Source organism: Candidatus Njordibacter sp. Uisw_002 (assembly GCF_047730155.1).
Classification (GTDB): Bacteria; Pseudomonadota; Gammaproteobacteria; order Pseudomonadales; family Balneatricaceae; genus Njordibacter.
The window spans coordinates 1,003,015-1,233,700 of the sequence record NZ_CP159832.1; the positions used below are offsets into that span (position 1 = coordinate 1,003,015).

At 42.8% G+C, this 230,686-nt stretch carries 212 protein-coding genes and 1 pseudogene (1 of these 213 cut by a window edge); 143 read left to right on the forward strand and 70 right to left on the reverse strand.

What is annotated here, in order from left to right; all coding sequences use genetic code 11:
- The 3 genes from smc to ligA all read left to right on the forward strand — a co-directional run.
- Nucleotides 1-1,836: the 3' portion of a chromosome segregation protein SMC gene (gene smc, locus ABXT42_RS04785; RefSeq protein WP_443629229.1), read on the forward strand. It extends 1,692 nt beyond the left edge of the window; the window shows 1,836 of its 3,528 coding nt (coding positions 1,693-3,528); its start codon lies off the left edge, out of view; it ends in the stop codon at nucleotides 1,834-1,836.
- Nucleotides 1,837-2,002: 166 nt separating this feature from the next.
- A complete protein-coding gene (gene zipA, locus ABXT42_RS04790) occupies nucleotides 2,003-3,538 on the forward strand; it encodes a cell division protein ZipA (protein ID WP_443629230.1) in 1,536 nt (511 codons plus the stop codon).
- A gap of 24 nt (nucleotides 3,539-3,562) precedes the next feature.
- Nucleotides 3,563-5,647 carry an NAD-dependent DNA ligase LigA gene (gene ligA, locus ABXT42_RS04795; protein WP_443629231.1) on the forward strand — a complete coding sequence of 695 codons (2,085 nt, stop codon included), beginning with the start codon at nucleotides 3,563-3,565 and terminating at the stop codon, nucleotides 5,645-5,647.
- A 144-nt stretch (nucleotides 5,648-5,791) separates the two neighbouring features.
- Here the strand turns inward: ligA and ABXT42_RS04800 are convergent, their stop codons facing one another.
- Nucleotides 5,792-6,190: an H-NS histone family protein gene (locus ABXT42_RS04800; protein WP_443629232.1), complete on the reverse strand. Its 399-nt coding sequence runs from the start codon at nucleotides 6,188-6,190 to the stop codon at nucleotides 5,792-5,794.
- 109 nt (nucleotides 6,191-6,299) lie between these two features.
- Here ABXT42_RS04800 and ABXT42_RS04805 point away from each other — a divergent pair, with 109 nt between their 5' ends.
- The 4 genes from ABXT42_RS04805 to rluB are packed head-to-tail and all read left to right on the forward strand — an operon-like array spanning nucleotide 6,300 to nucleotide 9,461.
- Nucleotides 6,300-7,142 (forward strand): PHP domain-containing protein, encoded by an 843-nt coding sequence (locus ABXT42_RS04805; RefSeq protein ID WP_443629233.1) that lies wholly within the window; start codon nucleotides 6,300-6,302, stop codon nucleotides 7,140-7,142.
- A gap of 1 nt (nucleotide 7,143) precedes the next feature.
- On the forward strand, nucleotides 7,144-7,941 hold the full coding sequence (locus ABXT42_RS04810) for a segregation and condensation protein A (protein ID WP_443629234.1): 798 nt from the start codon (nucleotides 7,144-7,146) through the stop codon (nucleotides 7,939-7,941).
- The gene (gene scpB, locus ABXT42_RS04815; protein WP_443629235.1) at nucleotides 7,938-8,540 is read left to right on the forward strand and encodes an SMC-Scp complex subunit ScpB; all 603 of its coding nucleotides are present in this window, start codon (nucleotides 7,938-7,940) and stop codon (nucleotides 8,538-8,540) included. Before ABXT42_RS04810 ends, scpB begins: the two co-directional genes overlap by 4 nt.
- Before the next feature lie 42 nt (nucleotides 8,541-8,582).
- Entirely contained in the window at nucleotides 8,583-9,461 is an 879-nt protein-coding gene (gene rluB, locus ABXT42_RS04820) for a 23S rRNA pseudouridine(2605) synthase RluB (RefSeq protein WP_443629236.1), read from the forward strand.
- A 63-nt stretch (nucleotides 9,462-9,524) separates the two neighbouring features.
- Here the strand turns inward: rluB and ABXT42_RS04825 are convergent, their stop codons facing one another.
- From ABXT42_RS04825 to ABXT42_RS04835, 3 genes are read right to left on the reverse strand one after another with little or no spacing between them, the layout of a single operon-like run.
- Complete coding sequence (locus ABXT42_RS04825) at nucleotides 9,525-9,881, reverse strand: DUF2069 domain-containing protein (RefSeq protein WP_443629237.1); 357 nt, start codon at nucleotides 9,879-9,881, stop codon at nucleotides 9,525-9,527.
- Nucleotides 9,881-10,231 (reverse strand): arsenate reductase (glutaredoxin), encoded by a 351-nt coding sequence (arsC, locus tag ABXT42_RS04830; RefSeq protein WP_443629238.1) that lies wholly within the window; start codon nucleotides 10,229-10,231, stop codon nucleotides 9,881-9,883. Before arsC ends, ABXT42_RS04825 begins: the two co-directional genes overlap by 1 nt.
- A 3-nt stretch (nucleotides 10,232-10,234) precedes the next feature.
- Nucleotides 10,235-11,965 carry a proline--tRNA ligase gene (locus ABXT42_RS04835; protein ID WP_443629239.1) on the reverse strand — a complete coding sequence of 577 codons (1,731 nt, stop codon included), beginning with the start codon at nucleotides 11,963-11,965 and terminating at the stop codon, nucleotides 10,235-10,237.
- 204 nt (nucleotides 11,966-12,169) lie between these two features.
- On the opposite strand from ABXT42_RS04835, the gene ABXT42_RS04840 reads away from it, so the two are divergent.
- From ABXT42_RS04840 to ABXT42_RS04905, 14 genes are all read left to right on the forward strand, one after another.
- Nucleotides 12,170-12,412 (forward strand): FmdB family zinc ribbon protein, encoded by a 243-nt coding sequence (locus tag ABXT42_RS04840; protein ID WP_443629240.1) that lies wholly within the window; start codon nucleotides 12,170-12,172, stop codon nucleotides 12,410-12,412.
- A gap of 36 nt (nucleotides 12,413-12,448) precedes the next feature.
- Nucleotides 12,449-14,221: an aspartate--tRNA ligase gene (gene aspS / locus ABXT42_RS04845; RefSeq protein WP_443629241.1), complete on the forward strand. Its 1,773-nt coding sequence runs from the start codon at nucleotides 12,449-12,451 to the stop codon at nucleotides 14,219-14,221.
- A 177-nt stretch (nucleotides 14,222-14,398) separates the two neighbouring features.
- Entirely contained in the window at nucleotides 14,399-14,962 is a 564-nt protein-coding gene (ruvC, locus tag ABXT42_RS04850; RefSeq protein ID WP_443629242.1) for a crossover junction endodeoxyribonuclease RuvC, read from the forward strand.
- A 27-nt stretch (nucleotides 14,963-14,989) separates the two neighbouring features.
- The gene (gene ruvA, locus ABXT42_RS04855; RefSeq protein WP_443629243.1) at nucleotides 14,990-15,601 is read left to right on the forward strand and encodes a Holliday junction branch migration protein RuvA; all 612 of its coding nucleotides are present in this window, start codon (nucleotides 14,990-14,992) and stop codon (nucleotides 15,599-15,601) included.
- 56 nt (nucleotides 15,602-15,657) lie between these two features.
- Nucleotides 15,658-16,689, forward strand: a complete 1,032-nt coding sequence (ruvB, locus tag ABXT42_RS04860; protein ID WP_443629244.1) for a Holliday junction branch migration DNA helicase RuvB — start codon at nucleotides 15,658-15,660, stop codon at nucleotides 16,687-16,689.
- A gap of 207 nt (nucleotides 16,690-16,896) precedes the next feature.
- Complete coding sequence (gene tolQ / locus ABXT42_RS04865) at nucleotides 16,897-17,568, forward strand: protein TolQ (protein WP_443629245.1); 672 nt, start codon at nucleotides 16,897-16,899, stop codon at nucleotides 17,566-17,568.
- An 8-nt stretch (nucleotides 17,569-17,576) separates the two neighbouring features.
- Nucleotides 17,577-18,011 (forward strand): protein TolR, encoded by a 435-nt coding sequence (tolR, locus tag ABXT42_RS04870; RefSeq protein WP_443629246.1) that lies wholly within the window; start codon nucleotides 17,577-17,579, stop codon nucleotides 18,009-18,011.
- A complete protein-coding gene (locus ABXT42_RS04875; protein ID WP_443629247.1) occupies nucleotides 18,008-19,114 on the forward strand; it encodes a histone H1-like repetitive region-containing protein in 1,107 nt (368 codons plus the stop codon). The genes tolR and ABXT42_RS04875 overlap by 4 nt, the downstream gene beginning before the upstream one ends.
- A complete protein-coding gene (tolB, locus tag ABXT42_RS04880) occupies nucleotides 19,114-20,457 on the forward strand; it encodes a Tol-Pal system beta propeller repeat protein TolB (RefSeq protein WP_443629443.1) in 1,344 nt (447 codons plus the stop codon). Before ABXT42_RS04875 ends, tolB begins: the two co-directional genes overlap by 1 nt.
- A 101-nt stretch (nucleotides 20,458-20,558) precedes the next feature.
- A complete protein-coding gene (pal, locus tag ABXT42_RS04885; RefSeq protein ID WP_443629248.1) occupies nucleotides 20,559-21,230 on the forward strand; it encodes a peptidoglycan-associated lipoprotein Pal in 672 nt (223 codons plus the stop codon).
- Between the two features lie 88 nt (nucleotides 21,231-21,318).
- Nucleotides 21,319-22,230, forward strand: coding sequence for a tol-pal system protein YbgF (gene ybgF / locus ABXT42_RS04890; protein WP_443629249.1), 912 nt, complete (start codon nucleotides 21,319-21,321; stop codon nucleotides 22,228-22,230).
- A gap of 1 nt (nucleotide 22,231) precedes the next feature.
- Nucleotides 22,232-23,299 carry a quinolinate synthase NadA gene (gene nadA / locus ABXT42_RS04895; protein WP_443629250.1) on the forward strand — a complete coding sequence of 356 codons (1,068 nt, stop codon included), beginning with the start codon at nucleotides 22,232-22,234 and terminating at the stop codon, nucleotides 23,297-23,299.
- 79 nt (nucleotides 23,300-23,378) lie between these two features.
- The gene (locus ABXT42_RS04900) at nucleotides 23,379-23,636 is read left to right on the forward strand and encodes a sulfurtransferase TusA family protein (RefSeq protein WP_443629251.1); all 258 of its coding nucleotides are present in this window, start codon (nucleotides 23,379-23,381) and stop codon (nucleotides 23,634-23,636) included.
- 8 nt (nucleotides 23,637-23,644) lie between these two features.
- Nucleotides 23,645-24,703, forward strand: a complete 1,059-nt coding sequence (locus ABXT42_RS04905) for an AI-2E family transporter (RefSeq protein WP_443629252.1) — start codon at nucleotides 23,645-23,647, stop codon at nucleotides 24,701-24,703.
- On the opposite strand, the gene ABXT42_RS04910 is transcribed toward ABXT42_RS04905, so the two are convergent.
- Nucleotides 24,681-25,154, reverse strand: coding sequence for a peroxiredoxin (locus ABXT42_RS04910; protein ID WP_443629253.1), 474 nt, complete (start codon nucleotides 25,152-25,154; stop codon nucleotides 24,681-24,683). The genes ABXT42_RS04905 and ABXT42_RS04910 overlap by 23 nt on opposite strands.
- A 67-nt stretch (nucleotides 25,155-25,221) precedes the next feature.
- On the opposite strand from ABXT42_RS04910, the gene ABXT42_RS04915 reads away from it, so the two are divergent.
- The 3 genes from ABXT42_RS04915 (at nucleotide 25,222) to ABXT42_RS04925 (ending at nucleotide 28,481) form a co-directional block, all read left to right on the forward strand.
- Nucleotides 25,222-26,589, forward strand: a complete 1,368-nt coding sequence (locus ABXT42_RS04915; RefSeq protein WP_443629254.1) for a hypothetical protein — start codon at nucleotides 25,222-25,224, stop codon at nucleotides 26,587-26,589.
- A 22-nt stretch (nucleotides 26,590-26,611) separates the two neighbouring features.
- Nucleotides 26,612-27,571 carry a D-2-hydroxyacid dehydrogenase gene (locus ABXT42_RS04920; protein WP_443629255.1) on the forward strand — a complete coding sequence of 320 codons (960 nt, stop codon included), beginning with the start codon at nucleotides 26,612-26,614 and terminating at the stop codon, nucleotides 27,569-27,571.
- A gap of 385 nt (nucleotides 27,572-27,956) precedes the next feature.
- Complete coding sequence (locus ABXT42_RS04925) at nucleotides 27,957-28,481, forward strand: copper chaperone PCu(A)C (protein ID WP_443629256.1); 525 nt, start codon at nucleotides 27,957-27,959, stop codon at nucleotides 28,479-28,481.
- Between the two features lie 10 nt (nucleotides 28,482-28,491).
- On the opposite strand, the gene ABXT42_RS04930 is transcribed toward ABXT42_RS04925, so the two are convergent.
- Entirely contained in the window at nucleotides 28,492-29,070 is a 579-nt protein-coding gene (locus ABXT42_RS04930) for a 5-formyltetrahydrofolate cyclo-ligase (RefSeq protein WP_443629257.1), read from the reverse strand.
- 144 nt (nucleotides 29,071-29,214) lie between these two features.
- Between ABXT42_RS04930 and can the strand changes: the two genes are divergently transcribed.
- A complete protein-coding gene (can, locus tag ABXT42_RS04935; RefSeq protein WP_443629258.1) occupies nucleotides 29,215-29,847 on the forward strand; it encodes a carbonate dehydratase in 633 nt (210 codons plus the stop codon).
- A 49-nt stretch (nucleotides 29,848-29,896) separates the two neighbouring features.
- On the opposite strand, the gene ABXT42_RS04940 is transcribed toward can, so the two are convergent.
- The 3 genes from ABXT42_RS04940 to kynU all read right to left on the reverse strand — a co-directional run bounded on the left by ABXT42_RS04940 (nucleotide 29,897) and on the right by kynU (nucleotide 34,346).
- Nucleotides 29,897-31,504: a GMC family oxidoreductase gene (locus ABXT42_RS04940; protein ID WP_443629259.1), complete on the reverse strand. Its 1,608-nt coding sequence runs from the start codon at nucleotides 31,502-31,504 to the stop codon at nucleotides 29,897-29,899.
- A gap of 54 nt (nucleotides 31,505-31,558) precedes the next feature.
- Complete coding sequence (locus tag ABXT42_RS04945) at nucleotides 31,559-32,764, reverse strand: mandelate racemase/muconate lactonizing enzyme family protein (RefSeq protein WP_443629260.1); 1,206 nt, start codon at nucleotides 32,762-32,764, stop codon at nucleotides 31,559-31,561.
- A gap of 346 nt (nucleotides 32,765-33,110) precedes the next feature.
- The gene (gene kynU / locus ABXT42_RS04950) at nucleotides 33,111-34,346 is read right to left on the reverse strand and encodes a kynureninase (protein WP_443629261.1); all 1,236 of its coding nucleotides are present in this window, start codon (nucleotides 34,344-34,346) and stop codon (nucleotides 33,111-33,113) included.
- A gap of 276 nt (nucleotides 34,347-34,622) precedes the next feature.
- Here kynU and ABXT42_RS04955 point away from each other — a divergent pair, with 276 nt between their 5' ends.
- Nucleotides 34,623-35,726 (forward strand): phosphoribosylaminoimidazolesuccinocarboxamide synthase, encoded by a 1,104-nt coding sequence (locus ABXT42_RS04955; RefSeq protein ID WP_443629262.1) that lies wholly within the window; start codon nucleotides 34,623-34,625, stop codon nucleotides 35,724-35,726.
- Nucleotides 35,727-35,745: 19 nt separating this feature from the next.
- Here ABXT42_RS04955 and dapA read toward each other — a convergent pair whose 3' ends face one another.
- Nucleotides 35,746-36,612, reverse strand: a complete 867-nt coding sequence (dapA, locus tag ABXT42_RS04960; protein ID WP_443629263.1) for a 4-hydroxy-tetrahydrodipicolinate synthase — start codon at nucleotides 36,610-36,612, stop codon at nucleotides 35,746-35,748.
- 216 nt (nucleotides 36,613-36,828) lie between these two features.
- Between dapA and ABXT42_RS04965 the strand changes: the two genes are divergently transcribed.
- From ABXT42_RS04965 to ABXT42_RS04975, 3 genes are all read left to right on the forward strand, one after another.
- A complete protein-coding gene (locus ABXT42_RS04965; RefSeq protein WP_443629264.1) occupies nucleotides 36,829-38,148 on the forward strand; it encodes a uracil-xanthine permease family protein in 1,320 nt (439 codons plus the stop codon).
- Nucleotides 38,149-38,265: 117 nt separating this feature from the next.
- Nucleotides 38,266-38,922, forward strand: a complete 657-nt coding sequence (locus ABXT42_RS04970) for a GntR family transcriptional regulator (RefSeq protein WP_443629265.1) — start codon at nucleotides 38,266-38,268, stop codon at nucleotides 38,920-38,922.
- 7 nt (nucleotides 38,923-38,929) lie between these two features.
- Nucleotides 38,930-39,409, forward strand: a complete 480-nt coding sequence (locus ABXT42_RS04975; RefSeq protein ID WP_443629266.1) for a methylated-DNA--[protein]-cysteine S-methyltransferase — start codon at nucleotides 38,930-38,932, stop codon at nucleotides 39,407-39,409.
- A 52-nt stretch (nucleotides 39,410-39,461) separates the two neighbouring features.
- Here the strand turns inward: ABXT42_RS04975 and ABXT42_RS04980 are convergent, their stop codons facing one another.
- Complete coding sequence (locus tag ABXT42_RS04980) at nucleotides 39,462-40,352, reverse strand: DMT family transporter (RefSeq protein WP_443629267.1); 891 nt, start codon at nucleotides 40,350-40,352, stop codon at nucleotides 39,462-39,464.
- Between the two features lie 170 nt (nucleotides 40,353-40,522).
- A complete protein-coding gene (locus tag ABXT42_RS04985) occupies nucleotides 40,523-41,863 on the reverse strand; it encodes an NAD(P)/FAD-dependent oxidoreductase (RefSeq protein WP_443629268.1) in 1,341 nt (446 codons plus the stop codon).
- A gap of 161 nt (nucleotides 41,864-42,024) precedes the next feature.
- Between ABXT42_RS04985 and ABXT42_RS04990 the strand changes: the two genes are divergently transcribed.
- The 4 genes from ABXT42_RS04990 (at nucleotide 42,025) to ABXT42_RS05005 (ending at nucleotide 46,179) form a co-directional block, all read left to right on the forward strand.
- Complete coding sequence (locus tag ABXT42_RS04990) at nucleotides 42,025-42,975, forward strand: GlxA family transcriptional regulator (protein ID WP_443629269.1); 951 nt, start codon at nucleotides 42,025-42,027, stop codon at nucleotides 42,973-42,975.
- A 147-nt stretch (nucleotides 42,976-43,122) separates the two neighbouring features.
- Entirely contained in the window at nucleotides 43,123-44,316 is a 1,194-nt protein-coding gene (locus ABXT42_RS04995; RefSeq protein ID WP_443629270.1) for an amino acid aminotransferase, read from the forward strand.
- Between the two features lie 73 nt (nucleotides 44,317-44,389).
- Complete coding sequence (locus ABXT42_RS05000; RefSeq protein WP_443629271.1) at nucleotides 44,390-45,253, forward strand: alpha/beta fold hydrolase; 864 nt, start codon at nucleotides 44,390-44,392, stop codon at nucleotides 45,251-45,253.
- A gap of 23 nt (nucleotides 45,254-45,276) precedes the next feature.
- Nucleotides 45,277-46,179, forward strand: a complete 903-nt coding sequence (locus ABXT42_RS05005) for a DUF808 domain-containing protein (RefSeq protein ID WP_443629272.1) — start codon at nucleotides 45,277-45,279, stop codon at nucleotides 46,177-46,179.
- Nucleotides 46,180-46,213: 34 nt separating this feature from the next.
- Here the strand turns inward: ABXT42_RS05005 and ABXT42_RS05010 are convergent, their stop codons facing one another.
- Nucleotides 46,214-48,001: an ABC transporter transmembrane domain-containing protein gene (locus tag ABXT42_RS05010; protein WP_443629273.1), complete on the reverse strand. Its 1,788-nt coding sequence runs from the start codon at nucleotides 47,999-48,001 to the stop codon at nucleotides 46,214-46,216.
- Between the two features lie 161 nt (nucleotides 48,002-48,162).
- Here ABXT42_RS05010 and ABXT42_RS05015 point away from each other — a divergent pair, with 161 nt between their 5' ends.
- Together ABXT42_RS05015 and ABXT42_RS05020 are read left to right on the forward strand one after the other, a co-directional pair.
- Nucleotides 48,163-49,362 (forward strand): MFS transporter, encoded by a 1,200-nt coding sequence (locus ABXT42_RS05015; RefSeq protein ID WP_443629274.1) that lies wholly within the window; start codon nucleotides 48,163-48,165, stop codon nucleotides 49,360-49,362.
- A gap of 52 nt (nucleotides 49,363-49,414) precedes the next feature.
- On the forward strand, nucleotides 49,415-49,669 hold the full coding sequence (locus ABXT42_RS05020) for a DUF2164 domain-containing protein (RefSeq protein ID WP_443629275.1): 255 nt from the start codon (nucleotides 49,415-49,417) through the stop codon (nucleotides 49,667-49,669).
- On the opposite strand, the gene ABXT42_RS05025 is transcribed toward ABXT42_RS05020, so the two are convergent.
- Complete coding sequence (locus ABXT42_RS05025) at nucleotides 49,666-50,244, reverse strand: gamma-glutamylcyclotransferase (RefSeq protein ID WP_443629276.1); 579 nt, start codon at nucleotides 50,242-50,244, stop codon at nucleotides 49,666-49,668. The genes ABXT42_RS05020 and ABXT42_RS05025 overlap by 4 nt on opposite strands.
- A gap of 384 nt (nucleotides 50,245-50,628) precedes the next feature.
- Here ABXT42_RS05025 and ABXT42_RS05030 point away from each other — a divergent pair, with 384 nt between their 5' ends.
- From ABXT42_RS05030 to ABXT42_RS05040, 3 genes are read left to right on the forward strand one after another with little or no spacing between them, the layout of a single operon-like run.
- Nucleotides 50,629-51,531, forward strand: coding sequence for a DMT family transporter (locus ABXT42_RS05030; protein WP_443629277.1), 903 nt, complete (start codon nucleotides 50,629-50,631; stop codon nucleotides 51,529-51,531).
- 25 nt (nucleotides 51,532-51,556) lie between these two features.
- Nucleotides 51,557-52,756, forward strand: coding sequence for a diaminopropionate ammonia-lyase (locus tag ABXT42_RS05035; protein WP_443629278.1), 1,200 nt, complete (start codon nucleotides 51,557-51,559; stop codon nucleotides 52,754-52,756).
- Between the two features lie 30 nt (nucleotides 52,757-52,786).
- Nucleotides 52,787-53,980: a M24 family metallopeptidase gene (locus ABXT42_RS05040; RefSeq protein ID WP_443629279.1), complete on the forward strand. Its 1,194-nt coding sequence runs from the start codon at nucleotides 52,787-52,789 to the stop codon at nucleotides 53,978-53,980.
- Between the two features lie 41 nt (nucleotides 53,981-54,021).
- Here the strand turns inward: ABXT42_RS05040 and ABXT42_RS05045 are convergent, their stop codons facing one another.
- Nucleotides 54,022-54,933: a LysR family transcriptional regulator gene (locus tag ABXT42_RS05045; RefSeq protein WP_443629280.1), complete on the reverse strand. Its 912-nt coding sequence runs from the start codon at nucleotides 54,931-54,933 to the stop codon at nucleotides 54,022-54,024.
- A gap of 104 nt (nucleotides 54,934-55,037) precedes the next feature.
- On the opposite strand from ABXT42_RS05045, the gene ABXT42_RS05050 reads away from it, so the two are divergent.
- From ABXT42_RS05050 to ABXT42_RS05060, 3 genes are all read left to right on the forward strand, one after another.
- Nucleotides 55,038-56,375: an aspartate aminotransferase family protein gene (locus ABXT42_RS05050; RefSeq protein WP_443629281.1), complete on the forward strand. Its 1,338-nt coding sequence runs from the start codon at nucleotides 55,038-55,040 to the stop codon at nucleotides 56,373-56,375.
- Nucleotides 56,376-56,475: 100 nt separating this feature from the next.
- Nucleotides 56,476-57,966 (forward strand): CoA-acylating methylmalonate-semialdehyde dehydrogenase, encoded by a 1,491-nt coding sequence (locus tag ABXT42_RS05055; RefSeq protein ID WP_443629282.1) that lies wholly within the window; start codon nucleotides 56,476-56,478, stop codon nucleotides 57,964-57,966.
- Between the two features lie 158 nt (nucleotides 57,967-58,124).
- The gene (locus ABXT42_RS05060) at nucleotides 58,125-58,436 is read left to right on the forward strand and encodes an HlyU family transcriptional regulator (RefSeq protein WP_443629283.1); all 312 of its coding nucleotides are present in this window, start codon (nucleotides 58,125-58,127) and stop codon (nucleotides 58,434-58,436) included.
- A gap of 261 nt (nucleotides 58,437-58,697) precedes the next feature.
- On the opposite strand, the gene ABXT42_RS05065 is transcribed toward ABXT42_RS05060, so the two are convergent.
- Nucleotides 58,698-60,719 (reverse strand): hydantoinase/oxoprolinase N-terminal domain-containing protein, encoded by a 2,022-nt coding sequence (locus ABXT42_RS05065; RefSeq protein WP_443629284.1) that lies wholly within the window; start codon nucleotides 60,717-60,719, stop codon nucleotides 58,698-58,700.
- 204 nt (nucleotides 60,720-60,923) lie between these two features.
- On the opposite strand from ABXT42_RS05065, the gene ABXT42_RS05070 reads away from it, so the two are divergent.
- Complete coding sequence (locus ABXT42_RS05070; protein ID WP_443629285.1) at nucleotides 60,924-61,808, forward strand: NAD(P)-dependent oxidoreductase; 885 nt, start codon at nucleotides 60,924-60,926, stop codon at nucleotides 61,806-61,808.
- Here the strand turns inward: ABXT42_RS05070 and ABXT42_RS05075 are convergent, their stop codons facing one another.
- Both ABXT42_RS05075 and ABXT42_RS05080 read right to left on the reverse strand, forming a co-directional pair.
- A complete protein-coding gene (locus tag ABXT42_RS05075; RefSeq protein WP_443629286.1) occupies nucleotides 61,809-62,891 on the reverse strand; it encodes a polysaccharide deacetylase family protein in 1,083 nt (360 codons plus the stop codon).
- Between the two features lie 3 nt (nucleotides 62,892-62,894).
- Nucleotides 62,895-63,092, reverse strand: coding sequence for a 4-oxalocrotonate tautomerase (locus tag ABXT42_RS05080; protein WP_443629287.1), 198 nt, complete (start codon nucleotides 63,090-63,092; stop codon nucleotides 62,895-62,897).
- A gap of 124 nt (nucleotides 63,093-63,216) precedes the next feature.
- Here ABXT42_RS05080 and ABXT42_RS05085 point away from each other — a divergent pair, with 124 nt between their 5' ends.
- Complete coding sequence (locus ABXT42_RS05085; RefSeq protein ID WP_443629288.1) at nucleotides 63,217-64,125, forward strand: DMT family transporter; 909 nt, start codon at nucleotides 63,217-63,219, stop codon at nucleotides 64,123-64,125.
- A gap of 3 nt (nucleotides 64,126-64,128) precedes the next feature.
- Here ABXT42_RS05085 and metA read toward each other — a convergent pair whose 3' ends face one another.
- Nucleotides 64,129-65,058, reverse strand: coding sequence for a homoserine O-succinyltransferase MetA (gene metA / locus ABXT42_RS05090; RefSeq protein WP_443629289.1), 930 nt, complete (start codon nucleotides 65,056-65,058; stop codon nucleotides 64,129-64,131).
- Nucleotides 65,059-65,402: 344 nt separating this feature from the next.
- Between metA and ABXT42_RS05095 the strand changes: the two genes are divergently transcribed.
- The 3 genes from ABXT42_RS05095 to ABXT42_RS05105 all read left to right on the forward strand — a co-directional run bounded on the left by ABXT42_RS05095 (nucleotide 65,403) and on the right by ABXT42_RS05105 (nucleotide 68,679).
- Entirely contained in the window at nucleotides 65,403-66,593 is a 1,191-nt protein-coding gene (locus ABXT42_RS05095; RefSeq protein WP_443629290.1) for an ABC transporter substrate-binding protein, read from the forward strand.
- 182 nt (nucleotides 66,594-66,775) lie between these two features.
- A complete protein-coding gene (locus ABXT42_RS05100) occupies nucleotides 66,776-67,864 on the forward strand; it encodes a hypothetical protein (protein ID WP_443629291.1) in 1,089 nt (362 codons plus the stop codon).
- An 80-nt stretch (nucleotides 67,865-67,944) separates the two neighbouring features.
- Nucleotides 67,945-68,679 (forward strand): pseudouridine synthase, encoded by a 735-nt coding sequence (locus tag ABXT42_RS05105; RefSeq protein WP_443629292.1) that lies wholly within the window; start codon nucleotides 67,945-67,947, stop codon nucleotides 68,677-68,679.
- A gap of 56 nt (nucleotides 68,680-68,735) precedes the next feature.
- Here the strand turns inward: ABXT42_RS05105 and ABXT42_RS05110 are convergent, their stop codons facing one another.
- From ABXT42_RS05110 to ABXT42_RS05130, 5 genes are all read right to left on the reverse strand, one after another.
- Complete coding sequence (locus ABXT42_RS05110; RefSeq protein ID WP_443629293.1) at nucleotides 68,736-70,121, reverse strand: branched-chain amino acid ABC transporter permease; 1,386 nt, start codon at nucleotides 70,119-70,121, stop codon at nucleotides 68,736-68,738.
- Entirely contained in the window at nucleotides 70,121-71,143 is a 1,023-nt protein-coding gene (locus ABXT42_RS05115) for a branched-chain amino acid ABC transporter permease (RefSeq protein ID WP_443629294.1), read from the reverse strand. The genes ABXT42_RS05110 and ABXT42_RS05115 overlap by 1 nt, the downstream gene beginning before the upstream one ends.
- 3 nt (nucleotides 71,144-71,146) lie before the next feature.
- Nucleotides 71,147-71,851, reverse strand: a complete 705-nt coding sequence (locus tag ABXT42_RS05120) for an ABC transporter ATP-binding protein (RefSeq protein ID WP_443629295.1) — start codon at nucleotides 71,849-71,851, stop codon at nucleotides 71,147-71,149.
- Nucleotides 71,848-72,630, reverse strand: a complete 783-nt coding sequence (locus ABXT42_RS05125; protein ID WP_443629296.1) for an ABC transporter ATP-binding protein — start codon at nucleotides 72,628-72,630, stop codon at nucleotides 71,848-71,850. The genes ABXT42_RS05120 and ABXT42_RS05125 overlap by 4 nt, the downstream gene beginning before the upstream one ends.
- A gap of 223 nt (nucleotides 72,631-72,853) precedes the next feature.
- Nucleotides 72,854-73,597, reverse strand: coding sequence for a class II aldolase and adducin N-terminal domain-containing protein (locus tag ABXT42_RS05130; RefSeq protein WP_443629297.1), 744 nt, complete (start codon nucleotides 73,595-73,597; stop codon nucleotides 72,854-72,856).
- Between the two features lie 71 nt (nucleotides 73,598-73,668).
- Between ABXT42_RS05130 and ABXT42_RS05135 the strand changes: the two genes are divergently transcribed.
- A complete protein-coding gene (locus ABXT42_RS05135) occupies nucleotides 73,669-74,016 on the forward strand; it encodes a VF530 family DNA-binding protein (RefSeq protein WP_443629298.1) in 348 nt (115 codons plus the stop codon).
- Here ABXT42_RS05135 and ABXT42_RS05140 read toward each other — a convergent pair.
- A complete protein-coding gene (locus ABXT42_RS05140) occupies nucleotides 74,013-75,422 on the reverse strand; it encodes a pyridoxal phosphate-dependent decarboxylase family protein (RefSeq protein ID WP_443629299.1) in 1,410 nt (469 codons plus the stop codon). The two genes, ABXT42_RS05135 and ABXT42_RS05140, sit on opposite strands and share 4 nt — an antisense overlap.
- A gap of 107 nt (nucleotides 75,423-75,529) precedes the next feature.
- Between ABXT42_RS05140 and ABXT42_RS05145 the strand changes: the two genes are divergently transcribed.
- A complete protein-coding gene (locus ABXT42_RS05145; protein ID WP_443629300.1) occupies nucleotides 75,530-76,174 on the forward strand; it encodes an immunity 22 family protein in 645 nt (214 codons plus the stop codon).
- Nucleotides 76,175-76,218: 44 nt separating this feature from the next.
- Here the strand turns inward: ABXT42_RS05145 and speB are convergent, their stop codons facing one another.
- Nucleotides 76,219-77,157, reverse strand: coding sequence for an agmatinase (gene speB / locus ABXT42_RS05150; RefSeq protein WP_443629301.1), 939 nt, complete (start codon nucleotides 77,155-77,157; stop codon nucleotides 76,219-76,221).
- Between the two features lie 283 nt (nucleotides 77,158-77,440).
- On the opposite strand from speB, the gene ABXT42_RS05155 reads away from it, so the two are divergent.
- Entirely contained in the window at nucleotides 77,441-78,661 is a 1,221-nt protein-coding gene (locus ABXT42_RS05155; RefSeq protein ID WP_443629302.1) for a M24 family metallopeptidase, read from the forward strand.
- Between the two features lie 96 nt (nucleotides 78,662-78,757).
- Here ABXT42_RS05155 and ABXT42_RS05160 read toward each other — a convergent pair whose 3' ends face one another.
- Both ABXT42_RS05160 and ABXT42_RS05165 read right to left on the reverse strand, forming a co-directional pair.
- Nucleotides 78,758-80,143, reverse strand: coding sequence for an 8-oxoguanine deaminase (locus ABXT42_RS05160; RefSeq protein ID WP_443629303.1), 1,386 nt, complete (start codon nucleotides 80,141-80,143; stop codon nucleotides 78,758-78,760).
- A gap of 108 nt (nucleotides 80,144-80,251) precedes the next feature.
- Nucleotides 80,252-81,853, reverse strand: coding sequence for a GMC family oxidoreductase (locus tag ABXT42_RS05165; protein WP_443629304.1), 1,602 nt, complete (start codon nucleotides 81,851-81,853; stop codon nucleotides 80,252-80,254).
- A 169-nt stretch (nucleotides 81,854-82,022) separates the two neighbouring features.
- Here ABXT42_RS05165 and ABXT42_RS05170 point away from each other — a divergent pair, with 169 nt between their 5' ends.
- Complete coding sequence (locus ABXT42_RS05170) at nucleotides 82,023-82,721, forward strand: glycerophosphodiester phosphodiesterase (RefSeq protein WP_443629305.1); 699 nt, start codon at nucleotides 82,023-82,025, stop codon at nucleotides 82,719-82,721.
- Here the strand turns inward: ABXT42_RS05170 and ABXT42_RS05175 are convergent.
- Nucleotides 82,710-83,891: an MFS transporter gene (locus tag ABXT42_RS05175; protein WP_443629306.1), complete on the reverse strand. Its 1,182-nt coding sequence runs from the start codon at nucleotides 83,889-83,891 to the stop codon at nucleotides 82,710-82,712. The two genes, ABXT42_RS05170 and ABXT42_RS05175, sit on opposite strands and share 12 nt — an antisense overlap.
- A 166-nt stretch (nucleotides 83,892-84,057) precedes the next feature.
- Here ABXT42_RS05175 and ABXT42_RS05180 point away from each other — a divergent pair, with 166 nt between their 5' ends.
- From ABXT42_RS05180 to ABXT42_RS05190, 3 genes are read left to right on the forward strand one after another with little or no spacing between them, the layout of a single operon-like run.
- Nucleotides 84,058-84,711: a TetR/AcrR family transcriptional regulator gene (locus tag ABXT42_RS05180; RefSeq protein ID WP_443629307.1), complete on the forward strand. Its 654-nt coding sequence runs from the start codon at nucleotides 84,058-84,060 to the stop codon at nucleotides 84,709-84,711.
- On the forward strand, nucleotides 84,711-85,817 hold the full coding sequence (locus ABXT42_RS05185; protein WP_443629308.1) for a mechanosensitive ion channel family protein: 1,107 nt from the start codon (nucleotides 84,711-84,713) through the stop codon (nucleotides 85,815-85,817). Before ABXT42_RS05180 ends, ABXT42_RS05185 begins: the two co-directional genes overlap by 1 nt.
- Complete coding sequence (locus ABXT42_RS05190; protein WP_443629309.1) at nucleotides 85,810-86,406, forward strand: gamma-glutamylcyclotransferase family protein; 597 nt, start codon at nucleotides 85,810-85,812, stop codon at nucleotides 86,404-86,406. Before ABXT42_RS05185 ends, ABXT42_RS05190 begins: the two co-directional genes overlap by 8 nt.
- Here the strand turns inward: ABXT42_RS05190 and ABXT42_RS05195 are convergent.
- Together ABXT42_RS05195 and mfd are read right to left on the reverse strand one after the other, a co-directional pair.
- Complete coding sequence (locus tag ABXT42_RS05195; protein WP_443629310.1) at nucleotides 86,336-87,181, reverse strand: CsiV family protein; 846 nt, start codon at nucleotides 87,179-87,181, stop codon at nucleotides 86,336-86,338. The genes ABXT42_RS05190 and ABXT42_RS05195 overlap by 71 nt on opposite strands.
- 2 nt (nucleotides 87,182-87,183) lie before the next feature.
- Complete coding sequence (gene mfd / locus ABXT42_RS05200; protein WP_443629311.1) at nucleotides 87,184-90,627, reverse strand: transcription-repair coupling factor; 3,444 nt, start codon at nucleotides 90,625-90,627, stop codon at nucleotides 87,184-87,186.
- A 403-nt stretch (nucleotides 90,628-91,030) separates the two neighbouring features.
- On the opposite strand from mfd, the gene ABXT42_RS05205 reads away from it, so the two are divergent.
- From ABXT42_RS05205 to ABXT42_RS05260, 12 genes are all read left to right on the forward strand, one after another.
- Nucleotides 91,031-92,410, forward strand: coding sequence for a glyceraldehyde-3-phosphate dehydrogenase (locus ABXT42_RS05205; RefSeq protein ID WP_443629444.1), 1,380 nt, complete (start codon nucleotides 91,031-91,033; stop codon nucleotides 92,408-92,410).
- A gap of 256 nt (nucleotides 92,411-92,666) precedes the next feature.
- Nucleotides 92,667-94,022: a Na(+)-translocating NADH-quinone reductase subunit A gene (locus ABXT42_RS05210; protein ID WP_443629312.1), complete on the forward strand. Its 1,356-nt coding sequence runs from the start codon at nucleotides 92,667-92,669 to the stop codon at nucleotides 94,020-94,022.
- Nucleotides 94,023-94,024: 2 nt separating this feature from the next.
- On the forward strand, nucleotides 94,025-95,230 hold the full coding sequence (locus ABXT42_RS05215) for an NADH:ubiquinone reductase (Na(+)-transporting) subunit B (RefSeq protein WP_443629313.1): 1,206 nt from the start codon (nucleotides 94,025-94,027) through the stop codon (nucleotides 95,228-95,230).
- Nucleotides 95,223-95,993: a Na(+)-translocating NADH-quinone reductase subunit C gene (locus ABXT42_RS05220; RefSeq protein WP_443629314.1), complete on the forward strand. Its 771-nt coding sequence runs from the start codon at nucleotides 95,223-95,225 to the stop codon at nucleotides 95,991-95,993. Before ABXT42_RS05215 ends, ABXT42_RS05220 begins: the two co-directional genes overlap by 8 nt.
- Before the next feature lie 2 nt (nucleotides 95,994-95,995).
- Nucleotides 95,996-96,643 (forward strand): NADH:ubiquinone reductase (Na(+)-transporting) subunit D, encoded by a 648-nt coding sequence (locus ABXT42_RS05225; RefSeq protein ID WP_443629315.1) that lies wholly within the window; start codon nucleotides 95,996-95,998, stop codon nucleotides 96,641-96,643.
- Between the two features lie 11 nt (nucleotides 96,644-96,654).
- On the forward strand, nucleotides 96,655-97,266 hold the full coding sequence (gene nqrE / locus ABXT42_RS05230; RefSeq protein WP_443629316.1) for an NADH:ubiquinone reductase (Na(+)-transporting) subunit E: 612 nt from the start codon (nucleotides 96,655-96,657) through the stop codon (nucleotides 97,264-97,266).
- Nucleotides 97,267-97,291: 25 nt separating this feature from the next.
- The gene (nqrF, locus tag ABXT42_RS05235) at nucleotides 97,292-98,521 is read left to right on the forward strand and encodes an NADH:ubiquinone reductase (Na(+)-transporting) subunit F (protein ID WP_443629317.1); all 1,230 of its coding nucleotides are present in this window, start codon (nucleotides 97,292-97,294) and stop codon (nucleotides 98,519-98,521) included.
- Nucleotides 98,522-98,552: 31 nt separating this feature from the next.
- Entirely contained in the window at nucleotides 98,553-99,560 is a 1,008-nt protein-coding gene (locus tag ABXT42_RS05240) for an FAD:protein FMN transferase (protein ID WP_443629318.1), read from the forward strand.
- Nucleotides 99,561-99,809 carry a (Na+)-NQR maturation NqrM gene (gene nqrM, locus ABXT42_RS05245; protein ID WP_443629319.1) on the forward strand — a complete coding sequence of 83 codons (249 nt, stop codon included), beginning with the start codon at nucleotides 99,561-99,563 and terminating at the stop codon, nucleotides 99,807-99,809.
- Between the two features lie 62 nt (nucleotides 99,810-99,871).
- Nucleotides 99,872-101,275, forward strand: a complete 1,404-nt coding sequence (gene sthA, locus ABXT42_RS05250; RefSeq protein WP_443629320.1) for a Si-specific NAD(P)(+) transhydrogenase — start codon at nucleotides 99,872-99,874, stop codon at nucleotides 101,273-101,275.
- Between the two features lie 73 nt (nucleotides 101,276-101,348).
- Complete coding sequence (locus tag ABXT42_RS05255) at nucleotides 101,349-102,590, forward strand: lipoprotein-releasing ABC transporter permease subunit (RefSeq protein ID WP_443629321.1); 1,242 nt, start codon at nucleotides 101,349-101,351, stop codon at nucleotides 102,588-102,590.
- Complete coding sequence (locus ABXT42_RS05260; RefSeq protein WP_443629322.1) at nucleotides 102,583-103,260, forward strand: ABC transporter ATP-binding protein; 678 nt, start codon at nucleotides 102,583-102,585, stop codon at nucleotides 103,258-103,260. The genes ABXT42_RS05255 and ABXT42_RS05260 overlap by 8 nt, the downstream gene beginning before the upstream one ends.
- Here ABXT42_RS05260 and ABXT42_RS05265 read toward each other — a convergent pair.
- Nucleotides 103,257-103,763, reverse strand: a complete 507-nt coding sequence (locus ABXT42_RS05265; protein ID WP_443629323.1) for a DUF2062 domain-containing protein — start codon at nucleotides 103,761-103,763, stop codon at nucleotides 103,257-103,259. The genes ABXT42_RS05260 and ABXT42_RS05265 overlap by 4 nt on opposite strands.
- 508 nt (nucleotides 103,764-104,271) lie before the next feature.
- Between ABXT42_RS05265 and ABXT42_RS05270 the strand changes: the two genes are divergently transcribed.
- The 5 genes from ABXT42_RS05270 to murB all read left to right on the forward strand — a co-directional run bounded on the left by ABXT42_RS05270 (nucleotide 104,272) and on the right by murB (nucleotide 109,583).
- Entirely contained in the window at nucleotides 104,272-106,320 is a 2,049-nt protein-coding gene (locus ABXT42_RS05270) for a DNA internalization-related competence protein ComEC/Rec2 (protein WP_443629324.1), read from the forward strand.
- Nucleotides 106,321-106,495: 175 nt separating this feature from the next.
- Entirely contained in the window at nucleotides 106,496-107,503 is a 1,008-nt protein-coding gene (lpxK, locus tag ABXT42_RS05275) for a tetraacyldisaccharide 4'-kinase (RefSeq protein ID WP_443629325.1), read from the forward strand.
- 27 nt (nucleotides 107,504-107,530) lie between these two features.
- On the forward strand, nucleotides 107,531-107,713 hold the full coding sequence (locus tag ABXT42_RS05280) for a Trm112 family protein (RefSeq protein ID WP_443629326.1): 183 nt from the start codon (nucleotides 107,531-107,533) through the stop codon (nucleotides 107,711-107,713).
- Entirely contained in the window at nucleotides 107,713-108,486 is a 774-nt protein-coding gene (kdsB, locus tag ABXT42_RS05285; RefSeq protein WP_443629327.1) for a 3-deoxy-manno-octulosonate cytidylyltransferase, read from the forward strand. Before ABXT42_RS05280 ends, kdsB begins: the two co-directional genes overlap by 1 nt.
- Nucleotides 108,483-109,583, forward strand: coding sequence for a UDP-N-acetylmuramate dehydrogenase (gene murB / locus ABXT42_RS05290; RefSeq protein ID WP_443629328.1), 1,101 nt, complete (start codon nucleotides 108,483-108,485; stop codon nucleotides 109,581-109,583). The genes kdsB and murB overlap by 4 nt, the downstream gene beginning before the upstream one ends.
- Here murB and rne read toward each other — a convergent pair.
- A complete protein-coding gene (gene rne / locus ABXT42_RS05295) occupies nucleotides 109,580-112,450 on the reverse strand; it encodes a ribonuclease E (protein ID WP_443629329.1) in 2,871 nt (956 codons plus the stop codon). The two genes, murB and rne, sit on opposite strands and share 4 nt — an antisense overlap.
- 624 nt (nucleotides 112,451-113,074) lie before the next feature.
- Here rne and rluC point away from each other — a divergent pair.
- From rluC to ABXT42_RS05310, 3 genes are all read left to right on the forward strand, one after another.
- Nucleotides 113,075-114,040, forward strand: coding sequence for a 23S rRNA pseudouridine(955/2504/2580) synthase RluC (gene rluC, locus ABXT42_RS05300; protein WP_443629330.1), 966 nt, complete (start codon nucleotides 113,075-113,077; stop codon nucleotides 114,038-114,040).
- Between the two features lie 83 nt (nucleotides 114,041-114,123).
- On the forward strand, nucleotides 114,124-115,737 hold the full coding sequence (locus ABXT42_RS05305; RefSeq protein ID WP_443629331.1) for an acyl-CoA synthetase: 1,614 nt from the start codon (nucleotides 114,124-114,126) through the stop codon (nucleotides 115,735-115,737).
- Between the two features lie 82 nt (nucleotides 115,738-115,819).
- A complete protein-coding gene (locus ABXT42_RS05310; protein ID WP_443629332.1) occupies nucleotides 115,820-116,926 on the forward strand; it encodes a hypothetical protein in 1,107 nt (368 codons plus the stop codon).
- A 7-nt stretch (nucleotides 116,927-116,933) separates the two neighbouring features.
- Here ABXT42_RS05310 and ABXT42_RS05315 read toward each other — a convergent pair whose 3' ends face one another.
- Complete coding sequence (locus tag ABXT42_RS05315; RefSeq protein ID WP_443629333.1) at nucleotides 116,934-117,362, reverse strand: MaoC family dehydratase; 429 nt, start codon at nucleotides 117,360-117,362, stop codon at nucleotides 116,934-116,936.
- Nucleotides 117,363-117,517: 155 nt separating this feature from the next.
- Here ABXT42_RS05315 and ABXT42_RS05320 point away from each other — a divergent pair, with 155 nt between their 5' ends.
- Nucleotides 117,518-119,281 carry an acyl-CoA dehydrogenase family protein gene (locus tag ABXT42_RS05320; protein ID WP_443629334.1) on the forward strand — a complete coding sequence of 588 codons (1,764 nt, stop codon included), beginning with the start codon at nucleotides 117,518-117,520 and terminating at the stop codon, nucleotides 119,279-119,281.
- 104 nt (nucleotides 119,282-119,385) lie between these two features.
- On the opposite strand, the gene ABXT42_RS05325 is transcribed toward ABXT42_RS05320, so the two are convergent.
- The 4 genes from ABXT42_RS05325 to msrA form a co-directional block, all read right to left on the reverse strand.
- The gene (locus tag ABXT42_RS05325; RefSeq protein ID WP_443629335.1) at nucleotides 119,386-120,315 is read right to left on the reverse strand and encodes an electron transfer flavoprotein subunit alpha/FixB family protein; all 930 of its coding nucleotides are present in this window, start codon (nucleotides 120,313-120,315) and stop codon (nucleotides 119,386-119,388) included.
- Between the two features lie 8 nt (nucleotides 120,316-120,323).
- Nucleotides 120,324-121,073 (reverse strand): electron transfer flavoprotein subunit beta/FixA family protein, encoded by a 750-nt coding sequence (locus ABXT42_RS05330; RefSeq protein WP_443629336.1) that lies wholly within the window; start codon nucleotides 121,071-121,073, stop codon nucleotides 120,324-120,326.
- 162 nt (nucleotides 121,074-121,235) lie between these two features.
- Nucleotides 121,236-123,761 carry a GcvT family protein gene (locus tag ABXT42_RS05335; protein WP_443629337.1) on the reverse strand — a complete coding sequence of 842 codons (2,526 nt, stop codon included), beginning with the start codon at nucleotides 123,759-123,761 and terminating at the stop codon, nucleotides 121,236-121,238.
- Between the two features lie 162 nt (nucleotides 123,762-123,923).
- Complete coding sequence (msrA, locus tag ABXT42_RS05340; RefSeq protein WP_443629338.1) at nucleotides 123,924-124,397, reverse strand: peptide-methionine (S)-S-oxide reductase MsrA; 474 nt, start codon at nucleotides 124,395-124,397, stop codon at nucleotides 123,924-123,926.
- A gap of 244 nt (nucleotides 124,398-124,641) precedes the next feature.
- On the opposite strand from msrA, the gene trpS reads away from it, so the two are divergent.
- The 4 genes from trpS (at nucleotide 124,642) to yidD (ending at nucleotide 129,104) form a co-directional block, all read left to right on the forward strand.
- Nucleotides 124,642-125,964: a tryptophan--tRNA ligase gene (gene trpS, locus ABXT42_RS05345; protein WP_443629339.1), complete on the forward strand. Its 1,323-nt coding sequence runs from the start codon at nucleotides 124,642-124,644 to the stop codon at nucleotides 125,962-125,964.
- 14 nt (nucleotides 125,965-125,978) lie between these two features.
- Nucleotides 125,979-126,683 (forward strand): response regulator, encoded by a 705-nt coding sequence (locus tag ABXT42_RS05350; RefSeq protein ID WP_443629340.1) that lies wholly within the window; start codon nucleotides 125,979-125,981, stop codon nucleotides 126,681-126,683.
- Entirely contained in the window at nucleotides 126,683-128,815 is a 2,133-nt protein-coding gene (locus ABXT42_RS05355) for an ATP-binding protein (RefSeq protein WP_443629341.1), read from the forward strand. The genes ABXT42_RS05350 and ABXT42_RS05355 overlap by 1 nt, the downstream gene beginning before the upstream one ends.
- Before the next feature lie 85 nt (nucleotides 128,816-128,900).
- Complete coding sequence (gene yidD / locus ABXT42_RS05360; RefSeq protein WP_443629445.1) at nucleotides 128,901-129,104, forward strand: membrane protein insertion efficiency factor YidD; 204 nt, start codon at nucleotides 128,901-128,903, stop codon at nucleotides 129,102-129,104.
- Nucleotides 129,105-129,116: 12 nt separating this feature from the next.
- Here yidD and rnt read toward each other — a convergent pair whose 3' ends face one another.
- Nucleotides 129,117-129,752, reverse strand: a complete 636-nt coding sequence (rnt, locus tag ABXT42_RS05365; protein ID WP_443629446.1) for a ribonuclease T — start codon at nucleotides 129,750-129,752, stop codon at nucleotides 129,117-129,119.
- Nucleotides 129,753-129,759: 7 nt separating this feature from the next.
- Nucleotides 129,760-130,785 carry a dihydroorotase gene (pyrC, locus tag ABXT42_RS05370; protein ID WP_443629342.1) on the reverse strand — a complete coding sequence of 342 codons (1,026 nt, stop codon included), beginning with the start codon at nucleotides 130,783-130,785 and terminating at the stop codon, nucleotides 129,760-129,762.
- Between the two features lie 185 nt (nucleotides 130,786-130,970).
- Between pyrC and ABXT42_RS05375 the strand changes: the two genes are divergently transcribed.
- Nucleotides 130,971-132,191, forward strand: coding sequence for an argininosuccinate synthase (locus ABXT42_RS05375; protein WP_443629343.1), 1,221 nt, complete (start codon nucleotides 130,971-130,973; stop codon nucleotides 132,189-132,191).
- A 151-nt stretch (nucleotides 132,192-132,342) separates the two neighbouring features.
- Entirely contained in the window at nucleotides 132,343-132,543 is a 201-nt protein-coding gene (locus ABXT42_RS05380; protein WP_443629344.1) for a hypothetical protein, read from the forward strand.
- A gap of 157 nt (nucleotides 132,544-132,700) precedes the next feature.
- On the opposite strand, the gene ABXT42_RS05385 is transcribed toward ABXT42_RS05380, so the two are convergent.
- Entirely contained in the window at nucleotides 132,701-134,071 is a 1,371-nt protein-coding gene (locus tag ABXT42_RS05385) for a DEAD/DEAH box helicase (protein WP_443629345.1), read from the reverse strand.
- 169 nt (nucleotides 134,072-134,240) lie between these two features.
- Here ABXT42_RS05385 and ABXT42_RS05390 point away from each other — a divergent pair, with 169 nt between their 5' ends.
- On the forward strand, nucleotides 134,241-137,192 hold the full coding sequence (locus ABXT42_RS05390) for an FAD-binding and (Fe-S)-binding domain-containing protein (RefSeq protein ID WP_443629346.1): 2,952 nt from the start codon (nucleotides 134,241-134,243) through the stop codon (nucleotides 137,190-137,192).
- Here the strand turns inward: ABXT42_RS05390 and ABXT42_RS05395 are convergent.
- The 8 genes from ABXT42_RS05395 to rsxA form a co-directional block, all read right to left on the reverse strand.
- Nucleotides 137,179-139,884 (reverse strand): intermembrane phospholipid transport protein YdbH family protein, encoded by a 2,706-nt coding sequence (locus ABXT42_RS05395; protein ID WP_443629347.1) that lies wholly within the window; start codon nucleotides 139,882-139,884, stop codon nucleotides 137,179-137,181. The genes ABXT42_RS05390 and ABXT42_RS05395 overlap by 14 nt on opposite strands.
- An 85-nt stretch (nucleotides 139,885-139,969) precedes the next feature.
- Nucleotides 139,970-140,605 (reverse strand): endonuclease III, encoded by a 636-nt coding sequence (gene nth, locus ABXT42_RS05400; protein WP_443629348.1) that lies wholly within the window; start codon nucleotides 140,603-140,605, stop codon nucleotides 139,970-139,972.
- A 23-nt stretch (nucleotides 140,606-140,628) separates the two neighbouring features.
- Nucleotides 140,629-141,339, reverse strand: a complete 711-nt coding sequence (locus ABXT42_RS05405; protein ID WP_443629349.1) for an electron transport complex subunit E — start codon at nucleotides 141,337-141,339, stop codon at nucleotides 140,629-140,631.
- Nucleotide 141,340: 1 nt separating this feature from the next.
- Nucleotides 141,341-141,988, reverse strand: a complete 648-nt coding sequence (rsxG, locus tag ABXT42_RS05410; RefSeq protein ID WP_443629350.1) for an electron transport complex subunit RsxG — start codon at nucleotides 141,986-141,988, stop codon at nucleotides 141,341-141,343.
- Nucleotides 141,988-143,022: an RnfABCDGE type electron transport complex subunit D gene (locus ABXT42_RS05415; protein ID WP_443629351.1), complete on the reverse strand. Its 1,035-nt coding sequence runs from the start codon at nucleotides 143,020-143,022 to the stop codon at nucleotides 141,988-141,990. Before ABXT42_RS05415 ends, rsxG begins: the two co-directional genes overlap by 1 nt.
- A 2-nt stretch (nucleotides 143,023-143,024) precedes the next feature.
- A complete protein-coding gene (rsxC, locus tag ABXT42_RS05420; RefSeq protein WP_443629352.1) occupies nucleotides 143,025-145,016 on the reverse strand; it encodes an electron transport complex subunit RsxC in 1,992 nt (663 codons plus the stop codon).
- Nucleotides 145,009-145,599, reverse strand: coding sequence for an electron transport complex subunit RsxB (gene rsxB, locus ABXT42_RS05425; protein ID WP_443629353.1), 591 nt, complete (start codon nucleotides 145,597-145,599; stop codon nucleotides 145,009-145,011). The genes rsxC and rsxB overlap by 8 nt, the downstream gene beginning before the upstream one ends.
- Nucleotides 145,600-146,181, reverse strand: coding sequence for an electron transport complex subunit RsxA (gene rsxA / locus ABXT42_RS05430; RefSeq protein WP_443629354.1), 582 nt, complete (start codon nucleotides 146,179-146,181; stop codon nucleotides 145,600-145,602). It abuts the gene before it with no gap.
- Between the two features lie 255 nt (nucleotides 146,182-146,436).
- Here rsxA and ABXT42_RS05435 point away from each other — a divergent pair, with 255 nt between their 5' ends.
- The 3 genes from ABXT42_RS05435 to ABXT42_RS05445 all read left to right on the forward strand — a co-directional run bounded on the left by ABXT42_RS05435 (nucleotide 146,437) and on the right by ABXT42_RS05445 (nucleotide 149,233).
- Nucleotides 146,437-148,107, forward strand: a complete 1,671-nt coding sequence (locus ABXT42_RS05435; RefSeq protein ID WP_443629355.1) for a nitrite/sulfite reductase — start codon at nucleotides 146,437-146,439, stop codon at nucleotides 148,105-148,107.
- Entirely contained in the window at nucleotides 148,079-148,504 is a 426-nt protein-coding gene (locus ABXT42_RS05440; protein ID WP_443629356.1) for a DUF934 domain-containing protein, read from the forward strand. The genes ABXT42_RS05435 and ABXT42_RS05440 overlap by 29 nt, the downstream gene beginning before the upstream one ends.
- 96 nt (nucleotides 148,505-148,600) lie before the next feature.
- The gene (locus ABXT42_RS05445; RefSeq protein WP_443629357.1) at nucleotides 148,601-149,233 is read left to right on the forward strand and encodes a LysE family translocator; all 633 of its coding nucleotides are present in this window, start codon (nucleotides 148,601-148,603) and stop codon (nucleotides 149,231-149,233) included.
- On the opposite strand, the gene ABXT42_RS05450 is transcribed toward ABXT42_RS05445, so the two are convergent.
- Entirely contained in the window at nucleotides 149,222-150,088 is an 867-nt protein-coding gene (locus tag ABXT42_RS05450; RefSeq protein ID WP_443629358.1) for a LysR substrate-binding domain-containing protein, read from the reverse strand. The two genes, ABXT42_RS05445 and ABXT42_RS05450, sit on opposite strands and share 12 nt — an antisense overlap.
- A 111-nt stretch (nucleotides 150,089-150,199) precedes the next feature.
- Here ABXT42_RS05450 and ABXT42_RS05455 point away from each other — a divergent pair, with 111 nt between their 5' ends.
- The 8 genes and pseudogenes from ABXT42_RS05455 (at nucleotide 150,200) to ABXT42_RS05490 (ending at nucleotide 157,558) form a co-directional block, all read left to right on the forward strand.
- Entirely contained in the window at nucleotides 150,200-151,102 is a 903-nt protein-coding gene (locus tag ABXT42_RS05455) for a LysR substrate-binding domain-containing protein (RefSeq protein ID WP_443629359.1), read from the forward strand.
- A 119-nt stretch (nucleotides 151,103-151,221) separates the two neighbouring features.
- Nucleotides 151,222-152,436, forward strand: coding sequence for an aromatic ring-hydroxylating oxygenase subunit alpha (locus ABXT42_RS05460; RefSeq protein ID WP_443629360.1), 1,215 nt, complete (start codon nucleotides 151,222-151,224; stop codon nucleotides 152,434-152,436).
- A gap of 4 nt (nucleotides 152,437-152,440) precedes the next feature.
- Nucleotides 152,441-153,886: an aldehyde dehydrogenase family protein gene (locus tag ABXT42_RS05465; protein WP_443629361.1), complete on the forward strand. Its 1,446-nt coding sequence runs from the start codon at nucleotides 152,441-152,443 to the stop codon at nucleotides 153,884-153,886.
- A 27-nt stretch (nucleotides 153,887-153,913) separates the two neighbouring features.
- Nucleotides 153,914-154,102, forward strand: a pseudogene (locus ABXT42_RS05470) (rubredoxin); the annotation flags it as partial.
- Nucleotides 154,103-154,231: 129 nt separating this feature from the next.
- Entirely contained in the window at nucleotides 154,232-155,329 is a 1,098-nt protein-coding gene (locus tag ABXT42_RS05475; RefSeq protein ID WP_443629447.1) for an FAD-dependent oxidoreductase, read from the forward strand.
- 112 nt (nucleotides 155,330-155,441) lie between these two features.
- The gene (gene dbpA / locus ABXT42_RS05480; RefSeq protein WP_443629362.1) at nucleotides 155,442-156,839 is read left to right on the forward strand and encodes an ATP-dependent RNA helicase DbpA; all 1,398 of its coding nucleotides are present in this window, start codon (nucleotides 155,442-155,444) and stop codon (nucleotides 156,837-156,839) included.
- A gap of 1 nt (nucleotide 156,840) precedes the next feature.
- Nucleotides 156,841-157,221, forward strand: a complete 381-nt coding sequence (locus ABXT42_RS05485; RefSeq protein ID WP_443629363.1) for a hypothetical protein — start codon at nucleotides 156,841-156,843, stop codon at nucleotides 157,219-157,221.
- 1 nt (nucleotide 157,222) lies between these two features.
- Nucleotides 157,223-157,558, forward strand: coding sequence for a zinc ribbon domain-containing protein YjdM (locus ABXT42_RS05490; protein WP_443629364.1), 336 nt, complete (start codon nucleotides 157,223-157,225; stop codon nucleotides 157,556-157,558).
- A gap of 17 nt (nucleotides 157,559-157,575) precedes the next feature.
- Here ABXT42_RS05490 and ABXT42_RS05495 read toward each other — a convergent pair whose 3' ends face one another.
- Nucleotides 157,576-158,187, reverse strand: coding sequence for an IMPACT family protein (locus ABXT42_RS05495; RefSeq protein ID WP_443629448.1), 612 nt, complete (start codon nucleotides 158,185-158,187; stop codon nucleotides 157,576-157,578).
- 252 nt (nucleotides 158,188-158,439) lie between these two features.
- Between ABXT42_RS05495 and ABXT42_RS05500 the strand changes: the two genes are divergently transcribed.
- The 3 genes from ABXT42_RS05500 (at nucleotide 158,440) to aceK (ending at nucleotide 161,727) form a co-directional block, all read left to right on the forward strand.
- On the forward strand, nucleotides 158,440-158,994 hold the full coding sequence (locus tag ABXT42_RS05500; protein ID WP_443629365.1) for a peroxiredoxin: 555 nt from the start codon (nucleotides 158,440-158,442) through the stop codon (nucleotides 158,992-158,994).
- Between the two features lie 159 nt (nucleotides 158,995-159,153).
- Nucleotides 159,154-159,963, forward strand: coding sequence for a tRNA cyclic N6-threonylcarbamoyladenosine(37) synthase TcdA (tcdA, locus tag ABXT42_RS05505; protein ID WP_443629366.1), 810 nt, complete (start codon nucleotides 159,154-159,156; stop codon nucleotides 159,961-159,963).
- A gap of 27 nt (nucleotides 159,964-159,990) precedes the next feature.
- Nucleotides 159,991-161,727 (forward strand): bifunctional isocitrate dehydrogenase kinase/phosphatase, encoded by a 1,737-nt coding sequence (gene aceK, locus ABXT42_RS05510; protein WP_443629367.1) that lies wholly within the window; start codon nucleotides 159,991-159,993, stop codon nucleotides 161,725-161,727.
- Here the strand turns inward: aceK and ABXT42_RS05515 are convergent.
- The gene (locus tag ABXT42_RS05515; RefSeq protein WP_443629368.1) at nucleotides 161,724-161,948 is read right to left on the reverse strand and encodes a DUF1289 domain-containing protein; all 225 of its coding nucleotides are present in this window, start codon (nucleotides 161,946-161,948) and stop codon (nucleotides 161,724-161,726) included. The two genes, aceK and ABXT42_RS05515, sit on opposite strands and share 4 nt — an antisense overlap.
- A 94-nt stretch (nucleotides 161,949-162,042) precedes the next feature.
- Between ABXT42_RS05515 and ABXT42_RS05520 the strand changes: the two genes are divergently transcribed.
- Both ABXT42_RS05520 and ABXT42_RS05525 read left to right on the forward strand, forming a co-directional pair.
- Nucleotides 162,043-162,564, forward strand: a complete 522-nt coding sequence (locus ABXT42_RS05520) for a hypothetical protein (protein WP_443629369.1) — start codon at nucleotides 162,043-162,045, stop codon at nucleotides 162,562-162,564.
- 20 nt (nucleotides 162,565-162,584) lie between these two features.
- Nucleotides 162,585-163,433: a DMT family transporter gene (locus ABXT42_RS05525; RefSeq protein WP_443629370.1), complete on the forward strand. Its 849-nt coding sequence runs from the start codon at nucleotides 162,585-162,587 to the stop codon at nucleotides 163,431-163,433.
- Here the strand turns inward: ABXT42_RS05525 and ABXT42_RS05530 are convergent.
- The 8 genes from ABXT42_RS05530 to ABXT42_RS05565 form a co-directional block, all read right to left on the reverse strand.
- Nucleotides 163,428-164,258, reverse strand: a complete 831-nt coding sequence (locus ABXT42_RS05530) for a class I SAM-dependent methyltransferase (protein WP_443629371.1) — start codon at nucleotides 164,256-164,258, stop codon at nucleotides 163,428-163,430. The genes ABXT42_RS05525 and ABXT42_RS05530 overlap by 6 nt on opposite strands.
- Before the next feature lie 38 nt (nucleotides 164,259-164,296).
- A complete protein-coding gene (locus tag ABXT42_RS05535; protein ID WP_443629372.1) occupies nucleotides 164,297-166,258 on the reverse strand; it encodes an acetoacetate--CoA ligase in 1,962 nt (653 codons plus the stop codon).
- A 101-nt stretch (nucleotides 166,259-166,359) separates the two neighbouring features.
- A complete protein-coding gene (locus tag ABXT42_RS05540) occupies nucleotides 166,360-167,283 on the reverse strand; it encodes a hydroxymethylglutaryl-CoA lyase (protein WP_443629373.1) in 924 nt (307 codons plus the stop codon).
- A gap of 1 nt (nucleotide 167,284) precedes the next feature.
- Complete coding sequence (locus ABXT42_RS05545) at nucleotides 167,285-169,204, reverse strand: acetyl/propionyl/methylcrotonyl-CoA carboxylase subunit alpha (protein ID WP_443629374.1); 1,920 nt, start codon at nucleotides 169,202-169,204, stop codon at nucleotides 167,285-167,287.
- A 5-nt stretch (nucleotides 169,205-169,209) separates the two neighbouring features.
- Nucleotides 169,210-170,037, reverse strand: coding sequence for an enoyl-CoA hydratase-related protein (locus ABXT42_RS05550; RefSeq protein WP_443629375.1), 828 nt, complete (start codon nucleotides 170,035-170,037; stop codon nucleotides 169,210-169,212).
- A gap of 15 nt (nucleotides 170,038-170,052) precedes the next feature.
- Nucleotides 170,053-171,660 (reverse strand): carboxyl transferase domain-containing protein, encoded by a 1,608-nt coding sequence (locus ABXT42_RS05555; RefSeq protein WP_443629376.1) that lies wholly within the window; start codon nucleotides 171,658-171,660, stop codon nucleotides 170,053-170,055.
- A 1-nt stretch (nucleotide 171,661) separates the two neighbouring features.
- Nucleotides 171,662-172,831, reverse strand: a complete 1,170-nt coding sequence (locus tag ABXT42_RS05560) for an isovaleryl-CoA dehydrogenase (protein ID WP_443629377.1) — start codon at nucleotides 172,829-172,831, stop codon at nucleotides 171,662-171,664.
- On the reverse strand, nucleotides 172,828-173,229 hold the full coding sequence (locus ABXT42_RS05565) for a MerR family transcriptional regulator (protein WP_443629378.1): 402 nt from the start codon (nucleotides 173,227-173,229) through the stop codon (nucleotides 172,828-172,830). The genes ABXT42_RS05560 and ABXT42_RS05565 overlap by 4 nt, the downstream gene beginning before the upstream one ends.
- Nucleotides 173,230-173,339: 110 nt before the next feature.
- Between ABXT42_RS05565 and ABXT42_RS05570 the strand changes: the two genes are divergently transcribed.
- From ABXT42_RS05570 to ABXT42_RS05605, 8 genes are all read left to right on the forward strand, one after another.
- Entirely contained in the window at nucleotides 173,340-174,518 is a 1,179-nt protein-coding gene (locus tag ABXT42_RS05570) for an acetyl-CoA C-acyltransferase (protein ID WP_443629379.1), read from the forward strand.
- Nucleotides 174,519-174,546: 28 nt separating this feature from the next.
- Nucleotides 174,547-175,704, forward strand: coding sequence for an acyl-CoA dehydrogenase family protein (locus ABXT42_RS05575; RefSeq protein WP_443629380.1), 1,158 nt, complete (start codon nucleotides 174,547-174,549; stop codon nucleotides 175,702-175,704).
- A 38-nt stretch (nucleotides 175,705-175,742) separates the two neighbouring features.
- The gene (locus ABXT42_RS05580) at nucleotides 175,743-176,519 is read left to right on the forward strand and encodes an enoyl-CoA hydratase (RefSeq protein WP_443629381.1); all 777 of its coding nucleotides are present in this window, start codon (nucleotides 175,743-175,745) and stop codon (nucleotides 176,517-176,519) included.
- On the forward strand, nucleotides 176,519-177,625 hold the full coding sequence (locus ABXT42_RS05585; protein ID WP_443629382.1) for an enoyl-CoA hydratase/isomerase family protein: 1,107 nt from the start codon (nucleotides 176,519-176,521) through the stop codon (nucleotides 177,623-177,625). Before ABXT42_RS05580 ends, ABXT42_RS05585 begins: the two co-directional genes overlap by 1 nt.
- Before the next feature lie 30 nt (nucleotides 177,626-177,655).
- Nucleotides 177,656-178,561 carry a 3-hydroxyisobutyrate dehydrogenase gene (gene mmsB, locus ABXT42_RS05590; RefSeq protein ID WP_443629383.1) on the forward strand — a complete coding sequence of 302 codons (906 nt, stop codon included), beginning with the start codon at nucleotides 177,656-177,658 and terminating at the stop codon, nucleotides 178,559-178,561.
- A gap of 2 nt (nucleotides 178,562-178,563) precedes the next feature.
- Nucleotides 178,564-179,316, forward strand: coding sequence for an SDR family oxidoreductase (locus ABXT42_RS05595; RefSeq protein ID WP_443629384.1), 753 nt, complete (start codon nucleotides 178,564-178,566; stop codon nucleotides 179,314-179,316).
- Between the two features lie 695 nt (nucleotides 179,317-180,011).
- Nucleotides 180,012-181,190: an acyl-CoA dehydrogenase gene (locus ABXT42_RS05600; protein WP_443629385.1), complete on the forward strand. Its 1,179-nt coding sequence runs from the start codon at nucleotides 180,012-180,014 to the stop codon at nucleotides 181,188-181,190.
- 9 nt (nucleotides 181,191-181,199) lie between these two features.
- Nucleotides 181,200-182,429, forward strand: a complete 1,230-nt coding sequence (locus ABXT42_RS05605; protein ID WP_443629386.1) for a CaiB/BaiF CoA transferase family protein — start codon at nucleotides 181,200-181,202, stop codon at nucleotides 182,427-182,429.
- Nucleotides 182,430-182,448: 19 nt separating this feature from the next.
- Here the strand turns inward: ABXT42_RS05605 and ppnN are convergent, their stop codons facing one another.
- Nucleotides 182,449-183,819, reverse strand: coding sequence for a nucleotide 5'-monophosphate nucleosidase PpnN (gene ppnN, locus ABXT42_RS05610; RefSeq protein ID WP_443629387.1), 1,371 nt, complete (start codon nucleotides 183,817-183,819; stop codon nucleotides 182,449-182,451).
- Nucleotides 183,820-183,964: 145 nt separating this feature from the next.
- Between ppnN and ABXT42_RS05615 the strand changes: the two genes are divergently transcribed.
- The 16 genes from ABXT42_RS05615 (at nucleotide 183,965) to upp (ending at nucleotide 196,785) form a co-directional block, all read left to right on the forward strand.
- Nucleotides 183,965-184,909, forward strand: coding sequence for a S49 family peptidase (locus ABXT42_RS05615; RefSeq protein WP_443629388.1), 945 nt, complete (start codon nucleotides 183,965-183,967; stop codon nucleotides 184,907-184,909).
- A gap of 131 nt (nucleotides 184,910-185,040) precedes the next feature.
- On the forward strand, nucleotides 185,041-185,550 hold the full coding sequence (locus ABXT42_RS05620; protein ID WP_443629389.1) for a YceD family protein: 510 nt from the start codon (nucleotides 185,041-185,043) through the stop codon (nucleotides 185,548-185,550).
- 24 nt (nucleotides 185,551-185,574) lie between these two features.
- Nucleotides 185,575-185,754, forward strand: coding sequence for a 50S ribosomal protein L32 (gene rpmF, locus ABXT42_RS05625; RefSeq protein WP_443629390.1), 180 nt, complete (start codon nucleotides 185,575-185,577; stop codon nucleotides 185,752-185,754).
- Nucleotides 185,755-185,788: 34 nt separating this feature from the next.
- Nucleotides 185,789-186,757: a phosphate acyltransferase PlsX gene (gene plsX, locus ABXT42_RS05630; RefSeq protein ID WP_443629449.1), complete on the forward strand. Its 969-nt coding sequence runs from the start codon at nucleotides 185,789-185,791 to the stop codon at nucleotides 186,755-186,757.
- 41 nt (nucleotides 186,758-186,798) lie between these two features.
- Entirely contained in the window at nucleotides 186,799-187,731 is a 933-nt protein-coding gene (fabD, locus tag ABXT42_RS05635; RefSeq protein ID WP_443629391.1) for an ACP S-malonyltransferase, read from the forward strand.
- A gap of 16 nt (nucleotides 187,732-187,747) precedes the next feature.
- Nucleotides 187,748-188,491, forward strand: a complete 744-nt coding sequence (gene fabG / locus ABXT42_RS05640; protein ID WP_443629450.1) for a 3-oxoacyl-ACP reductase FabG — start codon at nucleotides 187,748-187,750, stop codon at nucleotides 188,489-188,491.
- Between the two features lie 214 nt (nucleotides 188,492-188,705).
- The gene (acpP, locus tag ABXT42_RS05645; RefSeq protein ID WP_443629392.1) at nucleotides 188,706-188,936 is read left to right on the forward strand and encodes an acyl carrier protein; all 231 of its coding nucleotides are present in this window, start codon (nucleotides 188,706-188,708) and stop codon (nucleotides 188,934-188,936) included.
- Nucleotides 188,937-189,101: 165 nt separating this feature from the next.
- Complete coding sequence (fabF, locus tag ABXT42_RS05650; RefSeq protein WP_443629393.1) at nucleotides 189,102-190,340, forward strand: beta-ketoacyl-ACP synthase II; 1,239 nt, start codon at nucleotides 189,102-189,104, stop codon at nucleotides 190,338-190,340.
- 21 nt (nucleotides 190,341-190,361) lie between these two features.
- Entirely contained in the window at nucleotides 190,362-191,243 is an 882-nt protein-coding gene (gene pabC / locus ABXT42_RS05655) for an aminodeoxychorismate lyase (RefSeq protein ID WP_443629394.1), read from the forward strand.
- Entirely contained in the window at nucleotides 191,237-192,241 is a 1,005-nt protein-coding gene (gene mltG / locus ABXT42_RS05660; protein ID WP_443629395.1) for an endolytic transglycosylase MltG, read from the forward strand. The genes pabC and mltG overlap by 7 nt, the downstream gene beginning before the upstream one ends.
- A 9-nt stretch (nucleotides 192,242-192,250) precedes the next feature.
- Nucleotides 192,251-192,892, forward strand: a complete 642-nt coding sequence (gene tmk / locus ABXT42_RS05665) for a dTMP kinase (protein WP_443629396.1) — start codon at nucleotides 192,251-192,253, stop codon at nucleotides 192,890-192,892.
- Nucleotides 192,885-193,913 carry a DNA polymerase III subunit delta' gene (locus ABXT42_RS05670; RefSeq protein ID WP_443629397.1) on the forward strand — a complete coding sequence of 343 codons (1,029 nt, stop codon included), beginning with the start codon at nucleotides 192,885-192,887 and terminating at the stop codon, nucleotides 193,911-193,913. Before tmk ends, ABXT42_RS05670 begins: the two co-directional genes overlap by 8 nt.
- 4 nt (nucleotides 193,914-193,917) lie before the next feature.
- Nucleotides 193,918-194,691 carry a TatD family hydrolase gene (locus ABXT42_RS05675; protein WP_443629398.1) on the forward strand — a complete coding sequence of 258 codons (774 nt, stop codon included), beginning with the start codon at nucleotides 193,918-193,920 and terminating at the stop codon, nucleotides 194,689-194,691.
- A 168-nt stretch (nucleotides 194,692-194,859) separates the two neighbouring features.
- Nucleotides 194,860-195,573, forward strand: a complete 714-nt coding sequence (locus ABXT42_RS05680) for a TetR/AcrR family transcriptional regulator (protein WP_443629399.1) — start codon at nucleotides 194,860-194,862, stop codon at nucleotides 195,571-195,573.
- 12 nt (nucleotides 195,574-195,585) lie between these two features.
- Nucleotides 195,586-196,122: a DUF1285 domain-containing protein gene (locus ABXT42_RS05685; RefSeq protein ID WP_443629400.1), complete on the forward strand. Its 537-nt coding sequence runs from the start codon at nucleotides 195,586-195,588 to the stop codon at nucleotides 196,120-196,122.
- Nucleotides 196,123-196,155: 33 nt separating this feature from the next.
- The gene (gene upp / locus ABXT42_RS05690) at nucleotides 196,156-196,785 is read left to right on the forward strand and encodes a uracil phosphoribosyltransferase (protein ID WP_443629401.1); all 630 of its coding nucleotides are present in this window, start codon (nucleotides 196,156-196,158) and stop codon (nucleotides 196,783-196,785) included.
- Nucleotides 196,786-196,815: 30 nt separating this feature from the next.
- On the opposite strand, the gene ABXT42_RS05695 is transcribed toward upp, so the two are convergent.
- From ABXT42_RS05695 to ABXT42_RS05705, 3 genes are all read right to left on the reverse strand, one after another.
- Nucleotides 196,816-197,436, reverse strand: coding sequence for a phosphoribosyltransferase family protein (locus ABXT42_RS05695; RefSeq protein WP_443629402.1), 621 nt, complete (start codon nucleotides 197,434-197,436; stop codon nucleotides 196,816-196,818).
- A 10-nt stretch (nucleotides 197,437-197,446) separates the two neighbouring features.
- Nucleotides 197,447-198,214, reverse strand: coding sequence for a hypothetical protein (locus ABXT42_RS05700; protein WP_443629403.1), 768 nt, complete (start codon nucleotides 198,212-198,214; stop codon nucleotides 197,447-197,449).
- 75 nt (nucleotides 198,215-198,289) lie between these two features.
- Nucleotides 198,290-199,927, reverse strand: coding sequence for an electron transfer flavoprotein-ubiquinone oxidoreductase (locus ABXT42_RS05705; protein ID WP_443629451.1), 1,638 nt, complete (start codon nucleotides 199,925-199,927; stop codon nucleotides 198,290-198,292).
- Between the two features lie 232 nt (nucleotides 199,928-200,159).
- Between ABXT42_RS05705 and ABXT42_RS05710 the strand changes: the two genes are divergently transcribed.
- Nucleotides 200,160-200,606, forward strand: coding sequence for a hypothetical protein (locus ABXT42_RS05710; protein WP_443629404.1), 447 nt, complete (start codon nucleotides 200,160-200,162; stop codon nucleotides 200,604-200,606).
- Between the two features lie 12 nt (nucleotides 200,607-200,618).
- Here ABXT42_RS05710 and hpf read toward each other — a convergent pair whose 3' ends face one another.
- Complete coding sequence (gene hpf, locus ABXT42_RS05715) at nucleotides 200,619-200,990, reverse strand: ribosome hibernation-promoting factor, HPF/YfiA family (protein WP_443629405.1); 372 nt, start codon at nucleotides 200,988-200,990, stop codon at nucleotides 200,619-200,621.
- 251 nt (nucleotides 200,991-201,241) lie between these two features.
- On the opposite strand from hpf, the gene ABXT42_RS05720 reads away from it, so the two are divergent.
- The 6 genes from ABXT42_RS05720 to ABXT42_RS05745 all read left to right on the forward strand — a co-directional run bounded on the left by ABXT42_RS05720 (nucleotide 201,242) and on the right by ABXT42_RS05745 (nucleotide 210,339).
- Nucleotides 201,242-202,426: an FAD-dependent monooxygenase gene (locus ABXT42_RS05720; RefSeq protein WP_443629406.1), complete on the forward strand. Its 1,185-nt coding sequence runs from the start codon at nucleotides 201,242-201,244 to the stop codon at nucleotides 202,424-202,426.
- Nucleotides 202,427-202,582: 156 nt separating this feature from the next.
- Nucleotides 202,583-205,516: an insulinase family protein gene (locus ABXT42_RS05725; RefSeq protein WP_443629407.1), complete on the forward strand. Its 2,934-nt coding sequence runs from the start codon at nucleotides 202,583-202,585 to the stop codon at nucleotides 205,514-205,516.
- Nucleotides 205,517-205,629: 113 nt separating this feature from the next.
- Nucleotides 205,630-207,198 carry an ABC transporter ATP-binding protein gene (locus ABXT42_RS05730; protein WP_443629408.1) on the forward strand — a complete coding sequence of 523 codons (1,569 nt, stop codon included), beginning with the start codon at nucleotides 205,630-205,632 and terminating at the stop codon, nucleotides 207,196-207,198.
- Nucleotides 207,167-208,291: an ABC transporter permease gene (locus ABXT42_RS05735; RefSeq protein ID WP_443629409.1), complete on the forward strand. Its 1,125-nt coding sequence runs from the start codon at nucleotides 207,167-207,169 to the stop codon at nucleotides 208,289-208,291. The genes ABXT42_RS05730 and ABXT42_RS05735 overlap by 32 nt, the downstream gene beginning before the upstream one ends.
- On the forward strand, nucleotides 208,288-209,208 hold the full coding sequence (locus ABXT42_RS05740; RefSeq protein ID WP_443629410.1) for an ABC transporter permease: 921 nt from the start codon (nucleotides 208,288-208,290) through the stop codon (nucleotides 209,206-209,208). Before ABXT42_RS05735 ends, ABXT42_RS05740 begins: the two co-directional genes overlap by 4 nt.
- Nucleotides 209,209-209,274: 66 nt before the next feature.
- A complete protein-coding gene (locus ABXT42_RS05745) occupies nucleotides 209,275-210,339 on the forward strand; it encodes a BMP family ABC transporter substrate-binding protein (protein WP_443629411.1) in 1,065 nt (354 codons plus the stop codon).
- A 91-nt stretch (nucleotides 210,340-210,430) separates the two neighbouring features.
- On the opposite strand, the gene ABXT42_RS05750 is transcribed toward ABXT42_RS05745, so the two are convergent.
- Together ABXT42_RS05750 and gloB are read right to left on the reverse strand one after the other, a co-directional pair.
- On the reverse strand, nucleotides 210,431-212,143 hold the full coding sequence (locus ABXT42_RS05750) for a LysM peptidoglycan-binding domain-containing protein (protein ID WP_443629412.1): 1,713 nt from the start codon (nucleotides 212,141-212,143) through the stop codon (nucleotides 210,431-210,433).
- A 251-nt stretch (nucleotides 212,144-212,394) separates the two neighbouring features.
- The gene (gloB, locus tag ABXT42_RS05755; RefSeq protein ID WP_443629413.1) at nucleotides 212,395-213,186 is read right to left on the reverse strand and encodes a hydroxyacylglutathione hydrolase; all 792 of its coding nucleotides are present in this window, start codon (nucleotides 213,184-213,186) and stop codon (nucleotides 212,395-212,397) included.
- Nucleotides 213,187-213,284: 98 nt separating this feature from the next.
- Between gloB and ABXT42_RS05760 the strand changes: the two genes are divergently transcribed.
- From ABXT42_RS05760 to dnaQ, 3 genes are read left to right on the forward strand one after another with little or no spacing between them, the layout of a single operon-like run.
- A complete protein-coding gene (locus ABXT42_RS05760; RefSeq protein WP_443629414.1) occupies nucleotides 213,285-214,040 on the forward strand; it encodes a class I SAM-dependent methyltransferase in 756 nt (251 codons plus the stop codon).
- Nucleotides 214,041-214,484, forward strand: a complete 444-nt coding sequence (gene rnhA, locus ABXT42_RS05765; RefSeq protein ID WP_443629415.1) for a ribonuclease HI — start codon at nucleotides 214,041-214,043, stop codon at nucleotides 214,482-214,484.
- An 18-nt stretch (nucleotides 214,485-214,502) separates the two neighbouring features.
- The gene (dnaQ, locus tag ABXT42_RS05770; protein WP_443629416.1) at nucleotides 214,503-215,234 is read left to right on the forward strand and encodes a DNA polymerase III subunit epsilon; all 732 of its coding nucleotides are present in this window, start codon (nucleotides 214,503-214,505) and stop codon (nucleotides 215,232-215,234) included.
- Nucleotides 215,235-215,319: 85 nt separating this feature from the next.
- On the opposite strand, the gene nhaB is transcribed toward dnaQ, so the two are convergent.
- Nucleotides 215,320-216,825, reverse strand: coding sequence for a sodium/proton antiporter NhaB (gene nhaB, locus ABXT42_RS05775; RefSeq protein ID WP_443629417.1), 1,506 nt, complete (start codon nucleotides 216,823-216,825; stop codon nucleotides 215,320-215,322).
- A 199-nt stretch (nucleotides 216,826-217,024) separates the two neighbouring features.
- Nucleotides 217,025-217,339: an SCP2 sterol-binding domain-containing protein gene (locus ABXT42_RS05780; RefSeq protein WP_443629418.1), complete on the reverse strand. Its 315-nt coding sequence runs from the start codon at nucleotides 217,337-217,339 to the stop codon at nucleotides 217,025-217,027.
- 174 nt (nucleotides 217,340-217,513) lie between these two features.
- Here ABXT42_RS05780 and sohB point away from each other — a divergent pair, with 174 nt between their 5' ends.
- The 12 genes from sohB to htpG all read left to right on the forward strand — a co-directional run bounded on the left by sohB (nucleotide 217,514) and on the right by htpG (nucleotide 230,037).
- Complete coding sequence (gene sohB, locus ABXT42_RS05785; protein WP_443629419.1) at nucleotides 217,514-218,623, forward strand: protease SohB; 1,110 nt, start codon at nucleotides 217,514-217,516, stop codon at nucleotides 218,621-218,623.
- Nucleotides 218,624-218,642: 19 nt separating this feature from the next.
- Nucleotides 218,643-219,419, forward strand: coding sequence for a maleate cis-trans isomerase family protein (locus ABXT42_RS05790; RefSeq protein ID WP_443627211.1), 777 nt, complete (start codon nucleotides 218,643-218,645; stop codon nucleotides 219,417-219,419).
- Nucleotides 219,420-219,481: 62 nt separating this feature from the next.
- Entirely contained in the window at nucleotides 219,482-221,548 is a 2,067-nt protein-coding gene (locus ABXT42_RS05795) for a GNAT family N-acetyltransferase (RefSeq protein WP_443627212.1), read from the forward strand.
- A gap of 62 nt (nucleotides 221,549-221,610) precedes the next feature.
- Nucleotides 221,611-222,651, forward strand: a complete 1,041-nt coding sequence (gene selD, locus ABXT42_RS05800) for a selenide, water dikinase SelD (protein ID WP_443627213.1) — start codon at nucleotides 221,611-221,613, stop codon at nucleotides 222,649-222,651.
- Between the two features lies 1 nt (nucleotide 222,652).
- Nucleotides 222,653-223,801, forward strand: a complete 1,149-nt coding sequence (mnmH, locus tag ABXT42_RS05805; protein ID WP_443627214.1) for a tRNA 2-selenouridine(34) synthase MnmH — start codon at nucleotides 222,653-222,655, stop codon at nucleotides 223,799-223,801.
- 13 nt (nucleotides 223,802-223,814) lie between these two features.
- Nucleotides 223,815-224,924 carry an S-(hydroxymethyl)glutathione dehydrogenase/class III alcohol dehydrogenase gene (locus ABXT42_RS05810; RefSeq protein ID WP_443627215.1) on the forward strand — a complete coding sequence of 370 codons (1,110 nt, stop codon included), beginning with the start codon at nucleotides 223,815-223,817 and terminating at the stop codon, nucleotides 224,922-224,924.
- An 8-nt stretch (nucleotides 224,925-224,932) separates the two neighbouring features.
- On the forward strand, nucleotides 224,933-225,808 hold the full coding sequence (gene fghA / locus ABXT42_RS05815) for an S-formylglutathione hydrolase (RefSeq protein WP_443627216.1): 876 nt from the start codon (nucleotides 224,933-224,935) through the stop codon (nucleotides 225,806-225,808).
- On the forward strand, nucleotides 225,805-226,152 hold the full coding sequence (locus tag ABXT42_RS05820) for an immunity protein Imm33 domain-containing protein (RefSeq protein ID WP_443627217.1): 348 nt from the start codon (nucleotides 225,805-225,807) through the stop codon (nucleotides 226,150-226,152). The genes fghA and ABXT42_RS05820 overlap by 4 nt, the downstream gene beginning before the upstream one ends.
- On the forward strand, nucleotides 226,152-226,934 hold the full coding sequence (locus ABXT42_RS05825) for an alpha/beta fold hydrolase (protein ID WP_443627218.1): 783 nt from the start codon (nucleotides 226,152-226,154) through the stop codon (nucleotides 226,932-226,934). The genes ABXT42_RS05820 and ABXT42_RS05825 overlap by 1 nt, the downstream gene beginning before the upstream one ends.
- A 99-nt stretch (nucleotides 226,935-227,033) precedes the next feature.
- Entirely contained in the window at nucleotides 227,034-227,213 is a 180-nt protein-coding gene (locus tag ABXT42_RS05830) for a hypothetical protein (RefSeq protein WP_443627219.1), read from the forward strand.
- 1 nt (nucleotide 227,214) lies between these two features.
- Entirely contained in the window at nucleotides 227,215-227,982 is a 768-nt protein-coding gene (locus ABXT42_RS05835) for a DUF599 domain-containing protein (RefSeq protein ID WP_443627220.1), read from the forward strand.
- 153 nt (nucleotides 227,983-228,135) lie between these two features.
- On the forward strand, nucleotides 228,136-230,037 hold the full coding sequence (htpG, locus tag ABXT42_RS05840; protein ID WP_443627221.1) for a molecular chaperone HtpG: 1,902 nt from the start codon (nucleotides 228,136-228,138) through the stop codon (nucleotides 230,035-230,037).
- 270 nt (nucleotides 230,038-230,307) lie between these two features.
- Here htpG and ABXT42_RS05845 read toward each other — a convergent pair whose 3' ends face one another.
- Nucleotides 230,308-230,628 (reverse strand): ArsR/SmtB family transcription factor, encoded by a 321-nt coding sequence (locus ABXT42_RS05845; protein ID WP_443627222.1) that lies wholly within the window; start codon nucleotides 230,626-230,628, stop codon nucleotides 230,308-230,310.
- Nucleotides 230,629-230,686: the final 58 nt, after the last annotated feature.

The window sequence follows — 230,686 nt, forward strand, 5'->3', positions numbered from 1 at the left end:
GGTTTAGCACTGATTGTGCCTTTGGGCAGTCAATCGTTTACCAAGTTAGAGAATGCCTGGCCTATTTTGCTTGGAAAAATTGGCAAGCTTGATGCGCCTCTTGAGCTAAGGGGGTTGCTAGAACACGTTTATTTAGCCAATAATGAACTTGAAGCTAAAAAAATATTATCAAATCTGCCCATTTATTGTAGTGTCATTTTGCCAAGCGGATTATGGCTTGGCCATGGATGGATTCGCACGCCTCCAAGAGAAGACAGCCGCGCAGGCATTTTAGGGCGTAAACAGCAGGTTCAAACTTTGTCAGTAACGCAAAAATCATTACGTGAGTTGCAGCAAAATACACAACAAGAGTTAGCGTTAGAGCGTGAAGAAGCGCTAACGCTAGAGCAGTCTTTAAGTGAAATGCGCCAAAAATGGCGACTTACCCAAAACAGTCTTCAGCAGCAGCAACAAAAATCAGCATTATTGCAGCAGCAAAGTCAGCAGTTTTTAATGCAGCAAAAAGGCCTTCAACATCGTGTTGAGGAGCAATCCAAACGGCTTGAGCAATTAGGAAAAGAGCTGGTGTTGTTACAGGAGGAGCTGAATGAGCGCCAACTGATGCTTGAAAGTTTGCAATTAGACATGCCTGGGTTAGAAATTGAAAAAGAATCGCTAGAAGTAAGCTTAGGCCAAGCAAGATTAGAATTTAGCCATAAGCAACAACAGGTTTTTCAGATCCAAACTAAAATGAGCAGCGTGTCTGCCCAAATGCATAGTTTGGGCAGATCAACTGAGCGCATGCAAGAACAACGGGCTCAGTGGAGTGAGAAGCAAGCGCAGTTGCAGGCCAGTGAAATCAGTGCTAGAGATACTAATGAGGGCGCCCACGAAAGCCTTACAGGTCAACTTGATACAGCTCTTACCCTTAGGGTAGATGCTGAGGCAGGGATGGAGAAAAGGCGTCACGAAATTAGTCAGTTGGAGCATTTAATCAGGCAGTTGGAGCAACAACAACTTAAGCAAGAGCATGAGATTCAAAGCACTGATTCACGTTTGCAGGAACAACGTTTAATAGAGCGTGAGCTTGAAGTGAATGCAGATAATATTAAGCAAGCTATGCTGGCTGAAAATGTTCGAGTAGAAAAGTTTGCGAAAACTCTGCCTGATCAAGTTAATGCACAAGAATTAAGTTATTTATTAGAGCAGTGTCAAAACCGTATTAAGCGTCTAGGGGCAATTAACTTAGTCGCCATTGAAGAGTATAAAACGCAACAAGATCGAAAAGTATTTCTTGATCAACAACATGATGAACTTATTGAAGCCTTAGAGAGCCTAGAGCAAGCTATTGCAAAAATTGATAAAGAAACTAAGGCTAGATTTAAGAAAACGTTTGATACAGTCAACGAGCATTTAAATAATTTATTTCCAAAAGTTTTTGGTGGTGGACGCGCTTCTTTGGAGTTAACAGATGATGATATGTTAGCCACGGGCGTAACTATAATGGCTCAGCCTCCAGGTAAGAGAAATAGTAGTATTCATCTGCTATCAGGTGGAGAAAAAGCTTTAACAGCCATTGCGTTAGTGTTTTCAATTTTCCAGCTTAACCCTTCACCTTTTTGTATGCTAGATGAAGTGGATGCGCCGCTTGATGATGCCAACGTAGAGCGCTATGCAAAACTAGTAAAAGAAATGTCATCCCAGGTGCAGTTTATTTATATTAGTCATAATAAAATAGCAATGGAAATGGCAACTCAGTTACTAGGTGTCACTATGCAAGAAGCTGGTGTATCTAGGCTTGTGACAGTAGATATTGCCCAGGCCATCAATATGACAGAACAAAGCTTGGTCGTTTAATAATCAGTTAGTTGTTATTTTCATATTTATTGTATTTAATCGGCATCCCTTAAAGTAAGCGTATAAAAACAACGTCTAAAGGTTTTATATATATTATATTAGAGGTATAGTATTAACCTATTAATCTAGTTTTTTGCCACATAATCTTTTAAAGATCGATCATCTTATGACGTTAACAACATGGTTATTAGTGTTTGGAAGCTTAACAGCTGCCGCGATAGTAGTAGATGGTTTGCGACGTATGTTTGCAAACCATGCAGCGTTAAGTATCAATATAGACGAAACCTTGTGTGGCTTACCAGAAGAAGAATTCTCTAGCGAACTACCTAATGGCGGTGCTCGAATTATTTCTTCGCAAGAAACTCCCGAAGTTATCGATAGTGGCCTAGTTAGAAATACTGTCACAGTGTCTAAGAGTGTTGTTGCCTCTAATCACCTGATACATGATGACGTTGAGATTGAGCCAAAAGAACTTTCTATTGAAAACCTTCGTGATGCCCAAATCCTTGAAGAGATATACTCTCAATCCGTAGTTGATGAAAACCCAGTTGATAAAAACGTAACAGAAGAGCCAGCGTTACCCGTTCAGCTTGAAGAAGTAGTGCATGAATCGCAGTTTGAAGTAGCTGAAGAGGTAATGTCACAGCCGTTGGTATCATTAGATGAATCACCAGTAGTTCCAGGTAATGCACTAGATGCTAACGAGAGTATTGCAAAAAACCTCACTGACGTCCCTGCCTTTAGCTTTAATGAAGACAGTGCATTAACTGAAGAAATTAATTTAAATGAACAAGAGTTTGCTCTTGCCGCTTCACCATTGGACTTAGCCGATGAGGAAGCTTGTGCTTCTGCTACAATTGATCAGGCAGGCATAGACAGCGAACTTGACTTAGAAGACACAGCTCCCGCATTGGATTTTGATCCTACTCGACCAGTGCATGAGTGGGTGGAAACAAACATAATGGTTCAAAGTGATTTATTTGCGGCACAAGATCTTACTTCTTTGGCTACTGTTAAAAGTCACGCACCCCATAGTCTCGTTGAAACAAGTGATGACATTCTATTTGGTGATGCAGGTATTGAAGACTTGGTATTTGATGACGAAAACTTGGCTCTACAGAATCAAGATGAAAGTCTATCGACAAGGCTTGCTAAAGTTACTTCTATGACCTTTGGTAAAAACTTACTTCATCGTAAGCGGGTTGCAGCGAAAAAGGCTACTGATCTCGTACTAAAGCATGAGCGGGAGAAGCAAGCCGAAGTGGTTGAACAAGTGATTAGCATATTTGTTACTGCTAACCATAGCCAAGGATTTTATGGCCCTCAGTTGCTTCAATTGCTACAAGAGTGTGGTTTGGTCCATGGTGATATGAACATATTCCATCGTTTTGAAGATGGCCTACGACTTGGGAAAACTCAATTTAGCATGGCCAATATGATGGAGCCTGGTACTTTTGACTTAGCGCAAATGGACCAATTGCACACGCCAGGTGTGGTATTCTTTTTAACTTTGCCCACTGCTCAAAATAACATGCAAGCATTTGACTATATGCTTGAAACAGCCCAATGTTTAGCAAGTAATCTTGGTGGCGATATACTTGATGAGCAACGCAGCGTAATGCGTCCACAAACTATTGAACATTGTCGCCAACAAATCCGTGAATTTGAACGACGCCACATGACCCGTCGTGCACAGCTTTAACTTAATACTATTCTGAAGCCTTCAATGCAAAATCCTACTATGGCTATTATTAACGCCATTAAAGATCAACTACGTCAACATAACTATAACTATTACATATTAGATGATCCCAGTATTCCTGACGCGGAATATGATCGCCTTATGCAGCAGTTGTTAGCTATTGAGGCTGATTTCCCACAATGGATTACTACCGATTCCCCATCGCAGCGAGTAGGAGCCACTCCCTTAGAAAGCTTTGAGCAAGTCACTCATGCGGTACCTATGCTTTCTTTGGACAATGCTTTTAATGGAGAAGATCTCCAGGCGTTTGATCGTCGTGTTAGAGAACGTTTAACTAAGTCATCCAACAAAGCCATTGATGACATAGTTACATATACCTGTGAACCTAAACTTGATGGCATTGCTGTTAGCCTTACCTATGAAAAAGGTATGTTAGTTACAGCAGCTACTCGGGGTGACGGCAGTCGTGGTGAAAATATCACCCAAAATATACGTACTTTAGATTCAGTACCTTTGAGTTTACTTGGCAAAGGTTGGCCTGACATCCTAGAAGTTCGTGGTGAAGTGTATATGCCTACTGCTGGCTTTGAAGCGCTTAATAAAAAATTAGCTTCAAATGGCTTAAAAACTTATGTAAATCCACGTAATACCGCTGCTGGAAGCCTGCGGCAGCTAGATAGTAGTATTACTGCAACAAGGCCGCTAGAGCTTTGTGCCTATGGTGTTGGTTTGGTAAGCGATGATGATTCTTTGCCGGGGCAGCATTTTGATATTCTTCACCAACTGCAATCATGGGGTTTTAAAATTAATGATCAAATGCGTCGTGTTCAGGGTATTGAAGCTTGCTTAGACTACTACCAATTATTGGCTTCCAAGCGCGCTAGTTTGGCCTACGACATTGACGGCATTGTCTTTAAAGTGGACGAGTTAGAATTACAACAAAGTTTAGGTTTTGTTGCTCGTGCTCCTCGCTGGGCCATTGCCCATAAATTTCCAGCTCAAGAAGAGATGACGCGCCTACTTAAGGTTGATTTTCAGGTAGGGCGCACAGGTGCAGTTACGCCCGTAGCAAGGCTTGAGCCTGTGTTTGTCGGCGGGGTTACTGTAAGTAATGCGACATTGCATAACATGGATGAAATACAGCGCTTAGGTTTATGCTTGGGTGACACTGTTATTATCAGGCGTGCAGGTGATGTTATTCCCAAGGTAGTAAAGGTCGTTCAGGAGCGTCGATGTGAGTCAGCTAGCCCTATAGTAGCGCCAACAAGTTGCCCAGTCTGTGGTGGGCCTGTATTAAGAGATGATGGCGAAGCAGCTTTAAAGTGTATTAATGGTTTAAGGTGTAGCGCTCAAATTGTACAAGCCATTAAACATTTTGTATCTCGTAAAGCGATGGATATTGATGGGTTGGGTGAAAAACAGGTCCAAGCGTTAGTTGATGCAGATAAAATCAAAAATGTGGCAGACTTATACACTTTAGATCCTTTGGCCTTATCAGGCATGGCTCGCATGGGAGAAAAATCTGCCAACAATTTATTGTCAGCTTTACAAAAAAGTAAATCTACAAGTCTAGCTAAGTTTTTATTTAGTCTAGGTATTCGTGAAGTGGGTGAAGCTACTGCGCGCAGCCTAGCATTGTATTATGGTTGCCTTGCTAATATTCAGACAGCAGACATGGAAAGTTTATTAAATGTAGATGATGTTGGCCCAGTTGTAGCGCAACGTATTCTGCACTTCTTTGCTAATACTGATACCTTACTGGTGATTGAAAAATTACAAAGTGTAGGGGTATATTGGCCCGAATTCGACCCTATTGAAGAGCAAGCCAAGCAAGAAAGCTTACCCTTCAAAGAGCTTTGTTTTGTTGTGACAGGCACCATGTCCAGTGTGTCACGTGATGAGTTGAAATCTCAATTACAAGCGCTTGGAGCCAAGGTTGCATCTAGCGTATCCAAAAAAACAGACTACCTAGTGGCAGGAGAAAAAGCAGGTTCTAAACTCACAAAGGCGCAGACCCTCCAAGTGCCTGTTTTAGATGAATCTGCCGCTCTTGCAATGATTGCCAGTGGATTGCAAGTATTGGAGGAAGGCGTGTTAATGCCTAACTAATGCCGTAGGTAAAAAAGAAATAGGTGGCCTTGACGCTGAAAAACAGCGCTTTAATGACCTATCTTTAGAAACTAAGGGTGTGATTACTGGATTTATGAAAGCAAAGTTTCACACCAAAATCATCATCACTGCTGAGTGATTGGGCTAAATACGACAGCTATCTTTGCTGCCACCATTGCTGAAATAGTGATCGAAGGCTTTAGGTGTGCGTCCTCGGCCTGACCATTGGTGCTGTATGCCTTGCGCATCGGTTATGCGATACTGAGGGGCAACAGGTTTACGGGCTTTCTTTTCTTTTTTAGGTGAGTTTTGTGAGAAAAAATCTTCTGGCTTGAGGCCTGCCTCTGTAATTGCTAATAGGATAGCTTTCTTTTCAGCATCTTTTTTGGCTTTCTTTTCAAGCAGATTGGCTTCTTCTAATAATCGGGTTTCGATAAAAGTAGCCAAGAGATTGGACATATTTTTTAATTCTTTTACATTAAGGTCTTTACACGCCGCTCGAAAGCGGTTTTTATTACGTGCAATGTCATAAAACTCATTCATAATAGTTCCTTATATAGTCAATGGATTTATTAAAAAATTAATTAACCTTTTAAATAGAAGGTTAAATCTGATGTCATATAATATATTAATCTAATTTAAAAAAACATACATGCTAATAAATAAATACGATCTTCATACACATACTAAATGCTCAGACGGCAGTCTTTCGGTAACGCAGTTAATCGACTTGGCAATTGATCGTGGTGTTACTCATCTTGCAATTACAGATCATGATACAGTTAATGCTCATTTACAATTAGCTCAAATGAACGGTAGTTATAAGGAAGATGAAATCAATATTATTAAGGGTATAGAGCTATCTAGCCAATGGAATAATATGGGTATTCATATTGTAGGATTAAATATAGATATTAATTCGATTGCTATTAAAAATGCCGTAGCTCACCAAACACAATTGCGTTTGCAGCGAGTAAAAACCATAGCGAAAAAATTAACTCATCGAGGTTTTCCTGATATTACAGAAGGTGCAATGAGGCTTGCAGGAGATAGTCAGATTGGACGACCACATATTGCACAATATATGGTAGATGAGGGCATGGTATCCACAGTGGCTCAAGCTTTTACTAAGTATTTAGGTGCAGGCAAGGTGGGCGATGTTTCTAATATTTGGCCAGACTTAGAGCTGGTGGTAAAATGGATTAATGAAGCAGGTGGAGTGGCAGTGCTGGCTCACCCTAGCCGTTATAAAATGACCCGCACTAAAGGCCGTCGACTTATGGCAGATTTTTGTGATGCAGGTGGCCAAGCTATTGAAGTATGTGCTGGCAATCAAGTGCCTGGGGTAGCAGAAGAAATGGCAGCTATATGTAATGAGTTTAATTTCCATGCCTCTGTAGGTAGCGATTTTCATAACCCTGATTATAAGTGGGTTAGATTGGGTCAGTATCCGAAACTACCAAAGGCTTGCACTCCTGTGTGGGAGTTATTTTAATATGGACGCAAGGGTAGATGGTAAAGCTTATAATATCCCTATAGATCTTTATATTCCACCTCATGCTTTACAAGTTATTTTGGAAACTACCTTTGAAGGGCCGTTAGATTTATTATTATATTTAATTAGACGAAATAATCTAGATATACTTAATATTGATGTTTCTCGTATTACCAATCAATATATTGCGTACATTGAATTAATGGAATCAAATATGTTTGAGTTGGCAGGGGAGTATTTAGTTATGGCAGCGACGCTTGCAGAAATAAAAAGTCGTAGCTTACTTCCGCGTACTGAAAATATATATGATGACGAAGAAGATCCAAGGATAAGATTAATAAAACAACTGCAAGAGTATGAGCGGTTTAAAAAAGTGTCAGAGGAAATGGCTCAATTACCTCGAATGGATCGAGATAATTATCCTGTGAATATGATTATGCCTGATATTAAGCAAACGTATCCTCAGCCTGATGTAGATATGGGTGAATTATTATCAGCCTATACTCAAGTGTTAAAACGCTGTGAAATGTATGAGCATCATACAATTTCTAGAGAGACGCTTTCTACACGCGAACGCATGTCTAATTTGATGGCTGTGCTTCAGGAACATCAGTTCATGGCGTTTCAAGATTTATTTACTGTTGAAGAAGGCCGAATGGGTGTTGTAGTGACGTTTTTAGCAATGATGGAGCTGGTGAAAGAAAAGTTGATTAAGTTAGTCCAGGCCCAAGAATACGGTCCAATTCATGTGAGCTTAGGTGGGAAGAATGACTCACCAAATCAGGAGATGAATTTATGATTACTAAACTTTCCCCTGTACTTGAAGCGATCTTGTTGGCGGCAGACAAACCTCTAAGCGTAGAGCTTTTAGGTCAGGTTTTTGATGAACATGATGGTGTGGATAGTAAGCGTATTAGACTGACCTTAAAAGAGCTACAAAAAAGCTATGATGGGCGCGGGTTTGAGCTTATTGAAGTGGCTTCTGGATTTCGCTTTCAGGTACGTCAAAATTATGCCCTTTGGGTATCACGGTTATGGCAAGAAAAGCCTCAAAAATACTCTAAAGCATTACTGGAAACTCTTTCTATTATTGCTTATCAGCAACCTATTACTCGTGGTGAGATAGAGTCTATAAGAGGAGTAGGGGTGAGTTCCTCTATAATTCATACTATGATAGACCGATTATGGATTCGAAGTGTTGGACATAAAGAGGTGCCAGGCCGACCAGAGTTATTTGCCACTACGAAAACATTTTTGGATCACTTTAATTTAAAACAACTTAGTGACCTACCTGCCCTTGACGAGCTCGCTTCGTGGGATGAGGCCACTATGGCGCCAGCCAAGTTGAAAAACCCTCAGCAACAAGAAATCGAAGTCGTGACGGAGTCAATTCATTAAGTTATAATATCTTTTCATATTAACTGTATTGATGGGACTATCATGACAGATCAAGACCTCCCTCTTGGGGAAATTTCAGAGATCGTTGAAGAAAAAGCCAGCGACGAAAAACTTCAAAAAGTACTTGCCCGTGCGGGTGTAGGTTCACGCCGTGAAATGGAGCGTTGGATTGCTGCTGGACGAGTCACTATTAATAAAGAAAAAGCTCAGTTAGGCGATCGCGTTACTTGGCGGGATCACATTTCTGTAGATGGCCGTCAGGTCGACATGTTGTCACCTAATAATATTGAGCGACGTGTACTTATTTACAATAAGCCTGAAGGTGAGATTGTCACCCGTTCAGATCCAGAAAACCGTTCTACCGTATTTGACAAGCTGCCTCGCTTAAAAGGTGAGCGCTGGATTGCTGTGGGCCGATTAGATATTAATACATCGGGCTTATTACTGTTTACTACAGACGGTGAGTTGGCTAATGCCTTGATGCACCCATCTACTACTATAGAGCGTGAGTACGCTGTTCGTGTAATGGGTCACGTAACCATGGATCAGGTGAATGCGATGCACCAGGGGGTGTTGTTAGACGATGGCATGGCCCGTTTTAATGACATTCAAGAATTTGGTGGCGAAGGCATTAACCGCTGGTATCACGTGGTGATCATGGAAGGTCGTAACCGTGAGGTAAGACGTCTGTGGGAGTCTCAAGGCTTGAGAGTTAACCGTTTAAAGCGTGTGCGTTACGGTAATGTGTTCTTGCAGCCTCAACTAAGAGCAGGTATGTGGATGGAAATGCCGCAGCCAGAAATCAACGCTTTGTCACAGTTTGTTGGTATGCGACCCAAGAAAGTCAAACGCCGCTTGCCTAAAGAGCAAGAGAGCTTTGATCGCCAGCAAAAACGCCAGCGCACCCGCAGACATGTTTAATTAGGCTCAAACTTAATTTTCTTCAAACTACTGCCCTAAGCTGCTAAAGCTTAGGGCAGTTTTTTAACCAGCCTTGAGTTCTTCGTTAGCTCGGTTATGCCAACGAATGTGTAGCATGGTGGTGGTATAAAGCAAGGTGATAATAAAAGCACCTAAAATGCCGTTTACTGGCACGTACATTATTTCTATCGTGAAATAAATCAACAATACAAAACACATCCACGCCAATTGTCGTAAATGTTGCTTATACATTGCTAGTGCAAAACCTAATAGAGGAAAGCACTTAATGCCAATGATAACGATGCTTCCTACTTCCGCATAAGGATGCGACAAGGTACTAATGACAAAGTAGGCTATAAGTGCAATGTAGGCTGCTAAACTCACAGCACGTGAGTATTTACGTTTTTGTTGATACAACATTACAAAATCTCCAAAACAGCTTCAGGTGGGCGACCAATGCGAGCTTGGCCTTGGTGAATGGCAATAGGCCTTTCAATCAGTTTAGGGTAGTTAACCATGGCAGTAAGTAGCTCATACTGACTTAATTTAGTATCAGCTAATCCTTGGCTTTTATAAGCTTCTTCACCTTTACGCATTAGGCTTCGAGCATCCTCCATGCCTAAAATGCCTAGCAACTGCTCCAGCTCCTTTAAGCTTGGGCCTTGCTCTAGGTATAATCGAAGTTCAACTTCAGCGCTATGAGCTTCTAACAAAGCTAATGCGGCACGCGATTTAGAGCATCGTGGATTATGATATAAGGTGACGCTCATTGTTTAGCGGCCTAATTTCGTTTTAATAAATTCCAATGCGCCTTCTAAAGGCATGTCTTCATTAGCTTCGGCACGACGGTCGCGGTATTCTAATGTGCCACTATCTAAGCCACGATCACCAATCACCACGCGGTGAGGCAGGCCAATGAGTTCAGCATCGGCAAATTTCACTCCTGGACGCATTGCGCGGTCGTCCATAATGACATCAATACCTGCCATCTTAAGTTCATTGTAGAGTTTATCTGTTGCCGTGCGGACAGCTTCAGACTTTTCATAATTCAGTGGAATTAGGGCAATTTCAAAAGGCGCAAGGGCTAATGGCCACATGATGCCTTTGTCATCAAAATTTTGTTCAATACAGGCAGCTACGACACGAGTGATACCAATGCCATAACAACCCATTTGCATAAATTGGGCCTTACCATTCTCATTAAGCACTGTTGCATTCATCGCGCGTGAATATTTATCACCTAATTGGAAAATGTGGCCTACTTCGATACCGCGCTTGATTTCGATCTCACCATGGCCACACGGGCTTGGGTCACCTTCAACAACGTTGCGGATGTCTGCAACATCGCTATAGTCGCAGTCGCGCTGCCAGTTGACGTTAGTATGGTGATATCCCGCTTCGTTTGCTCCAGCTGTGAAGTCATTCATTACCGTAACGGCTCGGTCAGCGATTATTGATATAGTTAAGCCTACAGGCCCTATAGAACCGGGCTTAGTGCCTAATTCATCAATGATTCGTTGCTCTGGCGCCATGGTTAATGGTTCTGCAATCAGTGGGTGTTTTTCAGCTTTTATTTCATTCATGCTGTGATCGCCACGCAGCACTAGCGCTACCAAAGGTTGTTTTCCTGCTTGGTCTGCAGTGCCTAAAACGACCAATGTCTTAAGGCTTTGCTGTTTTGTTAATCCTAAAAATTCGCACACACTGTCTATAGTTTTTTGGTCGGGTGTGTGGATTTTTTCCATTAGTTTGCTTGGTGCACCGCGCTTTGCTTCAGGCAGCATCGCTTCTGCTGTTTCCACATTAGCAGCAAAGTTGCTGTTTGGGCTGTTACTAAAGGCTATATCATCTTCACCAGAACGCGCTAGTACATGAAATTCTTGTGAGGCATCGCCTCCTATACTGCCAGAATCTGCACGTACCGCACGAAAATTTAAACCTAAGCGAGTAAAAATGTTTGTATAGGCTGTGTGCATTGCATCATAGGTTTGCTGCAAAGACTCTTGGTCTAAATGAAAGGAGTAGGCATCTTTCATGATGAACTCTCGAGAACGCATTACTCCAAAGCGAGGCCTTACTTCGTCCCGAAATTTTGTTTGGATTTGATAAAAGTTCATTGGCAAGTTTTTATAACTACGAACTTCTTTTCGCACCATGTCAGTAATCACTTCTTCATGGGTGGGTCCAATACAAAAGTCACGCTGATGACGATCTTTTAAGCGTAAAAGCTCTGGGCCATACTGTTGCCAACGACCCGATTCCTGCCATAACTCAGCAGGCTGAACTGCAGGCATGAGAAGCTCTTGAGCTCCTGCGGCGTCAAGCTCTTCTCTGACGATTCGTTCAACTTTACGTATGCTGCGTAGGCCCATTGGCAGCCAAGTGTATAGCCCTGATGCTAAACGACGTATTAAGCCGGCTCGAAGCATAAGTTGATGGCTAATAACTTCTGCATCTGCAGGGGTTTCTTTTTGAGTGGCAATTAAAAACTGGCTGGCGCGCATGGGGTAGTGAGTCCAATAAAATATAAAAATATAAGACGCTATTGTATGTTGCCATGGCTGTGGGATAAATGCCTTTAACGCTTAAATTAGCAATATATAGGTAATAGTTGTATGAATGCTTAATAAAGGTGCATTTTGCTCTGCCTCTGTGGACGTGGAATAGGTTATAATTTCGTGTTTTGAGCTATTTGTCTGGAGCAGACTATGCCTATCTATGAATACCTTTGCCAAGGATGTGGTTTTGGTAAGGACGTATTGCAAAAATTAAGTGATGCGCCGCTAACAGATTGTCCTGAATGTGGCAAAGATCAGTATCGCAAGCAGATATCGTCGGCTGGTTTTCGACTTAAAGGCCAGGGTTGGTATGAAACAGACTTTAAAACTGGTGCCAAAAAGAATTTAGCAGGTGATACAAAAAGTACCCCCAGTGCTAGCGACTCAAAATAACACTTTTAACACTATTAAGATTTAGGAAGTACAATTATGCGAAGCCATTATTGCGGTGAATTAAGAGCCAGCGATGTTGATCAACAAATTACTCTATGCGGCTGGGTTCATCGGCGTCGCGACCATGGTGGTGTTATTTTCCTAGACCTGCGTGATCGAGAAGGCATCGTTCAAGTCGTATTTGATCCAGATCGTGAAGACAGTTTTGCGTTAGCTGACTCTTGTCGTAATGAATTTGTCGTTAAGGTTCATGGTATGGTTCGCGCTCGTCCTTCGGGCACCGAAAACTCAGACATGCCTACGGGCGCCGTGGAAGTTTTAGGTCGAGAGTTCGAAATTCTCAATAAATCTGAAACTCCACCTTTTCAGCTAGACGAGCATCAATCGGTGGGCGAAGATGTAAGGCTTAAATATCGTTATGTCGATCTACGTCGTCCAGAAATGGCAGCTAAGCTAAAGCTGCGCTCTAAGGTAAGCACCTTTATTCGTAATTTCTTAGATCAAAATGGCTTCTTAGACATTGAAACGCCTATTTTAACAAGAGCTACTCCAGAAGGAGCGCGTGATTACTTGGTGCCCAGTCGTACACATGAAGGTCACTTTTTTGCGTTACCTCAGTCACCACAATTGTTTAAGCAATTGTTAATGGTGGCTGGTATGGACCGTTATTATCAGATTGCCAAGTGTTTTCGTGATGAAGATTTACGTGCTGATCGCCAGCCAGAATTTACCCAGATCGATATAGAGACATCGTTCATGGATGAAGCTCAGATTATGGCGTTGACTGAAAAAATGGTTGTAGAGCTATTTAAGAGTCAGATTGACGTTGATCTAGGCGCGTTTCCTAGCATGCCTTATAGTGAAGCTATGGAAACATATGGTAGTGACAAGCCAGACCTACGTATTCCGTTACAGCTAATTACAGTAAGCGACCTTATGAAAGATGTTGATTTTAAGGTTTTTGCTGGGCCAGCTAACGACGCTAATGGGCGTGTTGCCGGACTTAAAGTGCCTAACGGTGCTAGTTTGACGCGTAAACAAATCGACATTTACACCAAGTTTGTAGGTATTTATGGTGCGCGTGGTTTAGCTTACATCAAAGTGAATAACGCTAGTGATTTGGAAGAAGGCTTGCAGTCGCCTATTGTTAAATTCTTACCTTTAGAGGTTCGTGCCGCTTTACTAGAGCGCCTAGATGCCAAAGATGGAGATTTAATATTCTTTGGTGCAGACAGTGAAAAAGTTGTAAATGAGGCTTTAGGTGCATTGCGTTGCAAGCTCGGTGAAGACCTTGAGCTTATGACTTGTGAGTGGGCACCTTTATGGGTAGTTGATTTCCCCATGTTTGAGTCCACCTCAGACGGTGGCATCACGGCTATACACCATCCATTTACAGCACCATCATGTACTCCAGAAGAGTTGCAAGCTTCGCCATTAACTGGCTTATCTCGTGCGTATGACATGGTACTTAACGGTACTGAGTTAGGTGGCGGTTCTATTCGTATTCACCAGCAAGATATGCAGACTAAAGTGTTTGAGTTGTTAAATATTGATGCTGAAGAGCAGCAAGAAAAATTTGGGTTTTTACTAGATGCCTTAAAGTTTGGCTGCCCACCACATGGTGGTTTGGCATTTGGTCTGGATCGTTTGGTAATGCTAATGACTGGATCTAGCTCTATCCGCGAGGTTATTGCCTTTCCTAAAACTCAAAGCGCAGCATGTGTAATGACTCAGGCCCCAGGTGTTGTTGCAACTAAGCAGCTACGTGAGTTAAACATTAAGTTACGTGAAAAAATAACTGCTGAATAACGATCTGTTGATTGGTGTTAGTTAACATTGGTTGGCGCAGGTAAAGTAAAAAGGCTCACCATTAAGTTGTTGGGCCTTTTTTTGGCTAGTTTATATATAGATATAAAAACTACTGTGATTTTGTACAGTATTTGCTAGTATTGGTGTGTTAATTAATTCTTAAGTAATTATTACTATATGGCACTAATTTTAGGCATCGATCCAGGGTCCCGTAAAACAGGTTACGGCATAATTAATGCTGTAGGAGCCACACGTACCTACGTTGCCAGTGGCCATATAAATATATCTGGCGATGAATTAGCAGGTCGATTAGGGCAAATTTATAAAGGTGTAGATGAAATAATCGAAACCTATATGCCTCAAGAGTTTGCTATAGAAAAAGTATTTATGGCTCGCAATGCAGACTCTGCTCTTAAACTTGGCCAAGCTCGAGGTGTGGCTATGGTGGTTGCTGTCAATCACGGATTACCGGTGTCTGAATACTCGGCACGTCAAGTTAAGCAAGCCGTAGTAGGTAATGGCGCAGCTGTAAAAAGCCAAGTGCAAGAAATGGTGGCTCGTTTGCTGAGGCTGCCCGGCTTGCCGCAAGAAGATGCTGCAGACGCGTTGGCTATTGCCATTTGCCACGCAAATACTCATGCAAGTCTGGTTCGTTTGGCGACCAGTAGAAGCCCTGCCAGCGCTAGAAAGCAAGCCTTACTCAATGAGCTTAAGGGCAGCCGACGCGGACGCATTAGGTAAAGTAACTACATTTATTAGGCGTTTTATATGATTGCACGTATTAGTGGTACTTTAATAAATAAACAGCCAGCCCAAGTAGTAGTTGATGTGCAGGGTGTGGCTTATGAAATTGAAATATCTTTTAATAGTTATTGCCAATTACCAGAAGAAGGTCAAGTTGCTATATTACATACCCACTTTGTTGTGCGTGAAGACGCCCAGCTGCTTTTTGGCTTCTGTGGATTAGAAGAAAGGAGTTTGTTTCGAGTATTGATTAAAGTGAATGGTGTGGGTCCAAAGTTGGCTTTAGCCATTTTATCGGGTATGGATGCACATTCCTTTTGTGATTGCGTCAACCGTCAGGATTCAGCTACCTTGGTTAAAATTCCTGGTGTAGGTAAGAAGACAGCGGAGAGATTAGTTTTAGAGCTTGGTGATAAGCTATCATCGTTCCAAACAAGTGATAATATAGCTGGCCAAGTAGATGCTGTTAAACCAACGTTATTTGCAGTCAGTGCTCAGTCAGAAGCTGAAAGTGCATTGTTATCCTTAGGCTATAAGCCTATGCAAGCCACTAAGGCGGTATCTGCAGCGTTTAAGTCTGCTCCTAATGGAAGTTGTCAAGATCTTATCCGTTTATCGTTAAAAGGTATGATATAGCTTGATGAAACTATGGCTAAGAGAACTTAATTGATGTTACAAAAGATGGACATAGCATGATAGAAGCAGATCGTTTTGGCTCTCTAGTAGAACCAGAGACTCAAGTAGGTGAGGACCATTTAGAGCGAGCGCTGAGACCAAAGCTGCTTAAGGAATATATTGGTCAACCTGTGGTGCAGGAGCAAATGGAGATTTATATTGCTGCTGCAAAAGGGCGTGCCGAAGCATTAGATCATACGTTAATTTATGGCCCTCCTGGGCTTGGAAAAACTACACTTGCCCACATCATTGCAAATGAAATGGGTGGGGATTTAAAAACAACATCTGGGCCTGTGCTGGAAAAAGCAGGTGATTTAGCTGCAATGCTCACCAACTTAGAAGCTGGTGACGTATTGTTTATTGATGAAATTCACAGATTAAACCCAGTGATAGAGGAAATCCTTTATCCAGCAATGGAAGACTACCAGTTGGATATCATGATAGGGGAGGGACCTGCAGCAAGATCAATAAAGTTAGATTTACCTCCTTTTACTTTGGTTGGTGCGACAACAAGAGCGGGTTCTCTAACTTCCCCTTTACGAGATCGGTTTGGTATTACCCAACGTTTAGAGTACTATTCCGTAAAAGATTTAACCACGATAGTAACTCGTTCTGCTCACTTGTCTGAAGTTAAAATAGAAGTCGATGGTGCTGTCGAGGTGGCTCGGAGATCTCGAGGCACACCACGTATAGCTAATCGTCTTTTGCGCAGAGCCAGAGATTATGCTGAAGTAAAATTTGATGGAATGATTACTGATCATGTGGCTGATAAAGCGCTAGATATGCTTAATGTTGACCATCTTGGTTTTGACCATATGGATAGATGTTTAATGCTGGCGATTATAGAGAAATTTTCAGGTGGTCCAGTGGGTATAGATAACTTAGCAGCCGCCCTCAGTGAACAAAGGGAAACCATAGAAGATGTGCTCGAACCCTATTTAATTCAACAAGGTTTTATTATGCGCACCCCCAGAGGGAGGGTAGTAACAGACCGAGCCTACGATCACTTTGGGTTTGTTTCACCCAAAAAGAGTATTCACACTAAGTGAATGCAAGTGTGTGAGGAACTTTTTAACAACGCACAGTTCAAAGCATCAGTTATTCAGTTAACTTAGTGTTTATAATGGTATATTAGTCAGTTAAATACTAGTAATGCAGTAGTATTGGGAAGGATTTCATACTACTTTTTACAATAGTATTATATTTAACATATAAAATATGTAAAGCCTGAAGGGGATTCGTCTGTGGACAATAAAATGTCAGTATTGAGTTTGATTCTAAACGCTAGTTTTTTGGTGCAAGTAGTCATGCTCTTGTTATTGATTGCTTCGGCGATGTCCTGGGTGATGATCTTTCAGCGCCGCAGAGCTTTAAGTTTTGCTCGAAATAATTTGAAAGTATTTGAAGAGCAGTTTTGGTCTGGTATTGATCTAAGCCAATTATTCCGTCAGTTAAGTGTTGAACCTAATTCTGATAATGGTGCAGAAAACATATTTCGAGCTGGTATTAAAGAATTCACCCGGTTAAGGCAACAAACTGATGCCGATGGTGATGCGGTTATGGAAGGTGTGCAGCGTGCCATGAGAGTTGCTATTTCTAAGGAAGAAGAAAAGCTTGAAGCTCATTTGTCATTTTTGGCAAGTGTAGGCTCTGTCAGCCCTTATGTAGGTTTGTTCGGGACAGTGTGGGGTATTATGAACTCTTTTCGAGGGCTTGCTAATGCTCACCAAGCAACTTTAGCTACTGTAGCGCCAGGTATATCAGAAGCCTTAATTGCTACAGCGATGGGTTTGTTTGCTGCAATACCAGCAGTTATTGCGTATAACAGGTTTTCTCATACCGTTGATTCTATCTTATCTAGTTACGAGACTTTTGCAGAAGAGTTTTCTAGTATTTTACATCGTAAAGCCCACGCATCTGAGCTATAGGTTGATCTATGAGTACTATAAGACGACCCAGAACGAAACGCCATAAGCCCAATGCTGAAATAAACGTCGTACCATATATCGATGTGATGATGGTGTTATTGGTTATATTTATGGTAACGGCCCCCCTGTTAACTCAAGGAGTGACAGTGGACTTGCCTCAAGCCAAGTCTGATCCGGTAGCCAGTGACGAGCTCTCTCAACCTTTGGTTATTTCTATTACCAAATCTGGTGATTATTATTTAGAGCTGGGAGAAAATAATAAACAACCTATAACTTTAGAACGTATAGGCATTCAGGTTGGAAAAATTTTGCAACGTGCTCCTGATACTCAAGTACTACTGCGTGGTGATAAAGCAATTGAGTATGGGCTGATAGTTAAAATCATGACTGTTTTGCAGCAGGCTGGAGCTCAAAGTGTTGGATTGGTGTCGGAAAGTCCGTGAAGCTAGATCATAGTTATATATTACCCAGTATTTTTGCATTTATCGTTCACGTAGTTGTGGCTTTAATTGTTACTTCAGAGTGGCAGGCTAGTAGCCAGATCACTCCACCAGTGCAAATAAAGCAAAGGGTCGAGGCTACTTTAATTGATATAGATTCCCTATTGGCCCAACAAAAACAGGTTGATAAGGCAGCTGACAAAAAGATAGCCGACAAGAAAGCAGCGGATAAAAAAGCAGCGGATAAAAAAGCAGCGGACAAGAAAGCAGCGGACAAGAAAGCAGCGGACAAGAAAGCAGCGGACAAGAAAGCAGCAGACAAGAAAGCAGTAGACAAGAAAGTAGCAGACAAGAAAACAGCAGATAAGAAAGCTGCTGATAAAAAAGCAGCAGACAAGAAAGCTGCTGATAAAAAAGCAGCAGATAAAAAAGCTGCTGTAAAAAAAGCAGCAGATAAGAAAGCAGCAGATAAAAAAGCTGCTGTAAAAAAAGTAGCAGATAAGAAAGCAGCAGATAAGAAAGCAGCAGATAAGAAAGCAGCAGATAAGAAAACAGCAGATAAGAAAACAGCAGATAAGAAAGCAGCAGATAAGAAAGCAGCAGATAAGAAAGCAGCAGATAAGAAAACAGCAGATAAGAAAGCAGCAGATAAGAAAACAGCAGATAAGAAAGCAGCAGATAAGAAAGCAGCAGATAAGAAAGCAGCTCAACAGCTAGAAGAGGTTCAGCAAGCTCTGGATAGCTTGTTAGACGACGAAGAGGCCCAATCGCAGGCGCTGGAGCAACAAGTGAGTAATGGTCAAGCGGTATCTTCTGCAGTGCATTATATAAGAGATGAAATATCGTTAAAGTGGGTTAGGCCTGCAAATGCGCTCACTGGAATGATAGTGGAACTTGAAATTCATCTCGTTCCTACTGGTGAAGTGGTTGATATTCAAATCAGTTACCGTGATATAAGTGCTACTGATGCGTTTGTCTTATCAGTAGTGAAAGCTGTGAAAAAAGTAGGGCGTTTTGATAAGTTAAGCCAGTTAGACTCCGTATTGTTTGACGCTAATTTTCGTAAATTCACCCTTAAGTTTAAACCAGAGGATTTGAGATTGTGATGAGAATAAATAAGGTAGTTCGATTAGCTCAAAAGAAGCCAAAGGCAATGTTGTTTTCTGTATTCTCTTCTACGATTTTTACCTTGTTGGTTTCCTTTTCCGCTTGGTCTTCAGATCTGGTGATTGAAATAACCCAGGGGGTAGATAATCCTGTTCCTATAGCTGTTGTTCCTTTTCACTGGTCTGGTAACAACGCTCTTAATGAAGATGTTGCACAAGTTATTGATGCTGATTTGGAACGCAGTGGTCAGTTTAAATCGTTAAAACGCTCGTTGATGCTCAGCTTTCCTCATCAAAAAGAAGACGTTTATTTTCGCGACTGGAGTTACTTAGCAACTGAATACCTTGTTATTGGTCAAGTTTTGGCGACATCTGCCGATAGCTATCAGGTTAATTACCAATTATTTGACGTGCAGCGCCAAGAAGTTATTTCAGTTGGTGGTTTTACTGGTGGAAAAAATGACTTGCGTGCTTTAGCTCACTCTACAAGTGATGCTGTATATGAAGCTTTAACCGGCCTTAAAGGCGCGTTTAGAACGCGTATAGCATACGTTGCCGCAGATAAAAAAGTTAACCCTAGCTACTATAAGTTATTTGTAGCTGATGCTGATGGACACAATGCAAAAGAAATCCTTAAATCTAATCAGCCAATTATGTCTCCGTCTTGGTCGCGTGATGCGAGTAAATTAGCTTATGTTTCATTTGAAACAAATCGTCCTGCTATTTATGTTCAAGACATTACTACTGGACAAAGAGAGCGTATCCAGTCTTTTAAGGGAATTAACGGAGCTCCTTCTTGGTCACCCGATGGCGAAAAGTTGGCCATCGTGCTTTCTAAAGATGGCAACGCAGAAATATATGTTTTAGATTTAGCAAGCAATAAACTCACAAGAGTCACACGCCATTACGGTATTGATACAGAGCCTTCTTGGAGTGTAGATGGAAAACACATTTTATTTACATCTGATCGCGGTGGTAAGCCACAAATATATCAAGTTACATTAGAATCTGGTTGGGTAGAGAGGCTAACTTTTGAAGGTGATTATAACGCTCGTGGCAGCTTAACTTATGATGGCAGGTTTTTAGTACTTGTAAGTCGCCACGATTCGCAGTTTAATATAGCAGTACAAGATTTACAGCGAGGCACTATGTCTTTGTTAACCCAAACTAGTTTAGATGAGTCGCCAACTGTTGCACCAAATGGCAGTATGGTTATGTATTCTACGCAAGACGGCGGACGGGATATTCTTGCAGCGGTTTCTATTGATGGTAAAGTTAAATTTAAAATCCCAGCAAATGAAGGTGTAGTTAGAGAGCCTGCTTGGTCTCCCTATTTGGATTAACGATCTACACGCTACCAAGCCTAGTTGTACGCAGGTTAATCATGTTAGAATTGCCGTACAAATTTTTTGATCGATAAATGAAATTATTGAGGAGTAAATCCATGCAAGTGGGTAATTTAAGTAAAGTCATCGCTTCCAGTGTTTTGGTAGCTTTTTTAGGCGCTTGTAGTACCACTGGTGAAACTACCGATACAACAGCTAGCACACAAGCTGCACTTGTAGCTGCAGAAGCTCAAGCATTAGCAGAAGCCCAAGCCGAAGCCCAAGCCGAAGCCGAAGCCCAAGCCGAAGCCCAAGCATTAGCCGAAGCCCAAATTTTAGCAGAGGCTACGGTTCAAGCCGAAGCTAATGCGGCAGAAGCAGCACTGCAGGCAGAAAATGATGCCACTGCTAAGGCAGCAGCTATGGCACAGCAAGAAGACGAAAAAAATGCACAAGCTCTTGCGCACATCATTTATTTTGACTTTGATCAGTCAACAATTAAAGCAGAATTTCGTGCTGCACTTAATGGCCATGCTGCATATTTAAGCCAAAACCCTTCTGCAAATATTGTCCTTGAAGGCCATGCAGACGAGCGCGGAACCCGTGAATATAATATTGCTTTAGGTGAGCGACGAGGTAATGCTGTAAGTCGCTACTTAGTGGTTCAAGGTGTTTCAGTAGATGCCATCGAGGTGGTTAGTTTTGGCGAAGAGCGCCCAGTTAACGCTGGACATGATAGTGCTTCTTGGGCTGAAAACCGACGTGTAGAAATTCGTTATATTAATTACTAAATACTTTAATTACTAAGGCTATGGCGTTAGTGAATTAGATTTTTATACGGCCTAAACACCACCCTTATGCTTTGCATAACGGTGGTTTTTGTTTTTTAAACTTGGTGTCTTTTTCGGGTCCATTTTTATGTCTCAAACTCATAATTTCCTTTTTCTATCGCTATTAATAATAGCTATTGCTGCGCCCGTTAATGCTAATAATTCTGTACCAGTTACTGATTTAGCAAATGACATAGGGGTTAGCTCTAGTGCGATTACTAAACCTTTACAACCAAAGGTAATAGAACCAGCTCCACAAGTATCGAAAACAGCTACAGCAAAGGGTAATAAAAGTGCCATTGCTAATACTCAAATGTTCGACCTTGTTGAAATTTTAAAAATTGAATTACAACAATTACGAGGACAAGTGGAGCAGCTTACTTATAGCTTAGAGCGACTCAAATTAGATCAAAAAGAACGGTACCTTGACCTAGACCGCAGAGTTATGAGTTTATCAGCTGCGTCCGTTGTGACTAATAGCACTCAACTAGCATCAACGCTGAGCCAGGCAGGCAATGATGGTAACGTCACCCCTATAGCGTCCTTTGAGGTTGCTTTGGAGCCTCCTGTAATAACTGCGCAAGCATATGACCCGGAAGCTGAAAAGGCTGATTATAAGGCCGCTTTTACTCTGATCAGAGAACGCCAATATGATGCGTCTACTGAGGCTTTACTTGCATTTATAAAAAATTATCCACAAGGTGCATTGCTTGGTAATGCTTATTACTGGTTAGGAGAGGTATACATGGTTCAAGGTGATGCGTCATTAGCTGCGATATCTTTTGAATATGTCATCAGTGAGTTTCCAGAGCATAGAAAAGTCCCAGATGCTCTATATAAAGCTGGGGTGGCGTATCAAAATTTAGGTGACATGGCTAAAGCCAATGAATTGTTAAATCGGGTTTTGCTAGAGTACACTGATTCTTCTGCAGCTCGTTTAGCCCAAGAGAGAGTCAACTAGAATGTCTAACAAATCTTCCTTGTTGATGAGCGATACAGATATTTCTGCAAGAGTATTAGTACAGGAACACCTTGCCCATGAACATTTACGAACGATGCCTGTTGTTCAAGATATAGAAGCACAAAAAGATCGGATTAAAAAACTACTTATAAAAAATGATGCAAGCTTAGTAGCACACTATTATACTGACGCGTTAGTGCAGGAGCTGGCAGAAGAAACGGGAGGTTGTGTATCTGATTCCCTAGAGATGGCACGTTTTGGTAGCCATTGTTCCGCGTCAACGTTAGTCGTTGCTGGGGTTCATTTTATGGGTGAAACGGCAAAAATTCTTAGCCCCAAAAAACGAGTTTTAGTGCCTACTTTAGAAGCCACATGTTCTCTTGATATTGGCTGTCCTGCCGATGAATTTACAGCTTTTTGTGATGCGCACCCGGATCACACTGTAGTGGTTTATGCCAATACATCAGCTGCTGTTAAGGCTCGTGCAGACTGGGTAGTTACTTCAGGCATTGCAGTGAAACTAATGGAATATTTGGCCACAGAAGGTAAACCTATAATCTGGGGGCCAGATCAACATTTAGGTCGATATATTGCTAATAAGACAGGCACTGAAATGTTACTTTGGCAAGGCTCGTGTATCGTTCATGACGAATTTAAAGTAATAGGGGTGAAAAATCTAAAACAGGTTTACCCCAATGCTGCTGTATTGGTTCATCCTGAGTCGTCTTATGCTATGGCAGAAATTGCAGATTTTGTAGGTTCGACCACGCAATTGATTAAAGCTGCACAAGAACTTCCTAATAAAGAGTTTATTGTAGCAACCGATCGTGGTATTTTTTATAAAATGCAACAAGCTGCTCCAGATAAACTCCTCATGGAAGCCCCCACAGCAGGTAATAGCGCCACGTGTCGAAGCTGCGCACATTGTCCTTGGATGGCGATGAATGACTTAGACAAAATAGAACAAGTGTTATTATTTGGGCATAATGAAATTGTAATTGATCCAATGCTACAACAGCGGGCTTTAAAACCTTTAAAGCGACTAATGGATTTTGCAGCTGTTAATTAAAATAGTCTAAGCGATAATAGGCCAGAACGATATTTGGCCTATTAATTTGGCCTATTAATAGGTGCTACGGGAAACTCTTATGAGCAGTGATATTACACTTGGTGTACGACGATGGCATCAGCTGCTAGATACACAAGGTCTACAATGCCCTCTACCTCTTTTAAAGGCTAAACGAGCGTTAAGCCAATTAGAAGTAGGCCAAACACTTAAAGTGCTAGCTACAGACGCTGGATCACAAAGAGATTTTTCAGCTTGGACTCGGTTAGCAGGTCATAACTTACATCAAAATCAATGTGTTGACGGCGTTTATCACTACCTCATTGAAAAAACAATTTAGGATGTTACATGTTTAAAGTATTTAGGGCTTGGTTGGATCATTTTTTTGCTGATGAGCAGGCATTATTGTTAGTGGTACTGTTAGCTGTAGGCTTGTCTGCGATATTGATTTTTGGGGCTACTTTAACACCAGTTTTTGCTAGCATAATCTTAGCTTACTTAATTTTTGGTTTGGTGCAGTGGCTAGAACGTTTTGGGGTTAACCATTTACCTGCTGTTTGGGGTATATATAGCTTATTTATAGCATTGCTTGTGGCATTCATTTTTGTTTTGCTGCCCTTACTTTGGAATCAAGCCTCCGACTTGCTAAGTGATTTGCCACTAATGCTTGAAAAGCTAAGGGACCTACTGATGCTTGTGCCAGAGAAATATCCTCAACTAGTCAGTGCAGTGCAAGTTAAGCAAATGTCTGATGCTGCTATGGCTGAGTTTGGTAACGCTGGACAATTGTTAGTTTCTTTTTCATTAGCCTCAATTGGACAATCGCTCACCTGGTTAGTCTACTTGGTATTGGTACCTATTTTGGTGTTTTTCTTTCTTAAAGACGCCCATATGATGGTGTCTTGGTTCACTTCGTTTTTACCTGTAAAACGTAATGTATTGAGCCATGTTTGGCTAGAAATGGACCAACAAATTGGCAATTATGTTCGAGGTAAAGTGCTTGAAATTTTGATTGTAGGTATTGTGTCTTACATCGCGTTTTTATGGCTAGGGTTGGATTATGCAGCACTATTAGCTATGGTTGTTGGCTTATCAGTGCTTATCCCGTATATAGGTGCCACGATTGTGACTATTCCAGTTGCCCTGATTGCTTATGTGCAATGGGGCGTTTCATCAGAATTTTATTCCTTAATGATCGCTTATGGCATTATCCAAGCACTTGATGGGAATGTGCTTGTACCACTACTTTTCTCAGAAGCGGTAAACTTGCACCCCGTTGCTATAATCGTAGCTGTTTTATTCTTTGGTAGTTTGTGGGGGCTTTGGGGCGTGTTTTTTGCCATTCCTTTGGCCACATTAATTAAAGCGGTTATGAACGCCTGGCCTAAGACGTTGCTAGTTGATTAAGGCAGTCTAAAACCAATTGAGCGTGTTGAGGCACTTTTACCGAGCGCCACTCTTGTATCAAGATGCCATCAGGGCTTATGAGAAAGGTACTGCGGTCAATGCCCATGTATTCTTTGCCATAAAGCTTTTTCAATTTAATGACATCAAATATGGCGCATAAAGCTTCACTTTCATCGCTAATTAATTCAAAGTTGTACGTATGTTTGGCTTTAAATTTTTCATGCTTTTTAATAGAATCTCTAGAGATTCCATACACTTTACAGTTAAGTGTTTCAAACTCGCTCAGTAAGTTGTTGAAGTCATGACCTTCCGTAGTACACCCTGGAGTATCATCTTTTGGGTAAAAATAAAGTACTAAAAATTGGCCTTTATGTTCATCTAAGTTGAATTCACTCTGGCTTGTCGCTGGGGCTTTTATTTGTGGAACAGATTGTCCAATACTAATGCTCATATGGGTAGTCTCAATTAAAAGTGTTATGATGTGATTTTTGTACCATCTTAAACAACTGGATGACATTTTGAAACAACAAGGTTTTGGATCTTCGCGAACTCTTTCGCTATTTTTAGCATCAATGATACTAGTGGGCTGCTCAGGCAAGCCTATTGTCAATAGTGGTGACGATAGTGTATTTAGAAATAAAAGTCTAGATTATGCAAAGTCTAAAGTGATTGATAGGATTCAGGTGCCACAAAATTTAAGTGGTGCTCAAATACAAAGCGATCTACTCACTATCCCTACTTCACAGGCCCTTGCAAAATCAAATGGTATCAAAGCGGCTCCACGGCCTGATTTTGTATTTGCTCAAGCGGGTAATGAATCGGCACATTTAACAGGAAGTTCTAACCTTAAGCAGATTAGCGTAGCGGGCAGCCTATCTAAGGTACAAGGGCAGGTCGCTCAGTTTTGGTCAAATCAAGCTGTTGCTATAGAGGCAGTATCGAATGTAAAAACTGTTGAAACACAATGGTTTTCTTTGTCTGACAACCTTAATTCTGATAATTTCATCAGTCGCTGGATTAGAAGCTTAACCAAAGCTGATGATGACATAGCATATGGGCGAGTGAAAATTGAGTTAAAAGAAATACCAAATAATCGGGTCCAATTGTCGTTATACTTTTTACAATTTACTCAATTGGAAATCACACAAAATAAAGTGATCGATTGGCAAGGCTCCGGTCGTACGCTAGCGAATGAGTCTGAAATCACATTTGAATTATTGCGCTACCTAAGTCACACATCTAAAGTGGCGCAAATAATGGATGAAAAATCCCAAAAGTACCAGATTCCCTTAATTGGGAAAGATCAATTTGATCAACCTTTAGTTCAATTGAATATGTCTTACAAAGACGCTTTTCCCAAGGTTCTTAACGCTATGTCTGCATTTGACGTAGGTAGTTATGATGAAGAGTTAAAAACTATCTATTTCACCCACACTAGTCATGTGCGTTCAGTTGAAAAAACTGGGTCTAAATCTAGTGGAATGCTAGGCTGGTTCAAAGACTTGCATAGTGGCAATGGTAATGCAGATAAATCACGTGGAATAAAACTAGACACATCATTGCTAGGTGGCGACGCAATTGAAGAGCCTATTAAAGACCTGACCATCTATTCTGCTAATTCGCAGCTAGCTACTACAACAAGTTTAGCTGATAAAAAGGGTTTTAAAGTTTGGATGGGTGGAAAAGTGGTCTACGTATTCGAAGATGAAGACCAGGGTAATGTGAGTGAGACGGGAGAATATACCTATGTTGGCCAGTTCCAATTGAGTTTTCAAACCACGTTGACTAGCGTTTATTTGCAAGTGCTAGATAATCAAGGACAACCTGCTGCTAAAGTGTATGCACAAGAAATTCTTTCAAAATTACAGTCAGAGATTAATAAGTAATTTTTTATAGGAACATTAAAGCATGGATGCAGTTATATTAGATGCAGCAACGTTAGGCCTTGAAGATCTAGATATTAACCCTCTAAGAGCTACTGTTGATAATTTGTACTGTTACCAGCAGACTCAGCCCATCGATACGCCTAGGCGCCTTGCAGGCGTGCAAATAGTCTTAGTTAATAAGGTTGTATTGGATGCTAGCGTGCTTTGTCAATTACCCCTTCTCAAACACATTATTGTACTTGCTACAGGGGTTGATAACGTTGACCTAAACGCAGCCAAAAAGTTGGGTATTAGTGTGCAAAACTGTCGTGCCTATGGAGTAGATTCAGTGGCGCAGCATTGTTTAATGTTGATGCTTACTTTGAGCACTCGAATGCTCAGCTATCGCCGCGCAATCAAGCATGGTGACTGGAGCAAAAGTGCGCAGTTTTGCATGTTAGATTATCCTGTTGAAAGTTTGTCTGGCAAAACCCTAGGTATTGTAGGATATGGCGATCTGGGTAAGGGTGTTGCTGATTTAGCTTTGGCATTTGGTATGAAGATATTGATTGCCCAAAGACCAGGTAATAACTTGGAGTCTGAGTTAGGTCGTATACCTTTAGACAAGATGTTGCCACAAGTAGATATTTTATCTTTGCATTGTCCTCTCACTCAAGATACAACTGATTTAATCGGTTGGTCTGAGTTGTGCGCTTTACCTAATTCGGCTTTTCTTATCAACTGCGCACGAGGTGGTGTGGTCAATGAATTAGCTTTGCTTAAAGCTTTAGATAAAGGCCAGATAGCAGGAGCAGGTATTGATGTTTTGACCCAAGAGCCACCGCCCAAAAACCATCCTTTGTTAACCGTACAAAGAGAAAATTTAATCATTACTCCCCACACCGCTTGGGCAAGTAGAAAAGCTCGACAAACTATTTTGTCTCAAGCTCAAGAAAACATAATGAGCATGAAGCTTGGTCAAAATTTGATTCGTCAACTCTAAGTGTTTGATTTTAAAAAGTGTCAATAGTTGACGGTTAAAGAAACGCCTTTTTTTCCTCATGTTCTTGTTATTTTTTCTTGACATCTATAACTCATTGAATTTTATAGTGCCTGTTGTGGACATTTTTTAAAGCACACTCAAGAGATAAATTAATTCCTTAGAATATCTGATATTTACTGATTGACATCTATAACCTATTGATTTATATAATTAAAAATAAACTTGGTTGTTTTTTGACCAGTTTGTTGACAGTGCCTGTATAGGGGGCTTTGGGGCTTTTTTCCAATATTTGTTAACAGTGTTATCCACAGGTTGTGTGCATAAAATTAGTAAGTGCTTAAACTCAATGGTTTGTTGCTGAAGTTGGCGCTAGTAAACTTTAATAATGGCTTCTTTGAGTGTTTTTTATATCTTTTTTGTTGATATAATAACGAAAATTTTGAATCATAATATAAGGAAGAAAATGAAATTTTTTAGACTAATGCTGATATTCATTGCCATGGTATCTACGAATGTTTTTGCTAATCTGCTAGCCATTGATCAAGTTAAGTTTTCTAATGCGTGGGTTAAGATGCCCATGCCTGGAATGCATATGACTGCCGGATTTGTAGACATAGAAAACCTCTCTGACAAGGACATAAAGTTAGTTGCTGTGAGGACTCCTGTTAGCAAGGTAGCAGAACTGCATACAATGGTTATGGTTGATAAGGTGATGCAAATGCGTCAAATCATTGGCGGATGGGTCATCGCTTCAGGTGATACATTGACATTAGGACCTGGTGGAAATCATGCAATGTTGATGGGTCTTGATCCTAATCTGAAAAATCAAACAGATGTGGCACTAGAGTTTTATATTGAAGGCATGGGGTGGATTTTAGTCCCTGCAGTGGTACAGGCGCCAAAATTCTAGCACCTAAGACCTAGTGTGAAAACGAGCGAAAACCAAGCTCTGTCACTATACCGTTAAGGGGCTGGTCATATGGTCCCTTAATTACTTGATCCATTTCTTGTGCAGCATATGCAATACCATACACTGATACATGTTTTGTTTTTCTAAGCAGCTCTAATGTGCGATCATAAAAACCACCACCATATCCCAGCCTAAATCCTCTGCTATCAAAAGCTAATAAAGGTGCCAGAATAATATCTGGTTCTAATATTTGTTTATCTTCTGTCGGCTCACGTGTACCAAAACCTGCATCTTTTAATGTATCACCTGGCTGCCACATTCGGAAAATAAGTGGTTTTTGGGCACCTAACATTACAGGCAGTACCGTGGTATGGCCCAAAGCATTAAAGGTGTTCAACAACGGCATGGGATCAAGTTCATCACCTAACGGCCAGTAGACAGCTATTACTTGGTGATTGTGAATAATATTTGAGTCTAACAATCGATTACAAACTTGTGTGCCCATATGTGGGTTTAAGTCAAAAGCGCATGCTCTTTGAAGCTTGGCTTGAACGCGTAATAACTGCTTTTGTTCATCTATAGATGACATTGTTGATACTCATAGTAGGGTAATTGTTGCCCGTTTTATTTATATGCTAGTACACACTAGATTTATCTTAAAGCATAGTTATTTTTCATTAATTGGGTGGTAAGATTATGTTTATATAACCAGTTAGGACGATTAGGGTATTTTATGGAGATTGAAGAGCTACTCAATATGAACCAAGCTTGGGCTAAAAAAGTAGCTCAAGAGCAGCCAGAGTTATTTACCACACTGGCTCAACAGCAAGCACCAAAATACTTGTGGATTGGTTGTTCTGATAGTCGTGTGCCAGCTAATGAAATTGTAGGCCTGTTACCCGGGGAGTTGTTTGTGCATCGAAACGTAGCTAATTTAGTTAAGCACGTTGATTTTAATTGCCAATCAGTCATCCAATATGCAGTTGATGTGTTGAAGGTTGAGCATATTATTGTGTGTGGCCATTACGGGTGTGGTGGCATTAAAGTCGCTTTAGAAAATACCAACGCAGGAATAAGCGACTATTGGCTGCGCTCCATTAAGGACATATTCATACGTCACCGCGAAGAACTTCAGAACTTGAATGATGAAGCTGCTTGTGTGGATCGTATGTGTGAAATTAACGTAGTGGAACAAGTGGCTAATCTAGCGCATAGTAAGATTGTACAAACCGCTTGGCAAAATAATCAAACCTTAGAAATACATGGTTGGATCTATGGCATTAATAATGGCGTAATAAAAGACTTAAACGTGAGTCATAAAGGCTCAAGCAATGTTGATAACATCTATCAAGTAGAGACTAGCTGAGTAGAGTTGCTGTAAGCTCCTATAATGCGCTGTGTTAGTCTTAGTTGGTTTATTGTTGGCCAAGTATCAAATCAGCAGCTTTGGCTGCTACCATCATGGTGGCGGCATTTGTATTGCCAGAGGTGATGTTGGGAAACACTGAGGCATCGGCAATACGAAGGCCATTAATGCCGTGTACTCTTAAGTCTTGATTTACAACCGTTTTTTGGACATTTTCTCCCATAGCGCAAGTGCCACACAAATGGTAAATAGAGCTACCATCAGTGCGAAAATACTCCAACATTTCAGCTGTTTTTTGTGTTTTTTGATTTGGTTTTTCTTGTTTTATGGTAACGGCTTTAAGCGAATTAGTCTGGCTAAGATTGCTGATTAATTTATATGCCTGGATCGCTTCTTGCTGATCCTTTTGGGTAGTTAGATAATTAAACTGCACCAACGGCGCATGGGTAGGGTTTGTACTTGCAATGTTGATGCTGCCTCGGCTAGTGGGTCTGCATGAGTTAACACAGATGAGATATCCAGAATAAGGTAATGGCTTAAGCTTTGCGTTTGGGTTTTGAGGAATTTCGTAAGACAAGGGATTAAAATAAACTTGTAAATTCGCCTGTGTTTCAACTTCACTTCCGCGAAAGAATCCACCAGCTTGGTTGACTGCCATAGACAAAGGCCCGCTGCGCTTAAAAGCGTATTTTAATCCCGCTTTAATTTTTCCTAACGTGGTGCCAAAGTCATCATTTAAAGTAGGCACTTTACTGCGAAAGTAAAAGCTTGCGCAAAAATGATCTTGCAGGTTTTGGCCCACAGCAATGAGAGAGCGCTTCACCGCAATATTATGTTTGCCCAAAAGCATAGGGTCGCCAATGCCTGAAAGTTGCAAAATTTTTGGATTAGCCACTGCCCCAGCACATAAGATAACTTCTTTACGGGCATTAATGTGTTGCAAATTGTTCTTATAATTCACCTCTAAGCCTAAGACTTGCTGCTCTTTAATGCATAATTTTTGTACGTGGGCGTTAGTCCACAAAATTAAGTTAGAGCGGTTTAAAGCGGGTTTTAAATAAGCGGTATAGCTGGAATCACGTCGGCCATTGCGAATGTTGGCCTCATAGATACCTGCACCCTCAAACTGTGCACCATTAAAGTCTGAGCTTTGTGGTAACCCTAGCTCCTTTGTGGCCTGTAAATACGGCTGACATATTGGATGGGCTCCCTCGTGCATTTGGGTTATGCCAATAGGGCCGTGTGCGCCATGATATTTATTTTGCCCTAAAGGATGTTGCTCTAGTTCTTTGAAGTAAGGTAATACATGCTCGTAACTCCAGTTTGGGTTTCCTGCAGCTGCCCAGTCATCAAAGTCTTGAGCTTGGCCTCGAACATAGATCATGGCATTGATCGAACCAGACCCCCCTAGACACTTTCCTCTAGGCACATAAATACTGCGATTATTTAAATTTGGCTCAGCTTGGCTGTAGTGCATATAATTATAACGTGGGTGATAATAGGTGCTACTAAACCCAGCAGGTACACTAATCCAAGGGTTAAGGAGCGTCCCACCGGCTTCTAATAACAATACAGTGTAGCGACCACACTGTGTAAGCTTGTTAGCTAACACACAGCCCGCCGAGCCTGCCCCTACAATAATGTAATCCACTTCCATAATTATCTACCCTATTGCACGCCAAACTTTAAATCCCAGCAACTGAGTCTATGTTTAATTATTTGCGTGTTCATTGTAGACTTTGCTATCCATTGATAAGTGTAAAGCTTTGCCTTTGTATGGCGAATTGGCCTTAACTACATCCATGTCTAACTCTATGCCCAAACCTGGTTTTGCATTAGGAATAATATATCCATCTTGCCAGTCAATTTTTTCTTTTACTACTTGTGCATGAAACCCATCCCAAGTGCCTATGCTTTCCTGAATTAAAAAGTTGGGTGTGGCTGTGGCTAACTGAATACTAGCAGCTGCACCAATGGGGCCATTATATAAATGGGGTGCTATTTGGCAATAATATACTTCGGCCAAAGCAGCAATCTTTTTAGCTTCTAAAATGCCACCCACGCGGCCTAGGTTCATTTGTAATATAGAAGCAGCATTGTGTTTCAAGACATCATGAAATTCATACTTGGTCGTTAAGCGTTCACCGGTAGCTATAGGAATACTAGTTTTTGATGCTACTCTTGCCATTGCTTCAGGTTGGCCAGGGGGAACAGGTTCTTCAAACCACAATGGGTCAAAGGGTTCTATACGCTGAGCCAAACGAATAGCAGAAGCTGGGGTCATTTGTCCGTGGGTTCCAAATAATAAGTCACAATTACTGCCCACAGCATCACGAATTTTACGACAAAAAGTTTCACATTTATCTAAAGCTGTTAGTGATATTTGATGTCCAGAGTAGTCACTATAAGGGCCAGCAGGGTCAAATTTTAAAGCAGTAAAGCCTCGTTCCATATTCATCAAAGCACATTCTACTGCTAAATCTGGGCAATTATAATCATATTCACCCTTCTTGTTAGTAGGGTAGAGGTAGGTGTAGGAACGTAGCTTATCATGCACTTTTCCGCCTATTAGTTCATATACTGGCTTGCCTGCAGCTTTACCAATAATGTCCCAGCAAGCTATTTCTAAGCCACTAAACGCCCCCATCATTGTCAGATCTGGGCGTTGGGTAAAACCACTGGAATAGCACTGGCGATAAAACCGTTCAATATGATGTGGATCGTGGCCTTTTAAGTAACGATCAAAGACGTCATCTAAAGCCTTCACCATCACTTCTGGATGAAAAGTTGATGCATATACTTCCCCAACACCCTGGATGCCACAGTTTGTCTCTAAGTTGACAAAAATCCAATACATGCCACCAACGTGCGGAGGGGGTACAGCCACAATATGGCTTTGCATGGCAACTATTTTCATAATATGTCTCGTTTGGGTATTTATATAAGCGTTAAGCAGAAATATAGCTTATTTGTGGAATGTTGCGCGAGTATTTTTCACATTGATTCTGATTAACATTAAAAGATGCTATTTGAAAGTAACGTTAAGCTTTAGGTTCAGCTAAGCCCCATAACAATAAAACGTATGTAACATGTTTGGTTTACCATACACCATGGCAGCATAAGATATTTATTCACCTGATTTTTAAGTGAGTTGAACCAAGTTTTTGAACAATGTTTGGTTGGCTATAATCGTACTAAATTTGGCTCATGGTTGTAGCTCCAATGGTTTCATGGTTTTTTTCAGGTAAAAAGACCTAGTAAACCTAAGTAACTGCCTGCCTGTGTAAAAATTCAGGTTGATTCCAGCTCTCTTGTAGCATGATGTCCTCTAATGCTTCCACGGTATCCCAAAGGTCTACGTATCTTAAATAAAGTGGGGTAAAACCAAAGCGCAGGGTCTTGGGGGCTCTAAAATCCCCTATAATATTACGTGCAATCAAAGCTTGCATTATAGCGTAGCCTTGGGTGTGAGCCAGTGATACGTGACTGCCTCGTTGTTCATCATCTGTGGGAGACTCAACCCCAAACTGGGGGCAGCGTTGTTGGATTAATTGTATGAACAAGTTTCCCATAAGCTGTGATTTGACTCTTACCAAATGCATATCAACACTTAACATCAGGTTTAGTGCAACTTCTAGAGCGGCATTAGCTAACACAGGAGGGGTGCCACACATTGCTTGTTGAATACCCGCTGCGCCTTGGTAGTCATCTTCAAAATCAAAAGGTTTTGCGTGGCCTAGCCATCCAGTAAGTGGTTGCTCAAAAAGATCTTGATGTTGGGCTGCAACATACAAGAAGGCGGGCGAACCTGGGCCACCGTTAAGGTATTTATAAGTGCAACCAACAGCTAAGTCGACATTGATTTCATCCAAGTTGATTGGCATCGCACCTACTGAATGTGATAAGTCCCACATCATTAATGAGCCTTTTTTCTGTGTCATTTGAGTAACACTGGCCATGTCCCACATAGCGCCTGTTTTAAAGTGAACGTGAGTTAACAGCACTAGTGCAGTATCCTCATCAATAGCACTTAACACTTGCTCACGGGGTAGGGCAATAACTTCAACTTTGTTTCCCAGTAATTTGGCCAAGCCTTGCAGTAAATAAAGGTCGGTAGCAAAGTTACCTATTTCAGTGATCAGTTTGCTCCGGCCTGGTCGCATTTTAACGGCTGCAGCGGCTAATTTAAAAATATTGACAGACGTGGTGTCACAGACTAGTACTTGAGCTTTTTTAGACCCTATAAGTTGCGCAACTTTATCCCCTAGCTTGGTTGGCTTTTCCATCCATTGATGAGTATTCCAACTGCGAATTAAGCCATTTCCCCATTGCTGGGTTACCACCTGGCTGATGTGATTAGCAGTCGCCCTGGGTAAAACGCCAAGTGAGTTTCCATCAAGATAAACCAGACCTTCTTCTAAGCAGAACTTTTCTCTCATCGGTGCTAGCTGATCATGTTTGTCTAATTGCTCAAAATATTGGCGGGCTAACGGTGTCATGTTGATACTCGGTTAAATAGTGTTTGGGAGCAATGATTGACTTATTTTTAGAGAATCGAAAATTCTTGCTCAAATGTGTACTTTAAGTTTACCAATTTTTATGCTCATACGTACAAATCTCAATAGTTGATAGGATGCACCGTTTAGTTAATACATAGTAATGTTAGATATATTTCAAGTGGTACAAAAATATACCTCACTTTAACTGCTAACTAGCTGCGCCAAGAGAATAATTTAGGTAAAATTGTAGACTAACTTGTTTTAGAAAACTTCTATATGTCTGCTTTTTATAACGTACTTGCTACCAACGATGATTTACCTATTGCAACAGATTTACCTGTGCACAGTGGTAAAGTGCGCAGTGTTTATTGGCTAAGTGAAAAACAAAGTAAACGTTTAATCGCGGCCAAGGGATATAATGTTGCGCCAAATGCACCCTTAGCTGTGATGGTCATTAGCGATCGCATTTCTGCATTTGATTGTATTTGGCATGCAGAAGGTGGCTTACAGGGTGTGCCAGGTAAAGGTGCGGCATTAAATGCAGTAGCTAACCATTGGTTTGCTCGTTTTCGTGAGTCTGGGCTTGCAGATAGCCATATCGTTGATACACCTCACCCGTTAGTGTGGATAGTACAAAAAGCTAGGCCTGTTATGGTAGAAGCCATCGCTCGTCAGTATATTACTGGATCTATGTGGCGTTCATATGCGCTAGGTGAACGGGAGTTTTGTGGCCTTACTTTGCCAGAGGGCTTGCAGCAAGATCAATGCTTGCCAGAGCTACTTATTACTCCCTCTACTAAAGGCGTTTTAAAAGGTATACCTAATGTACCAGAAGTAGATGATGTGAATGTCACTAGAACAGACTTAGAAGCTAATTATAAAGCGTTTAATTTCACCACGCCTGCCGACATAAATCGTTATGAAAGGTTACTACGTGATGGCTTTAGTATAATTAGCCAAGACCTGGCCGCACACGACCAAATTTTCGTTGATACAAAGTTTGAATTTGGGTATGTCACAGATGCTAATGGCGTTGAACAGCTCATTTACATGGATGAAGTGGGCACCCCAGATTCATCAAGAATTTGGGACGGACAAGCGTTAAGGGCTGGCAAGGTAGTTGAGAATTCTAAAGAAGGGTTTAGGCAGTTTTTATTGAATCATTTTGATGATCCAGATATTTTGCTAAATAAACAGCGCATGCACGAACGAACAGCATTAGCTAAGAACAATGCGTTGCCGTTAGAAGCGCTACTAAATATTTCAAATACCTATGTAGGTATTGCAGAAAAAATTACAGGCCGCAAACTCCAGGTGAGTCAGCAGCCTAAGGAAGAGATCATAGACGTATTAAATCAAGAGTATGGGTTGATCCGCTAATACACAGATGACCGACCAATTAACCCATTAAGTGCTGTAAGCTATCCAATGTGGCCTTGCTTTTTGCGCTTAGTGGCATTACGGGTAAGCGGGTTTCTTCTGTGCATAAGCCAACTAAAGAAGCCGCGTACTTCACGCCAGCTGGGCTTGGCTCATTAAACATCGCCACGTGCAGTGGAGTAAGCTCATCGTGAATACGTTTGGCTTCCTTATAATCACCATTAAGGCAGGCTGTTTGCATAGCCGAACAACGGCTAGGTGCAACGTTAGCTGTGACAGAAATACATCCATTACCGCCTACGGCATTGTAGGCCACAGCTGCTAAATCATCACCTGAAAGATAAGAAAAATCATTACCTAAAGCCATGCGCTCTAAACTGATTCGCGAAACATCTCCAGTAGCATCCTTGACTCCCACAACGTTAGGTAAAGCAGCTAATTTAGCCATAGTCTGTGGTTCAATATCAACAATTGCCCTTGGTGGAATATTATAAATAACCATAGGGATGTCTACGCCTTGAGCAATGTACTCAAAATGAGCGTAAAGCCCGTCTTGATTGGGTCGGTTGTAATAACCAGCTACGCATAATATCGCGTCTGCGCCTAATTCTTTAGCGTGGCGAGCATAAGCTAAAGCTTCAACTGGGTTGTTAGAGCCTGCGCCTGCAATAACTGGCACACGTCCATTATTTTCTTCAACAACAATCTCTACAACTCGTTTGTGCTCAGTTTCAGACAAAGTAGGAGATTCGCCAGTGGTACCTACAGGGACTAAACCATGAGTACCTTTATCTAGCTGCCAGTTAACGATGCGCCGCAATGCAGACTCATCTAACTTGCCATTTTTAAAAGGGGTAACTAAAGCGACGTATGAACCACTGAACATTGAGTTGTCTCCTAAGACTTTATATAGTTGATTTTAAACCTATGTTAGGGCATCAACAAGCGGCAATGGAGGTTATTTTCTATGGTATATACATTAAGATAAAAAGGTGACAAAATATTGTTAACAATCTGTCAATTAAGCTCAGGTTGCTGAAGTAACAAATGTATCAATAATAATAATTAGAGATCCAGAGATTTCTATATAAGAGAGTATAATATGTCAAAAGTAAATTCCTCCGTTTACAGTGATGCAAACGTAACTCCCCCCATGGGGCAGGCCTTAGCGCTAGGTCTGCAACATGTTCTTGCGATGTTTGCCTCTAACGTAACACCTTCAATTATTGTTGCTGGCGCGGCTGGTTTAGCCTTTGGTGGCGAACAACAGGTGTATTTAATTCAGATGGCGATGTTATTTGCAGGTATCGCAACTTTGTTCCAAACTGTGGGTATTGGCCCTGTTGGTTCTAGATTGCCCATCATGCAAGGTACAAGTTTTGCCTTTGTTGGTGTGCTTGCAGGAATTGCAGCAACGCAAGGTCTTGGAGTCGCTTTGACCTCATGTATCATTGCTGGTGTGATCCACTTTGCTTTGGGTGCGGTCATCGTTAGAATTCGCAGCTGGTTCCCTCCTTTGGTTACAGGTTTAGTTATTTTAGCAATTGGTTTGTACCTTATTCCTGTTGGCATTAAGTATGCCGCAGGTGGTGCAGCCGACTTCCAAATGTCTGCAGATAGCTTTGGATCTTTGCAGCACTGGTCTGTTGCTTTAACAGTGATCATAGTAGCTTTGGTGGTTAAATTTAAAACCTCTGGTACATTGTCAAATGCGGCAATCTTGATTGGTCTTATCGCTGGTTATGCACTTGCATACTTCATGGGCATGGTTAACTTTGGTTCAGTTGCAAAGGCAAGCTGGATTACCGGCCTACAAGTGATGCCTTTTGGCTTCGAGTTTAACTTAGGTGCTGTGATCGGAGTTACTTTGGTATCAATCGTTTCTGCAGTTGAAACTGTGGGCGATGCTTCAGCAACGACCAAAGCAGGTGCTAACCGCGAAGCAACAGATGAAGAAATATCTGGCGCAACCTACGCAGACGGTCTGGGTACGGCAGTTGCTGGTGTTTTTGGTGGTTTGCCAAACACTTCATTCAGCCAAAATGTGGGCATCGTTGGCATGACTGGCGTGATGAGTCGTCATGTTGTGACCATTGCAGGTGTGTTAATGCTTTTGTGTGGTCTGTTACCTAAAGTTGGTGCAACTATCGCTTCAATGCCTTTCCCAGTTCTTGGTGGTGGTGTAATCGTAATGTTTGGTATGGTTGCTTCAGCAGGACTTAATGTTTTGTCAGAAGTGAAAATGAACCGTCGTAACATGATTATTATTGCAATATCACTAGCGGTGGGCCTAGGTCTTAACTTAGTGCCAAATGCTGTACAACATTTGCCAGGCATATGGAAAACTCTTGCTACTTCAGCAGTTGCTCCAACTGCGTTCTTAGCAATTTTGTTAAACCAGATTTTGCCTGAAGAAGATTAATTAAGTAGCAATTCTAGATAATCTTTAACATGTAAAAAGGGCAACTAAGGTTGCCCTTTTTTGTATTTAACTATAAGTATGGAGTGCTTTGTGGGTATAAGGGACACGACAGTAACAGTGCAAACCATTGTTGATGCAATAGTTAATGATGTTATGGAGCAGCGCATTGGACCAGGTGCACGTTTAAGTGAAAAATCTCTATGTGAGCGTTTTGATATAAGAAGAATGTATGTAAGAAGAGCCTTATTAACATTAGCCAATAAAGGTATTGTAGAATTACAAGCCAATAAAGGTGCTCGTATTCGTAAACCAACATTTCAACAAGCAGTTATTTTATTTGAAACTCGAAGGTCTATTGAGTCTATAATTATTCAAAATGTTGTGCGTCAAAGAAGTGATGCGGATATTGATAAGCTCAACGCTCATATGAAGCTAGAAGAAGAGGCCTTTGTTAATAATGACCGTAATGAACTGATTCGCTTGTCTGGTGAATTTCATTTACTGATTGCTAGTTTTCAAAACAATCATTTACTGGCCGGGTTTATGCAATCTTTGGTTACAGAATCCAGTTTAATCACAGCTATGTATGGTCAGCACAGTTTTTCAAACTGTCCTCCAAGTGAGCATCGCGACTTAGTTAAGGCAATAAAAAATCAACATCCAAAGGCTGCGTTAAATTTGATGTTAGCGCATTTAAATCATATCGAAGCCGATTTGGCCATTAGTCATGGCAAGAGCTTAGAGCTTGTGGCGATAGCATTGAGTGAACAATAGGTGAAAAATGTCATTTGAATATACGTATATTGATTCTCCAGTGGGTAAACTATTACTGGCAGGTGAAAATGAAGTAATACATTATGTGAGTTTCCCAAGTGGAAAAATGCACTTTCAGCCAAAACCGGACTGGCAATATAATCCAGCCACATTATCTCAAGCTCGACAGCAAATAGCCGCTTACTTTGCAGGCCAATTAAAGCAATTTGATTTAGCGATAGCGCCAAATGGGAGTGTATTTCAAATGCAGGTGTTAGATGCATTACAACAAATTCCCTTTGGTGAAATGCGAAGTTACAAAGACATTGCACATACCATAGGCAGGCCTCAATCTATGCGAGCTGTAGGTGCTGCAAACGGGCGCAACCCAATTCCATTGATTATTCCTTGCCATCGTGTGATAGGTGCCAATGGCAGCCTCACAGGCTTTGGAGGAGGAGTAGACACAAAAGCATTTCTTCTGCGCCTAGAGGGCGCAATAAACTAGACATCTAGTCATTTATTTTCTAGCGTACTTAGTGCTGTTTTTTTAATCAATACTACTGTGTAATGCTATTGCTTATAGGCTTATTATTAGTACTATGTTTGAAGTAGGTATACACCCCAGTAAGTGTCACTAAACTTCCTACTAACTGCAATAATGTCAGAGTCTCGCCTAAAATTAAATACCCAAATATCAAAGTGTATATTGGTTGTAATAATATAAAACCGGCCAAACGCCCCATACCATGGCGGTGCACTAACCCATACCAAAAGCTGTAAGCTAAAATAGAAGAGCACAAAACCACATACATTATAGTTAGTATAGTGCTGGTGGTGAACTGTGCCAGTATTGCCACATTGTCAGCTTGCAATAAATAGGCTACAAAGCACAAAGGCGCAGTAATGATGGCAATCCAAAATTGAATGGCAAGGACTGGTAATTCCTTTAGTTTGCGAATTTGAATATTACCGATGGCCCACATAAAGGTGCTAAGAATCACAATGAACATACCCCATTGAAGGTCGCTTTCACCTGTGAGTAAGGTAGGAAGCATTGCGCCTAAAGTAGCAACGATAATAGCTAAGGTTTGTACGAGTGTAATGCGTTCATTTAGAAATAAATAACTTAGTAAAGCAGAAAAGGGCGCTGATAATAAAAAACATACGCTAGCAACCACCCCAGGAACAATGGAAAGGCCAACTGCTAAAAGATAAAAATGTCCTAAGCCCATGACTAAAGCAATAGGCAGCAATGGGCGCAACTGCGCGATCGTTATTTTCACAAAGGGCAAAAGTACTACAGCCAACAATAAAAACCGTGCTGATGTAAATAATAAAGGGTCCATGTCTGTAACGATTGCTTTCATAGCGACCATGTTGACGCCCCAAATAGCGGTCACTAAGATTGCTCCCAAAGCAGGATTACCTAACCAATCTATTTGTCTCAAACTTGTGTCCTTATTGGCAATTGCAAATTTCGCTTAGTTTACTAAGTTGTGCTGTTTATACCCAGTGGAGGATATCTTAGCATAAACAGTGTTAATCTTTAGCCACAAAAAAGCCCTGGTATACAGGGCTTTTTTTGTTTATTTTTACTTAAACTAGTTCGATTTTATCTTTATGACCAAGGGAATGGACTACTCGATACAGGGTGCAGCTTGCCTTGCTCGTAACGGCCTAAACGAAACGGTTCAAGCAAGTGATGGCTTTGGCCAGTAACAATTTCATTAGCTACCAATTTTCCCACGCCTAACATTTTGTAACCGTGATTAGAGTCTGCAATAAAGTATGCGTTGTCGTGGAATACGTCAAAAATAGGAAAAGAGTCTGGGGTAAAGCAACCAATACCGCCACTTGGCTCATCTTTAAATTTAGGCATAGTACCTTCAAAACGCTTTTGGCAATGAGCCAAAGCAGAAACCCACATATGAGCAAACTCAGCGCCAACTACAAACTCTGGAGAATCTGGGCCATATGGGTCAACAGCGACTTCGTCTGGATGTGTTTTTACTGGGAACGGCGCAGCACCACCTTGAACACCACCAAAATGGAAGTCAGGCTTGTAATAGATGCCCCACATTTCGTCAGTGACCAAGCTTCCATCAACACAAGAGTATAGGGGAGCATTAGAGTCTACATGGATAACAGGCGGCATGTTGCCATCGTTGTCTACTTGTAGTTTAGGATCGACTCCCAAAGTGCCTTCTTGTAAAGACCAATAAATCCACATTGGAATGTCTGTATGAATAATGTCGTCGGCACCTTTAATGCTAACTGTTGCAGGTAACTCCAACATTTCCCATAAGCTTTTCGCCCATGGGCCCGCACCTATGACTACATAATCACAGGCAATGTTACCTTTATCTGTTTCAACGTGAGTAACGCAGCCTTCATTGCGAGTAAAACCAGTAACAGTGACTCCACTGATAATGCGAATATTTTCGTTTTCCACCTTAGAGGCAAGACCATACATTGCTTTGGTGTTATTGGCGTAACCACCTTTGGCTTCGTGTAATACTGAGGTGATTCCTTGAGCTTGCCAATCATGAAAGATACCTTTCATGTATTTAGTACAATCTGCTTCGCCTTCAATAAAAGTAGAAGGATAGTCAATAGCTTGTTGTTGGTTGTAGATTGTAGCTACGTCAGCATGCATTGACTCAGGGCTGATTTGCATATAACCCACTGGATGGTATGAGTAGGCTTGCATGTCTGATTCCCAAACCTCTACAGAATGAGCCATTAATTCACGCATCGCTGGCTGGAAGTAGTTGTTACGAACTACACCACATGCAATGCCTGTGGCTCCTGCTGCGATGCCATTTTTATCAAGGATAATAATGTCACGTCCATCACCTTTACCACTGGCTTTAAGTTCTAAAGCCAGATGGTAAGCAGTACTTAAACCATGAATACCAGCGCCTACAATGACGTAGGGTGAAGAAGAAGGAAAGGCCATAATGGACTCCTGTTGGGTTTGTAAAATATTCAACTGTGAATAATAATGCGCTTTCATGTCTAAATAAAAACCACTCAAGACGACTTTTAACGAGACAAAACCGACAATAAGAGCTAATGTGTTAAAAAATAACTTTAGAAGCTTATGTTTTAGCAGGGTTCATGATGCAACGTTTTGGCTTTTTCTTAGTACCAGGTTTCTCTATGCTCTCGTTAGCCGCTGCTGTAGAACCACTACGCATGGCCAATGCACAATCTCAAGACACTCTTTATGAGTGGGAGTTTTTGAGTTGGGACGGTGTGCCTGTTAACGCCAGTAATCAAATGGTTACGGCTCCAACAATAACTCTGGATGAAGTAAAAACCCTTGATGTATTGTTGGTCGTAGCCGGTATCAATGTGTCTTCTTACGGTGACGATCAATTCTTTGCTTGGTTGCGTCAGGCGGCTAGGCAGGTAACCTTATTAGGTGCAACCTCTACTGGGTCTTTATTGCTGGCTAAGGCAAAGTTGCTGCGGCATAAAACTTGTACTATACATTGGGAATATGTAGATAGTTTTCGTGAACAATTTACAGATGTATGGATGAGTGGCGAGTTATACGAATTTGATGGTAATTTATTTACTTGTTCTGGTGGTTCTGCTGGTTTAGACATGATGTTGCAAATTATTGCAGACCAGCATGGCTATGAGTTGGCTTTATTGGTTGCAGAACAATATATGCATCCTCATATTCGTCCACCTCATCAAGATCAAAGAATGCGCCTGCAATCGCGTTTAAACATTAATAACCCAAGAATGATCAAAGCGATTGATTTTATGCGTCAAAACTTAGAGGCCCCATTAACATGCCAAGAGCTGGCGGACGCGTCAAACATGTCCGCACGGCAAATGGAGCGCCTATTTAAGCAACATTTACAGCTAAGCCCAGGGCAATATTATTTGCACTTACGGCTTGAAAAAACTCAGCAATTGTTGCGCCAATCTAGCTTGTCCGTGTTGCAAATTGCTACCGCTTGTGGCTTTAGCTCCACATCTTACCTTGCGCGGTGTTATCAAAAAAAGTATAGCTGTTCTCCAAGGCAAGAGCGTGCGCGTAATAGTAATCGTTAGTTATGGCTGGAGTGGTCAAAATATGCACTGTTATAGCGTGTTTTCTGTCTAGTTTTAAAACTATGGAAGCCGTATAATTAGAAGTGTTTATAACACTTTATCTTTTGTATTCATTGTTTAGGTTATCCCTTAGGAGTTTTATTTCTCATGTTTGAGTCACTGCAATCTGTGCCTGCTGATCCCATCCTCAACCTGTCAGTTTTGTACCGTAAGGATATTAACCCTAAAAAAGTTGATTTAGGTGTAGGCGTTTATAAAGATGAGGCGGGGCATACAGCCATTATGCAGGCGGTTTCTCTGGCAGAAGAACGTTTGTTGGTAGAAGAAGACACTAAAGCTTACGTAGGCATGGCGGGCTCTAAAAAGTTTTGTGATTTATTGGCTCAAGTGACATTAGGTGCAGACCATCAAGTGATCAGTGATCAACGTATTTCTGTTGCACAAACACCAGGGGGCAGTGGTGCTTTGCGTGTATTAGCTGAATTCATTAATGTAGCGAAACCTGGTTCAACTGTATGGGTAGGCAATCCAACGTGGGCTAACCACATTCCGGTCATGAAAAGTGCTGGTCTTACCATTAAAACTTACCCTTACTACAGCAAACAAACTAAGACTGTGGATTTTGATGCCATGATGGCAACACTTAAGTCAGACGCAAAAGCAGGCGATGTGGTGCTTCTTCATGGCTGTTGTCACAACCCATCTGGGGCAGACTTAACCTTAGAGCAATGGCAAGCTACTGCTGACTTGATCAATGCTAAAGGCTTATTGCCTTATGTTGATATTGCTTATCAAGGCCTTGGTGAGGGCATGGATGAAGATGCTGCAGGTCTTCGATTAATGGCTAATAGTGTGCCAGAAATGGTGATCGCAAGCTCGTGTTCAAAAAACTTTGGGCTATATCGTGAGCGCACTGGCACAGCCATTATTATTTCTGCTACATCGCAACAAGCTGTTGTTGCTCAAGGGCAAATGAACAGTGTGATTCGTGCCAATTACTCTATGCCACCGTCTCATGGTGCTTTGGCAGTGGAAACGATTCTTGCAGATCCAAAACTTAATCAAATTTGGCGCGATGAACTAAAAATCATGCGTAAACGTATCAAAGATCTACGTACTCAATTGGTGGAGGCTCTTAAAGCTGAAGGGGTAGAGCAAGACTTTAGTTTTATTGAACGTCAAAAGGGCATGTTCTCCTTTTTAGATATAAGCCCAGAGCAAGTTGAGAAACTAGTTAATGAACATAGTGTTTATTTAGTGAGTTCTAGCCGAATTAATTTAGCGGGCCTTAATCAAGCGAACATTGTTTATGTCGCTAAAGCTATCGCTGCAGTGCTGTAACGCTGATTGTTAAAACATCAATATATCACTCACGCCCCAGACACTGTAAACACTGTAGTGAAAGGGGTTTGCAGTGATCACTAAAGCATATGAAGAGTTTGGCATGCGACAAGGAAAAACCTTGTTGTTTGCTCATGCTAATGGCTTTCCACCTAGCACTTATAAAGTCTTGTTAGATGAACTTGGCAAAGATTGGAGAGTGATTGCGCCTCATTTGCGTCCGCTATGGCAAGATTTAACAGAGTTTCAAAGCCAGTCTGATGATCGCGCGGTGTGGCAACACATGGCCATGGATCTTAATGACTTTATTGAAAAGCATCAATTAGCGCCAGCTATTTATGTAGGCCATTCTATGGGTGCTAATGTAGGTGTATTGGCAGCTCAATTAAAACCCCACCTGTATCACCAGCTTATTCTTATAGAACCTGTTTTTTTAAGACAAACTATTGCTCGTATTATTCGTTTTGGCCCTGCCTTTTTGATTAATAAAGCGCCCATCGTGGCCAAGGCTTTAAATAGGCCAGATGTCTTTTTAACCCTTGCGTTGGCATACGATTTTCATCGCTCTAAAAGGGTATTTTCAGGCATAACGGATACTGTGTTGTGGCACTACATTAATGCTGCATTTGTACCATGTGATGGGGGTGTAAAGCTCCTATACAGTAAATACTGGGAAGCGTTGATGTATTCAAGTGTGCCCAATATTTGGCCCTACTTAAAGCGCAGCTGGGTGCCTATTAGTGTATTACGAGGTGAGTTTTCTAATACGGTAGATACTCTTGCTTGGAAACGCTGGAAAGCTCTAAAAAACAAACAAAATTTGCATGAAAATGTGCGCGCTATTAATTTTACAAATACGACTCACTTATTACCTTTAGAGCAGCCCTTAGAAGTGGCGGCACAAGTAACACAGTGTGTGATTAATGGCAGTATTTAAACCTAATAAACTAAGGAGTTAACATGGCTGGAGTAAGTTTACTGGCATTACTTGATGACATAGCAGTTTTATTAGACGATATCGCTGTGTTATCTAAAGTGGCCGCTAAAAAGACCGCAGGCGTGCTAGCAGATGATTTAGCGGTCAACGCTGAACAAGTCTCTGGTGTGAGGGCTCAGCGTGAGCTGCCAGTAGTTTGGGCGGTCACTAAGGGATCACTTATAAACAAATTAATTTTAGTGCCTGTGGCGCTACTTATGAGTTTGTATGCGCCTTGGTTAATAACGCCTGTGTTAATTTTGGGTGGCACTTATCTGTGTTATGAGGGTGCCGAGAAAATACATGAATGGATTGTTAAAAAACCTAAAGAGACTTCACCACTAAAAAGATTGCAGCAGCTGTCATTGTCTAAAGATGAGCTTTTGGCGTTAGAAAAAGATAAGATAAAAGGCGCTATTCGCACTGATTTTGTGCTCTCAGCAGAAATTGTAGTCATTATTTTAGGCTCTGTGGCTGATGCTAGCTTTGCCAAACAAGTGATTGTTGTGTCCAGCCTTGCTTTGTTTTTCACCATAGCTGTGTATGGTTTTGTTGCAGCTATTGTAAAGATGGATGATGTGGGGCTTTATTTAGTTGAAGAACAAAAAGCGGGCCGCAAGGGCTCTATTAGTGGGTTTTTGGGCCGCAGTTTAGTCAATTCAGCTGCGCCTTTGATGAGTGCCTTATCTGTATTTGGCACCATTGCTATGTTTTTAGTGGGCGGCGGTATATTGGTGCACGGTTGGCCTTGGCTTTATCACTTGCTTGAGAACCTTACAAACGTATGGTCTGTGTTGGCTAATATGAGTGTGGGTGTGGTGCTAGGGCTTGTTGTGTTGGGTGGTATGTCATTGATTAAAAAATTAACTTCCTTAGGCTCAGCCTAACTCTCATTAGACCAAGCGTATGCTTAGATCGTCTTCAGTGATTAAACTGTAGCTCACTTAAACGCTTATAAAGTGGTGAGGTAAGTAATAACTGTGCGTGAGTACCTTGTGCTTCAAGTTGACCTTCGTTAAAGACCATAATTCGATCAGCATGCATTACTGTGGCTAAACGATGGGCAATAATGAGAGTAGTGCGCCCTTGCATTAGTTTTTGTAACGCGGCTTGAATCTTATGCTCGCTATTAGCGTCTAACGCGCTGGTTGCTTCATCTAGTAATAAAATAGAAGGGTTTTTGAGCATGGCGCGTGCTATGGCAACACGCTGCCTTTGACCACCAGATAAGCGTACGCCTTGTTCTCCTAAGTAGCTGGCGTATCCCTGGGGCAATAACTCAATAAATTCATTCGCATAGGCATTTTTAGCAGCGCTTACAATCTGTTCATGAGAAGCGTTAGCATCACCATACCCAATATTATGGGCTACGTCGGCACTAAATAATGTGGGTTGTTGTGGAACCAAACCTAAGTGAAGCCTTAAGTCTTTGGGTGTAAGGTGTTTAATATCGTGTCCAGAGACTTCAATAGTGCCATCTTTAGGGTCGTAAAAACGCTGTAATAGCTCAAACAATGTACTTTTACCTGCACCAGATGGGCCTACAATAGCTATGGTTTCACCGGCTTTTACATTAAAAGAAATGTGTTTTAAGGCTGTTTGTTCTGGCCTAGATGGATAGCTGAAGCTCACATCATCAAAGCGTAAGCTCAAGGCTCCGTTAGCTAATGAAATAGGGTCTTTTGGAATACGGATTTCAGCTTTTTCAGCAAGTAATTCAAGTAAGCGTTCTGTTGCACCTGCCGCGCGTTGTAACTCGCCGTACACTTCAGATATGGTGGCAACAGCCATAGCCACCATTAACGCATAAAAAACAAACGCTGCTAATTCGCCAGAACTGATTTGTCCACTTGCAACATCTTGAGCACCAACCCAAATCATGCTGGATAAGCCTGTAAATACTAGCGTCATAGCCACGACGATAAGAATAGAGCGTTGTAAAATACGCTTTTTGGCAACGTTAAATGCTTTTTCTACCTCTTGTGCAAACGCTTTAGTTTCTTCTTTTTCGTGGGTAAAGCTTTGTACTACTTTAATGTTTTGTACAATTTCACCAGCATAAGTGCCTATGTCAGCGACTCTGTCTTGGCTTAAGCGAGAAAGCTTGCGTACTTTGCGACCATAAAGAATCATTGGGAATATAATCAGCGGTACGCTGCTTAATACAATTAAAGCCAATTTTGGATTAGTAATAAGCATCATTACTAAGCCACCTAAAAAAGTTAGGCTACTACGCAGTGCCATAGAAATAGAGGAGCCTATTATTGACTGTAATAACGTGGTGTCGGTTGTGAGCCTGGCATTAATTTCACCACTACGGTTAACTTCAAAGTAATAAGGATCTAAAGTAAGCAAATGGTTAAATACGGCTAAACGCACGTCGTTACTGACTCTTTCCCCAAGCCAAGACACTAAGTAAAAGCGAGTAAAGGTGCCTGCTGCCATCAAAAAGGTAATTACTGCCAACACCATCATGGCTTGATTTAATTGGCTTGGGTCTGCAGAGTTAAAGCCTTGGTCAATAAGTAGGCGAATGCCTTGTCCCAGTGCAAGTGACACTCCTGCAGTAATAATGAGAGCAAAAGCTGCACCTAGGACCATTTTTTTATAGGGAGTTATAAAAGGCAAAAGCCTCATCAGAAGTCGCAGGTCTTTTTTGTCTGGTTGCGTTGTGCTGGTTGGGTCGTTGCTGGTTTGATGGGTACTCATAATGTGCTCAAAGAAGTAAGGCTAGCTTACTATGTGTGGGCAGAGTGTTAATTTGCAATTGTATCCATTAAATACTTTGGGAGGCCTTGGTAATTGGTTAGTTAAATGAATCAACGATAGGCTATAATCATGATGAATTTCACCCACGTTAATAGAAAAATATGAACCTCTCACTGCTTAGTGTTCAGGGTAAACTCAGCCCTATCACGCTACTTAAACTAATGACGTTTGCCATGCCTTTTAGTTTTGGCGTGTGGATGGCGTTATTTAATAACTTTGCTATTGATCAAGTGGCACTCAACGGTTCTCATATTGGTGTATTGCAATCGTGGCGTGAAGTGCCTGGTTTTTTAGCGTTTGGTGCCGTTTTTTTACTGCTTTTTATTGCAGAACAGCGCTTAGCTATATGGTCTTTAATCATGTTAGGTGCGGGTACAGCGATAACAGGGTGGTTGCCTAGTTTTAATGGGTTATTAGTGACAACGATGTTGATGTCTGTTGGGTTTCACTATTATGAAACCATGAAACAATCATTGGCTCTACAGTGGTTTAGTAAGGCAGAAGCGCCAGTTCAATTAGGACGTTTAATGTCAATTGGTGCAGCGTCTTCTTTACTTGCATATGCCTGGGTGTGGGCTGCGTTGGAAGTATTTAATGTTCCAGTGGCGTGGGTTTATACATTTGGTGGCGGGGTGACTGTAGTCATTGCAGTCTTGGCTTTGATCATGTTTCCCCAATACACGTCTAAGGTGACACAAACAAAAAAATTGATTTTTCGTAAACGCTATAGTCTTTATTACGCCTTGGTATTTATGGGTGGAGGGCGACGCCAAATATTTGTTGTGTTTGCCGCACTGATGATGGTGGAGCGTTTTGGTTTTGGTGCGGATGAAGTAGCGCTGATGTTCTTAGCAAATGGGCTATTGAGTATGTGGCTAGCACCAAAAATTGGTGGGTTGGTGGCCCGCTGGGGTGAAAAACGAGCACTCACCGTAGAATACACGGGTTTGATTTTGGTGTTTTTGGCTTATAGCATTGTAGAGTGGGCACCTTTAGCGGTGGCGTTGTATATGTTAGACCATGTGCTGTTTGCTATGGCTATTGCGCAAAAAACCTATTTTCAAAAAATTGCAGACCCTGCAGATATGGCCTCTACGGCGGGCGTTTCTTTTACCATTAATCATATAGCAGCTGTTGTGCTGCCTGCGCTGATGGGGCTTTTGTGGTTAGTGTCACCATCTTGGGTATTTATATTGGGTGCGGTAATGGCTTTGATGTCGCTATTGTTAGCACGTTGGGTGCCAACTGACCCTGTTAATGGCCGAGAATGGCTAAACCCGTTTAGTTCAAAAGCTGGGTAAAGTGCTTTAAGTTTGCATTTTAAGCACTATTATTAACTTCTTGGAGTGATCTATGACTATTACCTTTAATAAAGAAGAAAAAGTTGACCTTATTAATAGATTACAAAGTTATTGTGAAGTTGAATTAGATCGGCAGTTAGGTACTTTTGAAGCACAATTTCTACTAGATTTTATTAGTGAAACTATGGGGCCATTCTACTACAACCGTGGCATTTACGATGCTCAAGCATTGCTGCAAGAGCAATTGGAGAATGTGGGTGAGTCTATCTACCAGCTAGAAAAGATACCTCCCAAACTCAAGCGTTAGCTAGTTAAGTGCGCACTTATGTCGCTAAATAAAGAGTCGTGGATGTTAAGTGTTTTTAGATGCTTTAAAGTGTTGTTAAAGTAATCAATATTACTACCTCGGCCACCGTGAGCCTGGTCTATCATGCTGGCGCACTGAGCAGCGTCAAAATCGACATATTGTTCATGTTGCTTGTCTGCTACAAAGGTAATTGCATTGATGTCACCATCAGCAGTGGTCACTTTGCATAGATAGGGTAAATAAAACATTGTTACCATTTCTCGTAGCCACAGATGTTTGAAATCTTTTTCTTGAGTTGTTTTTGAAATATGTAAAGCCATGCCTTCACAATGACCGCCATCGCGCAGTGACAAAACTAAACCGGGACATTCTAGGGTGCCTCGGTGCACAGTAGACAGTAAATTAAAACCTCGTTGTAAACCATCAACTTTGCCTTGCCTGCTTTCTATGACGTGCATTTCAGGGTTCCATAACAAAGAACCGTAAGCAAAAATCCACAAATCTTCTGGTAAAGGAAACTCTTCTAAATAGTGATCTAACGCTTCTAAAATTTGAGACTGGGGATAAGCTGACATGTTTTTTGGGTGGATTCCTATCAATAAAAAAGCCTACATCCGTTAAGAAGTAGGCCTTATGCTGTCATATCAAAGGCGCTTTGCCAAGGCTTGATGTTGAGGAAAAATTATTTTCTTATGACATTATTTTGTGCAGCAAACTCTGACGCCTGTAATGGGCTGTTATCTTAGATGTAATTTTTAAGAGCTTTGACGTCGACAAAACCTGAGTTGACAGAGTTTTCATGATCAGACAAACAAGGGTAAATATCACCACTAGAGGCCATATAAGCGTTTACTGATAAGCGGTAAGTTTGTGTTGCTACATTATGGTCAAAATGCGCTTGTAAAAAAAGCTATGAATGTGACACTATGGGCTTCGAAAATACCACAGCGTTGAATGTTATGTCAGCAACACTAAGCCAGTTTTTTATTCGCCTTATGCCATGGTTTTTTGTATGGGTATGGAGCACCGGTTTTTTAGTGGCTAAATTAGGGAAATCCTATGCTGAGCCCTTTACACTATTAAGTTACCGCTTTGCCTTGGCTTTGGTTGTGTTGTGGGTGATCATCAAAGTTGTTAATTGCGATTGGCCATCTACTTGGCGTTTAGCTTTGCATTGTATGCTGGTGGGTTTGTTGATTCATGGGGTGTACCTGGGCGGTATTTTCCAAGCCATTTCTTTGGGTATGCCAGCTGGACTAAGTGCAATGGTGATAGGATTGCAGCCTCTTACTATGGCCTTGTTTGCTGGGTTGATGCTTGGAGAGCGAGTCACAAAGCGTCAGTGGCTAGGTTTGATCATGGGTTTAGTAGGACTATATTTAGTCTTAGGGGAGCAGTTTTCAATAAACCCAGAGACAGTTTTTGAAGGCTTTTCTGGCTGGTCGCCAGTATTGGTAGGCTCGTCGTTATTGGCTATTGCCTTTGGCACACTGTACCAAAAGAAGTATTGCCATGGGGTAGATCTACTGACCTCCATTTGGCTGCAGTATGCTGCAGCATTAGTGCTAAGTCTTAGTGTGGCCTTTGCCTTTGAAACACGTATTGTGGATTGGCAATGGCAGTTTGTTGTTAGCTTGTCTTGGCAGGTGTTAGCTTTGTCCATTGGCGCAATATTGTTGCTCATGATCATGATACGTCAAGGCGCTGCTGCAAAAGTAGGTAGTTTGTTTTATTTAGTACCACCTGTAGTAGCCATACAGGCGTGGTTTTTGTTTGGCGAAGCGTTAGGTGTTCAAGGATTGTTGGGTATTGTTTTAATTGCTGCAGGTGTAGCACAAGCCATGTGGCCAAGTCGTAACTAGTCATTTATTTTTTTGGAGTTTTTACATGACATCATTAACTGCCGCTTTAACTGGGGCTCTAGATTGTTTTCATAATGAGCAAGCGGATGCAAAGCTTGTTTATGGCCCTCAGCGTCAAGCGGTGCTAAGCCTAAAAAAAGCTGAGCATGCATTTGAAACTATTACTAGTTGGCCAAATTACCAAGCTTCTGATCTGCATCTGCTTGAAAGTATGGCGAAGGAGGCGAATATTGCGCAGATCTATTATAAGGATGAAAGTACTCGTTTTGGTCTAAAAAGCTTTAAAGCCTTAGGTGGCGCTTATGCAGTGACAAGGTTTTTACAAGAACATTTAAGCCTACTTAATGGTAAAGAACCAAGTATGTCTGATTTGTTATCAGGGCATTATAAAGAGCAATTAAAAGACGTCGTTGTAAGTTGTGCTACAGATGGCAATCATGGACGCTCTGTTGCTTGGGGTGCACAAATGTTTGGGTGTCAGTGTATTATTTATATCCATCGTGATGTATCTGTTGGTCGCCAATCAGCAATGGAGGCTTATGCTGCAAAGGTCATTCGTATTACAGGCAATTATGACGAATCGGTTAGGCAAGCTGCAGTAGATGCAAAAAAATACGATAGGGCCATCATTTCTGACACCAGTTATGAAGGCTATACAAAAGTGCCTGCCAATGTGGCTTTAGGTTATACCGTCATGTTGTCTGAAACCGTGACACAACTTAATGGGCAGATTCCTACTCATGTGTTTATACAAGCAGGAGTAGGCGGTTTAGCGGCTGCTGTATGTGGTTATTTCTGGGATTTATGGGGCGACAAAAGGCCTCGTTTTGTTGTGGTAGAGCCAGAGGCTGCCAACTGTTTGCAAGAAAGTGCAAAAGCAGGCGAGCTTCAAGTGGTTGAAGGTGATCTAGACACTTTGATGGCAGGCTTAGCGTGTGGAGAAGTTTCTCATATCGCTTGGGAAATATTGGGCAAGGGTGCAGATGACTTCATCACCTTAAGTGAAGATGCCGTGGCACCTTGTATGCGTGCTTTAGAGCAACATACGCCAAGCATTGAAGCTGGAGAATCTGCTGTAGCAGGTTTGGCAGCATGTATTGTTGGCGCACAAAATGCAAAGTGGCGCTTGGCTTTAGGTCTTGATGAACAAAGTAAAGTACTAGTGCTAGGCACAGAAGGTGCTACTGATCCCGAGCTTTATCAAGAATTAGTTTTTGGTGCATAACATATACTTTAATTGACTGGGGAAATTAATATGACGCAATACACCTTAACAGAAGCGCCGCAAAGGCAGTTTTCTTTAATTGAGTTTGAACACCGTATGGCGAGAGCGCAAGCGATGATGCGAGCTTTAAATTTGGATGGTGTATTGCTAACAACAGAAACTAATGTGCGTTATTTTTCTGGCTACTTTACGCAATTTTGGCAAAGCCCAACACGGCCTTGGTTTTTGATTTTGCCTGCCACAGGAAAACCTATTGCTGTTATCCCAACCATTGGTGTGGTGGGTATGAGTGACACATGGGTAGATGATGTCCGTGCATGGCCCTCGCCATTTCCAGAAGATGATGGAGTGAGTTTGTTGAGCCAAACTCTAGCCGAACTTCCCAAACGTTTTGGCCGTTTAGGCATGACTCTTGGGCGAGAAACACACTTGCGTATGCCTCAGCAGCAAGTGCAGTCTTTGTATGAATCTAGTGATTTTGAACTGGTTGATGTAAGCCGTGAAGTGCTACATTTGCGCAGTATAAAATCTACTGCAGAAATTAATCGAGTTGGCCACATTTGCCAAGTGACCTCTAACGCTTTTGCTGCGCTTCCCAAGTTTGCCAGTATAGGTATGACTGAACGTGATGTGGTGGCAGGTTTCAGAATGGAGCTATTGCGTCAAGGCGCAGATCATTCTCCTTTTATTGTGTCCTCTTCTGGAATGGATGGTTATGATGACATTATTATGGGCCCAACAGACAGGGTAATTGCAGAGGGTGATGTATTAATTATTGATACAGGCACGGTATGGCAAGGCTACTTTTGTGATTTTGACCGAAACTGGTGTTTTGGTGATTGTTCTTCGCAAACAAAGGCTGCTTATGAAGTGGTCTATAAAGCCACAGATGCAGGTTTTGCTGCAGCTAAGCCAGGTAACACTACTAGCGACTTGTATCGGGCTATGTGGCCTATCATGCAAGCTGGTGGTGCCCTAGGTAATGATGTTGGGCGTTTAGGCCATGGCCTAGGCTCTGACCTCACAGAATGGCCATCTAATACAGCGACCGACGAAACCTTGTTGGAAGTAGGCATGATTATGACTTTAGAACCAGGTATGGCTTACCTAAACGGTGATGGAAAAGTCAAACAAATGGTGCATGAAGAGAATATCATCATTACTGAAAATGGTGCACAGTGGCTCTCTACAAGAGCTGCGGCGCAACTACCTTTACTAGGCTAATGAGCATTTTCCACACTGGATAGTGCTTAAGCTTGCTCAAGTTAGATTTTGATAAGCTCTTTGATCCATGCGTCCACAAGAAAATTTGTCGGCGCATTTTTTTTATGGATCACGGCGTAATCGGTGGTGAAGTTAAAATGTTCAGAGCATATAGCTGTCATTTCTCTTCGTTGTACCCATTGTTCTGCATAGTGGGTGGGTAGATAACCTATAAAGCATCCTGTCATAATTAAAAAAGCGACTCCCTCTCTATCGGTTGCAGTAGAGGTGGTTTTTAAAGCCTGATAATGTGATTTGGTCGCTGGGGTTTGAGCATATGCAGGGGCCACTGCATCATGATTTTTCACCAAAGGAATGATATCTAGATGCTTTGTATTATCAAATAGTGGGTGATGGTAGCTGCAATATAATTGAGACTCTTCTTCATATAAGGGGATGTATTCTAATTCGGCAATTTTCCTTAAGCGCGGAATTGCACCTACATGTAAACGGCCATCTAATACCGCTTTTTCAATTTCGTTAGGTGCCATCATACTAATATTTATTCCAATGTCGGTTGCCTTAAGTTTTAATTGGCGCAGAGCATCAGTTATTTTCATGTGTGGCAAGGTAACAAGGTTGTCAGCAATGCCAATGTTTAGATCACCTTTGAGTTGATCATGTAACGCGTTAACTTGGGTACGAAAGCCTTCGATGGAAGCAAATAGCTGTAAAATAGCTTCATACACCCGTTGCCCAGATTCAGTGACTGAAAAGCCTGCACGGCCACGCTGACATAGGCGCAATCCTAAGCGTGTCTCTAAATCGCTCATAGCCATGCTAATGGCCGCTCGGCTAATGTTCAACTCAACCTCAGCCGCTGCAAAGCCTCCAGCTTCTACCACGGTTTTATAGATTCGCAGAAGTCGTAAGTCAATGTCAGACAACCGATTTAAACCAAGAGGATTGGGCATTTTATTTAGTTAACCATTTAGTTAAGTTAGAACAATTAACTTAGTATTTAATTGTTCTAAGTGCAAGTCTAAACTATAGTTATTATCAATTATGGAGTTTCACCATGAGTTTTGAATCGTTAAGTGGCGGTTTGAGCCGCGAGCAGCTTGAAGCCTACTGGATGCCCTACACGGCTAACCGCCAATTTAAAGACAATCCTCGTATGATTGTGTCTGCAGAGCAAAGCCACTACATTACCGCAGACGGACGTCGTATTTATGATGGGCTTTCAGGCCTTTGGTGCTGTGGATTTGGTCATAATAGGCCAGAAATAGCTGAAGCTGTGTATCAGCAAATGAAAACTATGGATTATGCTCCAGCCTTCCAGCACGGCCACCCCAAAGCCTTTGAACTGGCAGACCGGTTGGCAAAAATGACACCTGAAGGTTTGGATTATGTATTTTTTACTAACTCAGGTTCAGAGTCTGCCGATACATCATTAAAAATGGCCCGAGCCTATTGGCGCCAGTGTGGTCAGCCTAGTAAAACCAAATTGATTGGGCGCAGCAAAGGTTATCATGGGGTAAACTTTGGTGGCATTAGTGTAGGTGGTATTGGTGCAAACCGTAAAATGTTTGGCACTGGCATAGACGCTGCACATTTACCCCATACTTTGCTATCAGAGAATGCCTTTAGTAAAGGCATGCCCAAGCATGGAGCAGATCTTGCTGATCACTTATTGGAAGAAATTGCTTTACATGACGCTTCCAACATTGCAGCTGTGATTGTAGAGCCATTTGCAGGCTCGGCAGGTGTAGTAGTGCCGCCTGAAGGCTACCTTCAACGCTTGCGAAAAATTTGTGATGACCACAACATCTTGTTGATCTTTGACGAAGTCATTACTGGCTTTGGCAGAGCAGGTGCAGCCTTTGGTGCAGATGCATTTGGTGTGATCCCTGACATTATGAACTTAGCCAAAGGCATCACTAACGGTTCTATTCCAATGGGCGCTGTAGTTGCAAAAAGCGAAATATACCAAACCTTTATGGATGCTGGTGGGCCAGAGTACATGGTTGAATTCCCTCATGGCTATACCTATTCAGGGCACCCAGTAGCTTGTGCTGCAGGCTTGGCTGCTATGGATATTTTCGAGAATGATCAGTTAGCTCAAAGAGCTGCAGATCTTGCGCCTCATTTTGAAGATGCCATTCATAGCCTAAAAGGTTTGAACTATGTGAGTGATATTCGAAACTATGGTTTAGCAGGGGCTTTAACCATTGAAGCCTACCCGGGAGAGCCTGCCAGACGTCCTTATGAAATTGCGATGAAAGCATGGGATCTTGGTTTTTATGTGCGCTATGGTGGTGATACTATTCAATTGGGGCCAAACTTTGTGAGTGAAAAAGAAGACATCACTCGCCTAATTAATGCGTTAGGTGACGCTATTTTAAGTTTGGATTAATACGGGGTTAGATATTTAGCCAATGGTGCTTTACGACATGTAAGAGTACTATTGTAATCAGATAAAACAAAGTCCAAAAAGTGGACAGTGAGGAAGACAAATGCAAGTTGTAGGACATTTTATTAACGGCGCAATGGTTGCTGATACTGAACGTGTACAAGACGTATTTAACCCAGCTACTGGCGCAGTAGTGCGACAAGTCGCACTGGCAACTAAAGCCACAGTAGAAGAGGCTATCACTGCAGCACAAGCTGCCTTTCCTGCTTGGCGAAATACGCCTGCGCAAAAGCGTGCGAAAGTAATGTTCCGTTTTAAGCAGTTGCTTGAAGATAATGCGGACAAAATTTGTGCAGCGTTGACTAACGAGCATGGCAAAGTTCTGGATGATGCCCGGGGTGAGCTAATTCGTGGTATTGAAGTGGTTGAATATGCATGTGGCGCACCTACTCTATTAAAAGGCGAACACAGTAAAAATGTAGGGCCAGCCATTGATAGTTGGTCTGAGTTTCAACCTTTAGGTGTGGTTGCTGGCATTACGCCGTTTAACTTTCCTGCCATGGTGCCAATGTGGATGTTCCCTATGGCTATTGCTTGTGGCAATACATTTATACTCAAGCCTTCAGAGCGCGACCCTAGTGCGCCTTTGCTTATTGGTCAGCTGCTTAAAGAAGCTGGTTTGCCAGATGGTGTATTTAATATCGTTAATGGTGACAAGGTTGCTGTAGACACCATTCTTGAAGATTCGCGTGTGCAGGCAGTAAGCTTTGTAGGCTCAACCCCTATTGCTGAATACATTTATGCCACGGGCACTAAAAATGGTAAGCGTGTACAGGCCCTAGGTGGCGCTAAAAACCACGCTATCATTATGCCAGATGCAGACATGGATAATGCTGTAAACGCGCTTATGGGTGCCGCTTATGGCTCTTGTGGTGAGCGTTGTATGGCTATCTCTGTGGCTGTGTGTGTTGGTGATGCAGCTGCGGATGAACTTGTCGCTAAATTAAAGCCACAAGTAGAAGCTTTAAAAGTGGGCAACGGCACTGATGTTAGTAACGAGATGGGCCCATTGATTACTGCTGCAGCCCAGCAGCGTGTGCGCACTTTAGTAACACAAGGTGTCGAGCAAGGTGCTCAATTAGTAGTAGATGGCCGTGAATTGGTCGTAAAAGGCCATGAAGATGGATTCTTTGTAGGTGGTTGTTTGTTTGATCGAGTCACCCAAGATATGGTGGTTTATCAAGAAGAAATCTTCGGCCCAGTGTTGTGTGTTGTGCGTGTTGATACCATGCAAGAAGCCATGAAATTGATTGATGATCATGAGTTTGGCAATGGCACCTGCTTATTTACCCGTGATGGCGAAGCTGCACGTTATTTCTCTGATAATATCAAAGTAGGCATGGTAGGCATTAACGTGCCACTGCCTGTGCCTGTTGCTTATCATAGCTTTGGTGGTTGGAAGCGCTCTTTGTTTGGTGATTTAGGTGCTCATGGCCCTGACGCTATCCGCTTCTATACACGTCGTAAAACAGTAACTCAGCGCTGGCCTTCCAGTGGTGTACGTGACGGTAAACAGTTTGCATTTCCTTCTTAATGTAATCATTTAAGAAAATATTAAAAGCCTGGCAATTGCTGGGCTTTTTTGTGTCTATCTATAGGCATTGGGATCTAATTTATGCTTATGACTTAAACTTTGTTCTGGTTTACTTTAAAATCATACTTTAAGAACATTTATGTAAAGGTTGTTAAGTCATGGGTTTATTATCTAGTATTAAAGCATTATTTTTGCGTCCAAGTGAGCCAAGTTCTACCAGCAAAGGTACAGATGGTAAGGGATCAAAAGGCAGCCAACACCATGAACATAAAGGTTTCAGTATTGAAACCCACCCGTTAAAGGAAGGTGGTAGTTATCGAGTGCAGGGGTGGATTCGTAATGAAGGTAGAGAACATCACTTTATTCGTGCAGACCAATCTAATAGCCTAGAAGCAGGTCATGAGCTAAGTTTGTTTAAGGCTTGTCAGTGCATCGACCAATTAGGTGATAAGTTGTTTAAAACCAACTAAAAAAATGTGATTTGGCCTTTGATGAAGGTTTAGCTCAGCGAGTCCAGAGCTGTTGGCAGATAATCCTTACACTACACAAAAGCAAATTTTTGGCGGTATGGGTTTGATGATCCCTGGCAATATGTGTGTGTTATGGGCGATAGCATGGTTGTTAGAGCAGACCCACAAGGGCTAGCAGAAGACGAAGATCTAGAGCATTGGCTTAAAAAAGGAGAGCGCTTTGCAAGCGCTCTTATGCAAAAAGGGTAAAAGCTTTAGTTTTTAAGTGGTTACTTTTATTTCTAAAACAGGTTTGCCTGTAGCCACAGCAATAACCTTACCCTCTACAAATAAGTCGCCATCTAGTTCAGAAGTCACGTGTTTATTGTCATGGCGGATAGTGATCTCCACCTCACCAGCACCCGCTGATTTAGCAAGGTGATGGGCTTGTTCTTTGACAATTGATTCAGCCTGATTAAGTGCATCATCTAAGTTGGTACAGTCAAACGGTGTTGCGCCATGGAAAATACGAAAAATCCCTTGTGTGGGTTGGGTAATGATAATTTCTGAGCGTTGCACTACGCTGCCCATGACCGCACCAACAGCATTAGCTACATGGCCATACTGAGGTAAAATAAGGTCTAGGCTTAGGCTCTTTGCTGCAAGTGGATAATAGGTTGCAGCTGGTGCGCCTACAGCAACTAAGGAGTGACTTTTACCGAAGTTAATGCCAAATAAGGCATTATCATCATCTTTTTCGCCATTTTTAAGGATGAGCTTACCCATTAATCCAGCTAAATTACGTGAGCGAGCTTCATTAAGCAGGTTTTCCTGGTGTAAGCCTGCCTCTAGCAATGTTTGACAAATAGCATCATTCATTAAGGTAAATACCCTTTGGGCAGGTTCTTGTGAATTGCCTTTTTCCCATGACCCAAAACCATAAAGATGGCGCATTTGGCGAGCCCAAATTTGCGATGCAAGCTTTGCACCTTCAACACTCCAATGGCTACTATGACCTAGCACGTGGGCGGCATCTGAGGGCGTGAAACCAGAATAAATCACCATGCCTTTACGCTCTAAGCGGGCTAACGCTTTGGCTACGTCTTGGTTTTCAAAGACTAAGGTTTCCATTTCGGCAGGGCCATGCTCGAGCATTTCCCAAGCTTGATGCTCTATAGGTGTAAACTGATTGATTAGTGCTTGATTGCTCTCAAGGCGTGTTACAAAACGATTGTGTCTAGGTGTAGGGCCATCATCCAGATGAGCTTGTAAGCGCTTTAACACTTTAGGGTATTGTAGTGCCAATAAGCTTAATGGCACTACACGCCGTGGCCCTAAAGCAATACTACCACCATAAAATCTCACTTCACTGTCACCACCTAAACCGATGGAGTAAACCTTAACTGTCTCAACCATTGGCTGCCAATCACCTACTCGGGCGCCTTCGCTTGCAAGTTCTGGCTGACCATTGGTGACTATAGCAATGTCTGTAGTGGTGCCTCCCATGTCAGCGATAATAGCGTTGCGGCTGCCTGATAGTGCGCAGGCACCTATGACACTGGCTGCTGGGCCAGATAGTATGGTGGTGACTGGGTGAACAAGAGCGGTGTCTGCGTTTACAATAGAACCATCGCCTTTGACAATCATTAAAGGCGCTTGAATATTAAGTTGTTGTAAAATATCTCTTACCGCTTGAATGAGATCTTGAATGAACGGGATCATGCGAGCATTAAGTGAGGCGGTGAGTGCGCGCCGCGGTGCCCCTAGGCTTGTAGCAAGCTCATGGCCACAGGTCACAGGCATGCCAGTAAGCTGCGTTACTAACTCTTGTAACTGTACTTCGTGACTTGGGTTGCGCACACCAAACTGCGCAGAGACTGAAAAAGCGGAGACTTTGTCTTTGTTAGCTAAAATGGCGGCTTTAGCTGTGGCAATATCTAATGGTTTGACTTGTCTGCCAGAGGCATCATGACCACCTTCTAGGCGAATAATTAAATGGTCATCTAAGATCTCAGTCAAACCACTTTTTTTCACTTGGCTCTCACTTAATCCTGCCACCAAAGCACATACGGGAGCGCCATTGCCTTCTACCACTGCATTAGTAGTGAGTGTGGTGGATAGAGACACCATTTCTATATCAGCTAATAATTGCGTAGAGATTTTACCAATAGATTCGCCAATACCAATGGCTAAATTGTGCCGTGTAGTGAGGCTTTTTACAGCGACTAACACTTGGTTTTGTTCATTGATAATGACAGCATCTGTATAAGTGCCGCCAGTGTCTATGCCTAGGCGTAAGGACATGGTGTTAAGCTCTCAAAAATATAATATTGGCGGCATTTTGCCTTGAGTAAAAGCCTAACGCAAGCGTATTTTATATTCACTAAATAAAGCGGCACAGGTGGCTTTAAAAGCGGCACGATGCATGTGCACAGGAAGTTTTTATTTAGGCTTGTTTTAGAACGCTGTATAGCCTTTAATGGCGTTTAAATTGTTGACTAGTGGAATATGAAAATGAGTAAAGTAGCGTTTATTGGTTTAGGTGTAATGGGTTACCCGATGGCGGGTCATTTGGTTGCACACGGCCATAAGGTTTGTGTTTACAATCGCACTGCTGCCAAGGCTAAAGCATGGCAACATGAACATGGAGGACAGATTGCTGCCACACCTTTTGAAGCTGCCTTTGAAGCTGATTTTGTATTTATTTGTGTAGGCAACGACGATGATTTACGCAGTGTTGTGTATGGTGATGTGGGCGTGCTATCAGGCATGGCTGCTGGTGCTGTATTGATAGATCACACCACAGCCTCGGCCCAAGTGGCTCGTGAAATAGCAGTGATAGCGGCTCAACAAGGAGTGGGCTTTGTCGATGCGCCCGTTTCAGGTGGGCAAGCCGGTGCTGAAAATGGCGCCTTGGCGGTAATGTGTGGTGGCAGCGACGAAGACTATCTCACAGCCGAACCCGTTATGCTCGCCTATGCAAAAAGCACCACGCATTTGGGCCCTGTAGGTAATGGACAACTCACTAAAATGGTCAACCAAATATGTATCGCGGGCCTAGTGCAAGGGTTAGCAGAAGGTGTGGCTTTCGCTGTTAATGCAGGTCTGGATGCAAAGCAAGCACTTGAAGCGATAGGAGGGGGCGCTGCTGGATCTTGGCAAATGCATAACCGCGGCAACACCATGGTAGATGATGAATTTGATTTTGGTTTTGCGGTGGACTGGATGCGCAAAGATCTAGATATTTGTCTAACCGAAGCGCAAAATAATGGCTCACAATTACCAGTGGCTAAAATGGTAGACAACTTTTATGGGCAAGTGCAAGACCAAGGTGGCAACCGCTGGGATACATCTAGCCTGCTTCGCCTTTTACCTAGAAAAAATCAATCATAGCTACTCTTTTGGTGGGGCGTCACCTGCGTATATTAACCACTGATGAGAGAGCCAGTAATAGTTTTTTTGTCCCCATATGGGTGCCGTGCAGTTGTAACGGTTACGGCCTTTACCTAGAGCTTTGTCGGCTTGCACGGTAAAGTTCATTTTGTTTTGCCAATTGGGCATCTGTCTTTCACCGACAATAAAGCAAGACAGTTGCTGCCTCACACCCAGTTTTTGTGATTGTGTTAGGGCAACATCTAATATGGGTTGGTTTTGATCCCCTTGATCAATGCGAATGACGGGGTTTTTAAATGCAGTGTAATTAGCAGGAAAGGGCTGTGAGGCTAGTTTAGTCTTAAGCGTCTTTAAACTACTATAAGCTCCTGCAGCTGGAAATCTAGGCAGTGCTTGCCAATCAGAAAATTCAGCCACGCCTCCAGACTGTTGCCCAAAGGCAATGTAACCCTTTTCCTTTAATGCTGCTTTAAGTGGGTCATTGTATTCACCATAGGGATAAGCTAACCATTTAGGCACTTCCCCTAGCTCTTTTGTTAAACGCTGCTGCGCATAGTCGATATTTTCTAATGCTTGAGTGAGCCACTGCCCATCATAGGCTGGTTTGCGCACTAAATAATCATGGTCTTGAGTGTGGTTGGCTATGATGACACCGTGTTGTTTAAGATCTCGAAGCATATCCCAAGTCATGGTGTGACGGTTGTTTTGATCCACAGGATCAGTATTAACAAATACAGTAAAAGGGTAGTTATATTTCTTTAATAACGGGAAACCGTTGAGGTAAATATCGCGCCACGCATCATCAAAGGTAATCGCAATGGCTTTGTTTGGTAGTGGGTTACCTTGTTGCACAGATTCTATCGCCGTTGCTAGATCCATCACGGTATAGTCATTAGCCTTTAAATAAGCTAAATGGCTTTCAAACTCTTTTGCAGTAATAGAGGTCGAACGGGGCATAGTGGAGCTGACGTGATGGTATAAAAGAATGTTAAAGCTGTCAGCAGCAATGCTTTTTAAAGGCAATATAAGCCCCAGTGAAAACACGCTCAGCAATAAAAAAGCACGTAAGTTTTTGTAATTCATGGGTTATTTATCCGGAAATAAATCGCTACAAAGTTCGCCGCCAAAACCCCAATTAGATTTTGGCACATCACGAATCATCACTTGCACTGCGCTAGCCTTACCCCCTGTAATCTCACACATAGTTTTAGTGAGCCCCTCTACAATTTTCCGCTTTTGCTCGACCGAACGGCCCTCAAATAGTTCTACAGTGATTAAAGGCATAGACGATTCCATTTTATGCGTAAAGGTTAATTCAAGGAGTGCATTTTATAACCTCATTAAAGTGCTATGCAAGGCAAAAGACTTGGGCTAAAGTGACCGGCATTAGTTTCTGTAAGGATTCACAGTGCATAACAATAAAAAAAACCCGCTTATTGGCATGGGCCTAATGATGCTGGCCATGGTGTTAGTGCCTATATTAGACCTATTTGCCAAGCTTTTATCTGCAGACTATGCGGTTATTGAAATCACCTGGGCGCGGTTTGTATTTCATGGATTGTGGTTATTACCCTTACTGACCTGGAAGGGTATAGTGTGGTGGAAATTGCCACAACAACCCGTCTATCAACTTATGCGCAGTTTGATGCTGACTGCAACAACGGTGTCTTTCTTTTTTGCCATTAAAGATAACCCTATTCCTACTGCGCTCACTTTATTGTTTATTTCTCCTTTAATCGTGGCTGTAGTGGCACCATTGTGGCTAGGTGAAACCTTTGATACCTTAAGAGGCGTAGCTGTCGTGTGCGGTTTTTTAGGTGTGGTGGTAGTGCTTAGGCCCAATGCTGACGATTTTTCACCCTCTATATTATGGGCCTTAGTGGCAGGTGTGGGGTATGCGTTTTATATTATGTTTACTCGTAAGTTAAGCTCATCATCGCCACCACTTTTAACGTTGTTTTATACCGCTGTTGGCGGGGTGTTAGTTTTAACTCCGTTTGTAGGCCCAGTATGGATCACCCCAGACGTTAAGGGCCTAGTAATGATGGCGAGTATGGGGTTGTTTGCAGCGCTGGGGCACTTTTTTATCATTATGGCCTGTGAATATGCCACGGCATCGCAGCTTAGCCCCTTTAACTATTTTGAAATTGTGGCGGCCACGGTGATTAGTTATTTTGTGTTTGATTTTTTCCCAGACATTTACGTATGGGTAGGCATTGCTATTATTTGTTCAAGTGGTGCTTATGTATCATGGCGAGAATTACAGCTGAGTAAGCGCGCACGTGCTGTGGCGGATGGCCGCATTGAAATACTATAAATCTTAGTCTAGGGTAGGCTCCATATTTTCCAAATCATAAGGCGTGGCTTGATAGACGCAGTAATTGAGCCAGTTACTAAAGAATAAATAACCATGGCTGCGCCAAGACGCAATAGGTGTAGCGCTGGCATCATCGTTTGGAAAGTAGTTAATGGGCAGCATGGGGTTTAAACCTGCTGTTTGGTCCCTATGATACTCATGTGCCAAAGTTTGAGCACTGTACTCTGGGTGGCCCGTAATATAAACCTGACGCCTATCTTTGCTGGTCATTAAATAAACTCCAGACGCATCAGATTGGGCCAAAATAATAAGGTCTGTATTGGCTTTAATGAAATCTACTGGGAAATCCGCAGTGCGTGACTGGGGCGCTAAAAACTGGTCATCAAAACCTCGGGTAAGAACATCGTGCCCTTCGATAACCGTTTGGCGATATACCCCCGACAGTTTTTGGCTGCGCGTTTGTTTGGGTAAATTGTACAAAGACTTTAAGCCAGCCTGAGCTGCCCAACATAAAAATAGGGTAGAGGTCACATGGGTGCGAGACCATTGTATGATCTCATCTACCTGAGGCCAGTAGGTTACGTCTTCAAACGCTACTAGGCCTAAGGGTGCACCAGTGATGATTAAGCCATCATAGTTTTTATCTTTTATCTGCTCAAAATTACGGTAAAAACTGTTCAGGTGCTCAGAAGGTGTGTTTTTACTGGTGTGGTTATCTACCCTTAATAGCTCGATGTCTACCTGTAAGGATGAGTTGGACAATAGGCGCATGATCTGGGTTTCAGTCTCAATTTTTTTGGGCATCAAATTGAGGATGATTATTTTTTGCGGGCGAATGTCTTGATTTAACGCACGGGTTTCTGTCATAACAAAAACGTTTTCTTGTTGCAGCACGCTGGTGGCAGGTAAAGCATCTGGAATACGAATAGGCATGGGAAACTCTTAAAATAAGTGGTTAAGCAGTAATGGAAGTCATTGTATCAGAATAGCTAAGGCATACTAAAGAGTCAAAATGTCTATAAAAACCATAAATAAACTCAATAATTACACCAAATCTGTTAGAAATGTAGTTTTATGCAACTTAATGTCGTAATTAGGGTTTGAACTTGCCTCTTATTAGCGGATATACTTCTTGCTTCGCTATGGCCATTGGCTGTGAGACGATAGTCAGTGGTTTCGTGATACCTACAATAGGATTTCGGCTACTGGGTTAACCCACAATATAGTGGGTGGCCTTACCCACATCATAAATATAAAATTCCTAGAGGAATAGCTTAATGCAAAACACATTTAAAAAGACACTTCTTGCTACTGCCGCTGCAGCTTTGATCGCAGGCACTGCACATGCTGATATTAAAGTAGGTGTAATTCTTGGCTTTACTGGCCCAATCGAATCATTAACGCCTACCATGGCAGACAGTGCCGAATTGGCCTTTGCTGAAATATCTAATTCTGGCCTATTGCTAGGTGGCGAAAGCATCACTTCTGTGCGCGCTGACTCTACTTGCGTAGACTCTTCTGCTGCTACTGCTGCTGCTGAGCGTTTAGTTAACTCTGACAACGTAGTGGCTATCATGGGCGCTGACTGTTCTGGTGTAACTGGCGCTATCGCTAAAAACGTAGGCGCGCCAAATGGTGTGGCTATGGTTTCTCCTTCTGCAACGTCTCCTGGTTTAACTAACATTGAAGATAACGGTGTATTTTTCCGTACTGCACCTTCTGATGCACGTCAAGGCGTAGTATTGGCAGACATTGTTATGGCTCGTGGCATCGACACAGTCGCTGTAACTTACACTAACAACGACTATGGTAAAGGCCTAGCAGATGCATTTGCTACTGCATACCTTGCTGCTGGCGGCACCATCACTATTGAAGCTGCCCATGAAGATGGCAAAGCAGACTACTCTGCTGAAGTAGGCGCTTTGTCTGCTTCTGGTGCATCTGAGCTAGTGGTTCTTGGTTACCTTGACCAAGGCGGCCGTGGCATCATCCAGTCTTCTTTGGATTCAGGTGCATTTGACCGTTTCATCCTAGCTGACGGCATGATTGGTGCTTCTCTACTAGACGTAGATGGCGGTATTGAAGGTACCTTTGGTACATTGCCTGGTTCTGAGTCACAAGGCGCTGCAATGTTTAACGACGTTGCTGCTGCAGCTGGCCTAGAAGGCACTGCTCCTTATGCTGCACAGTCTTATGATGCTGGCGCGCTGATCGCTTTAGCCATGCAGTCTGCTGGATCTGCTGATCGTGCTGGTATTGTTGCACACCTAACTAAAGTTGCTAACGCTCCTGGCGAAATCATTCTTCCTGGTGAGCTTGCTAAAGGCTTACAGATTTTGGCAGACGGTGGTCAGATCAACTACGAAGGCGCAACCAACGTAGAATTTGATTCTAACGGTGATCCTGCTGGATCGTACCTAGAGCAAGAAGTAAAAGGTGGTGCATTCACTACTGTTAAGGTTCACTAAGCTTAGGCTTAAACCTTAAAAAAAAGCCCCGCTTGGCACATGCTAAGCGGGGTTTTTTTGTGCAAGAATTTATTTGTTTAATAATAGCTAATGTTGACTCTTCGAACTTAAAAGTATTTAATTGGGTATTGAAACGGATGTTTTAATTCACATTGAATAAATCAAAATAATAAGAGGCAAAAATGAAGCGCACACTTATCAACATTGCAATCCTAAGCACGATCTTAGGCACAGGTATGTCCCAAGCAGGTGGTATGGACCGTTCTGGTCAAGACACATCGATTATTTTTAAGGATGGTAATGTATTCGAGGTTACATCAATTTCGGTCAAGCCGAGTGTGTCTGGAACGAATATCAAAGCCGATATGTCAGGTTTCGAAGCTTCAGGTGATGTTACTCCAGATTTTAGTATGACGACAATTGGTGCCAAATTTGACGTTAACGAGCAGATCAGCGTGGCTATTATTCAAGATAATCCTTTTGGTGCCGCTGTAAGCTGGACGGCAGGTCTTCTAGATGGAACTAAAGGAAATGTTGATTCAGATGCCACTACTGCACTAGTTTCTTATGGTGTGTCTGACGCAGTGACTGTTTATGGTGGTTTAAAAAGTCAGTCGGTTACTGTGAGCGCAGCTATCCCATCAAAGAGCTATTCGTTGGTAGGTAGTGAAAGCGCTGCTACGGGTTATGTAGTTGGTGCAGCATTTGAAAAACCAGAAATTGCTTTGCGGGTAGCGCTTACAGTGCACTCAAAAATCACCCACACAATGAGTACATTAGAAAATAGTGTTGCACCAAGTACTATGGATTTTGATACCCCGCAATCGATGAACCTAGACTTTCAAACAGGAATTGCAGAAAATACCTTATTATTTGGCTCTATGCGCCGTGTTAACTGGACCCAGACCGCAGTTTCGCCAACATATTTTGCAGCAGGTAACCCTACAGCCCCAAACTTATTAGATTATGACAAAGACACAACCACTTACAAACTTGGCTTAGGTCGCAAGTTTAACGCGACTTGGTCTGGCGCAGTTACCTATGGGTTTGAAGCGGCCCAAGGTGGGGAGGGAGGTTTATTTTCGCCAACAGACGCTAGTAAAAAAATCGGCTTAGGTGTGACTTACAGTGGTGACCAATTGAGTGCTACTGTAGCAGTACAAAAAACTAACTATGGTGATACAGATGTTTATGCTTCAGGAGTTAAGGTTGGAGCAATGTCTGGTAACACTGGCTTAGTAACTGCAGTTAAAATTGGCTATAAGTTCTAATTTGTATTAATAGACTGTAAACTGCAAAGCCTGATTAAAGAAATTTAATCGGGCTTTTTAATGTCTGAAACTTATTCCCTATGACGCCTGACTCGCCACAATTACTTTCCATCATCTATCAAGATGAAGATCTGGTAGCCATTAACAAACCCAGTGGTTTATTAGTACACCGCAGCCCCATCGATAAACACGAAACCCGTTTTGCAGTGCAAGAGCTACGCAACCAAATAGGCCAGCATGTGTATCCATTGCACCGGCTCGATAAACCTACCTCGGGCGTATTGGTGTTTGCGTTTTCAAATGAGGCGGCTAGTTTTTATAGCCAACAGTTTCGTGAGCATGACATTCGTAAAACATACCTAGCCTTAGTGCGCGGCTATGGCCCACAAAAAGTGATCGTTGATCATGCCCTCACAGATGAAGCCGATGACTATGCAGGTGTAAAAGGGGGAGGCGAGGCGAAAGAGGCACTGACTCATGTAAAGTGTTTAGCACAGTATGAGATACCGCTTTTGGTAGACCGTTATGCCACTACTCGGTTGTCTTTGATGCAGTGTGAGCCTATTACGGGGCGTAAACATCAGATAAGGCGTCATTTAAAGCACCTAGGGCATCCTATAGTGGGTGACTCTCGCCATGGCAAGGGCGTGTTAAATCGTGCCTGTGAGGGCTATTTTGGAGCAGGACGTTTGTGGTTGGCTTGCACTCAAATGGTGCTCATAGCAAGAGATGGCAGTGAGGTGGTGATTAATGCCCCTTTAGCGGCAGATTTTCAGCAACTATTAACGCAGCTTAGTGACTCTAAGCAGCGCTAGAAGTGGGTGGTTTTGAGTTAACCACCCACTTCTAGCTTATACACCCAACAGCTAGCCTACACAGAGTGCAGGCGTGTCTCTTCCGGAATGATGCCCTTGGGCATAAAGCGCATGGTTAATAACAGCACTAAGCCCATAATAAATAAGCGCAAGTGCGGTGCGCTCTTAAGCAGGTGTTTGCGTAAGTCGCTGGTTTGATCCATGCCTGCGGTAATTAGGTCCATAAAGGCAATGGACAAAGGCTCGGCTTCTATCCACATAAACCAAATAAAGAAACCACCAAACACAGCACCTAAGTTATTGCCGCTGCCCCCAATAATCACCATTAGCCATACCAAAAAGGTAAAGCGCAGTGGCTGATATGAAGTGGGGGTAAACTGCCCATCTAAAGTGACTAACATAGCACCTGCAATGCCTACCACAGCACTACCTATCACAAACACTTGTAAGTGCTGGCGTACCACGTTTTTGCCCATGGCATTGGCGGCTTCTTCATTGTCGCGAATGGCTCGCATCATGCGGCCCCAAGGCGAATTTAACGCTTTCATACTTAATAGCAGCACAACCACTAACACCACACTAAAAAGGCCCGTGTAGCATAGCTTTACAAAGATACTAGAGCTTTGAATCACTAATTGATGCAATGCGTCTGCTTGCTGCGAGTCTACAAGGGCTGCTAAACGGCCACTAAACAAAGACTGCACCATATCTACAAACCAAGGTGTAGTTTGTAGCTCAAGCTCAAAAGGCACAGGGCGGTCTAAGCCAGCCACGTTTTTAACGCCACGGGCAAGCCAGTCTTCATTTTTTAACACCGCAATGATGATTTCTGAAATGCCCAAGGTGGCAATAGCAAGGTAATCAGAACGTAAACCTAAGGTGATTTTACCGATGACCCAAGCCACACCAGCAGCCATAATGCCGCCCAACACCCATGAAAAGATAATAGGCATGCCCATGCCACCTAAAAATCCATAAGTAGCAGGATTTACCCGTTCAATAGCATAAACAGCAGGGCTATAAAAATGGTTAATAACAAAGTAGGCACCAATAAATAACACCGCCAAACTTGCTCGGCGTTGCCAGCTTGGCGCCATATTACGGTAAACTAAAATGGCTAAAATGATGGTAATCACTACCAACACAAAGCTTACCGCCATGCCTTGGCCACCCACAGCCCATGCTTCTAACACTGGAGCTTCAGACACTAATACAGCCGCTAAACCGCCCAAGGCAGTAAAGCCCATCACACCTAGATTGAGTAAGCCTGCGTAGCCCCATTGAATGTTCACACCCAAAGACATAATCGCAGAAATAATACATAGGTTTAAAATAGCTAAGGCAAAAGGCCAAGATTGCCCCATGCCTACTGCTAACAGTAATAAACCCATTACTGCAAAGGCAAGTGGAGCGCGGTTTTTTTGATTAAATAGTGCTTTCATTATATTGATTGCCCCTTAAAGATACCCGTTGGGCGAATGAGCAGCACCACCACTAAAATGATGAACGATACTGCAAATTTATAATCGGTGGATAAGAACTGTAATAATCCTGTGGGTTCTAAAGACTCTGGCAATAAGTACATAAAGAACTTTTTATAGGCGTAGGTGACAATCACTTCAGAAAAAGCAATGACAAAACCACCCACTACAGCACCAATAGGGCTGCCGATACCACCCACTATAGCCGCAGCAAACATAGGCAATAACAGCATAAAGTAAGTAAAGGGTTTAAAACTCTTATCCAAACCATACAAGGTGCCAGCGGTAGTGGCTAAGGCTGCTACAATAATCCAAGTGATAAATACCACCCGGTCTGGATTAATACCCGACAGAAGGGCTAAGTCTTTATTATCTGAAAACGCACGCATGGCTTTACCGGTGCGAGTTTTTTGCAAGAAGTAAAACAACGCTGCGACACAAATAATGGTGACGGCTACGGTGAGCACTTGAGTAGACTTAAGGGCTAAACCTTCACTTAGGCCTGTGAATTCTTTAAATTCACGGGGTCTAAAAATAAATTTCGTACCATCCATAAAGCGTTGGTCACCAGGGCCTATGATAAAACGCACTATGGCGTTTGTCATAAACATTACACCTGTAGACACGATGACAAAAATTACTGGAGCACTATTTTTAGTGCGGTAAAATTTATACACAGTTTTATCAAAGGCTAGGTTTAAAGCCACCGCACCTAAAATGCCAAAGGGTAGGGCGAGTAATGCAGTAGGTAGTGGGCCAAAGCTAATGCCCATAGACTGAAAACCCCAAGTGACTAGGATAACCATCATGGTGCCAAAGGCCATCATGTCGCCATGGGCAAAGTTAGAAAAGCGCAAAATGCCATAAACCATGGTGATACCCAAAGCACCTAAAGCTAATTGGGCACCATAAGAAATAGCAGGCACAAGTACAAAGTTTGAAAATAAAACAATGGCATTTAAAACATCAACAAATTCTGGCATTACTTAACCCCCCAAAAAGGTGCGTCGCACCACAGGATTAGCCAGTAGTTCGTCACCACTGCCTGTGTGTTTATTAGTACCTGTTACTAAAACATACCCTTTGTCGGCTATATTTAAAGCTTGGGCTGCATTTTGTTCAACCATCAACACGGCGATGCCTTGTTTTTTAACTTCTAAGATACGGTCAAACAATTCATCCATCACAATAGGAGACACACCCGCTGTAGGCTCATCTAACATGAGCACGCTAGGCTGTGTCATCATGGCGCGGCCCACTGCCACTTGTTGGCGTTGACCACCGGACAGTTCGCCTGCGTTTTGGCGGCGCTTTTGTTTCAAAATAGGGAATAGTTCGTACACTTGTTCCATGGTTTCACTAAAGTTATCCGTGCGTAAAAAAGCGCCCATTTCTAGGTTCTCTTCTACAGTCATGCCGCCAAATACATTGTGAGTTTGGGGAACAAAGGCAATGCCTTGTCCCACACGATCTTGAGGCGACATATGAGTGATGTCTTTGCCACCTAGAGTCACGCTGCCTTCGCGTAGGTTAAGCATGCCAAGTAAGGCTTTCATAGCGGTGGATTTGCCTGCGCCATTAGGGCCCACAATCACGGCAATTTCACCTTTGTCTACAGACAAAGAACAGCCGTTAAGGATGTCTGCACCGCCATAGCCACCGCGTAATTGATCTGCTACTAAATAGCTCATGCGCTCACCTTTGGTTTGTTCTTCAGGCCCGTGCCTAAATAGGCTTCAATAACGGCCTCATTAGCAATGACTTCTTTGGCCGTGCCTTGAGCTAACACAGAACCTTCGGCCATGACGATCACAGGGTCACATAAGCGCCCAATAAAATCCATGTCATGTTCTATCATACAAAAGGTATAGCCTTTTTCTTGATTCAAGCGAACAATAGCCTCGCCAATTTCACGCAGTAAAGAGCGGTTCACACCAGCGCCTACTTCGTCTAGCAACACTACCTTTGCATCCACCATCATGGTGCGACCTAGCTCTAGGAGCTTCTTTTGGCCACCAGAAAGGTTACCTGCTAATTCTTGAGCGACATGGCCCAAGTTTAGAAAGTCGATCACTTCCATGGCTTTATCACGTACTTTTGCTTCTTGTTCGCGCACCAGTGACGGGCGAAACCAAGCGTCCATCAGCTTTTCGCCAGCTTGTTGTGACGGCACCATCATCAGGTTATCTAATACGGTTAAGGTGCCAAACTCATGGGCAATTTGAAAGGTGCGCAGTAAGCCTTTATGAAAAAGCTCGTAAGGGGGCACGCCAGTGACGTCTTCACCATCTAGGAATATGTGCCCAGAAGTTGGCGCTAGGTTACCTGCGATCATGTTAAATAATGTGGTTTTACCAGCCCCGTTAGGGCCTATGAGTCCGGTGATGGACCCTTTAGCTATTTCGATGGAGGCGTTATTAACGGCGTGCACGCCACCAAAACGTTTACTCACTGATTCGACTTTAATCATGGGTATCCTGTGATCTCAAGGGGACAGTTGGTTAAATTGGTTTGACCAATGTTGAGATTTTTATAGTTATCGCTTTATGTAATAAAGCTGACGCAAAGGTCAGCTTTATAGCTGGCGTAATTATACGGACTAACGATAGGCAGTAAAAGACGAGATTGCTCAAAAGAGCTTCAATTACAGAATTAACAAACTCAATGTCGCTTTCATTATACTTCAGGCAAGATTACAAGCGGTATGAGCTATCTTCAGCATCCAGAATAGCCATGAGCTCATTTAAATGCTGCTGGCCAAAATCAAACCCATAATCTTGCCATTGTTGTGCTGTTTTTTCAGCAACTTCATGAGTGACCGGATCCAGAGGCTGACCTGTGGCATAACAATCTAATAAGGTGCGACACGCTCTTTCAAAGTAGTAAATGTCATCAAAACATTGTGCGATACTGTTGGCAATCACTAACACGCCATGATTACCCATGAGCAAAATGCGCTTATCTCCCATACACTTGCTAAGGCGCTGTGCTTCGTTGCCCAAACCCATACCATCAAAGCCTGTATCAATAGCCACGCGCTGATAAAAACGCATAGCGTTTTGGTCTATGGGATATAAAGTTTTGTCTTTTAAGCAAGCTAAGGCAGTAGCATATCGAGGGTGGAGGTGCATAATGCAACGCGCATCAGCAAAATCACGGTGCAGTGCACCATGAATGGCCCAAGTCGTCGGATCTGGAGCATTAGCTTGATTCATGGTGTCAGGGTTGTTGGCGTCTAACAGCAGCAATTCACTGGCTTTAATGGTGCTAAAGTGGCGACCTTGAGGGTTACATAAAAATTGTTGACCATCATCTGACACGGCAACACTGAAATGATTGGCAATGGATTCATGCATATCCATCTTTGCAGTTAAGCGAAAACACGCTGCCAGCTCAACTTTAGCTTGTTGTATTGCAGTGAGTTTTGAGCGGCTCATGTTAATACCTGTTGTTTAGTGACTTCATGTTGGTGATAATAGGCCCAATGTTTTGTCATGTGAAGTAAATTATGAACACTGAGCAACCTCGTAACCCGCTGCACGGCGTAAAGTTAGAGCAAATTATAACAGACCTTGTGGACACTTTTGGTTGGGAAGTATTAGCTGATCAGGTCAATATAAAGTGCTTTAGGGATAACCCTAGCGTTAAATCTAGTCTTAAATTTCTACGCAAAACCCTCTGGGCTAGAGATAAAGTAGAATCGCTTTATGTTTATGCCATAGTGCGTGGCAAACCACTAAGATCTCAAGCGGATTACCAGGCACAGATTAATTCATCCCCCAAAGCCACAGTTTCCAAACCTGCAGTAAAAAAACCGACATCAACCAATAGCAATATCTGGAAAACCTCTAGTTAGCTTGCGTTAACCAGGGCTTCACCAGTTTTAATGCAGTGGCTAAGCAGGCGTTCTATATCGCTTTTTTGAGTGTCACTGTTTGCTAATATAAGGCGGATACCTGTTTTGCCCTGATATTTAGCATAATCAACAAAAGCACCCCCTTGTGCTTGCATGGTTTTGCAAATAGAGATGTTTAATGCTCGGAGCTCTTCTTCGTTTAAGGCAGCTTCTGGGCGATATTGAAACAATATATTGAGATAGGGTGAAGGCCCAATCATGTGCAATTCAGGTGATGCAGTGATCGTATTGACGCAGCTTTGCTTTATGTCTTGTAAGTGATCAATCTTGTCGGAAAAACCTTTGTTGCCAATCGCTTTCCAGCTTAACCATACTTTTAAAGAGTCGGCACGTCGGCCACATTGAATAGATTTTTGACCTAGATTATAGGCGGCATTTTCATCGCTATGGAAAAGATAATCGCCACCACCCCCACCACATGTTTGCTCCAACATACCTTGATGACGAGTTAGCACAACAGCTGCCGTAATAGGCACATTCATAAGTTTGTGAGCATCCCATGCAAAAGAATCAGCTAGTTCGCACCCCTTTAACAAATGTTTATGAGTTGGTGAAAACAATATAGGCGCTCCCCATGCACCATCAATATGCAACCAAATATTATATTTGTCGGCAATAGCTCTACATTCTGGTACTGGGTCGAAGGCTCCCAGCACGGTTGTGCCTGCTGTAAGGCCAATATAAAAAGGCTTGTGTCCTTGTTTAATGCTTAGCTCAATGGCCTCTGATAGTGCAGCAGGGCATAACCGGCCTTGATCATCTGAAGCCACAGCAATTAGATTGTCTGTGCCTATGCCCAAAACATTGACTGCTTTTTGGCCAGAGTAATGTGCTTGATCTGACACAAAGGCCACTAATTTTTGAGAGGTAGAACCTTTGGTCTTAAGCTCAGGACAAGCATGATGACGAGCCATCATCATGCCAATAAGGTTGGCTTGGCTGCCACCAGACACCATAATGCCATCACCTGTTTTAGAGTCGGTAGTAAAGCCTATTAAACGATTCCATTGGTTTATGAGTTCTTGTTCCATCAAAGTGGCTACAGGACTCATCTGGTAAGTGTGCATGTTTGCGTTGCTAAGGCTGGTTATCCAATCGCCAAATAGTGCGGGGTCATTTCGGCCGGAATAGAGTAGTTTAAAAAAATCTACCTGAGCACTGTCCGGTTGATAAGTTAAATACTGGCTTGCAGCTTGTTCTAATGCGTCTATATCTGCACCTTCAAAGCCTAAGCTAAAATCGACAACTTCTGTAAGATTTTTGGCACTTATAGGCTCGCTTACAGCTCGATCTTGGCGAAAATGTTCTGTAGCTAGATGTTGAAAAATGTTTAAATATTGTTGCATTGTTAGTCCCTTATAAAAGCAAATTTGATTGTAGGATTAAGGTGTATGTGTTATTTTTCCGCCACTACCATCTCTATTCCCTTAGCACGAATATTTAGGCGTCATTAATGGTTTCATCTACTACTCCAACAGACATCACAGAACTTCCTAACTTTGAAAAACACGGCAAAGTGTCTGTTTGGTGCTCTACTACAAGCTACGACACCATTCCAGATAGTTACTTTGAAGAAGATGATCAAGGATTAGATGCCTTTGCAAAAAATTTTTCCATCAGCGAATATGACCATGAAAACATGGAAACTAATGGTGTTGCAAGTGGTACGGCGTTAGTAAAAAGCATTATTGAAGACTGCTCTTATTCTAGTGCATATGGTGAAGGCGTTATTCATAAAATTAACAAAATGGGCCATGCACAAGTGAGCTGGATTATTTTGTTGTTTGATTTTGAATATCGCAATAAGCTCACCAAAATTCATGAAGACGACTTTTTACAATACGTCGGCTCTTTTGTCTATGATATGGACTCTACAAGCTTAGCTGAGCAAGAGCAGATAGAGGCCGCTAGAGAAGCAAAGCGCTTATTGGAAGCCCAGCTGTTGCTAGAAACACAGGCGGCGTTAGTTGAAGCTGATGCAGCTGCAGAATCTGCACCTACAATAATACCGGTAGTGCCAAAAGCTGCAACTTTGAAGGTGTCTGAAGCTGAGCCAGAAAGAATCCAACCTAAAGGGCATAACCCTTGGTTGAAATAAATCGGAAATGACTTATCAATAGTTAAGCAATAGTGTGTCTGGGTCTATAAGCTTTTTTGATGTTTTTTGTGAGCCAAAAGGTACAAAAACTCTAACAGTAAAGTGGCTCCTGCCAATGCAGTAATATCTGCATGATCATAGGCAGGATTGACTTCCACTAAGTCAAAACCTACGATGTTGACGTCTTTTAAACCACGAATAATTCTCAAGGCTTTGTCTGTAGTTAAGCCACCTACTACGGGTGTGCCAGTGCCTGGTGCGTAAGCAGGGTCTAGGCAATCAATGTCAAAGGTCAAGTAGACAGGTAGGTCTCCTACTCGTTTTATGATTGCTGCAGCAATGTCATCGGCACTGGAGTCATTAGCTTGTGCTGCATCAATCACTTCAAATTCATGATCTTGCGGCCTGTATTCTGTGCGAATACCCACTTGAATTGAATGGTCAGGGTCTATTAAACCCTGCTTAGGGGCATGGTAAAACATGCTGCCATGATCTATTTCTGTATCGTTAGGGTAGGTGTCTGTGTGGGCATCAAAATGCACAAGTGCCATTTTTCCATAATGTTTAGCGTGGGCTCTAAGTAATGGTAGGGCCACATAGTGATCGCCACCAATACTCACCATGTGAGTGCCAGAACTAATAATGTTTTGCGCATGCACCTCTATTTGCAGGTTGAGATCTTCAGGGCTACCTGGAATAAAATCTAAATCTCCATAATCTGCTACAGTAAGGTATTTGAAAGCATCAAATCCCCAAGGCCAGCGCCTTCCTTCCCAACCTACATTACTACTGGCCTGGCGCACTGCGTTAGGGCCTAGGCGAGTTCCTGCACGGCCTGTAGTTGCCAAATCAAATGGTAATCCAACAATAGCAGCATCAAAATTTTGACTCATATCGCGTGTGAGAGGTCGGGCCAAAAAGGTAAATTGGTTGGCATACATAGAGATGATAGTTGGATCACCGATCAACTTGTTTTTGGCCATGTCATTAAGTCTCGATTACATCTGTTGTGAATAATGCACAATATCGCCAATCTAAATGTATATTGCAAGATTTTGCTACCCCGATGGTAAGTTAATAATCTCAAAAATAATTAGGTGTCAGCCTTACGGTATTATTATTAATATAATAAATGATTGAATTTAATTTATTTATTTTACTAATAGATAGATAAAAACTAAACTGCCACCAGTTTGTACTGCTAAGTGAATTTTTAGTAGCTACAGTGTTATTAATTGAGTTGTGTGTAAAGAATAGGTGAATACAATGAATCCACAAAATATGCCTCGTACTATCGAAATCCCCAACGGTCAAAAAGTTGTGGCCACTTTTTCTAAGCAAGAGCTAAGTAACCGTCTTGCCAAGCTACGTGCGCACATGGCAACAGCTAATTTAGATGCTGTAGTCTTTACCTCGTATCACAACATCAACTACTTTTCAGACTTTGTATATTGTCGCTTTGGTCGTGACTATGGTTTAGTTGTTACACAAGACAACTACACTACCGTTACTGCTAATATCGATGGCGGTCAGCCATTTCGTCGTAACCAGTTAGGTGACAACGTGGTTTATACCGATTGGCAAAAAGGTAACTTTTTTGTTGCCCTTAAAAACTTGATTAAACCAGGCAGCCGCATTGGCGTAGAGTATGACCATATGCCTTTGGCAACGATGGACATTGTAAAAGCTACTTTCCCAACCTCGCAGTTTACTGATATTGGTGTGCCAACCATGCAGATGCGCATGATCAAGTCTGCTGAAGAAATTGCAGTGATCAAGCATGGCTCGCGCATTGGTGACATTGGTGGTGCAGCTATCCGTGATGCTATTGGGGTAGGTGTGCCAGAATACGAAGTGGCTTTGGCAGGCACCCAAGCGATGATCCGTGAAATTGCTAAAACCTTTCCAGATGGTGAGCTCATGGACACTTGGGTTTGGTTTCAGTCAGGTATGAACACCGATGGTGCCCACAATCCAGTCACCAGTCGTAAGATTGAAGCTGGCGATATTTTAAGCCTTAACTGCTTTCCAATGATTGCAGGTTATTACACGGCACTTGAGCGTACTTTGTTTTCTGAGCATGCCAGTGATCGTCATTTAGAGCTATGGGAAATTAACTGCAAGGTACATCGTCGTGGCTTAGAGTTGGTTAAACCTGGTGTGAAATGTAGTGATGTAGCCCATGAGCTAAATGAAATTTTTGCTGAGCACGATGTATTGGAATACCGCACGTTTGGCTATGGGCATTCTTTTGGAACCCTTAGTCATTACTACGGGCGTGAAGCCGGTCTTGAATTCCGTGAAGACGTAGACACAGTGTTGGAGCCTGGCATGGTGGTTTCTATTGAACCTATGATCATGTTGCCAGAGGGTATGGCAGGCGCTGGTGGTTATCGTGAGCATGACATTTTAGTGGTAGGTGACGAAGGCGCAGAGAACATCACTAAGTTCCCATTTGGGCCAGAGCACAACATTATTAAAGGCTAATTAGCTTTTAGCTAGAATATAAAAAGCCAGCTTACTCGATTGATCAAGCTGGCTTTTTTATGCTTGGCATATCACATGATGAAGTGAGGGTTCAGGCTATATTTTTGCAACCAAAGCACGTGCCGCAGCACCGTGCTGTTGTAACAACGGCCCCACATCTAAACCTTCAATGACACCGTATTTTACGCGCCATTTACCCGCCACCATTACGTGCTGCGCTTTATGCGCGCCGCATAATAATAAGGCTGCTAATGGATCATGACTGCCGCTAAAGCGCATCTCATCTAGTTTAAAACAAGCAATATCTGCCTGTTTCCCCACTTCCAATGAACCAATGTCACTGCGGCCTAACATTTTAGCACTACCTTTTGTTGCCCAACGATAAGCGTCAAAGTGGCTTACTTGTGCACCATACTTTAAGCGTTGTAAGTATAAAGCTTGGCGCACTTCTTGGATCATATTCGAGCCATCATTTGAGGCTGACCCATCTACTCCCAAGCCTACAGGGCATCCTGCTGCTTCTAATTCCTGCACAGGTGCCATGCCAGAGGCTAGCATCATATTTGAGGTAGGGCAGTGGCAGATACCAGTGCCGGCAGCGCCTAAACGTTTAATTTCATCATCGTTAAAGTGAATGCCATGGGCTAACCAGGTCTGTGGGCCCAACCAACCCACGCTATCAAGGTAATCCACCGTGCGTAACCCAAAGCGTTGTAGGCAAAAATTCTCTTCATCTATGGTTTCAGCTAAATGAGTGTGGAGCATTACATTGTGCTGAGCTGCAAGGGTTGCAGAATTGCGCATTAATTCAGGTGTCACTGAAAAAGGTGAGCAAGGAGCTAGAGCCACTTGCAACATACTGCCTTCTCTAGGGTCGTGATACCGTTTAATAACGCGCTCGCTGTCGGCTAAGATTGTGTCTTCTTGTTGCACTGTGCTTTGTGGTGGTAAGCCGCCATCATTCACTCCCAAACTCATGGAGCCACGGGTCATAGTCATACGAATACCAATGCTTGCTGCAGCTTCTGCTTGTATATCCATAGCTTGCGTTAGGGCTTCAGGAAACAAGTAGTGATGATCTGCAGCTGTGGTGCAACCAGATAACAGTAGCTCCGCTAAAGCCAAGCGCGTAGCTTGATATAGCATGTCAGGCTCTAATCCTGCCCATACTGGATAAAGGCTGGTAAGCCAGCCAAATAAAGGCTTGTTAAGTGCTTGGGGTAAGGCGCGTGTTAAGGTTTGGTAAAAATGGTGATGACCATTGATTAAACCAGGCAAAATGACTAACTCGCCACATTCCATCACCTCATCATAGCTAGATTTTGGCTGCTGTCCTTTGGCTACCAATTCTATTACTTTTTGTCCTTTTACTACCAACCCACCTTCGGCACTATCAGCTAAAATAGCAAGAGGGTTTTTAAGCCAAACTGAATGGCTTGATGATGGGTTAGGTAATGGATGTAGTGATGATTCGTTAGGCATAGGAGGTTGATCTTCCAAATGATTGCGCAGTATTATTTGCGTTTCAAAATATAGTATCTTCAGTATAAATGCTAGAACTACGCTGAAGTTTATTGATTGTTTTATGTTTTAACGATGCAAAATCATATCAGCAGCTTTTTCTGCGATCATAATGGTTGGGGCATTGGTGTTGCCTGATGTAATTGTTGGCATGATGGAAGCATCTACAACACGCAGACCTTGTACACCTTTAACTTTCAAATCTATACCCACTACAGCTTGATCATCTGAGCCCATCCGGCAAGTGCCTACTGGGTGGAATATAGTAGTGCCTATATCACCAGCGACCTTAGCTAAATCTGCATCTGATTGGTAATTGGTACCTGGTTTTATTTCATTGGGTTTATATTTTTTCATCACCGGTTGTTGAGCGATATGGCGAGCTAATCTAATGGCATTGCTAGCCACCTGTTTGTCATACTCGGTGCTGAGATAATTTGGATTAATACAGGGGTGAACCTTTGGGTCAGCAGAAATAATGTGGCTTGAGCCGCGGCTTTGTGGACGCAATGGAACGATGCTTGCGGTGAAAGCTGGAAAGGGGTGCAGTGGGTCACCAAACTTATCCAAAGACAAGGGTTGAACATGGAATTCTAAATCTGCAGTTTTGACGTCATCGCTTGATTTTGCAAAAATACCTAATTGGCTTGGAGCCATAGACATAGGCCCTTTGCGTGACAGTAAATATTCAAGTCCAATGCCTATTTTACCCAACGTTGTGCCGGCACGCTGGTTAAGTGTCAATATATTTTCAACTTTAAAGACCACCCGAAGCTGAAGGTGGTCCTGCAAATTTTCTCCAACTTCATTACTTTGGTGGACTACTTCGATGCCCGCTTTAAGTAAATGTTTAGGATTACCAATGCCAGATAGTTCAAGAATTTGGGGCGATCCAATAGAGCCAGCACAAAGAATCACTTCGCCATTGGTATGATATGTCATCGGGCGGCCCTTCACTAAAGCTTCTACACCACAGGCTCGCTTTTCACTAAACATCACTCGTTGTACTTGTGCATGAGTAATTATTGTTAGGTTTTTTCTATGTTTGATGGGTCGTAAAAATCCCTTTGAAGTATTCCATCGCCAACCATTCTTTTGGTTTACCTTAAAATACGAAGAGCCCTCATTATCACCTAAATTAAAGTCTTCAATTTTATCTATCCCAGCCTGCATTGCGGCATCACGGTATGCATCTAAAATATCCCAAGAAAGGCGTTGCTTGTCTACTCGCAATTCTCCACCAATACCGTGAAAATCACTGGCACCTGCATAGTAGTCTTCTGATTTTTTAAAGTAGGGCAACACGTCATCCCAACCCCAACCCAGATTTCCCATATCACGCCAGCTGTCATAATCACTGGACTGGCCTCGCATGTAGATCATACCGTTAATGGATGAACATCCACCTAAAACTCTCCCCCTAGGGTAGTTTATTTCTCGGCTATTTAGGCCCTTTTGTTTGCTTGTTTTGAAGCCCCAGTCCGTGCGTGGGTTACCCATGCAGTATAAGTATCCCACTGGAATGTGTATCCAAATGTAATTATCATTACCACCGGCTTCTAATAACAAAACTTTGTTATGCGGGTTACTAGAAAGTCGATTTGCAAGCACACAGCCTGCGGATCCACCACCTACAATAATGTAATCGAAGTTTGAGTTGTTTGTGACCATGACATTGCCTACCGTGCCTTTTGTTTGAGTTTATCAACAACTTGATGGTTTAGACAGGTGTTGAAAAAATAGCAGTCCATGGGTTCAAACGAGTAAAAAGTCGCTTGGAAAGTTTCAAATATAAAGGCACAATACGATTCTATTTAATCTATGTAGCTTAGAGTCTCTAATGCAGTTATTTGCTCATCGAGGTATCAGTGATCTAGCCCCAGAAAACACTATGGAGGCCTTTAAGTTGGCATTGCATCAGCAGTGTGATGGCATAGAACTTGATGTAAGACTGATGTCTGGCACTGTGGTAGTGATGCACGATAGCACGGTAAATCGCACGACAAATGGTGAGGGCTTTGTCAATCAATTCACTCCCCTAACATGGCAGCGCCTTGATGCAGGTGATGGCCAGCCTCCGCCAAGTCTACGACAAGTGTTAGAGCTGGTTAGGGGAGTATGTGTAGTCAATATTGAACTTAAGTCTGCGGACTTAATTCATCAAGTGGCTAACGAAATAAAGCATGCTGTAGGCCAATTAAATTTTGAATGGGCACAGTTATGTGTGTCCGCATTTGACCACCGTTTATTGGCGGAACTAAAGATGTTGTTACCCGCCCTTAATATTGCCCCCCTTATTGCCTCATGTCCTGTTTCATTGGCCTTTTTAGCTCATGATATGGGTGCTGATGCCTTGCATAGCTATACAGAAACTACTGATGCACAACTTGTTGATGACGCGCACGCTCGCGGTCTATTGGTGCGCGTTTACACTGTGAAAGAAGCTGAAGAACTGCTGCGTTTAAAACATCTGGGTATTGATGCTGCATTTGTAAATGATGTCGCTTGGGCTAGGCAAGTGCTAAATCTAAGCGACTGATTTTTTATTACTCCACCAAATCACAAGTAACAATAACACTAAAAACGGTATGCTCATTAAGTTAATGCTTTTCCAATCACTCATGCTTAAAAGCCAACCAGCAGACAATGATGCAATAGCTTGTACGCCAAATACCATCAGCTCGTTAAACCCTTGCGCACGAAATTTTTCTGCTTCTTTATAGGTAGTAATTAGCAGTGATGTGCTACTTACAAATAAGAAATTCCAACCTAGACCTAATGAAACCAAACTAATCCAATAACCTGTGACGCTTTGATTGACTTGGCTAACACCAATGCATATGGCGATAGCCAATATACCTAGTAGCATAATTTTTCTGTGGCCATATTTTGTGATCCATTTACCAACGAATAAAGAGGGTAAAAACATGCCCACTATATGCCATTGAATGACAATACTTGTATCGTCCATGCTATGGCCATTCATAACGTGCATGCTCAGTGGTGTGGCTGTCATGAGAAACACCATAAGCGCATAAGACAAGGTAGCTGCTAACACAGCTAGTATAAAATTTGGTTGCTGTGCTAATTGCCTAATAGTTCTGCCTGTCGTGTAGTCTTTAGTTGTTGATTGAAGCGTTGGGGCCTGCATCCATAACAAAATGATAGCGGGTATTAATACTAATATGGCTAAGGCTAAGTATGAGCCCACAAACGCATGTTGTGGAATCCAATTATGGGCATAATTGACTATGTTAGGCCCTAAAAATGCCCCTGCAATACCTGATAGTAAAATGGCTGATATTGCCTGTGGAGCGATTTCTATTGCCACACTCTCTGCAGCTGCAAAACGATAGTGTTGTACGAAAGCATAGCTAAGCCCCAAGCTTAGACATGAGAAGCAATAGAGCCAAAAGTGGCTTTGCCATATAGCTGTGGCGCCTAGTAAAGCTGATGCTGCGGCAAGAACTGCTGCACCAATAAAGCCCACCTTGCGGCCTTTTTTACTCATAAACATAGCTGCAGGCCAGGTGCCCATTGCCGTGCCAATAACTGAAGCTGCTACAGGTAAGGTGGCCATAGTAATGGAAGGCGCTAAAAGAGCACCAATAATGCCACCTAAGAAAAAAGTGACAGAGGCTCCAGCAAACGAAAAAGCATGAGAAACGGATAGCAACCATACATTGCGACTAAGGTTTTTGTAGAGCATATAGATGAGTTATATTGATTTGCTAAGAGGCACATGGTAACTGATCTAATGCATTGTAACTAGGTGATATTTAACTTAAATTCAGGTTCGTTTACTTGCTAGGATTAACTAGTCGTGATAGTTTTAAACGAATGTTTAAAACACTCTATGCAAGCAAAATATTACCATGACCAGTTCTACCATTGATCGGATTTTAGATGCTGCTGAAGTTGAGTTTGCAACCCATGGCTTTGTGGAAACTTCTTTAAGAACGATTACCACTAAAGCTAAAGTCAACTTAGCCGCAGTGAATTACCATTTTGGTTCCAAAAAAGGTTTAATCCAAGCAGTTACAGATCGCTTTTTGGACCCTCTCACCCAAAACCTTAAAATCCAATTGAGTGATTATGAATCAAGTTTGCCTAATGGGCGCAGTGAAGAGCAAGAATTACAACATTTGTTAAGCATTTTGGCACGCTCTTGTCAGCAAGTGGTGCAACAAAATCATCACAGCTTGGCTATATTGGCGCGGCTTATTAATACCGCGTATAGCCAATCTCAGGGGCATCTTCGTAAACACCTTACTCAACAATATGGTGCATCGTTTATGCACTTTATGAAACTACTTCGCCAACATATGCCAGCAATGACCAATGAGCAATTTTTTTGGAGATTTCACTATTTATTGGGAGTATTGGTCTTTTCAATTTCTAGCAGTGACGCTTTGTTAGCAATTTGTGAGCGAGAATATAAAACTATCCGAAATTTGGATCAAATGATGGCGGACATCATTCCCGTTATGGCTAGCGCAGCCCAAGCGCCAATTATAGGAGAGATTTAATGTACATGGTGGACCAATTGTTAGAAGTGGCGGGCATAGACTCATCAGAATCTATCTTGCTAGCTAAAATGTTTTTGTTGGTATTCGGGGTGTTGTTGTTCAATTTTTTGGTGCGTAAGTCATTTCAACGTTTGGCTGTGCAACTTCAAAAAACTCAAAATGAATGGGATGATGCTCTGCTTGATGCTGCCCAAAAGCCATTAGCTTGGGGTGTTTGGGTAATTGGTCTTGCTTGGGTTGTTGAGATTGTGAGCGACTCCTTTGATACAGATACATTAAGTTTTGTAGTTAATCTTCGCGATACATTGCTGATTATTTTGGTCTCGTGGTGTTTGGTAAGGTTGGTGAATGTGGTTGCCAACATGCTATCCAAGCCTGGTAAACACGGTGAAGCATGGGACAAAACAACAGTTGAGGCTATTGGCAAGCTGATTAAAGCGTCTATTTTTATTACTGCTATTTTATCTTTAATGCAGCACTTTGGGTTTTCTATTTCAGGCCTACTAGCCTTTGGTGGAGTGGGTGGTATTGCTATTGGTTTTGCGGCGAAAGGGCTTTTGTCTAATTTTTTTGGAGGTTTAATGATTTATTTAGATCGCCAGTTTTCTGTGGGCGATTGGATCCGTTCACCTGATCAAGAAATTGAAGGTACTGTAGAGTATATTGGTTGGCGTTTAACTCGTATCCGCACCTTTGATATGCGCCCCTTGTATGTGCCAAATGCAACCTTTACTAGTATTTCTGTGGAAAACCCTTCACGCATGTCTAACCGACGGTTCTATGAAACATTTGGCCTGCGCTATGATGATCAAGACAAAATTCAAGCAATTACTTTAGCAGTAAAAGAGATGTTATTAGCCCATCCTGCTATAGATACTGGAAAAACCTTAATGGTGAATGTGAATACGTTCAACTCCCACAGCGTAGACTTTTTTGTGTACACGTTTACCAAGACAACTAACTGGGCTGAATTTCACGAAATTAAGCAAGAGTTACTCGGTGTTATTGCCGACATCGTAGCCCAACATGGTGCAGAGTTTGCCTTCCCAACTCAAACTATTCACATGAATCATCCACAGATAGAGGGTGCTGATACACATGAGTGAGCAACATTATATATTTGGTTATGGCAGCCTAATTAGCAGTTCTAGTCGTCGTATTACAGGGATTGCTGGAGACTCATTAGCAGTGCGTGTGCATGGGTTAGAGCGCACTTGGGTAAGCTGGAAGGGCACCAAAATGCGAGCAGTTGCAGCCAGAGTTATGCCAAATGCATTGTGTAATGGGGTTTTGTTTGAGGTGCCTGAGTCCGAGTTAGAGAATTTTGACGAACGAGAAACTCATTATGTACGCACGCAGCTTAGTCATGATCAAATTGCTTATTTGCCAGGCTATGCTGCATTGGCTTTAAATAGCAAAGTATGGGTTTATTTATATGATCATGATAAACATGGCTTACAAAATGCGCCTATAGTGCAGTCTTACCTTGATGTGATTTTATTAGGTTGCCACGAGATTTCGCCACACTTTGCGCAAGAGTTTATTCAGCACACATTGAATTGGGAAAATTGGCATGATGATAGGCACCAGCCCGTTTATCCACGTGCTCAATTACACACACAAGCTATAGAGTTGGATCAACTATTGGCGCAGCAGGTGCCACAGGCTTTTCTTCAGCGCCGTTTAGCTCCGTAGGGTCTGCTAATGTAATTTCCATAGCGGGTATGGTGGTGATAATCGCATCTGTGTTTATCATGGTTTCTGCAGGCGTATATGGAATGACTTTAACTAGTAGTACTAACTTAGGGTGATCTAAATAGTGCAACTCTTTGCTGCGCATTTTACGACGCTGGACTAAGCTATAGCGTGTCTTTATTTGAGGCGCTAATGAACGATCTAATTGCAGTGACTGGCGGCTGGCCCTTTGGCTCATATCTGTTGCAAAACTTTGAAATTGATTTAAATGCAGGTCACTAAAGATGTGTAAAAAACGTCCTTTACTGAAACCTAAGCGGCCTTCAAGTTGTTGATGACCACCCCAAGAGTAGCCACTTCCTATATTAATCCAGTTGATCGCCTTGTTGCCAATTAAAATCTGGCGCCAGCTTTGATGTAATAGCACGTCATATTGATCATTATTGGTTAAGGCTTTAACTTCATTATTGAGTATACGCAGATCTAAAGGAAGGCTAATAAACTCCTCATTATCTAGTTGGAAAGGGTTACCGATATCTGCATTAAATTCAGCAAGAACTCTACTTCCAGAGGTGATAGATGCAGGCTCAGATGGAAAGGCTTCTAAACTGATATTTTGATCTATGCGCTTTGCCACAATGACTTCTATTTGATACCAAGTCTGATTTTTGTCACTGGCAGCCAAACTTAGATCTGGCAGTAACAAGGCCCAGGATATGCAGCACACATGCAGGTATTTGTTTAAAAGAAATCGTAAATTAGCCCTTAATCCCATAATTAACTCAACTGTTTAATTAAATCTTCCATACGTTGGAAGCGAGTTTCTATCTTTTCCATCGGTAAAGTAAAACGCAAATTAGTGCCGCCATCAAACCTAAAGTGCTTAGACTGGGTTTGCACTAATGTTACTAATACCATAGGGTCTATTTGGGTGTTCTTGCCAAACTCTATACGTCCACTACTCGCAGAGGCTTCAATGTGCGTGACGCCAATGGCCTTAGCCTTTAACTTTAAACGATTTTGACGGAAAAGGTTTTTTATTTGATCAGGCAGTAGGCCAAAACGATCAATCATTTCCACTTGTAGCTCTTTTAATTGTGCATTGTGCTCAGCATTGGCAATGCGCTGATACATGACTAAACGGTTATGTACATCGGGTAAATAGCTCTCAGGAATCAGGGCAGGTAAGTGCAGGTTAACTTCAGTGCCTCTGGTAAATGGTTGGTCAAGGTTTGGCGTTTCGCCTTTTTTCATGGCTTCTACGGTTTGGTTTAACATTTCCATATATAAACTAAATCCAATACCTTGCATTTGACCACTTTGCTCTTCGCCAAGTAGCTCGCCTGCACCACGTATTTCCAAATCATGACTTGCTAAGGTGAAGCCTGCACCAAGGTCTGCCGTGGCTTCGATGGCTTCTAAACGTTTGACAGCATCTTTACTTAATAATTTTGGATGTGGGGTCATTAAATAAGCATAGGCCTGGTGATGAGATCGTCCAACACGACCTCGCAATTGATGAAGCTGGGCCAAACCAAATTTATCGGCACGTTCAATAATAATTGTATTAGCCGTAGGGATATCGATACCAGTTTCTATAATGGTAGAGCAAACAAGTACGTTAGAGCGTTTGTGATAAAAGTCACTCATTACTTGTTCTAGATTACGCTCGCGCATTTGCCCATGGGCCACACTAACACGGGCCTCTGGCACTAATTCACGTAATCGTTGCGCACTATTTTCAATGGTTTTAACTTCGTTGTGTAAAAAATATACCTGCCCGCCACGCAGTAGCTCCCTTAAAATAGCTTCTTTAACAATTTTTTTATCATCTTGGCGGACAAACGTTTTAATGGATATACGCCTTGCTGGAGGCGTGGCAATAATAGACAAGTCTCTCATGCCTGCCATGGACATATTTAATGTTCTTGGAATAGGAGTGGCTGTCATAGTTAATATGTCCACTTCTGAGCGAAGCTTTTTAAACGATTCTTTTTGCTGCACACCAAAGCGGTGTTCTTCATCAATAATAAGTAAACCTAAGCGTTTGAATTTAAGTTTACCTTGTAAAATTTTGTGGGTGCCTACTAAAATATCTAATGTGCCGTCTTCAGCTTGAGCCATGGACTTGTTTTGCTGCGCTGTCGATTGGAAGCGTGACATCACACCAACATTAACTGGCCAGTTAGCAAAGCGGTCTCTTAGAGTTTCATAGTGTTGTTGTGCTAGCAGTGTAGTGGGCACTAGTAAGGCTACTTGTTTGCCTCCATTAATGGCCATAAATGCAGCGCGCATAGCTACTTCTGTTTTACCAAAACCAACATCACCACAAACCAGTCTATCCATAGGTTGGTCTGCCATCATATCACTAAGCACAGCCTTAATAGTTTGCTCTTGGTCTGGTGTTTCTTCATAAGGAAAAGCATCACAAAAGGCCTGATAACTTGCATCAGGCTTTGGAAATGCATGCCCATCACGAGCTTCGCGAAGTGCGTAAATGTGCAATAACTCTGCTGCCGTATCTTTAATTTTTTCTGCAGCTTTGCGTTTGGCCTTGGTCCATTGTTCACCACCGAGCTTATGTAATGGTGCATTTTCTCCACCAGAATAGCGTGATAAAAGCTCTATGCCAGAAACAGGTACATAAAGTGTAGCTTCGTTGGCGTAAAGCAATACTAAGAATTCAGCATCTTGACCATCTATGCTTAAACTTTGTAGCCCATGATAACGACCTACACCGTGATCTTGGTGCACTACAGCATTGCCTATACTTAGTTCAGCCAAATCATGGATAGCAGTATTAGGATTTTCAGTGGCTTTGTCTCGTCTGCGTCTTTGGAGTACTTTTTGACCAAATAACTGAGCCTCACAGACAACTAAAAGCTTGTGCTGGGGTAAATTTAATCCTTCTTCTAACGGTGCAACGCAGATTCCAAAATTAGGCCTTGTGGCAATAAAGTCCGACCAGTTTTCTATATTTTCTGGGTCGTTGGGTAATATCTTAAATAAGTCGAGTAAGGCCTCTTTTCTTCCGGCAGATTCGGCACAAACCAGTATGCACTGATCGGTGCCTTCTATTGCTGTTTGTAAGGCCGCTAGAGGGTTAGATAGTGTATTGTTAATGGCAAGTTGCGGGTTTTGTGCACCGCCTAAGTTATACGAGCCCTTGTTGGCATCAGGCTCAAGTAATGCACTGTCTTGTATGTCGATGATTGGAAAGTTTTTTAAGCCAGAAAACATTTCATCGGTAAATAAGAATAGCTGTTTAGGCTCAAGTAATGGGCGCTCAATGTCATGACTATAATCTTCATAACGAGACTCAATATCTTGCCAAAAATGATGGGCTTGTTCTTCAATACCGCCTAGCTTAATCACAAGTGATGAGCTTGGAAGATAGTCTAGCAAAGTAGACATGGTGTTAAAAAATAATGGGATATAATACTCGATTCCAGCAGGGGCAAATCCTTGGCTTACATCTTGATACACAGGGCAAGCTTTTGGATCTAGATCGAATTGGCTGGTAAAGCTTTGTCTAAAGTGACTTATTGCGGTATCGGTTAATGGAAACTCGCGCGCTGGAAGTAGATTGAATTCAGTAATTAAAGCTGTGGTACGTTGGCTATCTGCATCGAAATACCGCAGGCTTTCAATTTCGTCATCAAATAATTCTATACGCAAAGGGGCGTGGCTACCCATAGGGTAAAGATCGATTAAGCCTCCTCTAAGGGCAAACTCACCGGCTTGTGAGACGGTTTCTGTAAGTAAGTAACCCGCTTGGTCTAAACGTTGGCGAAATTGACCTTGTGGTAAGTTTTGGCCTGTTTTTAGAGTGAAGCTGTTGCCTGCTAAGTAGTTCATTGGGGGTAGTCTGTGCAGCAGTGTAGCTACGGGCACAATAACGACGCCTTTACTTAGATTGGTGATTTGGTTGAGCGTGCTTATGCGCTCTGAAATAATGTCTGGGTGAGCAGAAAAACTGTCATAAGGCAGTATTTCCCAATCAGGCAGCATTAAACAACTATATTCCGTGCCAGTTAAGAAAAACTTCAGCTGTGCACTTAGTGTAAGTGCTGCATCGGTATCTTTCACTAAAGCTAACGCGGGCCCTTGGTGCGCTTGTGCTGCTTGTGCGATCGCCAAGGCAGAAGTAGCACCATGAGCTTGTGCCCAAAGTAACTTATTGCCAGCTTTAGAAGGGGTAGGAATAGAATGTAGTAGCACGCAAAAGTCCTAAGGCGTTGGCCGTTAAGGCAAAAATAGACGCTTCTATTGTAGTGGCTTCTGTTTTAACTTGCATTAAAACCTAGGTAAATGATCTATATAAAACTGCCGCGTGTGAGGTTTTATAAAATTTGCTATACCTTGTTATTTTTACAGCACTTTAATTGGTTTGTTAATGGGTGCATTCATACTTGCATATAATTTTAGAAAATGATTAACATTTGCCATTTTGGTTTGCCAAAGCAGGCTGCTTCTACGATAATAACTTGCCGAGTGACAAGAGAGTCATTGGCTAATCACCTAACTACAACTAAGCCGTGTAATACGGTTAACAAAGGGACTCATTGTGAGCCAAGAACAAGTGTTTTCAGATTGGAAAAAACGTGAAGCGTTAGCCGAAGCCATGATCCCCTTGATTGGTAAAGTCTATCGTGAAGATAATGTAGAAGTGTCCGTTTTTGGTCGCTCTGTTGTTAACCGTTCAGTCATTAGTATTCTTAAATCCCACCGTGCTGCACGCATGTTGGAGCACACTAGTCTGTCTGTTCATGAAACCTTTCCAGTCATTGATGTGATTCAGGGTCTGGCTCTATCTAATGTGCATGTTGATATTGGTAAATTAGCCATAGGTTTTCGTAATGATGGTGCAGGCCAGAGCTTACAAGACTATGTCTCTGCAGCTTTAAAGGGTGCAGTTAATCGTGATAGTGCAAAAACTCAAGCAGACGTCGTGCTTTATGGTTTTGGTCGCATAGGTCGTTTGCTTGCACGCTTGTTAATAGAGAAGACCGGTGGTGGTCAAAGCTTGCGTTTGCGTGCCATTGTAGTGCGCAAGGGTGGGGATAATGACCTTGCTAAGCGAGCTAGTTTATTACGACGTGATTCTGTCCACGGTACTTTTCAAGGTACAATTACGGTTGATGAAGAGCAAAACGCATTGATCGCTAACGGTAACGTGATTAAAATCATCTACGCAAGTTCGCCAGATTCAATTGATTATACCGACTACGGTATTAGTAATGCTGTGGTTATTGATAACACTGGCAAGTGGCGCGATGAAGATGGTTTGTCTCTTCATTTGCGCGCCAATGGCGTGTCCAAGGTAATGCTTACAGCCCCTGGCAAGGGTATTAAAAATATCGTCATGGGTGTTAATCAAAAAGATATAGAAAGTACAGATACCATACTGTCTGCTGCGTCTTGCACTACAAACGCGATTACACCTATCCTTAAAGCATTAAATGATAAGTATGGTGTGGACAATGGCCACGTTGAAACTGTGCATGCTTACACTAATGACCAAAATTTAATCGATAATTACCATAAAGGTGACCGTCGTGGCCGTGCAGCTGGTCTTAACATGGTGATCACTGAGACAGGTGCTGCTAAAGCGGTGTCTAAAGCACTGCCTGAGCTAGAAGGTAAGTTGACAGGTAATGCTATCCGTGTGCCCACTCCTAATGTCTCTATGGCTATTCTTAACCTTAACCTGCATTCGGAAGTAGATCGTGATGAACTCAATGACTATTTACGTCATATGGCGCTACATTCTGATTTGCAAAAGCAAATTGACTACACAGACTCGCCAGAAGCAGTGTCTAGTGACTTTGTAGGTTCTCGTGCAGCGGGTGTTATAGATGGACTGGCCACTGTGGCAACAGGTAAGAAAAATTGTGTTGTGTATGTTTGGTACGACAATGAATTTGGCTATTCTTGCCAAGTTATTCGTATGTTGCAGCATGTGACCAATACTGCACTACCTGCATTTCCTATAGAAGATTAATAAACTATCGAAGAAATGATTATCGTGTCTCCAGTAATGGTGCTTTAGGTTAAAGCATCTACGCTGAAACAGTGTAAAAATTTAAAAGGCTGCCTTAGGGTAGCCTTTTTAGTTATAAGGCTGGAAAAATTTCACGCATTTACGTATAATAAAGCCGATTTTTCAACGCGTTTTAGCTGTGCCTTATTTAGAGTACTTATAAAGCCTCTAGTGAGTGCTAAAACTAACCAATAACGTTATCAATTGGGTACGACTTATGATCAAAATCAGACGCGGTCTGGATTTGCCATTGTCTGGCGCGCCGCAGCAGAGCATTCAAGATGCTGCAGCGGTAAGCCAAGTCGCTGTGATCGGTGCTGACTATGTGGGCATGAAGCCTACGATGCTAGTCAAAGTAGGTGATTCAGTGAAGCTGGGACAAGTTTTGTTTTCCGATAAGAAGACACAGGGTGTGCATTATACTGCCCCTGCTGCTGGTGTAATTAGTGCCATTAATCGGGGTGCCCAGCGAGTTTTGCAATCGGTTGTAATAGATATCGATGCCAGTGCCGGTAGTGAGGATGCAGTTGAATTTGCAACCTGTGCTGCCAGTGATCTAGCTAGTCTAACAACTGAGCAAGTTGCACAAAATTTACAAGCTTCTGGTTTGTGGTCTGCTTTTAGAACACGTCCATTTAGTAAAGTGCCTGCTATTGACAGCAAGCCTCGTTCTATATTTGTTACAGCAATTGACACCCATCCTTTAGCAGTAGATCCTGCGCCTATTATTGCCGCTCAACAAGATGAGTTTGCACAAGGGTTACAATTACTCACCAAACTTACTGATGGCCTAGTTTTTGTGTGTGCAGCTGCAGATACAAAAGTGCCACAGGTTGATGGTGCTCAAGTACATCGCTTTGGCGGGGTACACCCTGCAGGTCTTGCCTCTACACATATACACATGTTGGATCCTGTAAGTGCCACTAAAACAGTTTGGGCTGTGGGTTATCAAGATGTAATCGCATTTGCTGAGCTATTTGCTACAGGCAAACTGCCTACACAGCGTATTGTTTCTTTAGCGGGCCCAATGGTCACTAATCCTCGTTTAGTTCGCACCCGACTGGGTGCATCCATGACTCAGTTGTTAGCTGGTGAAACTAAAGAAGGTGAATTTGACAATCGTGTGATATCTGGATCAGTGCTAGGTGGTACTTCAGCTTTTGGTCCTACGGCCTTTTTAGGGCGTTACAATAACCAAATAACGGTGCTTGAAGAAGGCAGAAAGCGTGAGTTTATGGGTTGGTTGTCCCCTGGTAGTAAAAAGCACTCTGTGTTGAATATATTCTTATCCTCTTTAGATCGTAACAAAGAAGTGTCTTTGAATACCTCAACTAATGGCTCTCAAAGAGCTATGGTGCCAGTAGGCACATTCGAACGTCTGATGCCTTTGGATATTTTGCCTACACAGCTACTTCGTAGCTTGGTAGTAGGTGACATTGTTAATGCACAAGAGCTAGGCTGCCTAGAGCTAGAGGAAGCTGATTTAGCGCTAATGACTTATACCTGCGCAGGCAAATATGAATACGGCGCTATATTGCGTGATGTGTTAACGCGCATAGAGAAGGAGTGCTAAACATGAGCTTACGCAGTATTTTAGATTCTATGGAACCCCACTTCCATAAAGGTGGCCGGTACGAAAAGTTTTATGCTTTGTATGAAGCAGCGGATACGATATTTTACACCCCAGGTTATGTCACTAAAAGTGGAGCCCATGTGCGTGACGGCATAGACCTTAAGCGTATGATGATCACAGTATGGTTGTGTACTTTTCCAGCCATATTCTTTGGTATGTACAACCTAGGCTACCAAGCAAACACCGCGATGGATGCAATGAACATTGCTCAGGCCGATGGCTGGCGTGGCAGTGTTGTTGCTACTATCGCCGGGTTTGACGCTGCCAGCATTTGGCACAACATTATATTGGGAGCAACTTATTGGTTGCCGGTATATTTAGTCGTGTTTATAGTGGGTGGTTTTTGGGAAGTCTTGTTTGCCGCTGTCCGTGGCCACGAAGTTAACGAAGGTTTCTTTGTTACATCGGTGTTATTTGCGCTGATTCTTCCACCTGATATTCCTTTATGGCAGGCTGCTTTAGGCATTACCTTCGGCATTGTTGTAGGTAAGGAAGTCTTTGGTGGTACGGGCATGAATTTCTTAAACCCAGCTCTTACAGGACGTGCTTTCTTATACTTTGCTTACCCAGCTCAAATGTCTGGTGATGCGGTATGGACTGCGGTTGATGGCTTCTCTGGTGCAACTGCACTAGGCTTAGCTAATGCGGGCGGTGTTGCGGCTTTAGCTGATGCTGGCATTACGTGGGCTGACGCATTTATTGGTAATATCCAAGGTTCTGTAGGTGAAGTGTCTACCCTAGCTATTTTTGCGGGTGGTGCTGTACTACTTTGGACACGTATAGCTGCGTGGCGCATTGTAGCAGGTGTCATGGTTGGAATGATTGCCATGAGTTCTTTGCTTAATCTAATTGGCTCTGATACCAATCCACTGTTTGCATTACCTTTCTACTGGCACTTAGTGCTTGGAGGGTTTGCGTTTGGCATGATCTTTATGGCGACAGACCCAGTCTCTTCTTCTATGACCCATACTGGAAAGTGGTACTTTGGTGCGTTGATTGGTGTAATGGCAGTGCTTATACGTGTGCTTAACCCAGCTTTCCCTGAGGGTATTATGTTGGCTATTTTGTTTGCCAACTTGTTTGCGCCTTTGATTGACTACTATGTCACCGAAGCAAATATTCAGCGGAGGGTAGCACGTAATGTCTAATTCAAAAGATTCTGTATCACGCACGATTATAGTGGCCTTGGTGCTTTGTGTTGTATGTTCTGTCATTGTGTCAGCGGCAGCCGTTATCCTAAGGGACAAGCAAAAAGCTAATGTAATCAATGAAAAGAAGATGAACATTCTTGCTGCAGCGGGCATTGAAGTCGTTAATGGTGATGTAGCTACTGCATTTGCAACCATTACCCCTAAGCTTGTTGATATGCGTACTGGTCAGTTCAGTACTGATGAAGATGTCGCCACATATGACATGCGTAAAGCAGCTAGAGACCCTTCACAAGCAAGAGCGTTAACTCCAGATGAAGACATTGCTAGTATTCGCAAGCAGTCTTTATACAGTACGGTTTACCTAGTAGAAGGTGAGCAGGGTATTGAACGTATTATCTTACCTATCCATGGTTATGGATTATGGTCTACGTTGTATGGCTTTATTGCCCTAGAAAGCGACTTTAATACAGTGGCTGGGTTAGGCTTTTATGAACATGCAGAAACCCCGGGGTTAGGTGGTGAAGTCGACAACCCTCGATGGAAGTCGGTATGGCCTGGCAAGCAAGTATACGCTCAGGGTTCTTATACACCTGAAATTGGCCTAATTAAGGGTAAAGCTAAAAAAGTTAATGTGCATGATATTGATGGTTTAGCAGGTGCTACTTTAACCAGTAATGGTGTGACCAATCTAGTTAAATTTTGGTTAGGCAAGAACGGTTTTGCACCGTTTTTAGCTAAGCTTAAAGCAGGAGATGCATAATCATGGCTAAGACAAGAGAGATTTTGTTATCACCAATCTTTACTAACAACCCCATTGCATTGCAAATTTTGGGTGTATGTTCGGCATTGGCAGTCACTAGTAGTTTGAAAGTTACACTGGTTATGTGTCTTGCACTGACTGTGGTAACCGCGTTTTCAAACTTTTTCATTGCATGTATTCGTAATCAAGTACCGGGCAGCATTCGTATCATCGTGCAGATGATTATTATTGCCTCTTTAGTGATCGTGGTAGATCAGGTACTCAAGGCCTATGCGTATGAAGTAAGCAAGCAGCTTTCGGTATTTGTTGGTTTAATTATTACCAACTGTATTGTAATGGGACGCGCAGAGGCATTTGCTATGCAAAACCCACCGATCCCTTCTTTCTTTGATGGCATCGGCAACGGTTTAGGCTACTCAGTGGTATTGCTATTTGTCGCCACTGTGCGTGAACTAATTGGTTCTGGTAGTTTATACGGTTTTGAAATACTTCCTTTGGTCACCAATGGCGGTTGGTACTACTCCAACGGTTTAATGCTACTTCCACCAAGCGCCTTCTTTGTTATCGGCGGCTTTATTTGGTTACTTCGTAATTCGAAGATTGATCAGGTAGAAGCTGTTGAATACAAACTTGCCTCGCACACTAAATAGGGTCTGAAACAATGATTGAAGATTATCTAAGCCTATTTGTTAAAGCTGTGTTCGTTGAGAACATGGCCTTGGCATTTTTCTTGGGCATGTGTACTTTCTTAGCAATATCCAAGAAAGTTAAAACCGCTATTGGCCTTGGTATTGCGGTAATTGCCGTACTTACTATTACTGTGCCGGTAAATAATTTAATTTACACCTACTTGTTAGCTGATGGGGCACTCGCATGGGCAGGATTGCCAGAAGTTAACCTAAGCTTTTTAGGGTTGATTTCTTACATTGGCGTTATCGCTGCCATTGTACAGATTATGGAAATGTTGTTAGACAAATACATGCCTGCTTTGTACAACGCCTTAGGCGTGTTCTTACCTCTTATTACTGTGAACTGCGCTATTATGGGTGCAGCACTGTTTATGGTAGAACGTGAGTATAACTTTGGTGAATCTGTAGTTTATGGCATGGGCGCAGGTGTAGGTTGGGCTTTGGCCATCGCTACTCTTGCGGGCATTCGTGAAAAGCTAAAATATTCAGATGTACCAGCCGGCTTACGTGGCCTTGGTATCACCTTTGTGACTGTAGGCTTAATGTCACTTGGTTTTATGTCTTTTTCTGGTATTCAGCTGTAAAACGCACTTCATAAGGTATTGATATATGAATAATGAAATTACTCTCGGCGTTTTAATGTTTACCGCCGTTGTTCTGTTTTTAGTTGCGGTTATTTTAGTTGCGCGGGCCAGGTTAGTTAGTTCTGGTGCGGTTACTATTTCAATCAACAATGATCCAGAAAAATCCATTACTGTGGCTGCTGGAGACAAATTACTTCAAACTTTGTCTGCTCAAGGCATCTTTTTAGCCTCAGCATGTGGTGGTGGTGGTACGTGTGCACAGTGCCGCTGTGTCATCAAAGAAGGTGGTGGCTCTATGTTAGCTACTGAAGAAAGCCACTTCACTATGCGTGAAGCAAAAGATGGATGGCGCTTATCTTGTCAGGTTGCTGTTAAGCAAGACATGGTAATTGAAGTTGAAGAAGACGTCTTTGGTGTTAAGCAATGGGAATGTACTGTTGAGTCTAACCCTAACGTTGCTACATTTATCAAAGAGCTTACTTTGCGTTTGCCGGCAGGTGAAAGTGTAGACTTTCGCGCAGGCGGCTACGTGCAACTAGAATGCCCAGCGCATACCATTGACTATAAAACTTTTGATATTGAAGAAGAATATCGTGGCGATTGGGATAAGTTTAACGTATGGCAACATAAATCGGTTGTGGATGAAACCACAGTGCGTGCCTATTCAATGGCAAACTATCCAGAAGAGCAGGGTGTCGTAAAATTTAACATTCGTATCGCTTCGCCTCCTCCAGGCAGTAGTGGTATACCTGCTGGCAAGATGTCTTCTTATGTATTTAACCTAAAGCCAGGTGACAAGATGAAAGTCTATGGTCCATTTGGAGAGTTTTTTGCCAAAGAGACTGAAGCAGAGATGGTGTTTATTGGTGGTGGTGCAGGTATGGCACCTATGCGCTCACTAATTTTTGACCAACTTAAGCGTTTGAATTCTACTCGTAAGACGTCATTTTGGTATGGTGCGCGTAGTATGCGTGAAGCTTTCTACGGTGATGAATATGATACTCTAGCAGCTGATAATGACAATTTTGAATGGCATTTAGCGCTTTCAGACCCTCAGCCAGAAGATAACTGGGATGGCCTTACTGGTTTTATTCATAACGTTTTGTTTGAAAACTACCTGAAAGACCACGAAGCTCCTGAAGATTGTGAATTTTACATGTGCGGTCCTCCAATGATGAACGCAGCAGTTGTGAAAATGTTACAAGACTTAGGTGTTGAAGACGAAAACATTATGTTGGATGATTTTGGCGGATAAGTTCTACCACTTAAAAGGAATCAGCCTAGCCATGTGGTATGCATTAATGCTTACCATGTTGCTGGGCTGTTCTGTGTCTCAAGCGCCAAAAATTGAAGCTATTACTGGCTTGTCTATGGGGACAAGTTACACAGTAAAGTGGGTGCAACGAGTAGACCAACAAAGTCAAATAAGCAGTGACATTGCTCGCGGTGTTGCTATAGAGCTTGAAAGAATTGAAGCTAGCATGTCAACTTACATGGACGCTTCGGATCTTAGTGGTTTTAATGGTGCAAGTGCTGGGCAATGGCATAGCGTTCCAGCAGAAATGGCCACATTAGTCGCACAGTCACTTGAGTTGAGTGAGCAAACCAACGGTGCGTTTGATATTACTGTGGGACCCATAGTTAACCTGTGGGGTTTTGGGCCAGACCCAATGCCTGTAAATAGTCCTTCACAAGCTGCTCTTGATGCACTAAGGCCTTTAATTGGATACCAATCTTTAAAAGTACAAATACAACCACCAGTCATGTTAAAGAGTACTGACAGTACAATTGATCTGTCGGCAATTGCCAAAGGCTATGGGGTGGATGCAGTGGCTAGGTGGCTGGATTCCAAAGGCCTGAATGACTACCTCGTAGAAGTTGGTGGAGAGCTTCGTGCTAAAGGGTTTAAACCTGATGGCATGCCTTGGCGTATTGCTATAGAAACACCATCTATTGATGCTAAGCAAATCTACCAAGTAATCAACGTGAGTAATATTGCGGTTGCAACTTCTGGAAATTACCGCAATTATTATGAATTGGATGGCGTTAGATATGCCCATACTTTAGACCCTCATACTTTAAGGCCCGTCACGCATAACTTAGCCTCTGTCACGGTGATGGATGCCAGCGCTGCTAGAGCTGATGCACTGGCTACAGCATTAATGGTAATGGGAAGTGAAAAAGGTATTATTTGGGCAACTATGCACCAAGTGCCTGCATACTTTATAATGAAACAACTCGATGGATTTGCGGCTCAATCTACCGCAAACTTCACAGATTACTTGGAGAACTAAATGCAAACTTTAATCTTGTCCTTTGTCGTGTTATTGCTCATCGTTGCTGGAATGGCAGTGGGTGTATTAATGGGCCGAAAGCCTATAGCTGGATCTTGTGGTGGTATGACCGCACTAGGTATGGATGTGGCATGCGATGTGTGTAAAGGCGACCCACAAGTGTGCGAAACAGAACAGCAAAAGAGTTTCAAAGCCGATAAAATGCTTCAAGATCAGGCAAGTGACGTTAGTTATGAGGCAAAGCGATAAGCATTTTATGCTAATAACCGCTTTGCTCACCTAGTAAAAATCAAGTACGACAGAGAAAAAACATGGCAGATTATGATTACGACTTGGTAGTAATTGGTACCGGGCCTGCGGGAGAGGCTGCAGCAATAAATGCTGCTAAATTAGGTCGTAAAGTAGCAGTGGTAGAAATGCGAGAGCAAGTAGGAGGTGGCTGCGCCCATAAAGGCACCATTCCTTCTAAAGCCCTACGCCATTCTGTGAAACAGATTGTTGAGTTTAATACTAACCCTTTGTTTCGTGTCATTGGAGAGCCTAAAAACTTTTCTTTTCCTCAAGTGCTTAAAACTGCCAGTGAAGTTATTGCCAAACAGGTAATGTTACGTACACAATTCTACGCACGCAATCGCGTAGATGTATTTTTTGGTTTTGCACGTTTTGTAGACCGTAATAATATTGAAATATTAGGTAACGAAACAAATGAAAACCTAAGGTTTGATCAAGCAGTGATCGCTACTGGTTCTAGCCCTTATGAGCCCAGCGATATAGATTTTTCACACGAACGTATTTGCACCAGTGATACTGTTCTTAACTTAAAACACACACCGCGCACCTTAATAATTTATGGTGCAGGGGTGATCGGTTGTGAATACGCTTCCATTTTTGCAGGCTTAGATGTGAAGGTTGACTTAGTGGATAACCGAGCTAACCTATTGGAGTTTCTTGATGTTGAGATTTCTGATTCCTTAAGTTACCACTTGCGCAATAACGGTGTGAGAATACGCCATAATGAAACCTATAAAAGCGTTTCAGCCAATGACACTTCAGTAACGATAGAGATGGAGTCTGGCAAGCGTCTATGTGCGGATATGCTGTTGTTTTGTAACGGCAGATCAGGCAACACTAAAGGCGTTGGCTTAGAGAATCTTGGCATAGGAACTAATAGCCGAGGCCAGTTAGAAATTGACCAGCGTTACCAAACGACTGTGGATGGCATTTATGCAGCAGGGGATGTAGTGGGTTGGCCAAGCTTAGCTTCAGCTGCCTATGACCAAGGCCGTTCAGCAGCTTCAGATTTATTAGGCCTTCCAGGTGTTCGTTTTGTAGATGATGTGCCAACAGGCATTTATACTATTCCCGAAATTAGCTCTTTAGGCAAAACTGAAGAGCAACTTACGGCTGAAAAGGTGCCTTATGAAGTAGGTCAGGCCTTCTTTAAAGATCTAGCTCGTGCACAAATTAGTGGAGAAGTAGTAGGGATGTTGAAAATATTATTCAATCGTGACACCTATGAAATATTAGGTATACATTGTTTTGGGGACCGAGCTTCAGAAATTATTCATATCGGCCAAGCGATTATGAACCAAAAAGGTGACGCCAATACGATTGAGTATTTTGTTAATAACACCTTTAACTTTCCAACCATGGCTGAAGCTTACCGTGTGGCTGCGCAGTTAGGTATCAATAGAGCTCGGCAAATTACTAACTAAGTAACGCTTATCAACCCACTGACTAAATCTGTATTATATTAGCGGGTATGTTTTCATACTAATCAGGAAGCACATGTTTCAATCGATTGCTTTGACTGTCGGTCTAAGATACACAAGGGCTCAACGACAGAATCACTTCATTTCCTTCATTTCGCTAATCTCTATGCTTGGTTTAGTGCTAGGTGTCACTGTGCTTATCCTTGTGCTGTCTGTAATGAACGGTTTTGACCAAGAATTACGCCAGCGCATTTTAGGCATGGTCCCCCATGCCACTGTACAAACTGCTGAGCCTATAATGGATTGGCAACAACCAGCAAAGCTAGCCATGCAAGTGGAAGGTGTTGTTGGGGTTGCGCCATTTGTTCATGGTCAAGGCATGTTTAATAATAGAGGCCGAGTGCAGCCAGTGTTACTCAATGGTATTGAACCTGAAGCTGAAGCTTTGGTATCTATATTGCCAAATCACATGATAAAAGGCTTGGTGTCAGACCTAAAGGCTGGAGAATTCAATATCCTTATGGGTGATCTTTTGGCACGACAACTAGGTGCGCGATTGGGTGATAAGGTGACTTTATTTTTACCTGAAGCCTCCTTAACTGTTGCCGGCATTATACCTCGTTTAAAACGCTTCACTTTAGTTGGAATATTTAAAGTGGGGGCAGAGTTGGATGCTAACCTAGCCATCATGCACATTGCTGATGCCAGTAAATTAAAGCGCTTAGGCGGAGGGGCAGAAGGTTTACGCTTAAAGTTAGATGATTTATTTACTGCACCTGATAAAGCTAAGCAAGTGGCACTGCAATTACCTGGTCAATATTGGACCAGTGACTGGACGCGTACTCATGGTAGCTTATTTCAGGCTATTCAGTTGGAGCGTCGCATGTTGGGGCTTTTGTTAATGCTAGTAGTGGCTGTTGCGGCCTTTAATATAGTGTCTACACTAGTGATGCTGGTTGTTGAGAAACAGGCTGATATCGCTATCTTGAGAACCTTAGGAGCAAGTCAAAAAGAGGTCATGGGCATCTTTATAGTACAAGGTAGTATTATTGGGTTCTTAGGTACTTTAATAGGCACTTTGATAGGTGTTTTACTTGCCCTTAATATTACTCAAATTGTTGATTGGGCTGAACAGGTTTTTGGCTTTAAAGTGCTCAGCGCTGAGGTATATTTTATTAGTTATTTCCCTTCTCAAGTCAGGTTTGAAGATGTGTTGTTTATCAGTATCGGCTCGTTTTTGTTGTGTGTAATGGCAACACTTTATCCCGCTTGGCGAGCATCTAAGGTAGAGCCGGCAGAGGTGTTACGTCATGAGTGATTGGGTACTGCAGGCTTGTGGGTTGGTGAAATCTTTTAAGGATGGGCAGCGTAAGATTGATGTTCTTAAAGCATTGGATTTGAACCTTGCAACAGGCCAAAGCATGGCTATTATTGGTAGTTCTGGTTCTGGAAAAAGTACTCTACTGCAGCTATTAGCAGGCCTAGAGCAGCCCGATGCTGGTGAAGTGTTAGTGGTAGGAGAATGCCTGTCTAACCTTACTGGTAATCAAGCAGCTACTTTGCGTAATAAGCGTTTAGGGTTTGTGTTCCAGTTTCATCATTTATTAGCAGAGTTTAGTGCGTTAGAAAACGTCATGTTGCCGCATATTATGGCCGGTAACAAACCTGCCATAGCAGAAAAAAAAGCTCAAGCAATGTTAGACCGGGTAGGTTTAGGGCATCGCACAAGCCATCGTCCAGGTACTCTTTCAGGTGGTGAACGTCAACGTGTAGCCATAGCACGTGCATTAATAAATGAGCCTGCTTGTTTACTTATGGATGAGCCTACTGGTAACTTAGATCGTCATAATGCAAAACAAATTTTGGTATTACTCAAACAACTCCAACTAGATTTGGGCACTGCATTTATTGCAGTAACCCATGACCTAGAATTAGCCAGCCAATTAGATGTGCAGTTTAAGTTGCTAGATGGAAAGTTAGTAAATTAGGGCTTTCGCTTAATCCAGTTACGTTTTACACGCCAGCTCCATATGAAGTGAACAGCGTAAAACGCCACCACTGCAAGAATAACACCACCTACAATAGATCCAGTGTAAAGTGGTTTCCACAATAAATGTAGCTGGTGAAATAACCAAGCCCTAGACCATTCAAAATCCACATCTAATCCAGGCGTTTGTAAAATCCAGCTGCCAAATTTGTAATTCGCATACAGCATAGGTGCCATAGTAATTGGGTTACTGATCCACACTAATCCAATTGACATCGATAGGTTAGCCCTCCAAGCCAAAGCTAAGCTTGCAGCCAAAACCATTTGCAGTGGCATCGGGATCATGCAGCAAAAAACGCCTACAGCGCAGCCCTTAGCTACACTTGTGCGCTTAAAACTCCACAACTGAGTATCATGCATCAAGCTATTTAGCCAGCTTAGGGATTTGTATTGGCTGAGTTTTTTGCTATCTGGGCTAATGCGTTTAAAAAACTTCCTTGGCATGGTCTAGCCTTATAAATAATGTCAGGTAAGGCGTTTTTTAGGCGCAGCTCTTATCTGCTAATTATGCGCTTATATATAAGCTAAGCCAAGGTTTAGTGAGCTCAAGGATGAGACATTTATGTATATCTATAGCCTTTTTTTGTTACTGTTTTGGTGTGTGGGTTGGGCTGAATTAGATTTTTTAAATGGGCTTTGGTTAGTTTTATTATTATTAAGTTTAATGTTGATAAATCATACTCGCCAAATAGCACTTTTTTCTCTAATTGTTTTTCTTCTAGCTAGCGCTGGCCAATATAGCCTTATAAATAAGCAATTTTCCAAATCCTGGACAGGTATTGATCTGCGTTTAAATGCTTGTATATCAAGCTTAAAGTCTACCGATCATGGTCTTAGTCTCATACTCAAAAATCCTCACATCCAAGTCCCTATAATAAAACAAGAACGAGACAACAGGCTTGCTAAACCTATTTATCAGGCACAACCAATTGGTTTACTTGGTAGGGTTAAAGTGACTGTATATCCTTTTGCCAAAGCTGCACAGCCACCTATTAATAGCTTGGGTCACGCAGGGTTTGATGGATTAATTGGTAAAAAAGCAACATTGGTTGTGCGCTTAAAAGGAGCAAACAATTACCACAACCCGCACTCTTATGATTATGTGCGTTGGAAAGCTTTAAATGGCCAAATTGCTTCAGGGTATGTTAAGCAGTGGATCGTTACTGATGGAGATTGTAGCGGGGTCAATTGGCCTGAGATTTGGATAGCCAAAGTGCGTCAGCAATTATGGCAAGATCTACAAAATTATGCTCATTCTAAGCACATAAAAAAAATGACTGTGGCGCTGTGGGGTGGGCTTGTTTTAGGTCAAAGTTCAGCATTAAACTCACAGCAATGGCAGGTTTTAGCAGCAACTGGCACTACTCATCTATTAGTTATCTCTGGCTTGCATGTGGGTTTGGTCGCCGTGTTAGTCATGCTGATAGTAAGGCTAATGCTGTTACCCTTTAATATAAAAAGCAGTCTAGGTATCCGATTGGGGGCATGGTCAGGTTTAATTGCAGCCTTATTTTTTGCATTGATTAGTGGCTTTGGTTTGCCTGCGCAGCGAGCGGTTATTATGCTTACTGGCTTAATGTGGGGGTTTATGTGGGGTTTACAGTTAAGTTTTACACAAAGACTATTTATCGCCTTTTTTGTAACTCTAGTATTGCAGCCTACAAGTGTATCAAGTTTAGGTTTTTGGTTGTCTTACACGGCTGTATTTGCGTTGGGTCTAGTATGGTATCGCGGGGCTAGTAGGGCATGGTGGTCCCGTGTGATGCATTTATTGGCAGCCCAAGGCGCTCTTTCTGTGTTATTACTGCCAGTCATTGCAATTGGTACTGGTCATGTAAGTGTGCTGGGACCTTTAGTGAACATGATTTTAGTGCCGCTGTTTAGTGCTGTGCTGATTCCTACATTATTACTTGTAAGCATCGTGCTTAGGTTTGTTGATCTCCCAAATTTTTTCTTTATTGTTATCGATATAACTTTGTCCACGTTATGGCAAGGATTAGAGTTTTTATCAGAGATTTCTTGGGCACAGATATTTGTGGGTTCGTTACCAATAGAGGGCTTTGTGTCTGTGTTAATAACAGGGTGTCTATGTCTAATAATAAGGCGCTGGCATTGGCCTATATTGTTTTTGTGGCTACCTCTGGCTGGTTTTATGATATTTGAATTAGCGCGTAATAATGCCTTGGATCATGGTGTTGACAACTCCCAGCAACGTGTCGTCATTACTGTGTTAGATGTAGGTCAAGGTTTGAGTGTCTGGGTGCGTCAAGGAAAACACAATATGGTCTATGACTTAGGGAACAGTTACAAAAGTGGCTTCAGCTTGGTAGATGCAGTAATTCTGCCTGAAATGCTAGCTCAAGGTGTTACTAAATTAGAGACACTAGTGGTGAGTCATTGGGATATGGACCACAGCGGAGGTATGGAGGAAATGCTTAAACGGCAAAATGTACAGCAATTAATACTACCCTCTGAAAGTAAAATCACCCGTGAGCCTGTTTTTACTCACCAAGATGTTGAGGTCAGTCGTTGTGTCACTAAGCCCTGGGAGAAAATGTGGCTCACTGCGTCTAATAGTCTTATGTGGCGTCAAATAGCCCTAGCAGATTATGGGCTCACAGGTAATAATGCATCATGTGTAATTCTACTAGATATACATGGGAGACAGGTTTTAATAGCTGGGGATATTGAGTCTAAAGCCGAGAGTGTGTTGTTAGCAAAGTTAGATCAATTAGATATTTCTACTCTTTCCAGTGATGTTTTAATAGCACCTCATCATGGTAGTAAAACGTCATCAACAAAGGCATTCTTGGCCCAAGTTATGCCAGCTTACGTGTTAATTTCTGCAGGTAAAAATAACCCCTATGGGCACCCTCACAAACGCAGCACCCATAACTATTGGCAGTCTGGAGCACAATGGTATAACACAGGTAGGCATGGTCAAATACGCCTAGTGTTTGAAACCAATGGGGATTATCAGGTGACACCTTATAAAAAATAGTCTCAACATATTAGTCATGGGCATGAGTCATTTATATAGGTACGATATAACTATAGGATAACTAAGAAGTAGGCACGACATATAAGTGCTTGATAGCAATCAAGTGTGGGTTATAATTATAATAATTCAGCAAAGTAAAAATGATTTCTAGGACTTATTTTAAGATGGACCAAAGGTGACGCAAAAAATACTCAACGCTTGGTACAAGGGAGCTTGGTGGTTATCCTTGTTGCTGCCCTTTGCTAGTCTATATATCTGGCTTAGGCGTGTGTATCTGAAAAGTCAGCCTAAAGCTCGCAAAAACCCACTACCTTTGTTGGTTATAGGCAATATTACTATAGGAGGCACCGGTAAGACCCCTTTAGTGGTAGCGCTCACTTTAGCTTTAAAAGATAAAGGCTTACGTTGTGCCATTATAAGTAGGGGTTATGGTGGTACTGTAGGAGTAGGCCCCCATTGTGTTACAAGCAGAGATAAGGCTCAAGTGGTTGGAGATGAGCCTTTATTGCTAAGTCGATTAACTAAAGTGCCTGTGATTGTAGGGTCGTGTCGAAAAACCAGTATTGAATGGTTAGCACAACAAGGAAAGTTCGACTTAGTCATTAGTGATGATGGTTTGCAGCATAGCGCCATTAAGGGTGATGTTCAGTGGTGTTTAGTAGATGCTACCAGAGGCCTTGGCAATGATAAGTGCATACCTGCAGGGCCGTTAAGGGAACCAGCTACTAGATTAGCTGAAGTAGACCAAGTATTTACAACAGGAGTACCTGGCCCTGTAATAATTAAACAATTACAACACTATTTAAAAGATAATACATTGTGTTATTTAGAGCCTAAGCTTGATCAATTAAGGCAAGTATGGGATGACTCACAGGTAGAGTGGCCTAAGGATAAAGCTTTGATTTATGCTGTTGCTGCTATAGGTCATCCACAGCGTTTTTTTGATGATTTGGGTGCACGTGGTTACCAAGTCGATGGCCAAGAATATGCTGATCACTACCAATTTAAAGAACATGATTTGCCGATAAAGCCACTTATTATGACAGCAAAAGATGCTATAAAATGTAAAGCGTTAGCTCAGTCTACAAAGAATCAGAAAGCTATGCCGTGGTTATATGCCACGCAAGCGTTAACTATTGCTCCTGCGCAAATTGATGCGTTGTTGCTAAAACTAGGTTTATAACCTACAGACTAAAAAATATGGAGTCCCATGGATAAGAAGTTATTAGAAGTGCTTGCGTGCCCAGTAAGCCACGGCCAACTGTTTTATCATACGCCAACGAATGAACTTTTTTGTCCTGCAAGTGGTTTAGCTTATCCGATTGATGCAGGTATTCCTGTGTTGTTAGAAGATAAAGCCAGGCCACTTACAGAAGATGAGAAGTCAGCTTAATGTCATTTTCTGTAGTCATTCCAGCAAGGTTTCAATCCAGTCGCTTACCAGGTAAGCCGCTTTTGGATCTTGGAGGAATGAGTATGCTTCAAAGGGTTTATCAACAGGCCTGTAAAAGTGGCGCATCGCAAATTTATATTGCAACAGATCATAGCGACATTCAAACGCACGCAAAGCTCTTTTGCGACCAAGTTATTATGACCAGTGAGAATCATGCCACAGGTACTGATAGGCTGCAGGAAGTGGTCACGAAGCTTGCCTTACCCGAAGATCATATTGTTGTTAACGTGCAAGGGGATGAGCCATTAATCCCTCCTACATTAATTAACCAAGTTGCACATAATTTACAGCGTTACTCTAATGCGTCCATTGCTACTTTGGCCGAGCAGATTAATGATGTAGAGCAGGTGTTTGATACTAATGCTGTGAAGCTAGTGCGCAATGGCGCTAACATGGCAATGTACTTCTCTCGTGCTCCGTTACCTTGGAATCGCAGTTGGAATGAGACTGATAGTAAATCGCTAACTAGGGATGTTTATCTACGACACATAGGCCTTTACGCCTATCGTGTGAGCTTTCTTCACCGTTATGTGACATGGCCTCAGGCAAGTTATGAGTCTCTTGAAAGTCTTGAGCAACTTAGAGCATTACACCATGGTGAGAGCATACATGTTGATTTAGCGCCACAAGGTATGCCAGGTGGCGTAGATACTCCTGACGATCTAATACGTATGCGTAAATTACTGGCATCAATGCCTATGGGAAATGGATGAAACCTCAGCTTAAGGTGAGCCTTAAACCCTATAACACCCTCAGTTTAGACGTTAAGGCTGATTACTTTATGTGTATCAATAACCTTGACGACTTACATACAGCTCGCCACTTCTGCCAAATTAACCATTGCCCATGGCTGCTCATAGGTGGTGGTAGTAATCTTGTGTTAACGCAAGATTTTGAAGGCTTAGTAATGTTAATGGCCATGGATAAGGTGTTTTGGCCATCTAACACTGCTTTCAAAAAAACTTCAGAAAAGTTCGCTTTGAGTGCGCAAGCAGGTTACGAATGGGATCGTTTAGTTGAAGAGTCTATACAAAAAGGCGCTAGTGGGTTGGAAAATCTATCACTCATTCCAGGGCAAGTAGGTGCTGCACCTATTCAGAATATAGGTGCCTATGGAGTAGAGCTTGAAAATTGCCTTAGCAGTGTTGATGTATTTGATTTTCAGACTGGGCAAACATTCAGATTAAGTACTAAGGATTGCAAGCTTGGCTATAGGGACAGTATATTTAAGTCTCATACGCACTGGATTGTGATACAAGTTAATTTAACTTTAAATTACGAGCATAATCCTCAGGTTGGCTATGGCATTATTACTGACACTATAGCCTCTGTTGCAGGGCAATCTGCAGATAACCCATCAGCGCAACAGATACGCGATGCTGTGATACATATTCGCCGCACTAAGTTACCAGACCCAAAGCAGATCCCAAATGTAGGCAGTTTTTTTAAGAATCCAGTGGTTACTAGTGAGAAAGTAGAACAGCTGATGAAAATTTGGCCAGCTCTTGTGGCTTATCCATTACCATCAATTGTGGCCACACAATCTACACAAACAGATACACGTTATCATAAATTAGCAGCAGGCTGGCTAATTGATCAATTAGGATGGAAGGGCTTTATACAAGGTGAAGTAGGGGTGCATGAACATCAAGCGCTGGTATTAGTGTGCTCAGGCTCTGCGAAGGGTAAGGACGTACTAGACTTGGCTTTGCGTATAAAAGCCGATGTGGATGCCAAATATGGTGTCAAGTTAGAAATAGAACCTCGGCTGTTTGACAACCGAGGCGAGTTTACCTATAACTTAGATTAAGCTTCTTTTGCCGCTTCTTCAGCAGCTGCCTTTTCACGACGACGTTTTTCACGAGGGTCGTTATGGGCACGCTGACCAGATGGGCGTGGAGCTACTTCACTCACTGCTGCTGGAGCGCTGACAGGCGTTGTTTCTGTGACAACGTCAGCTTTTTTCTCAGTGGTTTTTTCAAGAACAGCTTCAGAGGCCTTTTCTACTGTTGCTTCAACTTCAACTTCAACTTCAACTGCTTTAGTGGTTTTGGCTGCAACTTCCACTACCTTTTCCTCAGATTTAGCTTCAACCTCTACTTCAGCCTTTACTTCAACAGGGGTTTGGTTAGCTGATTCGCTTGGAGTTACCACAACTGATTCAACTGATTCAACTGATGTTTTAGGATTTGGTGTTGTAGCTTCAATCGAAGTTTCAGTTGTCACTTCCACTGCAACTTCGCTAACCTTAACTTCTTTGGGCTTGCGTTCACGGGGTTTGCGCTGGCGAGGCTTCTTTTCAGCAGCTTCTTTTTTGGGTGCGGCTTTTGTATCTGAAGTTGTTTCAACTACTTCATCAACTGTCACTTCAGCTACGGCTTCAACAACAGATTCAACGATTACTTCAGTAGGTGCGGTAACTTCTGTGTTTAAAGTCACATCAGTAGTTGCATCTGCCTTTACGTTTTCATCTACAGCGACTTCTACGTTTTGCTTTTGATTGCTGCGCTTACCACTACGATCGCGACGACGCTTCTGGTCACGCGTACGGTTGGAGTTAGATTCATACGCTTCCTCTGCTACTGGCGGAGCTTGTGTTGTAGCTTCTACAGCTTCAACCTTGGGTTCACGAGGTTTATTACGCGTGTCTTGGCGGCGGTTGTTATTGCGCTTTTCATCTGTATTTCGCTCACTCTTACGTTCTTCATTACGAAGTGTCGCAGGCGCTTCATTACGTGAACTGTTGCGATTATCTGTCGTGGCTTCGTTACGTTTTTCATCACGAGACTCATTGCGTCGATTACCATTGCGACCGCGACGACGATCATCGTTTTGGTTACGGTTTTGGGTATTTCGAGAGCCATTGCGTGAATCATTACGCGAGTCACTGCGTGAATCGTCGCGAGAAGAAGGCGCTTTTACAGGTGCTTTTGCTACAACTTTAACTTTAGGTTTGCCGTTAATTAGTCGGCCTAAAGCTTTAGCGATACGAGCACCTAAGCCTAGTGGATTGACAGGCTTTGTTGGAGCTGTTTTAGCTTTAATTGGCGCAACAGCTTCTGCTTTTGGAGCTTTTTTAGCGGGTTGAATGCTTTCAACTGCAGGCTTTTCCATGGCTAAAGGTGTTTTAGCATCAAATTCTTTAGCATCAAAATGATGCTGAACTAAATCGATTTCGTAGCTAGTTTCGCCTGCCTGCGCTGCTTCATGGTCATCGCGCAAACGGCTCACTTCAAAATGAGGTGTGTCCATTTGTGGGTTTGGAATGATTACTACACGCACACCCACTGTTTTTTCTACTTCTAAAATTTCAGCACGTTTTTCGTTAAGTAAATAAGTTGCCATATTTACAGGTAACACCACGCGAATTTCTGCAGAGCGATCTTTACTGGCTTCTTCGTTGATTAGACGAATGATAGATAAGGCTAGTGAGGCAACATCACGAATACTGCCTTGTCCACTACAGCGTGGGCATACGATGCCAGAGGTTTCACCCAGGGAAGGGCGTAAACGTTGACGAGACATTTCCATTAAGCCAAAGCGAGAAATACGTCCGACTTGAACGCGAGCACGGTCAAGTTTTAAACTATCACGTAGTTTGTTCTCAACAGCACGTTGATTGCGCATTGGGCCCATGTCTATAAAGTCGATAACAACCAAGCCACCCATGTCACGCAAGCGTAATTGGCGAGCAATTTCTTCTGCTGCTTCTAGGTTGGTGTTTAAGGCAGTTTCTTCTATGTCACTGCCTTTAGTTGCTCTAGCTGAGTTAATATCAATAGATACGAGTGCTTCTGTAGGATCGATAACAATGGCACCGCCAGAAGGTAGTGTCACTTCTCGCTGGAAAGCAGTCTCAATTTGAGATTCAATTTGGAAGCGATTGAACAAGGGGATTTCTTGATCATAAAACTTGATCTTGCTCTCATAACTTGGCATGACTTGCTGAACAAAAGTTAATACGTCCTGGTATACCTTAGGCTCATCAATTAATACCTCGCCAATGTCTGGACGTAAGTAGTCACGCATAGCCCGGATGATGACGTTACTTTCTTGATAAATTAAGAATGGAGCAGCTTGTTTATCAGACGCTGCAGTAATGGATTCCCATAACTGTTGCAAGTAGTCTAGATCCCACTGTATATCTTCTGCACTGCGGCCAATACCTGCTGTGCGTACAATAACGCCAGACTCAGCAGGTACATTCAATTGATTCATAACCTCACGTAGCTGAGATCTTTCCTCGCCTTCAATGCGACGCGAAATGCCTCCAGCTCTTGGGTTATTAGGCATTAATACTAAGTAGCGGCCAGCAAGGCTAATGAATGTAGTTAAGGCTGCGCCTTTGTTACCACGTTCTTCTTTATCAACCTGAACAACAATTTCTTGACCTTCTTTTACTAATTCCCGAATACTGGAGCGACCACTTTGTGAAGGGTCTTTAAAATACTCGCGGGAAATTTCTTTTAGGGGTAAAAAACCGTGTCGTTCGGAGCCATAGTCAACAAACGCAGCTTCTAAGCTAGGCTCTACACGGGTGATACGGCCACGGTAAATGTTGGCCTTTTTTTGTTCACGAGCGCCAGATTCAATATCTAGGTCGTACATACGCTGGCCATCGACCAGTGCAACGCGCAACTCTTCAGAGTGGGTTGCATTTATTAGCATTCTTTTCATGGTATTCAATTTCTTGAAGCCCATTTACCCTACGGCAATTAATATTTTTACGGGTGCACGAAGGCTTAAAGAGCCCTTTGGGTGTAGGAAACCGCTACCTTCTCGGATAAATATGCCTTGCACTGTGCAGTTCATATTATGTTAATGGTCTGTTTTATCTAACAATATCAATCATATAGGTTAACCTTTATGTTAACTCACCAGCAGCTTCGTTAAAATTTTAAAAAAGCCCTGTTTATTCTATTTAGTTGTTACTATTTTTTGTGCTTACTTCAGCACTGTAATTTTTTCAGACCGATCCATGGGTAGGGTACATCCACACCTAAACACCAAGCATAAATTAATTCGCCGTAACTGGGTAAAACGGGTGGTTTTACGTTAAATAACTGGGAATACCCCAAGTTACAGCCTATTTCATTTGGATTTTGCGGTCTCGGTGTATACATCGAGTGTTAACGGCAAAATCAACGGGTTGGATTTGTCAAACCCCACCTAAAAATTTGTTTACTGAATTGGGCCATTAAATTTCTTGCCCATTAACTGATTTATTCTCAGTTTCAGTGGTCGCTATGTTACCATTCGCGCCCTTACCTCGCAATTAATAAAGCCATTAGTTTTTCATTTATGCAACAAAAGCCAACTCCCCCCCCAGAATTAACCGCTACTGCCGTTAAATATGTCTCTATAGATGAAGATAGAGCAGGTCAACGTATCGATAACTTTCTTATGACGCACCTTAAAGGTGCGCCTAAAAGCCTAATATATCGCATTGTTAGAAAAGGTGAAGTGCGTGTCAATAAAGGTAGAATTAAGCCTGACTATAAGCTTAAAGATGGGGATATTGTCAGAGTCCCTCCCGTTAAGCTTCCCGAACCTAATGCCCCAGCAGCAGTGAGTAAAGGTTTAGAGAAACAACTACGTGACGCCATATTATATGAAAGCCCAGGGTTATTAATTATTAATAAACCACATGGTTTAGCTGTGCATGGTGGTAGTGGCATTAATTTAGGTTTAATCGAAAGCCTTAGGCAGCTATACCCTAACGAGCGCTCGCTAGAACTTGTGCATCGTTTAGATCGCGATACGTCAGGTTGCATTATGGTTGCCAAAAAACGTTCTACACTGCGAGCTATTCACGCTCAGTTAAGAGATGGAGGTATCGATAAGGTATATCAAGCATTGGTGATTGGAGGCTGGCCTAAATCATGTCAAAAAGTCGATGCGCCATTAATGAAGAATGTAATTCAGTCTGGTGAGCGTATGGTGCGAGTAGAGCAAGAAGGTAAGCGTAGTATTACACGTTACAAAGTATTGCAAAATTTAGGTCAGTTTACTTTAATAGAGGCTAAGCCAATTACGGGTAGAACACACCAAATTAGGGTTCATTGCCAACATATGGGACATCCCATTGTAGGTGATCCTAAGTATGGTGTAGATCAGGTTAACCAAGAACAGCGACAGTTAGGATTAAATCGTTTGTTTTTACACGCAGCGCAATTGCGTTTAATAGACCCCAGTACAGAAAAGAAAATAGATGTAAAAGCACCTTTAGATGTGCGCTTACAGCAAGCTATTAAGCGATTGAATTAAAACACGACTAGTGCGTCTTCTGCTGGTACAAGTGGATATGTTTCGCTATTCTCAGTCAACTTCAAAATACACAAGGTACCGTTATGTATAATACAGATTTGGATAAGAATGACGCTAATTTCCAAAGCCTATCTCCTTTATCATTACTTAAACGTGCTGCGCAGGTCTACCCATCTATAAACGCCCAAGTATATGGAGATATTCGCCGTACTTGGTTACAAACCTACCAACGCTCTTGTGCTATGGCGAATGCGCTTATTAATAGGGGTGTTGGTTTAGGGGATACAGTCTCTGTAATCTCTCATAATGGCCCAGAGTTGTTTGAGTCACACTACGGCGTACCTATGGCAGGGGCAGTATTAAATGCCATCAATACTCGATTAGATGCAGCTACTATCGGTTTTATTTTTGATCACGCTGAAACTAAAGTTGTGTTTGTCGATAAGGAGTTTTCAGAGACTGTGTCTTTGGCGCTTACCTTGTGCAACACTAAGCCTTTGGTGGTCGATATTGACGATCCAACATTCAATGGAGGTCGTCTAATAGGCGAGCTAGATTATGAACAGCTTTTATCAGAAGGTGACCAAGATTATCAATGGCAGATGCCTGATGATGAATGGCAAGCGATTAGTCTAAATTACACATCAGGCACTACAGGTAATCCAAAAGGGGTGGTGTACCACCATCGAGGTGCTTATTTAACAGCGATGAATATGGCACTCACTTGGGATATGCCAAAATATCCAATATTTATGACAGTAGTGCCTATGTTCCACTGCAATGGTTGGTGTTTTCCATGGACCACTGCATTATTAGCTGGAACTAACGTATTTATTAGGCATTTAAAGCCGGAACTAATGCTTGATTTGATTAAGCAAGAAAAGGTGACCCATTTTGGTGGTGCTCCTATTGTTCTTAATATGATCAATAATGCGGATGATAAGCATAAGCAAGGCATCAATCACCAAGTTAAAGTAATGACTGCCGGAGCTGCTCCTCCAGCAGCTGTAATAGCTGCCATGGAAGAGTTAGGTTTTGAAGTAACACACGTTTATGGCTTAACTGAAACCTATGGTGCATGTGTAATTTGTGAATGGCAGCCTCAGATATGGGGTAATTTAAGCAATTCAGAAAAAGCGGCGTTAAAGTCTCGCCAAGGTGTAAGAGGTCCAGCGCAAGAAGATCATCTAGTCATGAACACAGATACCATGCTACCTGTGCCCAAAGACGGCGAAACTATTGGTGAAATATTTTTGCGTGGTAATATGGTAATGAAAGGCTATCTTAAAAACCCGACAGCTACAGCTCAAGCATTTGAAGGTGGGTGGTTTCGTTCGGGTGATCTTGCGGTATGGCATGCTGATGGCTACATGGAAATAAAAGACCGTGCCAAGGATATTATTATTTCTGGAGGAGAAAATATTTCTTCAATAGAAATAGAGGGTGTTTTATATAGTCATCCCGCTGTGCTTGAAGCTGCTGTTGTAGCTAGGCCAGATGAAAAATGGGGTGAAACACCATGTGCATTTGTTACTTTAAAGCCTAATGTCATAGCCTCAGAAGAAGATCTGATTAGCTACTGTAGGGCTCATATGGCGCGCTTTAAAGTGCCCAAACATGTTGTATTTGGCGACTTGCCAAAAACGGCTACAGGTAAGATCCAAAAGTTTGTATTACGTAAAATGGTGCCTGCGTAAATAAAATCAGGTAAACTTTTTAAATATATAAAGATAAATTCTTTGTTAGATATTTTTTAATTATTGGAGACATGTGAACCCTATGGGTGATCTTATTGATAAAGCGCACGTTTACACTTTGACCAGAGAGTTAATGCTATCTGGTAAAAAGGTGAGTGTGGAATCTGTTGCAGAAGAAATGAATATTGAAGCGACTCAAGAATTAGCTAGTGTATTAGAACATTGGTGGATGGAACAGGAAGCCTTAATCTCTTTTCGACGAACTATGCCTGCTCAAAATAGACCAAACGTGCCAGAAACAGTTTACCAATCGGTGCAATTAATCTGGGAAAATGCACTTAAAGATGTGCGCTTAGAGCTTGAATTATCAGACAAAAAGGACGCTATGTCTGGCCCGTCTGCAGTGGCACTGGAAGATGAGTTGTATCTGTCCAAAGCTCAGCTTGAAACCTTGGAAGACTCCAATCAACGATTACGTATTCAGCTCACTGAAAGTAAACATACGGTTAAAAACCTAGAAGCTGAAAGAGCCATGCTACGAAGTAACTTGCAATCTGCAGAAACAAATGTAAGTAGCATGGGGCATAAAGTGGCAGAGTTTAAAGGTGAAATGCAGCGTGCCCAATCTAGTAGTGAGGAAGCTAAGAAGCAGTTAGATAATAGAATGAAAGAAGAGGGTGTTCGCCATCAAGAAAACATCAGTAAATTAAAAAGCAAGATGAGCTATTACAGCCACCAGCTTGATAAGCTACGAGATGAGTGGGGCAAAAAAGAAATGGCTCTAAATTCTCAGATTCAGGATTTACAAGGTGAACTAGCAAGAAGTTCAGTGACCCTTGATACCCAGTTTAGCCAAATCCGCAGCCAAGAAGACGAGCTACGTAAGTATCGTGGTGAAATAACTAGTCAATCACGTGACATGTCAAAATCGACAAGTCAGGCTCTAGCTTCCACCAATCGATTAAAGCGCTTGGAAAGTGAGCTGCAACAGCGTGAGTTTGACGTTAAAGAATTAAAAAACCGTGCCATGGTAGATAAATCCGATACCAATAGGCGAGAAACCGATTTACGCACCTTGTTGAAATCTAGAGACAGTGAGAACTTTGAAATAAATAGTAAGCTTAACGACTTGCAGCGCGCTCTTATCGCTCGTGAAGAAGAAATAAGGCGCTTAACTTCTAAATTATAGGGAAAGTCTAAGCTTTCTTATCGACCATCATCGATGCCGTGCCGTCAGCTACTAGCTTATCATTCACAAAACATTGTGTTTTAAGGCTAACGCGACCACGGCGTTGGTTTATTTCTTCAATAGTTACTGTGGCCACAACGGTATCGTTGATATACACAGGGGCTCTAAACTTTATTTGCTGTTCTAAATAAATGCAGCCTGGGCCTGGCAATTGTGTTCCAAGCACTGTTGAGATTAATCCAGCACTTAACATACCATGAGCAATACACGTTTTAAATGGTGTGGTTGCAGCGTATGCTTCATCTATGTGCACAGGATTGGTATCGCCAGTAATAGTAGCAAAGGCCTTAACGTCTTGTGCTGTGAAGGTTTTCTCATAGCTTGATGCCATACCTATAGTTAAATCTTCTAAGTAATACCCGTGTTGATGAACCACATTCTTCTCCATTTTAATTGATCTGATAAGTTCTTTATGGAACCCATGGGTCAGCATGATAGGCATTATTTCGCTTGGCTACAAATGTCAGGCTAAAATTAGCGCAAATTAATGCATGTCACCTATATAAACACCTATTCAAAAGAGCCAATGCTATGAGCGATTATCAAGCCCCTTTAGATGAAATGAATTTTGTAGTTAACCGGTTGCTTGATTTGACAAATTTTGCCCGGGCCATTGATAACGAAGATGCAAGCGAAGACCTTTTACAAGCTGTGCTAACAGAGGCAGGTAAGTTGGCAACCCAAGTTTGGGCGCCTATAAACGCCTCTGGTGATAAAGAAGGGGTAAAGTTAACTGATCAAGGTGTTAAATCTGCAAGCGGTTTTAAACAAGCCTATCAAGAATATTCACAAGGTGGTTGGGGTGGTCTGTACTTTGATGAGCAATATGGAGGGCAAGGCTTACCGTTTAGTTTTGCTATGCCAGTTGCGGAAATGACTAACGCAGCTAACATGTCTCTTGGCCTCTGCCCCATGCTTACCGCTGGCGCTATCGAAGCCATAGCAGAGCATGGTAGTGAAACCCTAAAAGACACATACCTAGAAAAAATGGTGAGTGGCCAGTGGACAGGTACTATGAACCTTACCGAGCCCCATGCAGGCACAGACTTGGCAGCCATTACATCCACAGCCACCCCAGATGGCCAGCACTACCGTATTAAAGGTCAGAAAATCTATATCACCTGGGGTGATCATGATATGACGGACAATATTATTCATTTAGTACTGGCCAAGTTGCCCGATGCTCCAGAAGGAGTGAAAGGTATTTCTTTATTTTTAGTGCCTAAATTTCTTGTCAATACAGATGGTAGCTTAGGTGCACGTAATGATGCCCATGCTATTAACACAGAACATAAACTTGGCATACATGCCAGCCCAACCTGTGTGATGAGCTATGGCGATAATGGTGGAGCTATTGGTTATCTTGTTGGTCAGCCTCACCAAGGTTTGTCTGCTATGTTCACTATGATGAACAACGAACGTTTGGTCGTGGGCTTACAAGGTGTGAGTTTGTCAGATCGAGCATATCAAGGTGCCTTGAAGTATGCCCGTGAGCGCATTCAGTGCGCTCCTCCTGGCTCTAAGCAGCGCGGTGAGATTATTCATCACCCTGATGTGCGCAGAATGCTAATGACCATGCGTAGCATCACAGAGGCTGGTAGAGCCATCTCTTATGTTACTGCAGCTCAGATCGACTTAAGCCACAAAGCAAAAGATGAAACAGTCAGAGGTTTGGCATTAAAACGTGTCGGTTTATTAATCCCGATTGTGAAAGGTTGGTGTACTGAAGTTTCCCAAGAAATCACGTCTCTTGGCGTGCAAGTACACGGTGGTATGGGTTTTATAGAAGAAACTGGGGCTGCACAGCATCAAAGAGATGCTCGAATTCTTACTATTTATGAAGGCACTACCGGTATTCAAGCCTTAGATCTGGTGGGCAGAAAAACGCTATATGATCAAGGTGCAGCAATGGCTGATCTTGTGCAACAAATGCGTGATGATTTAGTATTACATGGAAATGCAGTTTCAACACAGCGCCAAGGTTATTTATCTGAGGCGATCGATGGGCTTGAGTCTAGTTATAAAATGTTGCTTAAAAATGCGCCAAATGACGTGATGTTTGCAGGGTCTGTAAGCTTTGATTTATTGATGCTAAGCGGTTACGTATGTGGGGCATGGCAAATGCTGCGTAGTGCTGGGTTAGTAGTGTTGGAAGAAAACGAAACTTTCAAATCTAATAAATTGGCAACAGTAGCTTATTATTTAGATCACATATTGCCTCGTTTTGAAGCTCACCGTCGTTCCATTGTTTCAGGTTGTGAAAGTGTGATGGCGATTGATGCTGAAAACTTATAAAAGTCATTAATCTTCAGGCAATAAAAAACCAGAATAAATCTGGTTTTTTATTGCTACTTTAAACCGTCAATACTAACTAAGTTCGCATTGACAACCCAAACCAATTATAAAGCTTGGTCCAACTCTGGAACAGCTTCAAATAAATCAGCAACTAAACCATAATCAGCTACCTGAAAAATAGGAGCTTCTGAATCCTTGTTGATCGCAACAATGGTTTTAGAGTCTTTCATGCCTGCTAAATGTTGAATTGCACCAGAAATACCCACAGCAATGTATAAGTCTGGAGCAATTACTTTACCTGTTTGCCCAACTTGATAGTCATTAGGTACAAAACCTGCGTCTACTGCTGCGCGTGATGCGCCTACTGCAGCGCCAAGTTTATCTGCTACGCTGTCAAGCATATGGAAATTTTCACCATTTTGCATACCACGGCCACCTGAGATGACGATAGCAGCAGAGGTAAGCTCTACACGTTCAGATACTGAAGTGGACAAGCCAATAAAGCGAGACATTTGTGTATCAGCTGCAGCGCTAATTGTTTCAATAGCTGCCGTGCCACCTGTTTCAGCAGCAGCTTCAAACTTTGTAGTACGCACGGTGATTAGTTTAATACTGTCACTTGATTGTACTTTGGCCATGGCGTTGCCGGCATAGACTGGTCGAACAAAAGTGTCAGCAGAAACAACTTCACTAATTTCAGAAATTTGACTCACATCTAATAACGCAGCGGCACGTGGCATAAAGTTTTTGCCAAAAGTAGTTGCTGCTGCTAATACATGGGTGTAGTTGCTAGTTAGAGAGACAATTAAATCGGCCATGTTCTCTGCCAATTGTCCTTCTAGGCTCGTATCATCTGCATGTAGTACGCGGCTTATTCCTACTACCTCAGAAGCAGCCGTTGCGGCTTCTGAGCAGCTGTTGCCAGCAACAAGAAGATCAATGTTGCCACCAATTTGTTGGGCAGCAGTGACAGTGTTTAAAGTAGCGCCAATTAAGCTGGCGTTATCATGTTCTGCAATAACTAAAATGCTCATAGTAACTCCTAAATAACCTTTGCTTCGTTGCGTAGTTTTTCAACTAACTCGGCAACATTTTCAACCATCACACCAGATGCACGTGCAGGTGGTTCCATCACTTCAATAGTCGTCATGCGATTAGCCGTATCTAAGCCTAAGTCTGCAATATCGATTTTTTCAAGTGGCTTACGTTTGGCTTTCATTACGTTGGGTAAAGAGGCGTAACGTGGCTCGTTTAATCGCAGGTCTGCAGTAATAACCGCCGGCATGTTCACATTAACCGTTTCCAGACCTGAGTCTACTTCACGTGTAACCTGAGCTGTGCCATCCACAATCTCTAGTTTGGAGGCAAAAGTAGCTTGAGGCCAACCTAAAAGTGCAGAAACCATTTGTCCAGTTTGGTTGCATTCGTCATCAATAGCCTGCTTGCCCACTAAAACTAAGTCTGGGCTTTCTTGGGCTACGATAGCTTTAAATATTTTAGCAATGGCTAAGGGTTCTAAAACATCTTCGGTGAGCACTAAGATTGCACGATCTGCACCTAGTGCTAGAGCATTACGAAGAGTTTCTTCAGACTTGGCTGCACCAACAGATAAAACAACCACTTCTTCTATGGTGCCTGCTTCACGTAAACGAATTGCTTCTTCTACAGCATTTTCGCAAAACGGGTTCATCGTCATTTTGGCATTGGTTAGGTCAATACCTGACTTATCTGCCTTAACGCGGGCTTTGACCTGAGGGTCTAGTACGCGTTTTACGCCAACTAAAACTTTCATGCACATGATCTCACTAAAAAATAAATGATATGTTAGTTTTTACTAACCTTATTAACAGCAGGCATTTTAAACCTACACATATAGAAGTCAACGCCGCCTCTATTAAAACTTAGCCTAAGGTTCATCCCTTAGGCTAGCGCTTCTCATTATTGCGTTTACGGACTAAGCGCGCAATTTGACGTTAGTAGGGTCAAACGGTGACTCTTCAACCACAGTAGCTTTGTACATTTCGCCCAAAATTTCAATTGCAACTTCAGTACCAATATCAGCGAAGCCAGTCTTTACCATTCCAAGGGCAAGGGACTTACCTACACGCCAGCCGTAACCACCAGAAGTTGTACGACCAATTAATTCGCCACCTTTGTAAATCGCTTCAGAACCACGTGCGTCTGCATCTGTTACACCGTGCACTTCAAACGTAGCGAAGGCATTTTCAGCACCGCGCTTCTCCCATGCAGTTAGAGCGTCTTTACCAATGAAGTCACCTTCTTTGTCTAAGCGTACAAAACGGCTTAGGGCAGATTCCATCGCCGAGTATTCGATAGACATTTCCCTTGGGATTAAGCGGTAAGATTTCTCTAGACGCATGCTGTCCATAGCCCGAATGCCAAATGGTTTGATGTCAAACTCGGCCCCTGCCTTCATGACTTCATCAAAGATATAATTTTGCATTTCAATAGGGTGGTGTAATTCGTAGCCTAGTTCACCAACAAAGTTAACGCGTAAAGCTTCAGCTGTAGCATAACCTACGTTGATTTTTTTACCGGTTAGCCACTTGAAACTTGAATTAGATAAGTCAGTATCGGTGATTTTTTGTAGCACTTCACGTGAACGTGGTCCAGCCAATACTAATACACCTGTGTTAGTTGTCACACGTTGAACATCTACGCTGCCATCTTTTGGCTTAAGCTTAAATAGATAGTCATGGTCATGTGTTTCAAAGGCTCCAGCAGACACAAGGTAATAGCTTTGTGGGCCAGTTTTGTAGACAGTGTATTCAGAACGTACACCGCCATTAAGTGTGAGCATGTGCACTAGTGAAATACGGCCAATAGTTTTAGGCATTTTATTAGCAAAAATATACTCTAACCATGCTTCAGCACCAGGGCCTTTAACAATGGCTTTAGCAAAGGCAGACATGTCTAGCAACCCCACCTTTTCGGTCACATGCTTACATTCGTTGCCTACAAAATCATGGTAGTTAGATCTACGGAACGAATTCTTTTCTACAATTGGACCGCCATCAAGTGGTTCAGAGAAGTTTTGATTCCAAAGCACCTGGTCTACATCATCAGTAGCTAACTCTTGTTCAGTTAACGCGTAATCTTTGGTGGGTAAAAACCAGTTAGGGCGTTCCCAGCCATACACACTGCCAAATACCGCACCCAGTGCTTTCATACGATCGTAGCAAGGTGTGGTCTTTAGCGGACGAGCAGCTTCACGCTCTTCGTCTGGGTAGTGAGTAGTAAATACGTTAGCGTAAGCTTCTTCGTTTTTCTCTTTCAAGTAACCACGAGTGGCATACGGGCCAAAACGACGTGGGTCTACACCCATCATGTCTACAGTAGGTTCACCGTCGATCATCCATTCAGCTAACTGCCAACCAGCGCCACCAGCAGCGGTAATGCCAAAAGAGTGACCTTCGTTGAGCCAGAAGTTCTTAAGGCCAGGAGCGGGTCCTACAATAGGGTTGCCGTCGGGTGTATAGGCAATAGCACCGTTGTAAACTTCCTTAACGCCAACCTCGGCAAAGGCAGGTACACGGTTCATACAAAATTCAATGTGAGGCATCAAACGATCTAACTCTTCGTTGAATAGCTCGTATTCACAGTCATCTGCTGGACCATCAACGTAAACGCAGGGTGCGTGTTTCTCGTATGGGCCTAATAACAAACCACCTTGTTCTTCACGTAAGTAGTAGCCACCGTCTGATTCGCGCAATACGCCCATCTCAGGCAAGCCTTGCTTTTTACGTTCTACAATCGCTGGATGCGGCTCAGTTACAATGAACTGATGCTCTACAGGAATTACAGGGATGTCTAGGCCAACCATTTCGCCCGTTTTACGAGCAAAACTGCCCGTACAAGAAACAACGTGCTCACAAGCGATATCACCTTTGTCGGTCTTAACAATCCAAGAGTTATCAACTTGCTGCTCAATAGCAGTTACCGAAGTATAGCGGTAAATTTCAGCCCCCATATCGCGGGCACCCTTACAAAGGGCTTGGGTAAGATCAGCAGGTTGGATGTAGCCATCATCTGGGTGTTGAATAGCGCCAAGTAACCCTTGTGTGTTACAAAGAGGCCATACTTCTTTCACTTGCTCAGGAGTGAGGAACTTAGTCTGTACGCCTACGGTTTTAGCAACACCGGCGTAATACTTGTATTCGTCCATGCGGTTTTCGCAGTTGGCCAAACGGATGTTGGATACCACTGAGAAACCTACACTCATGCCGGTTTCTTTTTCCAATTCATGGTAAAAATCAACTGAGTATTGGTGAAGTTTACCTACAGAGTAGCTCATATTAAAAAGCGGTAACAAACCAGCAGCATGCCATGTAGAGCCAGATGTGAGTTCTTTACGTTCGACCAAAACCACGTCGGTCCAACCTTTTTTGGCTAAATGATACAAAGTGCCTGCGCCGACAACACCGCCGCCTATAACGACAACTTTAGCAGAAGATTTCATGTGTGTTTGCTCCCGAGGAAAGGGTAAGTGACCCAATGTGCAAAATTGCCATTAGGCGGAAAATATCGAGCAGATTCTACCCATCAGTAGTGCAGCTAACTTGTCAAAAAGCGACTCACACTAACGAAGCACGAGACCTCTAATTAAGATGATTTAAATAGACTAGATAGAACAGCTAGTTTGACCGCGCTTTAACAGATATTTCTGATGATAGGTTTCTGCAAGATGATAGATTACTGCAGGCTCAATAATAGTCACGATAGGTGCTCTAAATGCGTCACTTTCGTCTAACGTTTTACGCATATCAAGAGCTAGTTGACGCTGGCTTTCATTGTTATAAAACACCACCGAACGATATTGTGTGCCAAAATCTGGACCTTGTTGGTTGGGTGTAGTGGGGTTGTGGTTTTGCCAAAATATTTCTAACAGTTGCGAGTAGGTTATGATGCTGTCATCAAAGGTGATTTGGACTACTTCAGCATGGCCTGTATCACCTTGGCATATGGCTGCATAATTAACTTGCGCAGTGTGCCCACCCATATAGCCTACAGAAGTTTGCGTAACGCCGTTTTGTGCTGCAAATAAAGATTCTACACCCCAAAAACAACCTGCACCAAATGTTGCTAACTGTTCCATTTTAAGTCCTTGATTATAGCATTAGTGAACATACCTTAACGGGGCATAGGTTTTGACGCAAGCAATTTAAGTAAGCTGTTTCTAAGCTATATTTTGGGCCTATTACCGACTGGATTATGAGTTCTAACAGGACAGTGTCGTAAGCAAATAGTAGGCTAAGCTGGATAAGCTTTTTTTGGGGCTAACGCAGGTGTAATTGGCTGTGTATAATAGCCTTTTTAAAGCGTAACAGTAGATTTCATACATGCAAGCCAAACAACGAGTGCTCACCGGCATTACCACTTCTGGAACACCTCATCTTGGTAATTACTTAGGTGCACTTAAACCCGCAGTTGCCGCAAGTCAAAAAGTGGATACCGATAGCTTTTACTTTCTTGCTGATTACCACGCGCTGATCAAATGCCAAGACCCTCAAACCTTGCATCGGTCTAGCCAAGAGATTGCGGCCATTTGGCTAGCACTAGGCCTGGACACTGACAAAGCGACCTTTTATCGTCAATCGGATATCCCAGAGATCCCCCAGCTGGCATGGTTTTTAACCTGTATGACAGCTAAAGGTATGATGAATAGATCGCATGCCTATAAAGCTTCTGTAGATGAGAATCAGCGCCAATCTAATACTGATCTTGATCAAGGTATTAACATGGGGTTGTTTAGTTACCCTATTTTAATGGCTGCTGATATTCTCATGTTTAATGCTCATCAAATTCCAGTGGGTAAAGATCAGATTCAGCATATTGAAATGTGCCGCGACATAGCCATGCGCTTTAATCATACTTACGGAGAACACTTTGTATTGCCAGAGGCGATGGTTGAAGAAGGTGACTCAAAGGTATTGTCAGGCCTTGATGGTCGTAAAATGAGCAAGAGCTACGGCAATATTATTCCATTATTCGCCCCAGCTGATGAATTAAAGAAGCTTATTTTTCAGATCACTACTAATAGCTTGCAACCTGGCCAAGTGAAAGACCCAGAAACTTGTACCTTGTTTGAAATCTATAGTGCTTTTGCTAGTGAGCAAGAAACATTAGCTATGCGCAACGCCTATGCAAACGGCATTGGCTGGGGTGATATGAAAGGTCAGTTATTTGAATACCTTAACGAATACCTCACACCTGCTCGCAAACGTTATGATGTTATTATAAAAGACCCAAGTTATATCGAAGCTGAACTACAAAAAGGAGCAACTAAGGCACGTGCTCATAGTCAACCATTTATGCAGCGCTTGCGTTCAGCTGTGGGTATCATGTCTTTTGTAGGAGGCATGGAAAGCAAACATTCTGGCTCCAAGGTAAAAAAAGAGCTGACTCAACAAGAGCAGATTAAAGCAGATGCTGGTAAAGCCAAAGCAGTGGCCATAGCCAAACAACGTGCTGAGCAAGAAATCCAAGAAGTGAGTCTAAAAGTTGATGCCTTGATGAATGGTATCAAGGAAAGTGGGGACGCAAAAACTGCTGCGATAACTGCTATGACACAGCTTAAGTTACAAATTGATAGCGCAAAAAAGAAAGCAAAAAAGACGTTGCAACTCACTCTTGAGTTACTTGAGAAGCGACTAGAGAATTAATTAAGGAGCCTTCTTTGGCCAAGCATATTGTTATAGTAGAAGATGATCAGGATCAACGAGATAACTATCAATTTGCTTTAGAGCAACGTGGTTATCAAGTGACTGCATATGCTGGTAAAGATGAAGCTGAGTCTGGTTTAAAGCTTCAGCGCCCCGATTTAGTCATCCTTGACATCATCATGCATGACAATATTGATGCCGGCTTTCAGCTGTGCGCAGCCTTATTGAAAATTCACCCAGAGCTTCCGGTGTTGTTTTTAACTGAGCGTATAGGAGAGATAGACCGAATTTTAGGTCTTAGAATGGGCGCTTGGGATTATCAACCTAAACCCGTATCACTAGACTTTCTTGCCGAAAAAGTGGCTACCTTAGTAAGGCTGGGCGATATTAGGATAGTTTCTGCAGAAACCAATGATCAAAAAGTAAAAGATATTGGTCACTTACAGTTACTTGAAGAAAGTCGCCAAGCAAAGTGGCAAGGCCAAGAAATACTAGGTCTTACCCTCACAGAGTTTCGCATGATTGAGGCTCTCACACGCAGGCCTGGTAACATACTTACCTATGACACTTTAGCCCAAGCCACCCATCAGCACTATGTGTCTAATAACACCATAAGCACACATATTCGAAACATAAAGCGTAAAATAAAATTGATAGACACTGATTTTGATGCCATAAAATCAGAATATGGCATGGGCTATCGATGGTCTGATCGCTAATGAATAACTCTAACAAACGTCTACGATTCAGATTCAACACCCAAGTGCTCGTCTTTGCTTTGGTTTTGGTAAGCATTCCTTGGTTGTCCTATCGATTTGTTGCTGAAACTCGTGTGTTTATGATCGAGGGGCAAACTCAGGCGCAAGAGCAGCTTGCTCGGGGTATTGTGACCTTGTTTCAAGGCCGAGATGATTTGTTAGCCGAGTTGCCATATTTAGATAGTCAGCAGGTGGTATTTAGCCATCCGTTAATTGGCACAGCCAAAGTAGATGGCTACACCAATGAATGGCTAGATTACCAATTGTTTGCGAAATATTTTGGTGCCGGTGAAGACAGTGAAGATGGTTATAGCTTATTGCTGGGTGAAAAGGATGACCGTATTTATGGTTTAGTACGTATTCAAGATGATAAAACAGTACTAAGGACCAAAGGCACTTCTAGGTTAGATATCAGCGACCATTTACGCCTTACCTTACCCGATAGAAATGGCAATAAAAGACGCTTAGTCATGGTTGCCACTAAACCCGGGGCTATGGAAGTCTGGTATGTTAAAGATGATTGGTCCACGGCACAATATATACGCCCGTCATCCTCATTTATTATTCAGGCGGTCATGAGGCCGTTAGTAGATGGTTATTTAGTTGAGTTTGCACTGCCGAAATATTTTTTAAATCAACGCCAAGAGTTTGGTTTAGCTGTCGCTGATGTAGACAGTGAAGACGGCACTATGCGCCATTTGAAAACTTTAGTAGGCACTGATACTACTATAGAAAGTCACTTTAACCTGTTAGCCATGCGGGCACCTGAAGCGAATAGAATTCTATCCAGTTTAAGTCGCTCTGATTCGCAAGTCGTTATTTATGATAATCACTTACAAGTGCGTGCAAGTGTTGGTCAAGTGAGCCCGGTAGCGTCTGAAAAAATCAACCCACAAGGTATTTTGGAGCGCATTCAAAGCTGGCTTAATAAAGGTTTAGATTGGTTTATTGCTATTCCGGCTTATTTAAATCCTGTACAAGCAGCAAGTGAAGAACGTGATTTACTTAATAGAGCTTTGGATAAAAAGTTTGTCAGTGGCCGCTGGCATAAAGGCCCGACCGAGCAAATACTGGCTGTTGCTGCACCCATTGTGGACCAAGAAGGTGAGCTTTTAGGTGTGGTGCTTATAAAACAATCCACAGCGCAAATATTAGGCTTACAAAGGCGAGCTATGGAAAATATTGCGCTGCTAAGCTTTTCCACTATGCTAACGATATTATTAGTACTGTTATTGTTTTCATGGCGTCAAGCGATGCGCATTAGGCGGCTAGGTAAAGAAGCCCAGCTTATTGTAGATCCTGATGGCAGGTTAAGAACTAACCGTTTATATAACGAAATTCGTGCGGGTGATGAAATAGGAGACTTAGCCCGCAGCTTTTCTGGTGTAGTCGCTAGGCTTCATGAACATCAAGAATTTATGAACACCATGCCGCGAACTTTGCGTCATGAAGTAAATAATCCGCTAAATGCAGCGATGACTTCATTAGAAAATTTACAAATGCATGGCGTTATAGAAGGCCAGCAGCGATATATTGATAGTGCCCAAAGAGGGTTGGTGAAAATTAGTGGCATTGTTGAGAAGCTAGCAGATGCAGCTAACTTGGAAGAAGCTTTACATGAGGACGAGTTAGAGCCCCTAAATTTGTTTCATCTGGTGAAAACCTACGTCCATCACCAAAACCCTGGCACCCTCGAAGACTTTGAAGATGTCGTTTTTGAGGCAGAGGATCAGGCAATATATGTTGCTGGCGTGGATTATCGGATAGAGCAATTACTGGACAAATTACTTGATAACGCTAGAGATTTTCGCACCAAAGATAGCATTATAATACTACGCTTGTATCAGCAAGAGTATGACTGTTATCTAGAAGTGGAAAACAGTGGCTCAATAATTCCAGAAGGCTTGCTTGCTGGCTTGTTCAATTCCATGGTTTCCGCTCGCACAGCAGGTGCAGGTCACGCACATTTTGGCTTGGGTCTATATGTTGTGCGCTTAATTAGCCAGTTTCACGGTGGCAGTGTATCAGCCCATAATTTAAGTCGTCCTGAAGGAGTAATGTTCAGGATAAGGCTGCCTATTTTGTTGGTGTAGACCCATGAATCAGCACACAAAAACCTCTTTTTTAGCAAAGGTAATGATACTCATAGTTAAAGGCTATCAGTACCTTTTAAGCCCTATGCTAGGCAGCAACTGCCGTTATTACCCAACTTGCTCAAGCTATACTATTGAAGCAATTAAATTACACGGGGCTTTAAAGGGTTTTGTTTTGGGTTTCTGGCGTATAGTGCGCTGTAATCCATTCTCAAAAGGGGGCTATGAGCCTGTTCCTGGTAGCTGCGAGCATAAAAAATGGTTAGCGCAAAAGGACAAATCAAACTAAAGGTTTAGTTTTTTAATCCAAACCAGCAAAAGGAAATTCGTCATCCTCTGCCTGCCATCCACCCAGTTGTTTCCATCGATTTACAATAGTGCAAAATAGCTCAGCAGTCTTTTGTGCATCATAACGAGCACTGTGAGCTTCTTCATTACTGAATCTTATATCAGCAGCAGCACATGCCTTAGCCAATACCGTTTGGCCATAAGCTAAGCCTGCCAGGGTGGCGGTATCAAAACAAGAGAAGGGATGAAAAGGGTTACGTTTTTGTTGGCAGCGGTGAACTGCGGCATTAATGAAATTTAAATCAAAGGCAGCATTATGTCCTACCAAAATAGCACGTTTACAACCACTTGCTTTTAACGCTTTGCGGATGGGTTTAAACAGTGTGTCAAGAGCTTGATGTTCACTAATAGCACCCCGTTCAGGATCTGATGGATCTATACCTGTAAACTCCAAGGCGGCAGCTTCTAAATTTGCACCTTCAAAAGGCTCTATGTGACATTCTATGGTTTCTTTGGCATAGAGTATGCCATCTTCATCCATATCAATAATCACAGCTGCAGCTTCTAGAAGGGCATCCGTATGACTGTTAAAGCCCGCGGTCTCCACGTCGATAATAATAGGCAAATAGCCCCGAAAACGATCTCTAATCACGCTACTATGCCTCCATTTTCCAGTTAAGTGTTTCACCAGCACCCAAAGGAATGATTAATTCATTGCCAAAGCTTAGGCTGGAAGGTACCTGCCAGCTGCGTCGAGTTAAGGTAATAGTTTCGCTGTTGCGAGCTAAGCCATAAAAATCGGGGCCATTTAAACTGGCAAATGCTTCCAGCTTATCCAAGGCATCAAAGGATTCAAATGCCTGAGCATAGAGTTCAATAGCTGCTGGTGAAGAGTAGCAGCCTGCGCATCCACATGCACTTTCTTTAGCGCCTTGGGCATGAGGTGCCGAGTCTGTGCCTAAAAAAAACTTCGTGTTACTTGTAGATACTGCTTGCTGCAATGCTTGCTGATGAGTATTGCGCTTAAGCACGGGTAGGCAGTATAGGTGGGTTTTAATACCACCTACGAGCATGTCGTTACGATTATATAGTAAGTGTTGGGGGGTGATGGTAGCGGCAACTAAGTCGCTTGCCCCAGTCACAAATTGAGCAGCTTCACTGGTGGTAATATGCTCAAAAACGCACTTTAATTTTGGAAAACGTTGTAATAGTGGTGCCAATTGTTGATCTATAAAGCCTTTTTCACGATCAAAAATATCTACGTGGCTGTGAGTCACCTCGCCATGCACCAGTAATGGCATGCCAAGCTCTTCAAGCTTTTCTATAGCAGGATAGATGTTTTCAATATTAGTGACTCCTGCCGCTGAATTTGTAGTGGCTCCAGCTGGATAAAGCTTCACTGCCTTAACAATGCCAGAATCAAAAGCCAATTGGATTTCTTGAGCGCTGGTGTGATCGGTTAAATACAATGTCATCAAGGGCGTTAAAGAGGTGTTTTGCGCATCCAATCGAGCTTTGTAAGCAATAGCCATGGCAGTATCGACCACAGGCGGCGATAGGTTTGGCATAATCATCGCGCGATTAAACTGTGCTGCAGTGTCTGCCACAGTGCGGGCAAGAACAGCACCGTCACGCAGGTGTAAATGCCAATCGTCAGGGCGGATTATAGTCAATGATTGCATGTGGGGTCTCTAGTTCAGTGGCTATTGGGTAGGATCAAACAATGATGATCATTTTATCAGGACTAGGGGTAATAAAATACTTAAAATCAGGTAATTTTTATACGCTAATGCTGTGCTGTTAGAAGCATCCATGTATAATTTATGAATATTATAAAGCCTTATTTTCTTACAGGAACTTCATCAACATGGCAGACATCAATAAAGTAGTATTAGCCTATTCTGGAGGCCTAGACACCTCGGTCATCGTAAAGTGGTTACAAGAAACCTATAACTGCGAGGTGGTTACCTTTACTGCTGACTTAGGCCAAGGTGAAGAAGTTGAGCCAGCCCGGGCCAAAGCGCAAGCTTTGGGTGTTAAAGAAATATATATTGAAGACTTGCGCGAAGAGTTTGTGCGTGATTTTGTATTCCCTATGTTTCGAGCTAATGCTGTGTATGAAGGCGAATACCTTCTGGGTACGTCGATCGCCCGTCCATTAATCGCAAAACGCCTTATTGAAATTGCAAATGAAACTGGCGCTGATGCTATTTCGCATGGTGCTACGGGCAAAGGTAATGATCAAGTCCGTTTTGAGCTAGGTGCATATGCGCTTAAGCCGGGTGTGGAAGTGATTGCTCCATGGCGTGAGTGGGACCTTACCTCGCGTGAAAGTTTAATGGATTACTGTGCTAAGCATGCTATACCAGTAGACTTTAAAAACAAGAAAAGCTCACCCTATTCAATGGATGCGAACTTACTGCACATTTCTTATGAAAGTGGCATGTTAGAAGATCCTTGGCACCCATCTGAAGAAGATATGTGGCGCTGGACAGTGTCTCCAGAAGCAGCACCTGATGAAGCAACCTACATTGAACTAGATTACTTAAAGGGCGATATTGTCGCTATCAATGGTCAGGCTATGAGTCCGGCAACAGTGTTAACTGAACTAAATCGCGTGGCTGGGGCTAATGGTATAGGTCGCTTAGATATCGTTGAAAACCGCTATGTAGGTATGAAGGCTCGTGGCTGCTATGAAACCCCTGGTGGCACTATAATGCTTAAGGCACATCGTGCCATTGAATCCATCACTATGGATCGTGAAGCTGCCCACCTTAAAGACGAAATCATGCCGCGCTATGCAAAGCTAGTTTACAATGGTTACTGGTGGTCAGAAGAGCGCCAAATGCTGCAAGCTTTAATTAATCGCTCTCAGGAATACGTTAACGGTACTGTAAAGCTTAAACTTTACAAAGGTAATGTAGATGTAATCGGTCGTAAATCACAAGATAGTCTCTTTGATGCGGCCATGGCCACCATGGAAGATGATGCTGGTGCTTATGATCAGCAAGATGCTGCTGGCTTTATTAAACTCAATGCATTGCGTATGCGGATTGAGGCAAGTAAGGGGCGTAACTTACTTAAGTAAGGCGTCTTTGAGTAAGGGAAAACCAAGCCATTGCTTGGTTTTTTCAATTACAGCTCAATAAAGCAAAATATCCATTATTTCTCCATTATTGATGCACTGTTTATCCATCTTATCAGTCTTTAATAGATCTTGATGATAACAGGAGCTAATCATGCAATGTTTTATACCGTTTTCTGAAGAAGTTTTAGAGCAGCACCCTGAGTTATTAGCTAGTGGGTTAGTGCCATTTCGTGAAGAATTTTTATACGACACCATGGAATTTCAAGTGTTGTCCCCAGATCAAGCAAAGAATCTGGCGCCAACCGGGTTCACACACCATGAAAAAGGCAGCCAAAAAGTTCGTGCCATATAAAATATGAACTTTTAGCTAAAGCGCAAGTCTTAGTTATACATCATGTAAAACCAGTGCCCTATACAGGTAATCGCTTCCCCTTCGGTTGGCTTGTATAGGGTATTTTTTTGGGCATTTTTTAGTGAGTTAATAATGCCCAATCATTTCTATCCAAAGGCTAGCGAGCAGGGCGCTTGCTAGGTCCGTTAGATTTGTTCCATGGATTTTGGCCATTTGCTTTAGACTCTCCAGTGGGTGCCTTGGGAGCTCTTCGTTGGTTAGATGAAGATAAAGGCGACTTAACTTGAGGCTTTCTCTTTTTAGGTGGTTCAAGCGATAGCTGCGCAGATTTTAGTTTTGGCTTTTTTGGCTTTTTGTTTTTCATTGTGCGCATATCGCGTGATGGTGGCAACTCATGCAATGGATAAAACCCTTCAATAGGTTCACGCTCAATATGCTTTTGAATAAGTAATTCAATAGACTCTAAAAATTCAATTTCATCTGCACATACCAAAGAGATCGCTTCACCTGTTTGATTGGCACGTCCAGTTCTGCCGATACGATGGACATAATCTTCACTAATGTTAGGTAGGTCGTAATTGACTACTTGTGGCAACTGCTCAATATCTAAACCACGAGCGGCAATGTCTGTAGCCACTAGAACCTTCACTTCACCTGACTTAAATTGCGCTAGCGCGCGAGTACGTGCACCTTGACTCTTGTTGCCGTGGATAGCGTCTGCACTGATGCCTCCACCAACAAGCCACTTTGCTAGTTTGTTACAGCCGTGTTTTGTGCGACAAAAAACCAATACCTGAGACCAATTCTTACTAACAATTAGCTCAAGTAGAAGCGCTGGTTTTTGTTTCTTATCAACAGGACATAACCACTGCTTTACCGAAGGTGCGGCACTGTTAGCAGGGCTAACATTGATCTCAACTGGGTTATTCATTAAGCCTTTAGCAAGAGTTCTGATTTGATCTGCAAAAGTAGCTGAGAACATTAGGTTCTGTCGGTTTTTTGGTAAAAAAGATAAGATTTTTTTTAAGTCATTAATAAAGCCCATATCTAACATACGGTCAGCTTCATCAAGGATGAGCACTTCTAAGTGATCAAAACGCACAGCCTTTTGCTGATATAAATCCAACAGGCGTCCAGGCGTTGCAACTAAAATATCTGCACCACGGCGCAGCCGCATCATCTGTGGGTTGATTTTAACACCACCAAACACTACTGCAGAAGTTAGTGGTAAATCTGTGCCATAAGTGGATACACTCTCTGCTACTTGAGCGGCCAGCTCTCTAGTAGGGGTCAGTACCAGTGCGCGCACTTGGTTGGCTTGAGCACGGTTACCTTTGGCTAATCGTTGCAACAAAGGTAACGTAAAGGCAGCAGTTTTACCTGTGCCTGTTTGAGCTGCAGCCATCACGTCTTCGCCCTTCAAAATAGCTGGAATGGCTTTCTCTTGAATTGGGCTTGGAACGGTATAACCTTTACTTTCTATAGCGGTTAATAGGCGTGGCTCAAGACCAAGTTCGGCAAATGACATGGAGTATCTCTGTAATAGAAGTATTGTGGCGCTGGAGCATACAGGTAATAGCTTAAAAACGCCATTTAAACCACTCTTTTTGGCTCTCTTGTACAATTGGATCATGGGCAAGATTCGCATATTACGGTATAATTATTCCACTCCAGATTACCTTGTATGGCCCCTAAAAATGACTAATAAACAGTTTCTGACCCAGCCTGCAGAAAAGTTTGTAAAGTTTCTTAATGTTCTTGATAGTAATGGTTTTTCTGGTGAAATGTCTCCTCATCAAGCTGATCGTTTAATAGCATCAACAGACAATAGTGTTTATCAACTATTACCTCAGGGGGTGATTTACCCAAAGCATGAAGCTGATTTAAAAGCGATATTTACCCTTGCAGCCCAAGCTGAATTTAAAGCCATCTACTTTGCGCCTCGTGGCGGCGGCACTGGCACTAACGGTCAATCCCTAACCGATGGTTTAGTGATCGACTGCTCTAGGCATTTAACCCAAATTCTTGATATCGATTTGAGCTCTGGTTGGGTAAAAGTGCAGGCGGGTGTTATTCGCGATCAACTAAATGATTACCTTCGACCCTTTGGCGTATTTTTTGCTCCTACACTATCTACAAGTAACCGAGCAACTATTGGCGGAATGGCTAATACAGACGCTTGTGGGCAAGGTTCCAGAGTCTATGGCCGCACAAGTAACCATGTACTATCATTAAACCTAGTGCTAGCTAATGGCCAGCAAGTCACCACGCAATCCCTTTCCACCGATGCTTTGAGTTTGAAAATTGCATCTGGAGGTGAAGATGCGAAAATATATCAACAAGTCAGCGAACTAGTACAACAAAAGCAGAGCCTCATTAGTGCACGTTTTCCTAAACTCAATCGCTTTATGACGGGCTACAACTTAGCTCATATACATACTGATGATGGGTTTGATTTAAGTAAGCTCATTTGTGGCTCTGAAGGCACCTTGGCATTGGTGTCAGAACTCACCTTAAAGTTGACACCGATCCCACAAGCTAAGGAATTATTAGTCCTTAGCTATAGCTCTTTTGATGACGCGCTGCGCGACGCTAATGTACTGGTGCAGCAAAATCCAGATGCCATAGAGACCATCGATGACACGATCATAAATCTTGCAAAAGAAGATGTTATTTGGCCCAAAGTATCAACGTATTTAGACAAAGAAGATGGCATGCATGTAGCCGCTATTAATCTAGTAGAATTTGGTGGAATGGATGGCGTAAAACTAGCGCAAAAAGTGGACGCAATATGCAATCAACTTACTTTAGCTCAATCTCGCTATGAGCGTATAACCAATACGAACGAAATGGCTAACTTTTGGGAATTGCGCAAAAAAGGAGTGGGTTTGTTGGGTAATCGTCCAGGCGTGAGACGACCTATCGCTTTTGTAGAAGACACTGCTGTGCCCCCAGAAAACTTGGCAGATTACATTGTGGAATTTAGGCAGTTGCTAGATGGAATGGGTGTGCCTTACGGCATGTATGGGCACGTAGACGCAGGTTGTTTGCATGTAAGGCCTGCTCTTAATATGCGTGACCCTGAGGATGCACTTAAGCTAAGGATTATCTCTGATGCGGTGCAGGCCTTAGTGCAAAAGTACCAAGGTGTCATGTGGGGTGAGCATGGCAAAGGGTTTAGAAGTGAATATACACAAGAAACTATAGGTGACGAGCTTTATCAGGACATGCGTCACATAAAAAGCTGGTTTGATCCTTATAACCAACTTAACCCTGGGAAGATATGCACTCCAATAACGTCTGAAAAAACACTGGTGAAGGTGGATGATCCGCGAACACGCGGAGCTCAAGACCGGCAAATAGGCGAGCCCATTGTTGAACAATGGTTACCTGTGGTTGCATGTAATGGTAATGGTGCGTGTTTTAACTATCAGCCAGAATCTGCAATGTGCCCATCATATAAAGCCACTAAAGACCGTGTTCAGTCACCTAAGGGTAGGGCCAGTTTACTTCGAGAATGGTTGCGTCAAGAAGCCCAAGGCGGAGCCCAAGTGCAGTTAGAACATCAAGTGTATGAGTCGATGCAAACTTGCTTAGCTTGTAAGGCCTGCACAACAGCATGCCCTATTAAGGTAGACATACCGACTTATCGTAGTCGATTTTTAGAGCAATATCATACTAAAAACAAGCGACCGTTGGGTGACTATGTGGTGGCAATGGTAGAGCAATTAGGCATGTATACCAGTAAGTTTGCTTGGCTTAGCAACACAGTGACACAGCTTGCGCCAAGTCAGTGGTTTATTAAAAAGGTATTTGGCATGGTTAATATGCCTAAAGTTCATGCCTTTGATATTAGTGCCTTAACTAATATTAAAGGGGTTGAAGCTTGGCATAACACCTCTTATAAGCAAATGTCTAAGCTAGATAAGAAGCGTCACCCTGTGATTGTTCAAGACGTATTTAGCAGCTGTTACGACCTACCTCAAATGAAAGAAATAATGTCTTGTTTGGTGAACATGGGCTTCACGCCTCTAGTTATGCCGATAATGCCGTCAGGTAAACCTTTATACGTGAAAGGCTTTTTAAAGGCATTTGATCGCCAAGCAAGTAAGGTCGTTAAGCACTTAAAGGTGGTTGAAGATCAAGGCTTTGAACTCATTGCGATTGATCCAAGTGTAGGCCTCACTTACCGTGATGAATATTGCCAACGGCTTGGTACAGCTATGGTTCCTAGCGTTTTGCTACTGCAAGAGTGGTTGATTCATCACTTGGATCAAATACAGCTGCCAAAGACAGACAATCAACTCAAATCAAAAGTTTCTTTACTTGGTCATTGCTCAGAAAATGCATTAATTACTATGAGTTTAGACCACTGGCGCACTATTTTTGCTAAATTCTCTTTAGATCTTGAGATACCCGCTGTGGGTTGCTGTGGTATGGCAGGTACCTTTGGTCACGAGGATAAACATCAAGAGATCTCAAATAAGCTTTATGAGATGAGCTGGCAGCGCGCTGCCAATGAATCCGTTAAAAGTGCTGGTACGGTATTGGCTACAGGGTATTCTTGTCGTAGCCAAATAGTACAAAAATCAGGTATACAGCCTCAGCATCCTTTAAACTATATTAATCAATTGTTTAATGAAGCTTAGGGTTAAGTGTTAGGCTGAAATCGACACTTTTTCCTTCTTCAAATTGTGGGTTAGAGCCTTTAATTTTTGTCAATAACTCAAGCTGTTCATCCTGATTATGACGCAGCTTAGCGGACAAGCTTTGGAAGTTAAACTTGCTAAGTATTTGTTGTAAGTATTTAGCTTCTAAAGAGACATCGTTAGAGTCAATGTCATTGGGGTTATATTCAATAGAGCCCGCTTTACTACTAAACATGTCCGCATCGGCTAAAACAAAGCCTTGGCTGCTTGGCGAAGTTAAGTCTAGAGTTATATTTGCTTTACCCGACATTTTTCCTGTTACTTTAAGGGCAGGGGCCTTGGCTAAAGCGACAAGGTCACTCAGCTGAAGGTCTTGCAGCTTAATAGCTAAAGTATTTAACTGCTTGGGCTGTATAGCTGCCTTAGTTGTGGACACACGTCCACCCAGCCAGCTTGCATCAAACAAATCTACGCTATAGGTCATGTCTTTTAAGCCTTGAGTTCTAAGGTTTAATGTTGGATTTCTCATTAACTTAACAGACTCATTGGCAAAGCTTAGTCTGTCGGCCTTAAATTGATGATTACTTATAAGTGTGGCGCTGCTGGGAGTTTGAGATTGTTCGTTAGCATAGACATGGTTGTAGTTAAACTCACTGATGCCTTTTAAGCCGGTGACATATATGCCTTTTTTGTGGGCATTAACATTAGAATAATTTAACGTCTGCGCGCCACTAACCTTGGTGTTGTTCCAGCGCCAATCTGCATTAAACCCCGCTAGTCCAGTGGTCACATCAACCAAAAATTGTTGCGGTAAATCAATGCTAGTGCCTAATTGGCTAAGCTTTGACATTAAGTTTGGTAAGTTCAGTTGGTCTGTTTGCATTACGAGGTGGTGATCAGCAGTGGCTTCTTGCCAGATATATTGACCATTTAGCCCACTAATGTGAGGTGCCAAGTCAGCTGTAAAATTCATGTTTAACTGCCCATCTAGCCAACTGAATTGACCTAAAGACACAGCTTGGAATTTCGGCCAATCGGTTAGGTTCACTTGGGTAGGTAGGAGCTCAAAAGTACCCTCTATTGGCCGATTACTCAATAAGCTTGAGCCTTCACCGAGGTATATTTCAAGGCCTTGGCTTGGGATAGACTCTGGCATCAAATGAACAGTAATGTCAGACCATGTCCAATATTCTTGTTCAGGAAGGTAAGCTAGCTTTATTGCATTATCACTAGTGAGGTTGAGTTTGTCACTGGCAAAAAGTTGTACACTACCTGCCTGACGTCGGCTCTCTACTTGAGTGGCAGAAAGCTTGCTGTTGGATTGAAGATTAAATTGCCACTGCTTTGGGTCAAAATCAAACGCTATGCTGCTTAAAAACTGCAGTTGGCGTAATTCTATGGGTAAATTGCTCATCCACGCATTCTTATCCTGTGGGGCGATATAGTAACCGCTTAAATCGGCAATGCCTTGCCAATGATTAAGGCTATGCACTTGAAGCTTTGTGAGCTGGCCAAATACTTGATATACAGAATGAGTATTTTCTAAAGTTGCATTAATAGTGCCGTCTAAGCGCAGACCAGTTTTAGATCCTAAAATACTTGTCTCTATAAAACGTTCAATAAACACAGGAGTGTCTGCACTAAAGGTAAGCTGTGCTTGTTCTAGAAGTAGTAATTGATATAAATCCGGATCAATTTTTGTATTATCTCCAGTGGGGGTGACGCGCACGGTGCTGCCTTCATTAAGTCGCCATTTAGAGGGGGTATTTGGGCTGAGCTGCTGTGTAAGGCTTGCGTCAACATAAAGCTCTTTTACATTAGGGTTGCTTGCTGACAGTTGCACCTGACTTTGTATCTCACCCTGTGCCTTATTTAACAAGCTAGTAAAATCCATTCGATCGGCTTTATTAATGTCTAAGGGCAGGCTAATTTTCCAATGACTATTTACTTTTCCCTGAGTAATAGCCGTTTCAGCAAGGTCTAAATCAAGTATGTGAGACAACATTTTTTGACTATAAGATAAGTTAATCGCACCTTGACCTTGCCAAATATAATCAGAACCTTTGCGTTTGATATTGGACGTAAGCTTTGCCACTGGAGCGCTACTTTGTGTGGCAAACAATTTAGCGTCTACCTGGTCATCAATGTTAAAAACGGCATCTAAATAGAGCAGTTGCTTAGAGGGTGTAGAGATTTTACTTAATATACCTAACCCATCAGGTTGATTGTCTAATTGTCCTGAAAACTTATACTGTTCACCATCAGCAGATAGATCTAGATTAAAATTTGCCACCATAAATGTAGGCCAATGGGTTAACCATTTGCTAGGTAGCAAAGCGATACTAGGCGCTAACGACAAGCTTTGTGGAGTTGCTTGTAGCTCAACTACTGTATTAGTAACGTTAAAATGAGGCCATTGATTTGCTTTAATTGTTTGCCATGTATAGCTTAGATTGACGTCATCAACAGCCATTACATAGGTGCCCGCTGACGTTGTTTGGCGAAAGCTTAGCTGCTTTAAAAGCCAGTTTTTGTGACTTGGATAACCAACCGTTAAATTTATATCTTGAAACTGATAAGGCTGAAGAAGAAGGCTTGCAACACCTGGAACCCACAAAGGGATTGCTGCATAAATAACCAGCACAAGGGCAATACAAGGAAGTAATACGTAACGAAACAATAGCCTTAGCATAGGGTGCCATCTTCAATAGGGTTAATATGAGTTGCTTATCACAATAATTTAATTATGTAAACATACCAAGTCGTATTATCAAAAGTTAATCGGAAGTCTTTTGTTTAAACTCACAAAGGTCTTCTATAGTACAAGCACCGCAGCGTGGTTTTCTTGCTACACAAACATAACGCCCGTGCAGTATCATCCAGTGATGGGCATCTAGCAAGTATTGCTTGGGCACAAAGCGTAACAGTTTCTTCTCAACCTCCACCACATTTTTGCCCGGGGCTACACGAGTGCGGTTAGACCAACGAAAAATATGTGTATCCACGGCCATAGCAATTTGCCTAAAAGCGGTGTTAAGAACGACATTGGCTGTTTTTCGGCCCACTCCAGGCAAAGCTTCCAGTGCTTCTCTTGAATCGGGTACTAGGCCATTGTGATTGGAAACCAAAAGCTGAGCGGCCTGGATGACATTATTGGCTTTACTGTTATAAAGGCCGATGGTTTTAATGTGGTTTTTTAGCCCTTCTAGGCCAAGATCAAGCATCGCTTGGGGTGTATTTGCTACTTCAAACAGTTTTTTAGTGGCTTTGTTTACGCTTACATCGGTGGATTGAGCAGAAAGTGCTACAGCCACTAACAGCTCATAATGATTGTTAAAGTTTAGTTCAGTTTCAGGGTGGGGGTTTTGCGCCTTTAGTCTGGCAAAAATCGCTTCACGCTTGTCATTGTTCATTACTTTACTCTTTGTGTAATCCGTTAAGCTATGGTGCCTGTTACCCGCACACGCTTACTACCGGCCTCAGTTAAAGGCTGGGCTTTAAGTTTTTGTGTTTTTTGATATTGATCGAAGGTGTTTTTAGCTGCAATAATTAACCCCATGCCTACAAATGCTCCAGGGGGAAGCACAGCAAATAGAAAGCCGCGGTAGTCACTGATAATAAATAGAGTCCAGTTTTTTGCCATGGGCCCAAGCAATAAGTCCATATCTGCAAACAAGGTGCCTTGGCCTAGTAATTCACGCATAGCGCCAAGCAACACAAGGACAACAGCAAACCCCAACCCCATACTTAAACCATCTAACACAGCTAAGTGAGGTGGATTTTTACGAGCATATGCATCAGCTCTACCCAAAATGGCACAATTAGTCACAATCAAGGGGATAAAAATGCCTAATATTTGATATAGCTCATAGGTTAGAGCTTGCATGGTAAGCTCTGCAATAGTCACTAAGGCTGCAATAATCATCACAAACACAGGTAAACGGATGTCATCAGCTACTTTATTACGAATAAGTGACACCAATAAATTAGACCCCACTAGCACCAGCAAGGTAGCAAAACCTAAACCTAGGGCATTCACTACACTACCAGTCACGGCTAATAATGGACAAAGACCAAGTAATTGCACTAAAGCTGGGTTGTTTTCCCAAAGCCCGTTCATAATGATTTTAGTTTGTACTGTAGACATATTATTGCTCCTGCGGTGCGTTATATAAAACGCTTTGCTGGCGTTGATGATACAACATGCCTTGATGCACAGCATTGACAACAGCCCTAGGGGTAATGGTGGCGCCAGTGAATGCATCAAATACACCACCATCTTTAGTCACTGCCCAGTCGTTTGAAGGGGTATTAGCTAGAGATTTGCCGATGAAGCTGTCTACCCAATCTGACTTTTTGTGCTCTACCTTATCACCCAAACCTGGCGTTTCTTTGTGTTCGATAGTGCGTAGTCCTTGTATTACACCATACTTATCGATGCCTAATAACAAGGAGATATCGCCACTGTAACCATCTTTTGCAATCACTGGTAATATGATGGCTTGGGTGTCGCCAGATTTAACAGCCGCATAAGCTAAAGCGTTTGGTTTAAGGTTTAGCTTGGCGTAATCCACTAGCTCTATAGGTGCAGACAGTAAACTCTGGTCATACAAATTGGCGGGCATAACAGCCGCTAAAGCACGTGCTTTTGAAGCCGCTTTGTTGGCAGCGATACTCTCACTACCAGCAATATAAGTAAGGCTAATAGCTGCAGCAGCAAGCACTGCAAATATGCCTAAACTAATTGCACCTGCGCCAATTGAGGTAATCAAGTTGTCTGGTTTTTCTGTGCTCATTATGGTCTGCCTTGGGAGCGGGGTGCTTTAGATTGATGGCCATAGGCTTTGGGTTTGGTATAAGTATCTATTAACGGCGCTGACAAATTCATCAGTAATATGGCAAAAGCAAAAGCGTCAGGATAACTTCCATAACTGCGGATAATAAATACTAAAATACCCACACCAATACCAAAGACTAATTTACCTTTGCGGCTGGTAGCACCGCTTACAGGGTCGGTTACAATAAAGAATGCTGATAACATAGTAGCGCCAGTCAATAAGTGTTGCGACGCGCTAGGGTACAGGTCGGGCTCGCCCATATGAAATAAGCCTGCACAAAAACCTAAACTTGCCAGCATGGCAACAGGGGCATGCCAGGTAAATACTTTGAACCCAAGCAATACTAAACCGCCTAACAGGTAGGCGATATTTACCCACATGCTCGCTGTGAGCCCCAAGGCTAACTGTGGATTACTACTAGCCACTTCACTTAAGGTCAGCCCTTTTGTATGACGCATAATATCCAGCGCAGTGGCGCTAGTGTAAGCATCAATACCTCCGGTGACAGATTCTAGCCAAAACCATTGCCACTGTTGTCCAAAGGTCATAGTCATTTCTGTGCCGGCCCATTGGGTCATAGCCACAGGAAATGAAATCAAGCATAAAGCATAGCCAACCATGGCAGGGTTAAAAGGGTTGCTACCTAAGCCACCATAAAGATGTTTAGCAAAAATAATGGAAAAAGAAACTGCGACTAAGGTTAGCCACCATGGACTAAATGGGGGCAGAGCTAAAGCCAGTAAAAAGGCAGTCACTAAAGCGCTGCCATCTGTAAGGTAAGGCATAATGGGTCTGCCTCGTAAATACAATATTAAGGCTTCAAAACCAAGTGCTAAGAAGCTTGCCCATACTAAGTTGATCAAGGTGCCATAGCCATAAAAGTAGCTTTGTGCAGCCAACCCCGGCAAGGTGGCCAATAATACCAAGGCCATTAAGCGTGAGGTTTGACTCAAACTATGGTGATGCGGCGAGGATAAATTAATTAAACCCATAGTTATTGTTCCTGCTCCGGTAATAGTGTGGAGGGAAGATTAGTTTGATGCTTTGCTAAAGCATTGGCGCTCGTTTTCTGACTCACTCTAGCGATGACTAATTGCGTTTCTACTTCTTGTGGATCTAGTGATGTGGCTAGAGCTTTTTCCAGCTTACGGACTAAAGCATTAGCCTTTGCTACATCGGTCAACAGTGCTTTTTCTTTTTCTGGATCTAAACCAAGTTTAGCTTCGTAAGCCTGCAACTTACCCTGAGCATCAGCTGCCTTGATTGTGAGCTCATCTACAGTAGTTTGCAGGCCTTGAGCTAATTCATGATCTTTAGCCACGGCATTGGCTAGGGCTTTATTAGTTTTGTTTAGCTTAGTGCGTGTAATCGCAGCAGCAGTTTTAAGCTCTTTGTAGATTTGTTCATGAGTTTTTGGTGCTGAATCCACCTGTTTTTTGGGTTCTTGCTCTTGTTCTTGCTTTTTGGCATTCACTCTAGCAAGAGCAGCAGCTATAGGGTCTTGCTCACTGGGATTAGCCGCTCGTTTAGCCGCTTGTGCAGCAGCGGCTGCAGTGGCTCTGTTTTTACGTTTCTCTTCTTTGGCTAGTTTTTCATCAATTAAGCGCTGTTCTCTATTTTCAAAACGTACGCGAGATAATTCAGCTATGTGTGCTTCACTGGCTAGGTCTTTTAGCCTGCCTTTGGCAAAGCGGTAATATTGCACTAACGGGATCTGGCTAGGACAAACCCATGCACAGGCGCCGCACTCAATACAATCAGATAAATTGTGGTCTTGAGCTTTTTCAAACTCTTCAGCTTTGGCAAACCAAAATAGCTGTTGAGGCAAAAGCTGCGCTGGGCAGGCCACTTCACAAAGACCACAACGTATACAAGAGTGGTGATCAGCAATGGGAGCAAGCTCTAGATCTTCAGCTGCTAAAAGGCAATTGCTGCTTTTTATCAGGGGTGTTTGAGTGTCTTGTATGGTGAAGCCCATCATAGGCCCACCCATAACCAAGCGCGAGGTTTTGCTCATATCAACCTGAGCAAAATCAAGCAGGTCGCCTGTTTGAGTACCTATAAGCACTTCATAGTTACCTGCGTTTTTTGCTGCTTTGCCTGTCACTGTAGTGATGCGGGTAATCAATGGCTGACCTAGCACCACTGCGTCATATATGGCCTTAACAGTGCCCACGTTTTGGCACACAATGCCTATATCTGCTGGAATTCCACCATGAGGAACTTGCAGGCCTGTAAGAATTTCTAGCAGTTGTTTTTCACCGCCAGAAGGGTATTTAGTAGGAATAACACACACTTCAATGGAAGCCTTGTCATTGGTATGTGAATTAAGGGCTTCATTTAGAGCAATGATTGCTTCAGGCTTATTGTCTTCAATGCCTATAAGGCATCGAGGCTGATCTAGTAACAGCTGTGCTATGCTAATGCCAGCAATTATTTGGTCAGCATACTCACGCATAAGCCTATCATCTGAAGTGATGTAAGGCTCACATTCAGCACCGTTGATCACTAGGGTGTGAATTTTCGCTTTAGACTGCAACTTAACAACACTAGGGAAACCAGCACCACCCATGCCTGTAACGCCAGCAGCTTGAATGATGTGTAATAAATCTTGTTTTGAAACTGTTTCAGGGTTGGAAACGGGGTGTAACTTAGTCCATTGATCCTTACCATCTGTGTTGATGACAATGCATTCACCAGTTAGGGCAGATTGGTGGGGCAAGGTGCGCTCTTCTATCGCATCAATAAAGCCTGAGCTTGGCGCATGGATGTTGGCGCTGATAAAACCTTGAGCACTAGCAATCAACTGGCCTTTTAAGACATATTCACCAGGGGCTACAATGGCTTTAGCTTGGTTACCTATATGTTGACTTAGCGGCAGTATTAACTGCTTTGGTAAAGGCATGGTATTGATAGGCAGTTGATTAGACTGATCTTTGTTTTGAATAGGGTGAACACCACCGTGAAAATCCCAAAGTTTAGTCATGGCTAGGCGCTCCATGGTTGTGGGGGGCAGTGCTAGTAGCAATGAGCTGTTTAGGCTGCTGCCAATGCCAGCTTAGTGGGGTGGTTTCAACAGGCAGCATATCAATACAATCCACGGGGCAAGGCTCTAAACACAAATCACAGCCTGTACATTCTGCCACAATGACTGTATGCATTTGCTTGGCTGCACCTAAAATAGCATCCACAGGGCAAGCTTGAATGCACTTAGTGCAGCCGATGCATTCATCTTCTCTGATATAAGCGATAGTACGTATGGCTTCAGTGCCATGCTCTGCATCTAGCGCAATAGCCTCTACACCTAAAAGGTCTGCAAGGGCTTTAATAGTAGTTTCTCCACCTGGCGGGCAGCGATTAATAGCTTCACCATCTGCAATAGCTTGCGCATAAGGTTTGCAGCCGGGGTGCCCACATTGACCACACTGGGTTTGTGGCAACAGGTTGTCAATTTGGTCAACGATAGGATCACCGTCCACCTTAAAGCGGATGGCAGCAAAACCTAAAATTGCACCAAAAACGATAGCAAGTAAAGCCAGTATGATGATGGCAAGGTAGAGTGTTTGCATTTAAATGGCCACCAAACCTGTAAAGCCCATAAACGCCAAAGACATAATGCCTGCGCTTATCATAGCGATGGCGGCACCTTTAAAGGGAGCAGGTACATCCGCTGCAGCAATGCGCTCACGCATAGCGGCAAATAACACCAGTACCAAAGAAAAACCAATAGCGGCACCAAAACCATACAAAATGGATTCTGTAAATCCGTTGGCCTTTTTGATATTCAAAAGAGCCACACCAAGCACTGCGCAGTTAGTGGTAATTAACGGAAGAAAAATACCCAAAACCTTATGTAATAGTGGACTGGTTTTGTGCACTACCATTTCAGTGAACTGCACTACAAACGCTATCACCAAAATAAAACTAATGGTTTGTAAAAACTCTAAGTTAAAAGGCACCAATAAATAGGTATAGGTGAGGTAGCTGCATAAGGATGCAAGCGTAAGCACAAAGGTGGTGGCTAAAGACATACCCATAGCAGTTTCTAGGCGAGAAGAAACACCCATAAATGGACATAAACCAAGGAACTGAACCAACACAAAATTATTCACTAACACAGTGCTAACTAGGATGAGTAAATAGTCTACCATTTCGTCTATAAATCCTTATAACCATAAACACAGCAACAGCCGATGAGAAAAGCTTGCGCTTGATAAAATTTGACCAAGTAAGTCGGATACAAGTGTAACTCAAAAAGCATCTTAAAACGCTATATGAGAGGCTTCAATTTAGAGGATTGTATATTCCATTTAATTATAAGTAAATGAGTTTTTATTATTTTATGTTATAAGTGTGGTGCGCTAGTATATTAGGATACAGCCCAAAAGTTCGCTTAGGAAGACATAATGTACGCCTACAACCAATTCGACCAAACCCTTGTTGATCAACGTGTGGAGCAATACCGTGATCAAACCCGGAGGTACTTGGCTGGAAAGATTCCAGAGGACGAATTTCGTATTCTACGCCTCATGAACGGGCTCTACATTCAACGCCATGCCCCCATGCTGCGTGTTGCTGTGCCTTATGGGCTGATGAAAAGTGAGCAACTACGTGCATTAGCTCAAATTTCTCGCACTTATGACAAGGGCTATGGCCACTTTACAACGCGCCAAAACATGCAGTTTAATTGGCCTACATTAGAGTCTGTACCCGATATTTTAGCAGATTTAGCCAAAGTTCAAATGCATGCCATACAAACCAGTGGGGCTTGCATACGCAACACCACCACAGACCCCTTTGCAGGCGCAACAGCAGATGAAATAGAAGACACTCGTCCATGGTGTGAAATCATCCGTCAGTGGAGCACGCTGCACCCAGAGTTTGCCTATTTGCCTCGCAAGTTTAAAATTGCTGTATCGGGCTCAGACAGTGATCGTGCAGCCTCTCAGGTGCACGACATAGGCCTGCACTTATATCGCAATGACGCTGGTCAGATGGGCTTTGAAGTGATTGTAGGCGGAGGCCTTGGGCGCACACCAGTGATTGGTAAAACCGTACGTAAATTTTTAGAGCCGCAAGAACTGCTGTCTTATTTAGATGCAGTGCTTAGGGTATATAACCTTAATGGTCGCCGTGATAATAAGTACAAGGCGCGTATCAAAATTTTAGTTAACGCTGTGGGCATTGAAGCCTTCACAAAAATGGTAGAAGAAGAATGGCAGTTTACCAAGGGTAAAGACCTACGCTTGCCACAGGCAGAAATAGAGCGAGTGAAGGGCTTTTTTAAAGCACCAGATTATTTGTCAGTAGAACATGCTCAAAGCAGTCTAGAAACAGAATTTATAGCACATCCTGCCTTTGCCACTTGGCACAAACAAAATACCCGCGACCATAAGCAACCAGGCTATCGCATAGTAGTAGTCAGCCTGAAAAACCAATTACAAGCACCTGGTGACATAAGTCACCAGCAAATGGATGGTATTGCAGCCATAGCAGATGAATTTAGTTTTGGTGAATTACGCTCAACGCATGATCAAAACTTAGTGTTAGCAGATATAGCGCAGCGAGATTTATTTAACCTTTGGTTAAAACTAACCGACCTAGGCATGGGGCGCGCTAATATAGGCACGCTTACAGACATGATCAACTGCCCAGGGTTAGATTTTTGTAGTTTAGCTAATGCAGAAACCCTAATCTTGTCTCGTCAAATTAATGAAACCTTTGATGACATGAATTATCAGTATGACCTAGGAGAAATCCAGCTCAAAATATCGGGCTGTATCAACGCGTGTGGACATCACCACGTAGGTCACATTGGAATATTAGGCGTAGAGAAGGGAGGCAAGCAAGTGTATCAATTTACCTTAGGCGGCAGCGCTTCCAATGATGCAAGCCTAGGCAAAACACTAGGCCGCTCTATAGACCAAGATCAAGTGGTGGTGGTGATAGGGCAGATACTAGACGTATATGTGCAACAGCGTGAAACCGACGAAACTTTTTTACAAACAGTGCAGCGCATAGGCTTTGCACCATTTAAGGAGCGTGTTTATGGCACTCATCAAAGATCAGCAGCTTAGCATTAGCCATGTTGCCACACCGGATATTAGGTTTGCCGATTGGCTTGATGATGATCTAATCAAAGGTGAATCAGTGTTAACTAATGGCGCAGATGATTTAACCTGCTTGTTAGCCAATGCCAGTAAGCTTGATATGATCGCCATTGAATTTGAAACCTTCGCTGATGGCCGAGGTTTCAGTATGGCACGTCTATTACGCCGAGAGGGCTACCAAGGTGAGATTCGTGCAGTAGGCGATGTAGCTATGGACCGTATTGAATTTATGCACCGCGTAGGCTTTAATGCCTTTGAGCTGCGTGATGATCAAAATGTAAATGAAGCGCTTACTAAACTGAGTGAAATGAGCGTGCACTTTCAACCTAGTGCAGATGGCAAAGGCCCGGCATACATGGCGTAATTGTTTTTTACAAAACTAAGCCCTTAATGTTATTACTGGCTTAAAAAACAGGTAATATGCAGCCCTAACTGACTTTCTGTTTTAATGGGTGCTAGCATGACGTTGGAATTTTCTTTAGCCTATTTTGTGGCTGTATTTATATTCTCTATTACCCCAGGGCCTGGGGTGTTTGCATTGATCGCCCATGCATTAAAGGAAGGTGGGCATAGCTGTTGGGGCTTAGCGCTAGGCATGACCATGAGCGACATCGCTTATTTGTTGCTGGTTATTTGGGGGCTGGCTTACATTGCTAACGAGTACCAAGTGATCTTCACGATGATTCGTTGGTGTGGTGCGGCTTATTTGTTCTATTTAGCTTGGCGGGTTTGGCATGCGCCTATTGTTGTTAACGCGCTTGATCAAGTATCTACCCCAGCTACAGCCAATAAAGCGGCAGGTTTTTTGTTAGGGTATGCGCAAGGCATGTTGATTTCGGCCACTAACCCAAAGGTGATGTTGTTCTACATCGCGTTTTTGCCCACGTTTGTAGATTTAACCTTGCTCACTACTCAAGGTGCGGTGGTCGTGGTGGGGCTTAATTTCTTTGCTTTAATGCTGGGGCTAATGTTAATCGCGTTAAGCGCCAGTAAAGCCCGCAAGTTATTTACCCAGCACCAAGCGGTGAAGCGCCTAAACCGAATTACTGCAGGCTTAATGGCTACGGCAGGGCTTTTGGTTTTAACTCGCTGATTGCTCCAAACCTGTATATAAATATTCATAAAGGCGACTAGTGGCGTCACTTTGGTTGCCACGGTCATGCTTAAATACCAGTTTCACAAAGCCTAATTGTGGGCTATCTTCTAGCTGTAAGTGGCTATGAAGGCCCGCAGGCACGGTGCTGCGAGCTAATGCGCTAATGCCCAAACCTGCTTCTATAGCGGCCTGAATGCCCAGCAAGCTAGATGAGCTATAAGCAATGCGCCAAGCGATGCCTGCAGCATTGAGCTTGCTAATGATCTGTTGTCGGTATCGGCAGCCTGTGGGGTATACCACCAACGGTATGGGTTGATTGGTAGACCAGTTGAAGTGGCCGTTAGTCACCCATACTATGGTTTCATGAAATTCATCATCTGAATTCACTTGTAGGGTTTCTTCTAAGCTTGCCGTAGCTAACACCAGATCATAATTGCCTTTTTGAAAATCATTCAATAGTGTCACGCTTAAGTCGCAATTAACTTCTAAAGCTACTTCTGGATGGGCTTGCCCGAATTGGCTGAGCAAGCGGGGCAAAAATGACACTTCAAAGTCATTAGGGATGCCAAGCCTTACTTGACCTGAGATGCGGCTTTTAGCTAAGCGCGTTACAGCGCTGTCATTAATGTCCAGCATGCGCCTAGCAAACCCTAGCAACACTTCGCCTTCTTCGGTCACTTGCAGGCCGTTATTTCTTTCAAACACCGTAATATCAAGCAGCTCTTCCAAACGCTTTACTTGCAAGCTAATAGCAGGTTGAGAGCGCCCAAGCGATGCACCAGCAAGGGTGAAACCACCTAAATCCACAATGGTGGTAAAGGTGCGTAATAGTTCGGTAGGGATATTTTTCATGAGTTGATTATATGGTTACGGGGGTATAAATCAATTACTGTTTTGCTGTGGGGTGTTTCTTTAAGGGTAAGTGGTACATAATGCGAGCATAAATAAGAGTGAGCTTTAGTCATGGCATTAAACATTAAAAACTTACCTCCCTTAAATGCATTAGTGGCTTTTGATGCGGCAGCCACAAGCGTAAGCTTCACTCAAGCGGCGGCTAAATTGTTTGTGACCCAAGGCGCCATTAGTCGCCAGATACGCGGCCTAGAAGAAAACCTAGGCATCGTGTTGTTTGATCGTAGCCAACGCAAGGTGCGCTTAACCCCCCAAGGCAGTGAATACCACAGGCATATCAGTGATGCGCTTGACCAAATTGCCAAGGTCACCTTTGCTATAAAAAACCCTATGCAAGAGACACAAATCACTATAGCGGCAAGCCATGCGGTGGCATCTTTGTGGCTTATGCCACGCATTGCAGAATATTCTAAGGCTTACCCAGACACAGATATACGCCTGCTAGTTACCGATAACGTGCTGGAAGTAGATGCTGGTGATTTTGATTGCAGTATAGGCTTTAGCCCCAAGGCACCTAGCGCTTATCAGGTAGATCGCTTGTTTTCAGAGCGTGTATTTGTGGTTTCTAGTCCAGAGTTTTTAGCCCAACACCAAGCTTTGTCTTCACAAGAGTTACTTGCCACAAGGCAGTTGGTGTTAGATAACCCAACAGTGGGCTGGTTTAACTGGTCGGATTGGTTTGAAGGCTTAGGTATGGCAAAAGTAGTGCCCCAGCACAAGGTCACCTTTAGTCATTACAACATGTTGGTGCAAGCGGCTTTGCAAGGCCAAGGTGTGGCGCTGGCGTGGGACCACTTGCTTACAGATTACCTAGCCATAGGCAGCTTGGTGAAGGTATTTGAGGATACCCTAGAGACTGATGCAGGTTTTTATTTGATGACGTCTTTAGTGGGTAGTGGCAAGCCTGCCTTGGATGAATTTCGCCAATGGCTAATCAAACTTCCTGAGCATTAACCTTCACTTTACCATGAGCTAGGCTCATGGGTTTGGTGATAAATTATCGTTTGTTCATATTACTGCTTTGAGGCATTGTGAGGCATATTTTGCCCTACGTTATTTTAAGGATTCTCCTCATGCCATCTATGAGCCTGTTTGACCGTATACCACTTGTTAGCCTAGAAAATGCCACCTTACCCATTGAAAAAGCCAGCGGTTTACCTAACGCTTTATATAATGATCCAGACGTATTCGCTTTAGAGCGTGATCATTTGTTAGGTAAAACATGGGCTGGTGTGGGTTTTAAAGGAGATTTGCCGCAGCTAGGCTACGTTAAGCCTATTACATTTATGGGGCTGCCTTTAGTTATTATTCGTGATCGTGACGACACGGTGCGTGTATTTCACAATGTGTGTAGCCACCGAGGCATGGTGTTGATCAATGAAGAAGGGCCAGTACAGGGAAGCATTCGTTGCCCTTATCATTCATGGACTTATGATTTAACAGGCCAACTTAAAGGCACGCCACATATAGGTGGGGTGGGTGTGCATAAAGTAGACAGCCTAGTATGCGAAAAACATGGCATGAAAGAAGTGGCAAGTGCCGTGTGGTTTGACATTGTATTTATAAACTTAGATGGCAAGGCAAACCCATTTGAGCAATTTATTGCGCCCATAGTAGAGCGTTGGCAGCCTTTTATGGGTGACACTGGTTATACCCGTATGCGCAGAGAAGCATCTAGCGATGGACAAGCCCAGGGTGTGTTTACCTTAAATGTGGCATGTAATTGGAAGCTAGCAGTAGAGAACTACTGTGAAAGCTATCATTTACCATGGATACACCCTAATCTGAATGTATATTCACGCATTCAAGACCATTATCACATTATGTTTGGTAATGATTTTGCAGGCCAAGGCACCATGGTGTATAACTTGGCAGATTCAGCAGGCACACGTTTACCTGTGTTTCCAGAGTGGCAACAAGAGCGCATGAAAGAGGCAGAGTATATTACTGTGTTTCCAAATGTACTTTTGGGCATTCAGGCAGACCATACCTTTGCTATAGTGCTGGAGCCTGTGCAAAATGATCAAACTGTAGAACACTTGCGATTGATGTATGTGGGTGATGAAGCCATAGCCCCTGCATATAAAGGCTGCAGGGACGCAACGCTTGCAGCTTGGAAAGAAGTTTTTGGAGAAGATGTGATGGTAGTGGAAGGCATGCAACGCGGCAGAGCCTCGCCTGGTTTTTGTGGTGGCAAATTTTCACCTGTGTTGGATAATCCTACTCATTTCTTTCACAAATGGGCGGCTAATCGCCTCATAAAAAGCACACAAAATAACGGAGTTTAAAGCCATGAATTTGCTTCAACAAGATTTGCCCCATAGCAATAATTTTATTAATGGCAAATGGGTAGATAGCCAAGAGTGTATTAATATAGAAAACCCAGCTACTGGCGAACTTATAGGCACCATCGCTCGTGCGACGCCCGCCCATGTAGATCAAGCAGTCAGTGCAGCTCGTGAATGCCACAATCAGCGTCGTATAGCAGGCATGGCGCCCTATGAGCGTATGCAATTACTCCATGCCATTGCAGGGGAGATAAGGGCTTTAGCCACACGTGGCGGTATGCTTTTGTGTTTAGAAAATGGCAAGCCATTAAGCGCTGCGCAGTGGGAATTTGAAGAAGCTGCGCGCTATTTTGAATATTATGCAGGCATGGCTGATAAGATTGAAGGGAGGTCTATTCCCCTAGGTGATGGACTGGTAGATTTCACCGAATACGAGCCTTTTGGTGTGTCTGCACAAGTTATTCCATGGAATTTCCCTGTGTCTTTAGTGGCTAGATCTTTGGCTCCTGCTTTGGCTGCGGGTAATAGTGTGGTGATCAAGTCGCCTGAGTTAACACCACTAGCAGTGGCCTTGTTAGGTGAGGCCATGGTTAAGGCTAATGTACCAAATGGAGCTGTAAATATTTTATGTGGCTATGGCCATGACACCGGTGCTGCACTGGTAGCCCATAGTGATATCGACCAAATTGTATTTACAGGATCTGTGGCAACGGGCCAAGCCATTATGCAAGCGGCAGTAGAGCATGTAGTGCCTTGTGTGATGGAACTTGGTGGTAAGTCTGCAGGTGTAGTGTTTGCAGATGCTGACCTAGACCAAGTGATCAACAGTGCAGATGTGGGTAACCTTTTTAATGCAGGGCAGGTGTGCTCTGCCATGTCTCGACTTATCGTGCATGAGAGCGTGTATGAACAAGTGAAGCAGCGTTTGGTAGCGCGTTTTTCTGCTAAACAGGTAGGTGCAGGCTTAGACGAAGCAGATGTTACCCCGATACTCACCAAAACTCAGCTAGATAAGATTACCGCCATGTGTGCGCGCTCTCAAGAGCAAGGTGCACACTGTGTGTTAGGTGGCACGCCATTGGATAAAGCAGGCTATTTTATGCCACCCACTATTATAGAAGCTGATGTTCAGGCAGACATAGCCCAGCAAGAAGTATTTGGGCCGGTGCTTGTGCTAATGAAATTTAACACCCCTAAAGAAGCATACGACATGGCTAACGGCACCGAGTTTGGTTTGGTGGCTGGCGTATTCACAAAAGACTTAAGCTTAGCGCTGCAGGCAAGTAGGCAGCTTGTGGCAGGGCAGGTGTTTGTGAACGAGTGGTTTGCTGGTGGCATAAGCACACCTTTTGGCGGCGTAGGAAAATCTGGTTTTGGACGTGAAAAAGGTCAAGAAGCTTTGTATAATTACGTGCGTACTAAAAATATTGCCATTCGTTTAACACCCTAGTAACCGTTAACTCATTGAGAATCAAACATGTCTTCTTCTGACCAGTGTGCGCCATATAAAAAATGGCTGTGTATTATTTGTGGCTTTATTTATGACGAAGCGATCGGCTGGCCACATGATGGCATAGAGCCAGGCACTCGCTGGGATGACGTGCCAAGTGATTGGCTATGCCCTGATTGTTTAGTGGGTAAAGAAGACTTTGAAATGATTGAAATGCCTGCAGCGCCTGTGCTTTCTGGCGCTAATACCACGGCAGCCGCTGCAGTGTTATCTGCTACACAAAAGCCCCAAGGCGCTATAGTCATTGTAGGCTCAGGCTATGCCGGCTACAACCTAGCAGAAGCGATGCGCAAGCTAGATAGCCAAGCAGAAATAGTAGTGCTCACTCAAGATGATGGTAAACACTACTCCAAGCCTGCATTGTCTACAGGCTTAAACATGCAACAAAGCGCCAAAGATTTAGTGGTAGAGATGCCACTAGACCGGGCCAATAGATTAAATGTTCGTATCATTACCCACTGTGTGGTGGAGCGTATAGACACCCAAGCCAAAACTTTAATCACCAACATAGGCAAGCAACCTTTTGGCCAGCTTGTATTAGCCCAAGGTGCCCATGCGATTAAGATTCCATTTGCAGGTGATGCCAGCAATGACGTGATCAGCGTGAATGACTTGCAAGACTACAGCAAATATAGAGACCTGCTAGAAGGTAAAGAGCGAGTATTACTTATTGGTAACGGCTTAATAGGCTGCGAATTTGCTAATGACCTAGCTTCAGTGGGCAAAAAAGTAAACCTAGTGGGGCTTACCTCTTGGCCTATGGATCGTTTGTTGCCAAAAGAAGTAGGCACAAAGTTACAAACATCATTGGCAGATATTGGCGTGAAATGGTGGTTAGATAACACTGTGGCATCTATTAATTACACCAATCCATCAAACTCAAGCATGGGTTATACAGTAGTGCTAAAAAGTGGCGATACGCTTGAAGTAGACGTGATAGTTTCTGCCGTAGGCTTACAAGCTCGCACACAGCTTGCCATGAATGCAGGCATTACTTGCGGCGTGGGCATTAAAACAGACTCACGCTTAATGACTAATGTACCCCATATTTATGCCCTGGGTGATTGTGTAGAGTTTAATGGCCAGCTACAGCCCTACATTGCCCCAATATATTGGGGTATTCAAGCCTTGTCTAAAACGCTAACTGGCACTTCCACCGAGGTAAGCTATCCTCAAATGACTGTAGTGGTTAAAACGCCAGTGTGCCCAATTACCTTATTGCCACCAACCTATGGGCAACAAGGCCAATGGCACGTAGAGCCAGGTGAGAAGGGCATAATTGCACGATTTAACGACAGTGATGGCACGCTGTGCGGCTTTGTATTACAAGGTGATGCGGTCGATCAACGTCAGCACCTACTAGAGCAGATGATAAGCAACTAATACAGCGTTATTCTGTTATTATGGGCGCCTCAGCTTAGGCTGGCTTAGTAAAGGCATTGTGCTAGCTTTAGCACTGCCTTCTTTGTCCCCCAATTAATACACGAGAAAGACCTTGTCACAAGATTCGCAATACGATTTCGCCACCTTAGGCCTAAATTCAGCCCTTATAGATAACCTAGCAAGCCTAGGTTATAAAGAAATGACACCTATTCAGGCCCAAGGCCTACCACCTATCCTAGCCAATAAAGATGTGATTGCTAAGGCAAAAACAGGCTCTGGAAAAACGGCTACCTTTGCACTTGGCCTACTTAATAAACTCAACGTAAAACGCTTTCGTGTACAAACCTTGGTGTTGTGCCCTACGCGTGAGCTAGCAGATCAGGTGTCTGTAGAAATCCGCAAACTAGCCCGTGGCATCCATAACATTAAAGTGCTTACATTGTGTGGTGGCATGTCTTTTGGGCCGCAAGTAGGCTCATTAGAGCATGGTGCGCATATCATTGTAGGCACCCCAGGGCGCGTGGAAGAACACCTACGTAAAGCAAATCTTAATCTAGATAACCTCACTACCTTAGTGCTTGATGAAGCCGATAGAATGCTAGACATGGGTTTTCAAGAAGCCTTAGACAATATTATCAGCTACATGCCCACACAGCGCCAAACCATGCTGTTTAGCGCCACATACCCATCTAAAATTGAAAACATTGCTAAGCGCATCATGCAATCGCCAGTGACGGTAGAAGTGCAAGACAGCCACAGCAAACAAAGCATCGTGCAAACCCTGTATCAGGTAGAAAGTGATGAATCACGCATAGAAGCAGTGCAGCTTTTATTACAAGCTCACCAGCCTGAAACTACGCTCATCTTTTGTAATACCAAAATAGAAACAGATCAAGTGGCTAATGCACTGCGTGCTGCAGGCTATGAAGCTTTGGCGCTACATGGTGATTTAGAGCAAAAGCAACGTGACCAAACTTTGGTGCGTTTTTCTAACCGTAGTGCTTCTGTACTGGTGGCCACAGATGTGGCGGCTCGTGGCCTAGACATTGAAGCGCTCGATTTGGTGATCAACTACCAAGTAGCACGTGAGCTAGAAGTGCACACCCATCGCATAGGTCGCACAGGCCGTGCAGGGGCTCAAGGCCTAGCATGCACTTTGCATACACAAAAAGAAAATCACAAAATTGGTTTACTTGAAGATTACCTAAAGCAAAAGCTTGAACGTGACGACTTACCGCCTATTAAACTTTTGCGTCAGCCTCCATTTTCACCTGCTATGGTAACCATACAAATAGGTGGTGGTAAAAAGCAAAAAGTAAGGGCTGGTGATATTGTAGGCGCGTTAACAGGTGCTGATGGTATACCCGGAACAGAAATCGGCCGCATACAAGTGGGCGATCAATGGGCCTATGTGGCGGTCACCCAAGCTTATGGAAATACAGCATTTAATAAGCTAAGCGAAGGCAAACTTAAAGGCCGTAACTTTAAAGTAAGACGTTTAAGAGGTTAGTATGAGTTTAAATTTGTTATTACGTATCAACAGCGTCTCGTGTTTGCTGTTTGGTTTGGTGATGCTGCTAAAAACCGATGCTGTAAACCTTTTGATAGGCACTGAAAAAACCATGCTGATGCATTCCATAGGCATTATTTTAGTGTGTAACGGCGTATTGCTCCTTGTGGCGTCATTGCGTAAGCAGATTCAAGCCCATGAAGTCATGTTCTTTGTATTAGGTGATTATGGCTGGACTATCTTAACTGTTGCGCTAATCAGCGCAGAAGCGGTGATTATAGACCCCGTGGGTATCAGAGTGACATTTGTCATTGCGCTATTCACTGCGATGATGGGTGCGTTGCAATTTAAACATTACAAAATTCTTAAAGGCAGTATATAACATGTCCGAATTACCTCATTGCCCAAAGTGTAGCTCACCTTACACCTACGAAGATGCCAGTCAGTATGTTTGTCCAGAGTGCGCCCATGAGTGGTCTATAGATGGCACAGACGATGACGAAGACAACAAAGTAATACGCGATAGCAACGGCAATATTTTGCAAGACGGTGATACTGTCACCGTGATCAAAGACCTTAAAGTAAAAGGCTCTTCGTTGGTGGTGAAAGTAGGCACAAAAGTGAAGGGCATACGCCTTGTGGATGGCGATCATGACATTGATTGCAAAATTCCAGGTGTGGGCGCTATGAAACTTAAATCAAAGTTTGTTAAAAAATAGTAAGCCCAGCACTTAATTTATAGCGCAGGCATTATGTAAGCATGTGCCAGCGGGCCTAAGTCTTGCTCAAGTGCGGGTACATTCTCTACGGGTATCAAAAGCGCTAGAGTGAGGCTATCTCCGTAGTCTCTTTGTTGAATCACAGCATCATGCCTTTGGCACAAATGCTCTATACGCCCCATCAAATCATAAGGGCAGGCCAAGCTAATGTGCTTTAGTTGGCGCTTTGTTTGCCTAGGGCAGGCCTCCACCACCAGTTTTACCGCATCTGTATATGCTTTTACTAGGCCACCTGTGCCAAGTTTTGTGCCACCAAAATACCGGCACACCACCACACTCACTTCCCCTATACCACAATGGCTAAGCACTTGAAGCATAGGCTTACCTGCCGTGCCAGATGGCTCTCCAGCGTCACTTAAGCCCCAAAAGGTGCTGTTATCCGGTGCGTCAGCCACCACCGCCCAGCAATGGTGACTTGCGTCTGGGTATTTTTTACGCATATCGTTTAGGTGAATATCGCATTCACCACGGCCTATGGTGTGACGTAAATTAGCAATAAAGTGACTGTTTTTTACTGCAAGGGTTAGCTCTAGGTCTTCACCTTGTAAGTTTGGAATTTGGTAGGTAATGGGCTACTCACGCTTTTGGACAAATGTCGTTACTAGGGTTATGGTTTTGATGTGCCAATATACTATAAATAGCGACGGCAGGGAGGGTTGGGTGTGGTAGGTTTTTAAGCAACCAATAATTACATACTAGCCATAGTGTAAACGATTAAAATAAAATCTTGTAATAATGGATATTTTTTGGTTATAGTTGAGTTTGTAAGCTTCCAACCAACCTTTTGTGTACTTGGGTGTTGCTAATATCAGGATGCAATAATGGACTTAAGCAAACTTCCAGAAAATCTCCCACCACCCATTGATGATGGTGCTGCGGCTCATCTTGACTTAAAAAGATTACCAAACCTCTCGTTGCTAGCAACTAATAATGAAACAGTTTGTATTAGCGATATATCAGGCCTTGTTGTGTTTTACGTTTACCCAATGACGGGGCGTCCAGACACACCCCTGCCTACAGACTGGGATGAGATTCCAGGAGCAAGAGGCTGCACGCCTCAATCTTGTAGCTTTCGAGACCATTATTCACAGCTGCAAAAATATAATGCTAGTGTCTATGGCGTAAGTGTTCAGCCTTCTAAGTATCAGCGCGAAGCAAAACAACGATTGCATCTCCCTTTTGAATTGCTAAGTGATGTGAACCTTGAGCTTAAACAGGCGTTGCAGTTGCCCACCTTTGAGGCAGAGGGGATGGAGCTCTACAAACGGATAACCTTGATCGTTTGTGATGGGGTTATCGTTAAAGTTTTTTATCCAGTATTTCCACCAAGCAATAATGCTGATGAAGTATTGAAATGGTTGCAATCAAACGCTTAAAAACCTTTTTCACGCTCACTTTTAGATACTCAATTAGGCCATTTAAAGTAAATGTCAGCGCTTCTATTTAATTACAATCAATAGATCATTGTATTCTAGCGACACACCACCCCAAGCAGGTACAATGGCCCCACATATTACCCACATGCACTTGTTTAAATGACTCAACAAAAAGGTTTTGATGGTGTCCAAAGGTTATACGGCACGCACAGCTACGAAGCGATAACAAAGGCGCATATTTGCGTAGTTGGCATAGGGGGTGTGGGCACTTGGGTGGCAGAAGCTTTAGCGCGTTCTGGCGTAGGGCAGATCACGCTAATAGACATGGATGATGTAGCCGAGTCCAATATAAATCGTCAATTAGTCGCATTGTTATCTACTGTTGATCAAGCCAAAATAGACGTCATGGCACAGCGCATTAAAGATATAAACCCCCATTGTAAAGTTAACTTAATAGAAGAGTTTGTGGGTGAAAATAACTTAGAAGCATGTTTAAACCAAGGTTATGATTACGTGATAGACGCGTGTGACTCTATTAAGGCTAAAGCTATGATGGTGTCTTGGTGTAAATTGCGCAGGGTGCCCATTATTACTATTGGTGGAGCAGGTGGTCAGCGTGACCCAAGTAAAGTAAAAATTGTAGATTTAGCCATGACGCGGGTAGACCCACTGGCTGCCAAATTAAGGTCTGTGCTGCGCAGCCAGTATGGGTTTAGTAAAAACCTTAAAAGCAGGTTTCGTATAGAGTGTGTGTGTTCTACAGAGCAGCTGTATTACCCACAGCCAGATGGCAGTGTGGGCTGGGCTAAAAGTGCCAATGTAGCAGGTGCAAAGATGGACTGTAGTCGTGGCTTTGGCGCGGTAAGCTTTGTTACAGGCACTTTTGCATTCATTGCTGTTGGCCGAGTGTTGGATAAAATAGTAGCTAAGCATCTTAGACTCCAGTTAGACTCAAGTAAGGCTCCGTAGGCAACAAAAGAAATAAAAGGATTTATCATGGCGTTAAGTAATATTCATGCAGGTCAAATTGCAGGCATTATCAACACCGGTTTTACCGAGTATCGGGTGCAGTTTGAACACATTTCATCCGGTGCTAAACGCCGCTTTGAAAAAGCCCTTTGGCAAGACGTGCAAGCCAGCGGCATGCAACGTATAGACCTGTATGGACAGATGGTTGCGTTGGTGAACACACAGCTTGATGAATTTAGACTCGCTCAAAAAATTAAGCCCGAAAAAGCATCAGACTGGGAGCTTGTTAAAGCTCAGTTTGAGTTACTAATGCCACAGCGCACAGATCCTGAGCTTGCCGAAACCTTTTTTAATTCTATATTTTGCCGAGCTTTTAGACACAGCTCCCTTCGTGAACAACGTATGTTTTTATTTAGCTCTTCAGCGGCTGCACCTAAAGAGTTAGCTCAGGATATGTATAAAGAATACAACACCAGTAAGGGTGTTGTAGGCATGGTAAGCGATATATTAGATGACTATGCCTTTGACGTGCCCTATGCCAATAAACGCTTAGACGTGATTAACCTAGTGGGTATTATCAAAGAAAACACAGATTTTCGTATGGCCATGACAGACCAAACACGGGTACAAATATTAAAATCTGTATTTTATCGAAATAAAGGCGCTTATTTGGTAGGCCAGCTAGTTAATCCTTCTCACAGCCAGCCCTTTGTAATTCCCTTGTTAAATGATGAAAAACAAGGCATTTATACGGATACTTTAATCACAGATTCTGATGATGTAAGTATTATCTTCAGTTTTACACGTTCTTATTTTATGGTGGAAGCGCCAGTGCCTGCAGAGTTTGTAGGCTTTTTGCAGCATATTTTGCCGGCTAAGCCATTGGCTGAAATTTACACTAATATTGGGTTTTTCAAGCATGGTAAATCTGTATTTATGCGTGATTACCTGCAGCATATGGACAACTCCACAGACCAGTTTATTATTGCTCCAGGCATCAAAGGCATGGTGATGACGGTGTTTACTTTGCCATCACTAGACATTGTATTTAAGATTATTAAAGATAAATTTGCCCCGCCTAAAGCCATGACAAAAGCGGTGGTAAAAGAGAAGTATCACTTGGTAAAAGTGCATGACCGAGTAGGGCGTATGGCCGACACCCAAGAGTTTAAACACTTTGCGTTTGATAAAGGTCGTTTTTCACAAGAACTCATTGATGAGCTTTTGACAGTGGCACCTAGCATGATAAAAATGGTGGGCAATTACGTAGTGATAGAGCAGCTATACGTAGAGCGTCGCATGACTCCGCTTAATATCTATATAGACACCGCCAGTGATGCACAGCTGTATGATGTGATCGATGAATATGGCAATGCTATAAAACAGCTTGCAGCTGCTAATATATTTCCAGGTGACATGTTGTTTAAAAACTTTGGTGTGACAAGACACGGTCGTGTAGTGTTTTATGACTACGATGAAATTTGTTATTTAACCGAATGTAATTTTAGAAAAATACCAGAAGCCATGTATCCAGAGCAAGAGCTTGCTAGTGAGCCTTGGTATTCTGTAGGGCCTTATGATGTCTTTCCTGAAGAGTTTCATGTGTTTTTGGCAGGAAGGCCTAGAATTGCCAAAACATTTCGCCAAATTCATAGTGATATTTTTGATGCAGACTATTGGAAATCACTGCAGGCCGATATAGTAGATGGACAAGTAAAGGACGTATTTCCTTATCGTCGTAAGAAACGTTTTTTGTCTGCTTAGTTTTTCTCAGCTGCTTGTCTTAGAGCCACTTGGGCAAGGCTTTTAAGCTTGTCATCTTTGCTCATTATCATCCAGTTGCGCACCTCACCTTGGCTGCGATAACAACCTTTGCACACTAGTTCATCTTTTTTAAACTGGCATACTTTCACACAAGGCGAGGGGATAGTATGATCGATGTTTCTAACAGGGCGTGCTCTGCGGCGCATAACATTTTTTCTCACTAATATTCAGGCTCTATTATGGCCCGAGTTAGGCGCACAGGAAAGACCTGTGTGTTAGAATATATCCTCTTTTTAGGGTTTAGGAACATTCTTCATGTTAGGTAGAATTGGATTTGTCTGGGGTGCTATTGGTGTCATCTGTTTACTGATGTTTTCCGCCTTACGCCTATCTAAGATTGCTTTAGAGTTTTTACTTTATCCCACCCATATATGGCACTGGCTGATTTTAGTGCTGTGGGTAGCATTTATGGCATACTCAGAGGGCTATAAAGGCTTTCAGCGAACATTTTCTCCACGTGTAGCTGCTCGTTTATTGTGGCTAAAAAACAATCCTAAAATGTGGTTAGTCATTTTTGCACCCTTATTTGCCATGGGGTTTATCTACGCATCTAAAAAACGCACTATTATCTCTTACACTATATTAGTAATGGTGCTGGCCTTTGTAGCTATTGCCATAAACTTACCTCAGCCTTGGCGGCCACTTGTGGACGCTGGTGTAGTGGTAGGGCTGTTGTGGGGCACAACTGCCACATGGTGGTTTATATTGGCTGCTCTGCGCACTGACATCAGCACAGTAAACCCAGATCTACCAAAATCGGCTAATCAACATTCATAGAACATGTTATAGGAACTACCATGCGCGCTATTTTTTGGATGCTAGGCTCCATTGCATCATTTTGTTTAATGGCGGTAGCTGCTCGTGAGTTAGATGGCCATATTGATAAGTTTGAATTGCTCGCCATACGCAGCACGGTGGGAATCATACTTTTAGTGATTATTATGAATGTTATTAAGCGCCCTACGCTTATGTACACCAAACGCATGAACACTCATTTATTGCGTAATGTTTTTCACTTTATAGGGCAGTTTAGCTGGCTGGTAGGCATTGGTTTACTACCCCTTGCCCAAGTTTTTGCCATAGAATTTACAGTGCCTTTGTGGGTGTTAATTATGGCTTCACTGTTTCTTGGTGAAGCGATTACTAAACGGAAAGTCTTGGCTGTGGCATTAGGTCTAGCAGGTGTGGCGGTGATTTTGAAGCCGGGTATGCAAATGTTAAACACTGGCGCCATAGTGATGCTTATTGCCGCCTTGTGCTTTGCTGTGACCTTCATTGTAAGTAAATCACTTCTCACTACAGAGCACCCACTGACTGTTGTATTTTACATGACTCTTATACAATTGCCTTTAAGTGCTTTGATGGCAGGTGCCGATTGGACGATGCCACAGCCATGGATGTGGCCCTGGGTAATAGCTGTAGCTCTTACAGGATTGTCTGCCCATTATTGCTTGGCTAAGTCTTTCCAGCTGGCTGATGTGAGTGTAGTGATTAGTGTGGATTTTTTACGTTTGCCGATCATAGGCGTAATAGGCATGTGGCTTTATAATGAGCCTTTAGAAGTGACTGTGATCTTTGGTGGAGTGCTTATGCTTTTAGCCAACTTAGCTAACCAGTGGCGTATCAAGCCGCCTACGATCTTATAGAGCTTCACGCAGGCTTATACTTACGACCTGTAAAGTGCCTGCTTCAATATTGTATAGCATATTGGCACTCATATCGGCGGCCATAGCGCCCAGTGCCAGTGAAGGTGTAAACAAGGGTTTAGATGTTGTAGGAGTGGCTGCGCCTGAGCCTGAGGTTGGCTTTGGTGTGCGTGCCTGTCTTATCCAATGTAGGGCCGCATTGGTGTCATCTTCAAAATGATTCACCTCAAACCCTGCCTTAACAGCTAAACTATTAAAGCTAGCCCATGTACACAAATGGCTCTCATCTTTTTTATTCGCCCACGGGGTGGGGTAGATGATGTCTGCTTCTGTGGCATTGGGTTGCAACATAACTTCGTGCATTAGCACTTGCCCACCAGGCTTAAGCACTGCGTATAAGCCTTTGAGCAAATCGCCTTTTTGTTTAATATTCATACATGCGTGCTGGCTAATCACAAAATCAAAGGTGTGTTTTTCAAAGGGCAAATGCAAGATGTTACCCACCACAAACTGGCACTTTGGTGCTGGGTGAATGCTGGCGCTGAGCATTTTTGCGGCGTCGATGTAGCTAGTGTTAATATCTAGCCCCACCATAGAGCAGCCATGCTTAGCCCACACTAGCCTGCTGGTGCCACCTAATCCGCAGCCAATATCTAGGCCGTAGCTAATATCCAAGGTATTATCTAAGCTGTTATCTAGCCAATCAAGTAGCTTATGTGTGGCGCCAATACCCCCTAAGTGAAGCTGGTCAATGCCACAAAAATCTTCCACCTGCCATTTTTCAGGTGGAGCTTTTTTGATTAATTGGGCTAATTTTTCAAGCATTTTACTAACCTTTATAACCCAGCTAAACCAATCTAAATTTAGCTTAAAAGTTCTGGTAGATTTATAAAAAAGGCTAATGCTTCAGGGTTTGCCAGTGCATCTTTGTTTTTCACCACTTCACCATGAATCACTTTACGCACAGCCAGCTCTACTATCTTGCCACTTGTGGTGCGTGGGATAGCTTTTACCTGTATCACCTTTGCAGGCACATGGCGCGGTGTGGTATTTGCACGCACTTGTTGCTTAATGGTTTTGGTTAATGTGTCATCTAAAACCAAACCCTCGCGTAATACCACAAACAAGATCACTCGCACGTCATCATGCCAGTTTTGGCCAATCACTATGCTTTCCAAAACCTCTTCTATCACTTCTACTTGACGATAAATTTCTGCGGTGCCTATGCGCACCCCACCAGGGTTTAGCACCGCGTCAGAGCGGCCGTGAATAATCACGCCACCGTGTTGGGTAATTTCGCCATAGTCACCATGGGCCCAAACATTGTCAAACTGAGCAAAATAAGCATCGTGGTATTTTTGGCCCCCTTTATCTTGCCAGAAGTAAATAGGCATTGAAGGGAATGGGGCGGTGCACACAAGCTCGCCTTTAGTTTGGCCTACAGCTTGGCCATCTTCATCAAATATGTTCACCGCCATGCCCAAACCACGACATTGCAATTCTCCACGATACACAGGGAGAATAGGGCAGCCCAAGGCAAAGCAAGAAACAATGTCTGTACCGCCAGAAATAGAAGCCAACAACACATCTGCCTTTACATCACGGTACACATAGTCAAAACTTTCATGAGACAAAGGAGAGCCTGTAGAAAGAATGGTTTTTAAGTGTGTTAGATCATGGCTTTGGCTTGGCTTAATACCTGCTTTTTCTATCGCGGCAATATATTTAGCACTAGTGCCAAAAATGCTTACCTTTTCACGCTCGGCCATGTCCATAAGAATAGCTGGGGTTTTAAATGGCGAGCCATCATAAAGCACCACAGTGCAGCCCAATGACAGGCCACTTACCAGCCAATTCCACATCATCCAGCCACAAGTGGTGTAGTAAAAAAGCACATCATCTGGTGTCACATCTGTGTGTAATAAATGCTCTTTGTTGTGCTGTAATAATGTACCGCCTATGCCATGAACTATGCACTTTGGCACACCTGTAGTGCCAGATGAATACATAATATAAAGTGGATCATCAAAACCACAGGCTACAAATTCAATTTGCGTGGCATGAGTGTCTATAAAGTCCTTAAGGTGAATAGCTTTGTTGGGTACTGCCTCATCCAGTAGGTTTAAATCTGCACTTTGAGTGACATGATCACACACCACAATTGCTTCTATGGAAGGTACTAAAGCCGCAATACCTGCTACTTTATCTAGTGAGTTTAGAGTTTTACCATTGTAGTAATAGCCGTCTGTAGTAAACAGTATGCGTGGCTCTATCTGGCCAAAGCGGTCTAACACACCGTTGATGCCAAAATCTGGTGAGCATGAGCTCCATACTGCACCTAAGCTTGCTGTAGCGAGCATTGCTACTGTGGCGTCTATTACATTTGGCATAAAGCCTGCAATGCGATCACCAGGTTTAATGTCATACTTCTTTAAGCCGCCGACAAGCGCCGCAACTCTTTGATATAACTCGCCATAGCTAATTTCTTCACGGGCGCCGTTTTCGCCACAAAAAATGAGTGCGCAGGAGTCATCGCGGTATTTAAGTAGATTTTCTGCAAAATTTAGTTTCGCTTCTGGATACCATTTTGCACCTTGCATCTTGTTATTATTTTCAACGATCACACCGCCTTTATGGCTAGACTTTATGTCACATTGTTGCCAAATATGGTCCCAAAAAAGGTCACTATGATCAATACTCCATTGGTGTAATTTATGATAATTAGTAATATTGAGGTGGTGGGTGGCATTAACAGATTGAATGAAACGCCATAGGTTAGTCTTTTCAATACGGCTTTGGCTGGGCTGCCATAAAGGCTGAAGCATGCTGATCCTTAAAATATAAAATGAGGGTGAGTTCCCCCAACTAGATGCTTATTAAAATCAATTAATACAAGAGTTACTAGAGTAAAATCGATTAATATGAATTAAATGGAAGATATCATAGCTGATCCAGCATGTGAACCGTTGGGGCGACCTAAAAGATCACTAATACTTTGGCCAACACGGGCTAATCTATCCAGCGAAATGCCGGTATGTATGCCTAACCCATGCAGCATATACACCAAGTCTTCAGTGGCCAAATTACCGCTGGCACCTTTTGCATAAGGGCAGCCACCTAACCCAGCTACAGAGCTATCAAACGTAGTAACGCCAGCTTCAAGCATACATAATACGTTGGCTAAAGCTTGCCCATAGGTGTTGTGGCAATGGCCGGCAAGGTTTGATATGGGTATGTTGTGGCTTACAGACTCTAGCATATGTAACATGCGCGAAGGTGTGGCGGTGCCAATGGTATCGCCAAGAGACACTTCATAGCAGCCCATGTGTATTAGCTGCTGCGCAATACTAGCTACTGCGGTGGGAGCGACCTTTCCCTCATAAGGGCAATCGATCACTACAGAAACATAACCTCGCACTTTTAACCCAGCATCTAATGCCATTTGAACCACAGGTTCAAAGCGTTTAATAGATTCTGCTATAGAGCAGTTAGTGTTGCGTTGACTGAAGCTTTCGCTGGCTGCGCCAAACACTGCTACCTCATTTACACCGGCCTCTATAGCGCGCTCCAAACCTCTCATGTTGGGTGTGAGGGCGCTATAAGATACGTGCTTATGAGTAGTGATAAGCTTTAGCACTTGTGCGCTGTTGGCCATTTGAGGCACCCATTTAGGGTGTACAAAAGCCGCAGCTTCAATGTGAGTAAGCCCTGCGGCAGCTAGCTGGTCAATAAGGTTCGCTTTTACTTTAGCGTCTAGCATGCCCCCCGGTTCATTTTGTAAACCGTCTCGGGGGCCTACCTCTACTACTTTTACATGTTTGGCTAAAGGCCTTGAAGTGCTCAAACGCATGCTATATTTCCTTCTCTATAAGCTCTAATAGTTGCGAGTCAGCATCTACAAGTTCACCTACTTTAAAATAGATTTCGCCAATAACACCATCTTTTGGCGCTACAACAGTGTGCTCCATCTTCATTGCTTCCACTACCATGAGTGCGTCACCTGCTAAAACGTGTAACCCAGAAGTCACCAAACACGCAATAAGATTACCATTCATGGGCGCTTTAATATGGCCTGTATTATGATCATTGTGGGCCAAGAAATTATCAATTTTGGCAGCTTTAACGATTACCACAGCTTTACCGTGCGCAGTAAATAAGCTTAATTTGTCACCCGTTAGATTGAAGCCAGCCTTATGTTTGCCGTCTTTATAATCTAATACTAAAGAATCTGAGTTTAGTGTACCTGAAGTGTTGGTAGTGATGACACAGGGGCTATCTAGATAGAGGGCATCCAAGCTAAAGCCTGAGGATGGCATATTTAACCTTAGCCCTGTGCAATCACCATAGGTTTTTAAAGCCTGTGTGCCAAGTACTAATCCAGCCATAGCTAGGACCAGTTGTTGGTTGTGTAACGAAGACGACAGCAGCAGATCTTGGTGTTGTTCGATAATACCGGTATGTAAGTTGGCAGTGCTGAAGTCTGGTAAGGTAGCTAGGCGACGCAAAAAATCAATATTAGTGTGAATGCCGTCTAAGTGATAGTCTTGCAAGGCTTGGTCTAGTTTGGCTAAGGCTATTTCACGGCTTTCTCCCCATACGATGAGCTTAGCGATCATGGGATCATAAAAAGGGCTTATTTCATCACCTTGACATACTCCCGTGTCAATACGAATGGTTGAATCTGTTTTAGGTATGCGAAGGTATGTTATTTGGCCAGTGGAAGGTTGAAAATCTTGGCTTGGATCCTCTGCATAAATACGTGCTTCAAAAGAATGACCTTGAAAAAAGAGCTGGTTTTGAGTCAGTGGTAATGGTTCACCTGCGGCTACTTTAAGTTGCCAACACACCAGATCGATACCGCTAATCATTTCAGTAACAGGGTGCTCTACCTGCAAGCGAGTATTCATTTCCATAAAATAATACCCCCCGCTATTGTCTAATAAAAACTCTACAGTGCCTGCACCCACATACTTAATCGCTTGGGCAGCTTCTACTGCTGTGTTCCCCATTTTTTGGCGCAATTCATTAGACAAGCCAGGGGCAGGGGCTTCTTCTATGACTTTTTGGTGACGTCGTTGGGCTGAGCAGTCTCGGTCTCCAAGGTAAATACCATTGCCATGACGGTCACAAAATACTTGAACCTCTACATGACGTGGGGCTATTAGGTATTTTTCAATTAACACATCACTGTTACCAAAGCTGGCTAATCCCTCACGTCTTGCCCCTGCTAAATGAGTGAGAAAATCTTCAGCTTTATCAACCACTCGCATGCCTTTACCGCCGCCGCCAGCCACTGCTTTTATCAATAAAGGATAGCCCATGTGGTTGGCTTCAGTTAGTAATAAGGCATCGTTTTGAATATCACCATGGTAACCAGGTACCAAAGGGATGCCAGCAGCACTCATGATGACTTTTGCAGCACTTTTACTCCCCATCTGCTGGATAGCTGGAACGTCTGGGCCAATAAATACGATGTTTTTAGCTTGGCAGGCAGCCACAAAGTCAGCATTTTCAGATAAAAAACCATATCCTGGGTGGATACAATCGGCTTTGCTTTTTATGGCAATAGCCAATATTTTATCAGCGTTTAGGTAACTTTGAGTGGCCGCAGAGGGACCAATATGCCAAGCTTCATCTGCTTCTTTTACATGAAGAGAGTTTGCATCGGCATCTGAATAAACAGCGATGGTGCGCATGCCCATGGCTTTAGCAGTGCGTATTACGCGGCAGGCTATTTCTCCACGATTAGCAATTAATACAGATTTTAGCATAGTATTTACTGTTTCCATGGGGCTGTAGTTTTAGTTAAAAAAGCCTTTAATCCTGCTTGACCAGTAGTGCTTACCCTAGTTTTAGCAATGGCTTTAGTCGTGTGAGATGTTGTAGAGGCTAAGTTGTCCTTAGCGATAGGGGAGTGTTTATTTATACCTTTAAGTAACATTTTTATTTGTACCACTGCCTCTGGACTGTTATTTAATGTAGTTAAAATCCATTGTTCCTTAGCGTTGTTCAGTTCATCAGTGGGTACTACTTCATGCACTAAGCCATAGGCTAAACCTTGGCTTGCAGTAAATGCTTTGGCACTTGTCATCAGATGACGACTCCAAGAAACGCCAATCTTATTGACTACAAAGGGAGAAATTACGGCAGGAATAAGACCAATACGCACCTCACTTAAGCAAAAAGACGCATGGTCTGCACTTATCACGCTGTCACAACAAGCAACTAGTCCAACAGCTCCCCCAAATGCGGCGCCATTGACGAGCGCTAGAGTTGGTTTTGGAAATTCATCTAAGCGTTGCATTAACAGTGCTAATTGCTGAGCGTCTGCAATATTAGCAGCCTCATCGTAATCAGCCATGCGTTGCATCCAAGCCAAGTCTGCGCCAGCTGAGAAGCTTTTACCTGCACCTGTAACGATAAGGCCCCGCACGTTTTTGTCTAGAGACAATTTTTTTAACTGGGTGATAAGTAGTTGTATCAACTGCTCATCAAATGCATTGTGTTTGTCAGGCCTATTAAGGGTAAGGGTGGCTATACCAGAACTGCTCAGATGGCAGGTTACCCAGTGCTCAGGCAAAGTAGACAAAGAAGAAGGTGTCATGTGAGGCGCCTTATATTACATACGGAACACGCCAAAGCGTGTTTCTTGTGCGGGTTTGTTGAGGGCTGTAGCCAAAGCAATGCTTAATACACAGCGCGTGTCTTTAGGGTCAATGATGCCATCGTCCCATAAGCGAGCACTGGCATAATAGGGGTGTCCTTGGTGTTCGTATTGTTGCAACACAGGCTCACGCATCGCTTGCTCTTGGGCGTCGCTAAATGATTCACCTCGAGCTGCAAGCTGATCCCGTTTTACTTGAGTAAGTACCCCCGCAGCTTGTTCGCCACCCATTACAGAAATACGACTGTTAGGCCACATCCACATAAAGTTAGGCTCAAAGGCGCGGCCGCACATCCCGTAGTTACCTGCACCGTAGCTGCCACCAATAATGACTGTAAATTTAGGCACTTTAGCGCAAGCTACGGCCATCACCATTTTGGCACCGTGTTTAGCTATGCCTTGGGCTTCGTATTTTTGGCCCACCATAAAGCCTGTGATGTTTTGCAAAAATACTAAAGGAATTTGGCGCTGACAACACAGCTCTATAAAGTGAGCACCTTTTTGTGCCGATTCGGAGAATAACACCCCATTATTGGCGACGATGCCAACAGGGTAGCCATCGATGTGAGCAAAACCACACACTAATGTGGTGCCATATAAAGCCTTAAATTCGTCAAACCCAGAATCATCAACCACACGTGCTATTACATCGCGCACATCAAATGGTTTACGCAAGTCTGTGCCCACCACCCCATAAATCTGTTCACTTGGATAACGAGGTTCAGCACTTGGTTTACGCAGTAAAGGATGACCTGCAGTTTTGGGGCAATTTGCAATACACTGGCGAGCTATTAACAGCGCATGCTCATCTGATTGCGCATAATGATCAGCTACTCCTGATATACGACAGTGGGTATCTGCGCCACCCAGTTCTTCCGCACTGACTTCTTCACCTGTGGCAGCCTTTACTAGCGGGGGACCGGCTAAAAAAATCGTGCCTTGTTGTTTCACAATAATTGATTCATCTGCCATCGCTGGCACATAGGCGCCGCCAGCAGTGCAAGAGCCCATAACAACCGCAATTTGAGGAATGCCTTGAGCAGACATCGTGGCTTGGTTATAAAATATACGTCCAAAGTGTAGTTTATCTGGAAATACTTCATCTTGTTGTGGCAAGTTTGCACCACCTGAATCTACCAAATAAATGCAGGGTAGGTTATTTTGCAAAGCGATGTCTTGTGCCCGCAAGTGTTTTTTTACGGTTAATGGAAAGTAGGTGCCGCCTTTTACGGTGGCATCATTAGCGATAATCATACAATAACGACTATTAACTAAGCCCACGCCGCAAATGATGCCTGCACTAGGTACAGCTACGTCATAAACGTGGTGGGCCGCCAGTTGACCTATTTCTAAAAAGGGAGAACCTTGATCTAGTAGTGCATCTATGCGGTCGCGCGGTAACATCTTTCCACGGCTCAAATGCTTGGCTTGATATGCCTCACCGCCGCCTAATGTTAGCTTTGCAACCTGCTGCTGTAAGTCATCAACCAATAGCTGCATAGCAGCAGCCTTAGCTTTAAACTCATCACTTTGGGGGTTAATGCTGCTGGATAAAGTAGCCATGTTAGTTTGACTCGTTAAATAATTCGCGGCCAATTAACATGCGGCGAATTTCTGATGTGCCAGCACCAATTTCATAAAGTTTGGCATCACGCAATAGCCTACCAGTGGGGCATTGACTGGTGTAGCCAGTGCCTCCTAATAGTTGGATAGCATCCAGTGCCATTTTTGTGGCTAACTCAGCAGAGTATAAAATTGCGCCAGCTGAATCTTTGCGGGTGGTTTCGCCGCGGTCGCACGATTTTGCCACATTATAAACGTAAGACTTAGCAGCGTTCATTTGGGTGTACATGTCAGCAAGCTTGCCTTGTACTAGCTGAAACTCACCAATAGCTTGGCCAAACTGTTTGCGCTCATGCACGTAGGGCACTACCAAGTCCATACAGGCCTGCATAATGCCTAATGGCCCACCGGAAAGTACAACGCGCTCATAATCAAGGCCGCTCATTAGTACACGGACGCCGCCGTTTAGTTTGCCAAGAATGTTTTCTACCGGCACTTCACAATCGATAAATACTAATTCGCAAGTATTGGATCCCCTCATGCCAAGCTTGTCTAACTTTGGCGAGCGACTAAAGCCTGCATAATCTCGTTCTACAATAAATGCGGTAATGCCTTTGGCCCCTGCATTTATATCTGTTTTTGCGTAGATCACGTAGGTGTTGGCATCTGGGCCGTTGGTGATCCACATTTTGTTACCATTAAGTACGTATTTATCGCCTTTTAACTCAGCCTTAAGCTGCATGCTTACCACATCAGAGCCAGCGCCTGGCTCGCTCATAGCAAGAGCACCGATATGATCGCCACTAATTAGTTTGGGTAAATATGTAGTTTTTTGTTGGTCTGTGCCATGGCGATGAATTTGGTTTACACAAAGGTTAGAGTGCGCACCATAACTTAAGCCAATGCTTGCTGAAGCCCTGCTAATTTCTTCCATGGCTATACTGTGGGCTAGGTAACCCATACCTGCACCACCGTATTTTTCATCGCAGGTAATCCCTAACAAGCCCATGTCGCCCATTTTTTTCCATAGTTTATTAGGGAACTCGTTATCTTGATCTGTAGACTCAGCTAAAGGAGCAATTTCATTAGCAGCAAATTGATTTACGTGATTACGTAAAATGTCATTGGTTTCACCTAGGTCGAAATTAAGGCTGGTATAAGTGCTTATCATGCTTGAGTCTCCAGAGGGTTATTGCTAGACAGTGCATTAGTGCAACGCAATTGTGCTGCACTAAGTTCATCGTGTAGGGCTTTAATATCTTCCATTTGTTGTTGTAATGCTAATTTTCTAATTTTTATTTTTTCAATAAAAACAAGTAGTTGCTGATCATTGTTAGTAGATGATGAATCGTAGAGATCTAGGATTTGGCTAATTTCAGCCAGAGTAAGCCCTAGACGCTTACCTCGTAGTATGAGCTTTAACCATGTTCTGTCGTGGGTAGAATAAATTCTCTTTTGGCCTTCACGCTTTGGTGATAGCAGGCCTTGGTCTTCGTAGAAGCGTATGCTGCGAGTTGTAATAATAAACTCTTTCGACAATTCGCTAATTGTGTATTTGGTGGGTGACATGGATAATGCTCCCTAGTTATTAATATATCTGTGTTTATTTTGGTTGACGTTAACGTAAAGGTCAAGCAAAATGTTTATTCTATTTATTCGCTTTTATTGGAGCCCTAAAAATGAGTCAAGATGTCTATATCCTCGGCGGCAGCCGCACGCCAATGGGAGGCCTTGATGGCAGCCTTGCACCTCAAACCGCGTCACAACTAGGCTCAGTGGCTATTAAAGGTGCTTTAATTCGGGCAAATATAGCCCCAGAACAGATAAACGAAGTATATATGGGCTGCGTGCTGGCAGCAGGGCAAGGTCAAGCACCAGCTCGTCAAGCGGCTTTAGGAGCAGGGCTTCCAAAAAACACACCATGCACTACTGTTAATAAAATGTGTGGCTCTGGCATGCAAACCACTATTATGGGTTTTAATGCAATAAAGGCAGGCTCTGCAGACATTATGGTATGCGGTGGCATGGAGAGCATGACCAACGCCCCATATTTATTGCCTAAAGTACGCCAAGGTTTGCGTATGGGCCACGGGCAAATGTTGGATCATATGTTTCTTGATGGCTTAGAAGACGCCTATGAAGGTGGCCTGATGGGCAGCTTTGCTCAAAAGACAGCCGATGACTTTGGTTTAACCCGTGAAGCAATGGATGATTTTGCAATTCACTCGTTGTCCAAGGCTAACGCAGCGATAAAAAGTGGCTTATTAGAAAGCGAAATTGAAGCGGTAGTCATCACCAACAGAAAGGGCACCACTACCGTTGCCGTCGATGAACAGCCAGGTCAAGCTCGCATCGACAAAATCCCACAGTTACGAGCGGCCTTTAAGAAAGACGGTACGATTACTGCAGCTAATGCCAGCTCAATTTCTGATGGTGCGTCCGCATTGGTGCTTGCTAGTGCAGATTTTGTTAATCAAAACAATGTAAACCCGATGGCTCGTATATTGGGTGTGCAAAGTTTTGCCCGTGAACCTAGTGAGTTTACCATTGCGCCTATCGGTGCTATTGAAGGGTTGTTGAAGAAGCTAGATTGGCAACCTGAAGATGTAGATTTGTTTGAAATCAACGAAGCCTTTGCCATGGTTACCATGCTAGCCACTCAAGAGCTTGGATTAGATGCTAGTAAAGTGAATATCTACGGCGGTGCTTGTGCACAAGGGCATCCTATTGGATCTACGGGTTCTCGCATTATTGTTACCCTCATGACAGCACTCAAAAATAAAGGTCTAAAGCGAGGCATTGCAGCGCTGTGTATTGGTGGTGGTGAAGCTACTGCTGTGGCGATAGAGTTGGTTTAATACAGCCCATAGTTAAATAGGAATAAATATGAATTTTGACTTAAATGAAGATCAAATTGCTTATGTAGATTTAGCTGAGCAGTTTAGTGCTAAAGAGCTAGCCCCGCATGCAGCTTTGTGGGATGCAGAAGCCATTTTTCCTAAAGCTACCATTAAAAAAGCAGGAGAATTGGGTTTTTGCGGTTTATACAGTGACCCAGAAATGGGTGGGTTAGGTTTGTCTCGGCTGGACTCTGCACTCATTTTTGAACAGTTAGCTATGGGCTGCACTACAACTACAGCCATGCTTACCATACATAACATGGCCGCATGGATGGTGTCAGTCAATGCTACCTCGGCTGCTAAAGCGCACTACGGTGAAAAACTCACAAGTGGTAAGTGGCTAGCGTCTTATTGCCTCACAGAAGCTAATGCAGGTTCTGATGCGGCTTCGTTAACGACTAAGGCTGTAAAAACGGGTAATGAGTATGTGATCACCGGTAGTAAAATCTTTATTTCTGGCGCTGGCGAAACTGAGGTATTAGTTGTAATGGCCCGCACCGGAGAGCCTGGAGCAAAAGGTATTTCCGCGTTTATTGTGGATTCAGACAGTGCAGGTATTAGCTTTGGACGCAAAGAAGAGAAGATGGGATGGAATGCTCAACCCACACGAATGGTAAATTTTGATCAGGTGCGTGTACCTGCTACAAACCTACTTGGCAAAGAGGGTGATGGTTTTACTCTGGCTATGAAAGGTTTAGATGGCGGTCGTATTAACATAGCAACGGTTGGCGTGGGTACGGCACAGCAAGCTTTGAATGAGGCTTTGGCCTTTGTAAATGAAAGAAAACAGTTTGGTAAGCCGGTTGCTGCTTTTCAAGGGATTCAATTTAAGCTTGCTGACATGAATACGCATCTAGTTGCGGCACGTCAAATGGTGCGCTTAGCAGCTTTTAAATTGGATAATAAACACCCAGATGCTACCACCTATTGCGCTATGGCCAAACGTTTTGCAACAGATATTGGTTATCAGGTGTGTGATGAAGCGTTGCAGTGCTTTGGCGGCAGCGGTTACATTAAAGAATATCCTATGGAGCGGCATGTGCGAGATAGCCGTGTGCATCGTATTTTGGAAGGTACCAATGAGATAATGCGGGTGATTATCGCTAGGCGTATTTTACTTAAAGATTCACAAGCCATTTTATAACAGCTGTCTTAGCTATTTAATTACCAATGGATTCAATCATGAATAAACTAATACCTTTTGCCATTGAAGGGCACGTAGCCGTGATCACAATGACCAATCCACCAGCAAATACTTGGACCCGCCAAAGTTTAGACGCCTTGGCGCAGCTGATACAAGCATTTAATGCTGACAAAAATATCTACAGCTTAGTCATCACAGGCGATGGAGAGAAGTTTTTTAGTGCAGGTGCAGACCTTAAGTTATTTGCCGATGGTAATAAACAAACTGCAGCAGATCTGTCCACCGCATTTGGCCGAGCCTTTGAAGTATTAAGCCAATTTAGAGGCTTAAGTATTGCCGCCATAAATGGCTATGCCATGGGTGGTGGTTTGGAAGTAGCGCTGGCTTGTGATTTACGCATCGCTGAAGGTCAAGCTCAAATGGCTATGCCAGAGGCCGCTGTGGGACTATTGCCCTGTGCTGGTGGTACTCAAAATTTAGCTTGGTTGGTGGGTGAAGGCTGGGCGAAACGAATGATTCTTTGTGGTGAGCGGGTTTCTGCACAACAAGCGCTAACTATTGGTTTAGTGGAAGCTGTAGTGGAACAGGGTCAAGCCTTAGAGAAGGCCATGGAATGGGCCAGAAATTCTGAAAGACAAAGCCCTACTAGTATTGCTGCATGTAAACGCTTAATTCAAAGTGCGCGTAAAGAACCTATGTTTGCAGGGATGGGTTATGAGCGAGATGAGTTTATAAACTTGTTTAACACTAATGATCAAAAAGAAGGTGTGCAAGCATTTTTAGAAAAGCGCAAACCAAAATGGACTAATTCATAATGGTCACACAATTAAGTCAAGGGCCGCTATTGGTGCAGGCTCACGCTACAAATGCTGGTCAACAGGTGGTAGAAGTCATACTTAACGCGCCTGAGGCTCTTAACGCCTTAAATGGTGACATGGTAGACCTATTATTGCTACACGTACCTGTATGGGAAGCTGATGAAAGTGTGATTGCTATCATCATGCGAGGCTCTGGTACTAAAGCTTTTTGTGCAGGTGGCGATATACGCCAGCTATATCATGAAATGGTTAAAGGTAGCCAAGACGTTGGTGAAATATTCTTTAATCACGAATATGAAATGGATTTAATGCTACACAAACTCACTACACCATTATTGGTTTGGGGCAGTGGTTATGTGATCGGCGGTGGTATGGGTCTGTTGCAAGGAGCGGCTTTACGCATTGGCACTCACTCTAGCCGCTTAGCGATGCCAGAGGTGACTATTGGTTTGTTTCCTGACGTAGGCGCTAGCTATTTTTTACGTCAAATACCAGACAATTTAGGGCTATTTATGGGCTTGACAGGCGCTATGTTAAATGGCACAGATGCTCGTCAGGTGGGGTTATTAGACGGTTTGTTAGATGATGACCATTTCTCAAATATAATGATATCTCTTACCACTATGCCTAGGCAGTCTAATGCAGACACCCTAAGCCAGCTTACACTTTTGATTGCTGATCTGGAATCTAAGGTAAGTGAGAAAGCCCCAGAATCAAATTTAGCAGCTCATCGTAACAATATTATAACTGCGCTTAGTGAAAAGAGCCTTGCTGCAATAGTTGCTAGTTTAACGAGTCTCAAAGGCCAAGATAAGTGGTTAGATAAGGCCTTACAGACTATGGAGAATGGCTCGCCTACTAGTTTGCATTTATTCTATTATGCCTTTGGTCAAAACTTTACCAATGTTGCAGACGCATTGCTGCATGAATACATCGTAGGTGTTAACGCTGCACGTTTAGGGGAGTTTCAAGAAGGTGTAAGGGCATTACTTATAGATAAGGACCGCAATCCAACGTGGCGTTATGACACCATTGAAAATACGCCAAAGGCTTGGATAGATCAGTTTTTTGTCACCGAAAATGTAGCACAAGCCCACTTTTAACACTATTTAAAGATCTACAGGACAAGACTTATGACAAATATAGCATTTATAGGTTTGGGCAATATGGGTGGCCCTATGGCTGCCAACTTAGTAAAGGCAGGGCATCATGTAGTGGCTTATGATTTGGTGAAAGCTTCATTAGAAGAGTTTGTAAGTATTGGTGGAGTAGCGGCAAATTCTGCAGAACATGCATTGGAAAACGCTCAGGTAGTCATTAGCATGCTGCCTGCAGGCAAGCACGTAGAAAGGCTTTATTTAGGTGATGAGTTAGGCAAAGGTGGCCTTTTATCATTAATTACTAAGGGTTCCTTAGTGGTTGATTCTAGTACTATAGATGCTCAAACCTCACGTCGTGTAGGCCTTTGCGCCAAAAAGCTAGGTATAAATTTTGTAGATGCTCCTGTTTCTGGTGGTACAGCGGGCGCTAAAGCGGGCACTTTAAGCTTTATTGTTGGTGGTGAAGTAGCAGCTTTTGAAATTGCACAACCTATACTTAGTTTGATGGGAAAAAATATCTTCCATGCAGGCCCAGCTGGTGCTGGGCAAGTAGCCAAAATGTGCAATAACATGCTGTTAAGTGTTTTGATGGCAGGCACCTCAGAAGCTCTACGCATGGGCGTGGAAAACGGCTTAGACGCTAAGGTGTTATCAGATATTATGGTGAAAAGCTCCGGTCGCAATTGGGCGTTAGAAATATACAACCCAGTGCCAGGGGTGATGGAAGGCACGCCAGCAAGTAACGATTACCAAGGTGGTTTTATGGTCGATCTAATGAACAAAGATTTAGGTTTAGCCTTAGACGCCGCCCAAGCGTCAAATTCTGCTGTGCCGTTAGGAATAAAGGCTTCTGAATTATTCAAAGATCATGGCGCACAAGGCTATGGTGGGCTAGATTTTTCTAGCATTTATCAGCACTACGCCAACAAAAAGGTTTGATCATGAATGTTGAAGGAAAGGTATTTGTCATTACAGGTGGTGCACGTGGTTTAGGTTTGGCCATAGCAAAAGCCATTACTGATAAGGGAGGCATTTGTGCCTTGGTGGATCTAGACCAATCCGCGGTAGATGCTGCCGCAATCTCTTGTGGCAATAAAAGTAAGGGTTACGCCTGCAATATTACACAAGAACCTGAAGTTGAAGCCTTATTTGAGCAAGTGTTAGCAGACTTTGAAAGACTCGATGGTCTAGTGAATAACGCAGGTTTGCTTAGAGACGGCATGTTAATAAAGTTTAAAGATGGCCAAGTGCAAAGTAAAATGAGCCTTAGCCAGTGGCAGAGCGTTATCGACGTTAATCTTACAGGCACCTTTTTGTGTGGCCGTGAAGGTGCCATCAACATGGCAAAGGCGGGTAATGGAGGAGTGATTATCAACATTTCTAGCATTGCAAAGGCGGGTAACATCGGCCAAAGCAACTATGCTGCGACCAAAGCCGGGGTGGCTGCTCTTGTAACCACATGGGCAGGGGAGCTAAAACGCTTTGGTATTCGTGTTGCAGGTATTGCTCCAGGGGTTATTTCTACAGATATGACAGACTCTATGAAGCCAGAAGCGCTAGAGCGCATCGAAAAGGTAATTCCTTTAGGACGCCTAGGTGATAGAGAAGAACTCGCAAACGCAGCTATGTTTATTATTGAAAACGAATATATGAATGGCAGGCTTATTGAACTTGACGGAGGCTTACGGTTTTAATGCATTGTTAGGTTTGATCTTGTTTTTTAGATCAGGCCCAACGCTAGGTTTACTTCATGACCTTGATGATATTTTCTAGTTTAATATGCATAAATAGAGTAACGTAAAAGCCATAACTTTGACTATTACATGTGCTTATATATATCTTATAATAATACGTCTTTTATGGTATTTTAAGTACTTATACTATAGCTAAAAGTGATACGCAGCATAGCATGTGCTAATTTTATTCATGATAGGGAAATCACTGCCATTAATGGGCTCTAGGCTCGTTTCTTTTGTTGTTAGCCTTGTGCTGTGCTTATTGCTAAGCCACCGGTTGATTAAAAGAATGCAGATAAAATCCTTATCTAATTACGAACAAGAGCTAAAGTGGCTTGCGCTTGTGCTTGGCATTATTAGTACGGTAGCCATTGTGCAGGATTGGTATCCGTTTACTATGTTCATTAGCCTTCCGTTTTGTTTGATTTGGGTATATTGCGCTTGGCTTCATACCGAGCGTCAACTTAAATAAATAAACATTATTTTTGCTATTTTGTACATCTACGGAATCATTCGCTATTTGTTAACAACATAATGTTCTAACCCTTTCTTAGTCTTGATATAAAAATGTCGACATTTTATAAAAATGGCGATATATTACTTTCTTGACCAGTGATTAAACACTGGAACCTTTAATATTTGAGACTCTAATCATGGCAACTCGTACTGAATTTTCTTGGCAGGATCCATTCTTCTTAGATCAACAGCTCACCTCAGAAGAGCGAATGATTCGTGATGCTGCGCGAGATTATTGCCAAGATGGACTTGCAAGAAGGGTGCTTAAGGCGAATAGAGAAGAAATATTTGATCGCGAGATTATGACCGAGTTTGGTGCGCTTGGGTTACTAGGGGCGACCATTCCAGAGAAATACGGCTGTGCTGGCGTAAATTACGTAAGCTATGGTTTGGTGGCTAGAGAAGTGGAACGTGTAGATAGTGGTTATCGTTCGGCTATGAGTGTGCAATCATCTTTAGTAATGCATCCGATACATGCATACGGCACAGAAGAGCAGCGCATGAAATACTTGCCTAAACTTGCCACGGGTGAGTGGGTAGGCTGTTTTGGTTTAACTGAGCCTGATTCAGGTTCAGACCCTGCTAGCATGACTACCCGTGCAGTAGCTGTAGAGGGTGGTTTTTGCCTTACGGGTGCTAAAATGTGGATTACCAACTCTCCCATCGCAGATGTAATGGTGGTGTGGGCTAAGCTTGACGGTGTAATCCGTGGATTTGTACTTGAGCGTGGTATGAAAGGTTTAACTACGCCTAAGATAGAGGGTAAGTTTTCTTTACGTGCGTCGGTCACTGGCGAAATTGTCATGGACAACGTGTTTGTGCCACAAGAGAACCTGTTCCCTACAATTAAAGGCCTCGCGGGGCCATTTGGGTGCTTAAATAAGGCCCGTTATGGCATTGCTTGGGGTTCACTTGGTGCAGCAGAGTTTTGTTGGCATGCAGCCCGTCAATACACCTTAGACCGATCTCAGTTTGGTCGTCCACTGGCTGCTACTCAGCTGATCCAAAAGAAACTTGCTGATATGCAAACCGAAATTTCTATTGGTTTACAAGGTTGCCTGCAAATGGGTCGCTTAATGGATGATGGTAACTGCCCTGTAGAGTTGATCTCGTTAATGAAGCGTAATAACTGTGGTAAGTCTTTGGATGTGGCTCGCCAGTCTCGCGATATGCATGGTGGAAACGGTGTGAGCGATGAGTTTGGTGTGATTCGCCATGTAATGAATTTAGAGGCTGTGAATACTTATGAAGGCACCCATGATGTGCACGCATTGATCTTAGGTCGTGCTCAAACTGGCATTCAAGCGTTTTATTAGGCTTTTAATATGAGTATCACTACACCTTTGCAGGGCATTAAGGTTTTAGATCTTAGTCGTATTTTGGCTGGTCCTTGGGCGGGGCAGATGTTGGCAGATTTGGGCGCTGATGTGATTAAAGTAGAGCGACCAGGAGTGGGTGATGATACTCGCACCTGGGGGCCTCCCTATATGCCGGCTGCAGTAGGTTTTGAAGCTGAAGAAGCTTATGAAGCAGCATATTTTCAGACAGCAAACCGTGGTAAGCGCTCATTATGTGTTGATATGTCTTCGTCAAGGGGCCAGCTGCTGATTAAACAGTTAGTCACTAAGGCTGATGTTTTAATTGAAAATTTTAAAGTAGGTGGGTTGGCTAAATATGGCTTAGATTTTGATAGCTTAATCGCTATTAACCCACGATTAGTCTATTGCTCTATTACTGGTTTTGGTCAATATGGACCTGATAAAGACCGTGCAGGATATGACTTTATGATTCAAGCCATGGGCGGCTTAATGAGTGTGACAGGTAGTGAAGGCGGTGAGCCTATGAAAGTGGGCGTGGCCGTAGTGGATGTTATGGCAGGCTTATACGCCTCTAACGCGATACAAGGGGCCCTTATTCACCAGTTACGCACCGGTGAAGGCCAGCATATCGATTTAGCTTTGCTTGATGTGCAGGTTGCCACATTAGCTAATCAGGCCATGAACTATATTGCCACCCATGAAAACCCCAAACGATTGGGCAATGCGCATCCAAATATAGTTCCCTATCAAGCCTTTGCCACTTTTGATGGTCATCTTATTTTGGCGGTAGGTAACGATGGTCAATTCCAACGTTTTTGTGAGGTGGCTGGTGATGTGCAGATGGCTAGTAATTCACTTTATACAAGCAATTCGCTAAGAGTTGCTAATCGTTTGACACTGGTGCCAAAAGTGGCGTTTTTACTGGAGCAACACACTACACAATGGTGGTTGGATGCACTTAATAAGGTCAGTGTGCCTTGTGGGCCTATTTGTACTCTGGATCAAGTGTTTGAGAACCCACAAATTAAAGCTCGTGGTATGAAGATATCACTTGAACACCAAAAGCTGGGTAGTGTAGAGAGCGTTGCCAACCCCATTAAGCTATCTGCTACTCCGTTGCAATACAAGCAAGCACCACCTATGTTGGGTGAGCATACTCAAGTGGTATTGAGTGATTGGCTGGCCATGGAGCATAGCGAATATAGTGATCTGCTGAGTACCAACATTATAGCCTAGCTATGCCATGCCATCTTATTTAAGTTTCTAAATCACTTACTGTGTAGCAAGGTTGATAGGCTTTGCTGCCAGGTAATTTCATACGATTTTGGGCCACAAAGCTCCTTAATAATACGTCTAGCTTATCTAGCATTTTTGTCTGGGCTTTAAGTTTATAAGGTCCGTGTAAGCGTATTTGTTCTAGGCCAAAGGTTTTCACATTACCAGCAACAATGCCGCTCATGGCTTTGCGAAGATTGCTAGCCAATGTTGCCGTAGAAAGGCTACTGTCTAAAATTAGATTGGCCATGTTGTCGTGAGTAGGAATAAACGGATGTTGGAAATCATCTTCAATGTGCAATTGCCAATTGTAGTGGTAAGCGTCACCTGTTTTTTGGCGGTGCTCAAGCACATTATTTATTTGGGCTTTACTAGCAATAGCCACAGCGCTTGGGTCTTGAATAATAATTTGATACTTAGCTTGTGCTTTTGGCCCAAGAGTAGCGCCAATAAATGCATCAATCTGATCAAAATAAGCTTTTGAACTTGTTGGCCCTGTAAAAATTAAAGGCACTTTAAGTTGGGCGTTATTTGGATGTAATAAAATGCCTAATAAATATAGAATCTCTTCTGCAGTGCCCACACCACCTGGAAATACAATAAATCCATGACCCAGCCTTACAAAAGCTTCAAGACGTTTTTCTATATCTGGCATAATGATTAATTCATTAACCATAGCGTTTGGAGATTCGGCAGCAATAATGCCAGGCTCCGTAATGCCGATATATCTGTAATCATAACAACGCTGTTTAGCATGAGCTATGTGAGCGCCTTTCATGGGGCCCTTCATGGCGCCTGGACCACAGCCTGTGCATATATCATAGCCTCTTAAACCTAATTCATAACCTACTTTTTTGGTGTAGTCGTATTCAATATCATTAATTGAGTGTCCACCCCAGCAAACGACAATATTAGGTTTACGCCTTGGGGCTAGAGCTTGGGCATGACGCAGTATTTGAAATACTAGATCAGTTAGCTGTGTGCCAGTACGCACCTTTTCGCTGTTAAGAAGGTTGTTGTTGATGTAGATGATGTCTCGTAAGACTGAATATAGATTTTCTTTAATGCCTAAGATAACCTCTCCATCCACAAAAGCACTTTTAGGTGCATTATTAAGCTGTAGTAATACGCCTCGGGTTTGTGGCACTATTTCTACATCAAAACGTTCATTGCGCTGCAGTAAGGCTTCAATATCGTCTTCTTCACTGCCGCAGTTGAGCACGGCAAGGCAGCATTGCCTAAAGAGCTCATGTAGGCCTGTAGAGGCCGATTTGTGTAGCTGGTTGATTTCATCCAAGGTAAGTATGTCTAGGCTGCCTTGGGGTGATATGAGAGCGTCTATGGTGTGCATGCTTTTCTTCACCTTGTTGTATTTACTTGTTTCTTGCTTTGAGCGCTTAGATTTAGCATAGCAGAGAAAATGCAAATATGAGGGCTTTTAAAAAAAATATTAGGGCCCATCAAGGGTCTATAGCAAACGCGAACAGGTTTACCTCATGAACGAACAATTAAATACTCCAGAATGGCAAGTCATTGGCAAGTTGGTGGCTAGCATACAAGATGAGCAGCGTCGTTCTAGGCGTTGGGGTATTTTTTTTAAAAGCCTATTTTTTATTTTTATATTCAGCATTTTGATAATGGTGTTTTTTGACAATGACGCTGATACAAAACCACTTTCACAATCACATGTGGCTGTGGTGAATGTATTTGGACCTATTATGGCGGGCGCGCCAGCAAGCACGGAACACTTACTGCCTTCTTTGGAAAATGCGTTTGCTGCACCCAATGCCAAAGCAGTAGTGCTTAACATTAATAGCCCAGGTGGCAGCCCGGTGCAAGCAGGAATCATATTTGATGAATTACAGCGCCTAAAGCAAGCTCACCCTGAAAAGCCACTCTATGCGATTATCGGTGATGTTGGTGCTTCTGGAGCTTATTATATTGCTGCTGCGGCAGATTTAATTTATGCAGACAAAGCTAGTACAGTAGGCTCTATTGGTGTGATTGGTAGTGGTTTTGGATTTGATCAGCTCATGGCTAAAGTGGGCGTTGAAAGGCGCACTTACACAGCAGGTGGTAATAAAGATTTCTTAGACCCGTTTTTACCACAAAAAGAAAATCATAAGGTTATGTTCCAACAGCTACTTGATGAAGTGCATCAGCAATTTATTTCTCAAGTAGAGTTGGGCAGGGGAGACAGGCTAGTGCCCCATAAAGATCTATATTCCGGTGCAGTATTCCATGGTGCTCGTGCTGTAGAGTTGGGATTGATAGATGGCTTAGGTAGCTTGCATAGCGTTTCAAGGGATCAAATTGGCGTGGCTCACATCGTATTTTACTCACCTGAGAAAACTCCGTTTCAAGCTGTGATTGACGAATTGGGAGTGCAGACAAAAACAGCCATTTCTTGGGGTTTGAATAAAGGCCTAATGATGCAATAAACCCTTGAAAACCGTGATATTTGCCTCATTTGACCTAAATACAAAGAAAAGTAGAAAATAAAGCAATTAATTTGGCTTTTAACGGTATTTGGCTTTGACATAAGGCGGGGACATGAATATCATATCGCGCCATGTTTGACACAGAATTACCTCGTTTTTTAGACCCGCGCAAGCTATGCGATGGGCAGCAAACCATTACTGGTCACGTTGATTTATCAACGTTAACCGGGTTTTGTAGCTACCTCCAATCTGACCAAGGTCAGGTAGATGTGCAGTTGCATTTTTCTCGTGATAACGCCCATCGGCCTATCATTAGGGGTAAGGCTGAAATAAAAGGCGTACAAATTGGATGTCAGCGTTGTTTAGATGCGATAAGCATTGATATAATAGGTGACATGAACGTGGCCATAGTGCTCAACGAAGAGCAGGCGCAGAAGCTTCCAACTGAATATGATCCATGGTTGTTGGAAGATAAAAAGCTTGATATGCGTGAGCTTATTGACCACGAAATGATATTGAACATACCCATTGTGGCCTATCATTCAGATTGTGAAGTAGCAACTGAGTTTGGCCAAGAAGAAACCGTGCAGGAAAAGCCCAATCCGTTTGAAGGATTACAAGCTTTACTGCAAAAAGATTAGTTTACCAATTAGGAGTTTTTAGTCATGGCTGTACAAAAGAACAAAGTAACCCGTTCCAGGCGTGGGCAGCGTCGTTCACACGATGCTCTAGGCACTGCTACTCTTTCAGTAGATTCTACTACTGGTGAAACTCACCGTCGTCACCATGTAACTGCCGATGGCTTTTACAAAGGACGTCAGGTAGTTAACCAAGACGCCGAGTAGTTTGTCGTCGTATTACACCTTAGCACTTGATGCTATGGGTGGGGACCTAGGTCCCGCCACTAGCCTCGAGGCAGCATTAGCTAGCCTCGAGCGCCATCCTCTCTTAACCCTTTTTTGGGTTGGTCCTGAGGCTATACTTGCACCTCTAATCGATGCAGTATCCAACGCACAGGCACCACTTTTAAAACGACTACACTTTATTGACGCACCCCAAATCGTGGAAAAAACCGATGATTTGATGGTCATCTTACGTCAAAAACAAAACTCATCGATGTATCTTGCTTTAGCCCTAGTAGCGCAAGGTAGAGCTAATGCGTGTATTAGTGGTGGTAGTTCAGCAGCGCTAATGGCCTTAAGCCGACATCTTATAAAAATGCTGCCAGGTTATGAAAGGCCTGCATTTGCAAGTCATATACCCACTCAAAAAGGCATCTGTCTAGTGCTTGATATGGGGGCTAACCTTAGCTCTACTGGCCAGCAATTATATCAATTTGGTTTGTTGGGCCAAGCCCTAGAATCCAGCTTGCAACACAAGCCTGATGTTACTTTAAGACTTTTGAACATTGCTACTGAGACTGGTACTGGGCAATCTCAGGTGCAAGAAGCTCACGTTTTACTAGAAGCAGATCCAAAGCTTAATTATTTGGGTTATATTGAGCCCCAAGAAGTGTTTGATGGGCAAGCAAGCGTTGTTGTTTGTGATGGCTATGCGGGCAATATTTTGATTAAATCAGCTGAAGGTGTCAGCAATATGTTGGCTCATGGGTTTATGGCTAGTTTAGCTAACAGCGAATTAACGCCCTCACAATCACAAACAGTCATGCAAGACTGGCAATTTCAGTTTGATCCAGATCGCTTAAATGGCGCATTTTTATTAGGTTTGCAGGGTTTGGTCGTTAAATCTCATGGCTATGCCAACGCAAGGGCTTTGCAGTTTGCTATTGAAGCAACCCAAGATTATGTTGAAATGCAGCTTGCACAAAGGCTGCAGGACGATGAATAAATTCACACTTATATTTATAGTTTACTTAAAGAGGCACTGTAATGAAGGCTGATATTGCATTTGTATTTCCTGGACAAGGCTCCCAAAGTGTTGGCATGTTGGCCGAATTAGGTGCAGTGCATCCAATAGTGATTGAAACCTTTGCAGAAGCTAGCAGTGCTTTAGGCTATGATTTATGGCATTTAGTGCAGCATGACAATGATGGGCAGTTAAACCAAACGCACATTACTCAACCTGCATTACTAGCCTCTAGTGTGGCTTTGTGGCGTTTATGGTTGCAACAAGGCGGCGTCACTCCCACGGTTTTAGCAGGGCATAGTTTAGGTGAGTATTCGGCTTTAGTTTGCGCTGGTGCCTTAGACTTTGCTGATGCTTTAAAGTTGGTAGAAGCTCGTGGTCACTTCATGCAAGCAGCAGTGCCGCCTGGAGAGGGAACTATGGCAGCTATTATTGGTCTAGATAACGCTGCTATTGCTGATGCCTGCCAACAAAGCGCTCATGGTGAAGTTGTGGCGCCTGTGAACTATAATTCACCAGGACAAGTGGTTATTGCTGGTTCTTCAGCTGCTGTTGAGCGCGCAATGATCGCTTGTAAAGATGCTGGAGCTAAACGTGCTTTACCTTTGCCTGTAAGCGTACCTTCTCATTGTGCCTTAATGCTTCCTGCCGCTGATAAACTAAGCGCTATGCTAGAGGGTATAGATATTAAAACCCCTGCAATACCTGTAGTACAAAATGTAGGCGCTACTGTAGCCACTTCTAGTGAATCTATTGCTAGTAATCTTGTTGCGCAATTACATCAACCTGTATTATGGACACAATGTATAGAGGCTATTGCAGATAGTGGTGCAAACCTTGTGATAGAATGTGGGCCAGGTAAAGTTTTAAATGGACTAACAAAACGTATTAATAAGACGTTACAATCTGCGTCTATTAATGATGCTGCGTCACTTGCAGCCACACTAGAACACTAAGACGGATTAAATTATGTTGGCAATTGATGGCAAAATAGCATTGGTGACGGGCGCTACCAGAGGTATTGGTAAGGCCATTGCTTTGCAGCTAGCTTCTCAAGGTGCAATTGTTATAGGCACTGCTACATCACTAACAGGTGCTACCGCAATTACTGATGCCCTAGCAGAAGTAGGCAACGCTGGCACTGGAATGGTACTTAACGTATCTGATGCAGATTCAGTAGCAGATACACTAAAGGCGATTGTTGAAACCTATGGCGCGCCTAGCATTTTGGTGAATAATGCAGGTATTACCCGCGACAACCTTTTAATGCGTATGAAAAACGACGAATGGGATGATGTCGTTAATACCAACATGAGCTCTATTTTTCGTATGGCCAAAGGTTGCTTGAGAGGCATGACCAAAGCGCGCTGGGGGCGAGTCATTAATATCAGCTCTGTAGTAGGCTCTATGGGCAATATGGGTCAAGCTAACTATGCAGCGGCCAAAGCCGGTGTTGAAGGGTTTAGCCGTGCAATGGCGCGTGAAGTGGCATCGCGTAATATTACGGTTAATTCTATTGCTCCAGGTTTTATTGCAACAGATATGACAGCAGCACTTGGAGAAGAGCAAAAAGACACGTTACGTACTCAAATTCCACTACAGCGCTTGGGTACTCCAGAAGATATCGCCCAATTAGTTGGCTTTTTAGCAAGTGATGCTGGAGCATACATTACCGGTGAAACAATCCATGTCAACGGTGGTATGTATATGAGCTAAACCTAAAGGTTTAGCATTTAGTCGTATTAAGTACTATTGAGTGCGTATATTATTTGTATGAGGGTTGCTTTTTTGCCTGATTTGTAGATAATAGCGTCACTCTATACTGAGTAGAAAATAGAACAAAGTTGCGGAATTCTCCGTCCACTATTTTCTAGCACATTCGTTAACACTTTTAATGTTAGCGGCGTATAAGAACCCATTAGGAAAAACTATGAGTATTGTAGATCGCGTTAAAAAAATTGTTGCTGAGCAACTTGGTGTTAAAGCAGAAGAAGTGACTAATAGTGCTTCCTTCGTTGATGACCTAGGCGCCGATTCTTTGGACACCGTAGAGCTAGTAATGGCTTTGGAAGAAGAATTTGAGACTGAGATTCCAGACGAAGAAGCTGAGAAAATCACCACTGTTCAAGCTGCAATCGATTACGTTAATGCTAACCAATAGTTAGCTTAGTTTTTGTACTTCGAATTGAAGTTAGAAAAGCCGCGCCATTTGGTGCGGCTTTTCTGCATCTGAAGCTTTAAAAAGCTGGCTTGATGACGTAAAATTGTTGTCATATAAGTATTGCTTGTGCATTAAGTGCAGGTTATTCATTTCAAGGAGAATCAAATGACTCGTAAGCGCGTTGTAGTTACTGGCATGGGCATGTTAACACCTATTGGTAACACTATGGACGAGACGTGGAGCAACATACTGGCTGCAAAAAGTGGTATGGCAAACATTACTCATTTTGATACTCAAGGTTTTGGCACTCATTTTTCAGCAGGCCTTAAAGACTTTGACCTTAGCAACTACTTGCCGCCAAAAGAAGGCAAGAAAATGGACCTGTTTATTCAGTATGGAATGGCTGCAGGCATCCAAGCTATTAAGGATGCTAATTTAGAGGTGACCGAGGAAAACGCAGACCGAATAGGCGTAGCAATTGGTTCTGGAATTGGGGGCTTACCTTTGATCGAAAAATGCCACAATGCCTTAAACAAAAGTGGCCCTCGTCGTATTTCACCATTTTTTGTTCCAGGCAGCATTATTAATATGATTTCTGGCAACTTGTCGATTATGTTTGGCTTACGTGGCCCTAATATCGCTATTACCACAGCCTGCACCACTGGCACTCACAATATTGGTGCTTCTGCACGTATGATTGCCTATGGCGATGCTGATGTGATGGTATGTGGTGGCGCAGAAATGGCGACTACTCCACTAGGCTTAGGTGGCTTTGGTGCAGCTCGCGCATTATCTACGCGTAATGATGCCCCTGAATTAGCGAGTCGCCCTTGGGATCAAGATCGCGATGGTTTTGTATTAGGCGATGGCGCTGGTGTTATGGTATTAGAAGAATACGAATCAGCCAAAGCACGCGGCGCTCGAATTTATGCAGAGCTTACAGGTTTTGGTATGAGTGGTGATGCCTTCCATATGACTTCGCCACCAGAAGATGGCCGAGGTGCTGCTGCATCAATGCGTAATGCAATGAAAGATGCGGGTTTAAACGGTGATGATATTCAATATATCAATGCTCACGGCACCTCAACTCCTGCAGGAGACATTGCTGAGTCTAATGCTGCAAAGCTAGTTTTAGGCAGTGCTTCAGAAAATGTCCGCATGAGCTCAACTAAGTCAATGATTGGACACTTACTTGGCGCTGCAGGTGCTGTGGAAGCGATTTTTTCAGTATTGGCTATTAGAGATCAGGTTGCACCTCCTACCATAAATTTAGACAATCCCTCATCAGGGTGTGACCTTAACTATGTAGCGCATCAGCCACAAGAAGCTAGGATTCAATCAGCCATGTCCAACTCATTTGGTTTTGGTGGCACCAACGGTACGTTAATTTTTACGAAGATTTAATCATCACATGAGGCTGGCACTATGGATTCAATAACCTTAGTAAATGGCCGGCCATCAGTTATGGTGGATGCTCTTGATAGAGGTCTGGCTTACGGGGATGGATTATTTGAAACCATTGCTTTAGTACAAGGCCAAGTGCAGCTTTGGCAAGCTCATAAACAGCGCTTAATAGCTGGCCTTATAAGCTTAGGCATTGTGCTTGATAAAGCTTATGCTGAAGTTTTGCTCGATACCATTGCTGTAGAATTAAAAGCTGCCTATGTATTATTTGATCGCCCTGAAGGGGTAATTAAAATCACTGTGACCAGAGGCATTGGAGGGCGTGGCTACGCAGCTCCAGCATCACCTATACTCACACGTATTATTTCTATTATGCCATGGCCCAAAGGGCGCGAGCTTCTGTCTAGTAAGGGAGTGAGTGTGGGTTTATGTCAGCACCGTTGGTCTCACAACACAGCTTTAGCGGGTATTAAACATCTCAATCGGTTAGATCAAGTGTTGGCTAGAAGTGAATGGTTTGATGAGTCTACCCATGAGGGCATTATGCTTAACCAAGATGGTGGGGTGGTGTCTGGTGCTATGAGCAATATTTTCATAGAAGTTGATGGAATGCTTATCACCCCAAAGCTTGACCAGTGCGGAATCAAAGGCACTATGGCCCAGCATATAAGTGCCATGGCTCAAACCTTTGGCATTAATGTGTTACAGCAACCTGTGTCCTTACATGAGCTGATGAAGGCTGACGCGGTATTAATGACCAATAGTATTAATGGTATTTGGCCTGTTGTAGCTTTGTCAGCTGATGTTTGCACACAATGGCCCATTTCTAAGCTTACTATTACATTACAAAAAGCCCTTGCCAAAGACTTATCCCATCAAACTCAGGTGTCCGACGTATGCTAAAGAAGGCCTGGCTCTGGGGATTTATTGTCGTGATTTTAGTGATGTCATTAATCACCTATGGCGCTTTTAGACAAGCCTATGTATGGCTGTATGATGCTATCACGATAACAGAACCTAAGTTAGTCACTATAACGTCCGGCTCAGGGGTTGGGGAGATTAGTACTCAATTATTTAAAGCAGGGGTAATATCCCATGCGGCTAGTTTTAAATATTATGCAAAGTGGCGTCAGCTAGATCGATATATAAAGGCTGGCGAATACCAGTTTAGTGGCCCCATCAATAGTGTTGAGGTCTTGGCACAATTGGTTGAAGGAAAGGTTTTAGAATATCAATTTACTGTTCCAGAAGGGCTAACATATAAAGACTTTATTGCTCGTTTAACAAGTCACCAAGCCATGCAACATAAACGTGTGCCCAATGCACAGCAATGGCTTAAAAACTTGCACAGCCGCTGGGATCACCCAGAGGGGTTATTATTTCCTTCAACCTATCGTTTTGCAAAGCATAACGTACCCGAAGATATTATAAAGCAGGCCTATTTAAAACAAATTCAAATACTGCAATCCTCTTGGGCTAATAGAGCAGAAGATTTACCTTACAAGACGCCTTATGAGGCACTTATTATGGCTTCAATTATTGAAAAAGAAACAGGCTTAGCGAGCGAGCGAGCTACCATTGCTGGTGTTTTTGTTAGACGTTTACAAAAGGGTATGAAGTTACAAACTGACCCCACTGTAATTTATGGTATGGGTGAAGACTTTAAAGGTAATATTCGTCGTACAGACTTAACCACTGATACACCATACAATACCTATGTACATAAAGGTCTGCCTCCTACTCCAATTGCACTACCGGGGCGTGCGGCAATAGAAGCTGCGTTGCATCCAGAGGAAGGCTTGAGTCTGTTTTTTGTGTCCAAAGGTGATGGTAGCCATGCATTTTCGGACACATACCCACAACACCTTAATAATGTACGCAAATACCAGCTAAACCAGTAAGAGATTTCCATGACTCCATCATTTATATCCATTGAAGGCGGCGAAGGTGCTGGAAAGTCCACAAGCATTGAGTATATCAAGGGTAAAATTGAATCCTTTGGTATTGAATGCTTGGTTACCCGTGAGCCGGGCGGCACACCCATGGCAGAAGACATAAGGCAGCTGCTTTTGCAGCATCGTGATGAAGTAGTAGACCCATATACAGAGCTTTTGTTGATGTTTGCCTCACGCCGCCAACATGTAGAAAATGTTATACGGCCTGCATTAGCTTCTGGAAAGTGGGTGATTTGTGACCGTTTTACAGATGCTTCTTTTGCCTATCAAGGGTTTGGCAGAGGTTTAGATAAAGACTTTATAACTAGCCTAAAGCATTTTGTACACGGCGATCTTAATCCTACCATGACCTTTTTGTTTGACCTTGATATTGAAATAGGCATGGCAAGGGCAGGCAAGCGTGCGAACTTTGACCGAATTGAAACCGAAGCTATGAGTTTCTTTGAACGAGTCAGGCAAGGCTACTTAACTCAAGCTAGGGCCGAACCTGATAGGTACCGCATTGTTGATGCATCACAATCTATAGAGGCCGTACAACATCAGCTGGACCTTTTTCTTACACCTTTATTGACGCTTAGAGGCTTGGCTAATGAGTGAACAGCTAAGTGCGTTGTCTTTAGGAGTGTATCCGTGGCAACAGGATCAATGGCTTCAGCTTCAAAACATGATCCAGCAGCAGCGCTTTCCTCATGCACTAATTGTGGGTGGAGTACCAGGCCTTGGCAAACTAACATTCGTCAACACACTAGTGGCTGCATTGTTATGTCAGAATAAAATTAATGACAATGCATGTGGACACTGCAAGTCTTGTCAGTTATTAGCCGCCAATAGCCATCCTGATTTTAAGCTGTTGCAGCCTGTTGAGGCAGGCAAAGCTATATTAGTAGACCAGGTACGCAATATTCAGCACTCCATGGCCACCACAGCTCAGCAAGGTGGCGCAAGAGTAGTGGTGATTAATGGCGCTAGTGATCTTAACCTGAATTCGGCAAACGCCTTACTAAAACAACTTGAGGAGCCAGGTGATAATAGTTATTTTTTACTAATACACCAGTGGCCAAAGATGGTGCTACCTACTGTGCGCAGCCGTTGCCAGTTGTTGGATATCGCCAAGCCTACGCCTAAGCAAGGGTTAAACTGGCTACAACAGCAGTTGTCTGATGATGAACTTACTATCGAAGCTACTGAAAGTTTATTGCAACTAGCCAACGGTGGCCCACTTAAAGCTATAGAGTTACACGCATCTAAAGCACAAGAGTTGCGACATCAAATGTTAGTAGAGCTCACCGCTATTTTGAGAGGTCAAAAAACCCCGATAGAGGTTGCTCAAATTTGGCAAAAAAAGCCGTTGGTACCTATGTTAAATTGGTGGGTTGAATGGCTTAACGATCTTGTTAAACTAAAAATGACAGAAGATACGAGTCACGTGTCTAATACAGACATCGTTAAACTACTTCAAGCTGTAGCTAAACGCAGTGATATTGTTGCTATTTATACCTTGCTAGAAAATATCATTAAACAACTTAACTTTATAAATCAACGTCGTAACCTTAACCCTCAATTGGTGTGTGAAGAACTATTGCACCAATGGTATTTTTTGGTAAAGTCAGGTAACTAAATACATGATTATTGATTCACATTGCCATCTCGATAAGCTTAATACGAGTCATTACCCTGATGGTTTAGACGGTCTAATCTGTGCGGCCCAAGCTGACGGCATTTCTCAGATGTTATGTATTGGAGTGGATACGGATCAGTTTGAACCCATGATGAGTCAAATTAAAGATTATGACTTTATTCATGCCTCTGCTGGGCTGCACCCTTTGAGTGTTAAAAGCTTAGATAACTTTGGTTTGTTAGAACAGCAGGCAAAGCACCCAAAAGTAGTGGCTGTTGGTGAAACTGGTCTCGACTATTTTTACGAAAAAGATAATGCAACGCTACAGAAACAATCCTTTACAGCTCATTTACAGCTTTCAAAACGTCTTCGTAAGCCCATCATTGTTCATACCAGAGATGCTAATGAAGACACTGTAATGTTGCTTAAAAGTCAATGTGATCTAAGCGTAGGCGGCGTTATACACTGCTTTACGGAAGACTGGGCCATGGCTAAGGCTTGTTTGGATTTAGGTTTCTATATATCGATCTCTGGCATCATCACCTTCAATAGCGCTAGTGCTTTAAGAGAAGTCGTTAAAAAAATCCCTATAAATCGCCTGTTAGTTGAAACAGACTCTCCCTATCTGACACCTGCGCCTCATCGAGGTAAACAAAACGAGCCTAAATATGTACGTTTGGTTGCTCAGTATGTAGCCGACCTTAAAGGAGTATCCCTAGAAGAGCTTGCTCATATCACAAGTTCAAACTTTACGGATCTATTTTTAACACCGCGCTAGGTTAAAATCATGGCGTTTATATTGCCATATTGGCGCTACATTATTTTTCAGGCTAAGCTAAATATAACTAATAGCCTTTTAAGCTTTTTATGACTATGATGTGTCCCATAGTCATAGTGCGACTAATTTAAAACTTACTGATTAATCTATCTATTCAAAGGTATGGCTATGAATTGGGGTATTGCTGCAAAACCAAGTATTCCTGCTTATTTTCCTCGAGAAAAAGAGAACCGTAAAGTACGTGAATTTAAACGTAGGGAAGAGGAAATACTTGAAACAGCATTGCAGCTTTTTCGCGTTCATGGCGAAGACAAAGTCACAGTTGAGATTATTGCTGATAATGTGGGCATTGGTAAAGGCACCATATACAAACACTTTAAGTCCAAATCTGACATCTATATTTCCCTACTCATTAATTATGAACATCAACTTGCGAGTCTGTTGGCTACAAAAGATTTTTCAGACCCTGAATCCTTGTGGCGCAGTTACTTTGAGTTTCGTATGAGTGACCCTGAACAAGCATTGTTATTTGACCGCCTAGAAGACCGGCTAGTAAAGGGCGAAGAATACGAAAAAGAAATTAGTGACGTGCACCAAGTGCGTAATGAAAACATGCAGGTACTCACCATTCTAGTGGAGAAGCGCATTGATTCTGGAAAGTTAGAAAACGTACCTGCGTATTTTCACTTATCAGCTTCTTGGGCCTTAGTTCATGGCGCGTTAGCACTGCATGACTCTGCATTTTTTAAGGAGTTTATTCAAGACCGGGAAGCTTTTTTTGAGTTTTTAATGCAAATAGGCATGCGAATGGGTAATCATGGGCAAAGTCGTCATGCTGATGTGTCTAAAAAGGTTGCTAATGAAAAACCAACTAGCAAATAAGTATCATCTTTTATGTTAGAACAACTAATAGACAATGCTCAAAAACTTCCAGACTATGACTTAGCTTCTTGGAAGCCAGTATTTCATGGCGATATGGATTTAGTTATTACTGCCAATGGTGATTGGTACCACCAAGGTACAGCGATTGATAGACCCAAAATAAAGCAACTGTTTGCACGTTTGTTACAGCGTCAAGCTAATGGTGATTATTGGATCATTACACCGGTAGAGGCGTTTCGCATTACTGTGCAAGACCTGCCTTTTATTATTGTTAGTGCCGACTACGTTGAGAAAAACGGCCTTAATTTGTGGCAATTTACTACTAATATGGGCGATGTAGTTGATCTTCACCAAGCTGATCAATTGATAGTCACTTACGATTCAGAGCAACCTCAACCTAAGCTTTTTGTTCGTAAAGGGTTGTGGGGGCGTATCAATCGACCCGTTTTTTATCAGCTTGCGTTAGCTAGCAAAGTGATTGAATCGGCTCAAGGTGACTTTGCACAGCTGACAAGTGGCGTTCATCAATATAACATTGGCCCATTGTAGTTGTTTTAATAGAACTAACCAGGAAACCGCATTATGCCAGTACATGAAATCCATCACCCTCTCATTTCACATAAGCTTGCATTGCTGCGTAAAGCCCATGTAAGCACAAAGCAATTTCGAGAATTATCTAACGAAGTGGCAAGTTTGTTAACTTATGAGGCAAGTAGGGGGCTTCCTCTAGAAGAGGTCACTATTGATGGATGGCAGGGCGAGCCGATTGCCGTACAAATGTTATCTGGTAAAAAACTTACTGTAGTACCAATCCTGCGTGCTGGGCTAGGCATGCTTGATGGTGTGATGCAGTTGTTACCCAATGCTAAGGTGAGTGTTGTAGGTTTGTATCGAAATGAAGAAACACTAGAAGCTGTGCCGTATTTTGATAAAATAATTGCGGACGTGGACGAGCGTATAGCACTTATAATTGACCCGATGCTAGCGACAGGCGGCACCTTGCTAGCAACTATAGATCTGCTTAAACAAAAAGGCTGTAAAACCATTATGGGGCTGTTTTTAGTGGCCTCACCTGAGGGCTTAGCAAGGATCGCAAAAGAGCACCCTGAGGTGAATCTGTATGTAGCTGCCATTGATGATCATCTAAATAATCAAGGGTATATCATCCCCGGGCTAGGTGATGCCGGTGACAAAATATTTGGCACCACCTAACAAGGTATTATTTGAACAATCTTTAACCTACTACTTTGGAAACGCAGCTTTGGGGTCGTAGGTTTTAAAGCTTTCTAAATATTGAGCATTAGCCTGCTCCTGCCACTTTGTATTGGGTAATACGGCAGTAATACACTTATATTTTTCACGGTATTTAGCAGTGTTTTCATTGTCTTCCATCACTACGGCTACCATACCCGCTACGACGCCTTGCTGTTGTTCAACCAGCTGCACAGCACCGTGCATGGTGCCGCCCGTTTCAACCCATTGGTCAACTAAAAGCACTCGAGTGCCCGGAGCATAGGCAGGTAACCGCATTTCCATAGATTGGGTTTGCCCAGAATAATTGGTCATGGCTGCACTGTCGGTATCCACACAAAGCTTTCCAGCCTTTCTGATGGGTAAAAAACCACAACCAATTCTAGCTGCAATTCCCGCAGCTAGAACAAAGCCCATAGCATCCAATCCCGCCACTACATCAACGTCCTTCGGGTCTATTTCTGCACACAAATCATCAAGGAGGTCATGATATGCGCGGCCATTAATATAGATGGACGTTGGGTCAAGCCAAGCAAATTTATCACCTTTTGTATTGGGTGCCATAATTGATAGGTACCAACGATCGTCTCTTGGGCCTTTGTCATAAATCATAATATTATCCTTATTTTCCAATTGTTTTTATTAGTTTTATTAATTTATTCGAATCTATATTATAAAAATCATTGTCGATATTTACTCCTGTGGCCACCATAAACAAGTCGACATGAGCGGCATATAAATGGGCATTTTCTGGTGTAATACCAGAGGCAACCCCCAGCGCCGTGTTGCCACAGCTTTCACGAAATGTATTTATCTTTTGTAGATCAGCTGCATGGCCTGTCGCAATTCCAGAAGTAACAACGACATCCATAAAACGAGCTGCTAAACGGCCACTTTTAGCATAATGTTGGGGGTTAACCTCTCTTTGTTTTTTAAATGCAGTGCCCCCAATGTATAAACCTTGCCAGCCACTTTTTTGGCGAACTAGATCAATACGTTTTGCATCTATTTGGTCATCATCTGCGCGACGCTCATCAATACATGCATCATCAGCCCAGTATCCGTCCACTGGAGTTCCTTGCGCTTGTAAAGCACCAAGAATAGGAAAGGCAAATTCACCTGTGACGGCCAAAAAGTTAACCCCGATCCAGTAATCAGGGAATTCTTGGCGGATACTTTTGATGATAGGTAACAGTTTTTCTTTTTCAAAGTCATGATTGATTAGAAAAACACCAGGACAACCGCATTTGATTGCAACAGCTACATTTCGTTTTGCTTGCGCGTGGTCTAAAACATGAATCACTGGTAATACGATTGGGTTTCTACTACCAAATTTCAAATGAAATTCACTTCGATTCATTTTATGTATTCCCATAGCTCTTTTAAACATGTGGTAAAAACTTTTATAAGCACTAAACCCATTTAGATTAGGATAAATTTTTTAGTGCTACTATCGTTGTATAGTCTACATATTAGGGTAGTTTGGACCGCCTGCGCCTTCTGGTACAACCCAAGTAATATTTTGGCTAGGGTCTTTAATGTCACAGGTTTTACAGTGGACACAATTTTGGCTATTTATTTGAAAGGTTTTTTCACCCATGTCATTTTCTAAAATCTCATAAACACCAGCAGGGCAATACCTTTGTGCGGGCTCATCCCACATACTTAAGTTTACGCCAAGGGGTAGGCTTGAATCTTTTAAGGTAAGGTGACAAGGCTGGTTTTCTTCGTGATTTGTGCCAGAAATAAACACTGATGAAAGTTTATCAAAACTTATCTTACCGTCTGGTTTAGGGTAATCAATTTTCGGCATTTTTGCAGCAGGTTTTAGCTGTGCATAATCTGGTACATTATCTTTTAAACTAACAGGCAACTTGCCACCAAATATGTTTTGGTCGATCCAGTTGAACGTGCCGCCTAACCACATGCCAAACTTGTGCATTGCCGCGCCAAAATTACGCGCCTTATATAGCTCTTCATGGAGCCATGATGCCTTAAAATGTTCACCATAAGCCACTAAATCTTGCTTGCCTTCATTACCACTAGCAATCGCATCAAATAATGTCTGCGCTGCTAACATGCCAGATTTCATTGCTGTATGGCTGCCTTTGATTTTTGCAAAATTCATGGTGCCAGCGTCACACCCAATTAACAATGCCCCAGGAAGACTCATTTTAGGCAAGGCGAATAGACCACCTTTTTCCACCGCACGGGCACCGTAAGAAACGCGTGTACCACCTTCTAGATGTTGTTTAAGGACAGGGTGATGTTTGAGGCGCTGAAATTCATCAAATGGGCTTAAGTGCGGGTTGTCGTAGCTTAAGTCGATAATAAGGCCCACTGTGACTTGGTTGTTGTCACCATGGTAAAGAAAAAAACCGCCGTTAGCCCCTTTGGTTAGCGGCCAGCCTGAGCCATGCAAGACTAGGCCAGGTTGATGTTTAGCTGGATCAATGTCCCAAAGCTCTTTGATGCCTATGCCATAGTGTTGGCTTGTGGTGTTTGCATCTAGATTGAATTTTTCAATCAGTTGCTTACCCAAATGACCACGACAACCTTCAGAAAACACGGTGTATTTAGCGTGTAATTCCATGCCCTGCATGTAGCCGTCTTTTTGCTCGCCCGTTGCACTAACACCCATGTCACCAGTAGCGATGCCCTTAACACTACCGTCTTCGTGATACAGTACTTCAGACGCTGCAAAACCTGGAAATATTTCAGCACCCAAGTTTTCTGCTTGTTCCGCCATCCAGCGGCATACATTACCTAAACTTACAATGTAGTTGCCTTCGTTATGCATGGGTTTAGGGATAGCAAAACTAGGCATTGCGATACTACCTGAAGCGCTAGTAAGAATATGCATTTCGTCTTTAACAACTGGTGCAGTCAAAGGTGCACCCATGGCTTGCCAATCTGGGAAGAGTTCGTTGAGTGCTGTAGGCTCTAAAATGGCGCCAGATAATATATGTGCGCCTACTTCAGAGCCTTTTTCTACCACACAAACACTGAGTTCTTGCTCATTTTCTTGTGCTAGTTGTAATAATTTGCATGCGGTTGCAAGGCCAGATGGACCAGCACCCACAATAACAACATCGAACTCCATTGATTCACGTTCCACTGCATATCCTCATAATTGAATTTGTTAATTTAGCCTAGCACTTTAACGTTTGTTAATATTGCCTACTGTCCATATATCGACTTATATTGGCTGTTCTTACACAGACTTTCAATCAATACTGTTCAGTATTGTGCAATAAATAGTGAAAATATCTCTTGGAGCTAAGTTTTGTTAAACTAAGGTGATAATCACCAAGTGAATAAGCGAAAACTTTCAAATGCATATAGAAATCACCAACAACGATACACAGCAACGAGTCCACGACGAATTACGCCAATTACGTTCAGGGGATCGTGTGCATTGCACTGATGTGGGGCAGTTTTTATTTTGTAAACGTTTGCTTGAACAATGGCGCTGGAGCGACGTTTTGCTTTTAATGATGGATGATCAAAAGCAGGTGTTAAAACAGTTTAAATACAAACCGCCAGCTCATGATGAAATACCAAGAGAGCGCTTACTCAAAGACCAAGAGCAAGTTGTGCATGCGTTAGAGAAGGTGTTTGCTCATTGTCAAAAGGTGGGTTTAAAAGTGGTGTCTTTTAGTGATGGGTTGGTAGTAGTGCCATTGGATCTGGCTGAAGACCCAATGGCTTTGTGCTCTGCTGTGGCTTTGGGTGTTAATGATTATGAAACTTATACCACTTTTGCAGAGCAACTAGACTAAAACTTTTAAATCTTATGCTACCTCTTCATCGAGGTCATCAAATTCGCCCACCTCGACATCCAAAGGCATGTGCATACCTTTATCAATACCCTTACGAGTTTGAGTTTTAGATTTAGCTTTTTGTAGTTGTGTTTCGATTTTTGAGCTTAGTGAGTCTATGGCACTAAACATATTGTCACCACGAGCTTTGGCAAAAATCTCGTGCCCCGTGTCTAGGTGTAAAGTGGCTTCAGCAAGGTCTTGGTTACCTTCTTTGTCCATTGTGACTTGAATATTGGTAATGTGATCGAAGTGGCTTTCATTTTTCTGCAGCTTGGCCATAATACGTTCTTTTATTGCATTGGTAGCTTTGGTGTCGTGACGAGCAGTAATGTTCATTTGCATAATCGATTCCTTATTATCGTAAGTTGGATTTAAAAATAAATAGCGGGCCCTCTGGATAAGTTAATTAAACGGGTTAAGTTAAAAGTGATATTTTGGTAATTATCAACTTTACTTGAGCTTCATAAAAGGCAATGCTTATATTTGAGCCGTGCTTTTAATAGACCACAAGTTGGTGCGGAATGAAAGTGCTTTTATAGTGTAATAGTAAATTAAATAAACTGATGTGATGATAGACCTAAAGGCGAAAAAATGTGAAGTGTGATTACGACATTGTGATTTGTGGTGGTGGAATGATTGGAGCTGCATTAGCCACACTGCTAGCGCCCCAAGGGTTTTCTATTGCATTGCTAGAGGCCGCCACTCCTACTGAATACGATCTAAGCCAAAAATTTGATTTAAGGATTTGCGCTCTAAGCCCAAAAAGTGCAGAAGTAATGCAAAGCTCAAAGGCTTGGGAAAAATTACAAAGTATGCGTCTGTGTCCCTACAAACGAATGCGGGTTTGGGAAGTTGCTGGATTTGGTGATTTAACTTTTAATGCAAATCAAGTGGGCGCATCTGAATTGGGTCATATTGTGGAAAATAGATTAGTTCAGCTAAGCCTTTGGCAGGCATTGCGTGATTATAAAAATGTTGAAGTCATTTGCCCTGCATCCCCAAGCAGGTTTACCCGTGATGTTAAAGGTACGATTATAGAGCTTGATACTGGACAACATTTGTCAGCTAGATTGGTAGTGGGCGCAGATGGTGCCCAATCTAAGGTTAGAGACGGTTTCGGTATTGGGGTGAATAGGGGGCAATATCAACAAGCTTGTCTAGTAGCCTCCGTTACTACTGAGCTTGGACAACAAGACATTACTTGGCAACGCTTCGTAAATACAGGCCCACAAGCTTTTTTGCCTATGCTTGGACAACAAGGTTCTGTGGTTTGGTACCATCAGGCAGATAAAGCGCGAGCGTTATCAAAGCTATCAAATGAAGCTTTGGCAGATGAAATCATGGGTCATTTCCCAAAAGAGTTAGGTCAAATAATGGTTACAGGAAAAGCTTCATTTGGCTTACAAAAACAACATGCTCACAGTTACTGTGAATCTGGCGTAGTGTTAGTGGGTGATGCTGCGCATGTTATTAATCCATTGGCTGGTCAAGGCGTTAATTTGGGATTTCAAGATGTTGCATGCTTGGCAAATGTTGTAATAAAAGCTGATACAGCAGGTGAAGACTGGTCAAGTCATGGGGTTCTACTCAGATATCAAAAGCAACGCAAGCTAGCTAATAGTATTATGCTGCATAGCATGGATGCGTTTCATCATGGCTTTAGCCAGACAGGTTCAAAAACTAAATGGGTACGTAATTTAGTGCTGGCCTCTGCAAAAGTTCCTTTGGTGAAAAGGCAGGTCATTAAATATGCTATGGGGCTATCGTCCGCTATTTGATGTTTGTTCTAAAGAACACTTTTCTAGCAACACGTTTCAAATTATACTCGTCTCATTAAACATACATTGTTGCCTGTATGGCAGCTTCTTGAACTTAATGCTTCTACTATCAAATTCCATTGATTGTGGTTCTTAAATCTATTTATTGGTAAAGCTATGTCCGCAGCACCACAGTCTCATACTGCATTTCGTTTTTTGCGTCAGCAAACAATAGAATCTTTAAATATCAACATTCAAGAGTATGAGCACATTGTTACTGGTGCCTCTCATATTCATTTGGCAAGTGACCAAAGTGAAAACGTATTTTTGGTTGCATTAAAAACCATGCCTCAAGATTCATCGGGCGTAGCTCATGTACTAGAACATACTGCGTTGTGTGGCAGTGAAAAGTTCCCTGTGAGAGATCCTTTTTTCATGATGATAAAGCGGTCTTTAAACACCTTTATGAATGCCTTCACCAGTAGTGACTGGACAGCGTATCCGTTTGCTAGCCAAAATAAAAAAGATTTCAATAACTTACTTGAAGTTTATTTGGACGCTGTATTTTTCGCTCGTTTAGATGCCTTAGACTTTGCCCAAGAAGGTCATCGCGTAGAGCTTATTGATGAAGATGGCAAACCAAGTTTAGTTTATAAAGGCGTAGTGTTTAATGAAATGAAAGGAGCGATGAGCTCACCTGTAAGTCAGCTATGGCAGACTTTAACTAAGTATTTGTTTCCAAGCACAACGTATCATTTTAACAGTGGTGGCGAACCGTCTGATATTCCAGATTTAACCCATGAACAGCTGTTAGCTTTTTATAAACGCCATTATCATCCCTCCAATGCAATTTTTATGACCAGTGGCGATATAAGTGCAGCCACGCATCAAGGAGCTTTTGAGAAGCATGCATTACACCGTTTTTCAGCACAAAAAATCAACCTATCTGTGGCTGACGAAAAACGTTATTACAGCCCACTAAAAGTACAAGAAAGTTACCCTGCAGCGGCTAATGATGAGCAAGCTAAAAGCCATTTAGTCATGGGGTGGTTGTTGGGCCATAGTACTGATCTAAAGCAACAAATGAGAGCTAATTTATTATCACGAGTGTTACTTGATAATAGTGCTTCACCACTGCGCAAAGAGCTAGAAACTTGTGGTTTAGGTACTGGGCCTTCTCAGCTTTGTGGCTTAGAAGACTCAAATAAAGAAATGACATTTGTTTGCGGTATAGAAGGGGCTGAAACCTCAGATGCTGATGGGTTTGAAACTTTGGTATTAAGCTGTCTGCAAAAAGTAGCAAAAGAAGGTGTACCACAAAGTGAAATTGAAGCCGCTCTGCATCAACTTGAGCTTGGACAGCGTGAAATTGGTGGTGATGGCTACCCCTTTGGTATGCAACTTATATTAAGCGCTTTACCGGCGGCTATTCATGGTGGTGATGCGTTAGCTGCACTTAACCTTGACCCTGTTCTGTTAGAGCTTGCTGCTGATATTAAAGATCGTGATTTTATACCCAACTTAATACAAACCTTACTCATTAATAATTCTCATCAAGTGCGCTTGACACTGGTGCCTGATGAAAATATGTCAAGTCGCAAAGATGCCGCAGAAAAACAACGTCTAAGTGACATGTTAGTTGCTATGAATGAACAACAGCGCCAGGTAGTTATCGATGAAACGGCCGCACTGTTAAAGCGCCAATCTCAAGAAGATGACGCTGACATTTTGCCAGAAGTCACGCGCAATGATATTCCTGCTACTCAGCTCATTGCGACTGCTACATTGTCTGATAAAGATTTAGGGTGGGCATTTTATGGAGCAGGCACTAATGGTTTGGTTTATCACCAGTTAGTCGTTGATTGGCCTCAAGTAGATGCGCAAACTTTACCTTACCTTAATTTATTGGCTCAGTTAATGACTGAACTTGGGATTGGTAAACAAGACTATTTATCAGTACAGGCGACACAAGCCGCTGTGTGTGGCAGCCTTTCTGCCTACTTATCTTATCGTGGGCAAGCCAGTAATGCTGACCAACTCAATGCTTATTTTATGCTTAGCACTAAGGGGCTAGTCAGTCAGCAAGTGGCTATCGTTGATTTGCTCAAACAAACGCTGTTATCTGTGCGTTTTGACGAGCCACAGCGTATTAAAGAGTTAGTAGGGCAGTTGCGCTCACGTCGTCAACAAAGTGTAGGTCAATCTGGCCACAGCTTTGCACTAGGTGCGGCAAGCCGCAATATGAGCGCTGGTGCAAACCTGCAGTTTAATGTGAGTGGTTTAGATGGTTTGGTTTGGTTGCAAAAACTTGATGACGGTCTCAAAGATGACGAACAATTGACAGACTTATGTCAAACGCTATCCACACTGCACACACAGTTGTGCAAACAACCTTTGCAATTGGCAAGCGTAGGTGAGCAACAACAGCAAGCTAATATACAAAATACCTTTACTACCGCGTTTGCACCTCAAGTGGGGCAGTTAAAAGGTGGTTTGAATTGGACTTATAACAAGTTCGATAGTCAGTCAAAAAAGCAACCCGCACCGCAATTGTGGACAACTAACACTCAGGTAAACTATTGCGCCAGATCTTTTCCAACGGTCTCAAGCGCTCATCCTGATGCAGCATCATTGGTTGTTCTTGGTGAAGTGTTACGCAATGGGTTTTTACATCGCGCGGTGCGCGAACAAGGTGGAGCCTACGGTGGAGGCGCAGGACAGGATAATAATAACGCCTGCTTCAGATTCTATTCCTATCGTGACCCTCGCAGTGAAGAAACATTTACAGACTTTGGTGCATCTATAGACTGGGTGCTTTCAGATCAACTGGTAAAGCAGCACCTAGAAGAGGCTGTGCTAGGGGTTATTGGCAGCTTGGATAAACCAGGTTCTCCAGCGGGTGAAGCCTTGCAAGCTTACCAAAATGAGTTGCATGGGCGCACTGCTGATATACGTCAGGCCTTTAGGTTGGCTATACTGGATGTGAGTCTTTCATCATTACAAACAGTGGCTGCACGTTATTTGCAGGGTCAGCCTTCAGATGCTGTTGTCGCGCCTGCAGAGTTAGCCGAAAATGAGTACTTTAAAGAGTTTGAAGTTTATAGCGTCTAGCAGAACTAATAATTAACTCAACCAAAAACTAACCAAATAGTCAGTTTTTGGTTGACCCAGTCTATAATATTGTTAAAATCCAAATGTGAACTAATTTTTAACGCTGGAATTTCATGCTAGATAAAAATAATAAGAAGGAACAACCTGCGTTATTGCAGGTTAAGAACATTAGTAAAAAATTTGGTGATTTTTATGCCAACGATAGCCTAAATTTGTCCATAGAAATGGGTAAAGTCCATGCGCTTTTAGGTGAAAACGGCGCAGGTAAATCTACCCTAGTTAAAATGATGTACGGTGCTTTACAACCGACCTCTGGCAGTATTTTTTGGCAAGGAAAAGAGGTTTCAATTGCAAGCCCAGCTCATGCTAGAGAGCTAGGTATAGGCATGGTGTTTCAGCACTTTTCCTTGTTTGAAGCCCTTAGCGTTTCTGAAAACATCAGTCTTGCTCTTCCTCCTGTTCTACGCAAAGGTGATTTAAGCCAGCGTATTGCTGACTTGTCACATGATTATGGCTTGCCTCTAAACCCTGCCGCACTGGTTGCTGATTTATCTGTTGGCGAAAGACAGCGCATTGAAATTGTACGATGCTTATTACAAGAGCCCAAGCTTCTTATTATGGACGAGCCTACTGCGGTTCTCACCCCACAAGAAGCTCAAGCGTTATTTGCAACCTTACGCCGCTTGGTAAAAGAGGGCTGCGCTGTGCTCTACATTTCTCATCGTTTAGAAGAAGTAAAACGCATCTGCCAAGATGCTACTATTTTGCGTCATGGCAAGTTAATTGCCGAAGTTGATCCTCAGATCGAAACTGCCGCAACTTTAGCCAAGCTTATGGTGGGTAGTAGTGTGCACGAAGTGAGTCGCATGGCCAGCAGTGGGGCAGGTGATGTTCTCTTATCGATCACGAAAATGCACCAAGCTTCATCACTACCTTTTGGGATAGATTTGGTGGATATTAACCTGCAAGTAAAAAGTGGTGAAATTCTTGCTATCGCTGGTGTTGCAGGCAATGGCCAAGGCGAATTATTTAGCGTAATCTCAGGTGAGCAGTCCAATGCAGATAAAGGTTCCATTACCTTAGTAGGACAGACATGTGATGGTTTAGGCATTAATCAACGCCGGTGTCTTGGTGCTGCTTTCGTACCTGAGGAGCGAATAGGGCATGGCGCTGTAGAGCATTTGAACTTAACAGACAATATCTTACTCTCCAGACATGCTTGTAATGATACGCCATCTTCGTTAAACCGCGGTTGGCTGGGAATCGATCGGGAGCAGTTGTCTCAATTAAATAAGGTGATTGGTATTGATTACGATGTGCGCAAATCTCAAGAAGATGTGACTGCCGCTTCGCTTTCGGGCGGTAATTTACAAAAATTTGTAGTAGGCCGAGAAATGAATCGTAAGCCTAAAATATTGGTTATAAACCAGCCTACATGGGGTGTTGACGCTGGGGCTGCTGCACTCATTCGCCAAGCAGTGATCGATTTGTCCCGCCATGGCAGTGCCATTTTAATTATCAGCCAAGACCTTGATGAAATTTTTGAGTTAGCTGACAATATTGCAGTAATGTCCAGAGGGCAATTATCTACCACTTATTCTGCTGGCGATTTATCACGCGAAGAAATTGGCTTGATGATGGCAGGATCACATGAACAAGCCACTCAAGAAACTGGAGCTTAAGATGCAATTGTTGTTAGAAAAGCGCGCTCAAGCTTCAAGCTTAATGAATTTATTTTCTCCGTTGTTAGCCATATTGCTTACAGTTGTGATGGGTGGGTTCATGTTTGCAATTATGGGAAAGCCACCTCTTAGCGCCCTTTATATTTACTTTATTGATCCCTTAACGAGTTGGTGGTCTATAGAAGAAGTGTTGGTAAAAGCTGGGCCATTGATACTTATTGGCACAGGCTTAGCCGTTTGCTTTAAAGCTAACGTATGGAACATTGGGGCAGAAGGTCAGCTTACCGCTGGCGCATTGATGGGAGCAATCATTCCAGTGTTGTGGGGCGAATGGCAGTCTCCATTAGGGCTTGTAGTGATGCTGGTTTTGGGAGCCTTAGGTGGGGCACTGTTTGGGCTCATTCCAGCTTGGCTAAAAACGCGCTTTGGTGTGAATGAAATTTTGACTAGTTTGATGCTGGTTTATATTGCCCAATTACTTTTGGATTGGGTTGTACGTGGGCCATGGAAAGATCCTGATGGTTATAACTTCCCTAAGTCAGTATCCTTTGAAGGTTGGCACCTTTTGCCAACGTGGGGTGATGGAAGAATGCACTTTGGCCTAGTAGTAGCTTTAGCGGCTGCATTAATATTATTTTGGGTCATGCGCAGAACACTTAAGGGATTTGAGATTAATGTGGTGGGCAGTGCGCCCAGAGCAGGTGCGTTTGCTGGGTTCTCACAAACTAAAATGGTTTGGTTTTGCTTTGCGGTCTCGGGTGGCCTGGCAGGGCTTGCTGGATTAATTGAAGTGGCAGGGCCAATAGGTCAATTGCAACCCCATATTTCTCCTAACTACGGTTTTACAGCAATCATAGTGGCTTTTTTGGGGCGTTTGAACCCACTTGGAGTGATTGTTGCAGGCTTGCTATTGGCTGTTAGTTATATAGGGGGTGAAGGGGTGCAAATAGAGTTAGGCATTTCAGACAAAACCACTCAAGTATTTCAGGGTATGTTGTTATTTTTCATTTTGATGTGCGATACCTTAATTTTATACCGCCTTAAATGGATTAGTGGTAAACCTATACAACACGGCAAAAGGAGTGCGTCATGAGCCCATATGAAGCCATACTACTGACTATTATTACAGCGTCCACACCTTTGTTACTAGCGGCTATTGGCGAGTTAGTGGTTGAGCGTTCAGGCGTGCTTAACCTAGGCATAGAGGGCATGATGGTGATGGGAGCAGTGTGTGGCTTTGTTGCAGCTCATGTCACAGGTTCAGCTTGGATAGGCGTGATAGCTGCAGTATTAGCAGGTATTGCCACATCGTTATTGTTTGGTTTGCTTACACAAACTTTAATTACTAACCAGGTGGCCACAGGTTTGGCGATCACCCTATTGGGCCTGGGCCTTTCAGGTCTAATTGGAAGTGGTTTTGTAGGCCTTCCAGGGGTAAAGTTGGCTAATGTATCCATACCATGGCTATCTGACTTACCTTTCGTAGGGCGCTTGGTTTTTGGCCAAGATCCGCTGGTTTATATTTCTATTTTGCTGACAGTTGGTGTGGCTTATGCTTTAAAGTACACCCGTGTAGGTTTAATTATTCGTGCCGTTGGTCAAAATCATGATTCGGCCCATGCTTTAGGCTATCGTGTAGTTGCAGTTCGATATGCCTGTATAGCTTTTGGTGGGGCTACATCTGGGCTAGCAGGTGCTTATTTATCTTTAGTGTATACGCCTCAGTGGATAGAAAATATGACGGCTGGCCGCGGCTGGATTGCTTTAGCGTTAGTGGTATTCTCTACTTGGCTACCTGCCAGATTGGCTATGGGCGCCTATTTGTTTGGTGGGGTTTGGATTTTAGGGCTTTATGCCCAAGCAATGGGGGTAGGTATTCCATCACAACTACTATCTTCACTGCCATACGTTGCAACTATTTTAGCGCTGGTTATAATTTCTACTAATCGTCGTTTATCTGTAATCAACACCCCAGCCTCTTTAGGGCAAGGGTTTGTACCTGACCGTTAGCTTAGCTGCGGTCTTTATTGCTGTAACATTTTAATAATAACCATCATTTTGATGAGGAGAAACCTTATGAAGAAGTTACTCACAGCTGCTGCCAGCATTGCGCTAGTTTCAGCACTATCTATTTCTGCAGTTGCTGCAGATAAGCTAAAAGTTGGATTCATCTATATTGGCCCACCTGGTGATCATGGCTGGACTTACCAACACGACCAAGGCCGCAAAGCTATTGATGCTCGCTTAGGTGATCAGGTAGACACTGTGTTTGTTGAAAACGTCCCTGAAGGCCCAGATGCCGAGCGCACTATCACACGTTTGGCTCGCCAAGGTGCTGGATTGATTTTCACCACTTCATTTGGCTACATGGATCCAACTTTAAACGTTGCTGCTAAATTCCCTAACGTTAAGTTTGAACACGCCACAGGTTACAAGCGCGCTGACAACTTATCAACTTACGCTGCACGTTTTTATGAAGGTCGTTATGTGATCGGACAGATTGCCGCTCAGGTTTCTAAAACTGGCGTTGCTGGCTATATAGGTTCATTCCCAATTCCTGAAGTAGTGCGTGGTATTAACGCGTTCTTGCTTGGTGCTCAAACCATTAACCCAGACTTTAAGCTTAAAGTAGTGTGGGTTAACTCTTGGTTTGACCCAGGCCGTGAAGCTGATGCTGCTAAGGTATTGATTAGCCAAGGTGCTGATATAATTACTCAACACACTGACTCTACTGCAGCAGTTCAAGTGGCAGAAGAGCAGGGTGTAAAAGCCTTTGGTCAAGCATCTGATATGGCCGCTTTTGCGCCTAACGCATTGTTAACTTCTATCATTGATAATTGGGATGACTACTACGTTGAACGTACACAAGCTGTATTAGATGGTACATGGGAAAGCATGGATACGTTTGGTGGTATGGATAGCAACATGGTTAACATGGGTCCGTTTATCAACATGCCTGCTGATGTAAAAGCAATGGCGCAAGCAACTACAGCTGCGATTACTGAGGGTAAACTTCACCCATTTGCTGGCCCAGTATATAAGCAAGATGGATCTGTAGGCGTACCAGAAGGTGAAACCTTAGGTGGTTTTGGCCTTGTAGGTATGGACTGGTATGTGCAAGGTGTAGACGACCAGCTTTAACACCGCCAATTATGTATGCAGCTAAGTTTATAGCTTAGCTTATTACTTATTAGCAGACCTAAAAAACCCGCTCTAAGCGGGTTTTTTAGGTCTATTGTTTTAGCTTTGTCACGTCAACAAACAAGCTTAGCTGTTGCCCAGGTTGTAAGTATTTGGTGAGTGATTGGTTCCACTTTTGTATGTCCTTAACAGTCACACTGAAACGGTGGGCTATGGCCGATAGATTATCACCAGAGCGAACCTTATAAGTCAATTTCTTAACTAGTTTGCGCGTTGAAGAGGCCAGTTTAGTGCCACTGTTGCGTGGCCATACACTTAGCTTATCTCCAATTTGCAAAACAGACTTAGTGCTCAGTTTATTCCAGCTAGAAATTTGCTTTACACTGACTTTATATTTCTGAGCTATCTTCCAGAGGCTATCACCACTTTTCACCTTATAATCTACTCGCGCACTAGCTTGAGTTTGATTAATCTGTTTCTGCCTATTAATCACTCGCTGAGCCGCACTTAAGGTATAGGCTTCAGCACCTTTACTAGCAACTGGAATCATCAGCGTTTTCCCAGCCCTAATCAAATTTCCATCTATATTATTTATAGTGCGTAATAAATCAACACTTACATGAAAATCGTAGGAAAGTTTTAATAGGCTATCTCCGGGGACAATCTTATACCTTTGCCATGCCACTCTTTTACTGGTGGGTAGCTCTAACAAACTAGCCTTAAAAGTATCAAGATGTGCCACTGGAATGAGCAAGTTGTGTGGGCCTTGAGGGTCGGTTGCCCATTGATTAAAGGCAGGGTTCAAACGGTATATTTCATCAGTGGTAATGTTGGCCATTTGTGCCGCTTGCGCCAAATCAATTTGGGAACCTACATTCACTGACTCAAAGTAAACTTCATTGGCGATACTATACAAGCCGTTTGTTCCTGCCTGTTCAGCAATAATGCGCGACAACGCCAAAAGCTTAGGCACATAGTTCATGGTTTCTGTGGGTAAGTCTAATGACCAAAAATCAGTGGGTTTACCCGCTTTTTTATTTCGTTTAATCGCTTTAAGCACTGTACCTTGGCCACCATTATATGAGGCAATGGCTAGCAACCAATCTCCATCAAACATTTTATGCAGCTGCGTAAGGTACAAGTGCGCGGCTTTAGTGGAGGCAACAATGTCCCGGCGACCGTCATACCACCAGTTTTGCTTTAAACCAAAGCCAAGGCCTGTGGCTGGGATAAACTGCCATGCCCCTGAGGCCCGACCTGATGAATATGCAAAAGGATCAAAGCCACTCTCTATGATAGGCAAAAGGGAGATTTCAGTAGGAAGCGATTTATCTAAGGCTTGGTGTAACATAAAGTGATAGTAACGACTGGCCCGTGTAGTAACACGATGCATATACTCTTTATGACTTTTGAACCATTTATAGTGCACATCGATTCTGGCATTATCAACATGATCCAAAGCATAATTATCTACAGTAATCTGCCAAAGGTCTAGCTCAGGTACAGGTGCTGGAATAACCTGTACCAAAGGGATTTTTTTAGCTTTTTCTTGAGCTTCTGCTAGTAACTGTGCTGCTGTATTAGTGCTAGCTTCAGTGTCAAGTTCAGACCAGCCAAGATTGTTTTCATTGGCGATTTTTTGTGCAATGGCTTGGGCTGTTATAACAGGCTTTGTCTGTGCTTCAAATTCACCAGTATCAGCTAATTCGATGTCGATTAGCGATGTTACAGGGGGCACCGCACTTTGTGCGACTGCCTTTGCTGACGCTCTAGGCACATTTTCTGCAACAATATTATCGGTCATTGGTCTTCGTGGCGTGTCTGCCAATTGAGGCTGTATAACAGCAGTTTGACATGCACTAAGAATTAATAGAGAAGCCACAAAAAATAAGGACTTTTTTGCTGATTTGGTAAGAAGGTGTAGAACAAATTTTATCAAAATAATAGTCACAATTTAAATAGCAAAAAGGCGGTAATTTTAGCAGGCTACGCACGTAGGTCAATATAGATCATAAAGTCTTAATATAGTTCCTGAGTTTTTTTACATTTTAGGTACTAAAAGTCGTTTTTCCACTGCCTCAAAGCTGCAAACACCTCACTTGGGTGGTGTAGCTCATTAGCTTTGTATTTCTTTGCACTTGCTATTACTGCTTTATCATCAACACGTAAAAACGGGTTAATGGCGGCTTCTTGTGCAAGGGTAGTGGGCAGTGTCACTTGGCTTGAACTACGCTTGTCTTTGCATTTTTTTTGTACTAATTTTAATGCTGCATTATTCTCATCCACAGCCATGGCAAACTCTAAGTTGGCTAAACTATATTCATGAGTTGGGTAGGCTCTGGTTGTGGGTGGTAACTCCATGATTTTGCTCAAAGAATGGTGCATTTGTTTAGGTGTGCCTTCAAACACTCGGCCACATCCAGCTAAAAATAACGTATCACCACAAAAAAGAATTTCCTGTTGGTGGTTAAAGTAGGCTATGTGATCAAGCGTATGTCCTGGTATTTCCATGACATTAAAGTTCACGCCTAATATATTAACGTTACTATCTTCTTTAAGAGTGTGAGTAATGCCTTGGTATGGGCTATTTTCTGGACCATACACGGGTATGTCACTATAGTGAGCCGCCAACTCGGCTACGCCTCCAGTATGGTCCCCATGATGATGAGTGACTAATATAGCAGACAGTTTTTTTTGTATTTTTAGTGCATAACTTTTTACCACGCTTGCATCCCCAGGATCTACTACAACAAAATGATCAGATTCCTGGGTTTCGATACACCAAATGTAATTATCATCAAAAGCGTGTAAAGGGGTTATTTTAAGCGGTGAATTTTTGGTCTGCATAGTTTTGATCTTTTGTGTTGCAAGGCGTTCTTTAATAAGGGTAGCGGTGCCAGAGAAATTACGCAAGCAACACAAGTAATAATGCCTTATTATAAACTATGATTAATCAAACTCATCTGCACTCATACTCATTTGAAGAACGCCAGTTTACAGCATGGTTGAAAACAACTAAAGGCGCTGCACTTATGGCCCAAGAGCAGCAACAATTGGCTTTACTCATGCCTAAAGCCTTTGGGCACTACAGTGTCTATTTAGGACTCAATGCAAAATTGAGTTCACGCTTAACATCCCCCATAAAAACCGCCATTTCTTTAACTGCAACTAGTGAGCTAGATGGCGACGCTATAATGGATCCCCATCAGCTACCCCTAGCCACTGAAGCCATTGATCTTTTAGTGTTACAGCATGTGTTAGATATGAGCAACAACCCTCATCAAGTTCTTCGAGAAGTTGCACGTGTGATGACCTCTGGTGGCCGCCTAATAATTACAGGGTTAAACCCTTATAGTTTCTGGGGGTTATGGCGACAACTCAGGCTCAAAAAGGGAGTGCCATGGCGAGCAAACTTTTTATCACAACGCAGGCTTAAAGACTGGTTAAGACTTTTAAGTTTTGATGACTTTGATATAAAGCCTGTATATCATTACTGCCCCGATAAATGGCAAGCTAAACCCTTACTAAAATATATAATGAATCCATGTTGCACTGGTTATGTTTTACTGGCGGTTAAACAAGAAACTCGAGTGCATTTAGTCAAACCTAAATGGCGCACTCAAGTGATGAAACCAAAATTTGGGTTAGCAACAATAGCTAGGCAACCAAGTTGTAATAAACACCCTGTGGAGAGTAGTTGATTGACTAAAGATCAGATTGAATTATTTACCGATGGCGCATGCAAAGGTAATCCTGGCCCAGGAGGTTGGGGGGTGCTTATGCGTTTTAAGGGGCAAGAAAAGCGTTTATTTGGAGGCGAACCTTTGACTACCAATAATCGCATGGAGCTTATGGCTGCTATCAAAGGCTTAGAGGCATTAACCAGGCCATGTCAAGTAGACCTTACCACTGACTCACAGTACGTGCGCAAAGGTATTACTGAATGGATCGTCAATTGGCGTAAAAATAATTGGCGTACTGCTGCCAAAAAACCTGTTAAAAATAGCGATCTTTGGCTGATGTTAGATAAGGCAGTGGCGACCCATGAAGTTCAGTGGCATTGGGTTAAAGGACACAGTGGCCATGTTGAAAATGAAATAGCTGATGATTTGGCAAACTTAGGTGCCCAGCAGCATAGCCAGTAATCACCAAAGGACTATATTGTGCGATTAATTATACTTGATACAGAAACAACAGGTTTAGAGCCTAAACAAGGCCATCGTTTGATTGAAGTTGGCGCTTTAGAGATGGTCAATAGGCGTCTTACAGGGAAAAGTTTCCATGAATACGTGCAGCCAGAACGTGATGTGCCAATGGAAGCTCAGGCGGTGCATGGCATTACTGAAGAATTTCTTGCCGATAAAGCATTGTTTTCTACCATTGCTGACCAGTTTATTGAGTTCATCACTGGTGCTGAGCTAATTATTCATAATGCGCCATTTGACCTTGGTTTTTTAGACAATGAATTGGCTATTGCAGGAAAAATGATAGGAAAAAAATATCCAAAAGTTTCGGATATTTGCAAAATAACAGACTCTTTAAAGCTTGCTAGGCGCAAGCACCCCGGACAAAAGAACAATCTTGATGCGCTTTGTCGACGTTATGGAATTATCAACACTCATCGCGAATTACATGGAGCGTTGCTTGATTCTGAGATTCTAGCTGACGTGTATTTGATGATGACTGGTGGGCAAACTGATTTAATGTGGGCTGCTCAGGCAACCTCCGCTACCGGAGATGCTGTTGCCCCCGCTAGCCGTACAGTGAGCTTAGAAGGCTATGAGCTGCCAGTAGTCATGGCTACTGATGCAGAAGTTGCTGCGCATAAAACTAAACTGCAAACAGTTGCCAAGGCTTCAGGTGACAACTGTTTATGGTTGTCGAGTATGGACTAAGATAGCCCGTATTTTTTAGTTAAAAGAATAAATAGATACAAAAAAGCCGCACTATATGCGGCTTTTTTATGCTTCAACAGATGATTTAAAGTAGATAGCTAATGGCTAGGTAGCCCACAACACTCATACTAATGGTATAAGGCAATGCCATCCAAACCATTTTGCCATATGACAAACGAATTAGCGGCGCTGCAGCAGAGGTCAACAAAAACAAAAATGCTGCTTGACCATTTGGAGTAGCAACACTGGGTAAGTTGGTGCCTGTGTTGATCGCGATAGCTAGCTTGTCAAAATGAGCTCTATCTATAAGTCCAGCGTCTAGGGCGCCAGCCACTTCGTTTATATAAATGGTTGCAACAAATACGTTATCACTAATGGCTGACAATAAACCGTTCGCTACAAAAAACACTTTAGGTTGCACAGCTAAGTCCAGTGTGAGTACCCATTCTATAATAGGGTTGAACAAATGTTGTTCATGAATCACCGTAACAATAGAGAAAAACACCACAAGTAATGCCGTAAAAGGTAAGGCTTCTTCAAACGCATGACCAATTTGGCTTTCTTCAGTAATACCATTAAAAGCCGTTAGAATGATGATGATCATCAATCCAACAAGGCCAACAGCTGCCACATGGAATGCTAAAGCAAAAACAAGCATTACAGCTACAGCCACTTGCACAATAAGGCGAGCCTTATCACGTGTGGTACGCTTTACTTGCTGCGCTTTGTCATAGTCTTCTAAAACCGTACGCACAGTATGAGGCAACTTGGTGCCATAACCAAACCAGCTAAATTTTTCAGTCACGATGCAAGTTAATAAGCCGACAAATAGAACAGGCATCGTAATAGGTGCCATTTGTATAAAGAAGGTAGCAAAGTCCCATCCCGCTTTTTCTGCAATTAAAAGATTCTGAGGCTCACCTACCAACGTAGTCACACCACCCAGTGCTGTACCAACGGCTCCATGCATCATTAAACTGCGTAAAAATGCGCGAAACTGGTCTAAATCTTCACGATGCAGTTCAATGAGGTGATCGTCATTATGGTAATTATGGTCGTGAGAACCAGCGCTTGATGCGACTTTGTGATAAACCGAATAAAAACCAACGCTGACGCTGATTAACACGGCTGTTACTGTTAAAGCATCTAAGAATGCAGATAATACAGCCGCAGTGATACTGAACAGAAGTGATAATGCAGTTTTAGATTTCACACCTACAAGAAAGCGAGTGAACACAGCCAACAGCATGTCTTTCATAAAGTAGATGCCTGCCACCATGAACATAAGTAACAATATGACCTGCAAATTACTACTTACTTCGTGATAAACGCCATCTGGAGACGCAAGGCCAATAATGATCGCTTCTATCGCCAATAAACCACCTGGTTGGAGAGGATAGCACTTAAGAGCTAAAGCTAGAGTAAATATAAATTCAAAAATTAACGCCCAACCTGTAATCGTAGGTCCAGCGATAACCAACAGCAAAGGGTTAAGGATTAAAAAACCGATAATGACACGTTTGTACCAAGACGGTGAATAACCAAGAAAATTGCGCCAAAATGCCTGCGGCAAAGTAATGACTTGTTGCATATATATAAAAATCCTTTAACCAGTTAAATAGAATTCACTAAACTGAAAGAGAAGGTGGCATCAATCAGGCGCCGTAGTATACATAAATCAACACTAATTTACAATAATTGGCCTCTGCGTAATGAGTTGAGAGGCCAGCATAATGAGGGGTATGGAAGGGTGTGGGGGTATGTGAGGTATCGCAAAGGTATTAAGGTAATTACCCCATTTTGAATAACTGGCTCAAACGTGTGCCTAACATGACATCGCCTTCAGCTTGCAGGCGGCCACCCATAAAAGCTGCCATACCATCTAATTCCCCTGATACTATTTCCTTAAGCGTGTCACTATCCATAGACATGGTGATTTCTGGGTCTTCGTGGTTACCTATGCTTGTAGCACAATTAGAATTATCGATAGTAATATAAAAATCGTCATCATCTAAAATACAAAATTGAAAGGTTGCTTTTAAATCTTCTGCTTCTTCAGCGACGAATGCAGTATGCATTTGTGCCATAATCTGGGCTACAGCCATGGGATATTATCCTGCTAGTTAAGTTGTGTGTCTGATTCTATGGGTTTTTTATAATGAAATCAAACGATCGTTTGAATTGTTAATTTATTAAATGTTTAGTTATGGTTTTATGGCCCACTAGACTAGAATACAAAGCTATACTTAGTATAACCAAGAACAACATTGGAGAGTGACGTGTTAGATTTTTTGTATGAGTACGGGTTGTTTTTAGCAAAAGTGATTACTTTTTGTGTAGCTGTAATTGTAGTGGTTGGTTTTTTGGTAATGGCTGGACAAAATCGCCGGCACCAAAGTAAAGCTGGACACATAGAGGTGAGAAACCTCAATGAAGAATTTGAAGACATGACTGATACATTAGATCATGCCATGATGGATAAGTTTCAGTTTAAGCAACTTCGTAAAAGCCAAGAAAAAGCCGAAAAACTTGAAGCTAAGCAAAATAAAGCTGAAGCTAAGAAGCTGGCCAAGCAAGCCAAGGCTGAAGACGCTAAAGCGCAGGCAGAGCAAGAAATAGTGCCCAGTGCTAAAAAGCGCACCTTTGTATTAGACTTTGATGGCGATATTAAAGCCAGTGCAGTAGAGTTTTTGCGCCATGAAATAAGCGCAATCATTTCTGTTGCCAAAACTACAGATGAAGTGATTATGCGTCTTGATTCTAGTGGCGGTATGGTACACACCTATGGTTTAGCTGCATCACAACTGGGACGCTTGAATAAAGCCAACATTCCATTTACCATTTGTGTTGATCAAATTGCCGCAAGTGGCGGGTATATGATGGCGTGCATGGCTAACCACATTACTGCTGCTCCATTTGCTCTTGTAGGGTCTATAGGTGTAGTAGCAGAGGTGCCAAACGTACACAGATTACTTAAAAAACACTCAATTGATGTAGAGGTGCTTACGGCGGGTGAACACAAGCGCAGCCTTACTGTAATGGGAGAGAATACCCGTAAAGGTCGAGAAAAATTTGTTGAAGATTTACAGAAAACCCACGGGCTTTTTAAGCATTGGGTTAAGCAACAGCGACCTAATTTGGATATTGATTTGGTAGCTAATGGTGACGTTTGGTACGGCCAACAAGCAATCGATCTAGGGTTAGTAGATGAAGTGGGCACCTCAGATGAGGTGTTACAAGAAGCAGTCAAACAAAGTGATGTATTGTTGATAGAATATGTGGCTAAAAAAACCATTGGGGAAAAATTTGGTATCGCTGCTGCCACAAGCTTAAGTTTGTTGGGCAACCGTTTACTATCTATAGCCCAACGCCATTCAATAGGTCGCTAATGACTTGAGGGAAGACGTAATGCATTCTTTTTCAAAACTTTGCAAACCACTTGTGCCAAATTTTCTGGCGCCCAAAAACATACCTACACGTATCGGCCTTGTCGTACTGGCTACAGATATGGTGCTAGAAGCTGAATGGCGGGATCTGTTTGCTGGCTCATCTATTGAGGTGTTAGCAGCACGTATTGCTTGTGCAGCAGAAGTAACGCCTGAAGCTTTGTCTACTATGGCACAAGAAATTGGCCATTGTGCTAGTTTGATTTTACCAGATGTAGCCCTTGATGCTGTTGCTTATGGCTGTACTTCAGGTAGTTTAGTCATAGGGGAAAATAATGTTCATCAACTGCTTCAGCAAGGTGATACACAGCAAGTAACTAGCAACCCATTTAGCGCGGTAAAAGCTGCTTTATCCCATGTGAATGCTAAAAATATTGTTGTGCTTTCACCCTATTTAGCCTCTGTTAATGTGCCATTTTATGAAGCTTTAACTGACGCAGGGTTTAACGTAAAAGGGTGGGGAAGCCTAGACTTAACTCTAGACAGGGAAATTGGGTCAATGGATCCTGAACACTTGCCAACTTTGATTGAACAGCTGTTAGATGGGTTGGATTGTGTGCCAGATGTAGTGTTTATTTCATGTACTAACTTTAAAGCCATGGACAAGCTTGAGGCTTTAGAGCAGCGCTATGGTTGCTACTTTATGTCTAGCAACCAAGTTATGGCTTGGCACCTATTGCATCAACTTAACATAGCTATGCCACATGCTCGTGTAGGGCGCTTATTGAATGATGCATAGGATTAACGTCCCACAAATCAGCACTATAGCAAATATTATTAGGCACCTAGGAGTGGACTAATTTGCCCACGATTATAGCATTATCCGAATTCCATCAACCGCTTTTAATAGCCCAAAAAACGGGCCATCGTTTGATGTTAGTTGTGGCTATGGAAGAGGCATCAGGCTTTAGCATAGCTAAGCAGCTTACACGCTTTGCTTCTGCTTGCTTATGGGTAGACGTATTAAATACAACCACAGTGCCTGTCCCTGAGCATCATTATATTAGTACAAATCAAACTAAGCAGCACCTTGGCACCTCTAACCAGTATGTAATTTATAATGCCCACAAAGGCTTTAATGCAAGTGCTTTATCTGCCCTTAGTGGCACAGTTGTAGGTGGTGGTGCGCTCATATTATTAGTTCCTGCCATAGCTCAGTGGCACCACCTGTTTGACTCTCAGTTACAAGCGTACGGCCAGTTAAAATCAGGTGCCCATTCCTATTTTATAAAGTGGTGGCAGCAACACTGGGAACACTGTGCTGTGCATGTCCTAGAAGGCTCTGCCTATAATCACAAAAGAGATGATCATAATATTTGGCAACAATTAGATTATTATAAAGCAGCTAATTTGCTGCACCCTACACAAGATCAAAAAGCTGTTATTGATAAATTACTAAGCTCTTACCAGCAATCCATTAATACTGTATTTAATCTTAGTGCACATAGAGGTAGAGGAAAATCTGCCTGTTTAGGTTGGTTAATCAAAGCAATCAGTACTCAGAGCAAAAAAACTCAACAGGCTCCAGTAATAGTAACCGCACCAAGTAAGAAGGCACTGTCCACCTTGAGTGCAACTGCTACGCCGGCACTGGTCAATTTTTATGCATTAGATGCATTATTAACCCAACTACCTAAAGCTAGCTTGGTCATTGTAGATGAAGCGGCGTCTGTGCCAATATCACAACTGACCAAATTGATTCAACATTATGATTTGGTAGTTCTATCTTCTACCCAAGACGGCTATGAGGGCAGTGGGCAAGGTTATCGCTTAAAGCTTCCCCGCATTATCGAGTCACTGGGCCTTACAAGCGAAACTCTTACCCTAACTCAACCTATGCGCTGGCATGCTAATGACCCACTAGAGGACTTTATTCGTAGTAGTTTTTTGTGTGATGTAAGACTTCCCAATATTGAACAACAGTCATTCATAGACTCCACATCATCACTCACATATAGCCATACTTGTGGAGAGGAACTTGCTCAAGATTCCCGTTTATTAAAACAAGTGTATGCATTGCTTATGCTGGCTCACTATCAAACTACTCCACAAGATTTAAGATTATTACTGGATCACCCAAAACAAAAGCTTTATTTGTGTTATCGAGGAGGTTGCCTTGTCGCCTTAGCCTGGGTATCACAAGAAGGCGCTTTAGACGCCGATTTAACTGAGCAAATAGCCCTTGGAAAACGGCGTATACAAGGCCATTTGTTAGCACAAATATTAACTCAACAAGCAGGTTTTCCTGAGTCTTGTGAGATGCATAGCTGGCGCATTCAAAGGATTGTAGTCCTACCGCAGCTGCAGAATACGGGTGTGGGAGCTGCGTTACTTAATCACGTTTATACTTTAGCACAAGAGGCCAATATAGATTTTCTGGGAACAAGTTTTTCAGCAAGTGTGGATACCTTACGTTTTTGGCTAGCAAATCAATACATTCCAGCTTGGTTAGGCTTGCGCGCGGATGCTGCTACCGGGCTGAACAGCGTACAATTAATACGACCAATTAGCATTAATGCCCATACATTAGCAGGCAACCTAAGCCATCATTTATACGGTTACCTTAGTTTTGGTAAAGATTTTTGGTTTCGATCTATTGATAAAAAAGTGTTGCTTACCATCGCAACCAACTGTGAAAAAAACACCACACCAGCTCTTGATCAGATGCAAAAAAAACGCTTGTTAAAATTACTAGCACTGGGGCAAGCAGGATTTAGCGGGGGCTTGTATTTATTATACCAACAGCTCAAAGATCCCAAAGACAAACAAGAGGTGTTGCACGCCGCACACAATAACACCCATAAAGGTTTACAAAAATCAGTCAGGCGGTTGGCCTTGTCACAGGTAGAGCCATCATATAACCAATGATGCACAGCACATTGGTTATAAACTGCGTATACTACTTTTATTGTCCACTAGTGTAATAAACCATGAATCCAATAAAACTCACCCAATATAGCCATGGCGCCGGTTGCGGATGCAAAATATCACCTAAAGTCCTTGATAAGATGCTGCAATCTCAACTACCAAAATTTTCTCACCCAAACTTGATTGTAGGCAATGAAAGTCGTGACGATGCTGCCGTTTTTGATTTAGGTGATGGCTCTGGCATTGTTAGTACCACTGACTTTTTTATGCCTATTGTAGATGACCCATTCGACTTTGGCCGTGTCGCTGCAACTAATGCTATTAGTGATGTTTATGCTATGGGTGGACAGCCATTAATGGCTATCGCTATCTTGGGTTGGCCAGTAGATAAGCTAGCACCTGAAGTAGCCGCTATGGTGATAGATGGAGCTCGGTCTGTGTGTGCACAAGCCAACATTTGCCTTGCGGGGGGGCATAGTATTGATGCGCCAGAACCTATATTTGGATTAGCAGTTACAGGTAAGGTGGAGCTTAAATATTTACAGCGTAATGACCAAGCTCAAGCTGGTGATCGATTAATGCTTACTAAACCCCTAGGCGTTGGTATTTTAACGACCGCGGAAAAGCGAGGCATATTGCGTGTAGAAGATGTGAATCTGGCACGAGATAACATGGTAAAGCTTAATGACATAGGCGCCAAATTGGCTCCATTAAAGGGTGTTCATGCTATGACAGACGTCACAGGTTTTGGCCTCATGGGACATCTTGTGGAGGTGTGTGAGGGAAGTCAGCTTCAGGCACAAATAGACTTTGAAAGTGTACCGTTACTCACAGACCTGCAGCACTACTTAGATCAAGGCTGTGTGCCAGGTGGAAGTAGCCGAAACTTTGATAGTTATGGACATAAATTAGGGCCGTTAAGTGAAAGTCAGTTAAATATTCTGTGTGACCCACAAACAAGTGGTGGCTTATTAGTTGCTGTTGCACAAGATCAAATGCAAGCAGCTGAAGCTATTTGCCAAGCTGAGCAGCATGAGTGCATCTGGATAGGCGATCTTTCTACGCCAAAAGACACTCAAAAATATTGGGTATCGGTCGTTTAATATGGCCTCAATTAAGTCACCTTTACAGATGCCAAGTCCTTTAACAACGCTTCAGTTTGAAGCGTTGTTATTAAGTAATCGTCCTATGTTTGACGTTAGAGCGCCTATAGAATTTGACAAAGGTGCATTTCCAAACGTTGTTAACTTGCCTCTAATGCTTGATCACGAACGAGAAGAAGTAGGCACGTGTTATAAAAAACAAGGCCAAGATGCCGCTCTTGCTCTAGGCCATCAGCTAGTCAATGGCGACACTAAAGACAGTCGTGTAAAGCAATGGCATGCGTTCTCAAGTGCCCATCCTGATGCAGTGTTGTATTGTTTTCGTGGTGGAATGCGATCTAAAATTAGTCAACAGTGGCTAGCAGATACTGGCATTGTTGTGCCCTTTGTAGAGGGTGGTTATAAAGCCCTTCGCACGTTTCTTATTGAACGCTTAGATGAGCTGGTAGAAGAGCTTCCAGCTTTTGTTTTAAGCGGTCGTACAGGTACGGGTAAGACAGAAATCTTGCCACAATTTGATCGCACCATCGATTTAGAAGGCATTGCGAAGCATCGTGGATCTAGCTTTGGTAAATACATTGAAGAACAGCCTAGTCAAATTAATTTTGAAAACAATTTAGCAATTGCACTCATGCAATTAAATAAAGAAGCTAAAACCCCCATTGTTTATGAAGACGAAAGCCGCTTAGTAGGCTGCCGATTATTACCTATTAGCCTTCAAAATAAACTAAAAAGCTCACCTATTATGGTGTTACATGATAACTTTGAAGCACGTGTTGAGCGTATTTTCGGTGAATACGTTGTCAAAGCTATTGCCGCATGGGAACAAGAACTTGTAGCTCCTAATGAAGCCTTTTTAGCTTTTGGTGATAGTCTCATTCAAAGTGTGTTTCGCATTCGTAAACGTTTAGGTAGTGAGGCACACAAACACCTTGTTAAACTTCTTGATCAATCATTAGAGCTACAAACTAAACAAGGTGACCTTAGTGCTCATAAAGGTTGGATTTCCTATTTACTCACCCATTATTATGATCCAATGTATGACTACCAACTGTCTCTTAAGCAAGACCGGGTAGTGATGCAGGGCACCTCAAGTGACCTTGTCACTTGGTACAAAACCAGTCAGTGTAACACCCTCAACACACACTAAGGATTCCTTAATTATGAAATCAAGAGCCGCAGTAGCCCTAGCTAAAGGCCAACCTTTAACCATTGCAGACATTGACGTAGAAGGCCCAAAAGCCGGTGAAGTACTGGTACGTATGGTCGCTACAGGCGTGTGCCACACAGATGCATTTACTTTATCTGGAGCGGATCCTGAAGGTATCTTTCCATCTGTACTAGGCCATGAAGGCGGCGGTATCGTAGAAGAGATCGGTGAAGGTGTAACAAGCTTAACCGTAGGCGATCATGTAATTCCTCTTTACACGCCTGAATGTGGTCAATGTAAGTTTTGTTTATCTGGCAAAACTAACCTTTGCCAAGCTATCCGTGGCACCCAAGGAAAAGGGTTAATGCCTGATGGTACTAGTCGCTTATCTTTAGATGGTGAAACCTTATTTCACTACATGGGTACATCTACATTTTCTGAATACACTGTTGTGCCTGAAATTGCCTTAGCAAAAATAAACAAAGCAGCACCACTAGACAAGGTCTGTTTATTAGGCTGTGGTATTACTACAGGCATTGGTGCCGTGCTCAATACAGCTAAGGTTCAAGCCGGCGATAGCGTTGCTGTGTTTGGCTTAGGTGGTATTGGTTTGAGTGTGGTGCAGGGGGCTGTTATGGCTGGTGCTGGGCGCATCGTGGTCATAGACATTAACGAGGATAAGTTTGAAATGGCTAAAATGCTGGGTGCTACAGATTGCATTAACCCTAAAAACTATTCTGCACCTATTCAAGAAGTCATCGTAGACCTTACCGATGGTGGGGTAGATTATTCGTTTGAATGCATCGGCAATGTTGATGTAATGCGCTCGGCGCTAGAGTGTTGCCATAAAGGATGGGGAGAATCTATTGTTATTGGTGTCGCAGGAGCGGGCCAAGAAATCACTACTCGCCCATTTCAACTGGTTACTGGACGAGTCTGGCGCGGGTCTGCTTTTGGTGGAGTCAAAGGCCGCACACAATTACCAGATTACGTGGAGCGTTACATGAAAGGCGAGATAAAAATCGACCCTATGGTGACTCATACAATGGGGCTGGATGATATTAATAAAGCCTTTGACCTTATGCATAGCGGGCAAAGTATTCGTTCTGTCATTATTTTTTAGGATATACCATGTCTTTAAATGAACTTTCACAAGTTAAGGTAAGTGGCGGACGTCTATTGCGAGTGGAACATTTGTCCACGGCATGCCAGAGCCAAATGACTTTTGCATTATTTTTGCCACCTCAAGCAGGTAAGCAGCTGGGGAAAAATAAAGTGCCTGCACTTTATTGGTTATCAGGCCTTACGTGTAATGACGAGAACTTTAGCCAAAAGGCAGGTGCATTTGCTTTAGCAGCGAAGCTTGGCATGGCTATTGTGATGCCGGATACAAGCCCTCGTAGCGCTAACGTGGAAGGCGAAAATGATAGTTATGATGTAGGTACAGGTGCAGGGTTTTATGTTGATGCAACCCAAGCTCCTTGGTCTACTGCTTACAATATGTACAGCTACGTGACACAGGAACTGCCAGCGCTTATCCAAAATCACTACTGTGTAAATGAAACATCTTCAATTAGTGGCCATTCAATGGGAGGCCACGGGGCACTGATTTGCGCGCTTAAAAACCCAGAAAAATACGCTTCAGTTTCAGCATTTGCCCCCATTACCTCGCCTACACAGTGTCCTTGGGGTAAAAAAGGTTTTAGCACTTACTTGGGTGGCGATGAAAGTGTTTGGGAGCAATGGGATGCAAACCAATTAGTACAAAAAAATCATGCCTTAGGCCTAGCACCACAAGCTATGCTAATTGATCAAGGTACTAGTGACCCATTTTATAAAGACCAACTGATGCCAGAGTTATTTAATTCCACCTGTGAACGCTTGGAATATCCAATCGATTATCGGGAGCGAGAAGGTTATGACCATAGCTATTATTACATTAGTAGTTTTATCAACGAACACCTGCGTTTTCACGCTGCTCACCTTGGTTTACAGGTAGATTTATGAAACAAAAAAAACGACAAACACGTCATGGCTTTATGGCACGAGTATCAAAATTAGCTCTAGGAGATAGCGCATTACCTATACGCTTTATGTATAAAACCATACCAGAGCATAGTAACGATACCGGTTGGCGTTTGTTCACAGGGTATGAGTCTGCGGAGTTTTTAGCAGAGTTCTCAAACTTAGAGCCGTTTCCATTGGAACCTATGTGTGAAGCTGACCCTACTTTAGATGAATTGTTAGACAGTAATGCAGGGACCGTATGGGAACGCCCTCCAGAACAATCATGGCAACAAGTTCACGGCTTCGAAATTCCTGTTGAAGAAGTGCCTGTTGAAGTGAGCTAATGCAACTTAATACACATGAATATAATGCAGGCCAAAAAAATCCTCTTGTTGTACTGCACGGTTTGTTTGGTGCGCAAGATAATTGGCGTAGCCAAGCTTTAGTATGGGCGAAAGATCGTCATGTAATTACTATGGATCTGCGCAATCACGGCATGTCTGCTCATAGCCCTGTGATGGATTATGTGTCTATGTGTGCGGATGTACTAGATACTCTCGCGCTATTGAATCTAGCAAAAGTGGATTTATTGGGACATTCCATGGGTGGAAAAGTGGCTATGCAACTGGCGTTGAACTTTCCCCATAAAGTAAACAGTTTGATAATAGCTGACATAGCCCCTGTGGTTTATGAAGCACGCCACCAAAGCATATTAGACGGCCTCAACAGCTTAGACCTAAGTACTTTAACGTCTAGGAAACAAGCATTGGACTGGCTGGTTAAATACGAACCTGATGAAAGAGTCTGTCAGTTTTTACTTAAAAGCTTGTATAAAAATGAGGTAGGGCAGTTTGCTCTACGCTACAATCTAAGCGCCATTGAACAAAATTATCAGTTGATAAGTGCAGCACCTTCAGTGAATGCAAAAGCTCCAGCGATGTATGCAGGCCCCACACTAGTGCTTAAAGGTTCAAATTCGGCTTACATATTGCCTCATCATAAGGCATCGTTTGATCGGTTTTTTCCTAACGCACAGCTTAAAATAATGACTGATTGTGGCCATTGGTTGCATGCCGAAAAACCAGAGCTTTTTTGCCGATTGGTGTCACGCTTTTTAACTCAATAAATCGTGTAGTTGATGACATAGGTCTGGTAATGCGTGCTAAAATAATACAAATAATAGGTTTATATAGTTACCAATAATTGTAATTGAGTTGATCACATCATGACCCGTGCCAAAAAGAAAATGCCAGCTGTAGCCGGTGTCACATTTAACCCACACAAAAAGAAAAAAATTGTCGCTAAATCTTTTTCTCCTTCAAGTTACCAAACTCGTAAGCAAAAGGGTTTAGCCACTAAGAAGAAGCAAACATCTATATTTCAGCAACACCAAGACGAGGCTTAGTTTGATAGATTCTATAGGCAACTACATTACCATGGCACTGTCAGATCAAGGCGCAAACTTGATGGCTTTTTTGTGGTTTGTGATTGCCGCACGTGGATATCAAACCTATGCAATTGGCGCCTCTAGACGTAAAGATTCTTTGGCAGGGGTGTTGCATGCATACCGTCAAAGATGGATGGTGCGGATGATAAGCCGCGAGATGCGCATGGCAGACATAGGCGCCGTGGCTAATTTAGAGCGCTATGTGACCTTGTTTGCATCATCTAGTTTACTTATTTTGGCAGGCTTAGTGACGTTGGTAGGTTATACTGATGATATGGTACACATTGGGCGTGGTATTCCATTTTTGCCACCTCAAACGCCTCTAGAGTGGCAATTTAAGTTATTCTTTTTAACGCTGATGTTTGTGTATGCTTTTTTTAAGTTTACTTGGAGTCTTCGGCAATATGGGTTTGCGTCCGTAATGATTTCTAGCGCCCCTGTGGTATATGGGGATATCTCTGACAACAAAGATCTTATGGATCATGTGAACCGTTCTGCTAAAATGTTATCAATGGCAGCCAATAACTTTAATTTTGGGCTACGTGCATACTATTATAGTCTGGCCGTTTTAACCTGGACTATTCATCCTTTCGTGTTTATGGCTACGACCTGTGTGGTTGTGTATATTTTATATATCCGTGAGTTTAGCTCCAGTTCACTTGCCGAGCTGAAAGGCTCTAACGACTCTAAAAATCGCAAAACTTTGGTTGATTATCATCTCATTTAGCTAGATTCTATTTTTTATTAAATGTTTAGCTATAAACCATCTGTTGTAGCTTGAAATTATTCAAGACACCCCCATCATTGTCCCCGTAACCATTTACTAGCGCATAGCGCAGCCCATGATTTACGAATCATGTTTACGGAGAAACAACGCCCAATGAGCACTGATACTCAAACTGAGACTTTAGGTTTTCAAACAGAAGTTAAGCAGCTTTTACATTTGATGATTCACTCCCTGTACAGCAACAAGGAAATATTCCTACGCGAGCTTATTTCTAACGCCTCAGATGCCGCAGATAAGATGCGTTTTGCAGCTGTTTCTGATGGCAGCCTTTATGGCGATGATAGTGACCTTGCCATCCACATTACGTTCGACAAAGAAGCCAATACACTAAGCATTAGTGACAATGGAATCGGCATGAACCGTGCTGATGTAATAGACCATTTAGGCACGATTGCGAAGTCTGGCACCTCTGAATTTTTGCAAAATCTTACCGGTGACCAACAAAAAGACTCACAGCTCATTGGCCAATTCGGTGTTGGCTTTTACTCATCGTTTATCGTTGCTGATGAAGTAGAAGTAATTACCCGAAAGGCTGGATTAGACGCTTCAGAAGGTATTTTATGGCGCTCAAAAGGTGAGGGCGAATTTGACATTTCTCAAGTAGAAAAGCCAACTCGTGGCACACAAATCATCCTACACCTTAAAGCTGATGAAAAAGAATTTGCAGAAGGTTTTCGTCTACGCAGCCTAGTACGTAAGTACTCTGATCATATATCTATCCCTGTCATCATGATGAAAGAACATCATGGCGAAGATGCAGACACAAAGGAACCTGAAGAAGAAACTGTGAACTCAGCGACCGCTCTTTGGACTAAGTCTCGTTCAGAGGTAAAAGACGAAGAGTATCATGAGTTTTACAAACATGTATCCCACGACTTCCAAGACCCGCTATCATGGGCTCACAACAAAGTTGAAGGCAAGCTAGAGTACACAAGCTTATTGTATATACCAGCCAAAGCTCCGATGGATATGTACCAGCGTGAGGCTACTCGAGGCTTAAAGCTTTATGTACAACGCGTATTTATCATGGATGAAGCTGAGCAGTTTTTACCTATGTACTTGCGCTTTATTAAAGGTGTAGTAGATAGCAACGATTTATCTCTCAACGTGTCTCGTGAAATATTACAAAAAGACCCTGTCATTGATTCAATGCGTGCAGCATTAACTAAGCGTGTGCTTGATGTCCTAGCAAAGATGGCAAAAAAGCAGCCTGAACAATACGCTACATTCTGGAAAGAGTTTGGCCAGGTAATGAAAGAAGGCCCTGCTGAAGACCATAATAACAAAGAAAAGATTGCTAACTTATTGCGCTTTTCTTCTAGTATTGATGACAAGGTTGACCAAACTCACAGTTTGGCCGATTACAAAGGCCGTATGCAAGAAGGTCAGGATAAGATTTATTATGTTGTTGCAGATAATCATAATACTGCCAAGAACAGCCCCCATTTAGAAATTTTCCGAAAAAAGGGCATCGAAGTATTACTGCTTTCTGAGCGCGTTGACGAATGGCTTATGTCTCATATGATGGACTTTGACGGTACGCAATTACAAGACGTAGCTAAGGGTGCTCTAGACCTTGGTGAAGTAGAAGACGAATCTGAAAAGAAAGTACAAGAAGAAAAAGCAAAGCAATTCGAAGGTCTTGTTGAACGGGTAAAAGCCTTACTTGAAGAACAAGTAGAAAGTGTTCGTATTACTCATAGATTGACAGATTCGCCAGCATGCTTAGTTGTTGGTGAAGATGATATGGGCTTACAAATGCGCCGTATTATGGAAGCCGCGGGGCAAGCAATGCCAGCGACTAAGCCAACATTTGAGCTTAACCCAGAGCACCCACTGGTTGCTAAGCTTAATGATGAAGCTGATGAAGCGCGCTTTGGTGAACTTACCAAGGTACTGTTTGACCAAGCTCAGTTGGCTGAAGGTGGGCAGCTTGAAGATCCAGCAGCTTATGTATCACGTCTTAATAAGCTGTTATTAGAGCTAAGCGCGTAATTAAGTCACAGTATTTAAAAGCCCTCGCCTAAATTGCTAGCCGAGGGCTTTTTTGTGTCATGATATAATTTAATGACTACAGTTAACTGTGAATGGGCAGGTGTCTATTGGAGGGTATGTTGTCAAAAAATACTATCAAAATTTTCGTTAGGCCAATACATTAGCGAGCACCACACTTAGGTAATTGATCTTATAGCACTCATTAAGTTAACCTAGATCCCAAAAAACATGGACCCAGGGGGAAATAGTTCGGCTTGGCATGAGTCAATATTAGGCACAATATAATTCGTGTAATGTTTTGATTACTTTTGATGCACGCACATCTGAAAGTGAATAGTAAATGGTTTGCGATTCTCTTCGAGTTTTAACTAAACCATCTTTTCTAAGCACGGCTAAATGCTGAGATAAGGCGGACTGGCTTAAGTCTAATTGTTCATTAATGTCTGTGACAGAAAGTTCTTTACCTTCCAAGCCACATAAAATGAGCAAACGACTTTCGTTAGCAATTGCTTTGAGCATTTTAGCTGCAATTTTCGAATTCTCTTTAAGATCTGCTGCGACCTTAGTAGCTTCTTGATTAGGGGCTGACATTGCTTACCTACTCCATTTTTAACTTATTTTATTAGTTTAGAGAATAACTTCACCATAA

Coding starts and splice junctions, on each gene's coding strand:
- ABXT42_RS05595 (WP_443629384.1), top strand. CDS start 178,564: ATGAATGTTGAAGGAAAGGTATTTGTCATTACAGGTGGTGCACGTGGT.
- ABXT42_RS05790 (WP_443627211.1), top strand. CDS start 218,643: ATGCATTCTTTTTCAAAACTTTGCAAACCACTTGTGCCAAATTTTCTG.
- ABXT42_RS05115 (WP_443629294.1), bottom strand. CDS start 71,143: ATGCCAGAATTTGTTGATGTTTTAAATGCCATTGTTTTATTTTCAAAC.
- ABXT42_RS05025 (WP_443629276.1), bottom strand. CDS start 50,244: ATGTCAGCTTATCCCCAGTCTCAAATTTTAGAAGCGTTAGATCACTAT.
- ABXT42_RS05320 (WP_443629334.1), top strand. CDS start 117,518: ATGAGCGATTATCAAGCCCCTTTAGATGAAATGAATTTTGTAGTTAAC.
- ABXT42_RS04900 (WP_443629251.1), top strand. CDS start 23,379: ATGAGCAGTGATATTACACTTGGTGTACGACGATGGCATCAGCTGCTA.
- ABXT42_RS05575 (WP_443629380.1), top strand. CDS start 174,547: ATGAATTTTGACTTAAATGAAGATCAAATTGCTTATGTAGATTTAGCT.
- ABXT42_RS04825 (WP_443629237.1), bottom strand. CDS start 9,881: ATGTTGTATCAACAAAAACGTAAATACTCACGTGCTGTGAGTTTAGCA.
- ABXT42_RS04975 (WP_443629266.1), top strand. CDS start 38,930: ATGTCATTTGAATATACGTATATTGATTCTCCAGTGGGTAAACTATTA.
- ABXT42_RS05035 (WP_443629278.1), top strand. CDS start 51,557: ATGACATCATTAACTGCCGCTTTAACTGGGGCTCTAGATTGTTTTCAT.
- ABXT42_RS04920 (WP_443629255.1), top strand. CDS start 26,612: ATGGATGCAGTTATATTAGATGCAGCAACGTTAGGCCTTGAAGATCTA.
- ABXT42_RS05355 (WP_443629341.1), top strand. CDS start 126,683: ATGAATAACTCTAACAAACGTCTACGATTCAGATTCAACACCCAAGTG.
- ABXT42_RS05070 (WP_443629285.1), top strand. CDS start 60,924: ATGAAAATGAGTAAAGTAGCGTTTATTGGTTTAGGTGTAATGGGTTAC.
- ABXT42_RS05395 (WP_443629347.1), bottom strand. CDS start 139,884: ATGCTAAGGCTATTGTTTCGTTACGTATTACTTCCTTGTATTGCCCTT.
- ABXT42_RS05050 (WP_443629281.1), top strand. CDS start 55,038: ATGAGTTTTGAATCGTTAAGTGGCGGTTTGAGCCGCGAGCAGCTTGAA.
- zipA (WP_443629230.1), top strand. CDS start 2,003: ATGACGTTAACAACATGGTTATTAGTGTTTGGAAGCTTAACAGCTGCC.
- ABXT42_RS05335 (WP_443629337.1), bottom strand. CDS start 123,761: ATGAAATCTTCTGCTAAAGTTGTCGTTATAGGCGGCGGTGTTGTCGGC.
- ABXT42_RS05110 (WP_443629293.1), bottom strand. CDS start 70,121: ATGAAAGCACTATTTAATCAAAAAAACCGCGCTCCACTTGCCTTTGCA.
- nadA (WP_443629250.1), top strand. CDS start 22,232: ATGTCTAACAAATCTTCCTTGTTGATGAGCGATACAGATATTTCTGCA.
- metA (WP_443629289.1), bottom strand. CDS start 65,058: ATGCCTATTCGTATTCCAGATGCTTTACCTGCCACCAGCGTGCTGCAA.
- ppnN (WP_443629387.1), bottom strand. CDS start 183,819: ATGCACACCATAGACGCTCTCATATCACCCCAAGGCAGCCTAGACATA.
- ABXT42_RS05490 (WP_443629364.1), top strand. CDS start 157,223: ATGTCCGAATTACCTCATTGCCCAAAGTGTAGCTCACCTTACACCTAC.
- ABXT42_RS04925 (WP_443629256.1), top strand. CDS start 27,957: ATGGCTTCTTTGAGTGTTTTTTATATCTTTTTTGTTGATATAATAACG.
- ABXT42_RS05160 (WP_443629303.1), bottom strand. CDS start 80,143: ATGCCTAACGAATCATCACTACATCCATTACCTAACCCATCATCAAGC.
- ABXT42_RS05740 (WP_443629410.1), top strand. CDS start 208,288: ATGAGCCCATATGAAGCCATACTACTGACTATTATTACAGCGTCCACA.
- fabD (WP_443629391.1), top strand. CDS start 186,799: ATGAAGGCTGATATTGCATTTGTATTTCCTGGACAAGGCTCCCAAAGT.
- ABXT42_RS05820 (WP_443627217.1), top strand. CDS start 225,805: ATGAAACAAAAAAAACGACAAACACGTCATGGCTTTATGGCACGAGTA.
- aspS (WP_443629241.1), top strand. CDS start 12,449: ATGCGAAGCCATTATTGCGGTGAATTAAGAGCCAGCGATGTTGATCAA.
- ABXT42_RS05180 (WP_443629307.1), top strand. CDS start 84,058: ATGACCAGTTCTACCATTGATCGGATTTTAGATGCTGCTGAAGTTGAG.
- ABXT42_RS05780 (WP_443629418.1), bottom strand. CDS start 217,339: ATGGCTGTAGCCCAGATTATGGCACAAATGCATACTGCATTCGTCGCT.
- ABXT42_RS05265 (WP_443629323.1), bottom strand. CDS start 103,763: ATGCCAAGGAAGTTTTTTAAACGCATTAGCCCAGATAGCAAAAAACTC.
- ABXT42_RS05830 (WP_443627219.1), top strand. CDS start 227,034: ATGACCCGTGCCAAAAAGAAAATGCCAGCTGTAGCCGGTGTCACATTT.
- ABXT42_RS05100 (WP_443629291.1), top strand. CDS start 66,776: ATGAAGCGCACACTTATCAACATTGCAATCCTAAGCACGATCTTAGGC.
- ABXT42_RS05455 (WP_443629359.1), top strand. CDS start 150,200: ATGGCATTAAACATTAAAAACTTACCTCCCTTAAATGCATTAGTGGCT.
- can (WP_443629258.1), top strand. CDS start 29,215: ATGGAGATTGAAGAGCTACTCAATATGAACCAAGCTTGGGCTAAAAAA.
- ABXT42_RS05305 (WP_443629331.1), top strand. CDS start 114,124: ATGTATAATACAGATTTGGATAAGAATGACGCTAATTTCCAAAGCCTA.
- ABXT42_RS05685 (WP_443629400.1), top strand. CDS start 195,586: ATGTTAGAACAACTAATAGACAATGCTCAAAAACTTCCAGACTATGAC.
- ABXT42_RS05170 (WP_443629305.1), top strand. CDS start 82,023: ATGCAGTTATTTGCTCATCGAGGTATCAGTGATCTAGCCCCAGAAAAC.
- ABXT42_RS05845 (WP_443627222.1), bottom strand. CDS start 230,628: ATGTCAGCCCCTAATCAAGAAGCTACTAAGGTCGCAGCAGATCTTAAA.
- pabC (WP_443629394.1), top strand. CDS start 190,362: ATGGATTCAATAACCTTAGTAAATGGCCGGCCATCAGTTATGGTGGAT.
- ABXT42_RS04805 (WP_443629233.1), top strand. CDS start 6,300: ATGCTAATAAATAAATACGATCTTCATACACATACTAAATGCTCAGAC.
- ABXT42_RS05215 (WP_443629313.1), top strand. CDS start 94,025: ATGAGCTTACGCAGTATTTTAGATTCTATGGAACCCCACTTCCATAAA.
- gloB (WP_443629413.1), bottom strand. CDS start 213,186: ATGCAGACCAAAAATTCACCGCTTAAAATAACCCCTTTACACGCTTTT.
- ABXT42_RS05165 (WP_443629304.1), bottom strand. CDS start 81,853: ATGGTCACAAACAACTCAAACTTCGATTACATTATTGTAGGTGGTGGA.
- tolR (WP_443629246.1), top strand. CDS start 17,577: ATGAGTACTATAAGACGACCCAGAACGAAACGCCATAAGCCCAATGCT.
- nqrF (WP_443629317.1), top strand. CDS start 97,292: ATGAATAATGAAATTACTCTCGGCGTTTTAATGTTTACCGCCGTTGTT.
- ABXT42_RS05580 (WP_443629381.1), top strand. CDS start 175,743: ATGAATAAACTAATACCTTTTGCCATTGAAGGGCACGTAGCCGTGATC.
- speB (WP_443629301.1), bottom strand. CDS start 77,157: ATGGCCAAAAACAAGTTGATCGGTGATCCAACTATCATCTCTATGTAT.
- ABXT42_RS04930 (WP_443629257.1), bottom strand. CDS start 29,070: ATGTCATCTATAGATGAACAAAAGCAGTTATTACGCGTTCAAGCCAAG.
- ABXT42_RS04840 (WP_443629240.1), top strand. CDS start 12,170: ATGCCTATCTATGAATACCTTTGCCAAGGATGTGGTTTTGGTAAGGAC.
- ABXT42_RS05700 (WP_443629403.1), bottom strand. CDS start 198,214: ATGTTTAAAAGAGCTATGGGAATACATAAAATGAATCGAAGTGAATTT.
- ABXT42_RS05725 (WP_443629407.1), top strand. CDS start 202,583: ATGTCCGCAGCACCACAGTCTCATACTGCATTTCGTTTTTTGCGTCAG.
- ABXT42_RS05460 (WP_443629360.1), top strand. CDS start 151,222: ATGCCATCTATGAGCCTGTTTGACCGTATACCACTTGTTAGCCTAGAA.
- ABXT42_RS05210 (WP_443629312.1), top strand. CDS start 92,667: ATGATCAAAATCAGACGCGGTCTGGATTTGCCATTGTCTGGCGCGCCG.
- nhaB (WP_443629417.1), bottom strand. CDS start 216,825: ATGCAACAAGTCATTACTTTGCCGCAGGCATTTTGGCGCAATTTTCTT.
- ABXT42_RS05120 (WP_443629295.1), bottom strand. CDS start 71,851: ATGAGCTATTTAGTAGCAGATCAATTACGCGGTGGCTATGGCGGTGCA.
- ABXT42_RS05615 (WP_443629388.1), top strand. CDS start 183,965: ATGAACGAACAATTAAATACTCCAGAATGGCAAGTCATTGGCAAGTTG.
- ruvB (WP_443629244.1), top strand. CDS start 15,658: ATGATAGAAGCAGATCGTTTTGGCTCTCTAGTAGAACCAGAGACTCAA.
- ABXT42_RS05130 (WP_443629297.1), bottom strand. CDS start 73,597: ATGAGCCGCTCAAAACTCACTGCAATACAACAAGCTAAAGTTGAGCTG.
- hpf (WP_443629405.1), bottom strand. CDS start 200,990: ATGCAAATGAACATTACTGCTCGTCACGACACCAAAGCTACCAATGCA.
- ABXT42_RS04995 (WP_443629270.1), top strand. CDS start 43,123: ATGTTTGAGTCACTGCAATCTGTGCCTGCTGATCCCATCCTCAACCTG.
- selD (WP_443627213.1), top strand. CDS start 221,611: ATGAATCCAATAAAACTCACCCAATATAGCCATGGCGCCGGTTGCGGA.
- rluB (WP_443629236.1), top strand. CDS start 8,583: ATGACAGATCAAGACCTCCCTCTTGGGGAAATTTCAGAGATCGTTGAA.
- ABXT42_RS05750 (WP_443629412.1), bottom strand. CDS start 212,143: ATGACCGATAATATTGTTGCAGAAAATGTGCCTAGAGCGTCAGCAAAG.
- ABXT42_RS05465 (WP_443629361.1), top strand. CDS start 152,441: ATGAATTTGCTTCAACAAGATTTGCCCCATAGCAATAATTTTATTAAT.
- mnmH (WP_443627214.1), top strand. CDS start 222,653: ATGGCCTCAATTAAGTCACCTTTACAGATGCCAAGTCCTTTAACAACG.
- rne (WP_443629329.1), bottom strand. CDS start 112,450: ATGAAAAGAATGCTAATAAATGCAACCCACTCTGAAGAGTTGCGCGTT.
- ABXT42_RS05175 (WP_443629306.1), bottom strand. CDS start 83,891: ATGCTCTACAAAAACCTTAGTCGCAATGTATGGTTGCTATCCGTTTCT.
- ABXT42_RS05485 (WP_443629363.1), top strand. CDS start 156,841: ATGAGTTTAAATTTGTTATTACGTATCAACAGCGTCTCGTGTTTGCTG.
- ABXT42_RS05260 (WP_443629322.1), top strand. CDS start 102,583: ATGAGTGATTGGGTACTGCAGGCTTGTGGGTTGGTGAAATCTTTTAAG.
- ABXT42_RS05015 (WP_443629274.1), top strand. CDS start 48,163: ATGAACCTCTCACTGCTTAGTGTTCAGGGTAAACTCAGCCCTATCACG.
- ABXT42_RS05605 (WP_443629386.1), top strand. CDS start 181,200: ATGAGTATCACTACACCTTTGCAGGGCATTAAGGTTTTAGATCTTAGT.
- ABXT42_RS05310 (WP_443629332.1), top strand. CDS start 115,820: ATGGGTGATCTTATTGATAAAGCGCACGTTTACACTTTGACCAGAGAG.
- ABXT42_RS04965 (WP_443629264.1), top strand. CDS start 36,829: ATGTCAAAAGTAAATTCCTCCGTTTACAGTGATGCAAACGTAACTCCC.
- nth (WP_443629348.1), bottom strand. CDS start 140,605: ATGAACAATGACAAGCGTGAAGCGATTTTTGCCAGACTAAAGGCGCAA.
- tmk (WP_443629396.1), top strand. CDS start 192,251: ATGACTCCATCATTTATATCCATTGAAGGCGGCGAAGGTGCTGGAAAG.
- htpG (WP_443627221.1), top strand. CDS start 228,136: ATGAGCACTGATACTCAAACTGAGACTTTAGGTTTTCAAACAGAAGTT.
- ABXT42_RS05240 (WP_443629318.1), top strand. CDS start 98,553: ATGTGGTATGCATTAATGCTTACCATGTTGCTGGGCTGTTCTGTGTCT.
- ABXT42_RS05570 (WP_443629379.1), top strand. CDS start 173,340: ATGAGTCAAGATGTCTATATCCTCGGCGGCAGCCGCACGCCAATGGGA.
- ABXT42_RS05255 (WP_443629321.1), top strand. CDS start 101,349: ATGTTTCAATCGATTGCTTTGACTGTCGGTCTAAGATACACAAGGGCT.
- ligA (WP_443629231.1), top strand. CDS start 3,563: ATGCAAAATCCTACTATGGCTATTATTAACGCCATTAAAGATCAACTA.
- ABXT42_RS05560 (WP_443629377.1), bottom strand. CDS start 172,831: ATGATAAGCACTTATACCAGCCTTAATTTCGACCTAGGTGAAACCAAT.
- ABXT42_RS05695 (WP_443629402.1), bottom strand. CDS start 197,436: ATGATTTATGACAAAGGCCCAAGAGACGATCGTTGGTACCTATCAATT.
- ABXT42_RS04910 (WP_443629253.1), bottom strand. CDS start 25,154: ATGAGCATTAGTATTGGACAATCTGTTCCACAAATAAAAGCCCCAGCG.
- ABXT42_RS05375 (WP_443629343.1), top strand. CDS start 130,971: ATGGCAGACATCAATAAAGTAGTATTAGCCTATTCTGGAGGCCTAGAC.
- ABXT42_RS05135 (WP_443629298.1), top strand. CDS start 73,669: ATGAACACTGAGCAACCTCGTAACCCGCTGCACGGCGTAAAGTTAGAG.
- acpP (WP_443629392.1), top strand. CDS start 188,706: ATGAGTATTGTAGATCGCGTTAAAAAAATTGTTGCTGAGCAACTTGGT.
- ABXT42_RS05080 (WP_443629287.1), bottom strand. CDS start 63,092: ATGCCTTTAATCACTGTAGAACTATTTGAGGGCCGTTCGGTCGAGCAA.
- tcdA (WP_443629366.1), top strand. CDS start 159,154: ATGACTCAACAAAAAGGTTTTGATGGTGTCCAAAGGTTATACGGCACG.
- ABXT42_RS05010 (WP_443629273.1), bottom strand. CDS start 48,001: ATGAGTACCCATCAAACCAGCAACGACCCAACCAGCACAACGCAACCA.
- ABXT42_RS05405 (WP_443629349.1), bottom strand. CDS start 141,339: ATGTCTACAGTACAAACTAAAATCATTATGAACGGGCTTTGGGAAAAC.
- ABXT42_RS05390 (WP_443629346.1), top strand. CDS start 134,241: ATGACTAATAAACAGTTTCTGACCCAGCCTGCAGAAAAGTTTGTAAAG.
- nqrE (WP_443629316.1), top strand. CDS start 96,655: ATGATTGAAGATTATCTAAGCCTATTTGTTAAAGCTGTGTTCGTTGAG.
- ABXT42_RS05555 (WP_443629376.1), bottom strand. CDS start 171,660: ATGGCTACTTTATCCAGCAGCATTAACCCCCAAAGTGATGAGTTTAAA.
- ABXT42_RS05475 (WP_443629447.1), top strand. CDS start 154,232: ATGCGCAAGCTAGATAGCCAAGCAGAAATAGTAGTGCTCACTCAAGAT.
- ABXT42_RS05735 (WP_443629409.1), top strand. CDS start 207,167: ATGAACAAGCCACTCAAGAAACTGGAGCTTAAGATGCAATTGTTGTTA.
- murB (WP_443629328.1), top strand. CDS start 108,483: ATGAAACCTCAGCTTAAGGTGAGCCTTAAACCCTATAACACCCTCAGT.
- tolQ (WP_443629245.1), top strand. CDS start 16,897: ATGTCAGTATTGAGTTTGATTCTAAACGCTAGTTTTTTGGTGCAAGTA.
- mmsB (WP_443629383.1), top strand. CDS start 177,656: ATGACAAATATAGCATTTATAGGTTTGGGCAATATGGGTGGCCCTATG.
- plsX (WP_443629449.1), top strand. CDS start 185,789: ATGGGTGGGGACCTAGGTCCCGCCACTAGCCTCGAGGCAGCATTAGCT.
- ABXT42_RS05810 (WP_443627215.1), top strand. CDS start 223,815: ATGAAATCAAGAGCCGCAGTAGCCCTAGCTAAAGGCCAACCTTTAACC.
- ABXT42_RS04835 (WP_443629239.1), bottom strand. CDS start 11,965: ATGCGCGCCAGCCAGTTTTTAATTGCCACTCAAAAAGAAACCCCTGCA.
- ruvC (WP_443629242.1), top strand. CDS start 14,399: ATGGCACTAATTTTAGGCATCGATCCAGGGTCCCGTAAAACAGGTTAC.
- ABXT42_RS05195 (WP_443629310.1), bottom strand. CDS start 87,181: ATGGGATTAAGGGCTAATTTACGATTTCTTTTAAACAAATACCTGCAT.
- rluC (WP_443629330.1), top strand. CDS start 113,075: ATGCAACAAAAGCCAACTCCCCCCCCAGAATTAACCGCTACTGCCGTT.
- ABXT42_RS05550 (WP_443629375.1), bottom strand. CDS start 170,037: ATGACACCTTCTTCTTTGTCTACTTTGCCTGAGCACTGGGTAACCTGC.
- rsxC (WP_443629352.1), bottom strand. CDS start 145,016: ATGACTAAACTTTGGGATTTTCACGGTGGTGTTCACCCTATTCAAAAC.
- rsxA (WP_443629354.1), bottom strand. CDS start 146,181: ATGGTAGACTATTTACTCATCCTAGTTAGCACTGTGTTAGTGAATAAT.
- ABXT42_RS05045 (WP_443629280.1), bottom strand. CDS start 54,933: ATGCCCAATCCTCTTGGTTTAAATCGGTTGTCTGACATTGACTTACGA.
- ABXT42_RS05705 (WP_443629451.1), bottom strand. CDS start 199,927: ATGGAGTTCGATGTTGTTATTGTGGGTGCTGGTCCATCTGGCCTTGCA.
- ABXT42_RS05520 (WP_443629369.1), top strand. CDS start 162,043: ATGTTAGGTAGAATTGGATTTGTCTGGGGTGCTATTGGTGTCATCTGT.
- ABXT42_RS05125 (WP_443629296.1), bottom strand. CDS start 72,630: ATGATTAAAGTCGAATCAGTGAGTAAACGTTTTGGTGGCGTGCACGCC.
- ABXT42_RS05440 (WP_443629356.1), top strand. CDS start 148,079: ATGGCACTCATCAAAGATCAGCAGCTTAGCATTAGCCATGTTGCCACA.
- ABXT42_RS05220 (WP_443629314.1), top strand. CDS start 95,223: ATGTCTAATTCAAAAGATTCTGTATCACGCACGATTATAGTGGCCTTG.
- fabF (WP_443629393.1), top strand. CDS start 189,102: ATGACTCGTAAGCGCGTTGTAGTTACTGGCATGGGCATGTTAACACCT.
- ABXT42_RS05055 (WP_443629282.1), top strand. CDS start 56,476: ATGCAAGTTGTAGGACATTTTATTAACGGCGCAATGGTTGCTGATACT.
- ABXT42_RS05445 (WP_443629357.1), top strand. CDS start 148,601: ATGACGTTGGAATTTTCTTTAGCCTATTTTGTGGCTGTATTTATATTC.
- ABXT42_RS05680 (WP_443629399.1), top strand. CDS start 194,860: ATGAATTGGGGTATTGCTGCAAAACCAAGTATTCCTGCTTATTTTCCT.
- rsxB (WP_443629353.1), bottom strand. CDS start 145,599: ATGCAAACACTCTACCTTGCCATCATCATACTGGCTTTACTTGCTATC.
- ABXT42_RS05540 (WP_443629373.1), bottom strand. CDS start 167,283: ATGCGTTTGAGCACTTCAAGGCCTTTAGCCAAACATGTAAAAGTAGTA.
- ABXT42_RS05065 (WP_443629284.1), bottom strand. CDS start 60,719: ATGTCCTTACGCCTAGGCATAGACACTGGCGGCACTTATACAGATGCT.
- ABXT42_RS05535 (WP_443629372.1), bottom strand. CDS start 166,258: ATGCTTCAGCCTTTATGGCAGCCCAGCCAAAGCCGTATTGAAAAGACT.
- ABXT42_RS05330 (WP_443629336.1), bottom strand. CDS start 121,073: ATGAAAGTTTTAGTTGGCGTAAAACGCGTACTAGACCCTCAGGTCAAA.
- pal (WP_443629248.1), top strand. CDS start 20,559: ATGCAAGTGGGTAATTTAAGTAAAGTCATCGCTTCCAGTGTTTTGGTA.
- ABXT42_RS05140 (WP_443629299.1), bottom strand. CDS start 75,422: ATGCAACAATATTTAAACATTTTTCAACATCTAGCTACAGAACATTTT.
- ABXT42_RS05545 (WP_443629374.1), bottom strand. CDS start 169,204: ATGCTAAAATCTGTATTAATTGCTAATCGTGGAGAAATAGCCTGCCGC.
- pyrC (WP_443629342.1), bottom strand. CDS start 130,785: ATGCAATCATTGACTATAATCCGCCCTGACGATTGGCATTTACACCTG.
- ABXT42_RS05450 (WP_443629358.1), bottom strand. CDS start 150,088: ATGAAAAATATCCCTACCGAACTATTACGCACCTTTACCACCATTGTG.
- ABXT42_RS05155 (WP_443629302.1), top strand. CDS start 77,441: ATGAATCCACAAAATATGCCTCGTACTATCGAAATCCCCAACGGTCAA.
- ABXT42_RS05760 (WP_443629414.1), top strand. CDS start 213,285: ATGATTAATCAAACTCATCTGCACTCATACTCATTTGAAGAACGCCAG.
- ABXT42_RS05670 (WP_443629397.1), top strand. CDS start 192,885: ATGAGTGAACAGCTAAGTGCGTTGTCTTTAGGAGTGTATCCGTGGCAA.
- mltG (WP_443629395.1), top strand. CDS start 191,237: ATGCTAAAGAAGGCCTGGCTCTGGGGATTTATTGTCGTGATTTTAGTG.
- ABXT42_RS05710 (WP_443629404.1), top strand. CDS start 200,160: ATGCATATAGAAATCACCAACAACGATACACAGCAACGAGTCCACGAC.
- kdsB (WP_443629327.1), top strand. CDS start 107,713: ATGTCATTTTCTGTAGTCATTCCAGCAAGGTTTCAATCCAGTCGCTTA.
- ABXT42_RS05585 (WP_443629382.1), top strand. CDS start 176,519: ATGGTCACACAATTAAGTCAAGGGCCGCTATTGGTGCAGGCTCACGCT.
- ABXT42_RS05620 (WP_443629389.1), top strand. CDS start 185,041: ATGTTTGACACAGAATTACCTCGTTTTTTAGACCCGCGCAAGCTATGC.
- ABXT42_RS05825 (WP_443627218.1), top strand. CDS start 226,152: ATGCAACTTAATACACATGAATATAATGCAGGCCAAAAAAATCCTCTT.
- ABXT42_RS04905 (WP_443629252.1), top strand. CDS start 23,645: ATGTTTAAAGTATTTAGGGCTTGGTTGGATCATTTTTTTGCTGATGAG.
- ABXT42_RS05205 (WP_443629444.1), top strand. CDS start 91,031: ATGATCCCCTTGATTGGTAAAGTCTATCGTGAAGATAATGTAGAAGTG.
- ABXT42_RS05385 (WP_443629345.1), bottom strand. CDS start 134,071: ATGTCATTTGCCGAACTTGGTCTTGAGCCACGCCTATTAACCGCTATA.
- ABXT42_RS04945 (WP_443629260.1), bottom strand. CDS start 32,764: ATGAAAATAGTTGCCATGCAAAGCCATATTGTGGCTGTACCCCCTCCG.
- ABXT42_RS04800 (WP_443629232.1), bottom strand. CDS start 6,190: ATGAATGAGTTTTATGACATTGCACGTAATAAAAACCGCTTTCGAGCG.
- ABXT42_RS05190 (WP_443629309.1), top strand. CDS start 85,810: ATGAGTGAGCAACATTATATATTTGGTTATGGCAGCCTAATTAGCAGT.
- ABXT42_RS05435 (WP_443629355.1), top strand. CDS start 146,437: ATGTACGCCTACAACCAATTCGACCAAACCCTTGTTGATCAACGTGTG.
- rsxG (WP_443629350.1), bottom strand. CDS start 141,988: ATGAGCACAGAAAAACCAGACAACTTGATTACCTCAATTGGCGCAGGT.
- ABXT42_RS05745 (WP_443629411.1), top strand. CDS start 209,275: ATGAAGAAGTTACTCACAGCTGCTGCCAGCATTGCGCTAGTTTCAGCA.
- ABXT42_RS04955 (WP_443629262.1), top strand. CDS start 34,623: ATGTCTGCTTTTTATAACGTACTTGCTACCAACGATGATTTACCTATT.
- ABXT42_RS05105 (WP_443629292.1), top strand. CDS start 67,945: ATGACGCCTGACTCGCCACAATTACTTTCCATCATCTATCAAGATGAA.
- ABXT42_RS05730 (WP_443629408.1), top strand. CDS start 205,630: ATGCTAGATAAAAATAATAAGAAGGAACAACCTGCGTTATTGCAGGTT.
- dapA (WP_443629263.1), bottom strand. CDS start 36,612: ATGTTCAGTGGTTCATACGTCGCTTTAGTTACCCCTTTTAAAAATGGC.
- arsC (WP_443629238.1), bottom strand. CDS start 10,231: ATGAGCGTCACCTTATATCATAATCCACGATGCTCTAAATCGCGTGCC.
- fghA (WP_443627216.1), top strand. CDS start 224,933: ATGTCTTTAAATGAACTTTCACAAGTTAAGGTAAGTGGCGGACGTCTA.
- kynU (WP_443629261.1), bottom strand. CDS start 34,346: ATGACACCGTTAGCCCGCCAATATTTTGAGCAATTAGACAAACATGAT.
- ABXT42_RS05075 (WP_443629286.1), bottom strand. CDS start 62,891: ATGAATTACAAAAACTTACGTGCTTTTTTATTGCTGAGCGTGTTTTCA.
- ABXT42_RS04810 (WP_443629234.1), top strand. CDS start 7,144: ATGGACGCAAGGGTAGATGGTAAAGCTTATAATATCCCTATAGATCTT.
- ABXT42_RS05415 (WP_443629351.1), bottom strand. CDS start 143,022: ATGGGTTTAATTAATTTATCCTCGCCGCATCACCATAGTTTGAGTCAA.
- ABXT42_RS05280 (WP_443629326.1), top strand. CDS start 107,531: ATGGATAAGAAGTTATTAGAAGTGCTTGCGTGCCCAGTAAGCCACGGC.
- ABXT42_RS05500 (WP_443629365.1), top strand. CDS start 158,440: ATGGACTTAAGCAAACTTCCAGAAAATCTCCCACCACCCATTGATGAT.
- ABXT42_RS05565 (WP_443629378.1), bottom strand. CDS start 173,229: ATGTCACCCACCAAATACACAATTAGCGAATTGTCGAAAGAGTTTATT.
- ABXT42_RS05185 (WP_443629308.1), top strand. CDS start 84,711: ATGTACATGGTGGACCAATTGTTAGAAGTGGCGGGCATAGACTCATCA.
- ABXT42_RS05095 (WP_443629290.1), top strand. CDS start 65,403: ATGCAAAACACATTTAAAAAGACACTTCTTGCTACTGCCGCTGCAGCT.
- ABXT42_RS04990 (WP_443629269.1), top strand. CDS start 42,025: ATGATGCAACGTTTTGGCTTTTTCTTAGTACCAGGTTTCTCTATGCTC.
- ABXT42_RS05005 (WP_443629272.1), top strand. CDS start 45,277: ATGGCTGGAGTAAGTTTACTGGCATTACTTGATGACATAGCAGTTTTA.
- ABXT42_RS05325 (WP_443629335.1), bottom strand. CDS start 120,315: ATGAGCATTTTAGTTATTGCAGAACATGATAACGCCAGCTTAATTGGC.
- ABXT42_RS05030 (WP_443629277.1), top strand. CDS start 50,629: ATGTCAGCAACACTAAGCCAGTTTTTTATTCGCCTTATGCCATGGTTT.
- ABXT42_RS05145 (WP_443629300.1), top strand. CDS start 75,530: ATGGTTTCATCTACTACTCCAACAGACATCACAGAACTTCCTAACTTT.
- ABXT42_RS05380 (WP_443629344.1), top strand. CDS start 132,343: ATGCAATGTTTTATACCGTTTTCTGAAGAAGTTTTAGAGCAGCACCCT.
- ABXT42_RS05040 (WP_443629279.1), top strand. CDS start 52,787: ATGACGCAATACACCTTAACAGAAGCGCCGCAAAGGCAGTTTTCTTTA.
- ABXT42_RS04940 (WP_443629259.1), bottom strand. CDS start 31,504: ATGGAAGTGGATTACATTATTGTAGGGGCAGGCTCGGCGGGCTGTGTG.
- ABXT42_RS05020 (WP_443629275.1), top strand. CDS start 49,415: ATGACTATTACCTTTAATAAAGAAGAAAAAGTTGACCTTATTAATAGA.
- nqrM (WP_443629319.1), top strand. CDS start 99,561: ATGCAAACTTTAATCTTGTCCTTTGTCGTGTTATTGCTCATCGTTGCT.
- upp (WP_443629401.1), top strand. CDS start 196,156: ATGCCAGTACATGAAATCCATCACCCTCTCATTTCACATAAGCTTGCA.
- aceK (WP_443629367.1), top strand. CDS start 159,991: ATGGCGTTAAGTAATATTCATGCAGGTCAAATTGCAGGCATTATCAAC.
- ruvA (WP_443629243.1), top strand. CDS start 14,990: ATGATTGCACGTATTAGTGGTACTTTAATAAATAAACAGCCAGCCCAA.
- scpB (WP_443629235.1), top strand. CDS start 7,938: ATGATTACTAAACTTTCCCCTGTACTTGAAGCGATCTTGTTGGCGGCA.
- msrA (WP_443629338.1), bottom strand. CDS start 124,397: ATGGAACAGTTAGCAACATTTGGTGCAGGTTGTTTTTGGGGTGTAGAA.
- ABXT42_RS05530 (WP_443629371.1), bottom strand. CDS start 164,258: ATGCTTGAAAAATTAGCCCAATTAATCAAAAAAGCTCCACCTGAAAAA.
- yidD (WP_443629445.1), top strand. CDS start 128,901: ATGCTAGGCAGCAACTGCCGTTATTACCCAACTTGCTCAAGCTATACT.
- ABXT42_RS05675 (WP_443629398.1), top strand. CDS start 193,918: ATGATTATTGATTCACATTGCCATCTCGATAAGCTTAATACGAGTCAT.
- ABXT42_RS05225 (WP_443629315.1), top strand. CDS start 95,996: ATGGCTAAGACAAGAGAGATTTTGTTATCACCAATCTTTACTAACAAC.
- trpS (WP_443629339.1), top strand. CDS start 124,642: ATGCAAGCCAAACAACGAGTGCTCACCGGCATTACCACTTCTGGAACA.
- ABXT42_RS05600 (WP_443629385.1), top strand. CDS start 180,012: ATGGCAACTCGTACTGAATTTTCTTGGCAGGATCCATTCTTCTTAGAT.
- sthA (WP_443629320.1), top strand. CDS start 99,872: ATGGCAGATTATGATTACGACTTGGTAGTAATTGGTACCGGGCCTGCG.
- tolB (WP_443629443.1), top strand. CDS start 19,114: ATGAGAATAAATAAGGTAGTTCGATTAGCTCAAAAGAAGCCAAAGGCA.
- rpmF (WP_443629390.1), top strand. CDS start 185,575: ATGGCTGTACAAAAGAACAAAGTAACCCGTTCCAGGCGTGGGCAGCGT.
- ABXT42_RS05525 (WP_443629370.1), top strand. CDS start 162,585: ATGCGCGCTATTTTTTGGATGCTAGGCTCCATTGCATCATTTTGTTTA.
- ABXT42_RS04985 (WP_443629268.1), bottom strand. CDS start 41,863: ATGGCCTTTCCTTCTTCTTCACCCTACGTCATTGTAGGCGCTGGTATT.
- ABXT42_RS05060 (WP_443629283.1), top strand. CDS start 58,125: ATGGGTTTATTATCTAGTATTAAAGCATTATTTTTGCGTCCAAGTGAG.